Below are 222,367 nucleotides of genomic sequence, written 5' to 3'. Positions count from 1 at the left end.
GAAGGTGGCACGGGCGTTTTCCACAGCGCGGTTGGCGTCGGCCAGGTCGCAGCTGGCAACCTTGGCCAGGAAGCGTCCGTCGACCGGGCTCAGGCACTCGAAGGTTTCACCGGATGCGGCATCGGTGTATTCGCCGTTGATGAAGGCACGGCCTTCGATCTTCAGTTGCTGGGCACGCTGTTCCCAGTCCGCACGAGTCAGGGTGGTCATACGAAACTCCTCCTCTTGTTTAGGTGCAACGCCGCACTGAGGACTCGCAGGCGTTGTCAGAATTCTGGCCGGGCGACGAGCGCACACTGGCAGGCAATACCCTAAACCAGGCCGGGCAAACTATCAATATATTTGACACAGAAGCCTCAAAAGCCTACTGATGTGCATTTTATTAAACAAAAACAGGAGCCGAACCATGAGCATTGCCAGCATCATCGACTTCGCCCAGGTCATCACCGAGGCCGAACGCTACCGCCCCGCGGCGGAAAAAATCCTCAAGGGCGAGCCGGACCAGGCGGTCTATAACCACTATTCCAGCCCGTGCGGGCAGTTTGCCGCCGGGGTATGGGAAGGCGAAGTGGGGCAGTGGACAGTGAACTACACCGAGCATGAATACTGCGAGATCGTCCAGGGCGTGTCGGTGCTGCGCGACCAGGATGGCGGCGCCAAGACCCTGCGCGCCGGTGACCGGTTCGTGATCCCGGCTGGCTTCAAGGGCACCTGGGAGGTGCTGGAGCCTTGCCGCAAGATTTATGTGATGTTCGAGCAGAAATAAGACCCCGGGGGCTGCTTGGCAGCCCCGGTTTCTGCAGGCATAAAAAAACCCGCCTCCTTTCGGAAGCGGGTTTTTTCAGGTCGCCGATCAATTACTTGATCTTGGCTTCCTTGTACACCACGTGCTTGCGAACAACCGGATCGTATTTCTTGATCTCGATTTTGTCCGGAGTGGTGCGCTTGTTCTTGTCGGTGGTGTAGAAGTGGCCAGTGCCAGCACTCGAAACCAGACGGATCAATTCACGCATGACGTTCTCCTTAGAACTTTTCGCCGCGAGCGCGCAGCTCGGCCAGCACTACGTCGATACCACGCTTGTCAATGACGCGCATGCCTTTGGCGGATACGCGCAGACGCACGAAACGCTTCTCGGACTCAACCCAGAAACGGTGGTGCTGCAGGTTCGGCAGGAAACGACGACGGGTTTTGTTGTTTGCGTGGGAAATGTTGTTCCCGGTTACTGGACCCTTACCAGTAACTTGACAGACTCTCGACATGACTCAGCCCTCTAAAACCACATGCCCAACCCGGCATGGGTTGGCCGCTTAATCTCTCAGTCTTTGGCGCCTGGGCGCCGTGATTCTGGAGGTCTTACCGACCGGATACGCTGACGCGACAGGCCGAGCCCCTAGAAAAGAGCGCTGCTTTATACCAGAAAGACTTGGCCACAACAACAGAAGATACATTTCCGGCGCCGGCCAAGCGCGCCGGGCCAGCATAGCGGCAGGCCCCGCCAGCCGTCGACCGCTCGTCGCCAGTTTTGTAAAAAAGGGTGTGGTCATTTCCCGACAGGCACACTAGGGTAGGCCTTTTCCAGACTGCACTGGCAGATGGGCCACTGACAGCCAAGGAGCCACCATGCGTGCCGCCGCCCTTTCCTTATTGTTCAACTCCGTGTTCGCCGCCAGCGCGCTGTTCGCCGCCGGCGTTGCCCAGGCTGCGCCGCTGAGCGTCTGCAGCGAGGCCAGCCCCGAAGGCTTCGACGTGGTGCAGTACAACTCGCTGACCACCACCAACGCCACCGCCGACGTGCTGATGAACCGGCTGGTGGAGTTCGATGCGCAGCAAGGCAAGGTGGTGCCCAGCCTGGCGGCCAGCTGGACAGTATCGGCCGACGGCCTGGTCTATGACTTCATCCTGCGCGATGACGTGAAATTCCACACCACCGCCTACTTCAAGCCCAGCCGGGACCTGAACGCCGACGATGTGCTGTTCAGCTTCCAGCGCATGCTCTACCCCGCGCATCCCTGGCACAAGACCGCGCCGGGTGGTTACCCACATGCCCAGTCGCTGCAACTGGGCAGCCTGATCAAGGGGATCGAGGCACCGGCGCCGAACACCGTGCGCTTCACCCTCAACCACCCGGACGCTACGTTCCTCGCCACCCTGAGCATGGGCTTCGCCTCGATCTACTCCGCCGAATATGCCGACAAGCTGCTCAAGGCCGGCACACCGGAGAAGCTCAACAGCCAGCCGGTTGGCACCGGGCCATTCGTGTTCCAGCGCTTCCAGAAGGACGCCGTGGTGCGCTACCGCGCCAACCCTGACTATTTCGCTGGCAAGCCAACGGTCGACCCGCTGATCTTCGCCATTACCACGGATGCCAACGTGCGCCTGCAGAAACTCAAGCGCGGCGAATGCCAGGTGGCCTTGTCACCCAAGCCACTGGACATTGCCGAAGCCGGCAGGGATGGCAATCTCAAGGTGGCCACTACCCCGGCCTTCATGACGGCCTTCGTCGCCATCAACAGCCAGCACCCGCCGCTGGACAAGCCGGAGGTGCGTCAGGCCATCAACCTGGCCTTCGACAAGCAGGCCTACCTCAAGGCAGTGTTCGAGGATTCCGCAGTGGCCGCCAATGGCCCCTACCCACCCAACACCTGGAGTTACGCCAAGGACCTGCCCGGCTACCCGCTGGACCTGAAGAAAGCCAAGGCCTTGCTGACCAAGGCTGGCCTGGCGGAAGGCTTCAGCACCACGATCTGGACCCGCCCGTCGGGCAGCCTGCTCAACCCCAACCCCAGCCTCGGTGCGCAGATGTTGCAGGCAGACCTGGCCAAGGTTGGCATCAAGGCAGAAATCCGCGTGATCGAATGGGGCGAGCTGATCCGCCGCGCCAAGGCCGGCGAGCATGACTTGCTGTTCATGGGTTGGGCAGGTGACAACGGCGACCCGGACAACTTCCTCAGCCCGCAGTTTTCCTGCGCGGCGGTGCAGTCCGGGACCAACTTCGCGCGCTTTTGCGACAGCCGCCTGGACCAGCTGATCAGCGCCGGCCGCACTACCAATGACCAGAGCGTGCGCAGCCGGCTGTACCAGCAGGCACAGACGTTGATCCAGCAACAAGCGCTGTGGGTGCCACTGGCGCACCCGACGGCGGCGACCTTGCTGCGCCAGGGGGTCGAGGGGTACCAGGTGAGCCCGTTCGGGCGGTTGGATTTCAGCAAGGTGTCTGTGAACAAGTAAGCCTGCACCGGCCTCTTCGCGGGCTTGCCCGCTCCCACAGGAACAGCACGACACTCAAGGTTGACGCGATACCTGTGGGAGCGGGCGAGCCCGCGAAGAGGCCGGGACAGGCAGCACAATTGCCTAAGCCACAATCCACCCATGCTCGACCATCGACAGCGGCTCCCCGTCACCGATGATGATGTGATCCAGCACCCTCACATCGATCAACGCCAGCCCCCGCTTCAACGACAGGGTCAAGTGCACATCGTCCTGGCTGGGCTCACTGTTGCCCGAGGGGTGGTTGTGGCACAGGATCAAGGCCGCTGCGTTATGCAGCAATGCCCGCCGCACCACTTCCCGCGGGTAGACGCTGGCCCGATCTATCGTGCCTCGGAAGAGGATCTCAAACGCCAACGGCCTGTGCTTGGTATCGAGAAAGAGGCATCCGAACACCTCGCTGACTTCATGTCGCAGCATCGCTTTCAAATAGCGCCTCACCGTTGCCGGGCTGTCCATCGCGGATTCACGCTCAATCGAAGTTGCAAGGTGCCTGCGTCCGATCTCCAGCAGCGCCTGCAGCTGGCTGTACCTCACCGGGCCCAACCCAAGCTCGCCTACGAAAGCCTCACGGTCGGCCTCCAGCAACTGGCGCAAACCCCCGAACTTCACGAGCAGACCTCGCGCCAGCTCCACGACATTGCGCCCACGCACACCTGAGCCGAGAAATACAGCCAGCAATTCCGCGTCCGTCAGGCTTCCGGCCCCGCGCTGCAGCAACTTCTCCCTCGGCCGCTCTTCCGCCGGCCACTCCCTGATATTCATCCCGTCCCTCTGCCCTTGCTGCGGCCCATTTCGGCCCTGTGTTAATCTATTTCGCCTCGTACATGCGACGTTCTGCCGCAGGCATTCCCAAACGTCGTCGCCCGCTCTCACTGGAAAAAGGCAAGCCTATGCAGCGGCTGTATCGCAAGCGCATCGTTCTCGGCGTGGGTGGCGGCATTGCCGCCTACAAGAGCGCCGAACTGATTCGCCGACTCCTGGAGCACGGCGCGCAGGTGCGCGTCGTCATGACCCGCGGTGGTGCAGAGTTCATCACCCCGCTGACCCTGCAGGCGCTGTCGGGCCACCCGGTGCACATGGACCTGCTGGACCCTGCCGCCGAAGCAGCCATGGGCCATATCGAACTGGCCAAGTGGGCCGACCTGGTGCTGATCGCCCCGGCCACCGCCGATCTCATGGCGCGCATGGCCCAAGGTATGGCAGATGACCTGCTGACCACCCTGGTGCTGGCCACCGACGCCACCGTCGCCGTGGCCCCGGCCATGAACCAGGCCATGTGGCGCGACCCGGCCACCCAGGCCAACCTCGAGCTGCTCAAGAGCCGTGGCATCCAGGTGTTCGGCCCGGCGTCCGGCAGCCAGGCCTGTGGCGACGTGGGCCTGGGTCGCATGCTCGAAGCCACCGACCTGGCCTGGTGCGCAGCGGAAAGCTTCAAGCGCCAGGCACTGACCGGCAAGCATGTGCTGATCACCGCCGGCCCGACCCAGGAAAACATCGACCCGGTGCGCTACATCACCAATCATAGCTCCGGCAAGATGGGCTTCGCCCTGGCCGAGGCGGCCGCAGAAGCCGGGGCTCGGGTCACCCTCGTCACCGGCCCGGTGCACCTGCCAACCCCCGACCGGGTCAGCCGCATCGACGTGGTCAGCGCGCGGGACATGCTCGCCGCCTGTGAAGCAGCCATGCCGTGCGACCTGTTCATCGCCTCGGCGGCGGTCGCGGACTACCGCCCGGAAGTCGTTGCCACGCAAAAACTCAAGAAGGATCCTACGACCGGCGACGGCATGCTGCTGCAGATGGTGCGCAATCCCGATATCCTTGCCACCCTCGCTGGCCGCGCCGACCGCCCGTTCAGCGTCGGCTTCGCCGCCGAAACCGAACACCTGCTCGACTACGCCACGCGCAAGCTCAAGGACAAGAACCTCGACCTGATCGTCGCCAATGATGTGGCCAACCCCAGCATCGGCTTCAACAGCGAGGAGAACGCCCTGACCGTAATCGACCGCCAGCAGCACCAGACCCTCTTCGCGCAGACCAGCAAGGGCAAGATCGCCCGGCAACTGGTCGCCTTCATCGCCGAACGGCTCAATCAGGTTCAATAAGTTACATGCACGCTCTTCAAGCCAAGATCCTCGACCCACGCCTGGGCAGCGAATTCCCGCTGCCGCAGTACGCCACCCCCGGTTCTGCCGGCCTCGACCTGCGCGCCCTGCTCAAGCAAGACACCGTCATCGAGCCGGGCCAGACCCTGCTGATCCCGACCGGCCTGTCGATCTACATCGGTGACCCAGGCCTGGCAGCCGTGATCCTGCCGCGCTCGGGCCTGGGCCATAAGCACGGCATCGTGCTCGGCAACCTGGTCGGGCTGATCGACTCGGACTACCAGGGCGAGTTGATGGTGTCGTGCTGGAACCGTGGCAACACCGCGTTCACCATTGCGGTGGGCGAACGTATCGCCCAATTGGTGCTGGTACCGGTGGTACAGGCCCATTTCGACATCGTCGAAACGTTCGATGAAACCCAGCGTGGCGCCGGCGGCTTCGGCCATTCGGGCAGCCACTGAGCCGACAGAGGACCGTTCAGGCCAAGGATGGCGAACTCTCTGGCGAAACCACCGTCCAAGCGTTCAGTTTGCGACTGCCCAGAAAGCCTTTGACTAATGGAGTTTCCAGAGATGAACGACATGGCCCACCTGGTACCCGCAGCACTACCAGACAGCATTTTCCGCGCGTATGACATCCGCGGCGTGGTCGGCAAGACCCTTCACGCCGAAACCGCCTACTGGATCGGCCGCGCCATCGGCGCACAGAGCCTGGCCCAGGGCGAACCGCAGGTTTCGGTCGGCCGCGATGGCCGCCTGTCCGGCCCGATGCTGGTCGAAGAGCTGATCAAGGGCCTGGCTGACGCCGGTTGCCACGTCAGTGATGTCGGCCTGGTGCCCACCCCGGCCTTGTACTACGCGGCCAACGTGCTGGCTGGCAAGTCCGGGGTGATGCTCACCGGCAGCCACAACCCATCGGACTACAACGGTTTCAAGATCGTCATTGCTGGCGACACCCTGGCCAATGAACAGATCCAGGCCCTGCTGACGCGCCTGAAAACCAACAACCTGAGCCGCGCCGATGGCCGCGTGGAAAAGGTCGAGATCCTTGACCGTTACTTCCAGCAGATTGTCGATGACGTGAAGCTGGCGAAAAAGCTCAAGGTGGTGGTGGATTGCGGCAACGGTGCCGCTGGCGTGATCGCACCGCAACTGATCGAGGCCCTGGGCTGCGAGGTGATCCCGCTGTTCTGCGAGGTCGACGGCAACTTCCCCAACCACCACCCGGACCCGGGCAAACCGGAAAACCTCGAAGACCTGATCGCCAAGGTCAAGGAAACCGGCGCCGACATCGGCCTGGCCTTCGACGGTGACGGCGACCGTGTCGGCGTGGTGACCAACACTGGCAGCATCGTCTACCCCGACCGCCTGCTGATGCTGTTTGCCCAGGACGTGCTGTCACGTAACCCGGGCGCCGAGATCATCTTCGACGTCAAATGCACCCGCCGCCTGACCCCGCTGATCGAACAGCACGGCGGTCGCGCGTTGATGTGGAAAACCGGCCACTCGCTGATCAAGAAGAAGATGAAGCAGTCCGGCTCGCTGCTGGCAGGCGAGATGAGCGGTCACATCTTCATCAAGGAACGCTGGTACGGTTTCGATGACGGCATCTACAGCGCCGCGCGCCTGCTGGAGATCCTCAGCAAGGCCGGGCAAAGTGCAGAAGACCTGTTCGCCGCCTTCCCGAACGATATTTCCACGCCGGAAATCAATATTGATGTGACCGACGAGGGTAAATTCAGCATCATTGATGCACTGCAACGCGACGCCGACTGGGGCGAAGCCAACCTGACCACCATTGACGGTGTGCGGGTGGATTACGCTCACGGCTGGGGCCTGGTTCGCGCCTCCAACACCACCCCGGTGCTGGTGCTGCGCTTCGAGGCCGACAGCGACGCCGAATTGCAACGTATCAAGGATGTTTTCCGTACCCAGTTGCTGCGCGTAGAGCCTGAGCTGCAACTGCCGTTCTGACCGACTATCTGTTCCTTACAGGAGCCCTGCATGACCCTCGATCGCGATGCCGCTTCCCATGTAGCCGAGGTTTTGTCCGAAGCACTGCCTTACATTCGCCGCTTTGTCGGCAAGACCCTGGTGATCAAGTACGGCGGCAACGCGATGGAGAGCGAGGAGCTGAAGACCGGCTTCGCCCGTGACATCGTGCTGATGAAGGCTGTAGGCATCAACCCGGTGGTGGTCCACGGCGGCGGCCCGCAGATCGGCGACCTGCTCAAGCGCCTGTCGATCGAAAGCCATTTCATCGACGGCATGCGCGTCACCGACGCGGCGACCATGGATGTGGTGGAGATGGTGCTGGGCGGCCAGGTCAACAAGGATATTGTCAACCTGATCAACCGCCACGGCGGCAGCGCCATCGGCCTGACCGGCAAGGACGCGGAGCTGATTCGCGCGCGCAAGCTGACGGTCAGCCGCAAGACGCCGGAAATGACCACCCCGGAAATCATCGACATCGGCCACGTCGGTGAAGTGGTGAGCGTGAACACCGACCTGCTGAACATGCTGGTCAAGGGCGACTTCATCCCGGTCATCGCGCCAATCGGTGTAGGTGCCGACGGTGAGTCGTACAACATCAACGCCGACCTGGTGGCGGGCAAGGTGGCCGAGGCGCTGAAAGCCGAGAAGCTGATGCTGCTGACCAACATCGCCGGCCTGATGGACAAGCAGGGCCAGGTACTGACCGGCCTGACCACCGAGCAGGTCAATGAACTGATCGCCGACGGCACCATCTACGGGGGCATGCTGCCGAAGATCAAATGCGCGCTGGATGCGGTGCAGGGCGGCGTGAACAGCTCGCACATCATCGACGGCCGTGTGCCGAATGCGGTGCTGCTGGAGATCTTCACCGACAGCGGCGTGGGTACCCTGATCACCAACCGCAAGCCGCGCTGACTGATCGGTTAACTTGCAATGACCTCTTCGCGGGCACGCCCGCTCCCACAGGGATAGCGCCAACCCTGTGGGAGCGGGCATGCCCGCGAAGAGGCCGGAACAGGTGACACAAAAAAGGCGACCTTCACGCGAAGGTCGCCTTTTTCATTTCCAGGCCAGGATCAGATCCCGTATTGCGCCCGGTAGGCCTCGACAGCTGGCAGGTGCTGCTTCAGCTGCGGGTCATCGGCGAGGAATTCCAGCACCTGGGTCAGCGAAACGATGCTGACGACCGGGATACCGAAATCACGCTCCACTTCCTGGATCGCCGATAGTTCGCCATTGCCGCGTTCTTCGCGGTTCAACGCGATCAATACACCCGCGGCCTTGGCCTGCTGCGCATTGATGATCTGCATGACTTCACGGATGGCCGTACCGGCAGTGATCACGTCGTCGATGATCAGCACTTCACCGGCCAACGGTGCGCCAACCAGGCTGCCGCCTTCGCCGTGGTCCTTGGCTTCCTTGCGGTTGAAGCACCATGGCACGTCGAGCTGGTGCTGCTCGGCCAGGGCCACGGCAGTCGCTGCCGCCAGCGGGATACCCTTGTAGGCCGGGCCGAACAGCACGTCGAACGGGATCTTGCTATCGACGATGGCCGCCGCATAGCAACGCCCCAGCTGGGCCAGGGCAGAACCGCTGTTGAACAGGCCGGCATTGAAGAAATACGGGCTGGTACGCCCCGATTTCAGGGTGAATTCACCGAAACGCAGTACCCCGCGGTCGATGGCAAAACGGATGAAGTCGCGCTGATACGGCTGCATGGATAGTCCCGGACACCACGGATTTAGCTAAATGGGTTGAGCTCGGGTATCATACACGCACGAGATTTTTGGGGCCATTTATGCGGATCATCAGTGTGAACGTAAATGGCATTCAGGCTGCGGCCGAGCGTGGTTTGCTCAGCTGGCTGCAAGCCCAGAATGCCGACGTCATCTGCCTTCAGGATACCCGCGCCTCGGCCTTTGAACTCGATGACCCAGCTTTCCAGCTCGATGGCTATTTCCTTTATGCCTGCGACGCGGAGGTGCCTGCCCAAGGGGGTGTGGCCCTGTATTCGCGGATGCAGCCCAAGGCAGTCATCACCGGCCTGGGCTTCGAGACAGCCGACCGCTACGGGCGTTACCTGCAAGCAGATTTCGACAAAGTCAGTATTGCCAGCCTGCTGCTGCCTTCAGGCATGAACGGCGACGAAGACTTGAACCAGAAGTTCAAGTTGATGGACGACTTCGCCAAGTACCTGGACAAACAGCGTCGCAAGCGTCGTGAATACATCTACTGCGGCTCGTTCTACGTGGCGCAGCAGAAGCTCGACATCAAGAACTGGCGTGACAGCCAGCAGTCACCGGGCTTCCTGGCGCCGGAACGCGCCTGGATGGATGCCATCACCGGCGAGATGGGTTACGTCGATGCCCTGCGCGAAGTCAGCCGTGAAGGCGACCAGTACAGCTGGTGGCCGGACAACGAGCAGGCCGAGATGCTCAACCTGGGCTATCGGTTCGACTACCAGATCCTCACGCCGGGCCTGCGCCGCTTCGTGCGCAATGCCCGCCTGCCGCGTCAGCCGCGCTTCTCCCAGCATGCGCCGCTGATTGTCGACTATGACTGGACGTTGACCATCTAAAAGGCTTGGGGCCGCTTTGCGACCCTATCGCGACACAAGGCCGCTCCTGCAAGGGTTATGCATTCCCTTGCAGGAGCGGCCTTGTGTCGCGATAAGGCTGCAAGGCAGCCCCAGCTTTATTTGATCGGCCGCCAGATCATCGGGTAGCGATACGGCTTGCCTTCATTGGCCCGCACCGCCGCAATGATGATCAGCACCAGCACCGCCACCATGAGCATGGCGAACAGCATCAGCCCGATGAACACGAACATCAGCAGGAAGCAGATGAACCCGGCAATGGTCACGCTGATCTGGAAGTTCAGCGCCTCCTTGCCCTGGGCATCGATGAAAGGGTCTTGCTCGCGCTTGAGGTGCCACAGCACCAGCGGGCCCAGCAGGTGCCCGAGCGGCACCACCAGGCCCAGCAGCGCAGAAAGGTGACAGAACATCGCCCATTGCCGGACCTCGGCATTGGGCGGGGTGATCGACAGGTTGGAATCGCTCATGCCCCGCACCTCCCTGGCTGGGTTCAGTCGGCCAGCGCGGCCTGTTGCAGCTCGAAGATTTCCGCCATGCCCTTCTGTGCCAGGGCCAGCATCGCATTGAAGTCCTCAGGCTGGAATGGCGCGCCTTCAGCGGTACCCTGCACTTCAATGAAACCACCGGCGCTGGTCATGACCACGTTTAGGTCGGTTTCGGCGGCAGAGTCTTCCAGGTAGTCCAGGTCGAGCACGGCTTCACCCTGGTACATGCCCACCGATACGGCGGCAATCATGTGCTTCAGCGGGTTGCCGGCCTTCAGGCCGCCGCGCTTCTTGATCATCGCCAGGGCATCGCACAGGGCGACCATGGCACCGGTGATGGATGCAGTGCGGGTACCGCCATCGGCCTGAATCACGTCGCAGTCGATGTACAAGGTGATGTCGCCGAGCTTGCTCATGTCCAGCGCGGCGCGCAGCGAACGGCCGATCAGGCGCTGGATTTCCAGGGTGCGGCCACCCTGCTTGCCACGGCTGGCTTCGCGCTGGTTACGCTCGCCGGTGGAACGCGGCAGCATGCCGTACTCGGCGGTCAGCCAGCCCTGGCCCTGGCCCTTGAGGAAGCGGGGGACACCGTTCTCCACGCTGACCGTGCAGATGACCTTGGTGTCACCGAACTCGACCAGTACCGACCCTTCGGCGTGCTTGGTGTAGTTGCGGGTGATGCGGATCGAGCGGAGCTGATCGGCGGCGCGACCACTTGGACGTTTCATCTGGGATACCTGTACTGGGACTTTGAATCTGCCGAGCATTATAGAGCCCGCGGCCCGGGGAGGACATGCCTATTGTCGTGCGCGGCGCTGCCCGTCGCCTTTTCCTGCTGCCACAGCTACCCCTCGGTAACATGGGTGGATTGGGCGCCAGGGCGCCACTGCGCTACAATCCTGCGCCTTGCAGCCGAGAGGCTCCCACCGTTCATTCATCTAAGCGAGGTACTCCCATGGTGCACAGCATGACCGCTTTTGCTCGTGTCGAGCGCGCCGGCAGCCAAGGCACCCTGGTCTGGGAGCTGCGTTCGGTCAACCACCGTTACCTGGAGCCGCACCTGCGCCTGCCCGAAGCCCTGCGCGACCTTGAAGGCGGTGTGCGTGAAGGCCTGCGCCAGGGCCTGTCGCGGGGCAAGGTGGAGTGTACCTTGCGCCTCAACGAAGACAGCAATGGCAAACCGCTGAAGGTAGATCGCGAACGCGCCGCGCAACTGGTCGCTGCCGCCGAGGAAGTGGCCGGCCTGATCAAGCAACCGGCACCGCTGAACCCGCTGGAAGTGTTGTCGTGGCCGGGCGTGCTGGTGGCCGACGCCAGCGACCCGCAAGCCCTGAATGCCGAAGCCATGGCCCTCTTCGACGAAGCGCTGGTCGAGCTCAAGGCCGGGCGCCAGCGAGAAGGCCAGGAACTGGCCCGGCTGATCAACGAACGCCTGGACCAAATGGCCAGCGAAGTCACCACCCTGCGCGCCCTGGTGCCGCAGATGCTGGCAGCACAGCGGCAGAAGATCCTCGACCGCTTCGGCGACCTGCAGGCCGAACTTGACCCGCAGCGCCTGGAGCAGGAACTGGTGCTGTTGGCGCAGAAGAGCGACGTGGCCGAAGAACTCGACCGCCTGAGCACCCACGTTACCGAGGTGCGTCGGGTGCTCAAGGGCGGCGGCGCTGCCGGCCGGCGCCTGGACTTCCTGATGCAGGAACTCAACCGTGAGGCCAACACCCTCGGCTCCAAGGCCTTCGACCCACGCAGCACGCAAGCGGCGGTCAACCTGAAGGTATTGATCGAACAGATGCGTGAACAAGTACAGAACATCGAGTAAGGCCACCCCGACCATGAACCACAGCAGCGGCACCCTCTACATCGTTTCGGCCCCTTCGGGCGCCGGCAAGACCAGCCTGGTCACCGCCCTGACCAAGGACGACCAGCAAATACGCGTCTCGGTCTCGCACACTACCCGCGCCATGCGCCCGGGCGAGCAGCACGGGGTGAACTATCACTTCGTCAGCCATGACGAGTTCAAGGCGTTGATCGCCAAGGATGATTTCCTCGAGCACGCCGAAGTGTTCGGCAATTACTACGGTACTTCGCGCAGCGCGCTGCAAGAGGTGCTGGACCAGGGCCTGGACCTGATCCTGGAAATCGACTGGCAAGGCGCACAGCAGGTGCGCACGCTGATGCCGCAGGCGTTGTCGATATTCATCCTGCCGCCAAGCCAGCAGGCCTTGCGCCAGCGCCTGGATGGTCGTGGGCAGGACAGCGAAGAGATCATCGCCGGGCGCATGAAGGAGGCGGTCAGCGAGATGGTGCACTACGACGAGTATGACTACGTGATCATCAATGATGACTTCGACGTGGCGCTGGAGGACTTGAAGGCAGTGTTCCGCTCGAACCGCCTGGTGCTGAAGAAGCAACAACAGCGTCATGAGGCGTTGCTGAAGCAGTTGATCGGCTGAAGAATGATTGGGGCCGCTTTGCGGCCCTTTCACGACACTAGGCCGTCCTACAAGGAATCGCGACAAGGGCGCAGAGCGCCCCGGCTTCAATCCTGCAACGGCAGGGCCGCCTGTTGCTGCAGGGTCGCTCCAAGGAAGTACGCTGGCGCACGCAGGCGCGACAGCATCATCAGCACGATCCCCAGCACCGAGATGATCGCGGCAATCACGAACACCAGCCCCACTCCACCCACATGCGAGCCGCTGCCGAAGTCCGGCGACGCGCTGTCGATAGCCGTCCGCACGAAGATCACCGACAGGATCACGCCACCTACCAGTGGGCACAGGCCGCGCATGAAGAAGTGGCGCAGGCTGTCGAACAGGCTGTCACGGAAGTACCAGACGCAGGCAAAGGCCGTCAGCGAGTAGTAGAAGCAGATCATCATGCCCAACGCAGTGATGGTATCTGCCAACACGTTCTCGCTCAGGGTACGCATGGTCACGTAGAACAAGCCAGCGGCCACACCGGCGCAGATGGTCGCGTAGCGCGGCGTCTGCGAGCGCGGGCAGACGCTGGCGAACTTTTGCGGCACCGCGCCGTAGTATCCCATGGCCAGCAGGGTGCGTGCAGGCGACACGAAGGTCGACTGCAAGGACGCCGCCGTACTGGCCAGAACCGCAATCGACATCAGGATCGCCATCGGCCCCATCACCGGGCCGGCCAGGTGGGCGAACACGTTTTCCTGGATACGCGGGTTGTTCAGGCCCAGCCCCACTTCGCTGATACCGGCAAATTGCAGGGTGGCAATGGCGGTCAGCAGATACAGGCCGAGGATCAGCAGCACTGTCCAGGTAGCGGCCTTGCCCGGCACCTCTTCACTGCCCACCGACTCTTCACTGACGGTCAGGCACACGTCCCAGCCCCAGAAGATGAAGATCGACAGCGACAGCCCGGCGGCGAATGCCGAGAACGACTCGACGCCGAACGGGTTGAACCAGGCGAAATCGAATTCCAGCGCCGCCGGCGCGGTGCTTTCACCGAAGGCAGCGAACGCAAAGCCGATCAGCACGAGCAACTGCAACGCCACCAGGCCGTACTGCACGGTCATGGTGGTGGTCATGCCGCGACAGCAGATCCACACCGCCAGCGCGATGAACACGCAACAGGTGCTGACGTTGATCAACAGGTTGTCGGCCAACGCCGCCAGTTCGTGGTGGCCGGTGACCTGGCCAAGGAACAGGTAGAAGAAATCGACTGCCACGCCCGCCAGGTTCGACAGCACGATGGTGGTGGCGACTACCAGCCCCCAACCGCCGATCCAGCCGATCATCGGGCCGAAGGCACGCGCCGACCAGGTAAACGACGTGCCGCTGTCCGGCTCGGCCGAGTTCAGTTCGCGGTAGCCGAGGGCAACCAGCAGCATCGGCAGGAAGCCGACGATGAACACCGCTGGCAGGTGGGCACCGACCTCGCGCACGGTCGGGCCAAGTGCGCCGGTCAGGGTATAGACCGGGGCGATGGTCGAAATGCCCAGCACCACGCTGGCCAGCAAGCCCAGCCGGCCTTTGGCCAGGCCCTTGCTGCGCTGGGTGTTGCCCGCGTCGGTCGCCACGTCGGGTGGGCGGCCGGCTTCTGTGTAATCGCTCATGAGTATTTGCCGTAGATTTTGGAATTGTTTTCACTGGCCTTGCGCACAAGGCCCGCTTTCACTCATTGAAAGCTTGCTGCGGGGAACCAGTCATCCGAGACCTTCGGGTAACGTCAGAATGCCTTCTGCCGTGCGCCCTCCCGTGCTGCGTAGGCAATGCAAGCCTCGCGAAACGCCTGGAACAGACGCAGCGAGACCGGGTTTTCGGTAAATCGCCATTCCGGGTGCCATTGCACGCCGACAACAAAGCCCGGCGCCGCAGGCATGGAAACCGCTTCGATCAGGCCGTCCGGGGCTCGTGCCTCGACGCGCAGGCCAGGGGCCAGGCGGTCGATGCCCTGGCTGTGCAGCGAGTTGACCTCGAACTGCGCCGCCAGGCCCAGGCGCTCGAACAATCCGCCAGGCTCGATGCCGACAAAGTGACGAGGGCCATATTGCACTTCCAGGAGGGCGTCCTCGGGCTCACGGTGGTCCAGGTAACCCGGCAGCTCCTGCACACGCTGGTGTAGGCTGCCACCCAGGGCCACGTTCAACTCCTGGTAACCGCGGCAGATGCAGAACACCGGCACCCCGGCAGCGATGGCCGCCTGCAGCAGCGGCAGGGTCAGACGATCGCGCGCCAGATCGTGCCGGGTACCCGCCGCGCTGGGGGCGCCATTGTAATGATGTGGTTCGATATTTGAAGGCGAGCCGGTAAAGACAATGCCGTCCAGACGGGCCAGCAGCGCCTGCGTGTCGCTGCCACCGTCACGCGCCGGCAATATCAGTGGCAGGCCGGCAAAGCCGGCCGCCTCGACATACTTGTCGCCCACCGTGTGCGACGGGTTCTTCCCTACCTGCTGGCGGCAGGCGCTGACACCGATCAAGGGGACCGCATTTGCGCTCATGGGCTTACACCGTGTGCAGGTACCAGTTGTACTCGAGGTCGGAGATCGACACTTCGAACTCGGCCAGTTCGCTTTCCTTGCAGGCCACGAAGATATCGATGTAGTCCGGGCTGATGTATTGGTTGAGCACTTCACTGTCATCCAGCGCGCGCAACGCATCGCGCAGGTTGTTCGGCAGGCTCTGCTCCAGCTGCTCGTACGAGTTCCCTTCAATCGGCTGACCCGGCTCGACCTGGTTGGTCAGGCCGTGGTGCACGCCGGCGAGGATCGCTGCGAGCATCAGGTAGGGGTTGGCGTCAGCGCCGGCCACGCGGTGCTCGAGGCGGACGTTGTCGCTGCTGTCGGTGGGCACGCGCACGGCCACGGTGCGGTTGTCCAGGCCCCAGCTTGGCGCGTTGGGTACGTAGAACTGCGCACCGAAACGGCGGTAGGAATTGATATTCGGGCAGAGGAAGGCCATCGATGCCGGCATGGTCTCCAGCACCCCACCGATGGCATGGCGCAGGGCGTCGCTTTGCAGCGGGTCATCGCTGGCAAAGATGTTCTTGCCGGTTTTCTTGTCCAGCAACGAAATGTGCACGTGCAGGCCATTGCCGGCCTGGCCCGGGTAAGGCTTGGCCATGAAGGTGGTGTCCATTTCATGGTCGTAGGCCACGTTCTTGATCAGGCGCTTGAGCAGGATCGCGTAGTCACAGGCCTTCAGCGGATCAGCCACATGGTGCAGGTTGACTTCGAACTGCGCCGGGGCGCTTTCCTTGACGATGGCGTCGGCGGGCAGGCCCTGCTCCTTGGCCGCTTCGAGCATGTCCTGCAGGCAGTCGGCATACTCGTCGAGGTCGTCGATCAGGTACACCTGGGTCGACTGCGGGCGCTTGCCCGAAATGGGCGAGCGCGGCGGCTGCGGGCGGCCATTCAGGTTGTCCTGGTCGATCAGGTAGAACTCCAGCTCGAACGCGGCACAGATATCCAGGCCCAGGTCGTCGAACCGGCTCACCACCTGGCGCAGCACCTCGCGCGGGTCGGCGAAGAACGGTTGGCCGTCCAGTTCATGCATGGTCATAAGCAACTGGGCGGTCGGGCGCTTCTGCCAGGGCTCGTCTGACAGCGTGCCCGCGATCGGGAAGCAGATACGGTCGGCATCGCCGATATCCAGGCCCAGCCCGGTGCTTTCGACGGTGGAACCGTTGATGTCCAGGGCGAACAGCGACGCGGGCAGGTTGATACCCTTCTCGTACACCTTGTGCAGGCTGGCCCGCTCGATGCGCTTGCCACGTACCACGCCGTTCATGTCGGAGATCAGCAGGTCGACGTACTGCGTATCCGGATGGGCCTGGAGGAAGTCACTCATCTCGCTGGAAGAACTGGCGCACGGGGTTACCGACGTCATGGCTGTACATCCTATTATTTGCTGCGGCGATGTGGGGATACGGCTGGCGCCTCACGGGCGACGATGGTTGCAGCTGTTGTTCTTTTCACTTTCCCATCGTGGGGATTGGTTACCCGACCGGGCGCATTGATTCCCGGGGGCCGTTTCACTATAAAATGGCCAAAACGCAACAGACATTGGCAATTCGGCAAGCAGAGCGTGCACCAATGCAATATCAGATTACCCATGCCGACCTTTCCCTGGTCCTGGCGCTGGAACGCGGTCGCTCCCTGGCCAAGGCTGCCGAGCTGCTCAAGGTCGATGTCTCGACCGTGTTCCGCTCGATCCGCCGGCTGGAGTCGGCGCTGGGCACCGCCTTGTTCGTCAAGAGCCGCAAGGGCTACCTGCCGACCGACACTGCCCAGGCCCTGGCCGAGCAGGCCGAGCGCGCCGAGCAGGCGTTGGAAGCGGCGCGCATTGCCATGACCAGTGGCGAACAGGTGGTGAGTGGCACGGTACGGCTGACCTGCACCGAAGCGGTGATGCACAGCCTGCTGCTGCCGGCGCTGGCGGAATTCATGCCCAACTACCCGGCGCTGTCGCTGGAAATGGGCACGTCCAACACCTTCGCCAACCTCAGCCGGCGCGATGCCGACATAGCCCTGCGCCTGACCAACACGCCGCCGGAGCACCTGGTCGGGCGCAACCTCGGGTCCACCTCCTACGTAATCTGCGGCCAGCCGCAGTGGCGCGAGCGTTTGGCCGAGTCGCCGGCCAGCGTGCCGTGGATCGCCCCGGACGACTCGATGCAGGACCACCCCACGGTGGTCTGGCGCAACCAGCAGCACCCGGGGCTGAGCCCACGCTACCAGTGCAGCGGCATGTCCACCATCGCCCAGTTGGTCACGGCCGGGTTGGGCGTTGCGGCGTTGCCGGATTACATGGTGCATGCGCTGCCCGGGGTGGACGCATTGAGCGGGCCACTGCCCGGCTGCGATACCCAGCTGTGGCTGCTGACCCGGCCGGACTGCCGGGCGTTGCGCTCGGTCCAGACCCTGTTCGAGGAGCTGACCCCGCGGTTGCGTGACGCGATGCTCTGAGGGTATCGTCAGGTTCATGCATCGAGGGTGTCTGTCCTGGCCCTTTCGCGGCTGAAGCCGCTCCCACAAAGGGAGTGGTGACGGCCAGGCGGCAAAACAGCGCTTCCCTATTGGCTGGTGATTTTTTAAACTATCGAGTCCGCCTGCCCATTATCGGGCTGCACGCCCACCGCAATTGCTACTGAGGAAGACCATGGCCCGCGTAACTGTTGAAGACTGCCTGGAACACGTGGATAACCGCTTTGAGCTGGTCATGCTCTCGACCAAGCGCGCTCGCCAGCTGGCGACCGGCGGCAAAGAGCCACGCGTTGCGTGGGAAAACGACAAGCCGACCGTAGTTGCCCTGCGTGAAATCGCCGAAGGCATCGTCACCAACGAATTCATCGCCGCTGAAGAGATCGTCACCGAGGATCCGGTGTTCGCCGCGTTCGAGGACGAGAACAACGAGGCTGTCTGATTGATGCCTGGTCGACGTCGCACGGCGCAAGGCCCTCTTCCTCGGCAGGAGGTGAACCCATGCCGGGTATAGAAGCTTTGGCCGAACGGCTGTCGACCTACCTTGGCCCCGAACAGGTCAACCTGGTCCGGCGCGCCTATTTCTATGCCGAACAGGCACATGACGGGCAGCGCCGCCGCAGCGGCGAGCCCTACGTGACCCATCCGCTGGCCGTGGCCAGCATCCTCGCCGACATGCACATGGACCATCAGAGCCTGATGGCTGCCATGCTGCACGATGTGATCGAAGACACCGGCATCGCCAAGGAAGCGCTCAGCCAGCAATTCGGCGAAACCGTGGCCGAACTGGTCGATGGCGTCAGCAAGCTGACCCAGATGAACTTCGAGACCAAGGCCGAGGCGCAGGCCGAGAACTTCCAGAAGATGGCCATGGCCATGGCCCGCGATATCCGTGTGATTCTGGTCAAGCTGGCCGACCGCCTGCACAACATGCGCACCCTGGAAGTGCTGTCCGGCGAAAAGCGCCGGCGCATCGCCAAGGAAACCCTGGAAATCTACGCCCCCATCGCCAACCGCCTGGGCATGCACACCGTGCGCGTGGAGTTCGAGGACCTCGGCTTCAAGGCCATGCACCCGATGCGCTCGTCGCTGATTCACCGGGCGGTGAAAAGCGCGCGCGGCAACCGCAAGGAAATCGTCGCCAAGATCGAGCAATCGCTGGCCAACTGCCTGGCCGCCGACGGCATCGAAGGCGAGGTCAGTGGCCGGCAGAAACACCTCTATGGCATCTACAAGAAGATGCGTGGCAAGCGCCGCGCCTTCAACGAGATCATGGATGTGTATGCCTTCCGCATCGTCGTCGACAAGGTCGACACCTGTTATCGCGTGCTGGGCGCCGTGCACAACCTGTACAAGCCGCTGCCCGGTCGCTTCAAGGATTACATCGCGATTCCCAAGGCCAACGGCTACCAGTCGTTGCACACCACGCTGTTCGGCATGCACGGCGTACCCATCGAAATCCAGATCCGCACCCGCGAAATGGAAGAGATGGCCAACAACGGTATCGCCGCACACTGGTTGTACAAGTCCAACGACGACGAGCAGCCCAAGGGCAGCCACGCTCGCGCGCGCCAGTGGGTCAAGGGGATTCTCGAACTGCAGCAACGCGCCGGCAACTCGCTGGAGTTCATCGAGAGCGTGAAGATCGACCTGTTTCCGGACGAGGTCTACGTGTTCACGCCCAAGGGCCGCATCATGGAGCTGCCCAAAGGCTCCACGGCCGTCGACTTCGCCTACGCGGTGCACACCGACGTCGGCAACAGTTGCATCGCCTGCCGCATCAACCGCCGCCTGGCACCGTTGTCCGAACCGCTGCAAAGCGGCTCGACGGTGGAAATCGTCAGCGCCCCGGGCGCACGGCCGAACCCGGCCTGGCTCAACTTCGTGGTCACCGGCAAAGCGCGCACGCATATTCGTCACGCCCTCAAGCAGCAGCGCCGCTCCGAGTCCATCAGCCTGGGCGAACGCCTGCTGAACAAGGTGCTGGCCGGCTTCGACAGCAGCCTCGAAAGCATTCCGCCGGAGCGCATCCAGGCGATTCTCGCCGAGTACCGCCTGGAGCTGATCGAGGACCTGCTGGAAGACATTGGCCTGGGCAACCGCATGGCCTACGTGGTCGCACGCCGCCTGCTGTCGGCGGAAGGCGAACAACTGCCGGCGCCGGAAGGCCCGCTGGCGATCCGCGGTACCGAAGGCCTGGTGCTGAGCTATGCCAAGTGCTGTACGCCGATCCCGGGCGACCCGATCGTTGGCCACCTGTCCGCTGGCAAGGGCATGGTCGTGCACCTGGAAAATTGCCGCAACATCAGTGAAATCCGCCACAACCCGGAGAAGTGCGTACAGCTCTCCTGGGCCAAGGACATCACGGGTGAGTTCAATGTCGAGCTGCGTGTCGAGCTGGAGCACCAGCGCGGCCTGATCGCGCTGCTGGCCAGCAGCGTCAACGCCGCCGACGGCAACATCGAGAAAATCAGCATGGACGAACGCGACGGCCGTATCAGCGTGGTCCAACTGGTGGTCAGCGTGCACGACCGTGTGCACCTGGCGCGTGTGATCAAGAAGCTGCGTACCCTGACCGGTGTAGTCCGCATAACCCGCATGCGTACGTAGTCCGCCAACCGCAAGGAGTCATCATGAGCAAGACCGTCATCAACAGCGACAAGGCCCCTGCCGCCATCGGCACCTACTCGCAGGCGATCAAGGCCGGCAATACCGTGTACATGTCGGGCCAGATCCCGCTGGACCCGAAGACCATGGAACTGGTCGAAGGCTTCGAAGCCCAGACCGTGCAGGTCTTCGAGAACCTCAAGGCCGTGGCCGAAGCCGCTGGCGGCTCGTTCAAGGACATCGTCAAGCTGAACATCTTCCTCACCGACCTGAGCCACTTCGCCAAGGTCAACGAGGTAATGGGCCGCTACTTCGAGCAGCCGTACCCAGCCCGTGCCGCCATCGGCGTTGCCGCGCTGCCGAAAGGCGCCCAGGTCGAAATGGACGCCATCCTGGTCATCGAGTGATGCCCCTGTGACGGGCGCCTTGCCCGTCACCTCTCCTCCTCTGCAAGGTTACCCGTCATGCGTCAAGCCCTGCCTCTCGCGCTGGCAGCCCTGCTTCTGGGCGGCTGCGCCAGCCATAAACCCGAAGATTTCAATGGCACCTGGATCAACCAGGACGCCATCACCGCGGCCGTCAAGGGCGGCAGCCTGCGCCAGGCGCTCAATGAGCACGGCCCGGTGTTCGAGTGGAAGCTCGACGTCGCCAGCCAGCAGGCCAGCTACAGCAATGGTTTCGAGGCGGCTGACGGCCAGCTGAGGGCCAACGACAAGCAATGGCAGGCCAGTTTCCAGGGTGGCCAGACCGAGCAGCTGTCGCTCGATGGCGACGAACTGCTGGCCACCGATCAGAACGGTGGCAAGCAGACGTTCGTGCGCGCCAAGGCGCCAGCGGCAGCCAGCGCGCCACTGGGGAGCAGCTTCGAGAAGGCGTTGTACCAGGCTTACCTGGGCGGCACCTGGAAGATCGTCGACGGCCAGGGCAAAGGTGCCACCGTGCGCTTCAGCGATACCGGCAACGTCACTGGCTTGCCGGGGCCAGACCGCTTCGCCCTGTGCCTGGCGGGAGACTGCGCAACCATGGGTGGCAGCAATGACAGCCTGTGGCTGGAACGCAACCAGCGTGGCGCACCCTTCATCCTCAAGCGCGATGGCGACAAGCTGGAGATCTTCCAGGCAGTGAACCGTGCGCAGCCGGATGAGATGCCCGTGTTGGCGGCTGGCAAGCGCCAGTGGTTGCTGGAGCAGGACTGAAGCCCTATCTCGAGCCGAGCGCCGCCCTGCAGCAGCGGCCTTGTGTCGCGCAGCGGCCCCAGGTTTTCTGCGTTACTACATCGATTGCTGGGGCCGCTTTGCGGCCCATTCGCGGCACAAGGCCGCTCCTACACGGACCGCACAAGCCTGAGGGCTAGTTTTTCCCCTCCAGGATCGCCGCATAGCCTTCCTTGTAGCTCGGATACACCGGCGCCCAGCCCAGCGCCCGCGCCCGGGCATTGCTGCAGCGCTTGCTACCGGTGCGGCGCACGCGCTGCTCATCCGACCATTCGGTTACCCCCAGGTAAGCCCGCAGCCAGGCCACCACATCGGCCAGCGGCGCCGGGTCGTCGTCGACGCCGATGTAGCAGTCGTCCAGCACCTTGCCGTCGGCATCGGCCTGCAACAGGAACGCCAGCAGGCTGGCTGCGTCCTCGGCATGGATGCGGTTGCCATACAGCGGTGGCTCCTCGGCCACGCGGTAGCCCTGGCGCACTTGGCTGAGCAGCCACTCGCGGCCCGGGCCATAGATGCCGGTCAGGCGTACCACGCTGGCAGGGATGCCGCTGGCCAGTGCCAGCCTTTCAGCCTCCAGCATCAAGCGCCCGGAATAGCCTGCGGGCTCGGTGGCGGCGCCTTCCTCGATCCACTCGCCGTCCTTCTGTGCATACACGCTGCTGCTGGATACAAACAGCAAGCGCCGTGGGCGCTGGCCGCGCTCGGCCAGCCAGCCCAGCACATGCCGCAAACCGTCGACATATGCCGCCTGGTAACCCGCCTCGTCGTGCTGGCTGGCCGCCACGCAATACACCAGGTAGTCCGGCGCACGCTGCGGCCAGGCGTGCGGAATGGATGGCTCGGCCAAGTCTGCAGCCACTGGAACAACACCCGCCGGCAGTTGCCCGACCGAGCGACGCAGGCCGCTGACCTGCCAGCCGCGCGCCAGCATCTGCCGGGCAAGACGCCCGCCTACATCACCACAACCCACAACCATCACGGAAAGGTCTGACATCTCTAACTCCTGGACCAACTGATCAACCTGGCCACGCTACACGACGGGCGACTAGACCATAGGCGAAAAAAGCAACAAGATTACTTTTGTTAACAAGAATTACTTGCAATAATGGCGGCCAAATTGTTCTCGGCCTACTCGAGGCCTTGGAGAACGCTTACTTTTTCTTCATCAGGTCCGGCCAGCATGACACGTATTCAACCTTCCGCTTCGCCAACCCCGTCGCGCGCCTGGCGCGCCATCGCCGCGCTGACGCTCAGCCTGGTGCTGGCCCCGGTGGCCATGGCCGATGAGCCAACCGCCAACACCGCCGCGCCTGCTGCCGCCAGCGCACCCGCTGCTCCAGCCGCAGCGCCGACGGCGGACACCCCTACCGCCACCCCGGCTCAAGCCCCAGTCGTGGCAGACCCAAGCGTCGAAGCCCTGGTTGAAGACACCTCGCTGGGCATGGCCCATGACCTCTCACCATGGGGCATGTACAAGAACGCCGACGTGGTGGTGAAGGCGGTCATGATCGGCCTGGCCATCGCCTCCATCATCACCTGGACCATCTGGATTGCCAAAGGCTTCGAGCTGATGGGCGCGAAGCGTCGCCTGCGCGGTGAGATCGCCCTGCTGAAGAAGTCCGCCAGCCTCAAGGAAGCCAGCGATGTTTCCAACAAGGAAGGCACCCTGGCCCACACCCTGGTCCACGATGCCCTCGAAGAGATGCGCCTGTCGGCCAACGCCCGCGAAAAAGAAGGCATCAAGGAACGTGTCAGCTTCCGCCTGGAGCGCCTGGTACACGCCAGTGGTCGCACCATGAGCAGCGGCACCGGCGTTCTCGCCACCATCGGCTCCACCGCGCCATTCGTCGGCCTGTTCGGTACCGTATGGGGCATCATGAACAGCTTCATCGGCATCGCCAAGACCCAGACCACCAACCTGGCCGTGGTTGCCCCGGGCATCGCCGAAGCCCTGCTGGCCACCGCCCTTGGCCTGGTAGCGGCTATTCCGGCCGTGGTCATCTACAACGTCTTCGCCCGTTCCATCGCCGGCTACAAGGCCCAGGTGTCTGACGCCTCCGCCCAAGTGCTGCTGCTGGTCAGCCGTGACCTGGACCACCAGGGCAGCGAGCGCGCCGCCCCGCACATGGTGAAAGTGGGGTAAGCCATGGGCCTGCATCTCAACGAAGGTGGTGACGACCTGGTCGAGAACCACGAAATCAACGTTACGCCGTTCATCGACGTGATGCTGGTGCTGCTGATCATTTTCATGGTCGCAGCGCCCCTGGCCACGGTCGACATCAAAGTCGACCTGCCGGCCTCGACCGCCAAACCGGCACCGCGGCCGGAAAAACCGGTGTTCGTCAGCGTCAAGGCCGACCAGAAGCTGTACGTCGGCGACGATCAGGTTCCCGCCCCCGACCAGCTTGGCCCGATGCTTGACGCCAAGACCAAGGGTGACAAGGAAACCACCATCTTCTTCCAGGCTGACAAAGGCGTGGATTACGGTGACCTGATGGAAGTGATGAACAGCATGCGCGCGGCCGGCTACCTGAAAGTCGGTCTGGTAGGTCTCGAGACGGCAGCCAAGAAATGACGAAGACGCGGCACAATCTGGCGCGTTACGGCGGCAGCCTGGCCCTCGTGCTGGGTGTCCATGCCGTCGCCGTGCTGCTCACGCTCAACTGGTCGGTACCCCAGGCCATCGAACTGCCCCCGGCAGCCATGATGGTCGAGCTGGCGCCGTTGCCGGAGCCTGCGCCACCACCACCCCCGAAGGCAGCGCCACAGCCGCCGGCACCGGTCGAAGAGCCACCGCTGCCGAAGCTGGCCGAGGCCCCCAAACCGAAAATCGCCATCCCCAAGCCGCCCAAGCCGAAGGCCAAGCCGCAACCGCAGCCGCCCAAGCCCGAGAAAAAACCTGAGCTGCCGAAGGAAGCCCCGCCGACCGAACAGACGGTGGACGCACCGCCCAGCAACACGCCACCGCAGAAGTCCGCAGCACCGGCACCGAGCATTGCGTCCAACAGCAAAGCCCTGCCAACCTGGCAGAGCGACTTGCTGCGCCACCTGGGCAAGTACAAGCGTTACCCGGAAGATGCACGCCGTCGCGGCCTGCAGGGCATCAACCGCCTGCGCTTCGTGGTCGATGCCGAAGGCAAGGTGCTGTCGTATTCCATGGTCGGTGGTTCGGGCAGTGCCGCTCTGGACAGGGCGACCCTGGAGATGATCCGTCGAGCCGGCACGGTACCCAAGCCGCCGCCCGAGTTGCTGAACAACGGCACGATCGAAGTCGTGGCGCCGTTCGTCTACTCGCTGGACCGCCGCTGAGGCTTTTGTTTCTGTCACAAATCGGCAAGTCTGATAACGTGCGTCTATCGATTGCAGCCGCTATGCTGGGCTCGCAACTTCATGGACGCACGTTATGACCCTCACAGAACTACGCTACATCGTCACACTCGCCCAGGAACAGCATTTCGGCCACGCCGCCGAGCGCTGCCACGTGAGCCAGCCGACCCTGTCGGTCGGGGTGAAAAAGCTTGAGGACGAGCTTGGCGTGCTGATCTTCGAGCGCAGCAAGAGCGCGGTACGCCTGACACCGGTTGGCGAAAGCATCGTCGCCCAGGCGCAGAAGGTGCTGGAGCAGGCCCAGGGTATTCGCGAACTCGCCCAGGCCGGCAAGAACCAGCTGACTGCCCCGCTCAAGGTCGGCGCCATCTACACCGTCGGCCCGTATCTGTTCCCACACCTGATTCCGCAGCTGCACCGGGTAGCGCCGCAGATGCCGCTGTACATCGAAGAAAACTTCACCCACGTCCTGCGCGAAAAGTTGCGCAACGGCGAGCTGGACGCAGTGATCATCGCGCTGCCGTTCAACGAAGCCGACGTACTGACCCTGCCGCTGTACGATGAGCCATTCTGCGCCCTGATGCCGGCCGACCACCCGTGGACGGCGAAAAAGACCATCGACACCGCGATGCTCAACGACAAGAGCCTGCTGCTGCTCGGTGAAGGCCACTGCTTCCGCGACCAAGTGCTGGAAGCCTGCCCGACCCTGAACAAGGGCGGCGAAGGGTCCAGGCATACCACGGTCGAATCCAGCTCGCTGGAAACCATCCGCCATATGGTGGCCTCGGGCCTTGGCGTGTCGATCCTGCCCCTGTCGGCAGTGCACAGCCACCATTACGCGCCGGGTGTCATCGAGGTCCGCCCGCTGACCGCACCCGCGCCGTTCCGTACCGTGGCCATTGCCTGGCGCGCCAGCTTCCCGCGGCCGAAGGCCATCGAGATCCTCGCCGACTCGATCCGCCTCTGCTCGGTCGCCAAAGCCCCTGTGGAACAACCGGCCTGAGTCATGAGCGAGCTGTCGAAGGTCCCGGTCACGGTACTCAAGGGGGTTGGCGAGGCCATGGCCGAGAAACTCGCCAAGGTCGGCCTGGAAAACCTGCAGGACGTGCTGTTTCACCTGCCCCTGCGTTATCAGGACCGCACCCGGGTGGTGCCGATCGGCCAACTCCGCCCTGGCCAGGACGCGGTGATCGAGGGCGTGGTCAGCGGTGCCGACGTGACCATGGGCAAACGCCGCAGCCTGGTGGTGCGCCTGGGTGACGGCAGCGGTGTGCTGAGCCTGCGCTTCTATCATTTCAGTAACGCGCAGAAGGAAGGCCTCAAGCGCGGCACCCACCTGCGTTGTTACGGCGAAGCCCGCCCCGGTGCCTCGGGCCTGGAAATCTACCACCCGGAATACCGCGCGTTGAACGGCGATGAGCCGCCCCCCCCGGTGGAGCAGACCCTGACGCCGATCTACCCGTCCACCGAAGGTCTTACCCAGCAACGCCTGCGCCTGCTGTGCCAACAGAGCCTGGCCATGCTCGGCCCACGCAGCCTGCCTGACTGGCTGCCCGAAGAACTGGCCCGGGACTACCAGCTGGCACCGCTGGACGATGCTATCCGCTACCTGCACAACCCGCCGGCCGATGCGGACCTCGACGAGCTTGCCGAAGGCCAGCACTGGGCCCAGCACCGCCTGGCTTTCGAAGAGCTGCTGACCCACCAGCTGTCGCAGCAGCGCCTGCGTGAAAGCCTGCGCAGCCTGCGCGCGCCGGTGTTGCCCAAGGCCCAGCGCCTGCAGGCGCAGTACCTGGCCAACCTCGGCTTTCAGCCGACCGGCGCGCAGCAGCGGGTGGCCAACGAAATTGCCTATGACCTCAGCCAGCACGAGCCGATGATGCGCCTGGTTCAGGGTGATGTCGGCGCCGGCAAGACCGTGGTCGCCGCCCTGGCCGCGCTGCAGGCGCTGGAAGCCGGTTACCAGGTGGCGCTGATGGCACCCACCGAGATTCTCGCCGAACAGCACTACATCACCTTCAAGCGCTGGCTCGAGCCGCTGGGCATCGAAGTGGCCTGGCTGGCCGGCAAGCTCAAGGGCAAGGCCCGGGCCGCCGCCCTGGAGCAGATCGCCAACGGTGCACCGATGGTGGTCGGCACCCACGCGCTGTTTCAGGAAGAGGTGAAATTCAAGCACCTGGCCCTGGCGATCATCGACGAGCAACACAGGTTTGGCGTGCAGCAACGCCTGGCGCTGCGCAAGAAGGGTGTAGCCGGCGAGCTATGCCCGCACCAGTTGATCATGACCGCCACCCCGATTCCGCGGACCCTGGCCATGAGTGCCTATGCCGACCTGGACACTTCGGTGCTCGACGAACTGCCGCCGGGGCGTACCCCGGTGAATACCGTGCTGGTGGCTGACAGCCGCCGCTTCGAAGTGGTCGAGCGGGTACGCGCCGCCTGCGCCGAAGGGCGCCAGGCCTATTGGGTGTGCACGTTGATCGAAGAATCCGAGGAGTTGACCTGCCAGGCCGCCGAAAGCACCTACGAGGAGCTGGGCAGCGCCCTGGGCGAGCTGCGTGTGGGGCTGATCCACGGGCGCATGAAGCCGGCGGAAAAGGCCGAGGTCATGGCCGAATTCAAGGCCGGCAACTTGCAGTTGCTGGTTGCAACCACGGTCATCGAGGTCGGCGTGGACGTGCCCAACGCCAGCCTGATGATCATTGAAAACCCCGAGCGCCTGGGCCTGGCCCAGTTGCACCAGCTGCGCGGCCGGGTTGGCCGCGGCAGCGCCGTCAGCCATTGCGTGCTGTTGTACCACCCACCGCTGTCGCAGATCGGCCGTGAGCGCCTGGGCATCATGCGGGAAACCAACGACGGCTTCATCATCGCCGAGAAGGACCTGGAGCTACGCGGTCCGGGCGAGATGCTCGGTACCCGCCAGACCGGCCTGTTACAGTTCAAGGTCGCCGACCTGATGCGCGATGCCGATCTGTTGCCGGCAGTGCGTGACGCTGCCCAGGCCCTGCTTGCACGCTGGCCGGACCATGTCAGCCCACTGCTGGACCGCTGGCTCCGCCACGGCCAGCAATATGGCCAAGTGTGACGATGGTTCCACAATGGATCCAGATTTGTCCCAAGGCTGGTTATACTTCGCGTTTAAAGGAATCAGTGGATACGGACCATGACTGAAGTCGCCCTGGACACCGCAACCCCACATGCACCCTCGGTCATCAGGCTGCTGCTCGACAAGCTCGGCGTGGCCTACCGCGAGGTCGTGGAGCATCCGCAACTGCCGGCGGCGTCAAGGGTACAGGCCGTGCTGCTCGACGACGAGATCGGTGCCTTGCTGGTGCTGTTCCCGCAGAGCCAGCTGCTGGACCTCAACCGCCTGGCTGAACTGACCGGGCGCCAGCTGACTGCGGTGTCGGTGGCGCGCCTGAAGCAGATGCTCGACAAGCACAACCTCAAGGCCCTCCCGGGCATTCCGGCCTTGACCAGTTCGCCGTGCCAGTATGAAAAGAGCCTGCTCGACGCCGAACGCGTGTATATCCAGTCCGGCGAAACCGGGCTGTTGCTGGAAATCGAGCGCGCGCACTTCAAGCGCATGCTGGTAAAGGCCAGCGCCAGCAGCTTCGGCCTCGAGGTCGAGGCCATCAGCCCCAATCTCGATCGCCCGCATGACGACACCCGGGAAATCAGCCAGGCAGTGCAGGCTTTCACCGCCAGACGCATTCAGAAGCGCCTGGAGGAAACCATCGAGATCCCGCCTCTGGCAGACACCGCGCAAAAGATCATCAAGCTGCGGGTAGACCCCAACGCCAGCATCGATGACATCACCGGCGTGGTCGAAACCGACCCGGCGCTGGCGGCGCAGGTGGTGAGCTGGGCGGCATCGCCCTACTACGGCTCGACCCACAAGATTCGCTCGGTGGAAGATGCCATCGTGCGCGTGCTGGGTTTCGACCTGGTAATCAACCTGGCCCTGGGCCTGGCGCTGGGCAAGACCCTGAGCCTGCCGAAAGACCACCCGCAACAGGCCACGCCGTACTGGCAGCAGTCAATCTACACCGCTGCGGTCATCGATGGCCTGACCCGTGCCATGCCGCGCACTGAGCGCCCGGAAGCTGGCCTGACCTACCTGGCCGGGCTGCTGCACAATTTTGGCTACCTGCTGCTGGCGCATGTGTTTCCACCGCACTTCTCGCTGATCTGCCGGCACCTGGAGGTCAACCCGCACCTGTGCCACACCTATGTGGAACAGCACCTGCTGGGTATCAGCCGCGAACAGATCGGTGCCTGGCTGATGAAACTGTGGGACATGCCGGAAGAGCTGTCGGCCGCACTGCGTTTCCAGCACGACCCGGCCTATGACGGCGAATTTTCGGCATTCCCCAACCTGGTATGCCTGACCACCCGCCTGCTGCGCGCGCGAGGAATTGGCACGGGGCCGCAGGAGGAAATTCCCGAGGAACTGCTGGAGCGCCTGGGGATTACCCGCGACAAGGCCGAGGAAGTCGTGAACAAGGTGCTCGAGGCCGAGAACCTGTTGCGTGAACTGGCTTCGCAGTTCCACGCACCGCATTAACAGCCTGGGGCCGCTTGGCGGCCCCATTATTTCAGCCCTGCTTCTTCGGCTTGAGGTACTTCATCAACCCCTGGAACCACATCACCAACGCAGGATTGCCCTTGATCTGGATGTGCTTGTCCTGAATCCCCTGCATGAATGCCAGCTGCTTGTTACGCGCCTGCATCGTGGCAAAACCGTAGACGGCGTCCTTGAAGGCAATAGCGAAGGCCGGCTGCGGGTGGGCACCGCCCTTGCTGCTGATGCGCTCGTTGTTGACGATGAAGTGCCGGGCGACCTTGCCATCCAGGGTCTGCATCTGGAACACCAGGTCCTTGCCCTTGAGCTGCTGCTGGAATGCCGGGTTGTTACGGCTGGCCCTGGCCATCAACCAGCCCATGGCCCAGAGAAGAAAGCGGAACTTCATCAACGCGCCTCGAATTAAACGTGACTAAAGCGCGCATTCTATCCCTTTTCAGAACTATTTATGCAGGTACGAAACATTTTGCCTGCAGAAAGCACAACGGGCGCCTTGGCGGCGCCCGTTTGGCTGGCAGTGGATCGTCAGCGCACGATCACTTGCCTTTCTTGGCTGGTTTGGCAGGGACGTTGACGCTGTCGCGCAGGTTCTTGCCTGGCTTGAAGGCCACGGTATTGCTGGCCTTGATCTTGACCGGTTCGCCGGTTTGCGGGTTCTTGCCGGTACGCGCGCCACGATGACGTTTTTCGAAGGTGCCGAAGCCGACCAGGGTCACGGTATCCTTGTCCAGGGCACCGGTGATGCTGTCGAGAATCGCGTTCAACACCTGATTGGCCTTTTCCTTGGTCAGATCGGCCTTTTCGGCGATGACAGCGGCGAGTTCTGGTTTGCGCATAGTGAAGCCTCTTTGACGGAATTCTTGTTGTTATGCCGTGCTGCCTCTGGGAGCAGCGCTCAAGGCACCGCAGGCTCTAATCTGCGGCAGACGGGAGTGAGGATGGCACGTGCACCGGGGCCGCGCCAGTATCTGGGCGGCCATTGTGCAGGCAACAACAGGATAAATCCGACAGAACGCCAGCTATTTACGCCATAATGGCTGGCAACTGGCGATTCAGCGCCAGCTTGTCCATCACCGCTGTTCCGGTCAGGGCATAGCCCAGCAGCTTGCCGTCGGCATCGAAGCAGAGCACTTTGAGGTCGCTGCCCTGCCCCTCGACCCGCCAGGCGCCTTCGTGGCCTTGGGGTGGCGGCGAGACTACGAGTGGGCAGGCAGGGGTTTTCACCGTGACCGGCATCGGCCCGTAGGCGACCGCCGTCGGCTTACCGGCCAGGGTCTGCGCCAGCGCCCGGGCACAGCTCATCAGTGGCATGACGTATAGCAAGTTGATGCCATCGACCTCGGCACAGTCGCCAAGGGCAAAGATATTGGCGTGGGAGGTGCGCAACTGGCGGTCCACGCTGATGCCTCGGTTGGTTTGCAGGCCAGCGGCGGCAGCCAGGTCGGTGCGCGGGCGCAGGCCGATCGCCGAGACCACCAGGTCGCAGGCGATCACGCAGCCATCAGACAGGTGTGCCTCCAGGCCCTGGGCCACCTTTTCCAGGCGAGCCAGCACCGGGCCCAGGTGGAAGCGGACGCCCAAGCCTTCCAGCCCGCCCTGCACGGCCGTGGCCGCAGCCGGGTGCAGCAAGGTCGGCATGACTTGCTCGCACGGCGCCACCACATCGACCTGGAAGCCGCCCAGGCTCAGGTCGTTGGCGAATTCACAGCCGATCAGGCCGGCACCGAGGATCAGCACTCGCTGCTTGCCAGAGGCTGCGGCGCGAAAACGTGCGTAGTCTTCCAGGTCGTTGATCGGGAACACCTGTTCGCCGCCATTACCCTCGATCGGTACCTGTACCGTCTGCGCACCGACGGCCAGCACGAGGTCGCGGTATTCCACCGCCTCCTCACCGACCCAGAGCCGCTTGTGGCCAGGGTCGATGCCGCTGATACGGGTATGGGTACGGATTTCGGCATTCAGTTGCTCGGCCATGGCGCCCGGTTCGGCCATGCACAAGCCATCCGCATCTTTTTGCTTGGCGAAGCCAGTGGAGAGCATGGGCTTGGAGTAGGAGCGACCGTCATCGGCAGTGATCAGCAGTAACGGTGTCTGAGTATCGAGCTTGCGAAATTCACGGGCCAGGTTGTAGCCCGCCAGGCCGGTACCGACGATTACCACAGGGGACGTCATGTCGTGCTTTCCTTGATTAGCCGATGGAGATCATTTCAAAGTCACTCTTGCCGACACCACAGTCGGGGCAAAGCCAGTCTTCCGGGACATCTTCCCAACGGGTGCCGGGGGCGATGCCGTCATCAGGCCAGCCTTCGGCCTCATCGTAGATCAGGCCACAGACAATACATTGCCACTTTTTCATCAGGTCGTTTCCTCGCTTCGGGCTGGGGCTTTGTATCGGCCCTGCCAGCAGTATGCAAGCAGTTGGGGCAATCATGCTAAGCTCGCCGCCTCTCTGGATGTAACAAGCAGACCGACGTGTCGTACGAATCCCCGCAAGCAGCCGCTGTCGCGTGGCTGCCGTATTCACAGCTGGCGACCGGCATCGACCAGCCCACCCTGGACTGGCTGTTCGACGAAGGCTCCCTGACCCGCCGCCTGATCCGCCTGTCCGACGACCATTTCAGCGTCACGCCACTGTTCGAAGGCTGGCAGCCGCTGCGCGATGACGAATGCCAGGCACTGGGCATCGTCGCGGGTGCCGAAGGCTGGGTACGTGAGGTATACCTGCGTGGCCATGGCCAACCCTGGGTGTTCGCCCGCAGCGTCGCCAGCCGCACAGCCCTGGAGCGTGGCGGGCTGGACCTGGAAACCCTGGGCAGTCGCTCGCTCGGCGAGTTGCTGTTCTGCGACCAGGCGTTCATCCGCCACCCCATCGAAGTATGCAGTTACCCTCAGGCCTGGTTGCCCAGCGAAGCCGCCCATACGGCGCTGTGGGGGCGCCGTTCGCGTTTCGAACGTGGCGGCCTGGACCTGCTGGTGGCAGAAGTGTTCCTGCCAGCCCTGTGGCAAGCGGCCAAGGAGGAGACCCGCTGATGTACCTGCAACTGCTCAAGTCGCTCAACCGCTTGCACCCGCGGGCCTGGGACTTCGTCCAACTCAGCCGCATGGACCGTCCGATCGGAATCTACCTGCTGCTGTGGCCAACCTTGTCGGCGGTCTGGATCGCCGGGAACGGTTCGCCGACCCTGGCCAACGTGCTGATCTTCGGCCTCGGCGTGGTGCTGATGCGCGCCGCAGGCTGCTGCATCAACGACTTTGCCGACCGCAAGGTGGACGGCCACGTCAAACGCACCGCCGACCGTCCCCTGGCCAGTGGCCGGGTCCGTCCGCGCGAGGCGCTGGCGCTGTTCGCTATCCTGGTCGGGGTCAGCTTCCTGCTGGTGCTGTGTACCAACAGCCGCACGGTGTGGCTATCGTTCGGCGCGGTGGCGCTGGCGTTCTGCTACCCATTCATGAAGCGCTACACCTACTACCCGCAGGTGGTGCTGGGGGCGGCCTATTCCTGGGGCATTCCCATGGCCTTTACCGCAGCGGGGGGTGAACTGCCGGCCAGTGCCTGGCTGTTGTACATCGCCAATCTGCTGTGGACGGTGGGTTACGACACCTACTACGCCATGGTCGACCGGGATGACGATTTGAAGATTGGCGTGAAGTCGACTGCGATTCTGTTCGGCGACGCCGACCGCACCATCATCCTGACCTTGCAGCTGCTTTCGCTGGGCTGCCTGTTGCTGGCAGGTAACCGTTTCGAACTGGGGGGCTGGTTCCACCTGGGCCTGCTGGGCGCGGCGGCGTGCTTTGCCTGGGAGTACTGGTCGACGCGCAGGCTGGACCGGGAGTCATGCTTCAAGGCGTTCCTACACAACCACTGGGCGGGGATGCTGGTGTTTATCGGGGTTGTATTGGATTACGCGTTGCGCTGAGAAATGCGGGGCTGCCGTGCAGCCCCGACAATTTCATGGCTTGGCGACGTGCCAGACGTCCTTCATGCCGTCACCGGTCATATCCCCGGCCTTCTTGTCCTTGATGAAGGTGTACAGCGGCTTGTCGTCATAGGCCCACTGCTTGGCGCCGTCATCGCGCATCACCACGCTCCACTTGCCCTTGGCCGGTTCGTCATCGGCCTTGACCATCAAGGGCGGCCAGTTCTTGGCACATTCGCCATTGCACATCGACTTGCCGCCAGCATCCTTGTCGAAGGTGTACAGGGTCATGCCGGCAGGGTCGACCAACATGCCGCCCTTCTCCATCGCATGGTCAGCAGAGGCCACCCCCGGTAGCGCCAGCGCAGTGAAAAGGGCCATCCAGCTCAGCGTTTGTCGTGTCATTGGATTCACCATTGTTTCGGGGGGATTGGGGGTCGAAATTCCGCAAAAGCGGCTCTTTCAAGCCTAGTTCAGTCATGGAATGTCGCCAGAATGGCCAACGGCCTGTCACACAGCTGCAATAATTCCGTTATCTAATGCGGGCCAAGACATCGTATCCAGGAGAGGTTTTGAGCATGGTTGGCAGGAACATACTGATCGTCGACGACGAAGCGCCTATTCGCGAGATGATCGCCGTTGCCCTGGAAATGGCCGGCTATGACTGCCTGGAAGCGGAAAACTCCCAACAGGCCCATGCGATCATCGTCGACCGCAAACCGGACCTGATCCTGCTCGACTGGATGCTGCCAGGCACCTCCGGCATCGAGTTGGCCCGCCGCCTCAAGCGCGACGAGCTGACCGGCGACATTCCGATCATCATGCTCACCGCCAAGGGCGAAGAGGACAACAAGATCCAGGGCCTGGAGGTAGGTGCTGACGACTACATCACCAAACCGTTCTCGCCGCGTGAACTGGTTGCCCGCCTGAAGGCCGTGCTGCGCCGTACCGGCCCCAGCGACAGCGAGGCACCGATCGAGGTCGGCGGCCTGCTGCTGGACCCGATCAGCCACCGCGTGACCATCGACGGCAAGCCGGCCGAGATGGGCCCCACCGAATACCGCCTGCTGCAGTTCTTCATGACCCACCAGGAACGCGCCTACACCCGTGGCCAGTTGCTGGACCAGGTGTGGGGTGGCAACGTCTATGTCGAAGAGCGCACCGTCGACGTACACATCCGCCGCCTGCGCAAGGCATTGGGTGAGGCCTACGAAAATCTGGTACAAACCGTCCGGGGCACCGGCTACCGCTTCTCGACCAAGAGCTGATCGAGTTCAAAAGCGCCAAGCTGCACGTTGTTGTACAAGGACCGTCAATTGAACCAGAACTGGCATGCCACCCTGATCCGCCACCTGCTGCTGCTGATTACCGTCTGCCTGATCGGCGGGTTGGTCAGCGGCTATTATGGCTGGAGCCTGGCCATCGGCCTGGCGCTCTACCTGGGCTGGACCCTCAAGCAACTGTTGCGCCTGCACGACTGGCTGCGCAACCACCAACCCGATGAAGCACCACCCGATGGCTACGGCCTGTGGGGGGAGGTGTTCGATAGCATCTATCACCTGCAACGCCGCGACCAGCGCGTGCGCGGCCGCCTGCAGGCGGTGATCGATCGGGTGCAGGAGTCCACCGCCGCGCTGCGTGACGCGGTGATCATGCTCGACAGCGACGGCAACCTGGAATGGTGGAACCGCGCCGCCGAAACCTTGCTGGGCTTCAAGACCCCACAGGACGGCGGCCAGCAGGTCACCAACCTGGTGCGCCACCCGCGCTTCAAGGAATACTTCGAGGCGGAGAACTACCTCGAACCGCTGGAAATCCCGTCGCCGATCAACGACCGCATGCGCTTGCAGCTGCACATCACGCGCTATGGCAACAACGAACATCTGATGCTGGTGCGTGACGTCACCCGCATCCACCAGCTGGAACAGATGCGCAAGGACTTCGTCGCCAACGTGTCCCACGAGCTGCGCACACCGCTGACGGTAATCACCGGTTACCTGGAAACCCTGCTCGACAACGTCGAAGACGTGAACCCGCGCTGGAGCCGTGCCCTGCAGCAGATGAGCCAACAGGGTTCGCGCATGCAGACCCTGCTCAACGACCTGCTGCTGCTGGCCAAGCTGGAGGCCACCGACTACCCATCGGACAATCAGCCGGTGGCGGTCGATGCCTTGCTCAATGCAATCAAGAACGATGCCCAGGCCCTGTCCGGGCCGCGCAACCAGCGCATCAGCCTTGAAGCCGCACCTGGGGTGAAACTCAAGGGCAGCGAATCGGAGCTGCGCAGTGCCTTCTCCAACCTGGTATTCAACGCGGTGAAGTACACCCAGGACGAGGGCAGCATCCGTATTCGCTGGTGGGCCGACGCCCAGGGCGCGCACCTGTCGGTGCAGGACACCGGGGTGGGGATCGATGCCAAGCACCTGCCGCGCCTGACCGAACGCTTCTACCGGGTCGACTCCAGCCGCGCATCGAATACCGGCGGCACCGGGCTGGGGCTGGCGATCGTCAAGCATGTGTTGATGCGCCACCGCGGCCGGCTGGAGATCAGCAGCGTGCCGGGGCACGGCAGCACCTTTACCTGTCATTTTGCGCCGGCACAATTGGCGAACGCCAAGGGCTGATACCGCCGCTGCAGCGCTGCCCTTGGCGGGCACGCCCGCTCCCGCAGCGGCCCGATAAGACCACCACCCTTTGCTTTTGCCGCCCCAGCCGCTACATTGGATCCCCTGTGCCAGCCAGAGCTGGCACTTTTTTTCTCTCTATCCCAAAGACGGAACCTGTAAAAACTCCATCATGGACCCTTCCCCTGGTATCAGCCTCACCTCGTTATTCGCCGACTTCGGCATGATCATCTTTGCCCTGCTGCTGGTGCTGCTCAACGGTTTCTTCGTTGCCGCCGAATTCGCCATGGTCAAGCTGCGGGCCACCCGCGTCGAGTCCATCGCCGAGCTGCATGGCTGGCGCGGCAACATCCTGCGCAAGGTACACAACCAACTCGACGCCTACCTGTCGGCCTGCCAGCTCGGCATCACCCTCGCCTCCCTCGGCCTGGGCTGGGTCGGCGAGCCCGCCTTCGCCCACTTGCTGGAGCCTTTGTTGGCCTACCTGGGCGTCGACACGCCCGAGCTGGTCAAGGCCATCTCGTTCTTCGTCGCGTTCTTCGTCATTTCGTACCTGCACATCGTGGTCGGCGAGCTGGCGCCAAAGTCCTGGGCAATCCGCAAGCCCGAGCTGCTGTCGCTGTGGACCGCCGTGCCGCTGTACCTGTTCTACTGGGCAATGTACCCGGCCATCTACCTGCTCAATGCCAGCGCCAACACCATCCTGCGCATCGCCGGCCAGGGTGAACCCGGCCCGCATCACGAACACCACTACAGCCGTGAAGAACTCAAGCTGATCCTGCACTCCAGCCGTGGCCAGGACCCCAGCGACCAGGGCATGCGCGTGCTGGCCTCGGCGGTGGAAATGGGCGAGCTGGAGGTGGTCGACTGGGCCAACTCGCGCGAGGACATGGTCAGCATCGATGCCCAGGCGCCGCTGAAGCAGATACTTGCGCTGGTGCGCCGCCACAAGTTCAGCCGCTACCCGGTGTACGACGCCGAGCGCGAGGAGTTCACCGGCCTGCTGCACATCAAGGACCTGCTGCTGGAGCTGGCGGAACTTGAGCACCTGCCCGAAACCATCGACCTGGACGATCTCGCCAGGCCACTGGAGCGCGTGTCGCGGCACATGCCGCTGGCGCAGTTGCTGGAGCAGTTCCGCAAGGGCGGCGCGCATTTCGTACTGGTGGAAGAGGCCGATGGCAAGGTGATTGGTTACCTGACCATGGAAGACGTGCTGGAAGTGCTGGTCGGCGACATCCAGGACGAGCACCGCAAGGCCGAGCGCGGCATTCTCGCCTACCAGCCGGGCAAGCTGCTGGTTCGCGGCGACACGCCGCTGTTCAAGGTCGAGCGCCTGCTGGGTATCGACCTTGACCACATCGAGGCTGAAACCCTGGCCGGGCTGGTTTATGAGACGCTCAAGCGGGTGCCTGAAGAAGAGGAAGTGCTGGAGGTCGAAGGGCTGCGCATCATCATCAAGAAGATGAAAGGCCCGAAGATCGTGCTGGCCAAGGTACTCATGCTGGATTAAATGGCTATGGGCCTGCGCAGCAGGCCCGGCAATCAAGGATTGCCCGCAGTGAAGTCCGGTAACCCGTTGATTGGCCGGTCGAACTGATAGGGTATCGATTCAAGCGCCAGCCCCACGTTGCGCTGCACCACGAAGTGCAGGTGCGGCCCGGTACTGTTGCCAGTATTGCCGGACTTGGCCAGCAGCTGCCCCTGCCGCACCCGCTGCCCCTCCGCCACGATCACCGAACCACGCAGCAAATGCAGGTACACACCCATGGTGCCGTCCGGGTGCAGGATCCGCACGAAATTGCCCGAGGGGTTTGGCCCGCGCCCGCTTTGGCGGTTTTCGGTCTTTACCACTACACCTTCCCGCGCGGCAATGATGGGGGTGCCTTCGGGCATGGCGATATCCATGGCATAGCGCCCTTTCGGCCCGAAATGGCTGACTCGGCCGTTGGGGCCCTGGGTCACACGGAACGGCCCACCGACCCAAGGGAAGGCATAGCGAAAGCCCTTCGGCCGCTTGCCCGGGTCGCCCATGGCCTGCAGCAGGGTCGAACGGTAATTCAGCAACGTCCCAGGCCGGCCCCTGAGCACGCTGAGCATCTGCGTGGTATGCGGCGGCAACACCCGGCGCACGATACGCGGCGCGTTACCGCCTTGCGCGTTCACCAGATTGTCCAGCCGCAACTCCACCTCTACCGGCACATGCAGCTGGTTGCGGGCCGAGAAGCTGACGCCGCCGTCGAAGGTTATCGCATTCAGCTTCACCTGGCCTTCGTGCATCTCGACCATGGGCTCGCGCTGCACCAAGGGTCTGGCACCAGGACCAGGCCGGTCGGTATAGGAGGTTACACGGCCATCATCGGTGATCGTGTAGATCGTCATGCCCTGGCTCGACACCGAAGCCATGAGCATTGCACAGAACAGCAGCAGGCGGGCGGGCATGATAGTGGCTTTTTGACAGTTATGATCTGTCGAAGACTAGCAGCCGGTTTTATGGCGGGTATGACAGTTGGTCGGATGGCACAACGGCTGTGCGGGCTTTTGCAGGAGCGGCCTTGCGTCGCGAAGGGCTGCAAGGCCGCGCCTGCAAAGAGGGCGGCGCGGGGCCGCGGGTCATGCGCCCGGGGTAAAGTGCTTCTGTGCAGTCCCGCGAGCAATCAGGCGCGACAGGTAGTCGAGCTTCTGTGCATCCTGGTCGACGAACTTGAACGTCAATTGCAGCCAGTCACTGTCGGGCTTGGGCTCTAGTGCCACCACGGCATGCAGGTAACCATTCAGACGCGCGACTTCGGCATTCTCGCCCTGCTCCAGGTTCAGCACGGCACCTTCCAGCACCTGCGGCAGCGTTTCGCCACGGCGAACCACCAGCAAGGCCTCTTTCAGGCTCAACGCCTTGATCACGCAGGCCTGCATGCCACTGGCCAGGCGTAACTGGCCCTGGCCGCGGCCGGTCGGCACTGGCGCAGCGGCGGCAGGGGCACTGACCGATGGCCTGGCGAGTGCCGGCGCCGCTGCCGGTGCGGTGACTTTTGCCGCGTCCGGTTTGCCGCCAGTCAAGGCACTCAGCGAATCGTTGGCGAACGCCGAGTTGACGCGCGCCGGGCCGCTGGACATCAGGCCATCGAGCTTGCCGATCTTGGTCAGGGCCTTTTTCACCTTGGTCAGCAATTGCTCGTTGGTGAACGGCTTGCCGACGAAATCGGAAACGCCGGCCTGGATCGCCTGGATGACGTTTTCCTTGTCGCCACGGCTGGTCACCATGATGAACTGCAGGTTTTTCAGCTCAGGCTGCTGACGGCACCAGGTGAGCAGTTCCAGGCCGGACATTTCCGGCATCTCCCAGTCGCACAGGACCAGGTCGAACGCTTCCTTGCCCAGCATCGCCATTGCCTTGCGACCGTTGACGGCATCGTCGATGGTCATGCCCGGGAAGGCGTTGCGCAGGCATTTGCGGACCAGGTCACGGATGAACGGGGCGTCATCCACAACCAGCACATTCACTTTACTCATCGATACTCCTTCTGAATCCCGGCTAGCCTACCGCCGAATAATGGCCATTCGCTACAACCTGGTCACGCCGGGACTTCTTCACATCGTTCGCGGGTGCCTGCCGGCTCCTCGACCGCAAACGAAAACGCCCGGCCAAGGCCGGGCGTCGATGCTCGGGAGCAACCTTATTTATCGTCAGGTTCAGCCGGAACATTAGCTTTTTCGCCATCCTCGAGCGCGGTGCCCTGCACTTCCGCAGTCATGCGCTTGAGGCCCATGTGGCGCACATCAGTGCCGCGCACCAGGTAGATCACCAGCTCGGAGATGTTGCGCGCGTGGTCGCCGATCCGCTCCAGCGAACGCAGCACCCAGATCACACTGAGCACCCGCGAGATCGAGCGCGGGTCTTCCATCATGTAGGTCACCAGCTCGCGCAGGGCGGTCTTGTATTCGCGGTCGATGGTCTTGTCGTACTGGGCCACCGACAGCGCCAGGTCGGCGTCGAAACGGGCAAAGGCGTCCAGCGCGTCGCGGACCATGTTGCGCACCTGGTCGCCGATGTGGCGCACCTCGACGTAGCCGCGCGGCGACTCGCCTTCCTCGCACAGCTGGATGGCGCGGCGGGCGATCTTGGTCGACTCGTCACCAATGCGCTCCAGGTCGATCACCGACTTGGAGATGCTGATGATCAGGCGCAGGTCGGACGCTGCCGGCTGACGACGGGCCAGGATGCGCAGGCACTCCTCGTCGATGTTGCGCTCCATCTGGTTGATCTGCTCGTCGACTTCGCGCACTTGCTGGGCCAGGCCGGAGTCGGCTTCGATCAGCGCGGTGACCGCGTCGTTGACCTGTTTCTCGACCAGCCCGCCCATGGCCAGCAGGTGGCTGCGCACCTCTTCGAGCTCGGCGTTGAACTGCTGGGAAATGTGATGGGTAAGGCTTTCTTTGTTGATCATCATTCGCTCCGCGAAGAAGCTCAAAGCTTCAAGTAATCGTCTGGTTCCCTGTGCCGCAGGGCTGCTAGCCGTAGCGACCGGTGATGTAGTCTTCGGTCTGCTTCTTCGCCGGGTTGGTGAACAGGGTATCGGTATCGCCGAATTCGACCAGCTTGCCCATGTACATGAACGCGGTGTAGTCGGAAACCCGCGCCGCCTGTTGCATGTTGTGGGTCACGATGACGATGGTGTACTTGGATTTCAATTCGTAGATCAGTTCCTCGACCTTCAGGGTTGAGATCGGGTCCAGCGCCGAGCACGGTTCGTCGAGCAACAGCACCTCCGGCTCCACGGCGATGGTGCGGGCGATGACCAGGCGCTGCTGCTGGCCGCCGGACAGGCCCAGGGCCGAGTCGTGCAAGCGGTCCTTGACCTCATCCCACAGGGCCGCGCCCTTCAGCGCCCACTCGACCGCTTCGTCGAGTACGCGCTTCTTGTTGATGCCCTGGATACGCAGGCCGTAGACCACGTTCTCGTAGATGGTCTTGGGGAACGGGTTGGGCTTCTGGAACACCATGCCGACACGGCGGCGCAGCTCGGCCACGTCTTCGCCCTTGCGGTAGATGTTGTGGCCGTACAGGTTGATGGCGCCTTCCACGCGGCAGCCGTCAACCAGGTCGTTCATGCGGTTGAAGGTGCGCAGCAGGGTCGACTTGCCGCAGCCGGACGGGCCGATGAAAGCGGTTACACGCTGCTTGGGAATGTTCATCTGCACGTCGAACAGTGCTTGTTTGTCGCCATAGAACAGGCTCAGGCCCGGTACCTCGATGGCCACGGTTTCTTCGGCCAGGCGCAGGCTTTGCTTGTCGCGGCCCAGGGCAGACATGTCGATGCCGTGGGCGTGGGATTCTTGCTGCATGGTCAACTCCATACGCTAACAATTCGTTTCAAAGGGCCGCGCCACTTGGGCGCGGCACGCTTGTGATCAGGATCAGCTGTCGAGGGCTTTGTACTTCTCGCGCAAGTGGTTGCGGATCCACACGGCCGAGAGGTTGAGGGCCGCGATCACCAGCACCAGCAGCAGCGCCGTGGCATATACCAGCGGCCGCGCGGCTTCGACGTTGGGGCTCTGGAAGCCGACATCGTAAATGTGGAAGCCCAGGTGCATGATCTTCTGGTCCAGGTGCAGGTACGGGTAGTTCCCGTCCACCGGCAGCGACGGCGCCAGCTTGACCACGCCCACCAGCATCAGCGGCGCCACTTCACCCGCGGCGCGGGCCACGGCCAGGATCATGCCGGTCATCATGGCCGGGCTGGCCATGGGCAGAACGATCTTCCACAGGGTCTCGGCCTTGGTTGCACCCAGGGCCAGCGAGCCTTCGCGCACGGTGCGCGGAATACGCGCCAGGCCTTCCTCGGTGGCCACGATCACCACCGGCACCGCCAGCAGCGCCAAGGTCAGCGATGCCCACAGCAGGCCCGGGGTACCCAGGGTGGGTGCCGGTAGCGCCTCGGGGAAGAACAGACGGTCGATCGAACCACCCAGCACGTAGACGAAGAAGCCCAGGCCGAACACCCCGTAGACGATCGCCGGCACACCGGCCAGGTTGTTCACCGCGATGCGGATCAGCCGGGTTACCGGACCCTGCCTGGCGTATTCACGCAGGTAGACAGCAGCCAGCACACCAAACGGGGTAACGATGACAGCCATGATCAAGGTCATCATCACGGTACCGAAGATGGCCGGGAAGATACCGCCTTCGGTGTTGGCTTCACGCGGGTCATCGCTGAGGAATTCCCAGACCTTGGTGAAATAGCTGCCCAGCTTGGTGAAGCCGGACATGGCGTTCGGCTGGATCGCGTGCACCACCTTGCTCAGGTTGATTTCCACTTCACGGCCATTGCCATCGCGGGCCACCAGGCTGTCACGGGCGAAGGCCTGGTGCAGGCCGGTCAGGCGCTCCTCGATGGCCTTGTAGCGGCTGTTCAGCTCGGCGCGGTCGGCGTCCAGGTCGGCCTGGGCGGCGGCATCCAGCTTGCCGTCCAGTTCCAGCTTGCGCGCTTGCAGGCGCAGGCGCTCGAGGCCATGGTTGATGGCGCCGATGTCTTTCTTCTCCAGGCTTTGCAGCTCGCTGCTCAGTTGGTTGGCGCGCTTGAGGCGGGCCTGCAGCTCGCTCCAGGCGGCGGACCCCTCGGCGACCACACGGCCTTGTTCCTTGACGCTGACCAGGTAGCCATAGAAGTTGCCCCACTCGCGGCGCTCCAGGGCAATCAGGTCGGCTGGGTGCTGTTCATCGACCAGCCACTCTCCGACCACCCAGGTGAAGTCGCTGCCGTTGAGGTCGCGGTTACCGACCTTGATCAGTTCCCGGGTCATGAACTCCGGACCCTGGTCAGGCACCGGCAGGCCGGCGCCCTTCAGGCGCGCCCGGGGTACTTCCTCCTTCTGCACCACTTCGCCGATGACGACGTGATCGGCCTGGCCCGGCACCTTGTAGGTGGCCTGGACAAGATCAGCCGGCCAGAAGTGGCCCAGGCCGCGCACGGCGATCACCGCGAGCAGGCCGACGGTCATGATCACCGCCATGGCCACCGCGCCGCCGCTCATCCAGACGCCCGGGGCGCCACTCTTGAACCAGCCTTTGAGGGAATCCTTTTTCACGGATCGCTACCTTTCTATCAAAGCGACGAGTATTTCTTGCGCAGACGCTGGCGAATCAGCTCGGCCAAGGTGTTCATGATGAACGTGAACATCAGCAGCACCAGCGCGGCCAGGAACAGCACGCGATAGTGGCTGCCGCCGACTTCCGATTCCGGCATTTCCACGGCCACGTTGGCAGCCAGGGTACGCATGCCCTCGAACAGGTTCAGCTCCATCACCGGGGTGTTGCCGGTGGCCATCAGCACGATCATGGTCTCACCCACCGCCCGGCCCATACCGATCATCAACGCCGAGAAGATCCCTGGGCTGGCGGTGAGGATGACCACACGGGTCAGGGTCTGCCAGGGCGTGGCACCGAGCGCCAGGGAGCCCAAGGTCAGGCTGCGCGGCACGCTGAACACGGCATCTTCGGCGATGGAGTAGATGTTCGGGATGACCGCGAAGCCCATGGCGATACCCACCACCAAGGCGTTGCGCTGGTCGTAGGTGATACCCAGGTCGTTGGTGATCCACAGGCGCATGTCACCGCCGAAGAACCAGGTTTCCAGGAGCGGGCTCATGTACAAGGCGAACCAGCCGATCACCAGAATCACCGGGATCAGGATGGCCGCCTCCCAGCCATCCGGAATGCGCAGGCGGATCGACTCGGGCAGTCGGCTCCAGGCGAAGCCTGCCGCGAGGATGCCGATCGGCATGATCACGAACAGGCTGAAGACGCCCGGCAGGTGGCCTTCCAGGTACGGGGCGAGGAACAGGCCGGCGAAGAAGCCGAGGATCACCGTCGGCATCGCTTCCATCAGCTCGATCACCGGCTTGACCTTGCGACGCATGCCCGGGGCCATGAAGTAGGCGGTGTAGATGGCTGCGGCAATCGCCAGCGGGGCCGCCAGCACCATGGCGTAGAACGCGGCCTTGAGGGTACCGAAGGTCAGCGGCGACAGGCTCAGCTTGGGCTCGAAGTCAGTATTCGAGGCAGTCGACTGCCAGACGTACTTCGGCTCGTCATAGTTCTCGTACCAGACCTTGCCCCACAGTGCACTGAAGGAAATTTCCGGATGCGGGTTGCGCAGGCTCAGTGGCAGCAGCTTGCCGCCCTCTTCGATCATGATGCGATTGGCGCGTGGCGACAGGGCCAGGATGCCGGCCCCTTCGGCGGCCTGCTCGACCAGCAGGGTACGGTGCGCCGTGCTGTGGAACACGCCCAGCTTGCCTTCGGCATCCAGGGCAATGAAGCCCTTGCGGCGCTCTTCGGCGTCGATCTGCACGATCGGGGCCTTGCCCAGCTGGAAGCTGCGGATCTGCTTGAAGCGCGATTCCCCATCCGGGTCGCGGGCCATGAACCACTGGGTCAACCCGCCTTTGGAGTCGCCCATGATCAGCGAGATGCCGCCGACCAGCTGGGCTGTGGCGGTGATTTCGGTGTCCGCACTTTCAGTCAGCTTGTAACGGCCGTTGAGGCTCTTGTCGCGCAGGCTGAAGACGTCGGCCGTGGCGCGACCGTTGATCACGTACAGCCAATGCTGACGCGGGTCGATGAAGATGTTCTTCACCGTTTCGGTCATCTGCGGCAGTTCGATGCGGTTCTGCTCGGTGGTGACCTCGCCGGTCATCATGTTTTCGCTGCGGGCCAGCTCGACCACCTGCAGGTGAGCGCCAGTAGAACCGGCCAGCAGCAGGGCGTCGCCATTGACGTTGACGCTGACATGCTCCAGCGCGCGGCCCTGGTCATCGAGCACGACCGGTTGCTCGCCGTACGGGTAGTCGATGCCAGGGTCGATGGTTTTCTTGTTGTCGGGGTAGGTCACCTTGTAGCTGTGGTGGAACACCAGGGCCTGACCATTGGACAAGCCCAGCACCACCAGCGGGCTTCCCGGCTGGTCGGCACTGATCGAGGTAACCTGCGTGCCTGCCGGCAGCGGCAGGGTGATCTGCTTGAGCGCGTTACCGGTCTTGGTATCGAAGAACAGTGCCTGGCCCTTGTCCGAAACGCGCATGCCCACCAGGTTCTGCTCTTCAAGCGCAATCATCAGCGGCTTGCCCGCATCCTGTTGCAGCCAGGTTGGCTCCAGCGCTTTCTTGCTGGTCAGTTCGGCGCCCTGGAACAGTGGCAACACCACATAGGCCAGGTAGAAGAAGATCAAGGTGATTGCCGCCAATACGGCAAGCCCGCCCACCAGTACATACCAGCGGGTCAGGCGGTCCTTGAGTGCGCGCATGCGGCGCTTGCGTTGCAACTCCGGCGTATTGAAGTCAATCCGCTCGGGCTGGGTATTTTGGGTCATGGTGGAGTTGGCCAGATCATTCATGCGCACACCCTAGCGATCCCGTATGACAAAAACATTACAAAGTAGTGACGCACGAAAGCCCGCCGCACAGTAAGCCTGGCTTCGGGCTGGGAAATCGTGGAAGAGGCCGGCCATTCGCGCCGGCCTCCGCCTCAGTTACTTACTTTTTTGCGACGTTACCCGAGTGGGACAGGCCCAGGTCAGCCAGGGTCTTGTCGACGACCTTGGCCGGCAGCGGGATGTAGCCATCCTTCACCACCACCTGCTGGCCAGCTTGCGACAGCACCAGCTTGACGAACTCAGCCTCCAGCGGAGCCAGCGGCTTGTTCGGTGCCTTGTTGACGTACACGTACAGGAAGCGCGACAGCGGGTATTTGCCGTTCAGCGCGTTGGTTTCGTTATCTTCGACGAACTCGCCGCCCTCTTTCTTGGCCAGGGCGACCGTCTTGACGCTGGCAGTCTTGTAACCAATGCCCGAGTAGCCGATGCCGTTCAGCGAGGAGCTGATCGACTGCACGACCGAAGCCGAACCAGGCTGTTCGTTGACGTTAGGCTTGAAGTCGCCTTTGCACAGGGCTTCTTCCTTGAAGTAGCCGTAGGTGCCGGATACCGAGTTGCGGCCGAACAGCTGGATTGGCTTGTTGGCCAGGTCGCCGGTCACGCCCAGGTCACCCCAGGTCTTGACGTCGGCTTTGCCACCGCACAGGCGGGTGGAGGAGAAGATGGCGTCGACCTGGGCCATGGTCAGGCCTTTGATCGGGTTGTCCTTGTGCACGAACACGGCCAGGGCATCGACGGCAACCGGGATGGCGGTTGGTTTGTAGCCGTACTTCTGCTCGAAGGCCTGCAGCTCGACGTCCTTCATCTTGCGGCTCATCGGGCCGAGGTTGGCAGTGCCTTCGGTCAGCGCAGGTGGCGCGGTAGAAGAGCCGGCCGCCTGGATCTGGATGTTTACGTTCGGGTATTCCTTCTTGTAGGCCTCGGCCCACAGAGTCATCAGGTTCGCGAGGGTGTCGGAACCGACGCTGGAGAGGTTGCCCGAAACACCGGTGGTCTTGGTGTAGGTCGGGATTGCAGGATCGACAGCGGCTACCGCGTTGGCGGTTGCAACGCCAGCGGCGGCAAAGGTGAGGGCCGCCATCAAACGCTTCAGTTTCATGCCTTGCTCCTAGCAGGAATAGGGGGTGTTGGATGGAACGGGCCCAAGTATCTGCAGGCCGCATGAATACGATATGACTTGAATGTGACAATTGGATGAAATGCCATCACCTACCAGCTGCCTGGCAACACGTGTGGAACGGCCTTGTGTCGCGATGGGCGGCGCAGCCCATCGCGACACAAGGCCGTTCCTACAACAGGTCAGCGCTTGTTGGCGAGCAGGTACAGGCCCACGGCCAGGCCAACGGCACACAACCCCGCCACATAATAGGCAGGCGCCATCGGGCTGACTTTCAACAAGGCGGTCACCACCATCGGCGTCAACCCGCCAAAGATCGCGTAGGCCACGTTGTACGAGAACGACAGCCCGCTGAACCGCACCACCGCTGGAAATGCCTTGACCATCACATAAGGCACTGCACCGATCACACCCACGCACAAACCGGTAACCGCATACAGCGGGAACAGCAGCTCAGGCCGGGTCGGCAGGCTGTGGTAGAAAGTCCAGGAGCTCGCCAGCAGCAGCAGACTGCCGATCACGAACACCCGGCCCGCGCCAAAGCGGTCAGCCAGGCTGCCAGCGCCGATGCAGCCGAAGCTGAGCAGCACGATCGCCAGGCTGTTGGCCTTGAGGGAGTCGGTCGGGCTGATGTGGTAGATGCTCTGCAGCAGCGCCGGGGTCATCAGGATGACTACCACGATGCCGGCAGACAGCATCCAGGTCAGCAGCATCGACAGCACGATCGGGCCACGATGATCACGCAGCACGGCACGCAGCGGCAGCTCCTCGGCCAGCGCCTTGCGCTGCTGCATCTCGGCAAATACCGGGGTTTCGTGCAACCAGCGGCGCAGGTACACCGAGAACAGGCCGAACACACCACCCAGCAGGAACGGAATACGCCAGGCGTACCCAGCCACTTCGTCCGCGCTGTACACGCTGTTGATCAGGGTGGCTACCAGCGAGCCAAGCAAGATACCCGCAGTGAGGCCGGCCGTGAGGGTACCGCAGGCGTAGCCGGTGTTGCGCGCCGGCACGTGCTCCGACACGAACACCCACGCACCCGGGACCTCGCCACCGATTGCCGCGCCTTGGATCACCCGCATCAGCAGCAGCAGGATCGGCGCCCACAGGCCGATCTGTGCGTAAGTCGGCAACAGGCCCATGATCAGTGTCGGCAGGGCCATCATGAAGATACTCAGGGTAAACATCTTCTTGCGCCCGAGCAGGTCACCAAAATGGGCCATGATGATGCCGCCCAACGGTCGCGCCAGATAGCCGGCGGCGAAGATGCCGAAGGTTTGCATCAGGCGCAGCCATTCGGGCATGTCGGCGGGGAAGAACAGCTTGCCGACCACCGTGGCGAAGAATACGAAAATGATGAAGTCGTAGAACTCCAGCGCGCCGCCCAGCGCGGACAGTGAAAGGGTCTTGTAGTCACTGCGGGTCAGCGGCCGCGAGGGCTGCTCGATACTGCTCGGCACGGAAGTCATCGCTGATTGTTCTCTTTGTAGGGCATGCAGGCCGCTTGGCACGCGGCTTCTGGATTGGTGACAGAGCAAGATAGCAAATTGCCGAGCTGCGCCGGAAGCGATACAAAATCCATACACATATTCATGAATGCGCGGTCGTCGCTGGCCGATATGCTCTATATACTGCCGATTCGTAGGAAACGGTCGCTCCTAACGTGGGATGTTGTGCGAAAACGCCGGTCATTATTCTCAGGCGGTTTCGCAGAGTTTCCCTACGGCCGCCCACTGAAACGAAATCGGCGTAGTATGTTTCAAGCTGAATCGTTTACCCGGCCTTTGCGCCACACCAACGAAAAGCGTCACGGGTCAGAGGCCCCATCGCATGATTGAGCTCGAACAAGAAGATCCTATCCCGCAGGGCGACCTGGCCTTGCAGATCACCGCACTCCCGCGCGAGACCAACGGGTTTGGCGATATCTTTGGCGGCTGGTTGGTCGCCCAGATGGACCTGGCCGGTACCGCCATGGCCAGCCGTGTCGCCGGAGGCCGGGTGGCCACCGTGGCCATCGACCGCATGGCCTTCCTGGTGCCAGTGGCCGTTGGCGCACAGTTGTCTTTCTATACCCAGACCCTGGAAATCGGCCGCAGCTCGATCCAGATGATGGTCGAAGTGTGGAGCGACGACCCGCTGTCCAGCGAATGGCGCAAGGTTACCGAAGCGGTGTTCGTGTTCGTCGCCATCGACGGCAGTGGGCGTACCCGCTCCGTACCTCGTCGCTGAGCCCTGCCGGCGGTAAACTCATTGCATGTGCCCGGGTCCAAGGCCCACTGGCAATCAATGAGATGAACACAATGGCTTCCTTCCAGGTCGTAACCGAGCAACATGGCGAACTCAACTGCTGGCGTATCAGCAGCAACCACGCCGAACTCCTGATCGCCCAGCAAGGCGCGCAGATCCTCAGCTACCAGTGCGTCGGCCAGCCACCACTGTTGTGGCTGAGCGACCAGGCCATTTTCCGCCAGGGCAAGTCGGTACGCGCCGGGGTGCCGGTGTGCTGGCCATGGTTCGGCAACCTGCAGCGCAACCCGCAAGCCGTGCAGGCCATGTACCACGGTGAACAGGCACCCGCCCACGGCCTGGCGCGGACCCGTGATTGGCAACTGCTGGGCATCGAAGAAGCGGGCGACGGGCTGCGTATCGAGTTCGAGCTGCCCGAAGCGCAGGGTAACCTGCCCGACTGGCCCCACGACGTAGAGCTGAAGTTGCTGGTGGAGCTGGGCGCGGACCTGAAGCTGAGCCTGACCAGCCGCAACATGGGCAACACCCCGGTCATCCTCAGCCAGGCCCTGCACAGCTACTTTGCAGTCAGCGATGTGCGGCAGGTACGGGTTGAAGGTGTCGAAGGGCTGGGCTACATCGAGACCTTGGCCGACTGGGAGCAGCGCCAGCAGCAAGGCGCGCTGGCGTTCATCGGTGAGACTGACCGCATCTACCTCGCCACCCCGGCGCAACTGAGCATTGTCGACCCGCACTGGAACCGGCGCATCACCCTGACCAGCAGTGGGTCACGTTCGGCGGTGATCTGGAACCCCTGGACCGAGCGGGCCAAGGAGTTGCCGGACATGGCCGATGACGGCTGGCAGCGGATGCTGTGCATCGAGACGGCGAATGTGTGGGATGACCTGGTGGAGTTGAAGCCAGGGGCCAGCAGTTCGCTGGGGGTCAGGATTGGCTGTGAAATGATCTGAGTCTTGCAGTGCCTGTTCGGGCCCTCTCGCGGGTAAACCCGCTCCCACAGGGTCTCCACAATATTCAAGGTTTGTGGAGACCTGTGGGAGCGGGTTTACCCGCGAAAGGGCCGGTGCAGGCGATCAGAGGTCTGCATCCTCCACCACCCGCACCTTCCCCGCATCCAGCGCATAGGCCGCATCGGCCAGGTCGTTGCTGACCTTTTCCACCTTCAGCGTGCCGCTGACCCACAGCGGTGTGTAGATGTCATCGATCTTCAGGCCTTTCGGGTAGCGCACCAGCACCAGCTGGTTCGGCGGCGGTGGCGGCACATGGATGCAGGCGCCCGGGTATGGCACCAGGAAGAACAACGTACTGTTGCCCTTGGCGTCACTCTCCAGCGGCACTGGATAGCCGCCCAGACGGATATCCTTGCCGTTCATGGCTGCCACGGTCTTGGTCGAGTACATCACCGCGGGCAGGCCCTTGCTCTGCTTCAAGCCGCCCTTGGCGGTGAAGGTACCCATGGCTTCCGGCGAATTATGGTCGATCTCGGGCATCTGCTCGAGCGCCTTCTGGTCCGACTTGGGCATCAGCTCCAGCCAGTCGGTTTCGGGCAGTTCGGCATGGGCCAGGGCGCTGGCCAGCAGCAGGGGGGCGAGGAAAAGGGCACGCATGAAAATGCTCGGCAACTCGAAGGAATTGCCGGGCATTCTAACCAGTATTCAACGTTTCTTGATGAATCCGTAGATCACCAGCAGGACGACCGCACCCACCAGCGCGCCAAAGAAGCCTGCAGCCTGCCCGGCCTGGTAGATACCCAGCGCCTGGCCGCCATAGGTTGCCAGCAGCGAGCCAGCGATACCCAGCAGGATGGTCATGATCCAGCCCATGCTGTCGTCGCCCGGTTTGATGAAACGAGCCAGCAGGCCGACGATGAGGCCGATGAAGATGGTTCCAATGATGCCCATGGCGATCCCTCTGCAATGAAGAATGGAACAAGCCAAAGCCTAGACAGCGCTTTGGCATGTTGCCATTTCAGAGGGTAGGTGGCGGGTAGAAGTTCGATCAGTTGCCGATCAGGGCTTCTACTTCGGCAATCTTGCGCTCCAGGGTAGCCATGTCGTGGCAACGCAGGGTGGCGTGGCCGACCTTGCGCCCGGCCTTGAATGCCTTGCCGTAATGGTGCAGATGGCAATCATCGATGGCGATCACCTTGTCTACAGCCGGCACTTCACCGATGAAGTTGAGCATCGCGCTCTCGCCCACCTTGGCGGTCGAACCCAGTGGCAGGCCGGCAACGGCACGCAGGTGGTTCTCGAACTGGCTGCACTCGGCGCCTTCGATGGTCCAGTGGCCGGAGTTGTGCACGCGCGGGGCGATTTCGTTGGCCTTCAGGCCGCCGTCGACTTCGAAGAACTCGAAGGCCAGCACGCCGACATAGTCGAGCTGCTTGAGCACGCGGCCCACGTAGTCTTCGGCCAGGGCCTGCAGTGGGTGCGCCTGGCTGGCGACCGACAGGCGCAGGATGCCGCTTTCATGGGTGTTGTGCACCAGCGGGTAGAAACGGGTTTCGCCATCACGGGCACGCACGGCTACCAGCGACACTTCGCCGGTGAACGGGACAAAGCCCTCCAGCAAGCAGGGCACGCTGCCCAGTTCGGCGAAGGTACCGACCACGTCCTCAGGCGTGCGCAGTACCTTTTGGCCCTTGCCGTCGTAACCCAGGGTACGGGTCTTCAGCACGGCCGGCAGGCCGATGCTGGCCACCGCAGCGTCCAGGTCTGCCTGCGAGAGGATGTCAGCGAAGGCCGGGGTGGGGATACCCAGGTCACGGAACATGCTTTTCTCGAACAGGCGGTCGCGGGCGATGCGCAGCGCCTCGGCGCTGGGGTAAACCGGCACGAACTGCGAGAGGAAGGCCACGGTTTCGGCCGGCACGCTTTCGAACTCGAAGGTCACCAGGTCGACTTCGTCGGCCAGTTGGCGCAGGTGGTCCTGGTCGCCGTAGTCGGCGCGCAGGTGCTCGCCCAGTGGCGCGGCGCAGGCGTCCGGGGCCGGGTCGAGGAAGGCGAAATTCATGCCCAGCGGGGTACCCGCCAAGGCCAGCATGCGGCCCAGCTGGCCGCCACCAATTACACCGATCTTCATGGGTAGAGCCTCAAGCCTGGCGCGGGTCTGGGTTGTCCAGCACGGTCTCGGTCTGCTCCGTGCGGAACTGCTTGAGCGCCGTGTGGTACTGCGGGTATTTGGCACCGAGGATGCTGGCCGACAGCAGCGCAGCATTGACTGCACCGGCCCGGCCGATGGCCAGGGTGGCAACCGGCACGCCGGCGGGCATCTGCACGATCGACAGCAGCGAATCGACGCCCGACAACATCGACGATTGTACTGGCACGCCCAGCACCGGCAGGTGGGTCTTCGCCGCGCACATGCCAGGCAGGTGGGCTGCACCACCGGCACCGGCGATGATCACCTCGATGCCCCGCCCTTCAGCCTCTTCGGCGTACTGGAACAGCAAGTCCGGGGTGCGGTGGGCGGAAACCACCTTCACTTCGTAGGGAATGCCGAGTTTTTCCAGCATATCGGCGGTGTGGCTAAGGGTGGACCAATCGGACTTGGAGCCCATGATCACGCCAACCAGTGCACTCATCGTCGAGCCTCTTCGCTTGTGCGCCCTTGGGCGCGTCAAAAAACAACAAGCCACGCGGGACGGCCGGCGTGGCTTGTTTGCTGATCAGGACCGGACACATCCGGTCGAAAGGCCGCGCAGTATACCGTAAGCTGGCGCGTTTAAGGCACCCCGGCGACCAACTGTCGCCCCTTATTTTTCGGGGCTTTGGCTGACTTTCGAGTCAACCGCTGCAGCCCCTTCGAGCTTGCGCCACAGCAGCCTTACGTTGGCCTTGCGTACCAGGGCGCAGCGATACAGGCGGATTTCCAGCGGCACATGCCACTGGCTGCCGCCGCAGATTGCCAGCTCACCCCTTTCGAGTTCGCCTCGCATCGACAGGCGCGGTACCCAGGCGATGCCCATGCCCTCCAGCGCCATGCTCTTCAGGCTGTCGGCCATGGCGGTTTCATAGACGGTGGTATAACGCAGGTTGCGCTGGCGCAGCAGCAAGTTGACCGAGCGGCCGAGGAAGGCACCGGCGGTATAGGCCAGCAGCGGTACGCTGCCCTCGCCTTCAAGATCGAACAAAGGCTTGCCGTCGGCATCCACGGCGCACACCGGCAGCATTTCGGTGGTGCCCATGTGCAGCGACGGGAAGATTTCGGCATCCATCTGCAGGGCCGCATCCGGGTCATAGAACGCCAGCATCAGGTCGCAGCCGCCTTCGCGCAAGGCATGCACGGCATCGCCGACGTTGGTCGCGACCAGGCGGGTGGCGATGTTCAGGCCGTCGTTGCGCAGCTGCGCCACCCAACGCGGGAAGAAACCCGAGGCCAAGGAGTGTGCAGCGGCCACCTGCACCACCTCGCCCTGCCCGCCCTCAAGATGATGCAAATGGCGAAGAATTTCGCTCAACTGGTCGACAACCGTACGTGCCGTAACCAGAAACAGCTGGCCAGCCTCGGTCAGTTCTATCGGCGTGCGGGAACGGTTCACCAGCTGTAGCCCCAACGCCGCTTCCAGGCTGCGGATGCGCCGGCTGAATGCGGGCTGGGTCACGAAGCGCCGTTCTGCCGCCTGGGAAAAACTGCGGGTAGCCGCCAGCGCGCTGAAGTCTTCAAGCCATTTGCTTTCAAGGTTCACGAAGCACATCTCCCGGCATGCACCAAAATGGAACACGCTCGAATGTTTATTGACGTCACATGAAACACTATGCCGTTTGTGCATAGGTTAGCGTGCAACAGCATTTGCCGCAAAATCGCCTTCAGGCCTAGGATTGGCGCCATTCCGGCATGTGCCGGGTCAAAATCGAGATGATATCCATCATGTCCTCCGCTGCATCGTTCCGCGTCGAAAAAGATCTGCTTGGTACCCTTGAAGTCCCTGCCGATGCCTACTACGGCATCCAGACCCTGCGCGCTGCCAACAACTTCCATCTCTCCGGTGTTCCGCTGTCGCACTACCCGAAGCTGGTCGTGGCCCTGGCCATGGTCAAGCAGGCCGCTGCCGACGCCAACCGTGAGCTGGGTCACCTGAGCGATGCCAAGCATGCTGCCATCACCGCAGCCTGCGCCCGCCTGATCAAAGGCGATTACCACGACCAGTTCGTGGTCGACATGATCCAGGGTGGTGCCGGTACTTCCACCAACATGAACGCGAACGAAGTCATTGCCAACGTCGCGCTGGAGGCCATGGGCCACCAGAAGGGTGAATACCAGTACCTGCACCCGAACAACGACGTGAACATGGCGCAGTCGACCAACGACGCCTACCCAACGGCCATCCGTCTGGGCCTGCTGCTGGGTCACGACGCCCTGCTGGCCAGCCTCGACAGCCTGATCCAGGCTTTCGCTGCCAAGGGTAAAGAGTTCGACCACGTACTGAAGATGGGCCGTACCCAGCTGCAGGACGCCGTGCCGATGACCCTGGGCCAGGAATTCCGTGCCTTCGCCACCACCATGACCGAAGACCTGCAGCGCCTGCGTTCGCTGGCTCCGGAACTGCTGACCGAAATCAACCTGGGTGGTACCGCCATCGGCACCGGCATCAACGCCGACCCGGGCTACCAGGCCCTGGCCGTGCAGCGCCTGGCTGCCATCAGCGGCCAACCGCTGGTACCGGCCGCCGACCTGATCGAAGCTACCTCCGACATGGGCGCCTTCGTGCTGTTCTCCGGCATGCTCAAGCGTACCGCCGTCAAGCTGTCGAAGATCTGCAACGACCTGCGCCTGCTGTCCAGCGGCCCGCGCACCGGCATCAACGAGATCAACCTGCCGGCGCGTCAGCCAGGCAGCTCGATCATGCCAGGCAAGGTCAACCCGGTTATTCCGGAAGCGGTCAACCAGGTGGCCTTCGCCATCATGGGCAACGACCTGGCCCTGACCGTCGCCGCTGAAGGTGGCCAGCTGCAGCTGAACGTGATGGAACCGCTGATCGCCTACAAGATCTTCGACTCGATCCGCCTGCTCCAGCGCGCCATGGACATGCTGCGCGAGCACTGCATCGTCGGCATCACTGCCAACGAACAGCGCTGCCGTGAACTGGTCGAACACTCGATCGGCCTGGTCACCGCCCTGAACCCGTACATCGGCTACGAAAACGCCACCCGTATCGCTCGCGTTGCCCTGGAAACCGGCCGCGGCGTACTGGAACTGGTGCGTGAAGAGAAGCTGCTGGACGACGCGATGCTCGACGACATCCTGCGTCCGGAAAACATGATCGCTCCACGTCTGGTTCCGCTGAAGGCGTAACCAGGACGCTGTAAACAGTCTCACCAGGTCGAGGGACTAGACACCTCTCAACCTTTACAAGGCCCGAGCCTATGCTTCGGGCCTTTTTTTTGCCTGCGGATTCCGAGGTTCCTGCGCAGCCCTCGGGAGATCGGCACACAACTTGCTCCAAAATGCATCCCAGGCCAACGGGATTACCCAGCATGCTGCACAGCCACCTGACTACCCTCAACGCGGTTTCGCTGATCCTCAACGTCTTCCAGGCAGACGGTTGCGAGGCGTCGGCGCTGTTGGCCGGCAGCGGTATCGGCCCGGCAGACCTGGGGCATGCCGATGCGCGCATCACCACCCAGCAGGAACTGCAGGTGTGCGCCAACGCCGTCGCCCGGCGCGAGGACATCGGCCTGGAACTGGGCCGGCGCATGCATGTGTCGTGCTACGGCATGCTCGGTTACGCCCTGCTCTCCAGTGCCACTTTGGGTGACGCCTTGCGCCTGGCGTTGCAGTATCCGGCACTGCTGGGAACAGTCTTCAAGCTGCGTTTGCTCGATGACGGCCAGCGGGTCTGGTTCAGCGCCAGCGAGTGCCATGACAGCCCGGCACTGACCGCCTTCAATGCCGAGTTCTGCCTGGTATCGTTGAAAGTCATTTGCGACGACCTGCTCGGACGCCCACTGCCGCTGCTAGGCGCCCGCTTTGAACACCCTCGGCCCAGCTACCACACGCTCTATGCCGATGCATTCCAGTGCCCGGTCGGTTTCGACGCCGAGACCAATGCCTTCGCTTTCGAACGGCGCTGGCTGGACATGCCATTGCCGCTGGCCGACCCGATCACCCACAAGGCCATGAGCGAGCGCTGCCGGCGCCTGAACCTGGAATTTACCGGGCGCCAGGCGTGGCTTGGGCGGATCCGCCAGTTGTTGCTGCAACAACTGGATGCGGCGCCGGGCCTGGAGGGGCTGGCGCGGCAGATGAACTGCTCCTCGCGGACTTTGCGCCGGCACCTGCAGGCGCTGGGCTGCAGTTATCAACAACTGCTCGACGAACTGCGCTTCGATCGGGCCAAGCAATTGCTGGCCGATGAGCAGATGCCGATCTACCAGATTGCCGAGACCCTGGGGTTCAGCGAGACCGCGAGTTTTCGCCACGCATTCCAGCGTTGGAGCGGTGTCGCGCCCAGCCATTTCCGCGGCTGACCTGCTCCGGCCTCTTGGCGGGGCAAGCCCGCTCCCACAGGGATTGCGCCAGCCTCAGGTACAGCACTGAACCTGTGGGAGCGGGCTTGCCCCGCGAAAGGGCCGGCACAGGAAAGCTCGGCCAGTCAGCTTGGCCACATCGATCCCCTTTTGGCCGTTTGCGTCGTTCTCCGCCACCGGGCAGCCCGTGAAAATGGGCCCACGCCAGTCCCCCCGGAGAACAACAAATGCTGACGATCTATACCGATGATCACCGCCTGCACCATGGCCGCTGCGAGCTCATCGATGGCAAGCTGATGCCGTGCTTCGAAATGCCCTCGCGCGCCGACCACGTGCTCGAACAAGTGAAAAAGCGCAACCTGGGCGATGTCCAGGGCCCGACAGACTTCGGCCGTGCACCGCTGCAGCGCATTCACAGCGCCGACTACCTCGACTTCTTCCAAGGCGCCTGGGCACGCTGGGCCGCGCTCGGCCACGAAGGCGACCTGCTGCCCTTCACCTGGCCGGCGCGCACCCTGCGCCAGGTCAAGCCAACCGGCCTGCACGGCGAACTGGGCTACTACAGCTTCGACGCTGGTGCGCCGATCACCGCCGGCACCTGGCAGGCCGCCTACAGCGCCGCGCAGGTCGCCCTCACCGCCCAGGCTGCCATCCAGCAGGGCGCCCACTCGGCCTTCGCCCTGTGCCGCCCACCAGGGCACCACGCCGCCGCTGAAGTCATGGGCGGCTACTGCTACCTGAACAATGCCGCGATAGCCGCCCAGGCGTTCCTCGACCAGGGCCGCGCCAAGGTCGCAATCCTCGACGTCGACTACCACCACGGCAACGGCACCCAGGACATCTTCTACCAGCGCAGCGATGTGTTCTTCGCCTCGATCCACGGCGACCCAACGGATGAATTTCCGTTCTTCCTCGGCTATGCCGACGAAACCGGTGAAGGCGCCGGCGTTGGCTGCAACATCAACTACCCACTGCCCGCCGGCAGCGACTGGACTGCCTGGAGTGCTGCCTTGGAGGACGCCTGCCAGCGCATCGAAGCCTATGACGCCGACGTACTGGTGATCTCGCTGGGCGTGGACACCTTCAAGGACGACCCGATTTCGCAGTTCAAGCTGGACAGCCCGGACTACCTGGAGATGGGCAAGCGCATCGCGCAGCTCGGCAAGCCGACCCTGTTCGTGATGGAGGGCGGCTACGCTGTCGAAGAAATCGGTATCAATGCAGTCAATGTGCTGGAAGGCTTCCAGCGCAGCCAACCAGGAGCCCGATAAATGGTCCGACTCAAGCATCTGCTCGCCCCGTTCATCGCCGCCACGCTGTTTACCGGCGCCCTGCAGGCCCAGGCCGAACAGCGCACCCTGCGGGTATACAACTGGTTCGACTACATCACCCCGCAAACCCTCACCGAGTTCCAGAAGGACAGCGGTGTAAAGCTGATCTATGACATCTTCGACACCAACGAGGCGCTGGAAGCCAAGCTGCTCACCGGTAACTCCGGGTATGACGTGGTGGTGCCATCCAATGTGTTCCTCGCCAAGCAGATCGAAGCCGGGGTGTTCCAGCCACTGGACCGCAGCAAGCTGCCGAACTGGCAACACCTGGACCCGGCCCTGATGAAGCTGATCGAAGCCAACGACCCGGGCAACAAGTTTGCCGTGCCCTACATGTACGGTACCGTGCTGATCGGCTTCAACCCGGCCAAGGTCAAAGCCGTGCTCGGCGACGACGCGCCGGTCGACAGCTGGGACCTGATCTTCAAGGAAGAGAACATCGCCAAACTCAAGCAGTGTGGTGTGGCGCTGCTCGACTCGCCGTCGGAGATCCTGCCACTGGCCCTGCAGCACCTGGGCCTGCCGCCTAACAGCGACAAGCCGGCCGACTACAAGCAGGCCGAGGCACTGATGCTGAAAATCCGCCCCTACATCACCTATTTCCACTCCTCGAAATACATGGCGGACATCGCCAACGGTGATATCTGCGTGGCAGTCGGCTACAGCGGCAGCTTCTCCCAGGCCGCCAACCGCGCCCGCGATGCGAAGAATGGCGTGGTGGTGGACATGCGCCTGCCCAAGGAAGGTGCGCCGATCTGGTTCGATATGCTGGCAATTCCGAAGAATGCAGCCAACCCGGAAGACGCGCATGCGTTCATCAATTACCTGCTGCGGCCTGAGGTAATTGCACCGATCAGCGATTTTGTCGGCTACCCGAACCCCAACAAGGATGCCACGGACAAAGTGAACCCGGCGATTCGCAACAACCCCAACCTGTACCCGACGGCAGAGGCAATGGCCAAGCTGTATACCCTCAAGCCTCTGGCGCGGGATGCCGAGCGGGCACGCACCCGGGCATGGACGCGGATCAAGTCCGGTACCTGATTCAAAGCTGGGGTGGGGGCTAATGCCCGTCAGTTAAGGTTCCCGCAGACTTTACTGGGGCTGCTCTGCAGCCCTTCGCGGGCAAGCCCGCTCCCACAGGGACCGCGCATTTCTAAATGCTCGGCGCTAAATCTGTGGAAGCGGGCTTGCCCGCGAAGGGCCGCAAAGAGGCCCCAGATTGCTTAACTGACTGGCATTAGAGTGGGGGCTGCTACGCAGCCCCTTTCATTTTCGCCAAGCCTTGCGCAAGCGCATCAGTGCCTCGGCAATTTTCTCCTCCGGCACTGCTGCAAATCCCAGCACCAGTCCAGCACGTTTATCCACAGGCACGTCGCTGTCCGCCAACCAAAAATTGCTCAGCGGAGTCACTTCTACCCCCTCCGCTTCAGCCTTTGCCACCAATTCCTGCTCGCGCGCAAAGTTATCCACATCCAACTTCAAGTGCAGCCCGGCCGCCACTTCCGGCATGCTGCCCAACCCCGGTATATCCACAGGCCAACCAGCCTTGAGCACGTTGCGTCGGCTCAAGGCCGCCTTGCGCATGCGCCGGATATGCCGCTGGAAGTGCCCCCGTGCCATGAATTCAGCCATCACGCACTGGCTGCTAACTTCCGAATGCCGCATCGCCAGCGCCCTGCCCTGGCTGAACGCCTGCGCCAGCGACGGCGGCAACACTAGGTAGCCAAGGCGCAATGCCGGGAAGGCGATCTTGCCGAATGTACCGACATACAGCACCCGCCCGTTCCGGTCGAGCGACGCCAGCGGAGCCAGGGGCGCGCCGCTGTAGCGATATTCGCCGTCATAGTCGTCTTCGATGATCCAGCCACCGCTTCGCTCGGCCCAGGCCAGCAGTTCCAGGCGCCGCGCCAGGCTCATGGTCACCCCGGTCGGGTACTGGTGGGCTGGCGTGACGTAGGCGAGCCGGCAATCGGTCAGTTGCCGCAGCCAGCGACAGTCCAAACCGTCCTCGTCCACCGGCACGCCATGCAATCTGCCACCGGCTAACGCAAAGGCATTCCCCGCCGCCCGGTAACCCGGGTTTTCCACAGCCACACCGTCTCCTGGCTGCAACAGCAGCTGTGCACAAAGGCTGATGGCCTGCTGCGCACCACTGGTGATCACAATTTGTGCAGCTGTGCAACTCAACCCACGCGAGCTACGCAGGTAGGCAGCGACCAACTCGCGCAGTTGCGGCTCGCCTGCCGGGTCGCCATAACCGAGCTGCGCAGGCGCCGGGTTGCGCCAGAAACCCGCCTGCAGCTTGGCCCACACGTCGAACGGGAACAAATCGAACGCCGGAATACCAAGCCGAAACGCTCGCGGCGCACCACTTCTTGGCGGTAGCAAGTGGTTGTTTTCCAGGCGCCGCAAAGGCTCGCTGATGCGTGGCTGGCTGGATAAATTTCCAGTGCCTTGTTCAGAATTTGTGGATAAACCTGTTGATAAGCCACGGGATAACCCTGTGGATATTTGTGTGGATAGTTTCGGCAGGTGGCTGACATAGGTGCCATCACCTACCCGGCTTTCGATGAAGCCCTCGGCATACAGCTGGTCGTACGCCCGCACCACGCTGTTGCGTGACAGCGCCAGCATGGCAGCCAGATCGCGGGTAGCCGGCAGCCGCGTGCCGCTGCTCAGGCGCCCGTCCAGTACCCGCGCACGCAGCGCCTGGTACAGCTGCTGGCTGAGCCCGCGGCGGCGATCCAGTACGATGCCAGCAGGGTCGAAGGGCAACACTAAGGGGCGCTCGCTCATGGCATTGGACCTATCAGAACAACTAACAATGGCTCTTACATAGAACCAATAGCCTGCCTAGGATGGCCTCATTGCACAAGGAAACCGGGCATGTACAACAGCAAACCCCACCAGGAACACGACCTTGGTCGCCTGCATCAGCATATGCATGACACCCGCCTGGCCATACTGGTCAGCCATGGCGAGCAAGGCATGCTGGCTAGCCACCTGCCGGTGTTGATCGATACCAGTGAAGGCGAGTTCGGCACGGTCTATGCCCATTTGGCCCGGGCCAACCACCAATGGCAGGACCTGGCACAAGGTGCCGAGGCCCTGCTGGTGTTTCCCGGCGCCGATGCCTATGTCAGCCCCGGCTATTACCCAAGCAAGGCCGAGAACCCCAAGGTGGTACCCACCTGGAACTACCTGGCCGTGCATGCCTATGGCACGGCCGAAGTGCTGCACGATGGCCCAGCGCTGCTGGCTATCGTCAGCCGCCTAACCGAACGCCACGAACAAGGCCGCAACCAACCATGGAAGGTCGCTGACGCTCCGGCCGACTATATCGATGGCATGCTCCGTGCCATTGTCGGCATCCGTCTGCCCATCGCTCGCCTGCAAGGCGCGCGCAAGCTCAGCCAGAACCGCTCGGCGCAAGACATTGCCGGGGTGCGTGAAGGCCTGGGCGCCAGCCCGGACTATCTGGATAACCAACTCGCAGCGCACATGCGCCCACTCTGAAGGAACAGCCTCATGTCCAGCGTTACCCTGCGCCCCGTCACTGCTCAAGACCACGCTGCCTGGCTTGCCCTGTGGCACGCCTATCTGCATTTCTACCAATCCGAACTGACCGATGAGGTGAGCATGAACACCTGGCAGCGCTTGCTCGCCGCCAACGAGCCGACCCATTCAACCCTGGCCTGGGTCGATGGCAAGGCGGTTGGCATGGTCAACTTCATTTACCACCGGACCAACTGGAGTATCGGCAATGCCTGCTACCTGCAGGACCTGTACGTGGACAGCACGCAGCGTGGCCTGGGCATCGGCCGCCAATTGATCGAGCACGTCTATGCTGCAGCCGAGGCTGAAAAATGCAGCAAGGTGTACTGGGTGACCCACGAAACCAACGCCACCGCCATCAGCCTGTACCAGCAGGTTGCCGAGCGCTCGGGCTTTATCCAATTCCGTAAAGAGTTGTAAGCCGAACATGACCGACGCATTGAACTGGAAGCCCGCCGCTACGCCGCGGGCCGAGCCCATCGAAGGCCGCTTTGTCCGTCTGCAAAAGCTCGACCCGGCGCGCCATGGCAACGACCTCTGGCAGATGCTGCAAGGTCCGGCTGCCGACCCTGCCCTATGGGACTACCTGCCCTACGGCCCGTTCGCCGATCGTGCTGCCTTCGACCGCTGGCTGGAAGGTAACGCTGCCGGCCGCGATCCGCTGTTCTATACCGTGATCGACCGCACCAACGGCCAGGCCCAGGGCATCCTCAGCCTGATGTCGATGGTGCCCGAGCACGGCCGCATCGAAATCGGCCACGTCGCCTTCGGTGCCGCCATGCAACGCACGCCCAAGAGCACCGAGGCGGTGTACTTGCTTGGCAAACTGGCCTTTGAACTGGGCAACCGCCGGCTGGAATGGAAGTGCAATAACGCCAACGCCCGCTCCAAACGCGCGGCGGAGCGGTTTGGTTTTGTCTACGAAGGGGTGTTCCGCAAGCACTTGGTGGTCAAGGACCATAACCGCGATACCGCCTGGTACTCGGTTACCGATGATGAGTGGCCGGCGCTGGCTGCCGGATTCGAACGCTGGTTGAGCGAGGAAAACCAACCGCCGACAGGCCAGGTAAAAACGCTGGAGGCCTGTCGCAAAGGCTGAGGGGCGTGCTGTAGCAGCCGGCTTCTGCGCGGGTGAATTGGCGCCCAAGGGCATCACCCGCCCTGAGGCCGGTGATTTGTCCGGGGCCTACAATTTAAAAAAAGGGGAGCATCCGCTCCCCCGAGGTTAACCACTTGTAGACGAAGGCTTATCTCAGCCTTCGATCTCGATCAGGATCTCGCCCGGCGTCACGCGGTCGCCCTTGGCCACGTGAATGGCCACGACCTTGCCCGCGATAGCCGCCTGCACTTCAGTTTCCATCTTCATGGCTTCGGTGATCAGCACGGCCTGGCCGACCTTGACCATGTCGCCTTCCTTGACCAGCACATCCACGATGTTGCCCGGCATGGTGGTGCTGACGTGGCCTGGAGCGCTGGCCTGCTTGCGCTTGCTGCTGCCGCTGCCGACGAATTCGTTGAGCGGCTCGAACACCACCTCTTCCGGCATGCCGTCGATCGACAGGTAGAAGTGACGCTTGCCTTCGGCCTTCACCCCAACGCCAGTGATGTCGACACGGTAGGTTTCGCCGTGCACGTCGATGACGAACTCGGTCGGCACGCCTTCGCCACTATGGGACGCTACTGCGCCCGCCTCAGGAATTGGCAGCAGCACTTCAGGGGTCAAGGTGCCGGCTTCGCGTTCCTCGAGGAACTTGCGGCCAATGTCCGGGAACATGGCGTAAGTCAGCACATCTTCTTCACAACGCGCCAGGGCACCGATGTCGGCACGCAGCTTGGCCATTTCCGGCTTCAGCAGGTCGGCCGGGCGTACGTCGATCACCTCTTCGCTGCCGATCGCCTGGCGCCGCAGTTGTTCGTTGACCACACCCGGGGCCTTGCCATAGCCGCCTTGCAGGTACAGCTTCACCTCGTTGGTGATGGTTTTGTAACGCTCGCCAGCCAGCACGTTGAAGAACGCCTGGGTGCCGACGATCTGCGAGGTCGGGGTCACCAGCGGCGGGAAGCCGAGGTCTTCACGCACCCGCGGGATCTCTGCCAGCACTTCGTTCATGCGGTTGAGCGCGCCTTGCTCCTTGAGCTGGTTGGCCAGGTTGGAAATCATGCCACCCGGCACCTGGTTGACCTGCACGCGGGTATCCACGGCGGTGAACTCGCTCTCGAACTGGTGGTACTTCTTGCGCACGGCGTAGAAGTACAGGCCGATTTCCTGCAGCAGTTCCAGGTCCAGGCCGGTGTCGAACTCGCTGCCCTTGAGCGCGGCAACCATCGACTCGGTGCCCGGGTGGCTGGTGCCCCAGGCGAAGCTGGAGATGGCGGTGTCGATGTGGTCTGCGCCGTTTTCCACGGCTTTCAGTTGGCACATCGCGGCCAGGCCAGCGGTGTCGTGGGAGTGGATGAACACCGGCAACGACTGTTCAGCCTTCAGCGCCTTGACCAGTTCACCGGTGGCGTAGGGGGTCAGCAGGCCGGCCATGTCCTTGATCGCCACCGAGTCGCAACCCATGGCTTCCATCTGCTTGGCCTGGTTGACGAAGGCTTCGATGGTGTGCACCGGGCTGGTGGTGTAAGCGATGGTGCCCTGGGCGTGCTTGCCGGCAGCCTTGACCGCTTCGATGGCCACGCGCAGGTTACGCACGTCGTTCATGGCGTCGAAGATGCGGAACACGTCAATGCCGTTGACCGCGGCCTTGGCCACGAAAGCCTTGACCACATCGTCGCTGTAGTGGCGGTAGCCCAGCAGGTTCTGCCCGCGCAGCAGCATTTGCAGGCGCGTGTTGGGCAGCGCTGCACGCAGCTTGCGCAGGCGCTCCCACGGGTCCTCCTTGAGGAAGCGCACGCAGGCGTCAAAGGTGGCGCCACCCCAGACTTCCAGCGACCAGTAGCCAACCTTGTCGAGCTTGTCGCAGATCGGCAGCATGTCTTCGGTACGCATGCGGGTGGCCAGCAGGGACTGGTGGGCGTCGCGCAGGATCGTGTCGGTTACGTGAATTTTCTTGGACATTATGGGGTTCCTCACAGGCCTGCGTGGGCGGCGATGGCGGCGGCGATGGCCAGGGCCAGCTCTTCGGGTTTGCGCTTGATCGAGTAGTTGGTCAGTTCGGGGTGGCTTTCGACGAAGCTGGTATTGAACTGGCCGCTACGGAATTCGGGATTGCGCAGGATTTCCTGATAGTACGCTGCGGTGGTCTTCACCCCTTGCACGCGCATGTCGTCCAGGGCCCGCAGGCCGCGGTCCATGGCTTCTTCCCAGGTCAATGCCCAGACCACCAGCTTCAGGCACATGGAATCGTAGAACGGTGGAATGGTGTAGCCGGTATAGATCGCCGTGTCGGTACGCACGCCCGGGCCACCGGGGGCGTAGTAACGGGTGATCTTGCCGAAGCTGGGCAGGAAGTTGTTTTTCGGGTCTTCGGCGTTGATCCGGAACTGCAGCGCGTAGCCGCGGTGCTGGATGTCTTCCTGCTTCACCGACAGCGGCAGGCCCGAGGCGATGCGGATCTGCTCACGGACGATATCGATACCGGTGATTTCCTCGGTGATGGTGTGTTCCACCTGCACCCGGGTGTTCATTTCCATGAAGTACACCTCGCCATCGGCGAGCAGGAACTCCACGGTACCGGCGTTCTCGTAGTTCACCGCCTTGGCGGCACGTACCGCGAGATCACCGATGTAGGCACGCTGCTCGGGGGTGAGCTGCGGGCTTGGGGCGATTTCGATGAGCTTCTGGTTACGGCGCTGGATCGAGCAGTCGCGCTCGAACAGGTGCACCACGTTGCCGAAGCTGTCACCGAGGATCTGCGCCTCGATGTGCTTGGGGTTGACGATGCACTTTTCCAGGAATACTTCGGCCGAGCCAAAGGCCTTGGTGGCCTCGGAGATGACGCGGGGGAAGTTCTGTTCCAGTTCTTCGCGGCTGTTGCAACGGCGGATACCACGCCCACCACCGCCAGAGGTGGCCTTGAGCATGACCGGGTAACCGATGCGGTCACCTTCGCTCAAGGCTTCGTGAATGTCGGCAACGTTACCTTCGGTGCCCGGCGTCACCGGCACGCCAGCGGCGATCATGGTACGGCGAGCTTCGGTCTTGTCGCCCATGCGGCGAATGACGTCGGCGGCCGGGCCAATGAACTTGATCCCGCGTTCGGCGCAGATCTCTGCCAGCTCAGCGTTTTCCGACAGGAAACCATAGCCCGGGTGCAAGGCATCACAGCCGGTTTCCACAGCCAGGTTGACCAGCTTGCGCGGGTTCAGGTAGCCAGCCAGCGGCTCGGCACCAATGCTGTGGGCTTCGTCGGCGCGCTTGACGTGCAACGCATGCCGGTCGGCGTCGGAATAGATCGCCACCGAGCGAATGCCCATCTCGGCGCAGGCGCGCACGATCCGAACTGCGATTTCACCTCGGTTGGCGATCAGGATTTTTTTTATCACTGGAGTCTTCCCAAAGCCGTAGGAACAGTCGAGCCGGTTCTACCGGTCGGCGCGTGACCAGGCGTCGCTGGCCAGTCGCACATCCACCCTAGCGCTGTAGGTTGATAAACAAAAATCAATATTTGTTAGAGGCTGTATTAGTAAAAGCTTATAGTGCGGTAACAAGGTGTTGCCGAAGGGCGGGTTAAAATGCGTAAGTCATTGATGCGTATGACGTTGCGTCAACTGCAGATCTTCAACGAGGTGTGTGATTTACGCTCGTACAGCCGTGCTGCAGAAGAGATGGCGCTGACACAACCCGCCGTTAGTCTACAGATCCGCCAGCTGGAAGAGCTGATCGGTCAGCCGCTGTTTGAGTATGTCGGCAAGAAGCTCTACCTGACCGAAGCGGCCGAAGCCCTGCAACGCGCCAGCCGCGATATCTTCGGCCGTCTGGAGAGCCTGGACATGCAGCTGTCGGATATGCAGGGCTCACTCCAGGGGCAACTGAAACTGGCGATCGAGTCCAGCGCCAAGTACTTCGTGCCACACCTGTTCGCCGCCTTCAAGCAGCGCCACCCGGAGGTCAACCTGACCCTGACCGTGGTCAACCGCGCCCAGGCCATCCGCCGCCTTTCGGACAACCGCGACGACCTGATCATAATGTCCATGGTGCCGCAGGACATGGGCCTGGAGTTTCTGCCATTCCTCAACAACCCGATCATCGCGGTGGCCCCGCCCGAACACCCGTTGTGCAAACTGGAGCAGTTGCGCCTGCAGGACCTGGAGCCTCATACCCTACTGGTTCGCGAACAAGGTTCAGGCACACGCAAGGCTTGCGAGGAATACTTCAAGGACAAGCGCGTGCACTTTACCCAGACCCTGGAAGTGGCCTCGGCCGACGCCCAGCGTGAATGCGTGATCGCCGGCCTGGGTATTGCCCTGCTCACCCGGCATGCCGTCAACCTTGAACTGGCTACCGGTGTGCTGAAGGAGCTTCCGGTGGAGGAGCTGCCGCTGTACCGCAGCTGGTGCGTGGTGCAGTCAAAAGCCAAACGGCAATCACCGGTTGCCTTGGCCTTCCTGGCGTTCATCCGCGGCGAACGTGCGCTGATCAGCGGCCTGGTTGAACGCTTTTCGGGGAAGTTGCCGCAGACGCCTGCCACACCGTGAGGTCCTGCAACTCGGGGTAGTCCACGAGGTCGCGCAGCAATTGACGTTGGTCGCAATAGCTTTCGATCGCGCGGCGGTATTCCATGCGGCGCTGATCCTTTTCCTGCTGCTTGCGAGCCTTGGCGCTGGGTTGGTAAGTACCGTCGTAATCACGAGCCATTGCCTGTCTCCCAGATAGGATGCGAGGACTTCAGACTGGCCTTGGTGGTTTACGGTTTAGCGTTGGAACGGTGACAAAATGGTGAATTTGCACAACCTGCACCAGACTCATGACGGCTTGCCCGCGAAGAGGCCGGTGCAGGAAGCATTCAGTCGTCGGTAGCCTTGATCGACTTGGGCGACAAACGCAGGCTGCGCAAGCTGCGCTTCACGCTCTTGAGGTGGTTGACCAGGCTCGGCCCGCGCGCCATGGCCACGCCCATGGCCAACACGTCGATCACCACAAGGTGGGCGATACGCGAGGTCAGCGGCGTGTAGATTTCGGTGTCTTCATGCACGTCGATCGCCAGGTTGACCGTTGACAGCTCGGCCAGTGGCGTCTGGCTGGGGCACAGGGTGATCAGGTTGGCGCCGCTCTCACGCACCAGATTGGCGGTAATCAGCAGATCCTTGGAGCGGCCCGACTGGGAAATGCACACCGCCACATCGCCCGGCTTGAGGGTCACCGCCGACATCGCCTGCATGTGCGGGTCGGAGTAGGCTGCCGCGCTGAGCAGTAACCGGAAGAACTTGTGCTGGGCATCCGCCGCCACCGCACCGGAGGCGCCAAAGCCATAGAATTCCACACGCTGCGCCTGTGCCATTGCGGTTACCGCCTGCTGCAGCGCCTGGGGATCGAGGTGCTCACGCACTTCCATCAAGGTATGCAAGGTGGTGTCGAAGATCTTCAGGCTGTAGTCGGCTACCGAGTCGTCTTCATGGATGGCGAACTGACCGAAACTGGCCCCGGCAGCCAGGCTCTGTGCCAGTTTCAGCTTCAGGTCCTGGAAACCCGAGCAGCCGATGGCGCGGCAGAAGCGCACGATGGTCGGTTCGCTGATCCCTACGCTGTGCGCCAGGTCGGCCATGGAACTGTGCATGACCGCAGCCGGGTCGAGTAGCACGTGGTCGGCTACCTTGAGTTCCGATTTGCGCAGCAGGTGGCGCGATTGGGCGATATGTTGCAACAGATTCACAGGCTGGACTCGGTTATGATCGGCTGGCCGGGTTGTAGCTTTCTTGTAGTTATACTACATGGACGCCAACCCGCCCAGTTAAACGAACGTGGAGAGTGGTGGTTTGACTATTCCTTGCGACATTCTGGTTTTCGGCGGCACTGGCGATCTGGCCCTGCACAAATTGCTTCCGGCGCTCTACCACCTGTTTCGCGAGGCCCGTTTGAACAATGCCGTGCGGATCATCGCGCTGGCACGACGCAACTTGCCACGTAACGAATATCTCAAGCTCGTCGAGCGTCATTGCCGAGCGCAGATCGCCCGCAACGACTTCGATGAAGATGTCTGGCGACGATTTTCCGCGCGGGTCGACTATTTCCCCATGGATGCCTCGCAAAGCGCCGATTTCGGCCGCTTGGCGCGCTACCTCGGCGAGCCCGGCGGCTTGACGCGGATCTACTACCTGGCCACCGCCCCCAACCTGTTCGTGCCTATCGCCAATCACCTGCGCAACGCAGGCCTGGCCGACGCCGAAGCGCGCATCGTGCTGGAAAAGCCCATCGGCCACTCGCTGCAATCGGCTACCGCCATCAACGAGGCGATTGGCGCCGTGCTGGAGGAGAACCAGGTATTTCGCATCGACCATTACCTGGGCAAGGAAACCGTGCAGAACCTGATGGCCTTGCGTTTTGCCAATGCACTGCTGGAACCCGTGTGGCGCAATAGCCAGGTCGACCACGTGCAGATCAGTGTTTGCGAGACCTTGGGGGTGGAGAACCGCGGTGCGTACTATGACCGCGCCGGAGCGATCCGCGACATGCTGCAGAATCACCTGCTGCAGTTGCTGTGCCTGGTGGCCATGGAGCCACCCGCGCAGTTCGAGGCTGAAGCAGTGCGTGATGAAAAGGTAAAGATCCTTCGTGCCCTCAAGCCCATCACCGGCCAGGACGTGCAGGACAAGACCGTACGCGGCCAATATGGCGCCGGGCGCATCGGCGGCCAGGAAGTGCCGGCCTATTACTTCGAAAAGGATGTCGACAACGACAGCGACACCGAAACCTTCGTCGCCATCGAGGCGCACATCGACAATTGGCGCTGGGCGGGTGTGCCCTTCTACCTGCGCACCGGCAAACGCATGTCACGACGCTCGTCGCAGATCGTGATCCAGTTCAAGCCGGTGCCACACGAGCTGTTCATGGGTGGCCAGGTCAACCAGTTGCTGATCCAGTTGCAACCTGACGAACGCATCAGCTTGCGCATGATGACCAAGAGCCCGGGCAAGGGCATGCGCCTGGAGCCGGTGGACCTGGACCTGAACCTGGCCCAGGTGTTCAGCCAGACCCGCCGCTGGGAGGCTTACGAGCGCCTGCTGCTGGATGTACTGGAAGGCGACTCGACGCTGTTCATGCGCCGTGATGAAGTGGAAGCGGCCTGGGCGTGGATCGACCCGATCATCAAGGGTTGCGAGGAACACTTCCAGGCACCGCGACCGTACCCGGCAGGCACTAACGGGCCAGAGCAGGCCAACAGCCTGCTCGCCAGGCATGGCAGACATTGGCATAGCTGAAGCATTGCCCGGCTCCTGTGCTGGGTGAAAGGAACGACAGTGACGCTGACGCAACTTTCAACCCAAGACAGGAGCAAATTAATGGCTACCATCGCCAATCTCGTTGCAATCAATGACATCGCCAACGGCGAGCAGACCTTCAAGGTCAATTGCACCGTTACGGTCGCTTCCCCAGCTATCGAACCGGTGCTGGTCGAACCCAAGATACGCCACCGGGGTGGCTGGGAGGTGCTGGAGCTCCAGCTGCTGGACAGCGGCGCGATTGCCCCGCAAGTGCTGACGGAAAAAACCGTGACGTTCGAACGTGCGGGTGGCACCCACTGGAAAATGCTGGAGATCATTCACGCCGGTTCGCAGCAACGCTGCGAAATACGCACCGTAGAGATGATCGACTGATCCATGGTTGACCGGGCCGCCCGAGTGGTGGCCTGGCGCCTGCCATCAGGTCGATGAACGGCCGCTGGCAAGGTGAATATTTATACAGTAGAGGTTTGCCCGTTCCCCTGCCGCGCCCTAGAATGGCCCGATGCACACAGACGACCTCTCCCTCCTGCTGAACTCCCTCAACGATGCCCAACGCCAGGCCGTAGCGGCCACGCTCGGGCGTCAACTGGTGCTTGCCGGCGCCGGTTCCGGTAAAACCCGCGTGCTGGTGCACCGCATCGCCTGGCTGATCCAGGTGGAGCAGGCATCGCCGCACTCGATCCTGTCGGTGACCTTCACCAACAAGGCTGCGGCGGAAATGCGCCAGCGGATCGAGCAACTGCTGGGGATCAACCCGGCAGGCATGTGGGTCGGCACCTTCCACGGCCTGGCCCACCGCCTGTTGCGGGCCCACTGGCAGGAAGCGCGGCTGGTACAGAATTTCCAGATCCTCGACAGCGACGACCAGCAGCGCCTGATCAAGCGGGTGATGCGCGAGCTGGGCCTGGACGAACAGAAATGGCCGGCACGCCAGGCCCAGTGGTTCATCAACGGGCAGAAGGACGAGGGCCTGCGACCACAGCATATCCAGGCCGGCGGCGACCTGTTCCTGTCGACCATGCGTGACGTCTACAGCGCCTACGAACAGGCCTGCGAACGCGCCGGGGTCATCGACTTCTCCGAGCTGCTGCTGCGCGCCCTGGACCTGTGGCGTGACCATCCTGGCCTGCTGGAACATTACCAGCGGCGTTTCCGCCACGTGCTGGTGGACGAGTTCCAGGACACCAACGCCGTGCAGTATGCCTGGCTGCGCCTGTTGGCGCGCGGCGGTGACAGCCTGATGGCGGTCGGCGATGACGACCAGTCGATCTACGGCTGGCGCGGGGCCAAGATCGAAAACATCCATCAATACACTGCCGACTTCCCTGATGCCGAAATGATCCGCCTGGAGCAGAACTACCGCTCCACAGGTGGCATCCTCAAGGCCGCCAACGCGCTGATCGCCAACAACAGCGGGCGCCTGGGCAAGGAGCTGTGGACCGACATGGGCGAAGGCGAACCGCTGACCCTGTATGCGGCCTACAACGAGCACGACGAGGCGCGTTACGTGGTGGAAACCATCGAGAGCCTGGTCAAGCAGGGCAATGCGCGCAACGAAATCGCCATTCTGTACCGCTCCAACGCCCAGTCGCGGGTGTTGGAAGAAGCCCTGCTGCGCGAGCGTATCCCCTACCGTATCTACGGTGGCCAACGCTTCTTCGAACGCGCCGAGATCAAGAACGCCATGGCCTACCTGCGCCTGATCGAAGGCCGTGGCAACGATGCCGCCCTCGAACGGGTGATCAACGTACCGCCACGCGGGATTGGCGAGAAAACCGTCGAAGCCATCCGCGAGCATGCCCGCCACAGCCAGCTGTCGATGTGGGAGGCCATGTGCCAGCTGCTGGCAGCGAAGGCGCTGAAAGGCCGGGCCGCCAGTGCCCTGGGTGCGTTCATCGAGCTGATCGAGGGGTTGGCTGCCAAAGTTGTGGACATGCCGCTGCATACCATGACCCAGACCACCATCGAGCAGTCCGGGCTGATCACCTACCACCAGGAAGAAAAAGGTGAAAAGGGCCAGGCACGGGTAGAAAACCTTGAAGAACTGGTCAGCGCGGCGCGCAACTTCGAGTCCACCGAAGAAGATGCCGAGCTCTCGCCATTGTCTGCATTCCTCGGCCACGCTTCGCTCGAGGCAGGCGATGCCCAGGCCGACGAGCATGAAGACAGCATCCAGCTGATGACCTTGCACAGCGCCAAGGGCCTGGAGTTCCCCTATGTATTCCTGGTGGGCATGGAAGAAGGCCTGTTCCCGCACAAGATGAGCCTGGAAGAGCCCGGTCGTCTGGAAGAGGAACGCCGCCTGGCCTACGTCGGCATCACCCGTGCCATGCGCCAGCTGGTCATGACCTATGCCGAAACGCGCCGTCTGTATGGCAGCGAAACCTACAACAAGGTGTCACGTTTCGTACGTGAAATCCCGACGGGGCTGGTTCAGGAAGTGCGCTTGTCCAACAGTGTCAGCCGCCCGTTCGGCGGGGCCAAGGCCACCACCAACAGCAACCTGTTTGCCAATGCCAGCATCCCGCAGACCGCATTCAACCTGGGCCAACGCGTGCAGCATGCGGTGTTTGGCGAAGGCGTGATCCTCAATTTCGAGGGCTCCGGCGCGCAGGCACGGGTGCAGGTGAATTTCGCCGAAGGCAGCAAGTGGCTGATGCTGGGCTATGCCAAGCTCGAAGCCATCTGAAACCTGCGCCGCCCCGTCGTAGGAGCGGCCAGCCCTGCCAGCTTGGTAATAGCCAGGCAAAAGCTAGAAACATTATGTCGCTGGTCATGTGCCTGGGAACCTGTGCACCATGACGCGCGTGCAATCCACAACAGGGGATATCCCATTTATGCAACGTTTTCTTAGCATCGCTCTGGCGCTCTGCGTCGGCCTGACGCTGAGCCTGGATGCCAACGCCAAGCGTTTCGGCGGCGGCAAGAGCTCGGGCTCCGCGCCTATCCACCAGACCCGTCAAGCCACGCCAACCACGCCAACTGCGCCTGCTGCCGCGCCGACCGCACCTGGCCGCGCCGCACCGGCCGCCAGCGGTGCTTCGCGCTGGCTGGGCCCACTGGCCGGCCTCGCCGCCGGTGGTCTGCTGGCCTCCATGTTCATGGGTGACGGTTTCGAAGGCTTCCAGATCATGGACTTCCTGATCGTGGCGCTCATCGCCTTCCTGGTATTCCGCTTCATCGCCGCGCGCCGCCGCCAACAGCAGCCGCAAATGGCCATGCCGGGCCACGCACCGATGCAGCGTGAGGCTCACGCCCAACCTGCCCAGCCTTCGATCTTCGGTGGTTCGGCCGCACCTGCAGCCGCAGCAGCGCCAGTGATCAACGCCCCGGCGTGGTTCAACGAGCAAAGCTTCCTGGCCGCCGCCCGCAACCACTTCCAGGCGCTGCAGCAACACTGGGATGCCAACGAAATGGACAAGATCGCCGAGTTCGTTACCCCGCAGATGCTCGAATTCCTCAAGCGTGAGCGGGCTGACCTGGGTGACGGCTTCCAGTCCACCTACATCGACAACCTCGATGTGCAACTGGACGGTGTCGACGACCGTGCCGACCGCACCGACGCTACCTTGACCTTCCGTGGCGTGTCGAAGACCTCGCGCTTCGACCAGGGCGAAGTGTTCAGCGAAAGCTGGCACATGGTCCGCGCCCAGGGCGAGAACCAGCCTTGGCTGGTGGCCGGTATCCGTCAAAACGGCTAACTGCTGCACGCTGTACCAAAACCCCGGGGCTTCCCCGGGGTTTTTGCTTTTGCCAGACTGGGCTACTAGGGTATAACGCGCAGCGTTGTCATCTAGGTCAGAGGAAGTGAACCGTGGAAGAAGTGATCGAACAACTCCGTGAAGCCAATGAGCCAGTGCCGGTGCCGCTTGAGCTTCCCGACGAGGACCTGCTGGTCGAAATCGAAGAAGAGCTGTTCATCAACATTCCGTTCGTGTTCAAGGAATTTCTGCTGACCGTCAGCGATGTGGTGTACGGTTCGTTGGAGCCAGTGACCGTCACCGACCCACAGTCGCATACCTACCTGCCCGACGTTGCCGCCAATGCCTGGGATGCCGGCGTACCACGCGACCTCATCCCGCTGTGCCAGGACGGCGATAATTACTACTGCGTCGAAGAAGACGGCACCGTGGTGCTGTGGGACGCAGAAGAGGAAATTGTCGGCGAGGACAGTTGGGAGTCGGTGTGGCACTGGGCGCGAGATGTCTGGCTGGAGAGCTGATCACCAGCGCTTCGGTAAATCAGTGGCTCAGTGCCATTAATGCAGTTACCATCGCCAGGCTTTCTGCGCCTGGCGACATCGCTACCGCTCCATCCCCTCGGACGACGGTGAAATCTGGCGCAGAGAGCGTTGCCGGTTCAATGCGAGTTCTCGTGGCTATTCTCCAGCGTCTCCAGCAAGGCAATCTGCATCCGCGTGTGTACGCGGATAAACCATCGCCACAGCAACGCCACCACTGACGCCGCCACTACGGCGATCACCAGCAGCAGTTCGCTGGTCGGCAGGATGCTTGCCGACAGCGCTGACAACAGCAGGAAGATCACCAGCAGCGACAGCAGCGGAATCACCTCGGCCACCACACGGCGCACGCGCTGGGTATGCCGCCCGGCCATCTCTGGTTTCACACTCATTTCCGCCAGCACCATCGATAGCGCTTTGAGCTTGCGATAGGCAGCAATCAGGAACGGCAGCGACAGCAACAAGGCTGCCCCCCAGATCAACGCCTTCTGCTGGCTGGCATCGCTGACCCATTCACTGAGCCAGTCACCGATAGGCCCAGCGAAATAGCCACCACTGAAAAATATCGCGATCACCAGCGCCAGGTTGACCGCCACCTGCAACAGGATGCGCCGGATCATTGCCGCCAGCATGGCACCCTCACCCTGGGGCTGGATGCTGCGCAACCATTCGCCGTACAACGACAGCACCCGCGCCAGGCGGCTGGGCACTGCCTTGCCAAGCTTGTGCGAAAGCGGGTCGGCCGCTCGGATCAGGTACGGTGTCATCAGCGTGGTAATTGCCGAGACAGCCACAGCCACCGGGTACAGGAAGTCGCTGGTCACCTGCAGTGTCATGCCGAGTGCGGCGATGATGAAGGAGAATTCGCCAATCTGCGAAAGCCCCATGCCAACCCGCAATGACGTGCGCCCGTCATTTCCGGCGATGAACGCGCCCATGCCACATGACAGCATCTTGCCCAGGACCACCGCCAGGGTAATCACCACGATCGGCCATGCGTAGTCTACGAGCACCTGGGGGTCGATCATCAGGCCGATGGCGACGAAAAAGATGGCGCTGAACAGGTCCCGCACCGGTTCGATCAAGCGCTCTATCTTCAGCAATTGGCGCGACTCAGCCATGATCGCGCCAATCAGGAAGGCGCCCAGCACCATGCTGTATTCGAGCTTCACCACCAGCAGACAGAAGCCGAAACACAAGCCTAGCACGGTAATAAGCAACATCTCGTTGCTCTCGAACCTGGCCACATAGGCCAGCAGCCGCGGCACCAACAAAATGCCGATGACCAGCGCGACGATCATGAACAGCGACAGCTTGCCAACGGTGGAGAAAACCTCGCCCGAACTGACCGTGCCGCTGACGGCGATACCCGACAGCAGGGCAATGATGCCGATGCCGAGAATATCCTCGACGATCAGTACACCGAAGATAAGCTGGGCAAAGCGCTCGTTCTTCATCTTCAGGTCGTTCAGCGCCTTGACGATGATGGTGGTCGAGGAGATCGCCAGAATGGCGCCGAGGAACAGCGAGTCCATGGTGGTCCAGCCAAACCAGCGGCCAATCTCGAAACCGATCCAGATCATCAGCACGATTTCCAGAAACGCCGCGATGAAGGCCGTGGCACCAACCTTGAACAGCTTGCGCAGGCTGAATTCCAGCCCCAGGCAGAACATCAGGAAGATCACACCCAGTTCAGCCAGGGTCTTGATGGTGTCTTCATCGTGAATCAGGCCGAACGGCGGCGTGTGCGGGCCGATGATGAAGCCGGCGACGATATAGCCCAGCACGACGGGTTGCCTGAATCGATGAAAGAGAATGGTGACCATGCCAGCGACCAGCATGATTACAGCCAGGTCCTGGATGAAGCTGATGGCATGCATGGCGCGATCCTCCTTTTCGTCCTTTGTTGCCCATGTTGCATGGGCTTCGTCAGGTTAACATCGCACCCTGCCGCAAAAAGGCGGTGCAATATGCAGAAACAGATCGGCAGGAAAGGCGCCGTCAGTGGCATGATCAGCGTGACGATGGAACGTCGGCCAACGTCCCGTATCAGGAAGGTCAATTCAAACAGGGGGAAACAGAAGTGTCTTCAGATAACCATCCCCAACGACCCCATTCGCCCGATTCAGCGCAACCTCACCGTGAGCACACTATGGAACCTGGAAACGCCCAGCTGAGCATGACCGTCCTGATGACCCCGGACATGGCCAACTTTTCTGGCAACGTACATGGCGGCACCCTGCTCAAGTACCTCGACGAAGTGGCCTATGCGTGCGCGAGCCGCTATGCCGGCAGCTATGTGGTGACCCTCTCGGTCGACCAGGTGATCTTCCGCGAGCCGGTACACGTGGGGGAACTGGTGACCTTCCTGGCGTCGGTCAACTACACCGGCAACACCTCGATGGAGGTGGGCATCAAGGTGGTCACCGAGAATATCCGCGAACGCTCGGTGCGCCATTCCAACAGCTGTTTCTTTACCATGGTCGCGGTCGACGACAACCGACGCCCGGTGCCGGTACCCCCGCGCCAGCCGCAGAGCAGCGAGGAAAAGCGCCGTTTCCTGCAGGGCCAGCAGCGCCGGCAGATCCGCCAGGAGCTGGAAAAGCGCTACCAGGACCTGAAAACCGACGCCATTTAAAGCACCAGCGGCTGTGCCTCGAAGCGCACCCGTGGGTGCGCGATGCGGTCCTGGGCCCGCACCAGCTGCAATTCATAGCTGGCGCAGGCCTGGGTTTCCAGCAGCACTTCGTGCACGGCCGCAGCGGTATATTCGAACGCCTGTACCCAACTGTCACCGAGCAGTACACGGGCGAGGAACAGGCCTGATGTCAGGTCCCCGACACCCACCGGCTGCCGCGGGAACGCCAGCAGCGGGCGGCGCAGGTGCCAGCTGTGCTCGGCAGTCACCAGCAGCATTTCGAACTGGTCTTCGGCACGCCCGGGGTAGGCCAGGTGCTTGACCAGCACCACCTGCGGCCCGCGCTGCAGCAGGCTGCGTGCCATGCGTACACAATCCTCCAGCGACTGCGCACGGCGCCCGCAGAAACTGTCCAGTTCCAGCTGGTTGGGGCACAGTATGTCAGCTGCGGCGGCCGCCTCGTCGAGCAGGAACTCGCTGACTTCCGCCGGCACGATACAGCCCTTTTCCGGGTGCCCCATGACCGGGTCGCACAAGTACAGGGCCTTTGGGTTCACCGCCTTGATCCGCGCGACACCAGCCAGAATCGCCCGGCCTTGCTCGGCACTGCCCAGATAACCTGACAGCACCGCATCGCAGTGGCCCAGCTCGCCAATGTTGGAAATGCCTTCCACCAACGCAGGAATTTGCGCCGGAGCAAGCACTTCACCTGCCCACTGGCCATACTGTGTGTGATTGGAGAACTGCACGGTATTGAGCGGCCAGACATTGACCCCGATACGTTGCATGGGAAACACCGCCGCGCTGTTGCCGGCGTGGCCGAACACCACGTGGGACTGGATGGCGAGCAGGTGCGGGGTACGTTTCATGCGGGAGATTTCCAAAGCCGTTTCAAGGAATTGTGCGCAACGCAGTATGGACTCGATTGCCACCTGTACGACAGGCCAGGGACGCAGTTAAGCTGGATTGACCTGTTTGGAGCAGATGTAAATGTTGACCCTGGAAAACCTCTTCATCCTGATGCTGGTAGCCACGGCAGGCGCCTGGCTGTGGCACAACCACGGTTTGCGTGAAAAAGCCCTGGAGCGGGTCAAACAGCACTGCGCCAAGCTCGACCTCGAGTTGCTCGACGATGCCGTCGCGCTCAAGCGCATCGCCTTTGTACGGGATGCCAACGGCCGCAAGCGCCTGGCGCGTGTCTATGCCTTCGAATTCACGGTTACCGGCGAGCAACGCCATCCCGGTACCATAACCCAGTTCGGCGCACACAGCGTGCAGATCGAACTGGCGCCCTACCCGTTCGAAATCAAGACCCCGCCACGCGCCGACAACGTCATCGAGATGCAGCAATGGCGCCAGGAGCACAACCGTTGGCGCAACTGATCAGCTGACGCGACATTCGCTCAAACCGGCTTGTAACGCCGGTTGCGGCTGTGGCTGGTCGAAAATCAGCTCGATGCGGGTATCCCGGCGCCAGTCGCTGGGCTGCCAGATGGGCATGTCGCCGTCCAGGCCATTGAACGATTGCCAGCCTTCCACTGTGTGGATAACTCCTTTCGCACGCCGCCATGGCCAGGCCCGCAGGAACGCCTGCAGGCGTTGTGGATAAAACTGTTGGTCGGGATGCCAGCGCCAGCCGATGCTCCAGCCACCCTCGCCTTGCTGGGCGAGACAGATCGGTTGGCCAGGGTCTGCCCAGAGCGCCGGGGGCATCAGCCTGTTGTCAGGAACCAGGTTATCCACAAGGGAATTAGCAGCGGTACTGGTGGGTATAGTGGGAAGGTCCGACACGGGCAACTGCCCGTCGATCGTCCAGAACACTTTCTTGGCGGGAAACCTGTCCGTTATCGATGCCTTGCAAGCATCATCCAGCGACTCAGCCTTGTTCAAGACAACACCTTCCGCTGCATCGAGCGCCTGCTGTTGAGCCTCCGCCAGCCGCTCGTCACGAACCATCGACTGCGCATCCACGACCATCAGCAACGGCTGTACCGCCAGCACCCCAGCCCAAGGTGCCTGTTGCAACTGAGCAAGCAGCTGCAACGGATGGCCCAACCCGGATGGCTCTATGAACAACCGATCAGGCCGGGACTTGCGCAGCAGCCGGCCCAGGCCCACCTGGAACGGCATGCCGTTGACGCAGCACAGGCAGCCACCCGCGACCTCGCCGATGGCGATCCCGTCCTCGTCACGGCTGAGCAAGGCCGCATCAAGCCCGACCAGGCCGAACTCGTTGATCAGCACTGCCCAGCGCTCATTGCGCGGACGTTGGGCCAACAGATGGCGGATCAGGGTGGTCTTGCCGGCACCGAGCGGGCCGGCAATCACATGGGTGGGAATATTCTGCAGCATGGCGTGGCTTCGGGCGATGGCAATGCCTCACTATGCGCCGTCAGGCCAGCCAGTCAAGGCTGAGCAACAGTCGCCCCTGCCGCTCCGGAGGCGAACGGTGCACCAGGCCAGCGCCTTCGTTGCCATGCCACTTCTCGCCCTTGAGCACTGCCACATCGCCTGCGTGCAAACGCTGAATGTTATCCACAGGCGGCTGCGCTGTGCGCAAATCGACGCACGCACTGGCCTGCACGGGCAACCATTCGGTGCCCGGGCCAGCGTAGCTGGTAAGCAAGCGCAGCGGCACGTTATCCACATGGAAGCGTGGGCACATGGGCCCCGCCAATACCCGCAAGCGCAAGCCGACCCGCCGTGCACCCACCAGGCAGGTGTAGGCCGCCAGCAGCCAATTCACATCGGCAACGAACGCTTCATAGCCGTGCAAATCTGCCGTTTCCCGCAACAGCTCGGTCAATACCGGCATGCGCTGCTCGTCCACGTCGATAACGCGCTGGTCCGCCAATGGCTGGCCAAGGCTGATGGCCAGCGCGGCAAAGTCCTCCAGCTGTGCCGGCAAGCGCCGGCGCCACACCGCCAGGTTGACGCCGTCCTGCAGCACGTCAGTCAGCACCTGAGGTGTATCGCCGCTTACCTGAAAGATATCCACAGGTGTGCGTTCGGGGATCATGCTGCGGCCTCCTCCTGCCATGGACCGAACGGGTCGGGCAGGCGTAACCAGCCCATGGGTCCCAAGGCCATTTCTTCATCGGTCAACAGGCACGCATCGAGGGCTGTGGATAATTCCGCGAAATCGATATTCTGCCCGATGAACACCAGCTCCTGGCGGCAGTCACCACTCTCGGCTGTCCAGTTTTGCAGAATCGCAGCGGTGTTATCCACATCCTGCGGCCACTGTTCGCGCGGAACGAAGCGCCACCAGCGGCCCGCCAGCCCATGACGCATCATCCCGCCCGCTTGCGACCAACTTCCCGCCTCCTGAAACTTGCTGGCCAACCAGAAAAAGCCTTTTGAACGTAGCAGCCGGCCATTGCTCCAGGGCGTGTGGATAAAATCGAAAAAGCGCTGTGGGTGAAACGGCCGCCGGGCCTGCCAGGTAGTGGCTGCGATACCGTACTCTTCGGTTTCGGGTACATGTTCGCCTCGCAGTTCCTGCAACCAACCGGGTGCCTGGGCGGCCTGCTCGAAGTCGAACAAGCCGGTATCCAGGATACGCGCCAGCGGGACCTGGCCCATTACCATGGGGATGATCTGCGCTCGCGCGTTAAGGCTACGTAGAATGGCCATCAGCTCTTCGCGCTGATGCTGGCTGATCAGGTCGATCTTGCTCAACAACAACACATCGGCGAACTCCACCTGTTCGATCAGCAGGTCGCTGATGGAACGCTCGTCCTCTTCACCCAGGGTCTCGCCGCGGCTGGCCAGGCTGTCGGCTGCCTGGTAATCACGCATGAAGTTCAGGCCATCGACCACAGTGACCATGGTGTCCAGCCGCGCCATGTCGGAGAGGCTGCGGCCCTGTTCGTCGCGAAAGGTAAAGGTCTCGGCCACAGGCAGCGGCTCGGAGATTCCAGTGGACTCGATCAGCAGATAATCGAACCGACCTTCCCCGGCGAGCCGCGCCACCTCCTCGAGCAGGTCTTCACGCAACGTGCAGCAGATACAGCCATTGCTCATCTCCACCAGCTTTTCTTCAGCACGGTTGAGGCTGACATTGCGCTGTACCTCGCTGGCGTCGATGTTGATTTCGCTCATGTCATTGACGATGACCGCGACCCGCAGGTTGTCGCGGTTGCGCAGCACATGGTTGAGCAATGTGCTCTTGCCGGCGCCAAGGAAGCCGGACAGCACGGTAACAGGGAGACGATTGGACATGGCAAACCTCTTCAGGCGAAGCGCATTCGAAACGATGCATTGCACAATGTTATAAAGTAACAATACAATTTCGCCAAGCCGTTCTCGACGACATGTGCTGACAAAGGATGGAAATGAAACTGCTACGCGCCTCGGTGCTGCTATTGCTTGCGCTGCCCACCTCGCTGCTCGCCCTGCCACAGGGCGGCTCGTTGGCGCTCTGTACCCGCAGCGCGACACTGCTCGCCTGTCAGAATGGCAAGGGCAGTTTCTATAGCGTTCGCAGCGAAGGCAGCGTCTTTTACCTTCGGGGTTATGACTTCGACAGCCGCCGCCTTTGGGCACAAACCAATATCCGCTACGGCACGTTGACCTTCTTTACCGGCCTGGCCAGCGATGGCGAAGCCTGGGTGGGTTACAGCCGACGCATCGGCTGGACCACCGTTAACCGCGTTTCCAGTTCCAGTGGGCAACGCTTCAACCTGCGTTGCAGCTTGATCGCCGGCTGCCGTTGAAACCCTTTTGTTTGGAATGCCAGATGACCCAGCTGAAGCTCCCCGACATTGCTACCCAGACCCATGACTACGCCTTACCTTTGGACTGGGTGGGGATGTGCGGGATCGCCTTGCCGGTCCACTTCGACGGGCGCCAAACGGCGGCTACCGTTGATGCTGGCGTAAGCCTGGTGGACGGCAGCTCCCGTGGTATCCACATGTCACGGCTATACCTGGCCCTGGAAGCCCTGGAACACCAGCCACTTACAACGCTCGCCATTCGGCAGCTACTGTCTGGTTTTCTGGACAGCCATGAAGGGCTGTCTGCGGCGGCCTATCTGCGTCTGCGCTTCGAGCATTTGCTGAAAAGGCCTGCTCTGGTCAGCCCTTTGCACGGGTGGAAAACCTATCCCGTGATAGTCGATGCAAGGATCGAGAAAGAAATGTTCCACGTGGAACTATCCGTTTCCATTCCTTACTCTTCGACCTGCCCTTGCTCAGCTGCGCTTGCACGGCAACTGATCCAGCATCAGTTCCAGGCGGACTTCCCCTCCACGCCGGTCGACCAAGCTGCGGTGTTACAGTGGCTAGGCAGCGCCGAGGGCATCGTCGCGACACCCCACAGCCAACGCAGTAACGCGCATATCCAGGTGAGACTACGCAGCGGTCAGCAGCAGCTGCCAATCACCGAACTGATCGATCGCATGGAAGCGAGCCTGGAGACAGCAGTACAGACCGCAGTCAAGCGTGCCGATGAACAAGCGTTCGCCTTGGCCAATGGCCAGAACCTGATGTTCTGTGAAGACGCAGCTCGACGTTTGCATAAGGCGTTGCGACAAGTTGAATGGAGCACAGCCTTCAAACTACGCGTGGAACATGCAGAAAGCCTGCATGCCCACGATGCTGTCGCGTCCAGCCAGTGGCAGTGGGATATCAGCTACGCGGCTTGACCGAACCGCAGTCACTCCCCAACCACACGGCACGGGTATTCATACTGCCTTGCTGCTGCACACCCGAAGCGTTGAACGTGCCATTCACCTGGGTAGTGAACTCGCGGTCGCTGAGGAACGTCGCCTGGCCAGTGCCCTGTGCTCGCGGGCAACTGAACTGGAACTTCCACACGTTGCCGGTGCGGTCGGTAATCTTCTGGGTGCAACCTGACTTAGGGTCCTGCAACGGAATGTCGTTAGTGGCTACCTGCTCTGGAGTCAGGCAAGAACGCACCCCCTTACCGCCGACAGTGACACCTTGCTTGGCCAGCACGCCTTCCATCATCGCGCGTTGTTCCGGCGGCAAGTTCTTCAACTGGCCGAGCATGAATTCCATGTCGGGTAACGGCTTGCCATCGACCTGCATGTTGCTGGTGGTCAGCTCCCACAATCCTGGCTGCAGCATTTGCGCATGCACCAACGGGCTGCTCATAGCTAGGGCCAACGCCAACAGTGGCAGACGAATCTTCATGGACGAACGCTCCTGGAAAAAACCGGCCAACCGGGCCGGGCTGAGCCTTAGACGCCAAATCCACCTTCCGGTTGCAAGGCGGAGCGGGAACGTGTTCTGTTACACAAGTGTACTCGGCAAGCAGGATGCATATGGATTACCACAGCCCCTACTTCTTCGGTTATCTACTCGGCCTGATCCACCTGCTGGGTATCGTCGCCGCACTGCATGCGCTGTTCACCGTGCGCACTGCCCAAGGCGCAATTGCCTGGGCCATGCCATTGTTCTTCATCCCCTACCTCACCTTGATTCCCTACCTGGTTTTCGGTGCGCGCTCGTTCTATGCCTACATCAAGGCGAGGCGCCAGGCCAACCAGGAAATGCACGTTGCCATGGCCAACCTCAACTGGCGGCCATGGGTAGAAGAGGCCCTCACCGCCCGCGAGTCGGAAAGCTACGCAGCCTTGCGTGCCATGCCAAAGCTAGGCCGCATGCCCTGCCTGGCCAACAACCAGGTGAAGCTGCTGATCGATGGAAAAGCGACGTTCGATGCCATATTCACCGCCATCGAAAAAGCCCGCGACGTGGTGCTGGTCCAGTTCTTCATCATTCATGACGACAGCCTTGGTAAGGCGCTTCAACAATTACTGCTGCGCAAGGCTGCCGAAGGCGTGCAGATATTCGTCCTTTACGACCGAGTCGGCAGCCATGCCCTGCCGGCCAGCTACAGTCAGGTCCTGCGCGAAGGCGGCGTACAAATCCACGCCTTCGCCACTCGCCGAGGCTGGTTCAACCGCTTCCAGGTGAACTTTCGCAACCACCGCAAGATCGTGGTGGTGGATGGCCTGATCGGTTTCGTCGGCGGCCATAACGTGGGCGATGAATACCTGGGCGCGCACCCGCAGCTCTCGCCCTGGCGCGATACCCATGTACAGATAACCGGGCCGGTGCTGGCATGCCTGCAAGAGTCGTTCGCCGAGGATTGGTATTGGGCCACGCGCCAGCTGCCTCCACTGATCCTGCCGGACGCCTACCCGGACGACGGCGTGCTCTGCCAGGCCTTGGCAAGCGGTCCGGCCGACCCACAGGAAACTTGCTCGCTGTTCTTCATCGAAGCGATTCATTCAGCCACCCGGCGAGTGTGGATCACCAGCCCGTACTTCATCCCCGACGAAGCGGTATTCGCCGCGTTGCGCCTGGCGGTACTGCGTGGGGTCGATGTACGCGTGTTGATACCGTCACGCCCCGATCACCGCATCGTCTATGCCGCCTCCAGCCTGTTTGCCTTCGAAGCGGTGCGTGCGGGGGTGCGCATGTTCCGCTACCAACCCGGCTTCCTGCACCAGAAGGTGGTGCTGGTGGATGACGAGATCAGCGCAATCGGCAGTGCCAACCTGGACAACCGCTCGTTCCGCCTGAACTTCGAAATCACGCTGTTGACGGCAGACCGCAGCTTCGCCGACCAGGTGGAGAGCATGTTGATCAATGACTTTGAACAGGCTCGGGAGATCACTGCAGAGGACAGCCGTGACACTCATCGGCTACAGCAACTGGGGATGCGGATTGCGCGGCTGATTTCGCCGATTCTGTAAGGAGTAGGCGCGGTTTCCTCTGCGCGTCGCGGAGGGCTTGCGGGAACGGGTTCACCCATGATTGCGCCCGTACCATCTCTGGCGCATTCACGGGTAAACCCGCCCCACCGTGAAGCAGGGAAAGTCAGCGATATAGGTCTTCACGCGTCCACGGCAGGTCGTGATGCCCATCGTCGTATGGCTTCACTGCCAGAATCTGGTGCAGGTTGATCCAGCCCTTTTCGAAGGCGTAGGCACATCCGGCCAAATACAGGCGCCAGATGCGCAAGGTCTTCTCAGGCACCAGGTCCGCTGCCTTGTGCAACTGGTTTTCCAGGTTCTCGCTCCAGTGGTGCAGGGTCTTGGCGTAGTGCAGACGCAAGCTTTCCACGTCTACCACTTCCAACCCCGCTTCACAGATGCTGGCGCTGATCATCGACAGGTGTGGCAGTTCTCCATGAGGGAACACATAGCGGTCGATGAAGTCGCCAGCGCCACGCCCAACCGGACGGCCATCGACGTGCTTGGCAGTGATGCCGTGGTTCATCACCAGGCCCCCTTCCCTCACGGCACCGAACAGCTTCTGGCAATACAGCGCCAGGTTGGCGTGGCCAACATGCTCGAACATGCCAACGCTGACTACCTTGTCGAAGCGGCCGTCCTGCGGCAGGTCACGGTAGTCGAGAATCTTCAGTTCGACCTTGCCGTCGAGGCCTTCTGCCTTGACACGCTCCTGGCCGAGCTTCAGTTGCTCCTTGCTCAAGGTGATGCCGAACACCTTGGCGCCATATTCTCGGGCAGCGAAACGCGCCAGCCCACCCCAGCCACAGCCTACGTCGAGCAGATAGTCGCCGGCGTCCAGGCGCAGCTTGCGACACAGGTGATCGAACTTGTCCTGCTGCGCCTGATCGAGCGTGTTGTCCGGCTCGCGGAAGTAGGCGCACGAATAGACCATGTCCTGGTCCAGCCACAACTGGTAGAACGCGTTGGAAACGTCATAATGGTATGAAATGGCTTCGGCGTCAGTGCTCTTGTCGTGGGCTTGCCGTTGCGGTGGCGCCTCATCCGCCTCGGTCAGCAACGCTTCGCTCAGCTCATCGCACACGCGTATGGCTTCACCGATATCCCCTTCCAGCTCCAGCTTGCCCTCGACGAATGCCGTGCCCAGCTGGTCCATGCTTGGGTGGCTCAACTGGCTGATCAGCTGTGGCTCCTTGACCAGAATGGTGACCTGCGGGCTGGGCCCCAGATCGAACTGGTTACCGTCCCACAGTTTCAGCCGCAGCGGCAGATGCAGGCTCTGCAGTGCCGGTGGAAGTTGCGCAAGCATGAACGACCCTCCTGTCCGTATTTGGCCACGACGCCTGAAATTTCGAACGTCGCCGGAACAGAGTAGTTCATTCGTGGGATGTTTCCTTTATACGCGACCATGGTCTAGAACCAACTGATCTTACTCAGCCTGAAGATTGTATACAATTTTTGCATCTCAGCTTAACCTTGTGCCCCTCTCGCGCTTCTTCATCCTGGAGTTGAACCATGAAATCCTATGACGTGGTGATCATTGGCGGCGGCCCTGGCGGCTACAACGCAGCCATACGTGCCGGCCAGCTGGGCCTGAGCGTTGCCTGCGTGGAAGGCCGCTCGACCCTCGGCGGCACCTGCCTGAACGTGGGCTGCATGCCTTCCAAGGCACTGCTGCATGCGTCCGAACTCTACGAAGCCGCCAGCGGTGGCGAATTTGCTCACCTCGGTATCGAGGTGAAACCTAATCTCAACCTCGCCCAGATGATGAAACAGAAGGACGAGAGCGTGACCGGCCTGACCAAGGGCATCGAGTACCTGTTCCGCAAGAACAAGGTCGACTGGATCAAGGGCTGGGGTCGCCTGGATGGCGTTGGCAAGGTCGTGGTCAAGGCCGAGGACGGCAGCGAAACTGCATTACAGGCCAAGGACATCGTGATTGCAACTGGCTCCGAGCCGACGCCGCTGCCAGGCGTGACCATCGACAACCAGCGCATCATCGACTCGACCGGCGCACTGTCGCTGCCACAGGTACCCAAGCACCTGGTCGTCATCGGTGCCGGCGTCATCGGCCTCGAGCTGGGCTCGGTATGGCGACGCCTGGGCAGCCAGGTCACGGTCATCGAATACCTCGATCGCATCTGCCCGGGCACCGACCAAGAAACCGCCAAGACCCTGCAAAAGGCACTGGCCAAGCAAGGCATGGTGTTCAAGCTGGGCAGCAAGGTAACCCAGGCCAACGCCAGCGCCGAAGGCGTCAGCCTGACCCTGGAGCCAGCCGCCGGCGGCAACGCAGAAACGCTGCAGGCCGACTATGTACTGGTCGCCATCGGCCGCCGTCCCTATACCCAAGGGCTGAACCTGGAAAGCGTGGGCCTGGCAACCGACAAGCGCGGCATGCTCGGCAACGATCACCACCGCACGTCTGCGCCGGGAATCTGGGTGATTGGCGACGTCACTTCTGGCCCGATGCTGGCGCACAAGGCCGAAGACGAAGCGGTGGCCTGCATCGAACGCATCGCCGGCAAGCCCCACGAGGTCAACTACAACCTCATCCCAGGTGTGATCTACACGCGCCCGGAGCTGGCCAGCGTGGGCAAGACCGAAGAGCAACTCAAGGCCGAAGGCCGTGCCTACAAGGTCGGCAAGTTCCCCTTCACGGCGAACAGCCGTGCCAAGATCAACCATGAGACCGAAGGTTTCGCCAAGGTCATCGCTGATGCCCAGACCGATGAAGTACTGGGGGTGCACCTGGTGGGCCCGAGTGTCAGCGAGATGATTGGTGAGTTCTGCGTGGCCATGGAGTTCTCGGCCTCGGCAGAGGACATCGCCCTCACCTGCCACCCCCACCCGACCCGCTCCGAGGCCTTGCGCCAGGCAGCGATGAATGTGGATGGCATGGCGATGCAGATCTGAGGCAGGACTGCGAAGGGCTGCATTGCAGCCCTTTCGCGACACAAGGCCGCTATGGCCGTGGTTGGCCTGAGCGGCGTTGTAGCTTGGAGTGGCCGGGGCAACCAGAGCATTGCTCGCCCCGGCTTGCGCCTTACTCGACCGTAACCGACTTCGCCAGGTTCCGCGGCTGGTCCACGTCGGTGCCCTTGAGCACGGCCACATAGTAAGACAGCAGCTGCAACGGAATGGTGTAAAGGATCGGTGCCAGGGCGTCCGCAATGTGCGGCACCTTGATCACGTGGGTACCTTCGCCGTTGGTCATGCCAGCCTGTTCGTCAGCGAACACCACCAGCTCACCACCACGCGCACGCACTTCCTGCAGGTTGGATTTCAGCTTTTCCAGCAGTTCATTGTTCGGCGCCACGGTGACCACGGGCATGTCATTGTCCACCAGCGCCAGTGGGCCGTGCTTCAGCTCGCCAGCCGGGTAGGCTTCAGCGTGGATGTAGGAGATTTCCTTGAGCTTGAGCGCACCTTCCATGGCTACCGGGTACTGCGCACCGCGGCCGAGGAACAAGGTGTGGTGCTTGTCGGCGAACAGTTCGGCGATTTTCTCGACGGTTGCATCCATGGCCAAGGCTTCACCCAGGCGGGCCGGCAGGCGGCGCAGCTCCTCTACCAGCCCGGCTTCGACGCCGGCTTCCAGGGTACCGCGCACCTGGCCCAGGGCCAGGGTCAGCAGCATCAGCGAGACCAGCTGGGTGGTGAAGGCCTTGGTCGACGCCACGCCGATTTCCGGGCCGGCCAGGGTCAGCAGGGTCAGGTCCGACTCACGTACCAGCGAGCTGATGCCCACGTTGCAGATCGCCAGGCTGCCGAGGAAGCCCAGCTCCTTGGCGTTACGCAGCGCGGCCAGGGTATCGGCGGTTTCACCAGATTGCGAGATGGAGACGAACAGCGTGTCTGGCTGCACCACTACCTTGCGGTAGCGGAACTCGCTGGCCACTTCGACCTGGCACGGGATGCCGGCCAGGCTTTCCAGCCAGTAACGGGCGACCATGCCAGCGTGATAGCTGGTGCCGCAGGCAACGATCTGCACGTTGCGCACCTTGGCGAACAGGTCGGCAGCCTGTGGGCCGAAGGCCTGCACCATCACGCTGTCCTTGCCCAGGCGGCCTTCCAGGGTACGCTGCACCACGCTTGGCTGCTCGTGGATTTCCTTGAGCATGAAGTGGCGGTAGGTCCCCTTGTCGGCGGCTTCGGCGCCTTCGTGGTACTGCACGGTTTCGCGCTGAACCTTGCGGCCTTCCTGGTCCCAGATGGAAACCTGGTCACGGCGGATTTCGGCGATGTCGCCCTCTTCCAGGTACATGAAGCGGTCGGTGACCTGGCGCAGGGCCAGCTGGTCGGAGGCCAGGAAGTTTTCACCCAGGCCCAGGCCGATGACCAGCGGGCTGCCGCTACGGGCTGCTACCAGGCGGTCAGGCTGACTGGCACTGATAAGCGCCAGGCCATAGGCACCATGCAGGCGCTTCACAGCGGTCTTCAGCGCGTCGGTCAGGTCCGGGGTGGTCTTCAGGGTATGGTGGATCAGGTGGACGATAACTTCGGTATCGGTCTGCGAAGTGAAGACGTAGCCAAGGCCCTTCAGCTCTTCGCGCAGTTCTTCATGGTTCTCGATGATGCCGTTGTGCACCACGGCCACTTCATTGTTCGAGAAGTGCGGGTGGGCATTGCCCTCGGTCGGCGCACCGTGGGTAGCCCAGCGGGTGTGCGCGATGCCCAGTTGGCCAGACAGCGGCTCGGCGGCAACCGCGGCCTCCAGTTCGCTGACCTTGCCGATACGGCGGCGGCGCTGCAGTGCACCACTCGAAGTGAGGACGGCCAGACCGGCGCTGTCGTACCCGCGGTACTCAAGACGCTTGAGGCCTTCGATCAGGATGGCTGTGATGTTGCGTTCGGCGACAGCACCAACGATTCCACACATGGTTTATTGCTCCTGGCTGATCGCGGCGCAGATCAGGTTGATGCCGCGGGCTTGAATTTGTTCGCGTGCCGCTGCGGGCAGGCGTTCGTCAGTAATAAGGGTGTGCACGCTGCCCCAGGGCAGCTCGAGGTTGGGGATCTTGCGCCCGACCTTGTCCGACTCGACCATCACGATCACTTCACGGGCAACTTCGGCCATGACCCGGCTCAGCCCGAGCAACTCGTTGAACGTGGTCGTACCGCGGCCGAGATCGATGCCGTCGGCACCGATGAACAGCTGGTCGAAATCGTAGGAACGCAATACCTGCTCGGCCACCTGGCCCTGGAACGATTCGGAATGAGGGTCCCAGGTTCCGCCCGTCATCAGCAGCACCGGTTCGTGTTCGAGGTCGCAGATGGCACGTGCGACATGCAGCGAATTGGTCATCACCACCAGGCCAGGCTGGCGCCCTAGTTCGGGGATCATGGCTGCGGTGGTGCTGCCGCTGTCGATGATGATCCGCGCATGTTCGCGAATGCGCGCGACGGCGGCACGTGCAATTGCCTTTTTATAGGAAGACACAGGCTGGGCAGGTTCACCGAGCAGCTCTTGCGGCACCGGAACTGCGCCACCGTAGCGGCGTAGCAGCAGACCGTTGGCCTCGAGGGCGGCGAGGTCCTTGCGGATGGTAACTTCCGAGGTGGCGAAACGCTTGGCCAACGCGTCCACACTCACCTCGCCCTGCTCGCTGAGCAACGCCAGGATGTTGTGCCGTCGCTGGGGAGTATTTCGTTTCGACATGAGCGCTTAAGTTTCGATTCGAAAGATAACGATGGCAATCAAAACCTAAGACGAACGATTCGTCAAGCTGTGGATAAAACTCAGGGGATAAACGGGGCACGCGGGTGCCGCGATAAACGCTAGCGAAGGTGTATCGCTTGAAAAAAAAGCCGACTTATACACATAAGTCGGCTTTCGATCGAAACTGCTGTGTATAACTCAGCTTTTCTTGATCTTCTCTGGTCGCTTCCAGCCCGCGATGTTGCGCTGGCGCGCCCGTGCCACCGCCAGGTCGCCAGCCTCAACGGTCTGGGTGATGGTCGAACCGGCTGCAGTAGTCGCACCCGCCTGGATATCCACAGGCGCGACCAGCGAGTTGTTCGAGCCGATGAAGACGTCTTCGCCCATCACGGTCTTGAACTTGTTGGCACCATCGTAGTTGCAGGTGATGGTGCCGGCACCAATGTTGGTACGCGCACCGATTTCGGCATCGCCCAGGTAGGTCAGGTGCCCGGCCTTGGCTCCTTCGCCCAGATGGGCGTTTTTCAGTTCGACGAAGTTACCCACATGAGCCTTCGCGTCCAGCACACTGCCCGGGCGCAGGCGGGCGAACGGGCCGGCATCGCTGCCCTCACCCATCACGGCGCCTTCAAGGTGGCTGTTGGCTTTGACCACCGCACCTTTGCGCAGGGTCGTATTCTTGATCACGCAGTTCGGGCCGATCTGTACGTCATCCTCGATGACGACCTTGCCTTCGAGAACCACGTTGATATCGATCAGCACGTCGCGACCGACGGTCACTTCACCACGGACATCGAAGCGTGCCGGGTCGCGCAGGGTCACCCCTTGGGCCATCAGGCGACGGCCTTCGCGCAACTGGTAGTGACGTTCCAGCTCGGACAGCTGGCGACGGTCATTGGCGCCTTGCACTTCCATCGGGTCGTGCGGCTGTTCGGTAGCCACCACCAGGCCATCGGCCACTGCCATGGCGATGACATCGGTCAGGTAGTACTCGCCCTGGGCATTGTTGTTCGACAGACGCCCCATCCAGTCCGCCAGCCGGGCGGCCGGCAGGGCCAGGATGCCGGTGTTGCCTTCCTTGATCGCTTTCTGCGCATCGTTGGCGTCCTTGTGCTCAACGATAGCGGTCACCTTGCCCTGCTCGTCCCGCACAATGCGGCCATAGCCGGTCGGATCGTCGAGGGTTACCGTGAGCAGGCCCAGCTGCTGGGGATTGGCCTTGGCCAGCAGGCGCTGCAGCGTTTCCACCTCGATCAGGGGCACGTCGCCATATAGCACCAGCACGGTGTCGGCAGTCAGGGCCGGCAATGCCTGGGCAACCGCGTGGCCGGTGCCCAGCTGCTTGTCCTGCATGACGAAGTTAAGGTCGTCAGCGGCCAGGCGTTCGCGGACCAGATCGGCTCCATGGCCAATGACCACGTGGATACCTTGCGGCTGAAGCTGGCGCGCGCTGTGGATAACATGGCCGAGCATGGAGTTGCCGGCTACCGGGTGCAGCACCTTGGGCAGCGCCGAGCGCATGCGGGTGCCTTGGCCGGCAGCGAGAATAACGATATCGAGTGACATTACTGGCTACCAATCCTGGGCGGTCAGTGAAATGACCGGTTTTATAGGTTACAAAAAAGAAAAAGGGTAGCCGATGGCTACCCTTGTTCTCAATCTACATGAAGCCTGCGCAATTAACCGCCGAACTTCTTGCGGATCTGCTGGACGGTACGCAGCTGGGCTGCGGCCTCGGCCAGACGTGCGGATGCGGCACTGTAGTCGAAATCCGCGCCTTTCTCATGCAGGGCCTTCTCAGCTGCCTTGACGGCATCCTGAGCGGAGGCTTCGTCCAGGTCGGCTGCACGTTGCACGGTGTCGGCGAGTACCTTGACCATGTTCGGCTGCACTTCCAGGAAGCCGCCAGAGATGTAGAACACCTCGCGCTCGCCGCCCTGCTTGGTCAGCGTAATCGGACCTGGCTTCAGATTGGTGATCAGCGGCGCGTGGCCTGGAGCGATACCCAGATCGCCCAGGTTGCCGTGCGCAACCACCATCTCGACCAGACCGGAGAAGATTTCTCCTTCCGCGCTGACGATATCGCAATGGACTGTCATAGCCATCTGCTTGCCTCAACCTGATTAGCGCCCCTTTCGGGGCGCCGGGATTACAGTTTCTTGGCTTTCTCGATCGCTTCGTCGATGCTGCCGACCATGTAGAACGCTTGTTCTGGCAGGTGGTCGTAGTCACCTTTGAGGATGCCGCTGAAGCCAGCAATGGTGTCTTTCAGGGAAACGTACTTGCCTGGCGAACCGGTGAAGACTTCGGCCACGAAGAACGGCTGCGACAGGAAGCGCTGGATCTTACGAGCGCGGGCTACCAGTTGCTTGTCGGCTTCGGACAGTTCGTCCATACCCAGGATCGCAATGATGTCCTTCAGCTCTTTGTAGCGCTGCAGAACATACTGAACCTGGCGGGCAGTTTCGTAGTGCTCGTTGCCGATCACGTTCGGGTCCAGCTGGCGCGAAGTCGAGTCCAGTGGGTCAACCGCTGGGTAGATACCCAGGGAAGCGATGTCACGGGACAGAACGACGGTGGCGTCCAGGTGGGCGAAGGTGGTGGCTGGCGACGGGTCGGTCAGGTCGTCCGCAGGTACGTATACGGCCTGGATCGAGGTGATCGAACCTTCTTTGGTCGAAGTAATACGCTCTTGCAGAACGCCCATCTCTTCGGCCAGGGTCGGCTGGTAACCTACTGCGGAAGGCATACGGCCCAGCAGTGCGGATACTTCGGTACCGGCCAGGGTGTAACGGTAGATGTTGTCGACGAACAGCAGAACGTCGTTACCTTCGTCACGGAACTTCTCAGCCATGGTCAGGCCGGTCAGCGCTACGCGCAGACGGTTTCCTGGTGGCTCGTTCATCTGACCGTAGACCAGTGCTACCTTGTCGAGAACGTTGGAGTCCTTCATCTCGTGGTAGAAGTCGTTACCCTCACGAGTACGCTCGCCCACACCAGCGAACACGGAATAACCGCTGTGCTCGATGGCGATGTTACGGATCAGTTCCATCATGTTAACGGTCTTGCCGACGCCGGCACCACCGAACAGACCAACCTTACCACCCTTGGCGAACGGGCAAACCAGGTCGATAACCTTGATGCCGGTTTCCAGCAGGTCGTTGCCGCCTGCCTGGTCAGCGAAGGAAGGCGCCTTCTGGTGGATACCACGACGCTCTTCTTCGCCGATCGGGCCGGCTTCGTCGATCGGGTTGCCCAGAACGTCCATGATACGGCCCAGGGTGGCCTTACCAACAGGAACGGAGATGGCAGCGCCGGTGTCGACGACATCCAGACCGCGCTTCAGGCCTTCGGTCGAGCCCATCGCAATGGTACGAACCACGCCGTCGCCCAGCTGCTGCTGAACTTCCAGGGTGGTGTCCGCGCCTTGTACTTTCAGCGCGTTGTAAACACTCGGCACGACGTCACGTGGGAATTCCACGTCGATGACGGCGCCGATGATTTGAACGATACGTCCGCTACTCATAGCTGGATCCTCTGAATATTTGAACCGTTAAACCGCGGCAGCGCCGCCGACGATTTCCGAGATCTCCTGGGTGATCGCAGCCTGACGCGCCTTGTTGTAGATCAGCTGGAGTTCGCTGATCAAATCACCGGCGTTGTCTGTGGCGTTCTTCATGGCGATCATCCGGGCCGCTTGTTCAGCAGCGTTGTTCTCGACCACCGCCTGGTACACCTGCGACTCCACGTAACGCACCATCAAGCCGTCCAGCAGCTCTTTTGCGTCGGGTTCGTACAGGTAGTCCCAGTGATGCTTGAGATCCTGATCCGGGGTTGCCACCAACGGTACCAATTGCTCGACCGTCGGTTTTTGGGTCATGGTGTTGATGAACTTGTTCGAAACCACCGAGAGGCGATCGATGCGGCCGTCCAGGTAGGCGTCCAGCATCACTTTGACGGAGCCGATCAGGTCGTTGATCGATGGCTCTTCGCCCAAGTGGCTGATCGCGGCTACGACGTTGCCGCCAAAGTTGCGGAAGAATGCCGCACCCTTGCTGCCGATCACGCACAGGTCGATTTCAACGCCCTGTTCGCGGTTTTCGTTCATGTCCTTGACCAGGGCCTTGAACAGGTTGGTGTTCAAGCCACCGCACAGACCACGGTCACTGCTCACCACGATATAACCGGCGCGCTTTACAGGGCGCTCGATCATGAACGGGTGGCGGTATTCCGGGTTGGCGTTGGCCAGATGACCGATCACCTGGCGGATACGCTCCGCGTAGGGACGGCTAGCAGCCATGCGCAGTTGTGCCTTGCGCATTTTGCTGACCGCCACTTTTTCCATGGCGCTGGTAATTTTTTGCGTGCTTTTGATGCTCGCAATCTTACTGCGAATCTCTTTTGCGCCTGCCATGTATCACCTATCAGGTTAGCAAGCGGGGGCCAGGGCCCCCGCTGCGGCTTACCAGGTCTGGGTGGCCTTGAACTTCTCGATGCCAGCTTTCATGCCAGCGTCGATTTCGTCATTGAAGTCACCCTTCACGTTGATCTTGGCCATCAGTTCGGCGTGATCACGGTTGAAGTAGGCGATCAGAGCTTGCTCGAAGCTGCCGACCTTGGAGACTTCTACGTCGGTCAGGAAGCCACGCTCAGCGGCGTACAGCGACAGGGCCATGTCCGCGATGGACATTGGCGCGTACTGCTTCTGCTTCATCAGCTCGGTAACGCGCTGACCATGCTCCAGCTGCTTGCGGGTCGCTTCGTCCAGATCGGAAGCGAACTGGGCGAATGCAGCCAGTTCACGGTACTGAGCCAGAGCGGTACGAATACCACCGGACAGCTTCTTGATGATCTTGGTCTGAGCGGCACCACCTACGCGGGATACCGAAACACCGGCGTTGACTGCAGGGCGGATGCCCGAGTTGAACATGGCCGATTCCAGGAAGATCTGACCGTCGGTGATGGAAATCACGTTGGTCGGAACGAACGCGGAAACGTCGCCAGCCTGGGTTTCGATGATCGGCAGGGCGGTCAGGGAACCGGTCTTGCCAGTGACTGCGCCGTTGGTGAACTTCTCGACGTATTCTTCCGAAACGCGCGATGCACGCTCCAGCAGACGGGAGTGGAGATAGAACACGTCACCTGGGTACGCTTCACGTCCTGGCGGACGGCGCAGCAGCAGGGAGATCTGACGGTAGGCAACGGCCTGCTTGGACAGGTCATCGTAAACGATCAGGGCGTCTTCACCGCGGTCACGGAAGTATTCGCCCATGGTGCAGCCGGCGTACGGGGCCAGGAACTGCAGCGCGGCCGATTCCGAGGCGCTGGCGGCAACAACGATGGTGTTGGCCAGGGCGCCGGCTTCTTCCAGCTTGCGCACAACGTTGGCGATGGTCGACTGCTTCTGGCCTACGGCCACGTATACGCAGAAGATACCGCTGTTTTTCTGGTTGATGATCGCGTCGACCGCCATGGCAGTCTTACCGATCTGACGGTCACCGATGATCAGCTCGCGCTGGCCACGGCCAACCGGGATCATGGCGTCAACCGACTTGTAGCCAGTCTGTACAGGCTGGTCTACCGACTTACGCCAGATCACACCCGGAGCGACCTTTTCGACCGCGTCGGTTTCGGTGGTGGCCAGAGGACCTTTGCCATCGATCGGGTTACCCAGAGCGTCGACGACGCGGCCCAGCAGGCCTTTGCCGACCGGAACTTCCAGGATACGACCGGTGCACTTGGCGCTCATGCCCTCGGCGAGGGAGGTGTACGCACCCAGTACCACCGCACCAACGGAGTCTTGCTCCAGGTTCAGTGCCATACCGTATACGCCGCCCGGGAACTCGATCATTTCGCCGTACATAGCGTCGGCCAGACCGTGGATCCGTACGATACCGTCGGAAACGCTTACGACGGTGCCTTCGTTACGGGCTTGGGAGCCGACATCGAGCTTCTCGATGCGACCCTTGATGATTTCACTAATTTCGGAAGGATTGAGTTGCTGCATTGCTCTGCTGCCCCTTCAAACTCAAGATTTCAATGCTTCGGCCAGTTTCGCGATCTTGCCGCGAACCGAGCCATCGATTACCAGGTCGCCGGCGCGGATGACGACGCCGCCGATCAGGCTGGCATCCTCCGACGCGTGCAGGCGCACTTCCCGGCTGAGCCGTGCACTGAGAACCTTGGCGAGTTTGTCTTGCTGTTCTTGGTTCAACGCAAAAGCACTGGTGACTTCCACGTCCACGGATTTCTCTTGCTCGGCCTTGTACAGGTCGAACAGGGCGGCAATCTCCGGCAGAAGCAGGAGACGGTCGTTTTCCGCGGCAACATGAATGAAATTCTGTGCCTGTGCATCGAACTTGTCACCGCACACTTCAATGAATGCGGCGGCCTTTTCTGCGCTTGTCAGTCGCGGGGCCTTGAGCAGGCGCTGCATGGTGTCGTCTTCCGACACCGCAGCAGCCAGGCCGAGCATGGCTGACCAATTGGCCAGTTGCTGATGGGCCTGGGCATGCTCAAAGGCAGCCTTAGCGTAAGGTCGGGCCAACGTGGTCAGTTCTGCCATGATCGCCCTCGCTTAAATTTCAGCGGCCAGTTTGTTAACCAGCTCCGCATGCGCGTTTTGATCGATTGTGGCGCCAAGGATCTTTTCAGCACCGCCAACAGCCAGGGCACCCACTTGGGCACGCAGGGCGTCTTTGACGCTGTTCAGTTCCTGTTCGATCTCGGCTTGAGCCTGAGCCTTCACACGGTCAGCTTCGACGCGAGCCTGTTCACGGGCTTCCTCGACAAGCTGAGCAGCGCGTTTCTTGCTTTGCTCAATGATTTCGGCTGCCTGTGCCTTTGCTTCACGCAGTTGCTGACCCGCTTTCTCTTGGGCCAGCTCCAGGTCGCGAGCTGCGCGGTTGGCAGCGTCCAAGCCGTCGGCAATCTTCTTTTGGCGCTCTTGCAGGGCAGTGATGACCGGAGGCCATACATACTTCATGCAGAAGAGTACAAAAATCAGAAAAGCAACGGATTGGCCAATCAGGGTTGCATTAATGTTCACGCCAACACCTCGCTCGGTCTTTGTCCATCACACCAATCAACTCGTGGAAACGAGTGATTAGCCGGCGATCTGACCAACGAAGGGGTTCGCGAAGGTGAAGAACAGGGCGATACCAACACCGATCATGGTTACGGCGTCGAGCAGACCGGCGACGATGAACATTTTGACCTGCAGCATCGGAACCATCTCAGGCTGACGAGCAGCGCCTTCCAGGAACTTGCCGCCCAGCAGGCCGAAACCAATGGCGGTACCCAGAGCACCCAGGCCGATCAGCAGAGCAACAGCGATAGCGGTCAGACCAACTACAGTTTCCATCTTTCCTCCCGACTTTTACGTCGTATTGGTTAGGTTTTTAGTTTGAAGCGGTAAAACAAATCGTTTGGTACAGCATGCCCTTGCGGACTTTTTAAGCCCTCCCCCCAAACGAGCGGGGAAGGCTATCAGACACGCCAGGCGGTCTTAATGGTTATCTTCGTGAGCCATCGACAGGTAGACGATGGTAAGCATCATGAAGATGAAGGCTTGCAGGGTGATGATCAGGATGTGGAACACAGCCCACGCCCACTGCAGCACCACACCCAGGCCGCTGAGCCACAGGATGCCGGCGCCGAACATCACGGCGATCAGGATGAACACCAGTTCGCCGGCGTACATGTTGCCGAACAGACGCAGTGCCAGCGAGATCGGCTTGGCGATCAGGGTGACGAATTCCAGCAGGAAGTTGACCGGAATCAGCAGGATCTGCACGAAGATGTTCTTGCTGCCGAACGGGTGCAGGGTCAGCTCACCGATGAAGCCACCCAGGCCCTTGACCTTGATGCTGTAGAAGATGATCAGGGCGAACACGCAGAAGGCCATGGCCAGGGTCGCGTTCGGGTCGGTGGTCGACACGGCGCGGAACGGAATGTGCGGGTCACCGGAGATCAGGATGGCCAGCTGAGGAATCCAGTCGACCGGTACCAGGTCGATGGCGTTCATCAGGAACACCCAGACGAAAATGGTCAGCGCCAGCGGGGCGATTACCGGGCTACGGCCGTGGAAGGAGTCCTTCACGCTGCCGTTGACGAAGTCCACCAGCACTTCAACGAAGTTCTGCAGGCCGCCAGGTTGGCCGGAAGTCGCCTTCTTGGCCGCCATGCGGAAGATGAACAGGAAGATCAGACCCAGCGCGACGGACCAACCCAGGGTGTCCAGGTGGAACGCCCAGAAGCCCATTGCCTTGGCTTCTGCAGCCGAATGGGCGAAGCCCCAGCTGCCGTCTGGTAGTTGACCGTAGGTCAGGTTCTGCAAGTGGTGCTGGATATAGCCCGAAGCGGTTTCTGCTGCCATGGTTGCCTCAAACGCCCTAAGGTCTCGAAAGTCTTTTATTCATCAGCAGGGGCGCGAACCAGCTGACCAAAAGGGTCAGCACGAAGACGCCGAATACTGCTAACGGCGCCAATGGCTTCACTCCTGCGAAGGTCAGTGCAAAAAGCACTGCCGTCAAAATCATCTTGCCTGCCTCGCCAGCGTAAAACGACTTGACGATGGCTTGTGCCGCCCGGGCTCCGCTGAAGCGAAAAGCCTTCCAGGCGAAGTACACATTGGGTAGCCAGGCAATCAAACCTCCGCAAAGGCCTGAATATCCACTGACCGCCCCTTTCCACTGCCACAACACCAAGGTTGCCAGCAGCAGTACGACGAATTGAGCCAGCAGTACCGGAAAAACCGCCCAGCGATGGAAAGGCAGGCGGTTTGGCGTGCGGATTTCCATCACAACTGCTCCTCGGAAGTCGACCAACAAGTCAGCTATGACTTGGCATAATTTGTGCCGACAAAATGCGCGCAGAGTATAGGGGTGGATTAACCCCTATTCAACTCTTCGTAGTGATTTCCGACTGCACGCTACAACAGGAATTGTTTCAGCGGATGTGAGCAAGCACGCCTTGCAACTCGTCAAGCGAGTTGTAGCGAATAACCAACTGGCCTTTGCCCTTGTTGCCATGACGGATCTGCACCGCCGAGCCCAGGCGCTCTGCGAGACGCTGTTCAAGGCGTGCGATATCCGGATCAGGTTTGCTCGGCTCGACCGGATCAGGTTTGTCGCTGAGCCACTGACGAACCAGTGCCTCGGTTTGGCGCACGGTGAGGCCGCGTGCGACAACATGACGCGCCCCCTCTTCCTGACGGTTTTCATCCAGCCCGAGCAACGCACGCGCGTGGCCCATCTCCAGGTCGCCATGGGCGAGCATGGTCTTGATCGCCTCAGGCAAGGTGATCAGGCGCAGCAGGTTGGCCACGGTTACCCGCGACTTGCCTACGGCGTCGGCCACCTGCTGCTGGGTGAGTTCGAATTCCTGCTGCAAGCGCTGCAGCGCCAAGGCCTCTTCCAACGGGTTGAGGTCTTCGCGCTGGATGTTCTCGATCAGCGCCATGGCGATGGCAGCTTCGTCGGGCACTTCGCGGACCATGGCCGGGATCTTGTCCAGGCCAGCCTGCTGGGTAGCACGCCAGCGGCGCTCACCGGCGATGATCTCGTAGCGGTTGTCGCCGATCGGGCGGACCACGATCGGTTGCATCACGCCATGGTTGCGAATCGAGTGCGCAAGCTCTTCCAGCGCCTCCGGGTCCATGTCCCGGCGCGGCTGGTACTTGCCACGCTGGATCAGCTCGACCGGCAGGTGTTGCAGTTCTTTCTGGTCGATCTTCACAGCCTGCTCTTCGAGCGCGCTGACGGAAGGACCACTGAGCAGTGCATCCAACCCACGTCCGAGACCCCGTTTCTTGACGGCCATACGGATTCCTTAAGTTGTTTGTGCAGTGCGTGATTGACGGCGTTGACGGCGGACCAGTTCCCCGGCCAGGGCCAGATACGCCAGCGCGCCGCGCGATTGCTTGTCGTAGGCCAGGGCCGGCATGCCAAAGCTCGGGGCCTCGGCCAGGCGAATGTTGCGCGGAATGACGGTGTCGTACAGCTGCGGGCCGAAGTGCTCCTTCAGTTGCGCCGAAACATCGTTGTTCAGGCTCAGCCGCGGGTCGTACATGGTCCGTAGCAGGCCTTCGATCTTCAGCTCTGGATTCAACCGGGCAGCGATGCGCTTGATGTTATCCACAAGGTCACTGAGACCTTCCAGCGCGTAATACTCGCACTGCATCGGGATGATCACGCCATCCGAGGCGACCAGGGCGTTGAGCGTCAGCATCGACAGCGACGGCGGGCAGTCGATGAGGATGTAGTCGTAGTTGTCGCGGATCGGTGCCAGGGCGTTGCGCAGGCGGCTTTCCTTGACCTGCATTTCCAGCAGCACCACTTCGGCGGCGGTCAGGTCACGGTTCGCAGGCAGCAACTGGAAACCCCCGTGCTCGGAGTAATGCATGGCCTGGGCCAGGTCGCATTCCCCGATCAACAGGTCGTAGACCGAGTGCTCGAGCTCGTGCTTGTCCACACCGCTGCCCATGGTGGCGTTGCCTTGCGGATCGAGGTCGATCAGCAGCACACGACGCTTGGTTGCGGCCAGCGAGGCAGCGAGATTGATACAGGTGGTGGTCTTGCCCACACCACCCTTCTGGTTCGCGATTGCGAATACCTTAGCCATTGTTGCGTGTGTTCCCAGTCATGCCTTGCGGCGCAGTATCAGCAGATGGCGCTGGCCCTGGCAACCTGGAACGGTCAGGGCCTGCTCGCTTTCCACTGTGAAGTCTGCGGGCAATGCTACCAGTTCATCGGCAGGATGCAGCCCCTTCATTGCAAGCCATTGCGTCCCGGTGTCGCCCAGGTGGCGGGTCCAGTTGGTGAAGTTGTCCATGCTGCTGAAAGCGCGGGAGATGATCCCGTCGAACGGTTGCGCCGGCTGGAAGGCCTCGACCCGGCTGTGGATAACCGTGAGGTTGTCCAGCTTGAGTTCCATTTTCACCTGGGTCAGGAAGCGCGTCTTCTTGCCGTTGGCATCCAGCACCGTCACCCGCTTGTGCGGATGCAGGATAGCCAATGGGATGCCAGGCATGCCGCCGCCACTGCCGACATCCAGCCAGTTGTCACGTTCGCTGTGGATAAACGGCATGACGCTGAGGCTGTCCAGCAGATGACGCGACACCATCTCATCGGGGTCGCGCACGGCAGTCAGGTTGTAGGCTTTGTTCCATTTGATCAACAGGGCCAGGTAGCCGAGCAGCTTTTCGTGCTGCTCGGCGCTCAGCTCGACACCGAGCTGACGCGCACCTGTGGACAACTCTTCAGCGTGTTGCGGGGTGACCAGGGAACTCAAGCGCTTTGCTCCAATTCGCGGCCAGCGCCGCGTTTCTTCAAGTGAATCAGCAACAGGGAAATCGCCGCCGGAGTGACGCCAGGAATGCGCGAAGCCTGGCCGAGGGTTTCCGGACGGGTCTGGCCCAGCTTGCCCTGGATTTCCTTGGACAGCCCGGAAATGCTCGAGTAATCGATATCCACAGGCAGACGAGTGTCTTCGCTGGCACGCAGGCGGGCGATTTCATCCTGCTGCCGGTCGATATAACCGGCGTACTTGGTGCGGATCTCGACCTGTTCGGCGACCTGTGGATCGATCGCTTCACCGCCGGTCGCTTCAATGAGACCGGCGTAGTCGATTTCCGGGCGGGCCAGCAGGTTGAGCAGGCTGTACTCGTGGCTGAGCGGAGTACCGAACTTATCCACAATGGCCTGGCCTTGCTCGGTGTTCGGCCGTACCCAGGTCGATTTCAGGCGTTGTTCCTCACGCTCGATGCCGTCGCGCTTGGCGCAGAAGGCGGCCCAGCGCTGGTCGTCGATCAGGCCAAGTTCACGGCCCTTTTCGGTCAGACGCAGGTCGGCGTTGTCTTCGCGCAGGATCAGGCGGTACTCGGCACGTGAAGTGAACATGCGGTACGGCTCCTGGGTACCCAGGGTGATCAGGTCGTCCACCAGTACGCCGATGTAGGCCTCGTCGCGACGCGGGCACCAGCTGTCACGGCCCTGCGCCCGCAGGGCGGCGTTGGTACCGGCCAGCAGGCCCTGGGCGCCGGCTTCTTCGTAACCGGTGGTGCCGTTGATCTGGCCAGCGAAGAACAGTCCGCCGATGACTTTGGTTTCGAGGCTGTACTTGAGGTCGCGCGGGTCGAAGTAGTCGTACTCGATGGCATAGCCCGGGCGCACGATGTGGGCGTTTTCCATACCGCGAATCGAACGCACCAGTTCCAGCTGTACGTCGAACGGCAGCGAAGTGGAAATACCGTTGGGGTACAGCTCATGGGTGTTCAGGCCTTCAGGCTCGATGAACACCTGGTGGCTTTCCTTGTCGGCGAAGCGGTGGATCTTGTCTTCGATCGACGGGCAGTAGCGCGGGCCGACCCCTTCGATCACCCCCGAGTACATCGGCGAACGGTCGAGGTTCGAGGCAATGATTTCGTGGGTGCGGGCGTTGGTGTGGGTGATCCAGCAGCTCACCTGGCGCGGATGCATCTCGGCATTGCCCATGAACGACATTACCGGGATCGGCGTATCGCCTGGCTGTTCGGTCATGACCGAGAAGTCCACCGAACGGCCATCGATGCGTGGCGGCGTACCGGTTTTCAGGCGCCCGACGCGCAGCGGCAGTTCACGCATGCGGTGGGCCAGGGCGATCGAAGGCGGATCACCTGCGCGACCACCGGAATGGTTCTGCAGCCCAATGTGGATAAGGCCGCCGAGGAAGGTACCGGTGGTCAGTACCACCGATTCGGCAAAGAAACGCAGGCCCATCTGGGTCACTACGCCTTTGACCTGGTCCTGTTCGACGATCAGGTCGTCGCAGGACTGCTGGAATATCCACAGGTTTGGCTGGTTTTCCAGGATTTCACGCACCACTGCCTTGTAGATGGCGCGGTCGGCCTGTGCACGGGTAGCGCGTACGGCCGGGCCCTTGCGGTTGTTCAGAACGCGGAACTGGATGCCGCTCTTGTCGGTGGCCAACGCCATGGCGCCACCGAGGGCATCGATCTCTTTGACCAGATGGCTTTTGCCAATGCCGCCGATGGCGGGGTTGCAGCTCATGTGACCGAGGGTTTCCACGTTATGGGTCAGCAGCAGGGTCTTCACCCCCATGCGTGCAGACGCAAGCGCAGCCTCGGTACCGGCATGGCCGCCGCCGATGACGATCACTTCAAAACGGGAAGGGAAATCCACCACGCACCTCGTGCCTGTTTTTGCGAATAGAGAAGGTAAGCGGACAAGTATAGGGACTTAACCCCCTTTAAAGAAACCGTCTGAGCAAATTTTGACCAGTCTGTGGATGAATGGCAGACAACAGAAATCAAAGAGGAAAAATTTAAAAAAGCTTTGTTTTTATGTTTATTCTTATGCACAGCCTTACCTGTGGATAAACGCTCGCAGCCTATGATTCACGCGTCTTTGCGAGAAATTAAACCCTGTGGCTGGAGTGCCATGAGGGCTCTGGATAACGCGATTTAGCCTGTGGATTAATTAGCTGCTTACCCACAGGGCGGTTTTTCCTCAGAAAAAAAGGCTGCTTATCAACGGAGCTGAAGGCGAGTTTTCCACAGGGCTTCTGAATGGGTTTTCAACCTGGAGCCAGGAAAATCATCGAGATCGCGCCAGGTACCGGAAAGCGGGCGAGCCCTCGAAATGCCGGTACCACCACAGAATTTCGGGCTTGGTGAAGCATCCTTCGTGGGCAGGCGCGTTCCCACAGGCGCTCCGTTCGCCTGGCTACGGGTATCTGCCGCGATGAAATTCAGGGCAAAAAAAAGCCGCTCCCGAAGGAGCGGCCTTGACCTTGCCTGGCTGTGGATTATTTGCCGATGCAGAAACTGGAGAAGATCCGCCCTAGCAGGTCGTCAGAGCTGAATGCCCCGGTAATCTCGCCCAAAGCCTGCTGCGCCTGGCGGAGGTCTTCTGCCAAGAGCTCACCTGCCCCGGCCAGGGTCAGTTGCGCACGGCCATGCTCCAGATGCTGGCTGGCCTGACGCAAGGCATCCAGATGGCGCCGACGGGCGCTGAAACCACTTTCGGCTGTCTGCTCATAGCCCATGCAGGCCTTCAGGTGGTCACGCAACAGTTGCAGCCCCAGGTCGTCCCCTTTGGCGCTAAGGGTTATCGTCACATGGCCGTCATCGCACTGCTCGAGCGCCACCGGCTCACCACTCAGGTCGGCCTTGTTGCGAATCAGCGTGACCTTGCCCGGGTCTGGCCGCTGGTCGAGAAATTCTGGCCACAGGGCGAAGGGGTCGCTGGCCTCGGGCGCGGTCGAGTCCACCACCAGCAGCACTTGGTCAGCCTCGCCAATGGCTTTCAGTGCGCGCTCCACACCGATCTTTTCCACATGGTCGTCTGTGTCGCGCAGACCAGCGGTATCGACAACATGGAGGGGCATACCGTCGATGTGGATATGTTCACGCAGGATGTCTCGGGTGGTACCGGCGATATCAGTAACGATCGCGGCTTCCCGCCCGGCCAGCTGGTTCAGCAGGCTCGATTTGCCAGCGTTCGGCCGCCCGGCGATGACCACGGTCATGCCGTCACGCAACAAGGCGCCCTGCCCGGCTTCACGTTGCACGGTGGACAACGCTTGGCGTACCGCATCAAGCATCGACAGGACGTGGCCATCAGCCAGGAAGTCGATTTCCTCCTCAGGGAAGTCGATCGCCGCCTCGACGTAGATCCGCAGGGCAATCAACGCTTCGGTCAGGGAATGCACACGCTTCGAGAATTCCCCCTGCAGCGAACGCAGGGCATTGCGCGCCGCCTGGCTTGAGCTGGCTTCGATCAGGTCAGCGATGGCTTCGGCCTGGGCCAGGTCGAGTTTGTCGTTGAGGAACGCGCGCTCGCTGAACTCGCCCGGGCGGGCCAGGCGGCAGCCAACTTGTACACAGCGCTGCAGCAACATGTCCAGGACCACAGGGCCACCATGGCCCTGCAGTTCGAGCACGTCTTCGCCAGTGAACGAATTCGGGCCGGGGAAGAACAGCGCGATCCCTTCGTCCAGCACCAGCCCTTCCTCGTCGCGGAACGGGCCGTAGTGGGCATGCCGCGGGGTCAGCGTACGGCCGGTTATCAACTGCCCGGCCTTGGCAGCCAGAGGGCCGGACAACCTGACAATACCAACACCACCGCGGCCCTGGGCGGTGGCGATGGCGGCGATGGTTTCACGCACAATGTTCATGCTCGAAAGCCTCTACGACAAAACGACAGATAGCAAAAACGCCCCACTAGGGGGCGTTTTTTATTCACAGGCTAGCGCAGTAGCCTGTCAAGCAGCAGCTTTTTTGCTGGCTGCTTCGATGCTGCGGGTGATGTACCACTGCTGCGCGATCGACAGGCAGTTGTTCACAACCCAGTACAGCACCAGGCCAGCCGGGAACCACAGGAAGAAGAAGGTGAAGATGATTGGCATCATTTTCATCACCTTGGCCTGCATCGGATCCGGTGGGGTCGGGTTCAGGCGCTGCTGGATGAACATGGTGGCGCCCATGATGATCGGCAGGATGAAGAACGGATCCTTGATCGACAGGTCGGTAATCCACAGCATCCACGGGGCCTGGCGCATTTCCACGCTTTCCAGCAGTACCCAGTACAGGGCCAGGAATACCGGCATCTGTACCAGGATCGGCAGGCAGCCGCCCAGCGGGTTGATCTTCTCTTTCTTGTACAGCTCCATCATCGCCTGGGACATCTTCTGGCGATCATCACCGAAGCGTTCCTTGAGCGCAGCAAGCTTCGGCGCAACGGCACGCATGCGCGCCATCGAGCGGTAGCTGGCAGCCGACAGCGGGAAGAACAGGCCCTTGATGAGCATGGTCAGGACGATAATCGACCAGCCCCAGTTACCCAGCAGGCTGTGGATATGTTGCAGCAGCCAGAAGATCGGCTGGGCGATGAACCACAGGAAGCCATAGTCGACGGTCAGTTCCAGGCCTGGGGACAACTCTTTCAGCTTGGACTGGATCTTCGGGCCGGCGTACAGCATGGCGCTGGTTTCAACCTTGCCGCCAGCAGGTAAGCTGATAGCCGGGCCGGTGTAGCCGATGATGTAGTTGCCTTGGCTGTCCTTGCGGGTCTGGACAACGTTGCTGTCCGACTTGGCCGGAATCCAGGCGGTCACGAAGTAGTGTTGCAGCCAGGCGACCCAACCGCCGGACACATTTTCTTTCAAACTGCCTTTGTCGATGTCCTTCATCGAGACCTTTTTGTAAGGCTCGGAAGCTGTCCACAGGGCTGCACCCAGGTAGGTCGCGGTGCCAGTGGCGGTACTCGACGACGGGTCGGAGCTGGCATCACGCTTGAGCTGGGCAAACATGTTGCCGCTCCAGGCCTGGCCGCTCTGGTTGTCGATCAGGTAGCTGACGGTCAGGTCATACTCGCCACGCTTGAAGCTGAAGCGCTTGATGTAGTTGACGCCGTTGTCGCTGAACTTCAGGTCGACCACCAGTTGGTCCTGGCCATCAGCCAGCTGGTAGCCCTTCTGTTCGGTCGCGTACAGGGGGCGGCCGGCTGGGCGGGCGTCCGGGCCGTTGACACCGGTCAGGCCGCTTTGTGCCAGGTAGACACGCTCGCCACCGTTATCGAACAGCTGGAACGGAATCTCCGGGTGGTCCTGGCGACGTGGGAACTTCGGCAGGTTCAGCTGGACGATGTCACCACCGACCGGATCGATAGCCAGGTCCAGGACATCGGTCTTGACCCGGATCAGGTCCTTGCTGACCGCGACCGGTGCCAATTCGGCAGCGCTGGTTTCGGCATTGGCGCTCGGCACATCGGCGCTGGCGCCGGCATTACCGGCCGGTACGCCATCCGGCAGGCCCGGGGCAACAGTGCTGGCAGCAGTATTCTGAGTCGGCAGGGCAGCCTGGCCGTAGTCCTGGTTCCACTTGAGGACCATGACGTAGGACACGATTGCCAGGGCGACGATCAGGATCGTGCGTTTAATATCCATGATTACTCGGCTATCGAAGAAGTTCGGGAGGAAGGAGCGGGAGGAACGGGATCGAAACCGCCGTCGTTCCACGGATGACAACGCCCCAGGCGACGAACGGCTAGCCACCCACCACGCCAGAGGCCGTGGTGTTCAATGGCTTCATAAGCGTAACAGGAGCAACTGGGGAAGAAACGACAGTGACTGGCCATCAGAGGACTAATGGCGTAACGGTAAAACTGGATCGGAACGAGGGCCAGTTTACGCATCTCGGCTGTCTACCCCTGCGGAATCGGCGGTTACTGCTGGAGTGGGCCGGCTGCGCGCCAGGCGTTTCCAGAGTTTGCCAAAATGTTGGTGCAATTCCGGGTTTTCTATCTCACCCAATCCCTTGCGCGCGACGATCACGATGTCCAGCCCGGCAAGCAAATGCTGGTTCAGACGAAAGGAATCGCGCATCAAGCGCTTGAGGCGGTTGCGTTGAACGGCGAGCTTGACGCTCTTCTTACCGATCACCAGGCCTAGGCGTGGGTGATCGAGACCGTTCTCGCGAGCAAGGATCAGCAGGTTTTTCCCTGGAACCTTGCCGGTTGGGGAGTCGAAGACCGCTTTGAAATGCCGGGGTGTAAGCAGTCGCTTTTCCCGACTGAAGTCCTGACTCACCACCTGTGCCGAAAAATCAAATGGCCAGACGCTTACGGCCTTTGGCACGACGACGCGACAGAACAGCGCGGCCGTTCTTGGTAGCCATACGGGCACGGAAGCCGTGGGTGCGCGCGCGCTTGATGGTGCTTGGTTGGAAAGTACGTTTCATGGCGTGTTACCTGGTTTGTCGACGACGGGCCGGGATGGCCCCCTTTTTAAGAGACCGGCGATTCTAGAGAAAGCAAGCCCATAGGTCAATTTCCAACCAGCCTTTCCATATAGGGCGTGTGATGGACGGTGGCTCGTTCCGGCATCACCAAGGTGCTTGATCGCACAGGGACATCGGGGACAACATGAAAAAAAGAAGAGACATATAAAAAGCTTTTCTGAAGAACTTATAGATCTTAGGTGGATAACCTTCTGTGGATAACCTTTCTTAGCCCAGTAAAATCAATGCATGCAGCATTTCACAACTGTGTTTCCAACCGGTGCTGCGCTTGTTTTGTTCGTGGTCGAAAGCTGTGGATGAAATCGGTCGTTATCCACAGGCAGGTTATCAACAGGCCGACGCTCAGGGTTGTGCATAGCCCTCAAGGGCGTTTATCCACAGGGCTTATTCGCATCGATGAAAAGCCGTTTTGGTCGATAAATGGCTGTTTTGTCACGGCTCCTAACGTGTCCACATGTGGATAACTGGACGCTTGAACGGTACAATGGCGGTTTGTTTTTGCCTCATCCGGCTTTCAAACTCAGGGGAAATCCGTGTCAGTGGAACTTTGGCAGCAGTGCGTGGAGCTTCTGCGCGATGAACTGCCTGCCCAGCAATTCAACACCTGGATCCGTCCGCTACAGGTCGAAGCCGAAGGCGACGAGTTGCGCGTCTATGCGCCTAACCGTTTCGTTCTCGATTGGGTCAATGAAAAGTACCTGGGGCGCTTGCTCGAACTGTTGGGCGAAAACGGCAGCGGCATCGCGCCTGCCCTTTCCTTGTTGATCGGCAGCCGGCGTAGCTCGGCACCACGTGCCGCGCCCAACGCACCAGTCAGTGCCGCGGTGGCGGCATCGCTGGCTAATACCCAGGCACAGAGCCAGGCCCAGAAGGCAGTGCCGGCAGCGGTCGAACCGGTTGCAGTGGCAGTCGCAGCGGCTGAGCCTGTGCTGGTTGACGAGTTGGCCGAACCGTCCTTGCGTGACAGCTTCGATTCCATGGCCGAACCGGCTTCGCAGTCAGCCGCCAGCGCCCGGACCGAACAACGTACCGTGCAGGTCGAAGGCGCGCTCAAGCACACCAGCTACCTGAATCGCACCTTTACCTTCGACACATTCGTCGAAGGTAAGTCGAACCAGCTGGCGCGAGCTGCTGCCTGGCAGGTGGCCGACAACCCCAAGCATGGCTACAACCCACTCTTCCTTTATGGGGGGGTGGGCCTGGGTAAGACCCACCTCATGCATGCTGTGGGTAACCACCTGTTGAAAAAGAACCCGAACGCCAAGGTCGTGTACTTGCATTCGGAGCGTTTCGTCGCGGATATGGTCAAGGCGCTGCAGCTCAACGCCATCAACGAATTCAAGCGCTTCTACCGCTCCGTGGACGCGTTGCTGATCGACGATATCCAGTTCTTTGCCCGGAAGGAGCGCTCGCAGGAAGAGTTTTTCCACACCTTCAACGCCCTGCTTGAGGGTGGTCAGCAGGTCATTCTTACCTCTGACCGCTACCCCAAGGAGATCGAAGGCCTGGAAGAACGCCTGAAATCGCGCTTCGGTTGGGGCCTGACGGTGGCAGTCGAGCCACCCGAGCTGGAAACCCGCGTGGCGATCCTGATGAAGAAAGCCGACCAGGCCAAGGTCGAGCTGCCCCATGACGCCGCGTTCTTCATTGCCCAGCGTATTCGCTCCAACGTCCGTGAGCTGGAAGGCGCATTGAAACGGGTGATCGCTCACTCGCACTTCATGGGCCGCGACATCACCATCGAATTGATTCGTGAGTCGCTCAAGGACCTGCTGGCGCTGCAAGACAAGCTGGTCAGTGTGGATAACATTCAGCGTACCGTCGCCGAGTACTACAAGATCAAGATCTCCGATCTGTTGTCCAAGCGGCGTTCGCGTTCTGTCGCGCGTCCGCGCCAGGTAGCCATGGCACTGTCCAAGGAGCTGACCAACCACAGTCTGCCCGAAATCGGCGACATGTTCGGTGGTCGCGACCATACGACCGTGCTGCACGCCTGCCGCAAGATCAATGAACTGAAGGAATCCGACGCGGACATCCGCGAGGACTACAAGAACCTGCTGCGGACGCTGACGACCTGATGGCCGTCTGCGCAGCTAATTGAAGGCAAGGGACTAGACCATGCATTTCACCATTCAACGCGAAGCCCTGTTGAAACCCCTGCAACTGGTCGCCGGTGTCGTCGAGCGCCGTCAGACCTTGCCGGTGCTGTCCAACGTCTTGCTGGTCGTTCAAGGCCAGCAACTGTCGTTGACCGGTACCGACCTGGAAGTCGAACTGGTAGGCCGCGTGCAACTGGAAGAGCCAGCCGAGCCTGGCGAAATCACTGTTCCAGCTCGCAAGCTGATGGACATCTGCAAAAGCCTGCCGAACGACGCCCTGATCGATATCAAGGTTGACGAGCAGAAACTGTTGGTCAAGGCCGGCCGCAGCCGCTTCACCCTGTCGACTCTGCCAGCCAATGACTTCCCGACCGTCGAAGAAGGCCCGGGCTCGCTGACCTGCAACCTGGAACAAAGCAAACTGCGCCGCCTGATCGAGCGCACCAGCTTCGCCATGGCCCAGCAGGACGTGCGTTACTACCTCAACGGTATGCTGCTGGAAGTGTCCCGCAACACTCTGCGTGCTGTGTCGACCGACGGCCACCGTCTGGCGCTGTGCTCCATGAGCGCGCCGATCGAGCAAGATGAGCGCCACCAGGTGATCGTGCCGCGCAAAGGTATCCTCGAGCTGGCACGCCTGCTTACCGATCCGGAAGGTATGGTCAGCATCGTCCTTGGCCAGCACCACATCCGTGCTACCACTGGTGAATTTACCTTCACCTCCAAACTGGTGGACGGCAAGTTCCCGGACTACGAACGGGTTCTGCCAAAAGGGGGTGACAAGCTTGTGGTCGGTGACCGGCAAGCGCTGCGCGAAGCGTTTAGCCGTACTGCGATTCTTTCCAACGAAAAGTACCGCGGTATTCGCCTGCAGCTGGCAGCTGGCCAATTGAAAATCCAGGCCAACAACCCTGAGCAGGAAGAAGCTGAAGAAGAAATCAGCGTGGACTACGAAGGTAGCTCGCTGGAAATCGGCTTTAACGTCAGCTATCTGCTGGACGTGCTGGGCGTAATGACTACCGAGCAAGTTCGTCTGATCCTGTCCGACTCCAACAGCAGTGCGCTGCTGCAGGAAGCGGGTAACGACGATTCTTCCTACGTTGTCATGCCGATGCGCCTGTAACCCGTAGCAGGCGAAATGTCCCTTCGACGTATCATGGTCACCGCGGTGCGCAACTTGCACCCGGTGACACTCTTACCCTCTCCTCGCATCAACATCCTTTACGGCGCCAACGGCAGCGGCAAGACCAGCGTGCTTGAAGCTGTGCATCTGCTCGGGCTGGCGCGCTCTTTCCGCAGCACGCGCTTGAACCCGGTTATTCAGTACGAACAAGCTGCATGCACCGTGTTTGGTGAAGTGCAGTTGGCCGAGGGTGGAAGCAGCAACCTGGGCGTATCCCGGGAACGGCAAGGTGAGTTCACTATCCGCATCGATGGGCAGAATGCGCGTAGCGCAGCGCAGCTGGCTGAATTGCTGCCGCTTCAGCTTATCAACCCGGACAGCTTCCGCCTCTTAGAGGGGGCCCCGAAGATTCGCCGGCAGTTTCTGGATTGGGGAGTGTTCCACGTGGAACCTCGTTTCCTGCCGGCGTGGCAGCGGTTGCAGAAGGCACTGCGGCAGCGGAACTCATGGTTGCGTCATGGTACACTTGACCCAGCTTCGCAAGCCGCCTGGGACCGGGAATTGTGCCTGGCCAGCGCGGAAATAGATGAATACCGTCGCAACTACATCAAGGCCTTGAAGCCTGTCTTCGAGCGAACCCTGAGCGAACTGGTCGAGCTGGACGGGTTGACCCTGAGCTACTACCGAGGCTGGGATAAGGACCGGGAACTGCAAGAAGTACTCGCCTCCTCTCTCCTTCGCGATCAGCAGATGGGCCATACCCAGGCCGGTCCGCAGCGCGCTGATCTGCGTCTTCGTCTGGCTGCCAACAATGCAGCCGACATTCTGTCGCGTGGTCAGCAAAAGCTGGTGGTGTGTGCCTTGCGCATTGCCCAAGGCCACCTCGTTAGTCAGACTCGCCGCGGTCACTGTATTTATCTCGTGGATGACTTGCCGTCCGAATTGGACGACCAGCATCGCCGCGCGCTGTGCCGCTTGCTTGAAGAATTACGCTGCCAGGTGTTCATCACCTGTGTAGATCACGAATTACTGAGGGAAGGCTGGCAGACGGAAACGCCAGTTGCTTTGTTCCACGTGGAACAAGGCCGTATCACCCAGACCCACGACCATCGGGAGTGAAGGCATGAGCGAAAATCAAACGTACGACTCCTCCAGCATCAAGGTGCTGAAAGGTTTGGATGCCGTACGCAAGCGTCCCGGCATGTACATTGGCGACACCGATGATGGTAGCGGCCTGCACCACATGGTCTTCGAGGTGGTCGACAACTCCATCGACGAAGCCCTCGCCGGTCACTGCGACGACATTACCGTCATCATTCACCCGGACGAATCCATCAGTGTGCGCGACAACGGTCGTGGCATTCCGGTCGACGTGCATAAAGAAGAAGGCGTTTCCGCAGCTGAGGTCATCATGACCGTACTGCACGCCGGCGGTAAGTTCGACGACAACTCCTACAAAGTATCCGGCGGCTTGCACGGCGTAGGTGTGTCCGTGGTGAACGCCCTGTCCGAGAAACTGGTACTGACTGTTCGCCGCAGCGGCAAGATCTGGGAACAGACCTACGTCCATGGTGTTCCCCAGGCACCCATGGCTGTGGTAGGTGACAGCGAAACCACGGGTACCCATATCCACTTCAAGCCGTCGGCCGAAACCTTCAAGAACATTCACTTCAGCTGGGACATCCTGGCCAAGCGTATCCGTGAGTTGTCGTTCCTCAACTCGGGCGTTGGCATCCTGCTGAAAGATGAACGTAGCGGCAAGGAAGAGTTCTTCAAGTACGAAGGTGGCCTGCGTGCATTCGTCGAGTACCTGAACACCAACAAGACCCCGGTGAACTCCCAGGTGTTCCACTTCAACGTCCAGCGCGATGATGGCGTAGGCGTGGAAGTTGCACTGCAGTGGAATGACAGCTTCAACGAAAACCTGCTGTGCTTCACCAACAACATTCCTCAGCGTGACGGTGGTACGCACCTGGTGGGCTTCCGTTCCTCTCTGACTCGTAGCCTTAACAGCTACATCGAGCAGGAAGGCCTGGCCAAGAAGAACAAGGTGGCAACCACTGGCGATGACGCTCGTGAGGGCCTGACCGCGATCATCTCGGTGAAGGTACCGGACCCGAAGTTCAGCTCGCAGACCAAGGACAAGCTGGTCTCCTCGGAGGTTAAAACCGCCGTGGAACAGGAGATGAACAAGTACTTCGCCGACTTCCTCCTGGAAAACCCGAACGAGGCCAAGGCCGTCGTTGGCAAGATGATCGACGCGGCGCGCGCCCGCGAAGCCGCCCGTAAAGCCCGCGAAATGACTCGCCGTAAAGGCGCGCTGGATATCGCCGGCCTACCGGGCAAACTGGCGGACTGTCAGGAAAAGGACCCCGCCCTTTCCGAACTGTACCTGGTGGAGGGTGACTCTGCGGGTGGTTCGGCCAAGCAAGGCCGCAACCGTCGTACCCAGGCGATCCTGCCTTTGAAGGGCAAGATCCTCAACGTCGAGAAAGCCCGCTTCGACAAGATGATCTCGTCCCAGGAAGTTGGCACGCTGATCACTGCGCTGGGCTGTGGTATCGGCCGCGAAGAGTACAACATCGACAAGTTGCGCTATCACAACATCATCATCATGACCGATGCTGACGTCGATGGTTCGCACATCCGTACCCTGCTGTTAACGTTCTTCTTCCGTCAGTTGCCAGAGCTGGTCGAGCGCGGCTACATCTACATTGCCCAGCCGCCGCTGTACAAAGTGAAGAAGGGCAAGCAGGAGCAGTACATCAAGGACGACGAGGCCATGGAAGAGTACATGACCCAGTCGGCCCTGGAAGATGCCAGCCTGCACCTGGACGAGTCGGCGCCAGCGGTTTCCGGTGTGCAACTGGAAGCGTTGGTCAACGAATTCCGTAGCGTCATGAAGACCCTCAAGCGTCTGTCGCGCCTGTACCCGGAAGAGCTGACCGAGCACTTCATCTACTTGCCGGAGGTGACCCTTGAGCAGTTGGGTGACCACGCGGTGATGCAAGCCTGGCTGGCCAAGTTCCAGGAGCGTCTGAGCAACAGCCAGAAGTCAGGCCTGGTTTACAAAGCCAGCCTGCGTGAGGACAAGGAACGCAATGTATGGCTGCCCGAGGTGGAAATCACCTCTCACGGCTTGGCCAGCTATGTCACCTTCAACCGCGACTTCTTCGGCAGCAATGACTACCGGACCGTGGTCAACATCGGTGCCAAGCTGTCCAGCCTGTTGGGTGAAGGCGCTTACGTACAGCGTGGTGAGCGCCGCAAAGCGATCGTCGAATTCAAGGAAGGCCTGGACTGGCTGATGAACGAGACCACCAAGCGCCACACCATCCAGCGATACAAAGGGCTGGGTGAGATGAACCCGGACCAACTGTGGGAAACCACCATGGATCCGGCTGTTCGTCGCATGCTCAAGGTGACCATCGAAGACGCCATCGCTGCCGACCAGATCTTCAACACCCTGATGGGCGATGCGGTCGAGCCGCGTCGTGACTTCATCGAAAGCAATGCACTGTCGGTATCGAACCTGGATTTCTGATAAAGTGTAGGTTCACAGAAAAGCTGCACGTTTTCACAAATAGATGACCGGCCGGGCCCAAATCTTGGTCTCCGTCGGTCACCATCAAGCCCGCATTAGCGGGCTTTTTTTTGCTTCCAATTCCTGTGGGCACCCTGCCCCCCCAACGGCTGGTCTGAGGCTGGCCGCCTGCGTATGGATGGTGGGAAGGAAGATCAGGCCGAAGGGCTCGGTGGATGAATCTGTAAGGGAGTAGCGAATCGAGCAAGTCTTTAATAGTGCACCGGGATACAAGCAGATTAATTAAATCTGCCTGTATTAATTTAATACATAACAAGAAACTGTAAGAAACACCAAATTGGCTAGTTGGATTAAATGTAGATTTCAACGGAGTGTTGGAATAAGATCTATGACCACATTTTGTAGCTTCCAGATCGGATATATACGCGAATCAGACAGTTGAAGAAAAAACCTAAGATCAAATAGAAACTGCTGGTGCGCTGACAAGCATCTTGCTTAGAAAGAAAGAGATCAAGGCGATCTCCGGAAATTCTGATTAGTCATTAAATTCAGACCATTCCAGCAGAAAGTGGAGGCCCAAATGTAGAAAAACGCGACCAAAACCGAGAGGTTCTGACCGCGCTTAGCGAAGCGGACTTGCGATGTGAGAAACCGCAATGTCTGCTTTTTCGAAGCCCCTGTCAATCCTCTCCCATCTTTTCGACCTTAGCGAGGCTACTCGACGGCACAGTGTTGCCTGTCGAAAGGCCTCACTTCGCCTGCCCTGCGCCTTGATTTTTTGGCGCAGCGACGGCGCTCGTTTCGAGATTTTCGGAGGTGTTTCATGACAGTACGAAAGGTGGTCACGCGTCGGTCTAACCACTACCGCGGCTACTTCCCATCGCTCAAAAATAAACTGCCTGTGCCCTGGGAGTCCCAGCTCGAAGGCGCGTTTTATCGGCTTCTTGAGCTGTCTCCTGCGGTCATCGGCTACGTCCCGCAGCCCAGTGAGGAGCGTATTCCATCGCTCCAGGGCTATTTCAAATACTACCCGGACGTACAGGTTTTCCTCGCGGATGGGCGCGAGTGGTGGTTTGAAGTGAAACCTCACGAACGACTGAAGATAGCCAGTGTCAGGCAGCGACTGGATGCCGCTGAGCGCTACTTCAACGCCACCGCTCGTAACTTTTCGGTGGTCACTGAAAGGTTAATTGAAGCTGAGCCCCTGGCTACCAATCTTCGAAGGCTGATGTATCACCGGCGCGGTCCAGAGCTTTCGCATCAGGCGTTGGAGGAGGTAATGGTGGTCTTCAACAAATGGCCGCCTATGACCGTTGCAGATTTGCTCTGCGTGGTTGGTGAGAGGAAAGCCTGGCGCTTGTTAGGCCTTGGGGTGGTGGGCATTGACCTTGATAGGTCAATTGACACTGACTCCCCGGTCTTCCTGCAGGGGGGGCACCGTCATGCAAACCTTTTCCCTTAGGGTGAAATTGGTCGTCATCGTTCGTGGCGTACTGATGGTGCTTGAGAAGAGGCTTATCGACCGGAAGCTGCTCTTCTTCGATGAGCTTGGTGAGCCCACGAAGCTATCCGAGAAGGAATTCTATGAGGCCTACGAGAAGCGCGAGATCGAGATCTCCGCTGATCAGCCTTATCTCGGGAAGGTTCCGTATGTACGGAACATCCCTCCAGACATCTCATGCTTCCCCAAAAAACATGGGGATGAAGCATTGCGCCGACGCAAGTATCTGGACGACTTAACTAAGCGCGGTAAATACAAGCTGCCGAGTGACGAAGACATGATCAAGACACTTAGAGATATCGCCAAAAAGATTGGGGATGCATGCGCACCCTCGGTTTCCACCATTCGACGCTGGGCCTCTAAATACATTGGCCAGAACGTAGTAAAGCTCATCCCTCAGCATGCCAAAAAGGGCCGGGCTCCCGCGATCAAGGGTGAGCTTGAAGCAATTCTTGAAGGGGTGATCAATGAGACCTACCTGCAAGACACGATTCCTGCGGTCAGCGTGGTCGTTTCAGAGTTCGAGGATCAGATTAAACAGAGGAACAAAAGTCGTTTGCCCTCGGATCAGCTCAAGATCCCAAGCGGAATGACTGTCCGAAGGTACATCGCCAAGCTGGATCCGTACCTTGTGGATAAGGAGAGGCTTGGAAAATACGCAGCAGACAAAAAGCACCGCGTTGCGGCGGGTGTCCTACGTGTCCATGAGATTCTGGAACGGTGGGAGATTGATCACACGCTATTGGACGTACAGCTTGTGGATGAAACCTCGGGGTTGTGTATTGGGCGCCCCTATCTGACGATCGTCCTGGACCGCTTCTCTCGTATGGTGATGGGATATCTGCTTCACCTGTCGGCGCCAAATACGGAAACCGTGCTTCGTGTGATCGAACGCTCAATCCGTCCAAAGGCTGAACTGCTGAAGCGTTTTCCTAAAGTGAGAAATGAATGGTGGGCACGTGGGCTGCCGGCTCGCATCGTCCCAGACAACGCGGCGGAATTTCACGCGGGTGATCTCATCATGGGGTTCAACGAGTTGGGTATCGAGATCATGTATCCCGCGTCCAGGGCCCCTCAAAGGAAAGGTGCCGTCGAACGCTTTTTCAGCACACAGAACCTGGGGCTTATCCACAACCTCCCGGGTACCACCTTCTCGAATATCCAGCAGCGTGGCGATTACGACTCGGAAAAGAATGCATGCTTCACGCTCGCTCAATTGGAAGCGGTGGTAGTGAAATGGATCGTCGATGGTTACCACCAGACTCCTCATCGGGGGCTGTCCAACAGGACACCGGCTCAAGTCTGGGGGACTAGCGAAGCGAACCATGTCATCAGCCTTCCCGTCGACCTGGATTCGTTGGAGTGCATTCTGGCCAAGCGGGCCTCGGTGAAGGTTCACCATTACGGCATCGAGGTTGCCAAAGTGGGCTACCACTCTACGGAACTTGCTGAGCTCCGTATGCGTTTGGCAGACGGAGAAAAGGTAAACGTCCGCTATCGAGACGAAGCCGGGCACGTTTGGGTTCACGACCGCTTCAGAAACTTGTTCTTCAAAGTGCCCGCCAAAGATGAGCGAATGGCCGGTAAGAGCAGGGAGGTGTGGAAGGCTGCCGAGAAAGCGCTTCGAGAAAAATACAATGAGCAGCCTAGCTTCGAGGCTACGCACAGGTGCTACCAGGAAATTATGGAGGATGCAGACGAGGCCCGCCGTTCGCAGACGCTCAGAAAACGGCGCGCAGCTGCCATAGCGAAAATTGACAAGGAGGGTCGAGTGACCGAAAACACGCCTCCACCCAAGGTACTCGCTGAAGTGGAATGGACTGGTGACTCTATTCCTAACATTCCGCCAGCAGCCTTCAAGGTTTCGGTTCGTCGCCCTGCTGGGAGTTCTAAGCCATGAACGCCATCGATCTTTATGAGTGCTATGAGCATGGTGAATACAGCTTTACGCTCCGCGATCGTTTTATTCACAGCCCTCAAGTCGAGCGAGCGTTGACGCGACTAGGCGATATCCACGGCGATAGTCGGCGTACCAGAGCAAGTAAAGGGTTGCTGATCCAAGGTCCAAGCGGTGTGGGCAAGAGCACATTGGTCAAGGAGTACATTCGGTCACTGGAGGAATCGGAGAGCCATGACCCACAGAAGCGGGCAGTTCTGTTCGTTGAGATGCCTTCGTCACCTACGAAGAAGAACCTGGCAGCAGCCATTTTGGCGGAGTTGAAGGACCCCTTCGCTGAGGCACGAGGACATTCGGCTGAGGTTAAATTTGCACGTGTAGTCCTGCTGCTGAAGAACCTTGGCGTGGAGATGTTGGTCCTCGATGAGGCGCAGCATCTGGTCGATTATCGTCGTAACGGTGCGTATGAGGCAGCAGACTGGATCAAGAGTCTGATGAATGAAACCAGTATCGCTTTTGTTCTGATTGGGCTGAAGCGCACCGAAAATCTCCTGCTAGCAAACGAGCAACTGCGACGCAGGTTTTCGGCCACGGTGGCATTCGATCGCTTCACCTTCTCCGCTAATGCGTCTCTTCATTTCGTGATGTTGTTGCAGGCAATCGAGGGCGAACTGCCTATTCAAACCATCAGTTTTGTTGAGCCAGCGATGATTAGACGCTTTTACCTGGCTTCCTATGGATTGATCGACTACCTCATAAAGATTGTGGACAGGGCTGTTTGGCTGGTTCAAGTCCAGGACCTTGCCGGGATTGAACTTCCGGTGCTTGCCCAGGCTTTTGAGGACGAGGTTTGGAGCTACGCCACCGAGGAGCGAAACCCCTTCAGTGCGAGCTTCAATTTCCAGCCTCTGTTCGGCAAGCGGGAGCCGTTTGAGACGTTCGAAGAGAGCAATACCTGACGGCCAAGGGCCGGGCTTATCAGCCCGGCTCTACTCCCCTGATTTTTATGTCTTCGATTTTATGGATGTGTAGGAATGTTTGGTCTTTTAATCAACCCACGACCACACCACGACGAAAGTCTTTTGGGGTACCTACAGCGCTTGGCGAAAGCCAACGGATTACCCAGAAAGGAACTGCTCACAGCCTTTGCACGAGCCGACGAGACTGATGTTGCGGACTGGCTGCAGATGATGGAAGGACCACTGAGCTGGCCTACGGTCGCTGCTGAGTTTCGTGATCCTAGGCCCAAGGGGGTCAAGTTATGGACGACTCATCACGCGCGGTACTGTCCGATCTGTTTGGGTGAGGCCGGTTATTGGAGAGAAAGCTGGGGCTTGACGCTGGTTACGACGTGTTCTGTCCACGGCACTGAACTCCATGGACGGTGCCCCAACTGTTTGAAGGAAACCGATCCAAGCGCGATGAGTGCGAATTGTTGCCAAGCGTGTGGCACCTCTTTGTGCGGGACCAATTTTGAGATCGCGCCTGCGAGTGATACAGCCGCCTGGCTCACCTCTGGCTTTGAAGATAGGTTTTACGCCGACTCGTTGCCTGCTGACGCGGGATTGGCTGCCCTCACCTACGGACAGTTTCACGAGTTGTCATCGCGTCTCGCTGTCAGAAGTTTGCCTACGGAAAGAACCCAGCCGCTGAAGGTTGCTGATTCGGGTTCGCTAGAGATATCGCGGCTTATGGCAAACGCGGCGGGCGTGGTTCTCATGAACTGGCCTCTCGCATTCAGAGAACTGCTGAGTGGCCTCAAGGCAGTCCATTCCGATAACGAACATTGGACGCTCAGCAGATCGTTCGGCCCGATATACCAAGACATCCACCGTGATCTGGATGACCCTTGTTTTGACTTTCTTCGTCGAGAGTTCGAATCATTTCTGCAGCATGCGTGGGAAGCACCGTTAGCGAAGCGAAATCGCAATTTGAGTGTGGAGACGATTGAGAGACATCGTTGGGTGTCCTTCGCTTCGGCTGCTGAAGCTTGTGGTCTCGGGGTATCAGTCGTAAAACGCCTTCATCAGCAGGGGCAAATCGCCTATCGGGAGAAGCCCCATGAAGATCGTATTTTTACGGTCGTGGACCTGGATCAGTTGAAGGTAATCTCGCAGCAAATCCAGGGCGCGGTTGATATGAAACAAACCGTGAATTTGCTAAGCCTCTGTCACACGCGGGTTAGGCAGCTGCTGGCTGCTGGCACCCTCCAGTTCTTTGGTGGAGAACCGCGCCCAGGCGAAAGGTGGCTCATTGACCGCCGCTCGATCAACGAAATGATTGATGAGAAGCTGCCCACCAGCACTGACCAGAGTCTGGTGACGATCAACTACTTGGCCAAACATTCTCTGCCCAAGGGCGGTGGGCTGATCGAGTTAATTCAGGCAATCCGTGCAGGTGAACTTCGTGCCTACCGACAGGCCGAGACTGGCCCGGTTGGCGTGGGGGCGTGGTTACTCAAGGCGCAAGAGTTTGCATCGTGGCAACAAGCCCGAACAGGGGGCAAGGGCTTAACCCTACCCGGTTTATCAGTGGTCAAAGCAGCTGCGCTATTGGGTGTCAAAGAAGAATGCGCTTACGCGTTTGTTCGGCTTGGCCTGCTTTGGAGCACCAACGTCGAACACGGCAGGCGTACGCAACTGGTGGTTAAGCCCCAAGCCATCGATAGATTCAGGCGAGGCTACATTTTGGGACCGGAGATCGCTGTGTACCTGGGAACGTCGACCAAGGAAGCGTTCAAACTCCTTTGGGAGGCCAGGTTTCGCCCTGTTGCGGGGCCATCCATTCCAAACGCGGCTTGCCGGCAGTATGTTTGGGTGAGAAGCAAAAAGCTGATCGATTACCTCGCAAGTGAAGCCGCCCAGATCGACGATCCTGAAGCCATCACGTTTTTATCCACACCGATCGCTCAGCCTCGTGATTGCCGATTCAGGCATGTGGGATCAAGATAGTTAGCACGCTTCCTTTCTTGATTGCTAAAATCATCGAACCCATTTTGGAGAATCTTATGTCCCGTCTCGCTGAATTCCGCCTGCTCGAACAACAGCTCGCAGCCCAACTGGCAGAGCTGGAAGCGCTGAAAAATGACTCTGCCCTGAAGCAGGAAATGGAATTTGAAACGAAGCTGCGCAGTTTGCTCAACGAGTACGGCTACGGTCTGCGCCAAGTGGTGATGATCCTCGATCCGCAAGCGGTGCCTCCAGCTTCGAATGCCCCAAAGGCACTTCGGAAAGCACGCGTGGTGAAGGTCTACAAGAATCCGCACAGCGGTGAGATCGTTGAAACCAAGGGTGGTAATCAGCGCACACTCAAGGCCTGGAAAGACGAGTATGGCGCTGAGGTAGTAGAGTCTTGGCTCGCCAACTGATTGCACTGCAGGCGGCTTCTGGCACGAGATAAATCGTGGTGCGCCCCGAATGCGAATTCCCATTCTGGGGCGTGACGAAATTTTCTGCGGGTGGTGGTGACACACAGTTTATGCGCATTAAATAGAGGTCCACTTCAAAAAATGGACTCCAAAATGCGTAACGCTCTCGTTTCAATCTCAGTGAACACCATCGCGAGCCTCCTGACTGCGCTCGTGCTTCACTGGATCACTCCCCCTCCTACTGACCCGTCGATTCGACTAATCACTGTGTCAAGCTGCGCATCCCAAAGCGCTGCGTAGCTGAGTGATCTGTAAGCGTCCGGTCAAGTCACCTTCCGAACTCCAGCATTAAGGGAGATGGTGTCTGCGTATCTTCAAGCGGGCGCGATCACCTTTGTCGTCAGGATTTCCATGCGTCAACGAAGCTATCGGCTCCCGGCGTCACCGAAATAATCATCCTTTGCGACCAGACCAAGATCATCGGTGAAATCCTGGCCATCCTCGCTGAACAGATTTTGAGTCCGCCGCTCCTGCTTGAGGTAAGCCAATGTTTGGAAGAAGCAATCCTCACACAGGTGCAGTTCATAGCGCTCCCCATCATGGGCAGTACCATAGCCCCAGTGTGCTTGTAGGGCGCCGAACTGATTCCCGCCAGTATCCAAGCGGGTGGAGCAACGGCACACATCGCACACGACGTCTATAACGGTCTCGACTTCGACTCTTCCGGTTATTTTCATCGCTGACTGCTACAAGCGCCTCTGACTTTCGCGTTCAGCATGCTACCTCCAGGACGGAGCGTAGGCTTGCCATTGTAGTCTCCATTGTGTGAATCCATAGCCGTTCTTTAACGGTCATGATCATGGAATGTAGTGGTCACTTCCATGCCAATGGCTACTCAGATCAAAGTGATCTGGCCTTTAGGGCCCGCGCAGGTCGGTCAGGCATGCTTTGGGCGGGCTTCAAACCAGTGGGTGACCACCAAAAGGGTCAGTTAGGCCTACTGCTGCCTATCCTCGCTCGTTACCATCCAGAGACCCTCTATTGATACGGTTTCAGCAAAGATGGATATCTATAAGCTCCGCATCGAAGACACAGAAAGCAAGATCATCGACAAGGAAGGTTTCGAGGCCGAGACCTTCCGCAGAGATCCGTGGTACCAGCCTGGAAGTGCGGGCAAGCTAGCTCAGTTTGCTGTATGCCCGGCATGCGACAACCCTGTCCAGCTGGTTGGGCTGTATGAGCTACCGCCTAACGTGAAGAACCCATTCGGGAAACATGCTACTAAGAGCATTCGCGGCATCGCTCCATTTGATAGTGAGGCCCGTAACGATTGCCCGTACTTCCAGCCTCGCCAGCACAAGAAAACAGAACGAAAAACCAGGTTTGACGGTGTTCCGCGGAAGATTCTCAAGCTGTTGATAGAACAGTTCGATCGCGTGGTTTACATCCTGGAGAAAGAGACCCAACTGGTCCTTTCCGAGAATGCGTTGAGAGGCATGCTGCAGCGTTACAAGGGAGAGCGTGGCTACCTCTATACCGGCGCGACGCTTCGCAATGTGCCATGGATCTTTGCTTACATGTCGGACGCCACCCGCCTGTTTGGCCAGAAGGTCAGTGGAAATGCTGAACTGGTAAAAGCTATTGCCTCTGAGGTACCGGGGGCGGAAATTAGCAGCACCGGTCGGCTGGAATCGAAGAAGGTGCCCGGTTCGAAGGCGGCATATTTTGATCTCAAAATGAGTTTCATCCGCCATCGAATCGTCAAAGACAGTGAAGCGTCCGGCTTGGTTGAAAGCATGGAGTTTGTGGTGTCACAGCCTCGCAGAGGTGAGCTTGAGCACATTCACAAGGAAGTCATCAAATTCGATTCGGCTTGGTTCGAATCCCTTATCCGGATGCCGGTTGATCATCCTTATCGCAGAATGGATAGAGTGAAGATGGCCCGGGAGGAACTGGGCGATCTGCTGGAGCTGCCTCAAGCCTGAGGGGCCCTGCTGTAAACCACTTTTTTCAACTGTAAACCACAGTGGTTTACAGTTGAAAAAAGTGGTTTACAACTCAGCTACGGCACGCGCCCTGGCGACTCCCCAGGCCAACGCGCTCGTCATTGATTCGTTCGGCCTGGTGTCGAACGCTTCCTCGTACAGAGCGGTTCCCGACGGCGCGTACACACCGATAAACAGCTGCGTTGCGCCTATCCGCGAAAGCCTTACCTGCACGTCGAGATAAGATCCGTCATTCAGGATCTCTTCGTGAGTCCGGTGATGAAGCGTAGGATCTGCCCAGCTCCAATAAACATCTCCGCGCAAACGCATGCAGCCCCCTGCAACCGATGGATAGCGATGGATTCCAAGCTAGCCAAAGCGAGGCGGCAATCAAGCCGATCTAAGCTGTTTGTGAGTCACGCCCGACAAGTGACCCACCTTGGAGTGAATTCGAACAGCCCTAACCGATCACGCAAAGCTGAAGACTCACGACTGGGTCCGATTGATCAGCGAGACAGTCGGGAAGGTTTGCACACAGCCCAAACAAAAAAGCAGCTCCCGAGAGCTGCTTTTTTCTTACTCCCCCTTTTTGTGCTTGTGGGGTTTCAGGTCCGGATGGTCCTTCTGCTTTTCAGGGGTGACTCGCTGCCTTTTGTCCGGAGTGCCATCTTCATTGGTGCGCTTTGGGCCTGGCTTGATGCTCATGCAAAACTTCCTTTTCCGCTTGGGTTGTTGAATGCAGCTATGTAATTAGTCCAGCTTCTCTCAGCTGTCAAAGCAGGCTGGTGCAGAACCGCCTGGCCGATGATCCGGTCCACATCGAACATTCAGAGGCCAGAATAAGAGCCTCCGGCCAAGGGCTTGCAAGGGGCTGTAAAATCCAGCGCTGAGCGATACGAAGACGTCTGGACGTTCATCATGCCGAGCACGGTGTGGAACAGGTTGTCGTGGCTCAGCGGTGACGTGGTTTGAGCTTTCAAACAACCCACGTTGACCTTTTCACTCTTCGCGAGCGAGTCAGACATCCAAAGTACCAACGGCACCTTAGTTTGCTCGTCAGGAGCCATCGCGTAAGGCAGCCCATGCAGATAGAGCCCACCCTCCCCCAGCGATTCGCCGTGGTCCGAAACGTACATCAGCGCAGTGTCGAACTTGGTGTTGGCCGCCAGGATATCGATGAGATTTGCAGTCACATAATCGGTGTAGAGGATTGAGTTGTCGTAGGCATTGACCACCTCCTCCTGCTTACATTTGTCGAGCTCGTTGGTCTCGCACACCGGTGCGAATTTCTTGAATTGCGAGGGGTAGCGCTTGTAGTAGGCCGGGCCGTGACTGCCTTTGTAGTGGAGCACCAGGACAGCATCGCCTTCCTGGCGCTTGATGAAGTCTTGCATCTCCGTGAGCAGCACCCCGTCCTTACACTCCTCGCTGGTGCACAGTTGGGAATCCGCGTGAGAGGCAGCCTTGTGGTTGGGAACCCTGTCGCAGACCCCTTTGCACCCCGAGTTGTTGTCAGTCCACATGACACTGATGCCAGCGCGTTGAAGCACGTCGAGCAGCCCTTCTCGGCTCTTGGCCAAGCCATCTTTGTACTGGGCCTTACCCACGTCCAGGAACATGCATGGCAGCGAGACCGCGGTAGCGGTACCGCAGGAGCTCACGTTCGTGAAGCTAATGACATTTCGCTTTTCTAGTTCCGGATTCGTTTCACGGGAGTAGCCGTTGAGGGAGAAGTTGGCGGAGCGAGCGGTCTCTCCTACTGCCAGTACCAGCAGCCTCGGTTTACGAGCCGCACCCTGTCGATTAACTACCGCATCAGTACCAATGGCCGTCAGCGTTTGAGGTGAGGCCAGTTGACGCTTCAGGTACCCATGGCCAGCCGCAAACAAGTTGGTAGGTACCAGGATCAGCCGGATCTCCCGATTGTTGCGCAGCAAGGAGGCATACGACTGGTACTGACTCAACGCGATGCCAGATAAGGTCAACAGAGCGAGCGACAGAGCAATGAACCTGCTGACCAAAGCTTTGGCCCAAGGCTTGCGCCGGAGGGGAACCCGGGCGATCAGGTAGACGGGCAACACCCCAACCATTGCGACCCAAAGACCCAGCTTCCAATTCAGCAGCTCGGTTGCCTCAGCGACGTCGGTCTCCACAACGTTGGTGAACATTGTGTAATCGACCACGATGCCGTAGGCATTCATGAAGTAACTCGCGAAAGACGCGCTGATCAGTACCAGACACAGCAAGGGTTTGGCCAGCCGCCCCCATGACAGCAAGCTCAGAACGGTAAACACCCATGCGAATACTATGACTGGGAGGCTGGCCGCTAGCAGCCAGTTCACTTCATCGGTTTTGAATACCAGCTTCCAGAGCACGTTCCAGAGCTCAGCGTTCGCGAATAGCAGCAACCAAAAAGTCACCAGGCCGATTAGCAAATTAGTACTGATGCCTTTCTGCCGCGCATTGCGAATAGCAAAGATCCATTTGCTTAACAGGGTGTGAACAATGGATTTGGAAGGTGTCATTATCAAACTCTGGAAGCTGCTTATCCATGGCGGTAGCTATGGAGTTAGCGGGAGCTACAAGGCAAGCCGTCGACAGATGCTGAGCGATTGCGCAATGTGCGGAGCGCCAGAGGCCTTAGGCCCCTCGGCGTTGGGGACGCTTAGTATGTGTGAGGCATAGGGATAAAAAGAGAAATGAATCTCGCTGAGCGCATTATTTCCGGGACCTGATAACGACACGATGACCTCGGGATTACAATGCTGACAGAAATCCAATAACTGCTGTTTTGATTGTCATTGATCACGCTATGATCAAAATTAGGGGAATGCCACCCACCAAAAACAATGCGCCGCTCAGCTAGATAAATTTAATTTCACAAACAAAACGGTTTCGTTTTGTCGTAGGCTAATTTTGAAATTTCAATTCAACTTACAAGTCTTTCTCGCGAGCAGAACATTATTTTCAACTTTTGCTCGTTAATATGTCACCCATCAATGAGGGGCGAATACCATGAGCTTTTTCAAAAACATCCTGGGCGGGCACCATGGCCGTGGAAACCACGGTGGAGGCAAGCACCACAGCGGGGGACATGGGGCCGAGCAGTATGATCGCCATGGCCGGCAGCAGGGCTGCGACGGCGGTAATCAGGTGTATGACGGCGGGCGCCCTGCCACTCCTGCCCCCATCAAAGATCTGCAGGGCTGCAGGCAGTGCCGGACGGCCAACGATCCGTCAGCACGCTTTTGTCTAAACTGCGGAACACCGCTATCGAGTGGTTGCACCGCCTGCGGCTCGCTGCTGAGTGCAGGGGCAAGATTTTGCAGTCAGTGTGGCCAAGCGACGCTCTAAGGCTAGGTAGACAGGAAGGCCAACGAGACCACAACCCTGCGCAAGGAGAAATACGTGGGTTCAAATCATGACCATGGCAGCGCTGCAGTACGCGAGGGGCATCAGAAGAAGCTAATCATGGCGCTCGCCTTGACTGGCAGCTTCATGATTGCAGAAGTGATCGGTGCGTGGATTACCGGCAGCCTGGCGCTGCTGTCGGATGCATCTCACATGTTCACAGATACTGCCGCCTTGGCGATCTCACTGATTGCACTTCAGATAGCCAAGCGGCCGGCAGATCAGAAAAGAACCTTCGGCTATGCGCGCCTGGAAATTCTGGCTTCGACGTTCAACGCCGTGCTGCTCTTCCTGGTGGCGATGTACATCTTGTATGAGGCCTACCAGCGCTTCTTCATGCCGGCGGAGATCGCTACCGGAGCGATGATGTGGATCGCAATCGCCGGCCTGATCATCAACCTAATTTCGATGCGCCTTCTGGCATCTGCGAGCAACGAGAGCCTCAACGTCAAAGGAGCCTACCTCGAAGTTTGGAGCGACATGCTCGGCTCGCTAGGCGTAATCATCGCGGCACTCATCATCCGCTTCACCGGCTGGACTTGGGTCGACACGATTGTCGCTGTGGCAATCGGCCTCTGGGTTCTGCCGCGGACGTGGCAGTTGCTTCGCGAAAGCCTGGGAATCCTCATGGAGGGTGTGCCGAGGGAGCTCGACGTGACGGCAATCGAGGCTACCATCCTCGGCGTAGATGGCGTTACGGACGTTCATGACTTGCACGTCTGGGCCGTCAGCAGTGGCAGCAACGTGATGACGTCGCACGTAGTGATACGGGATTCTGCAGATGGGGATGCTGTGCTGGCGGCCGTCGTGGATGCTGTCAGCGATGCATTCGAAATCCATCACTGCACCATCCAGATCGAGCGGGCAGCTTTCCACGAAAGCGTTCCGTCGCCTTCACACTGATCGATCGGTAAAAACCAAACGAACACATCACCCTCCTGGCTGAGGGTGATGTCGTAGAAGACATGCGGTGAAGGATGGCGTAAACGGCAGGAGCACTCCGAGAGGGGTTGGTGAATGGCTTCGCCTGCCCCCGACCATAACCTCCAGAAGGTTCAGCGATGGCTTGGATCATCACGAAGTATCTACTCACTGCCGGATTAGTGATTCTCGTATCAGAGCTGGCAAAGCGCAGTGACAAGCTGGGCGGGCTGGTCGCCGCCCTGCCGCTGGTCACGGTCTTGACGCTGGTCTGGCTTTACCTGGAGAACCAGAGCATGGAGAAGATCTCCAATCATGCTTGGTACACCGTCTGGTACGTGCTGCCGACCCTTCCGATGTTCATCGCTTTTCCAGTGCTGCTGCCCAAACTGGGATTCTGGCCAACGCTTATCAGCAGTATCGTCATCACCATGGTGAGCTTTGGGGGCTTTGCCCTGCTGCTCCGTCGATTTGGCATTGAGCTGCTATAAGTCACGAGCCAGGACTGCAATTCAGGGGCCGTTCAACGACTATTGATGCACTCACCTTTGACCAAGTAGCGAACCATATGTAGTTCGCCCTTTGAGTCTTCGTAGGTCATCATGCTTCTCACGTTACCGCAGTACCGCACGCTGGGCGATACATACACCAACTTACTAACGTCAAGGTCCATGCCATAGGCGTAGTCTTCAAGCTGAGGCATGGGCTTTTTTACGCGCTGAGCATAATCCGCAGTAGCCTCTCTAGCAGAGCGCTCAATGCGCTGATTGATCTCCATACCGCTTTGGGCATTAGCTGTTAGTGATGTAAAGAGCATAAACACGGCGATCGCTGATACAGTAGTGTTCATAAGAAGTCCCTTAATAAAAAAGCGCCCGTAGGGGGGCGCTAAAATTCACCTACCAAAGGAGCGTATGGTTTACAGGTGAATGCACTGGCGTGAACAACTGCCCGTCGCTCTTGCCAAGCTGCTTTGAAATGAGACAATTTCCAAAGCAGCGATGCCTCTTACGCTGCCGTTAAACTAGCAAAGGAGGCTAACACCAAGATGATCGCGCAATTACAATTTGGACATGTAATAGATTGTAAGATAATTATTCGAGAGAATACTGAGCCGCCACGTGAGCTATTCCACGGAAAGGAGCACCAGTTTGCAAGCGTTCATGGGTACTGCCTGGTTGGCGACTCGATCCGAGGACGATACCAGCCCTGCAAGCTAGCGGCAGAAATACTGCCTGTCCTGGCCGATTCCACCCGTCAGGCGAAGCTGTCGTACACCGTTGCAGGCCCCAGAATCCGCTAAGCTCAAGGGTGGAGCCTGCATGACTGTCAGAAATCTTGCGGCTACATTACAAATTTGTAGGATTTCGCCGCGGCCAGCTTCTTCGCGTTAAGATTCAAGCGTCCTCAGGTGACCCGGCGTATGGACAGAGGTAGCGACTACCACATGCCATACCCTCAGCCAAACTTTCGAAAAGCCTGCAACCATAATCTTGGCGGATTAGGCCAACTCCTTCCTCACACCTTGAGATAAGTTATGCGCGTTCTAGTTGTGGAAGACGAAATTAAAACTGCCGAATATCTTCAGCAGGGCCTATCCGAAAGCGGGTATGTCGTAGATATCGTGCACAACGGTGTCGATGCCCTGCACTTGTTCAACACTAATGTCTATTCGTTGGTCCTTCTGGACGTGAACCTCCCGGGTATCGACGGCTGGGACCTGCTGGAAACCATCCGCAAGACCAGCCGGGTCCGCATCATCATGCTGACCGCCCGCGGACGCATCAATGACAAGCTCAAGGGCTTGGACGGCGGCGCGGATGACTACCTTGTGAAGCCATTCGAATTCCCTGAGCTGCTTGCACGCATCCGTTCGCTGCAACGCCGTGGTGATGAGTTAGTCGAGAAGAGCTCGTTGAAAATTGCCGACCTAGAACTCGACTCCGTCCGCCATCGCGTTTTCCGCGGTGGCACACGAATCGATCTCACCACCAAGGAATTTGCGCTTTTGCACCTGCTCATGAGCCGAACGGGAGAAGCGCTGACTCGCTCTCAGATCATCTCGTTGGTTTGGGATATGAATTTCGATTGCGACACCAATGTCATCGATGTAGCCATCCGGCGCTTGCGCTCGAAGATCGATGACCCGTTTGAAACCAAGCTCATTCACACGCTTCGTGGCGTTGGGTACGTTTTTGAGGAACGCGCATGAGGCCATTCAGCCTGGCTGCAAAGCTGGGGTTTAAAGTTGGGTTGATGAGCGCTGCGTTGCTGCTTCTGTTCGCCACCTTCGGCTATATGATGGTAGGCAAGGCTCTGGAAAGAAATGCCAGAGCGGACCTGGAAGTAAAGATGGCGGGGATGGCACACAACCTCTCCACCATCCCGGACATCTCCGGCGTCAACGCGGATGCGCATCAGCTTGTCGATTTGGTCATGGGCCACAACAACCTGTATGTGAGCATATTCGATACCTCACAGAACCAGACTCCCCTGCTCTCGATTGGCTCAAAACAGGTCAATCTGGAGGTGCACAAGTTTCAGCCGGCGGCCCAGCCCAAAGAGCACGAATGGCGTGATACGCAGGACCGTCCTCTGCTGAGTGCTTCTCGGATAATGCGCTTGGGCGATGGAACAGAGGTCAGCGTCTATATGACCATGGACCAGTCATCCAGTGAGGCGTTACTCGATGCGTTGCTGACCTGGGCCTTGATGATGTCCCCTGTCATCCTCGCGCTGATCCTGGCCATTGGCTGGTGGACTGTGCGCAGAGGCCTGCTGCCTCTGACCAAATTCCTCAAGGTAGCGTCAAAGATCTCAACCGAGAGCCTCGACCATCGTCTTCCGACTGACGGGATGCCGGCAGAACTCAAGAAGCTCGCCGACGGCATCAACATCATGCTGGCTCGCCTGGATGATGGGGTTCAGCAGCTCTCGCAGTTTTCTGATGACCTTGCTCACGAACTTCGAGCACCGCTTTCCAACCTGATGGGCAAGGCCCAGGTTGCCTTGACCAGAGAACGATCGCTTTCCGAGTACCGGGAGGTTCTGGAGTCGTGCACAGAAGAGCTGGACCGCATGAGCCGCATGGTTTCCGACATGCTGTTCTTGGCCCAGGTCAGTCATCCAGCCTCCATGGTGGAGTTCGAACCCGTCTCCTTGGTCGACGAGGTTCAGCGAGTGTGCGATCTCTTCAGCATTTCAGCAGAAGAAGGCGAGATTCAGCTGCAGATCTCTGGCAGTGATGACGTGGTGCGCGGGAATCGCCTGATGGTTCAACGTGCCGTCTCGAATCTGGTCTCGAACGCGATCCGTTACTGCCCTCGCGGCCGCACGGTCTACGTTAAGGTGCAGCATAGTGCGAGCGGTACGACGTTGAGTGTCGGCAACCCCGGCCGCGGTATTGCCAAGGAACACCACGCGCACTTGTTTGAGCGGTTCTACCGTGTGGACAAGAGCCGAGCACGGAGCGAAGGCGGTACCGGTCTTGGCTTGGCCATTGTGCAGTCGATCATGAGTCTGCACCAAGGATCGGCGAGCGTGGAGGTGACCGAAGAAAACTTCACCTGGTTCCACCTTCACTTTCCCGCAGCCCAGCAAATGCAGCCGGCAATGAGCGCCGCTTAAATTGCGCAGGCACGATTAGGCCCGTCAATCAACGGGCCTTTTGTTTGCCTCAATGCATCAGTGCCGAAGGACCACAGGGTCCATGGGCGACCGCAGAATCACCGACTTAATAATCTTCTGTTCGTCAGGATTGGCGTTCTTCCACAGGTGTGAGAAGTACTGAGCATTCACTTTCTCTTGAGCACTTACGCTGCCGGCGGCATCGATTAGGCGCATGGTCGAGTAGACACAGATCAGCGCCAGAATGAAGAACGCCGTGGCGACCACCATCACATAACGCTTGGCCAGCACCGGAGCCCGCTTGAGCTCCTGGATAGAGGCATCCGCAGCCTTTGTCGCTGCTGTAAGCTCCGAGATCAGTGGCTGGATGGCGGTGTCGACTCCGCGGCATGCAGCTGAATACGCTGAAGCAGCGGCGCGCAAGGCAACCTCTTCCGCATTCGACCAAGCCTTCTCCGCCTTTCGCACCTCCTCCTGAATCTGCCGGCCGACAGCGTCCACCTGCTCCACCAGTTCGTTCGACCTCTCCAGAACAGCGCTAGAGGTGCGCGTCTGCGAGGTCAGCTCATCGAGCTGGACAGTGAGTTTTTCAGTGCAGCGGCGAAAGTCACCGATAGCAACTGCCCAGGGCTCTATGTCATTCATGGCTATCTCCTAGGGCGGCCAACAACGCCGCGCTGAATTAACGCGCTAGATATCAAAATTGTAATTTAAGAGAAAATTCGAAGTCGCCCTCGACAGTGCCGAGATAGACATGATCCTTCCAGATTTGAAGATTTAACGCATCCTATCTGCAGCCAAAATTACGGAATTGTAATTATTGACTCACCTTGTCGTTAGCTTTGCGTTCCTAAACTACAAACCAACAAAGGCCGCTAATCAGGTTGGCCTAGTATGAACCGAGGTTCACAATGAAATTTGTCAAATCTATCGCTATTGGCAGCCTGCTGCTGGGTCTCATGGGTACCGCTTACGCTGAAGGCGGCTTCGAGCGAGCGAAACAGTTCAACGAGAACTTCCGAACCGAACAGGCTCGCCTATGGAGCGATGACTCTTCGGACCAGAACAAACAACAAGTCGCTCAAGAGCAAAAGAAAGAAAGCAAGGATGGTAAGGAACAAGCCGACAATTAATCGGCGGTTAAATAGGACTTCAAATGACGAAAGAAATCGACAAAAAAGCCAGGGTAAAACCTGGCTTTTTTGTGCTTGGAATTTAGCCTTCGTTCTTGCGAGGCGTTTCCGCATTGCTTTCTCCGGCCAGACCCTCGGCACCTTGTGCGGTGCGTTTCCAATGGCACAGCAGGAGCTGGCTGGCGTTCGCTTCAGTGATCGATGTGCAAGCTAGATCAGCGGGCAGACCATCCTTGCTGTCTCGCAAGCGCCTGGACAGATAGAACGAGCCATCCCGCGGCCACTTGGCAGGATCCTTGATGTTCTCGGACTTCCCGCTGCTGTAAAACTCCGACGAGTATGAGCGGCGGCCAGGATATATCAGGGGAGCGGAATGAACAGACTGCACATTGAGCCAGGCTTGAACCACATCTCGCTGATTCTGAGGTCGCTCCTCTAGTACCCCGGCGTAGATGATGCCCGCACCGATGATCGGCAACACCAATGCGCTCGCAGCGGCAGCCCAAGTGGTCTTCGGGCCAACTTCGCTGACCCGTGCAGACAGCAGCAATGCCCACGCTGGCAGCGCGGGTAGCAGGTAGGTCCACAGAATGTTGCCTGCAAATGTGAAGAAGACCGGTGTCGCCAATGCCCACAGCCAGAGGTAGGCTTCGAAGCGCTGCATCGATCCACGCTTGCGGATCAACAGTGGTAGGAACAAGGCCCATGGCAGTAGCGACAGTCCGAGCTGGATCCAAATGGTGCCATATGGCTTGGCATGAGCACTGCCGTATAGGTCGCCCGCCCAGTTACTGACGACGTAGCGGCTCCAGTGCTCACCAACGAAGAAGTACTCCATGAAGCCGGGCGTTTTCATCTCGGCTGCGACATACCACGGCACGGATATACCGAACATGAGTACAAGGCCGCTAATCCAGGGAAGCCTCAGTACCCGTCCCCATTCCTTGTAGATAACGAACCAGGCGAATGCCGGCGCCCCCATAAGCACAAGGGTCAGCGGCCCTTTGGCAAGCAAGCCCAGCCCGAGACCTGCGAACATCAAGTAGGCATCCGCCTTGCTGGCGCACTTCATCCAACGCCAGAAACCGTAGCTGGCCAGCAGAATCGAGAACGACAAAACAGGGTCAGTCAGCACAACACCGCTGGAGACCAGGCCAAGTGTGGTGCTGGAAAAAATAATGGCAGCCCAGATGCCGGCGTTACGAGAAATCTGCTGCGTACCGACTTTGATGATGATGAAACAGCTTGCCAGGTGTAGTAGCCACGCTGGGAAACGCGCAGCGAACTCGTTAACGCCGAAGACCGTCATGCTCGCGGCCTGGGTCCAGAAGGACAACGGAGGCTTGCCCCAGAACGGTACCCCGTAGTCGAACATGGGCGTGATCCAGTCATTCAACTCGACCATCTTGCGAGCCATTTCAGCGTAGCGGGCCTCAGATGTGTCCATCAGCGGGTAGATGCCCAGCCCCACCAAACGCAATAGCAAAATCGAACCCAGGATCCACCACAGCGTCCTCTCGTTCTTCAGGTTCAGCATTTCTTACCCTCGATCGAAGCCATCGAAGGGTGGAGTGACACGGGATCTACCTTGTTGCTGTGCTTCAGGAAATAGAGAGGCCGGCGCTTCACTTCCGCGAGTGTCACGCCTAGGTACTCCCCCACCATGGCGACACCGACGCACATGAATGAAGCCATTCCGACGATCAGGTGATGGATGTCGAAACTGCCTGCCACAAGCGACGCAAGCATGTAGCAGATGCTGGAGACGAATAGTCCGAAACTGATGAGGCTGAAAATGCGCAGCGGTTTGCGAGAGAAGCTGACGATGCTCTCGATGGCCAGATTGAACAGACCAGATGCATTCCACTTGGTGCTCCCGGCATGGCGAACAGTGCGATTGTAGGGCAGTTCGATGGTACGAAAGCCTACCCAGCCGATCATGCCTTTGAGAATCCTGGAGCGTTCGTCCAGCGCCCGCAGTGCTGCCAGCGGCGCAGGCCCAATCAATCGGAAATCGCTGACATCGGCCGGCATGTCCACCTTCTCCACCAGGCGCTGCATGACCCAGTAGTAAGCCCGGGCACTCATGCGCTTGAACCACGAATCACCGATTCTCAAGTTGCGCTGCATGTTCACTACGTCGTAGCCGCGTTGCCAGTAGTCCACCATGGCCGCGATGAGCTCTGGTGGATCCTGCAGGTCGACATCAATGAAAATCAGCGCACTGCCACGGGCATGATCTATCCCGGCACTCAGTGCAGCCTCTTTGCCGAAGTTGCGACTTAGGGACAGGCAACGTACAGATGACCCATCCTGATAGTGGCGAAGAATGTCGGCTGTCCGGTCACTACTGCCGTCGTCGACATAGAGGATTTCGCAGGAGACGGGTAAGCGCTTAACCACGCGGGTGATTCGCTGGTGGAACTCGGGGATGGTTTCCTCTTCCTGGAAGCAAGGGACCACGATGGTTAACAAGGGATCAGGGCGCTCTGGAAAGCGATGTAATGTCTGCATGATTGAATGTCCAAAAACGATGTGCAATGAATCCAAGTGCACTGAGGCTTAAGGTCACTAGGACTTGGGAGATAAGCGGTGACAGATTCGACTTGATGAGGAACCACATACCCACGCCATTGCCGAAGTTTGTGGCTAACGCGACCAGTGCAAACCTGACAGGCTGAAACTTACGAGAGCCATCTGCCACAAAACAGAGCGCCCTATTTCCAATAAAGCTTGCGATTGCGCCAACCATGCCGCCACAGATACTGGCCAGCAACGGAGTAGCGAATTCTGTCGTAACCAGCACTAGGAACACCACGTAATGGATTCCCGTTGCTATGAAGCCGATCCCCAGATAACGAATTAGTAAGGTAATAAGAGGTGGGTTTTGATTTTCCATGCCCAAAGCCTATGGAGGCAAAGGTGAAAAAATAGTGAACTAAATGTAAATGCGTAATTAGCCGAATCTATATATGATAAGTAATGAGTTGGCGCGCTAGGCTAGCACGCTACAATATCAAAGGGATTGCCTGAGGATTACGCTTTTGAAATAAAGGCCTGCCAATAACGCACGCATGACCTGTGCATTACAATGTTGTCAAGATAAGGAAATGTCAGACGACATTGAGCTAGATTCCCCGAATGAAGGGGGATCGAATGGTTACACAAAATGAAACATATACAAGCAGCGTTGTTCCTTACAGTCCTGACATATTGGATGATCTGCCAATTGATGATCAGCTGGCCGTAGAGTTTTTCGCAACAGCACGTTGTGCCAGTTTCAAACAGGCGGCCCGAGGGCTCAATGTGCCAGTGGTAGGCCTTCGCAAACGCTTGGAGAAACTGGAAGAGCACATTGGTGCTCCCGTGTTTGTCTACAAGCACAACAAACTTGCTCTGACCCGGACAGGCGAGAGGGTCAGCCAGTACCTGTGCCAACTCTTCGGCCCTGAAGGCCTGGGAAAGTCCGGTGAAAAGGAGGTCCCGAGGCTTACCATCGCGATCACAGAGCCAGTACTGAGCGACATCGTGAACCGCGATCTAGTCGCCTACGTGCGCGATCATGCCGAAATGCAGCTGGAAATCCATTCAGAGTGCACAGCGCAGATGCTTTCTGAGTGTGAAGTCGATGTGGGTATCGCTTTCGTGAGCCCAGATGATGAGTGCGCGTTTGATCGCCATCCTACGTATAGGTTTGAACGGCTCGGCCGGATTGGGCACGCGCTGTTCATTTCCAGCCGCTACTCAAGGAGCGTCACCCTTCCAGTAGAGAGCTTGGACTTGCACAACTTTATGCTCGTTGTCCCTTGGGATGAAGAGATCTTGGCGGGCTCACGAAAGTGGGCATCGATAATGGCTGAGCATCAGGGCGGTACCACTCGGGTCAAGAGCTACAACCTATCACGAGGCCTTGTCGTTGGTGGTGCGTGTATTGGAGTGCTGCCCGACTACAGCCGAAAATTGGAGAGAAATATCCTACCCGTGCCGGGTTTCTTGGACGACCTGGAGGAGAAAGATGTCTATCTTGTTATCAAATCGAAACTGATACGTAATCCGCAGGTTTTGGAAATTCGAAGATTGATCAAGAAGAGCTTCTTTGATAAGAAGGACTGGCTTGTTCGGTAACAGTTTTGTTAGGTTTGAAACTCTCCCGTTAACACTTCAGAAACACAACTGTCATATTCGCTTGCAATCTAGTCAGAGTGCTTAGAACAAAGGCATCTTGTTACAGCAGGTGACAACCGTGGCCTGCTCCCATCTGCAAGATCAATTTAGGCCGGCGCAGGGCGAAACACAACGTCGGTACCTAAGCACTTAACATACGAGAGGCAAGCAATGATCCGTTCTTCGAACATGCGGGAAAAGCTGTTGGCTGCCGCAATAATAGGCACATTTTCCTCGCAAGCATTCTCCGGAACAGTAACCACTGACGGAGCTGACATCGTTCTGAAGACCAAGGGCGGTCTTGAAGTATCGACTTCTGACAAGGAATTCAGTTTCAAACTGGGCGGCCGAGTTCAGGCCGATTACGGCCGGTTCGATGGTGTCTTCACCAAGAATGGCGATACCGCTGACGCCGGCTACTTCCGTCGCGCCTACCTTGAGCTCGGGGGCGTGCTGTACCGCGACTGGAAGTATCAGCTCAACTACGACCTTTCCCGCAACACGGGCAACGACTCCGACGGCTACTTCGACGAAGCCAGCCTGACCTACACCGGTTTCAAGCCGGTTCAACTGCGCTTTGGCCGCTTCTACACCGACTTCGGTTTAGAGAAAGCTACCAGCTCGAAGTGGATCACCGGGATGGAGCGAAATCTCTCCTATGATCTGGCAGAGTGGATCAACGACAACGCCGGTATGGGTGTGCAGGCCACCAGCACCATCGCCGACATGGCCTATGTATCCGGTAGCGTTTTCAGCGAAACCAACAACAACTCGGATGGCGACAGCACCAAGCGCTACAACGTACGTGGCGTGTTCGCACCGCTGCACAGTGATGGCAACGTCCTGCACGTCGGTGCTCAGTACGCCTACCGCGACCTCAAAAACAGTGCGGTCGATACCCGGATTCGTTCGCGTCTGGGCGTTCGCGGTGTAGATACCAATGGCGGCGGCGATGCCGGCACCAACGGCAACCGCATGCTGTTTGGCGGTGCCGCCGCACAAGAGGGCCTGTGGAAGGACGATTCGGTCTGGGGTCTCGAAGGTGCCTGGGCCACCGGCCCGTTCTCGGTGCAAGCGGAATACCTTCGCCGCAAGCTGAAAGCTGACCAGGCCAACAACGACATGAAGGCCTCCGGTTACTACGCCCAGATGGCTTACACCCTGACCGGCGAGCCGCGTATCTACAAGCTCGATGGTGCCAAGTTCGACACTATCAAACCAGAGAACAAGGAACTGGGTGCCTGGGAAGTCTTCTACCGCTTTGACGACATTAAGGTCGAAGACGGCAACCTGGTCACCGCGGCGGACCAGTCGAACGAGCGCAAGGCTAAGAGCCACACTGTTGGTGTGAACTGGTACGTCAACGAGGCAGTAAAACTCAGTGCCAACTACATCAACGTGCGCACCGACAATAACGAGAACACTGTGGGCGACGACAGCGGCAATGCCATCGTGACCCGCCTGCAATACGTCTTCTGATCACTCACTAGCGGACGAAAAAATCGGGGGCGCCTTTTGCGCCCCCGATTTTTTTTGGCCCAATCAAATGAGTGATCACGCGTCTTTGCGGTAGGCCAACAGGCGCAAGGCGTTGAAGACCACCAACAGTGTGGAGCCCTCATGGATCGCAACAGCGGCACCAATGCTCAAGCCCATGATGGTTGACGGAACCAGGATGGCCACAATCCCCAAGCTGACGAACAGGTTCTGGCGGATGATCGACCGCGTGTGACGGCTCAGCCCCACCGCAAAAGGGAGTTGCCTGATGTCGTCAGCCATGAGCGCGATATCAGCCGTTTCCAGGGCGACATCAGATCCGGCAGCCCCCATTGCGATGCCAACGCTCGAATTGGCCATCGCAGGGGCATCATTCACGCCGTCACCCACCATGGCCACCTTGGCGCTAAGGCGCAGGTTCTTGATGGCCTTGACCTTGTCCTCCGGCATCAGGTCTCCCCACGCCTCATCTAAGCCAACTTGTTTGGCTACAGCCTCTGCAACACGGTTGTGGTCTCCAGAAATCATGACCATGCGGTCGATGCCCATCTCTCTAAGCGTCTGGAGTGCCTGTTTGGCCCCCTCACGGGGTGTGTCCAACAGCCCGATAGCGCCCAGATCCTTGTCAGCACGACGTACCACCATGGTTGTGCGGCCCGACTGACGTAGACGCTCCGCAGCCTCCAGGGCTGCCTTGCTGAGTGCGGGAATACCATTGGTACCGAACATCTCGACCTTGCCAATCCATACGAACTGCCCATCAAGCTCAGCACGCACGCCGCGGCCAATCATGTTGCTCATGTTCATGGCTTGGAATCGGCGCCGTGTGCCAATCATCTCTTCACCGTCACGCACAATTGCCGCAGCCAGCGGGTGGTCGCTCATCGACTCCACAGCGATGGCGACGTTTAGCAGATCCTCGATCTGCGTGCCGCCTATGGGTATTACATCGGTAATACGTGGGCGCCCTTCGGTCAGGGTACCGGTCTTGTCGAATGCCATGGCATTCAAGGAGCCAAGCTCTTCAAGTGGCGCACCGCCCTTGATCAGCACGCCACCTCGGGCTGCCCTGGCGATGCCAGAGAGAATGGCGCTTGGTGTAGCGATCGCGAGCGCGCAGGGGCTGGCTGCAACCAGTACGGCCATCGCCCGGTAGAACGAGTCACGAAACGGCTCGTCAAGGAAAATGCCGGCAAATAGCAGCCCGACTACCAGCAGCAAAACCAACGGGACGAATATGCGTTGGAATCGGTCCGTGAATCGCTGGGTCGGTGACTTCCTCACTTCGGCTTCACTGACCATCTTGATGACCCGCGCCAAGGTACTTTCCGTGGAGCGCCGTGTTACCTCAACCTCGATGAGCGTTTCGCCATTGATAGTACCGGCGAAGACTTTCGAGGTAGCCTCCACGGCATCTGGTTTGCTGCGTGCGAGTTCGGCATCAGCGACAGGCTGCTTGTCCACGGGGACGCTCTCACCCGTCACTGGCGCCTGGTTGATGCTTGAGGAGCCTACGACTACAAAACCATCGGCCGGCAGGCGATCATTGGGCCGCACGATGACAACGTCACCGGGAACCAGCAGCTCCACGGGCATTTCCACCGTGCCATTTGCTCTGCGTACGATCGCGGTGGCTGGTGCGAGCTTGGACAGTGCCTCAATCGCTTTCTTGGCCCGCCCCATCGCGTAGCTTTCAAGGGAATGTCCCAGACTGAACAGGAACAGCAGCAGAGCTCCCTCTGCCCAGGCGCCAATGCTTGCGGCACCGGCTGCGGCGAGAAGCATCAGCGAGTCGATCTCGAAGCGTTTCTGGCGGATGTTGCTGATCGCTTCCTTAGTGGTGAACCATCCGCCGAACACGTAGGCCGACACGTACAGAATTAGGGGCAGTCGATCGGTCAGCCCAAGTTTTCCTGCGAGGGCTCCGGCACCCAGGAGAGCACCACAGATCAGCGCGAAAATCAGCTCGGTGTTCATGCCAAAAATGCCGCCATGCTCATGGCTATGACCTTCATGCCCAGCTTGGTCATCAGGGCGTTCAAGCAAACTCTTCATAACTCGTCCCTTCTGGGGTCAAGGCTTCCAATTGCCCTCTGCAGTTGGGGAGCCGTCTCTGTTGGTTGGCTAAGATCTATTGCACGGTTTGCCCGGCCCAGGCGCTAAAATTTTGAACCTATGGAGGCAACGGGCGTAATAAAAAATGCCAGGCACTGCCTGGCATTTACGAAATCTCTAATTGTACTGTTCAAATCATTTACTACTTGTTGTTGATGCATTGCGAATACATCGAGTAACGAACAGTCTTGAGCGTGCCCTGGGAGTCCTCAAAGGTCATCAACCGCGGGTAGACCTGGCAGGTACGGGGGTCCTGCGACTGACGTACGAACTTAGCAACGTCGATCTTCATGCCATATTTGTAATCCTGAATCTCTGGCATTGGCTTGCCATTTTTCTCCGCGTATTTGGCCACTGCGGCCTGGTGTTCCTTGGTGTATTGCAGCTGCTTGCTTTCGGAAAAAGTGTTCGCCTGTGAAGCCACCGAAAAAACAACAAGTGCAGCAGCGATAATTAGCTTTTTCATAAAACCCTCTCAAATTCAAAACTTCTCGGGCGTAACCTTAGCAATGCATAGGCATCACCGGCATGACGAGAAACTTACAATTTTGAAAGGTAAGTGCATCTACTTCACTTTAAACAAAAAAGCCCACAACACGTGTTGTGGACTTCTCTTTAGCGGAGGCTGTTAGCTAACCACTTCGGCCTCGTCGCCGTCTTCATCCTTGCGGTGTGCCCAGTGATACAGGGCAGGCAATACCAGCAAGGTCAGTGCGGTGGAGGACAGGATCCCGCCAATCACCACCGTTGCCAGTGGCCGCTGAACTTCTGCACCGGTACCGGTAGCCAAAGCCATCGGGATGAAGCCCAGGGACGCTACCAAGGCTGTCATCAGAACAGGCCGCAGACGGGTCAATGCGCCTTCATCGACTGCCTGCCTGAGCGTTCGTCCCTCCTCCCTTAGCCCGCGGATGAAGGCAATCATCACCAGGCCGTTCAGTACTGCAACACCGGACAATGCGATGAAGCCAACACCTGCCGAGATCGACAGTGGGATATCCCGCAGCCAGAGCGCGACGACACCACCGGTGAGTGCGAATGGAATACCGGTGAAGACCAGCATGCCGTCCTTCAGGTTGTTGAACATCAGGAACAACAAGGTCATGACCAGCAGCAAGGCGACTGGAACAACGATCTGCAGGCGTTTGGCTGCCGATTGCAGCTGCTCGAACTGGCCACCCCAGGTCGTCCAGTAGCCCGCAGGGATTTGCACCTTCTTATCCAGCGAAGCGGTCGCCTCCTGGACGAAGGACCCCAGGTCGCGGCCTCGAACGTTGGCACTAACGATGACCAGACGTTTGCCGTTTTCGCGGCTGATTTGGTTCGGGCCCAGTTGCAGGTCCAGATTAGCGACCTGGGACAGCGGGATGAAGCCGATCTGATTGGCACCCTGAGCCGCATTGGCAGGTACCGGGATGAGCAAGCTGGACATACCCGCTACGTCGGTGCGGACGGTCTCTGGCAGGCGCACAACCATGTCAAATCGGCGGTCGCCCTCATACAGCGTGCCGGCTTGGCGGCCACCCACGGCGATAGCGATCGAGTTCTGAACATCCGCGATATTCAGGCCGTAGCGTGCTGCTTTTTCGCGGTCGATGTTGATAGTCAGCACCGGCAGGCCGGATGTCTGTTCAACTTTCACTTCCGACGAGCCCGGTACCGCTTTGAGCGCTGCAGCGATCTTGTTGGCCGTGTTGTTAAGCACGTCCATGTCATCGCCGAAGACCTTCACAGCAACGTCACTACGTACGCCCGAAATCAGCTCGTTGAAACGCAGCTGGATTGGCTGCGAAAGCTCATAGTTGCTTCCTGGAACTCCCGCAGCGGCCTTCTGCACCTCAGCAATCAGCTCATCGCGTGGCTTCTTGGGGTTAGGCCACTGATCCTGAGGCTTGAGCATGATGTAGGCGTCGGAGGCGTTCGGCGGCATCGGGTCAGATGCAATTTCAGCAGTACCCGAGCGTGCGAACATCCGTTCAACTTCAGGCACCTGCGCTATTACCGTTTTCTCCAGACGCTGCTGCATCTCGACGGACTGAGTGAGGCTCGTTCCAGGCACACGCATGGCCTGAAGCGCAAAGTCGCCCTCACTGAGGCTTGGGATGAACTCGCTACCCATACGACTTGCCAGTACACCGCTCAGCACGACCAAGGCTATTGCGGCCGAGAAAGCGATGTTCCGGTGTCCCAGCACCCATTGAAGAACCGGCTCATAGCGCAGTCGAGCTGTGCGCATGACCACGCCTTCCTCTTCCTTCACCTTGCCAGTGACGAACATGGCAATAGCTGCAGGAACAAAGGTAACGGACAGGACCATTGCACCCAGCAGCGCCATCACAACGGTAAAGGCCATCGGGTGGAACATTTTGCCTTCGACGCCGGTGAGGGCGAAGATCGGCAGGTACACCACCATGATGATCAGCTGACCGAAGATCAGCGGCCGGCGAGCTTCTCGCGCCGCAGCAAAGACCTCGTGGAAGCGTTCGGTTTTGGTGAGCATGCGGCCATGCTTATGCTGCGCATGAGCCAGTCGACGGATCGCGTTTTCTACAATAACCACGGCACCGTCGACGATGATGCCGAAGTCGAGTGCCCCCAAACTCATTAAGTTGGCACTGACCTTGTTGTTGAACATGCCTGTGAAGGTGAACAGCATGGACAGCGGAATCACCATCGCGGTGATCAGAGCCGCACGAATGTTGCCGAGGAACAGGAACAGAATGGCGATTACCAGAACCGCGCCTTCTACTAGGTTCTTCTTCACCGTCGCGATGGCTTTTTCAACCAGGTTGGTACGGTCATAAACGGTCACGGCCACCACGCCCTTTGGCAGGGTGCGGTTGATGTCCGCCAGTTTGGCGGCGACAGCTTGAGATACGGTACGGCTGTTTTCACCAATCAGCATGAACACGGTACCGAGCACGACTTCGCGGCCGTTCTCAGTAGCAGCGCCTGTACGGAGCTCTTTACCGATGCTGACATCAGCAACGCTGCTGATGCGAATCGGTGCACCGTCCACACTGGTGATCACGATGTTGGCGATGTCTTCGATGTTGCCTACCTGGCCCGGCGCACGGATGAGCAACTGCTCACCATTACGCTCGATGTAGCCGGCGCCGACGTTGGCGTTGTTACTTTCCAACGCTGCGACCAGGTCATTGAGTGTCAGCTTGTAGGTAGCCAGGCGCTTTGGATCCGGCGCAACCAGGAACTGCTTGGCATAACCGCCGATGGTATTGATCTCGGCCACACCCGGGACATTGCGCAGCTGAGGCTTGATGATCCAGTCCTGGATCACGCGCAGGTCGGTCGGGGTGTACGGCGTACCGTCCTCTTTGACCGCGCCATCTTCGGCTTCAACAGTCCACAGGAAGATCTCGCCGAGGCCGGTAGATACCGGACCCATGACGGCCTCTACACCTTCTGGCAGCTGTTCCTTCGCAACCTGTAGCCGCTCGTTGATCAACTGGCGGGCAAAGAAGATGTCAGTGCCATCCTTGAAGATCACGGTGACCTGAGACAGGCCAGAGCGAGACAGGGAACGGGTCTGCTGAAGGCCCGGGAGACCGGCCATGGCCGTTTCAACTGGAAACGTGATCCGTTGTTCGGTTTCCAAGGGCGAATAACCAGGCGCTGCAGTGTTGATCTGTACCTGGACGTTGGTGATATCGGGTACCGCATCGATGGGCAGCTTTTGATAGCTGTAGATACCGATACCCGCCATGATCAGAACAGCGATCATTACTACGATGCGCTGCTCGATGGCGAATCTGATGATACGTTCAAACATGAGAAATCATCCTGTCAGTTCGCATCAGTGACCGTGTTCGGCAGAAGCTTTGCCGAGCTCGGACTTGAGTGTGAAGCTGCCACTGGTTGCTACCTGGGCGCCGGCTTCAATACCGTCGATGATTTCCACGTACCCATTGTCGCGGCGACCCAGTTTTACTGGGCGGGTGTCAAAACCTTCTGGGGTGCGTACGAATACCGAGGGCTTGTCTTCAACGGTCTGCACGGCGTGCTCAGGGACCGCTACGGCAACTCGATCAGTCTGGGAGGTGACCGCAATGTTTACGAACAGGCCTGGACGCCAGGCGCCGTTAGGGTTGGTCAAGGTGACGCGCACAGTGGCTGCACGGTTTTGCTCGCCCAGCAGGCTGCCGACATAACCCACCTTCCCTTCGACCTGGACGTTCATGTCAGGCGAAGAGACTTTCACTGCACGGCCAGTCGTGACCTTGCCCAGATCTGTCGGCGGAACTGCGAAGGTTGCCCAGACCTGATTCAGGTCGGAAAGGATGAAGGCGTTGGTCGCCTCGCTGACGACTTCGCCAACGGTCAGGTGTTTCTCCACTACCACGGCGTCGAAGGGAGCGCGGAGCTCGTAACGATTACCGCCAACGGAGTTAACTGAGGCACCGATTGCGCCGACCTTCTGCTTGGCGTTGGCCAAGGAGATATCCGCCTCTTGCAGAGCTTGGCGTGCTTGGAGGTAGTCTTGCTCTGCAGAGATCTTGTCCTGCCACAGTTGCTTCTCACGCTCGAAGGTCACACGCGCCAGTTCGACGCGACGCTGTGCGGCCTGTTGTTCGCTGCGCAGGTCAGAGATCTGCTGGCTGGCGATTACCGCGAGGACTTGCCCTTTCTTGACCGTCTCGCCCAGGTTGGCCTGGACAGCCTCAACAACGCCAGGAACACGAGGAACCACATGGGCAGTACGATCTTCGTCGAAGCGAATTTCGCCCGGGAAGCTCACAACGGTACCGAGGTCACGAGGCGCTGCAGCTTCCAGGGCAACACCGGCGGCCTTGATCTGTTCAGCGCTGAGCGTCAGCTTGCCCTCCTCTTCACCGCCCTCTTCGCTATGACCTTCTTCTCCATGACCCTCATCCCCCTTCTCTTTAGCGGCAGATGCGGCTTTCTTTTCGTCGCCATGACCGTCGTTAGCGCCGTGCTCGGCGGTGCTGGCGGCCTGTTGCCCGGAACTGTTGTTCCAGGCAAGGCTGCCAAATCCGAGGGCTGCCACAGCGGCTACCGCGAGGGCGATCTTGCGTTTGTTATCCATTGCTACTCCTGCTGATCGTAGGCACCGGCTTGTTCAAGGCTGGGTGCCGAAGAAAATGTTTGGCCCGTTCAGCGAGCGCCGGCAGTTGAGCCGACTTCGCCATAAACCCTTTCCACCTGCGCACGCGCATTGGTCGCCGCTGCCAACGATTCGAGGTATTGGCCACGAGCGACGATCAAGGTGCGCTGGGCATCCAGCACTTCGATGAAGCCAAATTTGCCCATCTCGAAGCCGCGGGTTGCGGTCTCTACGGCTTGTTGGGCTGATGGCAGAATGGTCTTGTCGTAGGACTCGACCTCCTGCATGGCGGTGGACCACTGGTTCAACGCGGTTTGGGTTTCGGTGCGCAGACGCAGCTCCACAGCATTGCGCTGGTCTCGGGCCTGATCTGCACGACGAGAAGCGGAAAGAATGTTGCCTTGGTTACGATCGAACAGCGGCAACGGCATGGACAGGCCCACAGTGTTGACCCGCTCGCGCACAGAGCGGTCGTACTGGCTACCTACGCTGACAGTAAGGTTTGGAATGCGCTGGGCTTTCTCTGAGCCGAGCGAGGCGTCGCTTTTATCAATCTGCACCACGGCTTGGCGCATTTCTGCGGTCTGATCGAGCTTTGCCAGCAGATCTTCAGTGCGAGGCGGCAAACCCGGGGAGAGGGTTGGCGATTCGAGTCGATCAAACACGGTGACTGAGCTCCCGGTAATTTGAGCGAGCTGTTGGTAAGCGGTCGCTTTTTCCGTTTCGGCACGTCGAACTTGCAGCTGGGCTTCGGCCAGTTGCACTTGAGCGCGGGTCGCCTCCACTGGGGACGATTTACCTGCGCGAACACGGCCATCGACGATGCGAAGACCGCGTTCAGTCAATTCGAGAGATTGCTTGGCCAGGTCGAGACCTGTCTGGGCTCGCAACGCGGCATAAAAGGCTTGGACGACGTCTGCACGCAGGCCGTTAACGCGACGGTCTAACTCAAGCTGTGCGGCGGTCTGCCCGTATGTGGCGACGTCAACACGAGCCCCCCGCTTACCGCCCAGCTCAAGGGTCTGGCTGAGAGAGACAGTCGTCTGGCTGGTATTACGACGGGTGTCTTCCACGTCATACGAGATTGTGGGGTTGGGGATAAGCCCGGCCTGCTTGCGAGCACCATCAGCGATCCCAATTTCTTGCCTGGCTGCGGCCAGGTCTGGGTTGGCATCCATGGCCGTCGAAAGCGCCTGGGGCAAGCTGATGCTTTGGGCAAGAGCTGCAGGTGCCATCAATCCAGAGATGACTGCACAGAGTGCAGCGATCTTCCAGGGCGAGACGGGGGTCTTGGGTAAGACATTGCGGTTATACCGGGGCACTTTGATGGTCCTCGTGCACAAACTTCGATAAAGCTTGGCGAGAACGCCGAAACAGCTGCCAAGCCCCACTTGATTAGGTGATGGCACTCTAATGAGCGGTAGCTATCAGAGGAGTGGCTAGAAAATTACAATTTCGTAAGAAAGCTCTGTAATGCCCGTAAATACTGGGAAACCCAACCCGACACGATGATTTCGATACAAGCAACGGAGATGGCAAACACGCGGTGCGAAGGTGCCGAATAACAGGTAGATGACGAAATTGTAATTGTCCTATCACCCTCCCGTTATCTTCGGCCTGCAAATATGAGCTCGCGCTACGCTAGGCGCGCCGCCGGGTCAGAACAACTAACGACACCCGCACCGGTAAACATAATAAAAACTGCCGTGAATCAAAGGAGCATCGGATGAAAATCAAAGTACCACTGTATTTGGCGGCAGTTTCTGCGCTGTCTGGAAGCTATGCTATTTCGGCACAAGCTGAAGACAAGCCAGAAGGCTTCATTGAAGGCAGCAGCCTTACAGTGTTGAACCGTAACTTCTACTTCAACCGTGATAACCGCGACAGCACCGCCCCCACTTACAACAGTGGCAAGGGCAATACGAACGGCTACTCCGAAGCCTGGGCGCACGCGATCATCAGCAAATTCAACTCCGGGTTTACCCAAGGTACCGTTGGCTTTGGCGTTGATGCCTTTGCCATGATCGGCCTCAAGCTCGACACCGGTGATGGGCGCAACGGCGGCCGTAGCTCCTTCGACGTGCTGCCCGTTGATAACAAGGGTGAAGCTCGCGACGAATACACCAAGGTCGGCGGCGCAGCCAAAGTCCGCTTGTTCGATACCATCGTGAAAGTGGGTGATGTTTTCCCATCGACCCCGGTCGTCGCATCGGGTGACTCTCGCTTGCTGCCAGAGAGTTTCCGCGGTGTGACCGTTGAGAACACCAGCATCCAGGGCCTTACCCTCCAGGGTGGTCGTCTGCATGCGATGAGCCAGCCGGTCTCAAGCAACCTGAACGACAACTTCGTGACGTTCTACGGCGGCCCGGTCAACTCGCCATGGATCGGTTACGGTGGCGGTGACTACTCGATCAACGACAACTGGACTGTGAGCGTCTACGCCAGCCAGCTGAAAGACGTCTGGAATCAGTACTACGCCGGCACAAGCGTGGTTTACCCGCTGAGCGACGATCTGGCGCTGATCGGTGGCTTCAACTACTACAAAGCCGTAGATGAAGGTAAGAAGCGCCTGGGTGAATTCGACAACAACATCTGGAGTGCCAAGGTCGGTGTGCGTTACGGTGCCCACACCCTGGCCCTGTCGCATCAGCGCAACAACGGCGACGACGATTTCGACTACCTGCGTCAGTCGGACTCGATTTTCGTCGACAACTCCATCCAGTACAGCGACTTCAACTCGCCGAAAGAGCGTTCCTGGATGCTGCGCTATGACCTGAACTTCACCAGCTACGGCATTCCAGGCCTGACGTTCATGACCCGCTACGCCAGAGGCTCGGGCGCGGATTACTCGAACGCTAACCAGTTCTACATGCGCACCGACGACAACGGCAACCCGCTCGACAATCAGAAGCGTTGGGAGCGTGACGTCGAAGTCAAATACGTTGTCCAAACCGGTCCGGCAAAAGATCTGTCCTTCCGGTTGCGCCAGGCAACCACGCGTGCCACTGCTTTCGAATCGGATCTGGATGAAACTCGTGTAATCATCGAGTACCCGCTTTCGATTCTGTAATTCGCTAACTGGGCCAGTTATCCATTGACTGGTCCTGTTAGTAAAACGAGCATTACGCATTCACCTTGAGTGGCTTAAGTGCTCCTTTGGTAAAAGGTGGATATTTGGCGCCCATTGGGCGCCTTTTTTTTGCCTAGAATTCAAGTAGGCGTTCGATTGTACGCATCGCATGCCGGTGAAGTTCATGACTACACCAATGACCAGTCTCTTCAATGTGAGCGACCTCGCCGTCATCTGAGCGGAACGAAGCCAGCACAAAGAAGAAAATAACCCAATACTTCATAAGGTCAAATCACCTGCTGGAGAGAGGGCCCGCAATTGTCAAACCCAAACCGCGACAAGATATACCGCCAGACTATCAACTGTATTACCTAGAAATTACAAATCCGTCATTTGAGCCCCGGCACGCTCATTTTGATTTACCATCCCTTTCAATAATGCCGGCGCGCGTGCGCGGTTAATTGCTCAGTGATATCGAGACAAAATCCCATGCGAATTCTGGTAATTGAGGATGAAGTAAAAACTGCGGAGTATGTGCGTCAAGGTCTGACGGAGTGTGGCTATGTCGTAGATTGCGTACACACCGGTTCAGATGGATTATTCTTGGCCAAGCAGCACGAATACGAGCTGATTATTCTCGATATAAACCTCCCAGAGATGGACGGTTGGCAGGTTCTTGAGTTGTTGCGCCGTAAAAATTGCCCTTCGCGCATCATGATGCTGACGGCGAGAAGTCGGCTGGCGGATAAGGTCCGGGGGCTGGAGAACGGCGCAGATGACTACCTGATCAAGCCATTTGAGTTCCCTGAGCTGTTGGCTCGGGTTCGCGCCTTGATGCGCAGGTCGGATCACCCCGCATCCGTAGAGGTCATTCGCGTCGCTGACTTGGAGCTTGATCAGAGCCGGCACAGGGCGTTCAGGGACGGTCAGCGTATTGATTTGACCACCAAAGAATTCGCGTTATTGCACTACTTGATGCGTAACACCGGGGTGGTACTGAGCCGTACGCAGATTATCTCTCAGGTTTGGGATATGAATTTTGACTGCGACACGAACGTTGTTGAGGTGTCGATTCGAAGACTCAGAGCCAAGATAGATGACCCTTTCGAGACCAAGTTGATACATACGCTTCGGGGCGTAGGGTATGTGCTTGAAAAGCGATAATTGCGAAGCTCTCTAATACCGAAAATAGGCTAAATACTCTCGTCGCTTGCGAGCTTGAGGTTTCTGTTTACTATCCGCGGCGCTGATTCCTCACCCAACAAATGAGGTAGGCTGTACATGAGGTATAGCATTGATTATCAGCAGGTGTCTCAAGGGCAATTGCATGCCAAAACTGATACCTGTCCAGCTGACATAATCTTCAACAGCAACCATGGCTTAGCACTTATTCCGTGCGTCGGCGATGTTATAAACCTCCCCTCTACGGCGGTCAAAGAAGGGGTTTGCGGCATTGTTAGATCAAGGATTTTCAATTATCTACGAGGTCAAGAAGAGCTGTACTGCCACGTCAACATTCTCGTTGAAGAAGCAGACATCAATTTCGGAAATCTCATCTCGGAATACATGCGCAATCAGGCACGTGCACGCTCGCCTTCTTCATAAAGTCGAAGGCGGGCCTGGCCATTAATGGCTAGGTATACATGAGTGAGGGTTTAGCAGAGCTGGCGTCTACTGAGTGCCAGAGGCGGAATAGTCACAGCTTTGTGGTTGAACGCGGTACTGCTGGTGTACGCAGAGCCGGACTCATGGTTTTTTGAATGGCGCATTGCAGTATAAAGAAGTACATAATACCAGAGGTAAATACGATTGCGGACAGAGAAACCATTTCTAAATCTAGGACCCCAGAAATCATATACTGCTTAATCGTGATAGATCCCAGGATGATTCCGGTGCAGTACATGACACCCGTGAACTGATTCCCCATAAAACTCAGTATGCCGCTGAAGGCATTGTTTGCACTGAGTAGCACTGCCTTTAAAATGGTCCACCCGAGAAGTGGTAAAAATGCCTTAATCATGAAGGCGAATAACATCGATGATGCGAATAGTTTTATCGGCGTTTCTGCCCACGGCTTGATGGTACCGTCTATTTCAACGCCGGTATACAAGATCACATTCAGAACAAGGGCCATGACGGTGCATATGCCGAGGCGTATCATTTCCCGCCTTAGTGGGGCCATCATTATCACAGCGTGAATCTTGCGTCCGATGAATCGGTTTAGTCCTTGGGTCGACATTTCTCTTCCTATGCTCTCGGGATGACGGTGTTGTAACGTTGTAAGGAGGTCACGCTTTTACCCGAAGAGAGGTGACGCTTCAATGGTATGAATTGCGCAGGGGGTCTCTGGCGGGATAGCTTGCTGAGAAATCCTCATCTACCTGCGTAGCAAAGATGCGGCCACACCGTCGCCGTCAGATCTCTGGAGGACTGGCTGCTGTCAGTGACTCATCAAGTGACGGAACCTTAGCGTTAGCACTGAGGACGAGTATCCTGGATCGGAGTGAATCACCCTGAAAACTGTATATACATTATGACCGCTTCTCGCCGTTAGCTGCCTTTCTTGAAGGACAGCTTTAGGTCGTTAGCTGCCACTGGCGACTGACTATTATCGACCCAAAGCGACCATTGGCGAGGGGCAGCAAACGGCCAATAGCAGATGTTCTGCCGCCGAACTGGCAAGTACTAAATGAGCACGTATTGTCGTTATGGCGTCTTCCCGGCTACTTTTGCCAGCAAAATGCCAGGCCTGGAATTGTCAGCCCTCGCTGCTCCGTACAGAAACATCAAATAAACGACTTAAGCTCTTCCCGAATGATGATGTCAAGGCGTCACGCAACTCCCGAAAACAAGTTGAAGCATCCGACACTGCGGATTCACAAACCCGAAAAATAAGGACAATGCGACAAACGGTTGGGATCCATAAATTTGCGTCCTGGCCGACTGACCCTTCAAAAGTCCGACCGACCCGAATGGGCCGGTCGTGACGATTAGCATTGGTTTATCGCATGACAACAAACAAGACTAGCTTACGTATGGAAGCCTAATTTCGAAACAAACCCCATCCCCTAAGTTTCGCGCGGTCAAGCTTCCGCTCAGCCGTGAAACAAACGTTTTCGCCATATACAGCCCCTGTCCGAGATGCTCATCTTCTCCAGCACCTTCTCGCACAGACACACCATATTCAAATATCTCTTCTATAGGGTCAATCGCGATATGAGGGCCTATATTTTTTATTGTGACAACGGCACTTCCACGCTCCAGGTACCCATCAACGATAATCTCTGTATCAGGCACTCGAAAATCATTGGCATTATTAATAATAGCTGTCAGTACGGACTCCAGCATATCCGCATCGGCCATCACATAAAGAGCCTTATCACTTCCAACATATTTGATGCCTGCAATCGCAGACTCAGCAGCGTTGATTAGGTATTCAGTAATATTTTCCTTGGTGATGTCTCCAGACAGCGAATTCATTGCTTCCTGGGGAGTCCTAAAGGTAAAACTATCAGAAATTTCCTGACCCAACGAAGCACCATACAGATATTTCACCGCGAAAGAGATCCTGCGTACATAGCGAGTACTTGGATCATTCTCATCGTTGTGCCGAAGCATCAGATCCTGCAATGGAGACCTAATTTCATGACCAATGGCACGAAGAAATTGATGTTCTCTTTTCGAACGTTCAACCGCACTACGACCATAAGCTATAAGTGCCTCATGAAGTTCCAAAATATTTCGCCAAAGAACCCCTACTTCACTCTGACTTTCCTTGATATGAAAGGGCAGTCTGTACTCATCAACTACGCTAAACCGCTCCTTCATATGCAGTGTATTGCGGCGAACCTTATAAAGTGGATCCAACACAAATACACGAAGGATCACGTAGGATACCAACAACATGATACTTATAAGCGAGGATAGCAATACAATGGACTGCGCGGCCATTCTCCATCCGCCCAACACGCTGGAGGCATCCCCACGAATGGCAACAGAACTCCCATCGGGGAGCTGGGCCAGTGCGTCTATATTTTTTGCCGGAACAATGACCTTAATAAAAAAGTCAGTTAAATGATCAATCAAGTTAACAGGGAAATTCCGTCTAGTACTTAAATTTTCGACCGTCGCGTGCCTGACTTTAATTTCTGTACTTGAGTTGCGCGGAGAAAACACCAAAACCTCACCCGGCGTTAGATAATTTCTCATTTTATCAAACGAAAAAACGGTATCTGGCTCAGACAATGTCGAATCCAGTATGATACTGCTCTCACCTACCGCATTGTTACCGATTAATTTGATGTCTAGGCGGGCTTCGGAGAGATCCTTGGGCGGCCAAATAGTGGCTTTCCCTTGAGCCTGATTGGCCTGGAAAGCATCGTCCGCAAATGCATAAGCCGGGATTTGGAATATGAACTCAAACCTATTGGCTGCACCTTGGCCGCTTAATTTCAGAGCGCGCCCTTTGATCTGTGGCTCTCTTGAAAAAGCTCTACGTGTTGACGATCCAATTCTGAATCCAGTTAAGCTCCAAGCTGGGGATAAGTAAGGGGTCAGGGTGTCGCCGACACGCTTCACGGAATCGAAGGTGACGATAAACTGGCTAATTGTACCGCGCGCAGATAACGTAACTAAGAAATAATCTCCCGTTCTCGGGTCATCGATGTAACGAGGCGATACCAAGTCGTTAATTTTCTCGAACCTCCCCCTCACATAAGCTATTGCTCCCAGAGCCTTGTTCGTCAGCACTCCGGCACATACTCTATTTTGCGGTGCATCCATGCCTGCATAGCTGCATCCCAGCAGAGGCTTTACGTCCTCAACATGCCCAGGCATAACGTTAATATACTCTAGAGGTATTTTATAAAGAGGGATTCCAGAGTTATCAGGTTTGGGGGCATCAAAATTACTAAGGTTGACTCTCCCATCAAGCGAGTCAAACTCATAGGCGACTCGCTGCAAATTACGCTTCACACTTGAATCATATTGTTCAACCACAGATCCGAAGCTTAATCTGAGCGCTACAATTGTGCCTACCAACACAACAACAAACATCACAACCAGCACGCCGACAACATAAATTCTTATCGAGGCTTTGCTGATATTATCCTTAAGCCTATTGAAATCTAATCCAGCCACCGAACCCCCTTCATCCTAATTACTTCGACGTGCCCCTCTGACTCCCCCACATCTTTTAGAACATCTCGGATGGTTTTTATATGCTGACGTATCGCGTCGTTATTTTTTCCACTTTTCACGAGATCAAAAAAATCTTCATACGGGACGAGATTACCTTTCGCCTTATATATTCGTTGTAATATGGTTTTCGCTGTGTGCGGGATATTCAAAGGCTTACCTTTAAACCTAGCCTTACCCGTATCAGGGTCAACGACTAGATCTTCCGCAGCCTGTTCCTGCTGTTGCTGCGAGCTCTGCTTACTTTGTGAGTTCTGTGTGTCTCTCAACACCCTCATTGCCGCTGCTAAGAACATTTGCCCATCGGCAGCAATAGGTTTCTCAAGAAAGTCCCAAACGTCCAACTGATACATTATCGACCGATACACTGAAGGATCCAATCCGGAAACAACAATAACCGGACTTTTGTGGCATTGCGAATTTACACTTATAAGGCCTATACCTGCATTCTTTTCAGGAGGCAGCTCGATATCCAAAACAATAAGTGAATAGTTATTTTGTTTGATCGCCACCTCAGCAGAAGCCCTGTCAAAGAACTGAGTGACCTCCACTCCGTGATTGAGCTCTCGACAAAACGCGGCAAGCGCATTATTTACAGCCTCTGAGTCTTCAACAATGGCTATTTTGTACATGTAGTGAACCTCGGGAAAAACCAAGCAAAACGATTGACGCGATAATCTCATAAAGGTCAATAGCACGCACGTGAGCAAACGCTCACGAAGCGTAAGGAATATTCACGTTTCATACTGCAAGTAAACGAATGCGTGCTGGTGGAGGCGTAACGTAACAAAGCTACCCCAAGCGCCCCTTTTTTACTAACGGCTCTGCCGCTAACTTATCGGTCAATCGCGCTCACCTTGAAGCGCCGGAGGTTAGTTTCCATGTCAGCAAATCGTTTTCAGGTTTTAGCACTATCAGGCGGGGGGTACAGGGGGCTGTACACTGCCACCATATTGGCAGAAGTAGAACGTGAAATTGGTGGCCCCATCGCCCGCCATTTCGACCTCATTGCCGGGACGTCCATAGGCGGCATCCTGGCGCTCGCCATCGCATCGGAAATTCCTGCTCAAGCAATCGTAGACCTCTTTAAAAAGCATGGAGAGGCTATTTTCAATCCCCGCACGAGCATGCCCATTTTCAAATCCACGTTCAGCAGTGATGAGCTTAAAAAGCAAATATCAGCCCCTGAAATGCTGGGCGAAAAGCTTCTGGGGGACTGCCTTCACCCGGTCGTCATCCCGTCGATCAACTACTCGACTGGTAAACCTGTGCTGTTCAAAACCCCACACCATGAAAGCTTTCGCCGTGACCATCAACACGCGATGGTGGACATTGCACTCGCCACGAGTGCTGCCCCAACCTACTTTCCACGCCACCAGTTTCAACACAACCAATACGTCGATGGCGGATTGTTCGCCAACGCCCCGGGTCTACTCGCGCTCCACGAAGCGGAGACGTTTTTCGACGTGGCCAGCTCGGAGATTCACCTGCTGTCTATTGGGACGATGTCATCCAAGTTCACCGTGAACCCAAAAAACAACCGTGAAGGCGGCGCGATGGACTGGGGTGGAGGTAACCCTCTGAAAGCGGCGCAACGACTGTTCGGCTTGTCAATTTCCGTTCAAGAGTCGCTCTGCGACTTCATGCTGCAGCACAAGCTCGGCTCACGCTACATGCATGTTGACGAAGACCTGACGGACGATCGCTCCAAGGCTGTCGCCCTGGACAAAGCAGACATTCATGCGCAGGAAGTGCTTATAGGCTCTGGCCTTGAGAAAGCGAAGACCTGTCTCGGAAAAGCGGACTTCATGGAGTTCGTTGCGCACAAAGCTCGCCCCGTAAAATTTTACTACGGCAACAACGCGACACGTCAGGAGTCTGAAACATGCTGAACCTCACCAAGCTCTTTTTTTCTTCCGCTGACGACGCCGTTTTCAGCGACAACATCGCGCCCACGGAGGAGCAGCGTGACTTTCTGACTCAATGCCGGACGAAAATCCGGGAGTATTTGAAGCCTGCGATTGCCAACGCAACCGTCGTTGTTTTGGGTATGGAAAAGCGCGTGGAGCCTCGGTTCAGGACGCAAGGGTCTTGGTCATACAAAACCTGCATTCAGCCTGCACAGCCGGAACTGCAGGAAATCGACCTGGACTATGGCGTTTACCTTCCAGTCGATGTTTGGCAGGACAATGGCCCGCCCGCTGCAATGGCCAAAAAGTACTTCGACTTGGTTGAAACGCTCCTTCAGGTGCTTTGCGCTCAGGAAGGTTGGAAGTTGGTAACCGGTACCGCCGCTAAGGACACCTGCATCCGGATCGACGCCTGTTCGTGGGCACACATTGACATCCCCCTGTACGCCGCTCCGATTGATGAGTTCAACAAGGTTATCGAGCGCACGGTGGCACTGAGCACCGAGCGGCGTGCGATGGTTCTCGACGGTGTCAGCTCGAATGAAGCCTTCCTGGAAGTGGCGAAAGCCAAAGCTCAAACTTGGGACGACCTTGACACCATTATGCTGGCTTCCCGGTCTGGCCTGTGGAGGGCTTCCGACCCAGAGGATGTCGCAAAGTGGATCAGAGACCAAGTCGCGCGTTTCGGCGATCTGGGCAATCAATTCCTTCGCGTATGCCGGTATGCCAAGGCGTGGCGGGACTTTCACTGGAAATCTGGTGGGCCGACGTCCATTTCCTTGATGATCGCGATTGCCCAAAACTTCGAAGGTAAGCGAGGCCGTGACGATATCGCATTCGAGAATGCTGCCACCGCGCTGTCCACCGCTCTCAATACCGAGATTCGCGAGCCAGGCATTGATGACGGCGCAGAGGACTTCAATCGCTTGAAACAGGACGAGCGTGAACACGCTTCGAGTAAAGCCGAAAACCTGGCTTTGGCGCTCAAAAGAGCCAGGGGCTGCCAGGAGGATCAAAAGCATCAGGCGTTGCAGATTACCTCGGGTCAGCTTGGAAGCCGAGTCCCTGCGACCACCAGCCTGATCGATGTTGAAAGCGCCACGGAAATTGTGCGTTCAACCGCACCTGCCGTAGTGCCTGCCCCTCGCGTTCCGAACACGTCTGCAGGTTGATATGGACTTTGAAGGCCTTGGCGATGTGCTTCGCTATATGCATGGACTGGGCTTCAAAGCCCGTCCAACCAAAAATGGCATTCGCAGATTTCTGGGAACATTGAAGTCCACTGCCGGGCCCGTCCCAATAGAACTGGCGATTGCCGATTGGGATTTCCTTGTCTACCCGACAATCCGGATTACAGAGAAGCCTCCTTTTCTACCGATCCGAATGGCGCACGGAGTGGTCGGTGGCGACTTTTGCTACCTGGCTGAAGGTTCTGTCGTGCTTGATCGATACAACCCGACAGGTGCCATTGCCTTCTGCTTGCAGCAGGCTACGAGCCTGATCGACCAACTCATCAGCAACCCCACTCAAAGCCAAGCTGACATGCAAGCAGAGTTTCAGTCCTATTGGGCTGGATCGAGTTTGGGAACATTGCTCCCAATTGGGCTTTCCGAATTGTCATCCGAGCTTGACGAAGCCAAGGTGTACAAGCTGTCACCCAAAGGGCCATTTGGCGACATCATCACCACCAGTAAAGAAGCACTGGATCGGGTGGCCCGTTCATGGGGTGCAAGCGTTCAACCGCTTGAAGCACAATCCTGCTGGTTGCTGCGAACAACCGCAGCGCCGGATATGTCATCCGCGCTTCCATGGACGGTAAAGGAAACGTTGGCTTGGCTGAAAACCTGGGACAGATCACTCTATGCTGCGCTGCAAAAAAGGATCAAAGCCGACACGTCGATCTTGGACTTAAGCCGAATTTATATCCTGATTGACTCGCCTGCGGGCTGGATCGGTTTTGGCTTTTCTGTCAACAAGCGCTACCTCACCAAAGCTACCAGCCAAGGGGCTGCCGGCAGTCGTAAATTTGCGGGAAAAGCTTACTTTCAATATCTCCATCGATTCGGCGGATCAGACAAAATATTTCGCCTCCTCACGACAGATCTCAGTGCAGACTTTGTACACACGCGAAACCTATCCGGCTCACTGAAAAACGGGTTGTCCGGCCTTAAAATCGCTCTACTTGGGTGCGGGTCGGTTGGTGGTTATATTGCTCAAGCGTTGACTCGACTGGGCGCAGGCACAGACGGTGGCCTGCTCACCCTGATCGACAATCAGTTTCTGCAGCCTGAGAACATAGGTCGCCACGCCCTTGGGTTTAATGCGTTGCTCAAGCGTAAATCTAACGCGCTTAAGGATGAACTTGATCTGCAGTTCCCCTACAGCAACATCGAGTCGCGACCCATCGCCATAACACCAAAGCTCGATTACTCCAGCTTTGATCTCATCATCAATGCAACAGGCGAGGAGCCCCTTTCAGAAATGTTGAATGCGCTACGCATTCGCAATGAAGGGACTTTCCCCCCTGTCTTGCATGCATGGATAAAGGGCAATGGCGAATGCGTTCAAGCCTTATGGACTGACTCCCTGAAATACGGTTGCTTCCGCTGCTTGCGGCGGTACGAGCCTGGAAGCGAAATGGCGGAACGATTCAAAGTACTCAAGAACGAAGTGGAAAAGGGCTTCCGTGCCTGCCAGCATTTTACGCCATACGCTGTGTCCGCATCGCTGTCCGCTGCCGCACTCGTCGCTGACATGTTGATTGACTGGAAAAAGAACGGCAGCCCAAGTCCGAGGTTTCGAACCAGAGCGGTGGAAAACGCAGATACCTTCAAGATAAAAAATCAAGACATCACACCGTTGAGTGGTTGCCCTGCATGCGGAACGAAATGATTTTCACGGCTCCGGAACTGCAAGGGTTATACGTTCTCGTCGAGTGCAATGTGCTGGACGTCATCTGCGCATACCGCCAGGACAGTCAAAAGAAGCACGAAGCCGGAGGAACGTTGATGGGGTACAGATCGGGCCAACACCTCCATGTCTTGCGCGCGACAGTGCCTATGCCTCGGGACAGACGCTCACGAATCAGTTTTGAACGCCTAGATCCTGGTCATCAGCTTGCCGTAACGAAGGCTTGGGAGGAAAGCCAAGGCCGCATTGATTACCTCGGTGACTGGCATACCCATCCACAGATGAATCCATTGCCTTCTGGAATTGACTACACGGAATGGGCAAAGCTCGCCTCAACCCTGGATAAACCTCTGCTCTTCATGATTGTGGGAGAGCGCTCGAAAATTTTTGCGGCCTATCACGTTGATCAGAAAGCCATACCGCTGACTGGCGGCAAATGAAAGATCTTAAAGTACTCGGCGTGTATGACCTCGAACGTCCGCTATAATGGGTCGAAAGAGGTCATTCACGACCGACCGCTTTCGACCCCAAAGCCCCGGCTGTTGTGAGGAATCCGAGCCTTTCATCGCATGTGATTGAACGAGCTTACCTCCTCGGTTAATGTCGTAGCGGAGGACTGCAACCGCGCATTCGTCGTGACTGGGTACCAGCAAAGGCCCCCCGGCATTTTTGGCAGCAGAGAAAGCTGGTTTCTCTGAAGTAGTGACGACAGGCCTAGCCTGTCGGATTCTGAACCCAAGGTCATTAGACTGGGAGCTAAAGGATCGCTGCGACTACTCCTCGGACATATTGAAAAGGCACCCGTGGGTGCCTTTTTTTGCGCTCGTTGTTGGCGGGGCTGTTAGTACCAAGCTAGGTAGAGTCGACGCTGAGGTTGCAGATGACGATCCGCCGTTTTGGATGCATCAGCTTATTTTGTGAATGCGGTAGGCAATTCTCATTTTTTTTGTGAAATTTCTACTGATGAGTCACAGAAAAGATGCAGCTTTAGCTGAAAACACTGGACCGCAAATGTCAGCTTTTTTGTGAGCCTACATAAAGATGTAGGTTCACAGAATAGTTGCTCGAATAGTTGACCGGCCGGGCTCCAAGCCTGGTCCGCGTCGGCCCCCATCAAGCCCGCCTTCGCGGGCTTTTTTTTGCCTTGGAGTTCTTTCGCAAGGGCCTCCCCTGCTCGATCGAACATGGATGGAACCGGAAATGGGTTGAGGCAGGTTGTAGGCGAGCCGGAAAAGAACACCCGTGGATTACCCAGGGCGTCGCCTTTGCCAACCCTCGTTGGCAAATCGCGACTCCGGGTGCGTTGAGGATCAGTCCAGGATGAGGTGGGGAAGGAAACGGCTACTGTCTTTTGTCACGAGCGAGTTATCTTCGCGGATACCGATTCCTGCGGCGTTGTCGCCAATGACCCAGGATCCGACTAGGGTGTAGCTGTCGCCAAATTTCGGCAGCGGGGCACATTCTTGAAGAATGTATGGAGCATCCGTGTAAGGGCCATCCACTTTCACAAGCTGCTCGTCCGCAGTGCGAAGCTCGATGTTGGCGCCCTCCCTGGAGAAAAATGGTTTTCTGACCCACCCCTTGGGTACCCGTCTGCCAGGTTCACCATCAAAGAAGGTTGGGAGCAGGTTGGGATGTCCTTTGTTGAACTCCCACAGCAGCGGCAGAGCCCCCTTGTTAGAGAGAACTGCCTTCCACATGGGCTCAAAGAATTGGGTATCCGAGCTGGCAACCAACGGCCCGAATTCCTCGTGCATGATGAACTCCCAGGCATGAAGCTTGAACAGGTGAGGAATCCAATTCTCCCGCTGGTCCACGAACCTCTGGTCGTTGTACCCGATGTCCTCGAGGTAGATGTGGTGAGTCTGGATACCCGCCTTCTCAGCGATCATGCGCAGGTAGTCGGTGGTTCCCTTGTCCTCTTCGGATCCTGTGATTGAGGCGAAGTAGAACGGGCGATCGATCTGAAGCTCACAGAACACTTGAGTGAGCTGATCCTCGATACTGTTGAACTGATCGGCATGACTCGGGAGCATACCCATCTGAATGCACTGATCCAGCCAGTCCCATTGTTGGGCTGAGCCTTCATACAAGCTGGTCGGGGTGTCGTAGTTCAGTTCCAGCAACTTGGCCGGGCCCTTGCCGTTGTAAGAGAAGTCCATGCGCCCATATAGGTGCGGATGACCCTCCTTCCAAGATTCGCGGATCGCATCAAAATATGCAGGAGGAATGCTCAGGCTAGACAGCAACTCTTCACTGTCCACGACACGAGATACCAAGTCCATACACATCTGGTGAACCTCGGTAGTCGGGTCCTCAAGGTCCTTTTCGATCTGAGAGAGCGTGAACTGGTAATAGGCGCTTTCGTCCCAATACCGCTCACCATCAATCGTGTGGAACTTGAACCCGAACGATTCTGCCCGAGACTGCCAGTTGGGTCGTTCATTGATCGCGATCCGTTTCATCTTGCTTCCTTAGCCGCCGAAACTGCCGCCCCAACCACTACGGGCCGAAGCTGATTTGCCGAAACCACCGCGGGAGGTGGTACTACTTACGGCGATCGGCTTGGTGTTGATGGATGGTTTGAGTCCGGTTTTGCTGCTGGACACGTAGCTGGCGCCGCGCTTGACCTGGGTCGAATTACCGAAGTTGGTACCAGACTTAATCCGATTTGCAAGGGTCGAGGTCGAATAGCTGTCACGGTCAGAGCGGTACCGGTACACCGGCTCCGAATAGTAGCGCCCGTTATTGCTCGACAGCATGTTGCCGATCAGCATCCCCAAGACAACATCGTTCAACCCGCTGGTACCGGCGCCACCTGAACCTGCACTTGCATGTGCTGCGTTCAGTTGCGCCTCGGACACAATGCCATCGGCAGTCAGCGCAAAGCCGGAAAGCGGTGGAGTGAACTTGCCGTCTGAATTGGCCTTGCAGTAGTTCTCGATGAAATCGGCGTCGCATTCAGCCTGGCTGTTGTATGTCGGCGCAATGCGCCGGTGTTCGGCCATGGCCGCCATGTAGGCGTCAGAGCAGATATCCACCGGGACTTTCTGGTCGACGCACTGTTGGACCGTGTCGAATTTGAAGGTCTTGCTGACCTGATAGTTGGGTTCTTTTGGCTGGCACCCGGTGATAGCCACCGCCACAGCTGCAGAGAGCGACAGCTGTACGCACTTACTTCGCTTCATGGAGTCCGTCCGGCTCAGTTGGTGGAAGGAGTCATGCAGGCTGCGTTCAACAGACCCACACTGATCGCGATGGCGGCCACATAGATGCCTGCCGCAATTTCACCCTTGTGGATACGCTCCGAGAGCCCCTTGAGAATCAAGTGCACAACGTAGAACGCCAATAGCTGAACGAAGCCAGCGATAACAGCCCAGACCAGGAAGTCGAGAAGGCTGACTGAGAAGGAGATCACACTGCTCACCGGGAGGGCGAAGCCGATCACAGCGCCGGCCAGCGCAATCGCGGCGGCAGTGTTCCCCTCTCGGATGAGCTGGAATTCTTTGTGTGGGGTAAGGCGTATGTAGATGAACTGGAACAGCGCCAGCAGGGCTACGGCCCCGATGATGTAGAGGACGAAGCCGATCACGGCCGGCGCATTCAAAGACATTTTCAGTGCTTCAAGCATGGAGTGTTCCTTACGTGCTTTGTAGGTCAGAAGAGAAAAGGTTTACGCCCAGCGATGTTGTAACGCAGACAGCCCCCTGTTCGGACTCCTCAACCGAGAAGAGCAACAGCTCCTTCCGATCAGTGAGGCCGATGTCACGCGAGTACAGCATCGAGCGATGCTGGACTTCGTAGGACTCATTTGGGTTGGTCACTCGCTCGACAAGGTCGACCAGCTCGGTCTGACCTTCGGAGCTGCCCCACTCCCGGTAATACGCATGACCATCGTGCATGTAGACCGGCATTCCGATTTTGCTTGCGGGTCCTGCAATGGCGGCTAACTCACCTTGGCTATGGATGAACCTGCAATCGGTGTAGTTGAACAGCACCAGTGCATCGACTTGTCCATTGCGCTCGCCGGATGTCAGTACCTGGATCCAGAAGTCCTCGTCGTCAAGGTAGATGCGGGTCAGCCAGCTGGATTGACCAAGGTCTATAACACCCTCTGCGAAGGCGTTTTGCGCTGTCGGTAGCATCACCTTGGTGGCGCCCTCAAACAGCAAGCTCAGGCCAGGATCAATTGAGACCATTGCGCCCTGCCCAAGGCCAAGTGGCCCCTTTGGCAAAGGCGCGGTGTTCGTACTTAGCGTTGGCGATTCGAGGCCGAGAAGTCGCTTGAAGAAGCTCATCAGATATCTCCAGCGATGCGTTTGTTGGCGATATAGAAGATCTCTCCTGCACACACCCGGGTGTCGGAGGGAGGATTGATCAGAAGCCTGTCCTCGCCTTCAGCCTTGTAGGCAATGACGGTTGCGTTGTGGCGATCTTTCATAGAAGCGAAAAGCTCGCCAAATGACCGCTGCAGGGCAGGGTTGAGAGTTGCACGATATTGGGTGGCGCCCTTTCCCACAGTGAGCAGTTCGGTGATGAGCTCGGAGGAGCCAGGGTCTTGGGAGGAGCGCACCAGCATCTCGACAGACATACTGGATGTGCATTCCAGACCGGGCGCATAGCTTCGAGCCAAGTCAGCCTTTTGAGTGTCACTGAAGTGGGCCACGACGTGGCCTCGAGGTTGAAGTTGATGCACGGCCAAGACGACGGCCAACGTTTGGTCATCAGTTTCTGTTCGGATCAGTACGCGCTCCGCCGTCGACACTCCGGCACGGGCCAGCAAGCAGGGCGAACTCAGGTTCTCACCACGAACAAAGGAGGCCCTCCCGCCCATTGGATTCTCATCCAGGCCGGTTGCGCAGATGACTATCAGGTGATCGTTGGATACATCGTCCTGACGCAGCAGGTTGATGATCTCTTCACTGCTTTCCCCAAGCCATCCGATCAGGACGGTATGGCCGGACTGTTTTTCGAAACTGCCGTTTCCCTTCACTTGGCGCCTCCAGAGTTCGATTATGGAGTTGGTTGTTTTGCCAATGACGGCCGTCAGAAGTGCGATGCCGCCGACCATCATCCAGATAGCAACAAAGATCCTGCCAGCCGGACCTTGAGGGGAAAGATCCCCGTAGCCCACCGTCATGGCAGTCGTGATGTAGAAGTAGAAGAAGGTCGTCGGGTCGTCGACGAGGTGTTTCTCGCCTGCGTACCACAGGCCAATGTACGCAACGGCGAAGTGGACTAACACTGCCAGCACGAGCGCCATCCACGTGAATCTGACGAGCACGGTAGCTGCAACCTGCCGAAGAAGCAGAAAGATCGACATAGGCCAATATCCGTAATTTGAAATGTGAGTTTCGAGACGCTAAGCCGGAACCTTGCAGATGCGATGAGATTCAGCGAGCTCTATCAGCGCCTCTTTCGGTACGGGTTTTGAGGGCCAATGCTTCTACAGTTGCATGGCGTCCGATGCCATACCCGAGTGTCAACATCGAGAGAACCGCAAAGGGGATGGCGTTAGAAAGCAGATGGCCAAACGAGCCATGCCGGAAGGGAGACAGGAAAACCCCAGCTGCACCTCCAGCGCTTCGCGGCTGTAGGCCAAACGCATCCAGAGGGAATTCGAGAAGAGCGTTACTGAGTTGTAACGCGAGCATAACCACGAGTAGCGCAGCGACGATGCGCAAGGCTTTTCCATTTGCCAAGGACGTTTCCTTCTAGCGAGATTCGCCGGCCGGGATAACCGGCCGGCGACCGACATCTGGTTACTGCTGAGCTGAGCCTTTCAAACGGGCCAGTACAGACTGGGCACTGTTCTCGTCGGCGATGATGTTGGCTTCCCGCAGACGCTTGTCCAGATCACTGCCATCGGCATGAGCTGCAAGCTCTTCATGCGCATTGAGGGTCGCCTCGCGTTCATCTTGGCGCTGCTTGAGACGGTTGAGGGTCATGACTGCGGTTTCCAGCTTGCCATTAGCCTGTCCGCTGGACAGGGTAGCGCTGACCTGGGCCTTCTGTACGGTTTCGCGGGCCTTGGCCATGTCCACCTGCGTACGCAAACCATTGATGCGTGACTGTGCCTTCTCGATGTCGGAACGCATACGGGCGATGCCTCCCTGCAGCTGCTGGTGCGCTTCGCGCTTGAGCTGGAGCTTGCCCTCAATCTCGCCGATCCGGCCAGCGATTTCCAGGGCCAGGTCCTCACGATTCGCAGCCAGAGACTTCCTGGCCTTTTCTTCCAGGTCACCGATCGTGCACTGCAGCTCGGCGACCTCTTTGGATGCCAGCTTCTCCTTACCCATCAGAGTCGCCAGTTCGTTCTGGGCACTGCGGATAGCTGAGTCTGCGTCACGGATCTCTTGATCCAGAATGGTAATGGCCTGCCTGTCGGCGATGGCCTCGCCGATTTCGGTACCCTTACCACGCAGTGCGGTCAGTAGCTTGCGCCAGAGCGATTGGTTGTTATCCATGATTGTCCCTGTCCGTTATTGGCTGAAGAAAGATTCGAAAGCGATGACTGCTCTCTGGACGTTCTCAGCCAGGGTCAGTATTTCGGTGACGACGTTCGTCAGCGAGGAGTCAGCGGTCAAGGCGCCGAACATGTTGTAGGCTGTCTCACCGTTTGGCATGGTTTCGATGCCGATGCTGGACAGCGGGAACATCTCCCGGCTGCGCAGTACCGCGTCATTGAAGGCGCTCACATCAGTGATGTCTTCGGCTTCGATGAGCAACGTGTCGACGATGATCTGTTCACCAGCAACCACGATGAATACAGGCAGACCTCCGAATTCATGCAGGTCGATCTTGATAGCTTGTTCTGCGCCCTCGATGAGTGCCAACGAGGCGCTACCCAGCACGGAGTCGCTCTCATTACTCGCCAAGGCGTTGAGTGCATCGAAAAGGCGCTTGGTGTTCCAGGTGTTTCCTTCCGTCATGAATAACTCCATCTTGAGCTTGCCAGCTATCAGCGGCTGGCGAAGACGCTTTTCCGCTTCTTTCAGCAGCGGCTTGTTCTCAGGCGGAACGTAAGCCTCATGCTGGACGAGACCCGCTGCATCGAGCGCTTCGCGCCGCCTGCACATGTAGTGGGCAGAGGTTCTTTTTGGGCTCCTTGTCGAGCACCGCGCCCTGCTCGGACAAGAGGACATCTAATGCCCAATCAGGGCTTTGCTCTTCTCGCCTGTCTGTTGAACTGGAGGATTCGCTTTCAGGCATAACCCAGCCCATGTGATGCTTACATATACCACTGAATTGAAGTCAATATATCGCCTGTGAGAATACCCTGAAGAGCTCGCCATTGTTCAATTCAGGCCGAGCTCCTTCAAGCGGCGGTACAGCGTGCGCTCGCTCAAGCCCAGGTAACGGGCCAGTTCACTGCGCGACCCCTTGAATTGTTCCAGCGCCTGCGCCAGCTCACCCAGGTGATTGCGTCGGCCGCGGCCCAAGACGGCTGCAGCTGGCCCGATGTCCTCGGGTAGATGCTCCGGCCGGATCAGCCCGTCATCGGCAAACAACCGCGCCCGTTCGAGGATATTGCGCAGCTCACGAATATTGCCCGGGAACGGATGCAGCCGAAGCTGCTGCAGGGCATCGTCGCTCAGCCTGGGGGCCGGCTTGCCTGCCATGCGCTGAAGCAGACTCTGCGCCAGCAGGGGTAGATCTTCCACTCGTTCGCGCAAGGCTGGCAGGCGGATCGGGAAAGCGCTGATACGGTAATACAAGTCTTCACGGAAGCTGCCATCGGCCACCATCTGCCTGAGCGGTTTATGGGTGGCCGACACCAGGCGGAAATCCGAATGCACCGTGCGCAGGCTACCCACCGGGCGGAAACTGCCAGACTCGATCAGGCGCAGGAGCTTCACCTGCATCGCCAGCGGCACGTCGCCAATTTCATCGAGAAACAGCGTTCCGCCATGTGCAGCTTCCGCAAGGCCAATCTTGCGTTGGTTGGCGCCTGTGAAGGCCCCTTTCTCGTAGCCGAACAACTCGCTCTCGAACAATGATTCGGTCAGGCCGGTACAGTCGACCACCACCAATGGCCCTGTGGCCCTGGTGCTGCCCATGTGCACCGCGCGGGCGAACAGTTCCTTGCCGGTACCCGACTCACCTTGCAGCAACACCGGAATTTGCGCCGGCGCCGCACGTTGCAGGCTGGCCAGGGCAGCCTTGAATGCAGGGGCGCGACCCACCAGCCCTTGTTCCTGAGGTTGTGCCGACGCCAGGGTAATGCTGGTCAGGCGTTCGACGAAGGCAACTACCCTGCCCTGTTCATCCAGGATCGGCCGCAACTCCACATCCACATGCTCGGGCCCGCGTGGCGTGTGATGAATGTGCAAGACCCGCTCTGGCACCTTGCTGTGCCACGCCTTGCGCATCGGGCAGTGCTCGCCTGCCTGATCACAAGGTACGGCGTAGTGGTGCGAGACCTTGTGGCATTTCTGGCCCAACGGCGCCTGGTCGTGATTGCCGAACTGGCGGCGATAGGCGGTGTTGGCGGCGAGGATGTTGTAGTCGGTGTCCAGCACGATGGCTGGCAGCGCATCGTGCTCGAGATAGGAAACCAGGGCGAGGATCAGAGGGTGGGCTTGAGGCATGGGGCACCGATAGGTTTACCGGTGCAGGGTAACAAGGACTGCCAAACACTGCCATTGGCTGACAGTCGACTGCCAGCCCGGGCTGCCAACATCGCTGATAGCTGTCAGTAACAAGCCGATTTCTTTGGTCCGCTCGTAGGAAAATGCCTGGCATGCATCTTGATAAAGCTCCTGTCACTGCCTACGCCTGTACAAGGCAGGGCGGAAAATTTGGAGAACGTGATGATCATCGGCAACAACCTGCACGTGGACGCCTTTTATGACCAGGCGACCTCGACCATCAGTTACCTGGTCATGGACCGTGTAACGCGCCAGTGCGCACTGATCGACAGTGTGCTGGATTACGACCCGAAGTCCGGCCGCACCTGCACGGCTTCGGCAGACCGCCTGGTCCAGCGCGTGGCCGAGCTTGAAGCCAACGTGCAATGGATACTGGAAACCCATGTGCACGCCGACCACTTTTCGGCAGCGGCTTACCTGAAGGCGAAACTGGGAGGCCACACCGCCATCGGCGCACACATCACCCAGGTGCAGAAAGTGTTTGGTGCGTTGTTCAACGCCGAGCCTGGCTTCGCTCGCGATGGCAGCCAGTTCGATGTGTTGTTAGAGGACGAAGAAGGGTTTCGTATCGGCAACCTGCATGCCCGTGCCTTGCACACCCCGGGGCACACCCCGGCGTGCATGAGCTTCATGATCGAGGACGCAGGCGAGACCGCCGTGTTTGTCGGCGATACGCTGTTCATGCCCGACTACGGCACCGCGCGTTGTGACTTCCCCGGGGCTGATGCCCGCACCCTGTACCGCTCGATCCGCCGCCTGCTGGCGTTCCCCGACCAGACGCTGCTGTTCATGTGCCATGACTACCTGCCCGGTGGCCGCGACATGCAGTACGTCACCACGGTGGCCGAGCAACGTGCCAGCAATATCCACATTCACCAGGGGATCGACGAGGACAGTTTTGTCGCCATGCGCGAAGCGCGCGACAAGACCCTTGATATGCCTGTGCTGATCCTGCCGTCGGTGCAGGTGAACATGCGCAGCGGCCAGTTTCCCGCGCCGGAAGAGAATGGTGTCAGCTACCTGAAGATTCCGCTGAACAAGCTGTAACCGCCCTGCCCCATAACCAGAATTCCAGGATTTACCGTCATGTCTGCCTTGTTGTCCCCTGCCAATACCGACCACCACACAGTGGTCATCGTCGGTGCCGGTGCCGCCGGCATCGCCACCGCCTCCAGCCTGATCAGCCGTGACCCGTCGCTGGAGGTGGCGTTGATCGACCCTGCCGAGGTGCATTACTACCAGCCCGGCTGGACCATGGTCGGTGCCGGCGTGTTCACCGCACCGAGCACGGCCCGCACCATGGCCTCGATCATTCCGCGCGGGGTGCGCTGGATAAAGGCACGGGTGCAAGGGTTCGACCCGCACGGCCAACAGGTCATCCTCGACGATGGCCGCGCCATCGGTTACCAACAGCTGGTGGTTTGCCCTGGGCTCAAGCTCGACTGGGCTGCTATCGAGGGGCTCAGCGAGACCTTGGGGCGCAATGGCGTCACTTCCAACTATCGCTATGACCTGGCGCCCTATACCTGGGAGCTGGTGCAGAAGCTCAAGCAAGGCCGCGCCCTGTTCTGTCAGCCGCCCATGCCGATCAAATGCGCGGGCGCTCCGCAGAAGGCGCTTTACCTGTCTTGCGATCACTGGCTGCGCCATGGCCGGCTGGGTGCAGTGAAAGCCAGTTTCTTCAATGCCGGTGCGGTGTTGTTCGGCGTGCCGGACTACGTACCCGCGCTGATGAAGTACATCGAAAAGTATGCGGTGGATCTCAACTTTACGTACCGCCTGGTCGCCGTGGACGGCTCCAACAAGCGCGCCACTTTTGTGCGGACCTTGGCTGATGGCAGCAGTGAAACCCGCACCGAGGCTTTCGACATGCTGCATGTGGTGCCGCCACAAGTGGCGCCGGATTTCATCCGCGAAAGCCCCTTGGCCGACGGTGCCGGTTGGGTTGACGTCGACCCGCACACCCTGCGCCATCGCCAGTTCGCCAATATCCATGCCCTGGGTGATGTGGCCAACAGCAGCAATGCCAAGACCGCTGCGGCTGCCCGCAAGCAGGCGCCGGTGGTAGCCAACAACGTGCTGGTGGCATTGGGCAGGCTGCCGACCCTGGCCCGGTACGACGGGTATGGTTCCTGCCCGCTTACCGTTGAACGCGGCAAGATTGTCCTCGCGGAGTTCAGCTATGGCGGCAAGCTGGCGCCGAGTTTCCCCAGCTGGTTGCTGGATGGTCGCAAGCCGACGCGTCTGGCCTGGTTGCTCAAGGCGCAGGTGCTGCCACCCTTGTACTGGCAAGGGATGCTCAAGGGACGCGAGTGGTTGGCGCGGCCGCAGCCGCTGGTAGCCGAGGGTAGCCAGTGATCGAACATCAACTGTTGGGCGCAGGCCTGGGCGCACTCATTGGCGCGGTGCTGGCGTTGACTGGTGCCGGCGGTGGCATCCTGGCTGTGCCATTGCTGGTCTTCGGCCTGGGGCTGTCGATGGTCGAGGCGGCACCGGTTGGCCTGCTGGCCGTCGGCCTGGCGGCGGCAGCGGGGGCTGTGCTGGGCTTGCGCCAGGGCCTGGTGCGCTACCGGGCGGCGTTGTTCATCGCCTTGGTGGGTGTGGCTGCGGCGCCGTTCGGGCTGATGCTGGCGCACCGCGTGCCGGATTCACCCTTGCAGTTGGTCTTCGCCGGGGTGCTGGTTTACGCCTGCGTGCGTATCTGGCGCAAGGCGGCCAAGGAACTGCGTGGCGAAGCCAATGATGCCCATCGCTATATCGAACCCTGTGTGCTCAACCCGCTGCAGGGCCGTTTGCGTTGGACCCTGCCCTGCGCGCGTGCCCTGGCATTCACCGGGGCATTGTCCGGCTTGCTGTCCGGGCTGCTCGGTGTGGGCGGTGGCTTTGTCATCATCCCGGCGCTGAACCGCTATACCAATCTGCGCATGGCCAGCATCGTCTCCACCTCATTGGCGGTGATTGCTCTGGTGTCTACCGGCAGTGTGGTCAGTGCCAGCCTGGCCGGTGTCATGCACTGGCAGGTCGGTGCGCCGTTTGCCGTTGGCGCGGTGCTCGGCTTGCTGCTGGCGCGGCCTCTGGCGGTCAGGCTGGCCGGGCCGCGTTTGCAGCAACTGTTCGCTGTGGCGGGGTGGGTAGCGGCGGCGCTGCTGGCTGGCAAGGCGCTACTGGGCTAGCAGTTCGCTCTGTTCAGCCGCGCACAGCGCCAGCAGGTAGTCCCAAACGACCCGCAGGCGCACCGACTTGTGCAGCTCGCGACGGGTGCAGATCCAGTAGCTGCGCTGGATGGTCTCGCCAGGCAGTACGCGCACCAGTGTCGGGTCGTGGCGGGCCATGTAGTTGGGCAATACGGCGATGCCCAGCCCGGCGCGGGCGGCGGCCTGCTGAGCGATCACGCTAGTGCTGCGGAATACCACGTTGGGCGTGCGGCAGAAGCTGTTGAGAAACAACAACTCCTGGCTGAACAGCAAATCATCGACGTAGCCGATCCAGCTGTGCCGGGCCAGGTCTTCGCGGTTGCGCAGCGCTGGCGCACGGTCCAGGTAAGCCTGGCTGGCATACAGGGCCAGGCGATAGTCGGTGAGTTTGCGGGTGATCAGCAAATCGGCGTTAGGACGCTCCAGGTGGATGCTGATCTCCGCTTCGCGGTTGAGAATGCTGACGAAGCGCGGTACTGCCACCAATTCCACTTCCAGGCCGGGGTAGCGTTCGAACAAGGCATTCATGCGCGGGGTGAAGAACATGATGCCGATGCCTTCGGTTACCCCAAGGCGAATCTTGCCCAGCGGGGTGATGGCCTGGGTGATTTCCTCCTGCGCCAGCAGGGCGACGTTTTCCATGGCTTCGGCGTGTTTGAGCAGGGCCTGGCCCGAGGGGGTCAGCTCGTAGCCTTGGGCATGCTGCACGAATAGCGCGGTGCCCAGGCTCTGCTCGATGTTCTCGATATGCCGGGCCACGGTGCTGTGGGTGGTGTTGAGGCGCTTGGCGGCGGTAAGCAGGCGGCCACTGCGCTGCAACTCGAGGAAAAACCGCAGATCGTTCCAGTCGAACATGCTAGTCCCTATGCTCCAGGCGCGAATTTTTGTAGAAACGCACCGTTGCAGTGATGGTCGCTGTGCCAAAAAACGCACAGCGGCTGCGCGAAATCTCGTGTTTCCTCCGCGAAATTACTCACTAAGATGATTCGGGACAAGAATAAAAAACAGGCGCGAGGTTGCACATGCCATCAGCCGATTCTGTCTTCGACTACGTGGTAGTGGGTGCCGGCCCCGCCGGATGCCTGCTGGCCAATCGTTTATCCGCCGACCCCTCCTGCCGCGTCCTGCTGCTGGAAGCGGGTGGCCGCGACAATTATCCGTGGATTCACATCCCTGTCGGTTACCTCTACTGCATTGGCAACCCACGCACCGACTGGTGCTTCAGCACCGAGGCACAGCCCGGCCTGGGCGGCCGCGCGTTGGGTTACCCACGAGGCAAGGTGCTGGGCGGCTGTTCCTCGATCAACGGCATGATCTACATGCGCGGTCAGGCGGCGGACTACGACCTTTGGGCTGAACAAGGCAACGACGGCTGGGCGTGGAAGGATGTACTGCCGCTGTTCAAGGCCAGCGAGAGCCACTTTGCCGGTGCCAGCGAATACCATGGCGGAGGCGGCGAATGGCGGGTTGAACGTCAACGCTACAGCTGGCCGATTCTCGACGCCTTTCGCGATGCTGCCGAGCAAAGTGGCATCGGCAAGGTCGATGACTTCAATACCGGCGACAACCAAGGCTGTGGATACTTTCAAGTCAACCAGCGCAGCGGTGTGCGTTGGAACGCCTCCAAGGCTTTCCTGCGGCCGATCAGGAACCGCCCCAACCTCACGGTGCTGACCGGTGTCCAAGTTGACCAGGTGCTTCTCAACAATACCCGTGCGCGTGCAGTGAAAGCGCTGTGGCAAGGCGCTTGGCACGAGTTTGCAGCACGCCGCGAAATCGTACTGTGCGCGGGGGCGGTGGGTTCGCCGGGCGTCCTGCAGCGTTCCGGCATCGGCCCCCGCCCGCTGCTGGAACGCCTGGGCATTGGCGTGCGTCACGACATGCCAGGTGTGGGTGGCAACCTGCAGGACCACCTGCAACTGCGGCTGATCTATCAGGTCCGAAATACCCGCACTCTGAACCAGATGGCCAACAGCTTGTTGGGCAAGATGGGCATGGGCCTGCGCTATCTCTACGACCGCAGCGGCCCGCTGGCGATGGCCCCGAGCCAGCTGGGCGCGTTCGTGCGCTCTGGGCCGGAGCAGGCCACCGCCAACCTGCAGTACCACGTGCAGCCGTTGTCGCTGGAGCGCTTCGGGGAACCACTGCACCGGTTTCCTGCTTTTACCGCGTCGGTGTGCAACCTGCGCCCGGCCAGCCGTGGGCGTATCGATATCCGTAATGCCGACATGAACAGCACGCCGCTGATCGACCCCAACTACCTCAGTGCCCCGGAGGACCTGCGCGTTGCTGTCGATGCCATCCGCCTGACCCGACGCATCGTCCAGGCCCCTGCCCTGGCCGCCTTCGATCCGAAGGAATATCTGCCAGGCCCAGCCCTGCAAACCGAGGAAGAGCTGTACGAAGCTGCCGGCAAGATCGGCACTACCATCTTCCATCCGGTCGGCACCTGCCGCATGGGCAACGGTGCACTGGACGTTGTGGATAACCAACTGCGGGTACACGGTATCCCCGGCCTGCGGGTCGCCGATGCCTCGATCATGCCGCAGATCACGTCTGGCAATACCTGTTCACCCACCCTGATGATCGCCGAAAAGGCGGCGCAACTGATCCTCAAAGGAGCGGCTACCCAGACCTGTCTGAACGAAGACGCGATACCGACGCCCTGACCAGGGTGCGTGCAAAAACCGGCGGCTTGCGGTCGAAAGCCGCCGACAGTGGAACAACAACAATAATCACTGTGGCCTGCGGGCCGAGGACAGCAACGATGTCGGATTACATCCACGAGCAGAGCGCGACGGCCAGCAGCCCCAGCCGTCGTGAAGAACGCAAGATCATTTTCGCGTCATCCCTCGGGACGGTGTTCGAGTGGTATGACTTTTTTCTCTATGGCGCGCTGGCGGCAGTCATCAGCAAGCAGTTCTTTGCGGGTGTAAACGACACCACCGCGTTCATCCTGGCCTTGATGGCCTTTGCGGCCGGCTTCCTGGTCCGGCCGTTCGGTGCATTGGTGTTCGGCCGTCTGGGCGACATGATCGGGCGCAAGTACACCTTCCTGGTCACTATCGTGCTAATGGGCCTGTCCACCTTCGCCGTCGGGTTGTTGCCCAACTACGCCAGCATCGGCATTGCCGCACCGATCATCCTGGTGGTTCTGCGCATGCTGCAGGGGCTGGCGCTGGGTGGTGAGTACGGCGGTGCGGCCACTTATGTGGCCGAACATGCACCGCCCGGCAGGCGTGGCTTCCACACCGGATTCATTCAGTCCACTGCCACGCTCGGGCTGTTGCTGTCGCTGGTGGTCGTGCTGGGCAGCCGCTATATCAGTGGCGACCAGTTCGAGACCTGGGGCTGGCGCCTGCCGTTCCTGTTGTCGATCGTGCTGCTGGCCATTTCCACCTGGATCCGCATGAGCATGCATGAGTCGCCGGCCTTCGTGAAAATGAAGGCCCAGGGCAAGGTCAGCAAATCGCCGATTCGTGAGTCGTTCACCTCCTGGCCGAACCTCAAGGTGGTACTTACCGCCTTGTTCAGCATTAACGCCGGGCAGGCTGTGACTTTCTACACGGCGCAGTTCTACGTGCTGTTCTTCATGACCCAGATGCTGAAGATGGACCCGGCCCAGGCCAATACCCTGCTGATCATCAGCGTGGTGATCGGCGCGCCGTTCTTCGTGTTCTTCGGCTGGTTGTCGGACCGTGTTGGCCGCAAGCCGATCCTGATGCTCGGGTTGCTGCTGGCCACCGTACTGTACTTCCCGCTGTTCAAGGCGCTGAGCCATTACGCCAACCCACAGATCGACGCCGCCAGCCGCCAGGCGCCGATCGTGGTCACTGCCGATCCGCAAGGCTGCACCTTCCAGTTCGACCCGGTGGGCAAGGCGCGTTTCGACAGCCCCTGTGACAAGGTCAAGACTTTCCTGGTCAAGCAGGGCCTGCCCTACAGCTCGGTGGATGTAGCCGGCAGCGAAGTGGTGGTGAACATTGGTGACAAGACCATCAACGGCTTTGACGAAGCCGCCATGCGCGCGGCGGTGGAGCAGGCCGGCTACCCGGCCAAGGCTGACCCGTCACAGGTCAACCAGGTGATGGTGGTGGTGCTGATCGTGGCAATGATCCTGATCGCCACCATGACCTACGGCCCGCTGGCGGCGGTGATGGTCGAACTGTTCCCGACCCGCATCCGCTACACCTCCATGTCGCTGCCCTATCACATCGGTAACGGCTGGTTTGGTGGCTTCCTGCCAACGGTGTCGTTCGCGCTGGTGGTGTATACCGGGGATATTTTCTATGGGCTGTGGTACCCGGTGCTGGTGACCGGGGTCAGCCTGGTGGTGGGAATCTTCTGCCTTAAAGAAACCAAGGATGTGGATATCGACAAGGTCTGACGGCAAACGCGCAAGGGCGCTGCTACTCAATCCCCTATAAAAAAACCGGCTGTAAAAGCCGGTTTTTTTATGCCCCGAAAAAACTTATGCACGATTTTCAAAAAAAGGTCATACAGAAAAATAAGTAGCTAATTCAATGTCTTAGCGTGCACTTCCAGCATTTCATCCAAAAATTGCACACAAGTTATCCACAGATGATCAGGCCAGTTGTTCCTGAGGGTTTTCCTCTGCTGGAGGCAGCGAACCCATGGCCCGCTGGGTCGCTTCATTCCATGCTGCGGCGCGGTCATTGAGTTCGGCGATTGCACGTGGCCCAGTGCCGTTGGCGTACATCGGTTCGCCAATGACCACCTCGATCGTGCCTGCGCGTTTGCCCCAACCGGTCTTTGGCCAGAATTTGCCAGCGTTGTGCGCGATCGGCAGCACCGGCAGCCCGGCGTTTACCGCCAAGGCAGTACCGCCACGGGAGAACTTGCCGATGGTGCCGAACGGTACGCGGGTACCTTCCGGGAAGATCAGCACCCACACTTTCTGCTTGAGCAGTTCATCACCTTTGCTCGCCACCTGGCGCAGGGCTTCCTTGGGGTTGTCACGGTTGATCGCGATCGGCCGCAGCATGGCCATGGCCCAGCCGAAGAACGGCACGTACAACAGCTCGCGTTTGAGCACCTGGCTCAGCGGCGAGAAGTACTGGGAAAGGAAGAAGGTTTCCCAGGTGCTCTGGTGGTTGGACAGGATCACGCAAGGCTCATCCGGCACGTTTTCGGCGCCGGTGACCTTGTAATCGATGCCCAGGATGGTGCGCACCAGGAACAAGGCGCAGCGGCACCAGTACACGTTGATGAACGTGTAGCGCTTGGGGAAGGACAGGAACGGTGCGATGAAGAAGCTCAGCGAGCACCACAGCAGCGAACTGGTGCCCAGCAGCAGGTAAAAAAGAAAGATTCTGATCGCCTGCAGGATCGACATAGTGGCTTGTACCATTGCGGGGCATGCCCGCCTGAGAAAAATGCGCCCGAAGGCGCACTGTTTAAATTAGTTCTCTGGCGATAGCTGCCAGATCGTCGAAAATCAGTGTAGTTTCCGGCACGCCTTTTTCCAGGGTCCGCTCGCCCTTGCCGGTTTTCACCAACACCGGTTGGGCACCGACAGCCAAGGCAGCCTCCAGGTCACCCTGGCTGTCGCCGACGAACCAGACGCCTTCAAGGCCGACCTGGTAATGCTCGGCAATCGCCCGCAGCATGCCAGGCTTGGGTTTACGGCAATCGCAGCCTTCGTCCGGCCCGTGCGGGCAATACACGATGAGGCCCACCTCGCCACCTTGCTCGGCCACCAGTTCGCGCAGGCGCGTATGCATGGCCTCGAGGGTGGCCAGCGGGTAGTAGCCGCGGGCAATGCCGGACTGGTTGGTGGCGACAGCCACCGTCCAGCCCGCCTTGCTCAACTGCGCGATCGCTGCGACCGAGCCAGGGATCGGCACCCATTCTTCCAGCGTCTTGATGTAGGCGTCGGAGTCATGGTTGATCACCCCGTCACGGTCGAGAATCAGCAGTTTCAAGGCTTACCCCAGCAGCGAGATGTCGGCCACGCCCAGGAACAGGCCGCGCAGACGGCTGAGCAGGGCATAACGGTTGGCACGTACCTTGGCGTCCTCGGCGTTGACCATCACCGCCTCGAAGAAGGCGTCGACCGGATCACGCAGGGCTGCCAGGCGGGCCAGCGATTCGCTGTACTGGCGGGCAGCAGCCATCGGTTGCACGGCCTGGTCGGCCTGCTGGATGGCCGAGTACAGGGAGAACTCGTTGGCGTTGTCGAAGTACTTCGGCTCGACCTGGTCGGCGATAGCGCCTTCGGCCTTGCTCAGCAAGTTCGAAACGCGCTTGTTCACCGCAGCCAGGGCCTCGGCTTCCGGCAGCTTGCGGAACGCCTGCACGGCCTGCACGCGCTGGTCGAAGTCCAGCGCCGAGCGTGGCTGCAGGGCCCGTACCGACAGGTAGGTGGCAACGTCGATGCCTTCGTCTTCGTAGCGTGCACGCAGGCGATCGAAGATGAACTCCAGCACCTGCTCGGCCAGGCCGGCGGCCTTGACCTTGGCCCCGTACTGCTTGACCGCGAAGTCGACCGCAGCGGTCAGGTCCAGGTCCAGCTGCTTCTCGATCAGGATGCGCAGCACGCCCAGGGCGGCACGGCGCAGGGCGTACGGGTCCTTGCTGCCGGTGGGCAGCATGCCGATACCAAAGATGCCGACCAGGGTATCGAGCTTGTCGGCGATGGCCAAGGCCGCGCCGGTGAGGGTCTGCGGCAGCTCGGCGCCAGCACCGCGCGGCATGTACTGCTCGTTCAGGGCCAGGGCGACGTCTTCCGGCTCACCGTCGTTGAGCGCGTAGTAGTAACCGGCGACACCCTGCATTTCAGGGAATTCGCCAACCATTTCGGTGGCCAGGTCGCATTTCGACAACAGGCCGGCGCGGCCGGCGCGCTGGGCGTTGCCGCCGATCAGCGGGGCGATGAAGGCAGACAGCTTGGAAACGCGCTCGGCCTTGTCGTACACGGTACCCAGCTGAGCCTGGAACACCACGTTCTTCAGGCGCTCGTTGAAGGTTTCCAGCGGCTGCTTCTTGTCCTGCTTGAAGAAGAACTCGGCGTCGGTCAGGCGTGGGCGCACGACCTTCTCGTTACCCTGCACGATCTGCTTCGGGTCACGGCTCTCGACGTTGGCCACGGTGATGAAGCGCGGCAGCAGCTTGCCTTCGCTGTCCAGCAGGCAGAAGTACTTCTGGTTGTCCTGCATGGTGGTGATCAGGGCTTCTTGCGGCACCTCGAGGAAACGTTCCTCGAACGAGCACACCAGCGGCACCGGCCATTCGACCAGGGCGGTGACTTCGTCCAGCAGCGCCGGTGGCACGATGGCGGTACCTTCCTGCTGCATGGCCAGCTCGGCGGTACGCTTGCTGATCAGCTCGCGGCGCTCGGCGAAGTCGGCCAGCACGTAGGCTTTGCGCAGGTCTTCGACGTAGTTGGCCGGGGTGGTGATGAGCACGTTTTGCGGGTGGTGGAAGCGGTGGCCACGGGATTCGCGGCCAGCCTTCTGCGACAGGATGGTGCAGTCGACCACCTGGTCGCCCAGCAGCATTACCAGCCATTGGGTCGGGCGCACGAACTCTTCACGGCTGGCTGCCCAACGCATGCGCTTGGGAATCGGCAGGTCGTTCAGCGAATCTTCGACGATGGTTGGCAGCAGGCCAGCGGTGGCCTTGCCTGGAATGTGCTGGGAGAAGCGCAGCTTGGGGCCGCTCTGGTCGATTTCGGCCAGTTCCACACCGCACTTCTTGGCAAAGCCCAGGGCCGCCTGGGTCGGCTCGCCTTCGGCGTTGAATGCCGCCTGCAGGGGCGGGCCGTCGATGTTGATGCTGCGGTCTGGCTGCTGCACGTCCAGCTGGCGGATCAGCACGGCCAGGCGGCGCGGCGCAGCATAAACCTGCTTGCCGGTGTAGTTCAGGCCTGCCGCCTGCAGGCCCTTCTCGATGCCGGCCAGGAAGGCTTCGCCGAGGCTGGCGAGGGCCTTGGGTGGCAGCTCTTCGGTGCCCAGTTCAACCAGGAAATCTTGAGCACTCATTGTGCAGCCTCCAGCTTAGCCAACACTTCGTCACGCAGTTCGGGGGTGGCCATCGGGAAGCCCAGGCGTGCGCGGGCTTGCAGATAGCTTTGCGCCACGTCCCGGGCCAGGGTACGTACACGCAGGATGTAGCGCTGGCGCTCGGTTACCGAGATGGCGCGGCGGGCGTCCAGCAGGTTGAAGGTGTGCGAGGCCTTCAGAACCATTTCATAGGTCGGCAGCGGCAGCTCCAGCTTGATCAGGCGGTTGGCTTCGCTTTCGTAGAAATCGAACAGTTCGAACAGCTTCTCGACGTTGGCGTGTTCGAAGTTGTAGGTCGACTGCTCCACTTCGTTCTGGTGGAACACGTCGCCGTAGGTGACCTTGCCGAACGGGCCGTCGGCCCATACCAGGTCGTACACCGAGTCGACGCCCTGGATGTACATGGCCAGGCGCTCCAGGCCGTAGGTGATTTCACCGGTAACCGGGTAGCACTCGATGCCGCCCACCTGCTGGAAGTAGGTGAACTGGGTGACTTCCATGCCGTTGAGCCAGATTTCCCAGCCCAGGCCCCAGGCGCCCAGGGTCGGCGATTCCCAGTTGTCTTCGACGAAGCGAATGTCGTGCACCAGCGGGTCCAGGCCGATGGCTTTCAGCGAGCCGAGGTACAGCTCCTGGAAGTTGGCCGGGTTCGGCTTCAGTACGACCTGGAACTGGTAGTAGTGCTGCAGGCGGTTGGGGTTCTCGCCATACCGCCCGTCGGCAGGGCGACGGCTAGGCTGCACATAGGCGGCGTTCCAGGTTTCTGGGCCCACGGCGCGCAGGAACGTGGCGGTGTGGAATGTGCCGGCGCCTACTTCCATATCGTAGGGCTGAAGCACCACACAACCTTGCTCGGCCCAGTAGTTCTGCAGGGCGAGGATCAGGTCTTGGAAGGTACGCACGGCTGGCGTAGGCTGGCTCACGAAATTCACCTGTATCTGGGGATGCGGATGTAAAGAGCGGGAGTATAACCTGATTCGCCTCGCCCTCTACTCATTGGAGCCTTATGCCACGCTGCTTTTGGTGTACCGACGATCCGTTGTACCAGGCCTACCATGACCAGGAATGGGGAACGCCCCAGCGCGACCCGGCGTTGCTGTTCGAGATGCTTTTGCTCGAAGGGTTCCAGGCCGGGCTTTCCTGGATCACCGTTTTGCGCAAACGCGATCGCTATCGCGAGGTGCTGCATGGCTTCGATCCCGTGCAACTGGCGGCCATGAGCGACGAACGGATCGAAGCGCTGATGCAGGACACCGGCATCATCCGCAACCGCCTCAAGCTCAAGGCTGCGCGGCGCAATGCGCAGGCCTGGCTGGCTGTGGATAACCCTGCACAATGGCTCTGGTCGTTCGTTGGCGGGCAACCGAAGATCAACCATTTCGCCAGCCGCAGTGAGGTGCCAGCGGTAACCGAGGAGGCCAAGGCCATGAGCAAGGCCCTGCAGAAGGCCGGCTTCACCTTCGTTGGCCCAACCATCTGTTACGCCTTCATGCAGGCCACCGGCATGGTCATGGACCACACCACCGATTGCGATCGCTACGCCGCCTTGTTGCGCTGAGGGGTTACAATGCGCGCCTTGCTGAAATAAGGAATTCGCCTGTGGAAAAGTTCAAGGGCGCCCTGATGGTCGGGGTGCTGCGTCTGTTTGCCAAGCTGCCCTGGGGCGCTGTGCAGCGCGTCGGCGCGGGTATCGGCTGGCTGATGTGGAAAATCCCCAATGGCTCGCGCAATGTCGTGCGCATCAACCTGGCCAAGTGTTTTCCGGAGATGGACCCGGCCGAGCGTGAGCAACTGGTCGGCCGTGCGCTGAAAGATATCGGCAAATCCTTCGTCGAAAGTGCCTGTGCCTGGATCTGGCCGCCGCAACGCTCACTGGCGCTGGTCAAGGAGGTGCATGGCCTGGAAGTGCTGGAGCAGGCCCTGGCCTCGGGCAAGGGCGTGGTCGGCATCACCAGCCACCTGGGCAACTGGGAAGTGCTGAATCACTTCTACTGCAACCAGTGCAAACCGATCATCTTCTACCGCCCGCCGAAGCTCAAGGCGGTGGACGACCTGCTGCGTGAGCAGCGCGTGCAGATGGGCAACCGCGTGGCGCCTTCGACCAAGGAAGGCATCCTCAGCGTCATCAAAGAGGTGCGCCGTGGCGGTCAGGTGGGCATTCCTGCCGACCCGGAACCGGCGGAGTCGGCCGGCGTGTTCGTGCCGTTTCTCGGGACCCAGGCGCTGACCAGCAAGTTCGTGCCGAACATGCTGGCCGGTGGCAAGGCGGTGGGAGTGTTCCTGCATGCCCTGCGCTTGCCGGACGGTTCGGGCTTCAAGGTGTTCCTGGAGGCGGCGCCGGAAGAGATGTACAGCACCGATGTGAACGTGTCGGCGGCAGCCATGAGCAAGGTGGTCGAGCGCTATGTGCGTGAGTATCCGAGCCAGTACATGTGGAGCATGAAGCGCTTCAAGAAGCGCCCGGCCGGCGAGCCGCGCTGGTATTGAGAACCTTGGGGGCGCTTTGCGCCCCATTCGCGGGGCAAGCCCGCTCCCACGATAGATCGGTTTGACCAAGGCCACTGTGGGAGCGGGCTTGTCCCGCGAATGGGCTGCAAGGCAGCCCCGGCGATCTCAAAACTTGTTGAGCTTCTTCAGGAACACCGTCATCTCTTTCTCGGCCTGCTTGTCGCCATGTGCCTGCGCCGCCACGATCCCCTCCTCCCAGGCCATGCGCGCCGCCGCCAGGTCACCCTGCAACTGGTACGCCTTGCCCAGCAGCTTCCACGCCGCCGAGTATTTCGGGTCTTGCTCCACGCACCGCGCCAGGTGCACGGCGGCTTCAGCGCCATTGCCCTCGTCCAGCCAGGCCTTGCCCAGGCCAAACCTCAGCAAGGGGTTATCCACACCCTTGGCCAGCATCTTCTCCAGCGATTCGCGCATGCCCTGTTTTCCTAGAAGAAACTCAAGCCAACGTGGAACAGCTTCTCCACATCCCGGATATGCTTTTTATCCACAACGAACAGGATCACGTGGTCGCCCGATTCGATGCGGGTGTCGTCGTGGGCGATGATCACTTCCTCGGCGCGAATGATCGCGCCGATGGTGGTGCCCGGCGGCAGGGTGATGTCTTCGATGGCCTTGCCAACCACTTTGCTCGACTTCGCATCGCCGTGTGCGACCGCCTCGATGGCCTCGGCTGCCCCGCGACGCAGCGAGTGCACGCTGACGATGTCGCCGCGGCGTACATGCGCCAGCAGGGTGCCGATGGTGGCCAGCTGCGGGCTGATGGCGATATCGATCTCGCCGCCCTGCACCAGGTCGACATAGGCCGGGTTGTTGATGATGGTCATCACCTTGCGCGCACCCAGGCGCTTGGCCAGCAGCGACGACATGATGTTGGCTTCGTCATCGTTGGTCAGGGCCAGGAAGATGTCGGCATCGGCGATGTTCTCCTCGAGCATCAGGTCCTTGTCCGAGGCGCTGCCCTGCAGCACCACGGTGCTTTCCAGGGTGTCGGAAAGGTGCCGGCAACGGGCCGGGCTCATCTCGATGATCTTCACCTGGTAACGGCTTTCGATGGCTTCGGCCAGGCGCTCGCCGATCTGCCCGCCGCCGGCGATGACCACGCGCTTGTTGGTTTCGTCGATGCGGCGCAGTTCGCCCATTACCGCGCGGATGTCCTTCTTGGCGGCGATGAAGAACACTTCATCGTCGGCTTCGATCACCGTGTCACCCCGTGGCGTGATGGGGCGGTCGCGGCGGAAGATGGCCGCCACCCGGGTGTCGACATTTGGCATGTGGGCACGTATCTGGCGTAGTTGCTGCCCCACCAGCGGGCCGCCGTAGTAGGCCTTCACCGCCACCAGCTGGGCCTTGCCTTCGGCAAAGTCGATCACCTGCAGCGAGCCAGGGTGTTCGATCAGGCGCTTGATGTAGTTGGTCACGACCTGTTCCGGGCTGATCAGCACGTCGACCGGAATATGGTCGTTGTCGAACAGCTCTTCGCGGGTGAGGTAGGCCGATTCGCGCACCCGGGCGATCTTGGTCGGTGTGTGGAACAGCGAATAGGCCACCTGGCAGGCGACCATGTTGGTCTCGTCGCTGTTGGTTACCGCCACCAGCATGTCGGCGTCGTCGGCGCCAGCTTGGCGCAGTACCGTGGGCAGCGAGCCGCGGCCCTGCACGGTGCGGATATCCAGGCGGTCGCCCAGGTCGCGCAAGCGGTCGCCGTCGGTGTCGACCACGGTAATGTCGTTGGCTTCGCTCGCCAGGTGCTCTGCCAGCGTCCCGCCTACCTGCCCTGCACCGAGGATGATGATCTTCATCCGCTACTCCCTACCTTGTTTTCCTATCCGCGCGAAGCGGCGATCTTGATCAGCTTGGCATAGTAGAAGCCGTCGTGGCCGCCCTCCTGGGCCAGCAACTGGCGGCCATGGGGCTGACGCAGGCCGGCCGTGGTGGCCAGGTCCAGCTCGCGTGCGCCAGGCGTGCGGGCGAGGAACGCGTCGATCACGTCGGTGTTCTCGGTAGGCAGGCTGGAGCAAGTGGCATACAGCAGCATGCCGCCGACTTCCAGGGTCGGCCACAGGGCATCGAGGAGTTCGCCCTGCAGCGTGGCCAAGGCCGGGATGTCCTCGGCCTGACGGGTCAGCTTGATGTCCGGGTGACGGCGGATCACGCCGGTGGCCGAGCACGGTGCATCGAGCAGGATGCGCTGGAACGGCTTGCCATCCCACCAGCTGGCAGTGTTGCGTGCGTCGCAGGCGATCAGCTCGGCGTCGAGCTGGAGGCGGTCGAGGTTCTCGCGCACCCGGCTCAGGCGCTTGGCTTCGAGGTCGATGGCCACCACCTGGGCCAGCCCAGCTTCGGCCTCCAGCAGATGGCAAGTCTTGCCGCCGGGTGCGCAGCAGGCATCCAGTACGCGCTGGCCGGGGGCCAGCTCCAGCAGGTCGGCGGACAGTTGCGCGGCTTCGTCCTGCACGCTTACCCAGCCTTCGGCAAAGCCCGGCAGGCCACGCACATCGCAGGCTTCGGCCAGCACGATGCCGTCACGGCTGTACTGGCAGGCGCTGGCGCCGACGCCCGCCTCGGCCAGCAGCGCCAGGTAGGCGTCGCGGCTGTGGTGTCGACGGTTGACCCGCAGGATCATCGGCGGGTGGGCGTTGTTGGCGGCGCAGATGGCTTCCCACTGCTCCGGCCAGAAGGCTTTCAGCGATTTTTGCAGCCAGCGTGGATGGGCGGTGCGCACCACCGGGTCGCGCTCCATCCCAGCCAGCAATTCCTCGCCTTCGCGTTGGGCGCGACGCAGCACGGCATTGAGCAAACCCTTGGCCCAGGGCTTCTTCAGCTTGTCGGCACAACCCACGGTTTCGCCGATGGCGGCATGCGCCGGAATACGGGTATAGAACAGCTGATACAAACCGACCAGCAACAGCGCCTGGACATCGGCGTCAGCGGCTTTGAACGGCTTTTGCAGCAGCTGCGCGGCCAGCAGATCGAGGCGCGGTTGCCAACGTGCGGTGCCAAAGGCGAGATCCTGGGTCAGGCCACGGTCACGCTCATCGACCTTGTCCAGCTGCGCCGGCAGCGAGCTGTTCAGCGAGGCCTTGCCGCTGAGTACGGCGGCCAGGGCGCGGGCGGCAGCGAGGCGTGGGTTCATTGGCCCAGCACCTTGCCGCTGGCGAATTTCTCGCGGCGGCTGTTAAACAGGTCGCTGAAGTTCAAGGCCTTGCCGCCGGGCAGCTGCAGGCGGGTGAGGCTCAGCGCCTGGTCACCGCAGGCGACCACCAGGCCGTCCTTGCTAGCCGACAGGATCTCGCCCGGCGCACCCTGGCCGGCGGCCAGGTTGGCAGCCAGTACTTTCACACTTTCGCCATCGAGGGTGCTGTGGCAAACCGGCCATGGGTTGAAGGCACGGACCAGGCGCTCCAGCTCGACCGCCGGGCGGCTCCAGTCAATGCGGGCTTCGTCCTTGTTCAGCTTGTGCGCGTAGGTGGCCAGGCTATCGTCCTGCACTTCTCCCGGCAGCGAGCCGTCGGCCAGGCCGGCGATGGCCTGCACCACGGCGGGCGGGCCCATTTCGGCGAGGCGGTCATGCAGGCTACCGCCGGTGTCTTCGGCACTGATCGGGGTGACCACCTTGAGCAGCATCGGGCCGGTGTCGAGGCCTGCTTCCATGCGCATCACAGTCACACCGCTCTCGGCGTCGCCGGCTTCCACGGCGCGCTGGATTGGTGCGGCACCGCGCCAGCGTGGCAACAGCGAGGCGTGGCTGTTGATGCAACCCAGGCGCGGAATATCCAGCACTGCCTGCGGCAGGATCAGGCCATAGGCCACCACTACCATCAGGTCTGGCTTCAGCGCGGCCAGCTCGGCCTGGGCCTCGGCATTGCGCAGCGTCGGCGGCTGCAACACCGGAATATCATGGGCCACGGCGAGCGCCTTGACTGCGCTCGGCATGAGCTTCTGGCCACGGCCAGCGGGGCGGTCGGGCTGGGTGTAGACGGCCACGATCTCGTACGGGCTGTCGAGCAGGGCCTTGAGGTGTTCGGCGGCAAACTCTGGAGTGCCTGCAAAGACGATGCGCATGGAGTTCTCGCTTCAAAAAAGAAAAAGGCTTGCCGGAGCAAGCCTTCTGGAAGGTAGGGATCAGGCTTGCTGGCGGTGCTGCTTTTCCAGCTTCTTCTTGATCCGGTCGCGCTTGAGCTGCGACAGGTAATCGACGAACAGCTTGCCGTTGAGGTGATCGAATTCGTGCTGAACGCACACCGCCAGCAGGCCTTCGCATTCCAGCTCGTAGGGCTTGCCGTCGCGGTCCTGGGCCTTGACCCGCACGCGCAGCGGACGATCGACGTTCTCGTAGAAGCCCGGTACCGACAGGCAACCTTCCTGGTACTGGCCCATGTCATGGGTCAGCTCTTCGACCGTGGGGTTGATGAAGACGCGCGGCTCGCTGCGGTCTTCGCTGAGGTCCATGACCACCACCTGCTTGTGCACATTCACCTGGGTGGCGGCGAGGCCGATGCCGGGGGCTTCGTACATGGTTTCAAACATGTCGTCGATCAGCTGGTGCAGAGCGTCGTCGAACTCCGTCACCGGTTTGGCGATGGTGCGCAGGCGCGGGTCCGGGAATTCGAGAATGTTCAAGATGGCCATAAGGTCAGGCGGTCACTGTGCGTTCGGTTGAAAACTGAGCACACATAATAAAGGGAAACGCGGATTTCAGCACCTGGCAAAGGTCGACTAGGGTTTTCAAGGCCCGCTTATAGCCGGTTCGATGGACAGGTTGTCAAAGCGTTATCAACAAAGTTATCCACAGCTTGTGCCACGTCGATGGCCCCGTTTCGATCAAGGATGATCCCCATGCCTGATTACCATTCGTCGCCTATTCCACCTGCCGAACTGGAGGCGCGATTGCGCCTGCACCGCCTGCCGGACACCGGACTGCGACGTTTTCGCAGCTTGCTGGAAACCTTTGGCAGTGCCTCGTCGGCCCTGTGCGCACCGGCCGGTGCCTGGCGTGCATTGGGCATACCGCAGGCGACCATCGATGCCCGACGCAGCGCCGAAATACGTTACGGCGCATTGGCTGCAATGGCCTGGCTAGAGCGCCCTGGCCAGCATTTACTGATGTGGGATGGCCCTGGTTACCCGCCGTTACTGGCCGAGATCGATGATGCTCCGCCGTTGCTTTTCGTCGCTGGCGAGCCGGCCTTGCTCGAGCGCCCGCAGTTGGCGATTGTGGGTAGCAGGCGTGCTTCACCCCCGGCAATCGACAACGCTGGCGCGTTTTCCCGCTACTTGGCGCAGGCCGGTTTTACCATCACCAGCGGGCTGGCCGTGGGTATCGATGGCGCCGCTCATCGGGCCGCATTGCAGGCCGGAGGAAGTACGATCGGGGTGCTCGGTACGGGGCTGCAAAAACTTTATCCACAGCGCCACAAGGCGCTTGCGCAGGCGATGATCGAAAATGGCAGCACGCTGGTCTCCGAATACCCGCTGGATGCCGAACCCTTGCCGGGAAACTTCCCGCGGCGCAATCGCATCATCAGCGGCCTGTCGCTTGGGGTGCTGGTTGTCGAGGCAAGCCTGGCCAGTGGTTCGCTGATCACTGCACGCCTGGCGGCTGAGCAAGGACGCGAGGTGTATGCCATCCCCGGCTCCATTCACCACCCAGGGGCCAGGGGTTGCCACCAGCTGATCCGTGACGGCGCACTGTTGGTGGAAAGTGTGGAACAGATTCTGCAGAGCCTGCAGGGCTGGCAAAATATGCCGCCAGCGGTTGTGGACAAGTTCGACCATCCGCTGCTCGCCCTGTTGCATGCTGCACCACAGACCAGCGAAAGCCTGGCGCATTGCAGCGAGCAGCCGCTGGCCGATGTGCTGGCGCAGCTTACCGAACTCGAGTTGGAAGGCCGGGTCAGCAATGAAGCCGGACGTTGGTTTGCCCGCGCGGGCTAAGTACACTGCTCGCAAGCAAGTTTGACAGGTGGAGTGACAGAAATGGTGAGCAGTTTTCGAGTGCAACAAGCCGCACGTGAAATCCGGGCGGGCGCGGTGATCGCCTACCCGACGGAAGCGGTCTGGGGCCTGGGCTGCGACCCGTGGAACGAGGACGCGGTGTATCGCCTGCTGGCGCTGAAGTCGCGGCCTGTGGATAAAGGGTTGATCCTGGTAGCCGACAATATCCGCCAGTTCGACTTCCTGTTCGAGGATTTTCCCGAAGACTGGATCGACCGCATGGGCAGCACCTGGCCGGGGCCGAACACGTGGTTGGTGCCGCACCAGGACCTGTTGCCAGAGTGGGTGACCGGGCAGCATGACACGGTGGCGCTGCGGGTCAGCGACCACCCGTTGGTGCGGGAGCTGTGTGCATTGGTGGGGCCATTGATTTCCACCTCATGCAACCCCGGCGGCCGCCCGGCGGCCAAGACCCGGTTGCGGGTGGAGCAGTACTTCCATGGCCAGCTGGACCTGGTGCTGGGTGGGGCGTTGGGTGGGCGGAAGAACCCGAGCGTGATTCGTAACCTGGCAACTGGCGAGGTTGTGCGTCCGGGCTGATAGCGCTGGCCAGGGCTTGCCTTTGGATTTGCAGTGCCTGTGAAATCCAGCGCCGCCTGCGCGGCGCTCGGTGTCACAGGCGCTGAAAACCCCAAGGCGTACACATCGTCGCCCTAACGCACTCCCAATCTATCAAGGCAACAATACCGTAGACCCCACAGTCCTGCGCGCCGACAGCTCCGCCTGTGCCTTGGCCGCCTCGCTCAGTGGGTACCGCTGCTGGATATCCACAACCAGCTTGCCACTGCCGATCATTGCAAACAGGTCATCAGCCATGGCCTGGGTGTTCTCGGCATTGTTGGCATAACTCGCCAGGGTCGGCCGGGTCACGTACAGCGAACCCTTCTGCGCCAGGATGCCCAGGTTCACCCCGCTCACCGCGCCCGAGGCATTGCCGAAACTCACCATCAAACCACGCGGCTGCAGGCAGTCCAGCGAGGTCAGCCAGGTGTCGGCGCCCACCCCGTCATACACCACCGGGCATTTCTTGCCGTCAGTCAGCTCCAGCACTCGTTTCGCCACATCCTCATGGCTGTAGTCGATGGTTGCCCACGCCCCCAGCGTCTTGGCCCGTGCGGCTTTCTCGGCAGAACTGACGGTGCCGATCAGCTTGGCACCCAGCGCCTTGGCCCACTGGCACGCCAACGAACCCACGCCGCCGGCCGCTGCGTGGAACAAGATCACGTCGCCTGGCTTCACCGCGTAGGTCTGCTTCAACAGGTACTGTACGGTCAAACCCTTGAGCATCACCGCCGCCGCCTGCTCGAAGCTGATGTTGTCAGGCAGCTTGACCAGGTTGGCCTCCGGCAGTGTATGCACTTCGCTGTAGGCACCCAGCGGGCCACCGGCATGGGCGACGCGGTCGCCGACCTTCAGGCGGGTCACGCCCTCGCCCACCGCCTCGACCACACCCGCCGCCTCGGTACCCAGCCCGGAGGGCAGCGATGGCGGTGCATACAGCCCGCTGCGGAAGTAGGTGTCGATGAAGTTCAGGCCGATCGCATGGTTACGCACACGCACCTGCTGCGGCCCGGGCGGCGCGGGTTCGAATTCCACAAACTGCAGCACTTCCGGGCCGCCATGCTGGCTGAACTGGATACGCTTGGCCATCTCGCACTCCTGTAGTGGGGATCGGGAAAGGCCTTCTATCGGACGCCTTTGCTTGATCGCCGTCAACTGCGGCACGCGCGCTGGCGGTGGTATGCTACGCGGCGAATTGTTCCCTGCCCGTTCCTGGTGACCCGATGACTAGCCGCACCGAGGCCGTGAAAGCCTATCTGCTCGACCTGCAAGACCGCATCTGCTCTGCCCTCGAAACAGAAGACGGCGGCGCCTGCTTCGTCGAGGACGCCTGGGTGCGCGAGGCCGGTGGCGGGGGCCGTACACGGGTGATCGGCGACGGCAAGGTGATCGAGAAAGGCGGGGTCAACTTCTCTCACGTATTCGGTGCCGGCCTGCCGCCGTCGGCCAGCGCCCACCGCCCCGAACTGGCGGGCCGTGGCTTCGAGGCCCTGGGCGTGTCGCTGGTGATCCACCCGCACAACCCGCATGTGCCTACCTCGCATGCCAACGTGCGTTTCTTCATTGCCGAAAAGGAAGGTGAAGAAGCCGTGTGGTGGTTCGGCGGTGGTTTCGACCTGACCCCCTACTACGGCAACGAGGAAGACTGTATCCACTGGCACCGCGTGGCCGAGCAGGCCTGCGCGCCGTTCGGTGCCGACGTGTACCCGCGCTACAAGGCCTGGTGCGACCGTTACTTCCATCTCAAGCACCGTGGCGAGCCGCGCGGTATTGGCGGGCTGTTCTTCGATGACCTGAACGAATGGGACTTCGATACCTGCTTCGCCTTCATGCGCGCCATTGGCGATGCCTACATCAACGCCTACCTGCCGATCGTCCAGCGCCGCAAGAACACGCCGTACACCCCGCAACAGCGCGAGTTCCAGGAATACCGCCGTGGCCGCTATGTGGAGTTCAACCTGGTCTACGACCGTGGCACCCTGTTCGGCCTGCAATCGGGCGGGCGTACCGAGTCCATTCTCATGTCGCTGCCGCCGCAGGTGCGCTGGGGCTACGACTGGAAGGCCGCGCCCGGCAGCGAGGAAGCACGCCTGACCGAATATTTCCTGCAGGACCGTGACTGGCTCGGCCAGTAAGCCTGTGCACAACGAAGGAACCGCCATGGATCAGTACGTCGTTTTCGGTAATCCCATCGGCCACAGCAAGTCGCCGCTGATCCACCGCCTGTTTGCCGAGCAGACCGGCGAGGACCTGGAATACGCGACCCTACTGGCGCCGCTGGACGAGTTCAGTGACTGTGCGCGTGGCTTTTTCAAGCAAGGCAACGGCGCCAACGTCACCGTGCCATTCAAGGAAGAGGCCTACCGCCTGTGTGACAGCCTGACCCCGCGCGCCCAGCGCGCCGGCGCAGTGAACACGCTGAGCAAGCTGGCCGACGGTACCTTGCAGGGCGACAACACCGATGGCGCAGGCCTGGTGCGTGACCTGACGGTGAATGCCGGGGTCGAGTTGGCAGGCAAGCGCATCCTGATCCTCGGTGCTGGCGGCGCGGTGCGTGGCGTGCTGGAGCCGCTCCTGGCGCACAAGCCGCAGTCGCTGGTAATCGCCAACCGCACCGTGGAAAAAGCCGAGCAGCTGGCGCGGGAATTCGATGAGCTAGGGCCGGTGGTGGCCAGCGGTTTCGCCTGGTTGCAGGAGCCGGTGGATGTGATCATCAATGCCACCTCGGCGAGCCTCGCCGGAGAGTTGCCGCCGATTGCCGACAGCTTGGTCGAAGCGGGGCGCACGGTTTGCTACGACATGATGTATGGCAAAGAGCCGACGCCGTTTTGCCAGTGGGCTGCGAAGCTGGGGGCGGCAAAAGTGCTGGATGGGCTGGGGATGCTGGCTGAGCAGGCGGCCGAGGCATTCTTCGTCTGGCGCGGGGTGCGTCCGGATACGGCGCCGGTGTTGGCTGAATTGCGCCGACAGCTCGCTCGGGGCTGAAATTGTCGGGGCCGCTAGGCGGCCCCAAAAATATCAACCCAAGCTCATTCCTCAAACCGGATCGGACACAGCTCCGCCCCTTCCAGCTTCTGCAATTCCTCGATCACCTGCGGCCTGGCCCGATGCAGTGTCAGGCTCCCCCCTGCCCGCCGCAACCGCCGCGCCTCGCGGTGCAACATATCCACGCCCGAGTAGTCGATGAAGTTTACTTGCCGCGCATCGATTACCACATGCGGCCCCTGGCAGCGCTGCAAGCGCACCTGCAGGTAATGCGCCGCACCAAAGAATATCGACCCGCCCACTCGCAGCACATCCGCCTCGCCTTCACGGCTCTGCTGTACCCGTGGCCGCGAGGTACGCTTCAGATAGAAGAACAGCGACGCCAGCACGCCCGCATAGATCGCCGTCTGCAGCTCCAGCAACAAAGTCGCTGCCGCCGTCAGCGCCATCACCAGGAACTCCGAGCGGCTGACCCGAAACAGCGCCCGAATGCCCCGGTGGTCCACCAATCCCCAGCAGATCAGCAGAATGCTGCCGGCCATGGCCGGAATCGGCAGATGCGCAATCAGCCCGGCCCCGGCAACAGCAAACAGCGCCACCCACAGCGCCGAAAATACCCCGGCCAGGGGCGAGCGGGCGCCAGCGTCGTAACTCAACCCGGAGCGGGTGAAGGAGCCGGAAGACAGGTAACCGGAGAAAAACGCACCGACGATGTTCGACAGGCCCTGTGCGCGTATTTCCTGGTCTGCATCGACTAACTGCTCCGAGCGTGCTGACAACGAGCGGGCGATCGACAGGCTGGTGACCAACCCGAGCATACCCACCGCCACGGCACTGGGCAGCAGCCGCAGGATCAGTTCCACATCCAGCAAGGGCAGCGGGCTGAAGGGCGGCAATTGGCCGGTGAACGCCGGCACTCGCGGCACATGGCCAAACACGCCGGGCAGCAACCAGGCCAGCAGGCTGACCAGAATCAGGCTGAGCAACAGGCTCGGCCAGCGTGGGCGCCAGAGCTTGAAGGCCACGCCGATCACCACGGTGGCCAGGCCCAGCACCAAGGAAGGCAGGTCTACCTCACCGGCGTGGCTGGCCAGGTCCTGCACGGTCTTCAGCGCAGTGGCCTGGCTGGGCAGGTCCATGCCCAGCAGGTTGGGCAGCTGGCCCAGGGCAATGACGATGGCAGCGCCCAGGGTGAAGCCAAGCACCACGGAATGGGAGACAAAGTTGACCAGCGCGCCGAAGCGCAAAAGCCCGAGCAGCAACTGGAACAGGCCGCCGAGGAAGGTCAGCAACAACACCAGGGTTACGTAGTCGGCGCTGCCGGCCACGGCCAACGGGCTGATGCTGGCGTAGAGCACGATGGAAATGGCGGCGGTCGGGCCACAGATCAGATGCCAGGACGAGCCCCACAGGCAGGCGATCAGCACCGGCACGATGGCGGCGTACAGGCCGTATTCGGCAGGCAGGCCGGCGATCAGGGCATAGGCGATGGATTGTGGCAGGGCGAGGATGGCACCGCTCAGGCCCACCAGCAGGTCCTGACGCAGGCTGCGGCCCGATTGGCGCGGCAGCCAAGTGAGGAAGGGCAGCAGGTGAGCGAGGCGATGCATGCGATATCCAGGTTTCCGAAGGTGCACTGTCCTCTGTAGGAGCGGGTCTACCCGCGAATGCATTGGTGGCCTCACTGACGCATTCGCGGGTGAACCCGCTCCCACAGGATCGGTTTAGAGCTTGGTTTTTACTGCTTTGCCAGCATCCTCGCCAGTTTTGGTGCTCACACCGGCCAACCACCCTTCCAGCACCTCGGGATGCGCTTTCACCCAGGCCTTGGCCGCTTGGTCGAAGCTGATCTTCTTATCCACAACCTCGGCCATGATGCTGTTTTCCATATCCAGCGTGAACTTCAGGTTTTCCAGCAGCTTCGCCGCATTGGGGCAGGCTTGTGGATAACCTTTGCGGGTCAAGGTATAGACGTCGCCTTTGCTGCCGAACCACTTCTCCCCGCCGGTCAGGTAGTGCATTTTCAGCTTCACGTTCATCGGGTGCGGGGTCCAGCCGAGGAAGGTGATGAACTGCTGTTTTTTCACCGCCCGGTCAACCTGCGCCAGCATCGCCTGCTCGCTGGATTCCACCAGCTTCCATTGGCCAAGGTTGAATTCATTCTTGTCGATGATTTCCTTCAGCGACAGGTTGGCCGGGGCCCCGGAGCCAATCCCGTAAAGCTTCTTGTCGAACTGGTCGGCGTGTTTCTGCAGGTCGGCAAAGTCCTTCACTCCGGCATCCCACACATAATCCGGCACTGCCAGGGTGAACTCGGTTCCTTCCAGGTTGCGCGACAGCTGCTTTACGTCGCCATTGGCTATGAATTTGTCATGAAAGCCCTGTTGCGCAGGCATCCAGTTACCAAGGAAGGCATCTACGCGGCCATCTTTGAGGCCGCCATAGATGATCGGCACAGCCAGGCTGTCGATCTGTACCTGGTAACCCAGGCTTTCCAGTAGCAGGCGGGCCACGGCGTTGGTCGAGGCGATATCGCTCCAGCCCGGGTCGGCCAATTTCACGGTAGTGCATTGCGTGTCGCTGTCGGCGGCGTAAGCGGTGCCCACGCCCAGGCTCATGGCCAGGGCGAACACGGCGGCGGAGAACTTATGCATGGCGGCCTCTCTTTACTCATTCCAAGGGGGCGGGCTGTGGATAACGTGCCTTGCGCTCGAGGTCGTCGAGATCGATGTGGTTGCGCATGTACTGTTGGCTGGCGTCCACCCAGGGTTGGTGGTCCCAGCTTTTCAGCTTGCCGATGGCCAGCGCCTCGGCCACCAGCCGGCGCCGCCGCTGGCTGGCCAGCACTTGCTGGCGCAGGCTGGGGATATCCCAGCGTTGCCGTGCTTCATCGACAAATGCCTGCAGCAGCGCCTGATGGTCCGGGCTGCTGGTGAGGTTCTCCCGCTCGTGCGGGTCGCGGCTCAGGTCATAGAGTAGGCATGGGTCGTCTTCGCTGTACACGAACTTGTACGGTCCACGGCGAATCATCATCAGCGGCCCGACCGTGCCTTCGGCCATGTACTCGCCGATGACCTCGTCGTGGCCGCCCTGCCCTTGCAGGTGACCAAGCAGCGAGCGGCCGTCCAGGTGCAGGTTTTTATCCACAGACCCACCAGCCAGTTCGACCAGCGTCGGCAGCAAGTCGCAGGTCGACACCGAGGCGTCCACGCGGCCTGCGGCGAAACGCTTGGGCGCGTGTATCAGCAGCGGCACCCGCGCCGACATCTCGAACCAGTGCATCTTGTACCAGAGGCCTCGCTCACCGAGCATGTCACCGTGGTCGCCGGAGAACACGATCACGGTGTTGTCGGCCAGGTCGCATTCCTCGAGGGTTTGCAGCAGTTGGCCAATGTTGTCGTCGATGTAGCTACAGGCGCCGAAGTAGGCTCGGCGGGCATCGCGGATCTTGTCCGCCGGCAGTGGCTTGTTCCACAAGTCGTAGACCTTCAGCAGGCGCTGCGAGTGGGGGTCGAGTTCCGTCTGTGCGAACTCGGCGCGTGGCATGGGGATATCCACACCCTCGTAGCGATCCCAGTAGCGCCTGGGGATGGTGTACGGGTCGTGCGGGTGGGTCATCGACACGGTCAGGCAGAACGGTTGGCCATGGTTTTCGCGAACGTGGTCGTACAGGTACTGGCGTGCCTTGAACAGCACTTCTTCGTCGAAATCCAGCTGGTTGGTACGCACGCACGGGCCGGCCTGCAGCACCGAGGACATGTTGTGATACCAGCTTGGGCGCACATCCGGTTCATCCCAGTTCACCGCCCAGCCGTAGTCTGCCGGGTAGATATCGCTGGTCAGACGTTCTTCGTAGCCATGCAACTGGTCCGGGCCACAGAAGTGCATCTTGCCCGACAGTGCAGTGCGGTAGCCCAGGCGGCGCAGGTAGTGGGCATAGGTCGGTACATCGGCGGGGAAGTCGGCGGCGTTGTCGTACGCGCCAATGCGGCTGGGCAACTGGCCACTGACCAGGGTGAAACGAGACGGGGCGCACAGCGGGCTGTTGCAGTAGGCGGCGTCGAACACCACCGCTTGCTCGGCCAGGCGGCTCAGGTGCGGCATCTGGATCGGCGAAGGGGCATAGATCGGCAGCAAGGGCGCGGCCATCTGGTCGGCCATGATGAACAGGATATTCGGACGCGTCATGGTGGCTTCCATCGTTGAGAGTTATGCGAACCGCTTGCCTACCAAGATGCGGCCGTGGATAACTTGGGTAAAGCCCATGGCGAACAATGACCAGGATTAGCCACGCTTATGTTTGACCACCTCGCCGATTTGTCGCTGGATACCTTGCGCGTGTTCGAGGCCGCTGCGCGGCTGCGTGGCTTTACTGCTGCGGCGCTGGAGCTGGGCACCACGCAGCCGGCGGTGAGCCAGCAGGTCAAACGGCTGGAGGCTCAGTTGGGCACGCGCTTGTTCGACCGCATCTACCGGGGCATCGAGCTGACCGAGGCTGGCCAGGTGTTGTTCGAACAGGTGCAGCAGGGCCTGCAGGCCATGGATGACGGCATCGCCCTGGCCAGTGGCCGCGGCCAGCGCGAGGTGCTGCACGTGGCGACTGACTTTGCTTTCGCGGCGTTCTGGTTGATGCCGCGGTTGCAACGCTTTCACCAAGCCTATCCACAGGTGGACGTGAGCCTGGTGACCGGCGAGCGCAGCCAGGGCATGTTGCGCCCGGATATCGATGTGGCGGTGCTGTTCGGGGACGGGCGCTTCCATCAGGGCGAGAGCCGCTGGCTGTTCGATGAGGAAGTTTTCCCGGTCTGCAGCCCGCGGCTGATTCATGGCAAACCCTTGTCAGCCGAGGCTTTGCAACGATTGCCGTTGTTGCACCTGAAGGGCGAGCAGGCCAGCCGCTGGTTCGACTGGGCCGGGGTGTTTCGCGGGTTTGGCGTGGCCAGCCCGCCGCCGCCGGGGCAGTTGCGGTTCGATAACTATACGTTGCTGATTCAGGCCGCGATCGCCGGTCAAGGCGTGGCTATTGGCTGGGGGCATCTGGTGGACGGGCTGGTGGAGCAAGGGCTGCTGTGCCGGCCACTGGAAGGGAGCTTGCGTTCGGCGCGGGGATATTACGTGGTGCTGCCACCGCGCAAGCGGCGTGGTGCGTTGATCGAGCGGTTTGTGGATTGGTTGGAGCGTGAGCGCAGCCTTTGAGATCGTCGGGGCTGCTGCGCAGCCCAGGTCATCTAGACCACGAAGTTCAGATGTTCGCCCCGGTGCAAATCCAGCTCCAGCATATCCACCATGCCCGCCGCGACCCTGGCCAGGTGCCGCAGCGGCTCAGCCAACCCCGGTTCCAGCGTGCCCTCGGTATTGCGAAAATGCTCCATCCCCAATCCGGGCAGCTCCTGCGGTGCATTGATCAAGGTCCAGTGCAAGGCACTGCGCTGCAACCCATCGACCACCTGGTCCACGCATTCCCGCTCCGCTTCACTGTATTTGCCTGGCCCATCCAGCACAGCGAAATCGCCCACCAGCAACAGCCGGCGTATAGTCGTACGCTTGAGCCCCGCCACCAGCGCCTCGCTCATGCGCGCCTGGCCTGGCAGGTCGCCCGGCGCCAGCGTGGATAACAGGGCAATCACCGCCGAACCGCCTGCTGCGGCCTGTTCCGCCTGGTTGGCATCGCCCAGCCCGCCTATCTTGAAATGCAGGCCCGGGCGCGGCGCGTGGCGGTTGAGGTCATCCACCACGGCCGTGACTTCGTGCTGGCGCGACAGCAGTTCGACCATCAGGGCATTGCCCAGGCTGCTTTCAGGCCCGAACAGGACCAGCTTGAACACTGGTGTTTCGGCGTTTTTCACGGCATCACTCCCTTGCAGGTGGTGATGGTTGGACCGCAATCAGGAGTTATCGTGCAGAGGATCAAGGGCTACCACGCTCACGTGTACTACGACGCAGCGACCATGCAGCAGGCCCGTGCATTGTGCGAAGAAGCCGCGCGGCTGTTCCCGGTGACCATGGGGCGCATGCACCAGAAAGCGGTAGGGCCACACCCGGACTGGAGCTGCCAGCTGGCATTCGGGCCGGAGGTGGTGGGGGTGGTGTTGCCGTGGTTGGCGTTGTATCGCAAGGGGCTGGTGGTGTTCATGCACCCGCTGACCGGGGATGAACTGGCGGACCACCGCGACCATGCGATCTGGATGGGGGCTGTGCGGCCTTTAGACCTTTCGATTTTCGGGGGCTAGGCCGTGTGCTGACGTCATCGCCGGCAAGCCAGCTCCCACAGGGATAGCACAGGGCCTGAGCCTGGCGCTGTAACTGTGGGAGCGGGCGAGCCCGCGAAGATGGCGATGCGGTTCAGCGGCGGGCGCCGCGCACCCCTTCAGCCAGTGCCGAGCAGAGGCTCAGCACATCGTTCACCGCCTGCTCGCCGCTCTTGGCCTGGGCGATCTTGTCGACCAGCGCCGAGCCCACCACCACACCATCCGCCAGACGGGCGATGTTCGCCGCCTGCTCCGGCGTGCGAATGCCGAAGCCAACGCTGATCGGCAGATCGGTATGCCGACGCAGGCGGGCAATGGCCTCGGTCACGTGTTCGGTGGTCGCCGAGCCGGCGCCGGTCACGCCGGCCACCGACACGTAGTAGACGAACCCGGAGCTGCGCTCCAGCACGCGCGGCAGGCGCACATCGTCGGTGGTCGGGGTGGTCAGGCGGATGAAGTCGATGCCTGCGGCCTGGGCCGGGGTGGCCAGTTCGGCGTCGTGCTCCGGCGGCAGGTCGACGATGATCAGGCCATCGACGCCCGCTTGCCTGGCTTCGGCCACGAACTGTTCCACGCCAAAGCGATGGATCGGGTTGTAGTAGCCCATCAACACGATCGGGGTGGTCTGGTTTTCCACACGGAAATCGCGAACCATCTGCAGGGTCTTGGCCAGCGTCTGGCCGGCTTCCAGGGCACGCAGGGTGGCCAGCTGGATGGCCACGCCATCGGCCATCGGGTCGGTGAATGGCATGCCCAGTTCGATCACGTCGGCACCGGCTGCCGGCAGGCCCTTGAGGATCTGCAGTGAGGCGTCATAGCCCGGGTCGCCCGCAGTAATGAAGGTGACCAGTGCCGAGCGGCCTTCGGCCTTCAACTCGGCGAAGCGTTGTTCAAGACGGCTCATGCCTGTTTCTCCTGGGCGGCCATGTGGTTCATGACGGTTTGCATGTCTTTGTCGCCGCGGCCCGAGAGGCACACGACCATCAAATGGTCCTTGGGCAGCTTTGGCGCGCGCTTGATCGCCTCGGCCAAGGCATGGGAGCTTTCCAGGGCCGGGATGATGCCTTCCAGACGGCAGGTGGCATGGAACGCATCCAGCGCTTCGTCGTCGGTGATGCTGACGTATTCCACACGTTTCACTTCGTGCAGGTAGGCATGCTCCGGGCCGATGCCCGGGTAGTCCAGGCCGGCGGAAATCGAATGGGCGTCGGTAATCTGGCCGTCTGCATCCTGCAGCAGGTAGGTGCGGTTGCCATGCAGCACGCCTGGGACGCCGCCGTTGAGGCTGGCGGCATGCTTGTCGGTGTGCACGCCGTGGCCACCGGCTTCGACGCCAATGATCTGCACGCTCGGCTCTTCGAGGAATTCATGGAACAGGCCCATGGCGTTGGAACCGCCACCGACGCAGGCGACCAGGCTGTCTGGCAGGCGGCCTTCCTTCTCCTGCAACTGGGCGCGGGTTTCCTTGCCGATGATCGACTGGAAGTCGCGGACCATGGCCGGGTAAGGGTGTGGGCCGGCCACGGTACCGATCAGGTAGAAGGTGTCTTCGACGTTGGTGACCCAGTCGCGCAGGGCCTCGTTCATGGCGTCTTTGAGGGTGCCGGTGCCGGCGGTGACCGGGACGATCTCGGCGCCCAGCAGCTTCATGCGGAACACGTTGGCCTGCTGGCGCTCGATGTCGGTGGCGCCCATGTAGATCACGCAAGGCAGGCCGAAGCGCGCGGCAACGGTAGCAGTGGCAACGCCGTGCATGCCTGCACCGGTTTCGGCGATCAGGCGCTTCTTGCCCATGCGCTTGGCCAGCAGTACCTGGCCGATGCAGTTGTTCACCTTGTGCGCGCCGGTGTGGTTGAGCTCTTCACGCTTGAAGAAGATCTTGGCGCCGCCGCAGTGTTCGGTCAGGCGCTCGGCGAAGTACAGCGGGTTGGGGCGGCCAATGTAGTCGCGCTGGAAATAGGCCAGCTCTTCAAGGAATTTCGGGTCAGCCTTGGCTGCCTCGTATTCGCGGGCCAGGTCCAGCACCAGAGGCATCAGGGTTTCGGCCACGTAGCGGCCGCCGAACGAGCCGAACAGGCCGTTGGCGTCGGGGCCGGGGCGGTATTGGGACTGGGTCATGGGGCGCTCCAGGGCGTAATGGATGAGTGATGGGCTTTACTCTAACCACGACAGGCCCGGCTGAAAACCGATAAGATTGCGCAAACTTGTCAGGAAAACTCACAGGTAAAATGGCCCACGACCTCCCTCCCCTCAACGCCCTGCGGGCCTTCGAGGCCACCGCCCGGCTGAATAGCGTCAGCCAGGCGGCTGAAGCGTTGCACGTTACCCATGGCGCAGTCAGCCGGCAACTCAAGGTGCTTGAAGAGCACTTGGGTGTAGCGCTGTTCGTCAAGGATGGGCGCGGCATCAAACTCACAGATGCCGGTGTGCGTCTGCGTGATGCCAGCGGCGAAGCCTTCGACAGGCTGCGCAGCGTATGTGCCGAGCTCAGCCGTGACGTGAGCGAGGCGCCGTTCGTGCTGGGCTGCTCGGGCAGCCTGCTGGCGCGCTGGTTCATTCCACGGTTGGGGAGACTGAAGGCGGATTTACCCGAGTTGCGCCTGCACCTCTCGGCAGGCGAAGGTGACCTCGACCCGCGCCGGCCGGGGTTGGATGCGCTGTTGGTGTATGCCGAACCGCCGTGGCCGGCGGACATGCAGGTGCACATGCTGGCCGAGGAACGCATCGGGCCAGTGCTCAGCCCGCATTACTCAGGTTTCGAGCGCTTGCAGGGGGCGCCTGCCAGCGCCCTGCTCGACGAGGCCCTGCTTCACACCACCTCACGCCCGCAGGCTTGGCCGACCTGGGCGGCGGAACAGGGGCTGAACCCGGCGGCACTGCATCATGGGCAGGCTTTCGAGCACTTGTATTACCTGCTGGAAGCGGCGGTGGCAGGCCTGGGCGTAGCCATCGCACCGCAGCCGCTGGTCGCCGATGACCTGCGGGCCGGGCGTCTGAGTGCGCCTTGGGGCTTTTCCCCCACCTCCGCAGTGCTGGCGTTGTGGGTGCCTCGGCGCGCCGCGGACGGGCGCGCCGAGCAGCTGGCGCAGTGGCTACGTGCCGAACTGGCCGGCCAAGGTGCTTAGTTGCGCTTGCACAGCAAGTAGGCCGCCAGCAGACCCAGTGCGCCGATGGCGACGCCTGCCGTGGTGTAGGGGTGCTGCTGGGCGTAGTCACGGGTGGCGATGCCGGTCTGGCGGGTACGTTGCTTCACTTCCTCGTAGGCGTCGCTCAGCAGGCTACGGGAATGACGAAGGGCGCTTTCGGCGCTGCTGCGGATAGCCTTGACCGACTTCTGGGACTCTTCCGAAGCGTCATGCTTGAGGCTTTCCAGGCTCTTCAGCAGGCTCTCGATCTCGGCTTCCATGCTTTCCAGGGATGCTTTTCGCAGCGAATTGCGGGGCATGTTGACTCTCCTTCGCGTTGTGGGCTGTAGAGGTTGCGACTGCCAAGCGAAGCGAAAGTGCGATCGAACTTTCCACATTCGTGTCGGCTCGCAGGTAAACCCTGCCTACGCTGCTAGGCTCAATCACACCGTCATCCAAGGAGAGTGCTCATGACCGATCATCACACGTACAAGAAGATCGAGCTGGTAGGGTCTTCGACCACCAGCATCGAAGAGGCGATCAACAATGCCCTCGCTGAAGCCGGGAAGAGCATCAAGCACCTTGAGTGGTTCGAGGTGGTCGACACCCGTGGCCATATCCGCGACAACAAGGCGGCGCACTTCCAGGTTACGCTGAAGGTCGGCTTCCGTATCGCCAACAGCTGAAATGTTACCGGGCTGGATGAGTCCGGCAGGATGGGATATTCAATAAGCGGGCGCCTCGGCAGGCGCCCTTTCTGATCGCGTCTGCACAAGGAAAGTAATCGATGAACAAACTGATTCTGGCGCTGGGCCTGATGAGCCTGGCCGGTGGTGCGTTGGCAGCAGGCAAGCCCTGCGAGGAGCTGAAGGCGGAGATTGCCGCCAAGCTGGATGCCAAGGGGGTTCAGGGATACACCCTGGAGGTCGTGAAGAAGGGCGAACCGGCGGGCAAGGTGATTGGTAGCTGCGAGGCCGGCACCAAGGAGATCGTGTACCGCCGTGGCTGATGGCATGGCGTCATCGCCGGCCAGATAGGCCTTGTCTGTGGCGCTGTCCGAGTAGACGCGGCCTTGTGTCGCGAAGGGCCGCGCCTACAGCTGACCGCGCCGGGTTTGCCGACACCGAAGGTCACTCGGCCCTGAGGGCCTGCGCCAGCAGTTCATAGGACCGCACCCGGTCGGCATGCTCATACAGGTCACAGGTAAAGATCAGCTCATCCGCTCCGGTCTGCTCCAGCAGCACTTCCACCTTGGCCCGCACTTTCTGCGGGCTACCAATCAGCGCCAGGCCCAGGAAGCTGCCCACCGCATCCCGCTCATGCGGTAGCCACAGGCCATCCATGCTCGCCACCGGCGGTTTCTGCATCAGGCTTTGCCCGCGTATCAGCGCCAGGATGCGCTGATACACCGATGTGGCCAGGTATTCGGCCTTTTCATCGGTTTCAGCCACGACCATGGGAATGCCCAGCATCACGTACGGCTTGTCCAGCATGGTCGAGGGCTTGAAGTGGTTGCGGTACACGCGGATCGCCTCGTGCATGTAGCGTGGTGCGAAGTGCGAGGCGAAGGCGTAGGGCATGCCGCGCATGCCGGCCAATTGGGCACTGAACAGGCTGGAGCCAAGCAGCCAAATGGGCACATCGGTATCGTGACCTGGCACCGCGATGACTTTCTGATCATCGGTACGCGGGCCGAGATAACGCGACAGCTCCTCGACATCGTCCGGGAAATCGTCCGGGCCGCCAGCACGGTCGCGGCGCAGGGCGTAGGCGGTCATCTGGTCGGAACCCGGTGCGCGGCCCAGGCCAAGGTCGATGCGCCCCGGGTACAAGCTGGCCAGGGTGCCGAACTGTTCGGCGATCACCAGCGGTGCATGGTTGGGCAGCATGACCCCGCCGGAACCCACGCGAATGCTCGAAGTGCCGCCGGCCAGGTAGCCGATCAGTACTGAAGTAGCCGAGCTGGCGATGCCGTCCATGTTGTGGTGCTCAGCCACCCAGAAGCGGTGGTAGCCAAAGCGTTCGACGTGTTGCGCCAGGTCCAGCGAGTTGCGTAGCGACTGCGCCGGGCCGGCGTCGGCGCGCACCGGCACCAGGTCGAGGGTGGATATTTTCAGGTCACGCAGCTGTGTCATGGAGCCTCCGCAGAAGTGGTTGGCCAGAGGCCTTTTTGACTCTGTATGGGCGCATTCGTTGGATTCAATGCCTGCAGTCAGATTGCGCTGAACTTGCCCGGCTCGACAGGCCTCTGAACCGGTAGACGTCTGTAACCCAGTGACCAGGAGGCAGCATGAAAAAGACAGCATCGGCGATCTGGCAAGGTGGCCTGAAGGATGGCAAAGGCCTGCTTTCCACGGAAAGCGGGGCGCTCAAGCAGAACCCCTATGGCTTCAATACCCGCTTCGAAGGGTCGCCCGGCACCAACCCGGAGGAGCTGATCGGTGCGGCACATGCTGGCTGCTTCTCGATGGCGCTGTCGATGATGCTGGGTGAAGCGGGGCTGACTGCCGAGCGGATCGACACGGCTGCCGAGGTGACCCTCGACAAGCAACCTGATGGCTTTGCCATTACCGCCGTACACCTGGTGTTGCGGGCCAAGGTGCCCGGGGCAAGCGAGGCGCAGTTCCTGGAGATCGCCAACAAGGCCAAGGCCGGCTGCCCGGTGTCCAAGGTGCTCAACGCCAGGATCAGCCTGGATGCGGCGCTGGTGGGTTGAAGCGGTGCAATGGGGGCAGTTTGCTGTAGGCTAGACCGCGTCGGCAGCATGCTGCCCTTTGAGGAGCCGTTTCATGATACGCGTAGCAATCGCCGTGTTGGCTTCCCTGGTCGCCACCTCTGCGTTGGCGGCGGTAAAGCCGTGCGAGGAGCTCAAGGGTGAGATCGAGGCCAAGATACAGGCCCAGGGGGTTGCCTCCTACACGTTGGAGATCGTGCCCAATAGCGAGGTCAAGGACCCGAACATGGTCGTCGGAACCTGCGATGGCGGGACCAGGAAGATCATCTACCAAAAGAATGATCAGTAGCTTCGCAACCTCGGGGCTGCGCTGCAGCCCCTGGGTTCAGGGGATGCAGAACACTTCGCTGGGTTCGTTGACCACTACCTTGCGGTTGCCGTCATACAGTAGCACTTGCGGCTCCATCACCGGTGCCCTGGCCTCCAGGCGATAGCGTTCACCGGCCTTGAAGTTGTCGAAGCGCACGGTCAGGTAACAGGTGCGGTCTCTAGGGTCGGTAGTAATGCCGCCTGAGTAGATCTCGTAATCGAAACGCACGACCAGCTCGTGCTTGCCGGGCGTCACCTGAAAGTAACGGCCATCATCCAGACGCTTGCCGTCGAGGCGGTCGGCCATGATTACCCTGCCCGGGGTCATGGTGTAGAGATCGACCCAGGCCTGCTTGGGATCGACGGGCGGCAAGGGGCTGGCGCAGGCCCCCAGGGTACTGAGGGCGATCAGCATCATCGGCTGGCGCATGGCAAGACTCCCGCTTGCGATTCACAAGGTACAAGCATAGCGCCATTTGTGCGTGTCAGCTGTGCTGGCAGCCGGCAGGCAAGCCCTGCCCGACCAGCTTTTGCTGATGATCGTAGAGCTTGATCCAGGGACGGAAACCGATGCTTCCGGCCTGCAGCTGGTAGCGCTGGCCGGCGCTGAAGTCCTTGAAGGTCAGCTTGACCTGGCAGTCGCGCCACAGCGGCTCGTCGACCGGGCCGATATTGCTGGGGGTAACCGGAAACTGGTAGCGCACGGTCAGCTCGTGGCTGCCGGGCGGTACTTCGAAATAACGGCTGTCGGCCCAGTCTCGTTCATCGACTTGCAGCGCATGCAGCGAGGTATTGTCGTACGGGGTGAGGTCGATCCAGGCCTGGTTCGGGTCTGGGTCCGGCAGGGTCGAGCAGGCGGATATCAGCAACAGTAAGCCGGCAACCAGCAGTGCGCGCATGGCGAAACTCCCCCTTGGCGAGATAGTCTTGAAGTGAAACGGCCTAGAGCGAGTCTGACGTACCGGATGCTTCGATTTTTTCTTGTTCAGCGCTCGGGCCTTGGGGCACTCGACCGCATTTTCACCCGTTTGGTTCCACCGCTTGCCGCGCTCCTGCTGAACGGTTGCGCCAGTACGGCCTATTACGGGCAGTTGGCCGAAGGGCAGTGGCAACTGCTGCGCGCCCGTCAGTCGGTGGAGCAGCTAGTGGCCGATCCTGCTACGCCGCCGCAATTGCGTGAGCGCCTGACGCATGCTGAACAGGCGCGTGTGTTTGCCAGCCAACAGCTGAAACTGCCAGATAATCGCAGCTACCGGGTCTACGTGGAACTCGGTCGGCCCTACGTGGTGTGGAATGTGTTCGCCACGCCCGAGTTGTCGTTGCAGCCGGTCACGCACTGCTTCCCGATCGCCGGCTGCGTGGCGTATCGTGGTTACTACCAGCTTGGCGCAGCACGCGGGGCGGCGGCATTGATGCGGCAGGACGGCATGGACGTTTATGTGAGCGGCGTGGAGGCCTATTCGACCCTGGGCTGGTTCGATGACCCGATCCTGTCGTCGATGGTTGGCTGGGGCGATGAGCGCCTGGCCACGCTGATCTTCCACGAGCTGGCCCACCAGCGCTTCTATGTGCAGGACGACACCGAGTTCAACGAATCGTTTGCCTCCTTCGTCGAGCAGGAGGGCACGCGGCAATGGCGCGTGGCGCGCGGGCTCGCAGCAGTTGACCAGGCCCAGGGGCAGCAACGTGAGCAGTTCATCCGGCTGGTGCTGGCCAGCCGCGAGCGGTTGCAGGCCGTTTATACCGGGCCGCTGGATGAGGCGCACAAGCGGCTGGCCAAGCAGGCTGAGTTCGAACGGCTGAGGCGAGAGTACCGGCTGCTGCGTGATGGCCAATGGGGCGGCGACAAGCGTTACGACGCCTGGGTATACGGGCCGATGAACAATGCCAAGCTGTTGCCGTTCGGGCTGTATGACCAGTGGGTGCCAGCGTTCGCGGCGCTGTTCCGCGAGGTGGGTGGGGACTGGGCGCGGTTCTATGAGCGGGTGGAGCAGTTGGGAAGGCTGCCGAACGAAGAGCGGAAGGCGGCGTTGCAGCGGTTTATGGTTGACCCGTCAGATGTTGCTGCCCATCGCGGTGCAAAGCCTGCGCGGCCCTGGTAGGAGCGGCCTTGCGTCGCGATGGGCTGCAAAACAGCCCCATGGCCCTCAAGCCTCGAGAAACGCCCGATGCATTTCAGCCAAGGTTGCAAAGTGATAGGCCGGCTCCTCGGCCATCAACTCCTCCTGGCTGCCAAACCCATATCCCACCGCCACCGCCTGCAAGCCGTTGCTGCGTGCACCGATCAGGTCATGCTTGCGGTCCCCGATCATCAGCGTCTGCGCCGGGTCGAGCCCTTCTTCGTCCAGCAGATGGCGAATCAGCTCGACCTTGTTGGTGCGCGTGCCGTCCAGTTCACTGCCGTAGATCACCTTGAAATGGCGGTCGAAGGCGAAGTGGCGGGCGATTTCACGGGCGAATTCCCAAGGCTTGGAGGTGGCGATATACAGTGTGCGCCCTTGCTTGTTCAGGGCTGTGAGCAGTTCCGGCACACCTTCGAACACCAGGTTTTCGTACAGGCCGGTGACGCGGAAGCGTTCCCGGTAGAAATTCACCGCCTCCCAGGCCTTGGCCTCGTCGAAGCTGTAGAACTGCATGAACGCCTGCAGCAAGGGCGGGCCGATGAAGTGCTCGAGGCGGGCCAGGTCCGGCTCGTCGATGCCCAGCTTGGCCAGGGCGTACTGGATCGAGCGGGTGATGCCCAGGCGTGGGTCGGTCAGCGTACCGTCGAGGTCGAAGAGGATGTTCTGCTGGTGCATTTACATAGGTTCCACTTGAGTGCTGCGCGGCCTTCTTCGCGGGCTCGCCCGCGAAGCGGTCATTCAGGTTGATCGAAGCCTTCGGCCAGGTGCTGGTCCTTGAGCTTCACATAGTTGCTGGCGCTGTAGGCAAAGAACGCATGCTCCTTGTCATTCAGCAGCCGGGCCTGTTTCACCGGGCTGCCCATGTACAGGTAGCCGCTGACCAGGCGTTTGCCCGGCGGTACCAGGCTGCCGGCGCCAATGATCACTTCGTCCTCGACGATGGCGCCATCCATGATGGTGCTGCCCATGCCGACCAGGATGCGGTTGCCCAGGGTGCAGCCATGCAACATGACCTTGTGACCGATGGTCACCTCGTCGCCGATGATCAGCGGGAAGCCGTCAGGGTTGAACGGGCTGGCGTGGGTAATGTGCAGGACACTGCCGTCCTGCACGCTGGTGCGTGCGCCGATGCGGATACGGTGCATGTCGCCGCGCACCACGGTCAGCGGCCACACCGAGCTGTCCTCGCCGATCTCCACGTCGCCCAGCACTACCGCCGAACGGTCGACAAAGACCCGTGGTCCAACTTTCGGAGTGTGTTGCTGGAAGCTTCGGATGGCCATGATAGTGTCTCTCATCTGTGCCGATAGGCAGGCTGCCTGCTGCGGTCGGCGTCGATTGTAATTAAGATGGGGCAGTGTTTCTTCTGCCAAGGTATCCAAACCGTGAGTGCGAACAACCCGCTTCTGCAGTCCTACGATCTGCCGCCCTTCTCGCAAATCCGTGCCGAACACGTGTTGCCGGCGATCGAAGCGATCCTGGCCGACAACCGTAAAGCCATTGCCGAGATCCTCGAAAAGCAAGGCAAGAACCCCACCTGGGCCGGCGTGGTGCTGGCCATGGACGAACTGAACGACCGCCTGGGCGCCGCCTGGAGCCCGGTCAGCCACCTCAATGCGGTGTGCAACAGCCCGGAGCTGCGCGAGGCCTATGAGTCGTGCCTGCCGGCGCTCAGCGCCTACTCTACCGAACTCGGGCAGAACCGTGCGCTGTTCGAAGCCTACCAGGCGCTGATCGACAGCCCGGAGGCCGCCGGCTTCGACGTGGCGCAAAAGACTATCCTCGAGCATGCCCTGCGTGACTTCCGCCTGTCGGGTATCGACCTGCCGGCGGACAAGCAGCAGCGCTACGCCGAAGTGCAGAGCAAGCTCAGCGAACTGGGTAGCCGCTTCTCCAACCAGTTGCTCGACGCCACCCAAGCCTGGACCAAGCACATTACCGACGAAGCTGCATTGGCCGGCCTGACCGATTCGGCCAAGGCGCAGATGGCTGCCGCCGCCCAGGCCAAGGGGCTCGACGGCTGGCTGATCACTCTGGAGTTCCCCAGCTACTACGCAGTGATGACCTACGCCGACGACCGCGCCCTGCGCGAAGAGCTGTATGCTGCCTACTGCACCCGTGCCTCGGACCAGGGCCCGAATGCCGGCCAGTTCGACAACGGCCCGGTAATGCAAGAAATCCTCGCCCTGCGCCAGGAGCTGGCCGAACTGCTGGGCTACAAGAATTATGCCGAGCTGAGCCTGGCCACCAAGATGGCCGAGTCCAGTGACCAGGTGCTGAGCTTCCTGCGCGACCTGGCCAAGCGTTCCAAGCCGTTCGCCGCTCAGGACCTGGCGCAGCTCAAGGCCTATGCTGCCGAGCAGGGCTGCCCCGAGCTGGCCAGCTGGGACGCCGGTTACTTCGGCGAAAAACTACGCGAGCAGCGCTACAGTGTGTCGCAGGAAGCCCTGCGCGCCTACTTCCCGATCGACAAGGTGCTGGGTGGCCTGTTCAGCATCGTGCAGCGCCTGTACGGCATTGAAATCGCTGAACTCAAGGGTTTCGACAGCTGGCACCCGGATGTTCGCCTGTTCGAGATCAAGGAAAACGGCCAGCACGTCGGGCGCTTCTTCTTCGACCTGTACGCGCGCGCCAACAAGCGTGGCGGTGCCTGGATGGACGGCGCGCGTGACCGCCGCCGCACCGCCGATGGCCGGTTGCAGAGCCCGGTGGCCAACCTGGTCTGCAACTTCACTCCGGCAGCCCCGGGCAAGCCGGCCTTGTTGACCCACGACGAAGTGACCACGCTGTTCCACGAATTCGGTCACGGCCTACACCACCTGCTGACCCGCATCGAGCATGCCGGTGTTTCCGGCATCAACGGCGTGGCCTGGGACGCTGTCGAGCTGCCCAGCCAGTTCATGGAAAACTGGTGCTGGGAGCCTGAAGGCCTGGCGCTGATCTCTGGCCATTTCGAAACCGGTGCGCCGCTGCCGCAAGACCTGCTGGACAAGATGCTGGCGGCGAAGAACTTCCAGTCGGGCATGATGATGGTGCGCCAGCTGGAGTTCTCGCTGTTCGACTTCGAGCTGCACGCCAGCCATGGCGATGGCCGCAGTGTGCTGCAGGTGCTCGAGGGCGTACGCGATGAGGTGTCGGTGATGCGCCCACCCGCGTACAACCGCTTCCCGAACAGCTTTGCGCACATCTTCGCGGGCGGTTATGCGGCTGGTTACTACAGTTACAAGTGGGCCGAAGTGCTGTCGGCCGATGCCTTCTCGCGCTTCGAGGAAGAGGGTGTGTTGAATGCCGAGACCGGTCGCGCGTTCAGAGAGGCGATACTGGCGCGTGGCGGTTCGCGCGAGCCGATGGTGCTGTTCGTCGACTTCCGTGGCCGGGAACCTTCCATCGATGCCTTGCTGCGCCACAGTGGCCTGAGCGAGGAGGCTGCAGCATGAGCGAGGTAGCCGTGAACAAGACCAAGAAGCGCTTCATTGCCGGGGCGGTGTGCCCGGCATGCAGCGAGACCGACAAGCTGATGATGTGGAATGAAGACGGCGTACCGCACCGCGAGTGCGTAGCCTGTGGCTTTACCGACACCCTCAACGAGCAAGGCCTGTCAGTGCCGAAGGAGCTTGGGACGCGGGTCAACCAGCAGGCACCGAAAGCGGCGCCGGCCAAGGTCCAGACCGTGCAGTTCTTCCCGAACCCGAAGCTGAAGAAACCGGCTGAATAATGCCTTCGTGCCGCCCGGGCGCAATGCCCGGGTGGTAGATAGTCAGGCCTCGTGCCGCGCAGCAACCCCGCAAGCTCCCCTGCTCTCCACTACGAGCAAGGTGTAGCGTCATGGGCAACCCGCTGCTGCAAAATAGCCATATCCCCGTCGATTATTCGGCGATTACCCTTGAAAACATGGGTGCCGCCTTCGCGCATGTGCTATTGGCGCATGAGCAGGGCATCGACCGCATCATCCACGACCAGCAGGCGATGCCAACCTGGGACGACATGGTGCTGGCGGTGGATGGCCTGGATGCCCAGCTGCTATCGGTGCTATACGCCGCTTCTCCGCTGGTTGGTCGGGATGATGATTGGGCCGATGCCATCATCGGGTTCTACGACAAGGCAATGGCACGTATGGACGAGAAGTTCGCCAACTCCGTCCTCCATTCGTTGTATGAGCGCCTGGCCTGCAGCGATATCGGCAAGCAGCTGGATGCGCACAAACGCGCGGTACTACGCTGGCACCTGAACAAGTTCACTGCCAGTGGCGCGCTGCTCGACGCCGCCGCGAAGGTGCGCCTGGCAGAACTGCAGCAGCACATTGCCGCTGCACGCGACGCATTCCGCATCAATATCAACCGGCCAGGGTTGCACATCACCGATGAAACCGAGCTGAGCGGCGTTCCGCAGCGGGTCCGCGATGAATGGGCTGAACGTGCACGAGAAGCGGGGAAGTCGGGCTGGTTGATCGCCTGTGAAAGTGTGGCCACCGATGACGCGCTCAGGTATGCCGGGAACCGCCAGCTACGTGAGCGTGCGTATCGCGCCTACCATTCTCGCGGGGTCAGTGACGAGCCTGCGGAGGATAACGGTTCGCACCTGCTGCAACTGGCAGCATGGCTTGACGAAAAGGCGCGCATGCTTGGCTTTGCCAGCCATCTGGAGGGGAGCCTGCTGCTGAAGAGTGCGGGCTCGGTTACCCATGTGCGGGATTTTCTTCACAACCTGGCCGAGCATGTCCGCCCTGCCATGTTGCAATGGCGCGCGAAGATCGAGCGTCAGGCGGCGGCCAGGGGACTGATGTTTTTGCAACCCTGGGACATCGCTTACCTGCAGGCGTCGTCGCCTGCTGTTCTGCCCAGCGAAGCCTTGCGCGAATACTTCCCGCTGAACGCTGTGGTCACTGCGTTGCAGCAGCTGGCGGAGCGGCTGTTGGGTTTGCTGCTGCGGGCCAGACCGCTGCCTACCTGGGATGCCAGCGTGCAGGCGTTCGAAGTGTGGCAGGACAACGCTTTCATCGGTTTCTTTTACCTGGATGCCGTGCAGCATGCCGGCAAGCAGTCTGACTCGGTGTACACCACTTACATCCGTAACCGCAGGGTAGATGCCGCCGGGATCTATCAGGCTGCCGCGGTGGTGGTGTTCAGTGACGTGCCGCAAGGGCTGCCCGGTAGCCAGCCGTTGCTCGACCACCTGTCGCTTCGCAAGTTGTTCCATGAGTTTGGCCACGCCCTGCACCACTTGCTGGTGCGCACGACCAACCAGATGTTGTCCAGCGTCAGTGAGCTTGGCACAGATGGCGTGGAACTGGTCGGCAAGTTGTTCGAACGCTGGGTCTGGGATGCGGACTACCTGGTGGGGATCTCATCGCACCACCTGGGTGGCAGCCCGCTTGACCGTGCACGGGTCGGCGAATGTCTGGATCGCTTGCGGCAGCAAGGCGTGGAAGAGATGGCACGTGACCTGAGCCTGGCCCTGTTCGACCTGGACCTGCATGCCACGCCAAACGATGGCAAGACGCTTGAGCAACGTCTGGGGGAAGCCCGCGAACGGTGTGGCTACTGGCCGCTGGCCGACTTCGAGCACCCCGCCCATGCCTTCGACCACCTGGTGAATGGCTACGATGCAGGTTATTACGCGTACCTGTGGTCGGACGTGCATGCCTTCGACCTGTTCACCCGCTTCGAAGCCGCAGGGCTGCTGGACCGGGCCACTGGCCGTGAATTGCAGGAGGCGTTGTTCGCTCCCGGCGCATCCCGGCCGCTGCGCGAAGGTATCGAAGCATTCCTTGGCCGAGCGGCGAGCCATGCGCCGTACCTGCGCTGGCATGGCCTGGGCTGAAGGTACGCTGACCAGAGGTGCTGGATAGATCGTTGCACGCATTGTACTGTATATAAATACAGCATATGGGGCAGAGCCATGATTCACCCAGCACCGCCTAAGGGCCGCGGTACGGCACACAATCCACACAACCGCTTTGCCCCCAGCCACTCGGTGGCGGAGGATGACGGCTGGTACCAGGAGGTGCCGCAAACCCAGGGCACCGAGGTGCGGGTCGAGGCGGCCAAATCGGTGATCAGCCATAATACCTCCCCCGATTTGCCGTTCGATCGGTCCATCAATCCCTATCGAGGTTGCGAGCACGGCTGCATCTACTGCTATGCCCGCCCCTCGCATGCCTACTGGGACCTTTCGCCCGGCCTGGATTTCGAAACCAAACTGATCGCCAAGACCAACGCTGCCGAGGTACTTGCGCAACAACTGAGCAAGCCGGGTTATGTATGCTCGCCGATCAACCTGGGCTCCAATACCGACCCGTACCAGCCGATCGAGCGGGAACAGATGTTGACCCGGCGCCTGCTCGAAGTGCTGCTGCGCTTTCGCCATCCGGTGACCATTGTCACCAAGGGCGCGCTTGTCCTGCGCGACCTCGACCTGCTGGCTGAAATGGCCAGGCAGCGGCTGGCGCGGGTAATGATCAGCCTCACTACTTTGGACGACGACCTCAAGCGAGTACTCGAGCCCCGTGCGGCCTCGCCCAAGGCCAGGTTGCGCGCCATTCGCGTATTGCGCGAAGCCGGCGTGCCGGTGGGCGTGCTGTGTTCGCCGATGATTCCGATGATCAATGACAGTGAACTGGAGCGCCTGCTAGAAGCGGCCCGGGAGGCAGGTGCACAGAGTGCGGCCTACATGATGCTGCGGCTGCCGCTGGAAGTGGCGCCGCTGTTCGAACAATGGCTGCAGGACCATTACCCGCAGCGAGGGGCCCACGTGCTCAGCCTGATTCGCCAGAGCCGTGGCGGTGAATTATACGACAGCCGCTTCGGCACACGAATGCGCGGTGAAGGGGTTTTTGCCGAGTTGCTGGCGCAACGCTTCGCCAAGGCCATGAAGCGGCTGGAGTTTGAGGGGCGGGAAGCGCAAGCGCTGGATTGTTCGGCGTTTTGTCCGCCCGGTGGGCAGATGGCCTTGTTCTAGGTACCCAAAAGGGCGAATTGCCAGCCTTCAATGCGACTAATCCAAGCAAATAATTGCAGTAATGGCTCTTGGCAGCTGATGGTTTTTTGCTATTATCCAGATCCCGCCTCTCTCATCTGGAACACGCGTTCTAGAGCCTCTGAATTAAGTTTCAGTTAAGTTTTTCCCGCTAGCGTAGGAAATCAGTCTCCACCGACTGTGATTTATGGCCCGTGCGCGTCATCTAAAACCCTGCATAGCCAGAATCTTTCACCGGTAAAATGGATTTACCTACACACCGTCAAGAGGATGAATCATGCCCGTCAAGGACCCATCCAAGGTCATTCCGCAGGTCCCCGCGGAGAGCGCCGATGCCGCCCTTAAGCACATCGTCGACGGCTTCCTGCGTTTTCACCATGACGTTTTCCCCGAGCAGCAAGAGCTGTTCAAGAAACTCGCCACCGCGCAAACCCCGCGCGCCATGTTCATCACCTGTGCCGACTCGCGCATCGTTCCCGAGCTGATTACCCAGAGCTCGCCGGGCGACCTGTTCGTGACCCGTAACGTCGGCAACGTGGTACCGCCCTACGGCCAGATGAACGGCGGCGTTTCCAGTGCCATCGAGTACGCCGTGCTGGCGTTGAAAGTGCACCACATCATCGTCTGTGGCCACTCCGACTGCGGCGCCATGCGTGCGGTGCTCAACCCACAGTCGCTGACCAAGATGCCGACTGTTTCCGCCTGGTTGCGCCACGCCGAAGTGGCCCGCACCGTGGTCGAGAACAACTGCTCGTGCGGTAGCGAACACGAAACGATGCAGGTGCTGACCAAGGAAAACGTCATCGCCCAGCTGCATCACCTGCGCACCCACCCCTCGGTGGCTTCGCGCCTGGCAGCCGGTGAGCTGTTCATCCATGGCTGGGTCTACGACATCGAGACCAGCAAGATCGAAGCCTACGACGCCGCCAGCGATAGCTTCCTGCCGCTGGCCGCTGGCGAGCCGGTCCCCTGCGCTACTCCGAGAGGCCGCTACTAAGCGACCCATCCGCCTGCTGAAACCTTGATAGCCGGCTGCACCCTTCGGGGGTGTGGCGCGGCCTTCGGCTGCCTTTAATTCCCTGACTGCCCTGCCGGCATGCCTGCTGGCGGCCTGCGCCTGCGCGCTTGTCAGGGGCAAACGTGCCCATAGCCAGGGAAATGGCTGTGTGACAGAGAAAGGAGAAACAACGGTGAACATTACACAGTTGAAAGCGGCCCTGCCGCGTGAGTTGCTGGCATCGGTAGTGGTCTTCCTGGTGGCCCTGCCGTTGTGCATGGGTATTGCCATCGCCTCGGGCATGCCGCCGGCCAAGGGCCTGATTACCGGCATCATCGGCGGCATCGTCGTGGGCTTCCTCGCTGGCTCGCCGCTACAGGTGAGTGGCCCGGCCGCCGGCCTGGCCGTGCTGGTGTTCGAGCTGGTGCGCCAGCATGGCATGGCCATGCTCGGGCCGATCCTGCTGCTGGCTGGCCTGCTGCAATTGCTGGCCGGGCGCCTGCGCCTGGGCTGCTGGTTCCGTGTTACCGCTCCAGCGGTGGTGTACGGCATGCTGGCAGGGATCGGCGTGCTGATCGTGCTGTCGCAGGTGCATGTGATGTTCGACACCGCGCCGCAGCCGTCCGGCCTGCAGAACCTGCTGGAATTCCCGGCGACCGTCGCGGCGGCGCTGCCCCAGGAAAGCGCGGGTGCGGGCTGGCAGGCCGGTGCGCTGGGCCTTGGCACCATCGCCATCATGTGGCTGTGGGAGCGCCTGCGGCCACAGCGGCTGCGCTTCGTCCCGGGCGCATTGCTCGGCGTGGCGACGATGACGGTCATCAGCATGTGGCTGGCCTTGCCGGTGAACCGGGTGCAGGTACCGGCTGACCTGTCCGAGGCGATCGACTGGATTCGCCCGGCCGACTTGATGCAACTGGCCGACCCTACCCTGCTGGTCGCCGCATTTGCTCTGGCCTTCATCGCCAGTGCCGAAACCTTGTTGTCGGCGGCGGCGGTCGATCGCATGCACAGTGGCCAGCGTTCGGACTTCGACCGTGAGCTGTCGGCCCAGGGCATAGGCAACATGCTCTGCGGGGTGTTGGGGGCATTGCCGATGACCGGGGTAATCGTGCGCAGTTCGGCCAATGTCCAGGCCGGCGCACAGACCCGGGCTTCGGCGATATTCCATGGGCTGTGGCTGCTGGCGTTCGTCGTGGCGCTGAGCAGCGTGCTGCAGCAGATCCCGGTGGCGAGCCTGGCCGGGGTGCTGGTGTTTACCGGTATCAAGCTGGTGGATTTCAAGGCATTTCGTGGGCTTGGCCGCTATGGCCGCATGCCGATGTTCACCTACGCTGCGACGGCGCTGGCGATTATCTTCACCGACTTGCTGACCGGCGTGTTGCTGGGCTTTGCCCTGACCTTGCTGAAGCTGGCGTTCAAGGCGGCGCGGTTGAAGATCAACCTGGTGAGCCTGGAGGAAGCCGGCCACATGGAGTTGCGGCTCAGTGGTGCGGCCACCTTCCTCAAGGTGCCGGCGCTGACCCAGGTGCTGGATGCCGTGCCGGCGGGGACCACCCTGCATGTGCCGCTGGGCAACCTCAGCTATATCGACCACTCGTGCCTCGAGTTGCTGGAGGACTGGGGGCGCAGCAACGCCGCCAATGGGTCGCGCCTGCTGATCGAGCAGCGCCGGTTGAAGCGGCGGATCGAGGGGCGCTTGCGGACAACGGCGGGGGTTGGGGCCTGAAGCTGAAGATATGTATTGGCTGTGCCTGCCTCTTCGCGGGCAAGCTCGCGAAGAGGCAGGCACAGCTTACAAGGCGTCAGGCCGGCTGGCCCAGCTCCACACCCAGCTGTCGCGACAGGCATGGCCAGCGCTTCCAGGCTGCGCCGGTTTCCGGGCTACTGAGCTTTTCGCGGTAGGCCTCCACCGATTCCACGGCAAAGCTTTCGTCATCGAGCATTTCGTCGACCGAGTGATGCACCACCTCGTCCAGCTGGTTGGCAAACTCCTCGCCAATCAACTGGTGGGCGATCAGGTTGGCAACGGTGGTGTCGAGCGGAATCAGCGGCTGCTGGAAGTGGCGGATGTACAGGTCGTTGACCTCTTCCACCAGGCGGTGCGCCAGGTAAGCCTCGTCCAGCAGGCAGTCCAGGCCAACATGCCCTTGCATCACGCCGGGCGGCTGCAGGAAGTAAGCCTCGGCAATCTTCAATACCGGGGTGATCTGCGATTCGATCCCGGCTTCGCGGGCCACCTCGTGGGCAGCCTCCAGCAACTCCGGAACCTGGTCGATGTAGGCGCTGACGAAGCGCGCCAAAGTACCCTGGGCGTCCTGCTCAGGCAGTTGGATCGAGGGGTGCAGATGGGGCAGTTGCAGCTCGAGACGCTTTTTCAGTTGGCCGGTCAGGCCTTCGTGTTGGTGGGCTTGGCTTACCTGCTCGCGTACAGCAGCGATGTTCATGACAACTCCAGGGACATTACGTTTCAAACGGAAGACACTAAATTAGCTCGGTATACAGAATACCTAAGACGCATTTGTTATAAGTGGCGCTACGCTGCGCATGCTCAGGTATATCGAAATGCCATTATCGCGCCAAGCGCTGTCAAACGCGCGGTTTTCCGCAGGGTTCGGCCATTTCATGAAGTTCATTTCACCGGCGTCGTTGCGTGCCATTGGTCGCTGTCTATACTCCCGGTGAACGTGATTCGTTGATGAGGCCCGACTGCTTTTAGCAGGGGCTCGGTCGTCGAAGCCAGGCAGTCTTGACCGCCGTTCCCTCTTGCCGCAGGCCACGCCTCCGGGACTACAAGAACGAGAAGGGGAACCCGCAATGATGCGACATCCACATGTCTGGATGGGCCTCCTGTTGTGGTCGGTTTTTGGTCAGGCCAACGCTGCCTGGACCGTTAACATGCACCCGGGGGCGACGGAAGTCTCCAACGCCGTCTTCGACCTGCACATGACCATCTTCTGGATCTGCGTGATCATTGGCGTCGTAGTGTTTGGCGCGATGTTCTGGTCCATGGTCATCCACCGCCGCTCCACCGGCCAGCAGGCTGCGCATTTCCATGAACATACCTGGGTGGAGATTCTCTGGACCGTAGTCCCATTCCTGATTCTGGTGGCGATGGCGATCCCGGCCACCAAGACCCTGATCGATATCTACGACGCCAGTGAGTCGGACATCGACATACAGGTCACCGGCTACCAGTGGAAATGGCACTACAAATACCTCGGCCAGGACGTGGAGTTCTTCAGCAACCTGGCCACCCCTGCCGACCAGATCCATAACCAGGCGCCCAAGGACGAGCACTACCTGCTCGAAGTCGACCAGCCGCTGGTGCTGCCGGTCGGCGCCAAGGTGCGCTTCCTGGTGACCGCTGCCGACGTCATCCACTCCTGGTGGGTGCCAGCGTTCGCGGTCAAGCGTGATGCCATCCCCGGTTTCGTCAACGAAGCCTGGACCCGTATCGACAAGCCCGGCATCTACCGCGGCCAGTGCACCGAGCTGTGCGGCAAGGACCATGGCTTCATGCCGGTGGTGGTCGAGGTCAAGTCCAAGGCCGATTACGACACCTGGCTTGGCGAGCGCAAGGCCGAAGCCGCCAAGCTCAAGGAGCTGACCAGCAAGGAATGGACCCTGCAAGAGCTGGTGGAGCGTGGCGACAAGGTCTACCACACCACCTGCGTGGCCTGTCACCAGGCCGAAGGCCAAGGCTTGCCGCCGATGTTCCCGGCGCTCAAGGGCTCGAAGATCGCTACCGGGCCGAAGGAGGCCCACCTGGGCATTGTCTTCCATGGCAAGCCCGGCACTGCCATGGCCGCGTTCGGCAAGCAGCTTTCGGAAGTCGACATCGCCGCCGTGATCACCTACGAGCGTAACGCCTGGGGCAACAACAAGGGCGACATGGTCACGCCGAAGGACGTGTTGGCATTGAAGCAGGCAGAAGCGCAATGAACCGGGTTACGCGCGGCAATCAATGGATTGCAGGAGACAGGACATGAGTGCAGTGATCGACGACCACGCCCACGGCCATGAGCATGCACACGGGCCGGCCAAGGGCCTGATGCGCTGGGTGCTGACCACCAACCACAAGGACATCGGCACGATGTACCTGTGGTTCAGCTTCATCATGTTCCTGCTCGGTGGCTCGTTCGCCATGGTGATCCGCGCTGAACTGTTCCAGCCCGGGTTGCAGATCGTGGAACCGGCGTTCTTCAACCAGATGACCACCATGCACGGCCTGATCATGGTGTTCGGCGCCGTGATGCCGGCTTTCGTCGGCCTGGCCAACTGGATGATCCCGCTGATGATCGGTGCCCCCGACATGGCCCTGCCACGGATGAACAACTTCAGTTTCTGGTTGTTGCCCGCGGCCTTCCTGCTGCTGGTCTCGACCTTGTTCAGCCCTGGCGGCGGGCCGAATTTCGGCTGGACTTTCTACGCCCCGCTGTCCACTACCTATGCTCCGGCCAGCGTCACCTTCTTCATCTTCGCCATCCACCTGATGGGTATCAGCTCGATCATGGGCGCGATCAACGTGATCGCCACCATCCTCAACCTGCGCGCGCCGGGCATGACCCTGATGAAGATGCCGCTGTTCGTCTGGACCTGGCTGATCACTGCGTTCCTGCTGATTGCCGTGATGCCGGTGTTGGCCGGCGTGGTGACCATGATGCTGATGGACATCCACTTCGGCACCAGCTTCTTCAGTGCCGCCGGTGGCGGTGACCCGGTGCTGTTCCAGCACGTGTTCTGGTTCTTCGGCCACCCCGAGGTATACATCATGATCCTGCCGGCCTTCGGCGCGGTCAGTTCGATCATCCCGGCGTTCTCGCGCAAGCCGCTGTTCGGCTACACCTCCATGGTGTACGCCACCGGCGCGATCGCCTTCCTGTCGTTCATCGTCTGGGCCCACCACATGTTCGTGGTCGGCATCCCGGTGGTCGGCGAGCTGTTCTTCATGTACGCCACCATGCTGATCGCCGTGCCCACCGGGGTGAAGGTGTTCAACTGGGTCAGCACCATGTGGGAGGGCTCGCTCACCTTCGAGACCCCGATGCTGTTCGCCATTGCCTTCGTCATCCTGTTCACCATCGGCGGCTTCAGCGGGTTGATGCTGGCCATCGCGCCGGCCGACTTCCAGTACCACGACACCTACTTCGTGGTGGCGCACTTCCACTACGTGCTGGTGCCCGGGGCCATTTTCGGGATCTTCGCCTCGGCCTACTACTGGCTGCCGAAATGGACCGGCCACATGTACGACGAAACCCTCGGCAAGTTGCACTTCTGGCTGTCGTTCATCGGCATGAACCTGGCGTTCTTCCCCATGCACTTCGTAGGGCTGGCCGGCATGCCGCGGCGAATTCCCGACTACAACCTGCAGTTCGCCGACTTCAACATGGTGTCGTCGATCGGCGCCTTCATGTTCGGCGCCACGCAGATCTTCTTCCTGTTCATCGTCATCAAGTGCATCCGTGGCGGCGCGCCGGCGTCGGCCAAACCCTGGGATGGCGCCGAGGGCCTGGAGTGGTCGATCCCCTCGCCTGCGCCCTACCACACCTTCCAGACCCCACCGGAAGTGAAATAGGAACGCTGCCATGAACGGCCTTTCGCTCAGACGCCTGGTGCTGCGCCTGCTGATGCTGACGGTGGTGATGTTCGCCTTCGGCTTCGCCCTGGTGCCGATCTACGACGTGATGTGCAAGGCCTTCGGCATCAATGGCAAGACTGGCGGGCAGTATGAAGGCAGCCAGCTGGCCGACCCGACGCGTTCGGTGCGGGTGCAGTTCCTGTCGACCAATGCTGGCGACATGGTCTGGGATTTCTACTCCACGGCGGATCAGCTGGAAGTCAACCCGGGCGCGGTGAACCAGATGATTTTCGTCGCCCACAACCCGACCGACCGGCCAATGAGTGCTCAGGCCATCCCCAGCATTACCCCGGCCGAGGCCGCGGTCTACTTCCACAAGACCGAGTGCTTCTGCTTTACCCAGCAGGTGTTGCAGCCCGGTGAACGCATCGAGATGCCGGTGCGCTTCATCGTCGACCGCGACCTGCCGGCCAGCGTCAAGCACCTGACATTGGCCTACACCTTGTTCGACATCACCGCTCGCCACCCGCCGGTCGCGCATATCGCGGCGCAGGACGTCCAGGGCGCCCGTTAAGGGAAGGAGAACAGCAATGGCAAGTCACGAGCACTACTACGTCCCGGCGCAGAGCAAATGGCCAATCATTGCCACCATCGGCATGTTCATCACCGTGTTCGGCCTGGGTACCTGGTTCAACGACATGAAGGCCGGCCACCCCGAGTCGCACGGGCCGCTGATCTTCTTCGTTGGTGCATTGTTCCTGGCCTACATGTTGTTTGGCTGGTTCGGCTCGGTGGTACGGGAGAGCCGCGCGGGGCTGTACAGCCCGCAGCTGGACCGTTCGTTCCGCTGGGGCATGAGCTGGTTCATCTTTTCCGAGGTGATGTTCTTCCTGGCGTTCTTCGGCGCGCTGTTCTACGTGCGCGTGCTGGCCGGGCCGTGGTTGGGAGGTGAAGGAGCCAAAGGGGTGGCGCACATGCTCTGGCCGACCTTCGAGTTCACCTGGCCGCTGCTGCACACACCGGACCCGAAGCTGTTCCCGCCGCCCAAGGAAGTGATCGACCCCTGGCACTTGCCGCTGATCAACACCATCCTGCTGGTGAGCTCCAGCGTGACCATCACCATTGCCCACCATGCGCTGCGCCGTGACCACCGCGGTGCGCTGAAATTGTGGATGGCGCTGACCATCGTCCTGGGTGCCAGCTTCATTGCGCTGCAGGCCTACGAGTACCACGAGGCCTACACCAAGCTGGGGCTGACGCTGGGCTCGGGGATCTATGGCGCGACGTTCTTCATGCTGACCGGCTTCCACGGGGCCCACGTGACCCTTGGCACGATCATCCTGGTCGTGATGTTCCTGCGCATCCTGCGCGGGCACTTCAACCCGGACAAGCACTTTGGTTTCGAAGCCGCCAGCTGGTACTGGCATTTCGTCGACGTGGTGTGGGTGGGGCTGTTCATCTTTGTGTACGTGCTTTGACAGACGGCGCGGGCCCTGTAGGAGCGGCCTTGCGCCGCGAAGGGCTGCCAATGCGGGCTATCAGAGGTATCGGCGTCGCAGGATTGGGGCCGCTACACGGCCCTTCACGACGCAAGGCCCTCCTACAAGGCGTCTCGTAGGATCAGAAAGGAGCGTGTGAAACCAGCTGGCCACTGATGAAGCCCCAGGCGACCAGGCCAATGGTCAGGGCTGCCAGGGTCACCCGCACGGTCAGCGCCTTCAGCAGGCGGGTCGAGTTTTCGTCGTCCTTGACCAGAAACACCAGCCCACTGAACAGGCTGGCAATCGTGGCCAACAGCATCAGGACAATCGCGGCCTTGAGCATGGCGATACTCCAGGGGGGATGCGGTGATGTGGACAAGTATAGCGAGCGCCCTGGCGAGGCACCGATGAGGCCGTTTCGCCCGGGCTGGGTACCTACCCTGGTGGTGCTTGCGCTACTGCCGGGGCTGATCGCGCTGGGCTGCTGGCAGCTCGGCCGCGCCACGGAAAAGCGCCTGCTGCTGGCCACCTATGCCGAGCGCCGGGCCGAGGCACCCCTGGCCATGGCCCAGCTGACCGCGAACCAGGACAACGCCTTCCGCCGCGTGCACCTGTATGGCCGCTTCGATGGCGAACACAGCGTGCTGCTGGACAACCGCCTGCGCGAAGGCCGGGCCGGTGTCGAGTTGTTGCAACCCTTCCATGACCAGGCCAGCGGCCTGTGGTTGCTGGTCAATCGCGGCTGGTTGCCATGGCCGGATCGCCGCGTGCCGGTGCACTTCGATACGCCAGCCCAGGCGCTGGCGCTGGATGCTGCGGTGTATGTCACGCCCGGCAGCACGTTCCAGTTGCACCCGGACCCGGCAGGCGGCCAGTGGCCGCACTTACTGACCGCTGTCGATGCCGCTCAAGTGTGGCAGCAGCTCGATCGCGAAGGCTTCGCCCATGAACTGCGCCTGGAACCCGGCCCCGCAGCCTATCGCCTGGACTGGCCAGTTGTCGCCATGGGCCCGGAAAAACACCTGGGGTACGCCGTGCAATGGTTTGCACTGGCAACTGCGCTGGTGCTGCTTTACCTCTACTTCGGCTGGCACCACAACAAGGAGAAACGCCATGGCCACCGCCACTCCGCTGGACGTGCCTGAACGCAGCAAGCCCAGAGCCCGTGGGCGTTTGCAGCTGATCCTGATCCTCCTGGTGGTGCTCGGGCCGATGATCCTTGCCACCAGCATGTACAAGCTCAAGTTCTGGGTGCCGGAGGGTCGCAGCTACCACGGCGTGATGATTGGCAACGGTGAAAGCCGTGCCGATCTTGGCGTGGCGGGCCAGGACCAGCGCTGGCAATTGCTGGTAAGCGCCCCCGAAGCCTGTGCCGAAGATTGCGAGCGCCTGGTGTACCTGGCCCGGCAGATCCAGGTGGGCCTGGGCCGTGACGCCAGCCGTGCCAGCCATGCGCTGGCCAGCGCCCAGCCGCTGAGCGCCGATTACCAGGCGCTGCTTGGCCGCGAGTATCCACAATTGCAGCGTTACCCACTGGATGCGCAACGCTACCTGCAGAAGGTCGGCGAGGCCGGCCCGCAGCTGTGGATCGTCGACCCGCACGGCAACCTGGTGCTGCGCTACGACGCCAAGGTCAACGGCAAGCATGTGCTGGACGACCTGCGCCACCTGCTCAAGCTGTCCAACATCGGCTAGGAGCCTGCCATGGCCAGACCCGGATTCCGCCTTGCTGTGTTCGCCACCTTGCTGGCACTGCTGGTCGTCCTGCTTGGTGCCTATACCCGCCTGACACACGCAGGGCTCGGTTGCCCAGACTGGCCAGGCTGTTATGGTTTCATCGGCGTGCCCAAGAGCGAAGCGCAGCTGGCCCATGCCGAGCTGCATTTTCCCGATCACCCCGTGGAAGCTGCCAAGGGATGGGCGGAAATGGTGCATCGCTACTTCGCCGGCACGCTGGCAGTGGTCATCGCCCTGCTCGCCTTCCAGGCACTGCGCCGTCATGCCCGCGATGGCCAGCCTTATCGTCTGCCCTTGCTGCTGCTGGGTGTGGTGCTGGCCCAGGCCGCTTTCGGCATGTGGACCGTTACCCTGCAACTCTGGCCGCAAGTGGTAACTGCACACCTGTTGGGCGGCTTTACCACGCTGAGCTTGCTGTTCCTGTTGTCCCTGCGTCTGTCCCGGGCATTTGCGCCTTTGCCAAAATTGCCGCTGAGCCTTCGCCGGGTCGCTGCGCTGGCGTTGCTGGTAGTGATTGGCCAGGTCGCCCTTGGTGGTTGGGTCAGTTCCAATTACGCCGCCGTGGCCTGCATCGACTTGCCGACCTGTCACGGTGAGTGGTGGCCGGCAGCCGACTTCAGCAATGGCTTTCACCTGACCCAGCAGGTCGGCCCGAATTACCTGGGCGGCCAGCTCGACAGCGACGCTCGCACCGCTATCCACATCAGCCACCGCCTGGGAGCGCTGGCAGTGACGCTTGTGCTGTTGCTGCTCAGCTGGAAGCTGCACCGCAACCAGCTCAATGGCCTGGCGCGCCTGGTGTTGCT

Annotated in this window: 213 protein-coding genes and 3 pseudogenes (1 of these 216 cut by a window edge); 104 read left to right on the top strand and 112 right to left on the bottom strand. The window is 60.3% G+C overall.

The window, feature by feature from the left end; genetic code table 11:
* Positions 1–210 (bottom strand): annotated as a pseudogene (locus tag QSV36_RS01565) (aldehyde dehydrogenase PuuC); the annotation flags it as partial.
* 196 nt (positions 211–406) lie between these two features.
* Here QSV36_RS01565 and QSV36_RS01560 point away from each other — a divergent pair.
* Entirely contained in the window at positions 407–766 is a 360-nt protein-coding gene (locus tag QSV36_RS01560) for a cupin domain-containing protein (protein WP_112249410.1), read from the top strand.
* 91 nt (positions 767–857) lie between these two features.
* Here QSV36_RS01560 and rpmG read toward each other — a convergent pair whose 3' ends face one another.
* Positions 858–1,013 (bottom strand): 50S ribosomal protein L33, encoded by a 156-nt coding sequence (gene rpmG / locus QSV36_RS01555; RefSeq protein WP_003253507.1) that lies wholly within the window; start codon positions 1,011–1,013, stop codon positions 858–860.
* A gap of 10 nt (positions 1,014–1,023) precedes the next feature.
* On the bottom strand, positions 1,024–1,260 hold the full coding sequence (gene rpmB / locus QSV36_RS01550) for a 50S ribosomal protein L28 (protein ID WP_003258972.1): 237 nt from the start codon (positions 1,258–1,260) through the stop codon (positions 1,024–1,026).
* 361 nt (positions 1,261–1,621) lie between these two features.
* On the opposite strand from rpmB, the gene QSV36_RS01545 reads away from it, so the two are divergent.
* Positions 1,622–3,229 carry an ABC transporter substrate-binding protein gene (locus tag QSV36_RS01545; protein WP_289129201.1) on the top strand — a complete coding sequence of 536 codons (1,608 nt, stop codon included), beginning with the start codon at positions 1,622–1,624 and terminating at the stop codon, positions 3,227–3,229.
* A 123-nt stretch (positions 3,230–3,352) separates the two neighbouring features.
* Here the strand turns inward: QSV36_RS01545 and radC are convergent, their stop codons facing one another.
* Positions 3,353–4,033 (bottom strand): RadC family protein, encoded by a 681-nt coding sequence (gene radC / locus QSV36_RS01540; protein ID WP_039612333.1) that lies wholly within the window; start codon positions 4,031–4,033, stop codon positions 3,353–3,355.
* Positions 4,034–4,161: 128 nt separating this feature from the next.
* Between radC and coaBC the strand changes: the two genes are divergently transcribed.
* From coaBC to argB, 4 genes and pseudogenes are all read left to right on the top strand, one after another.
* Positions 4,162–5,373 carry a bifunctional phosphopantothenoylcysteine decarboxylase/phosphopantothenate--cysteine ligase CoaBC gene (gene coaBC, locus QSV36_RS01535; protein WP_012274821.1) on the top strand — a complete coding sequence of 404 codons (1,212 nt, stop codon included), beginning with the start codon at positions 4,162–4,164 and terminating at the stop codon, positions 5,371–5,373.
* 5 nt (positions 5,374–5,378) lie between these two features.
* Entirely contained in the window at positions 5,379–5,834 is a 456-nt protein-coding gene (dut, locus tag QSV36_RS01530) for a dUTP diphosphatase (protein WP_289129194.1), read from the top strand.
* Positions 5,835–5,978: 144 nt separating this feature from the next.
* Positions 5,979–7,346: pseudogene (locus QSV36_RS01525) on the top strand (phosphomannomutase/phosphoglucomutase); the annotation flags it as partial.
* A gap of 30 nt (positions 7,347–7,376) precedes the next feature.
* On the top strand, positions 7,377–8,282 hold the full coding sequence (gene argB, locus QSV36_RS01520; protein ID WP_170033798.1) for an acetylglutamate kinase: 906 nt from the start codon (positions 7,377–7,379) through the stop codon (positions 8,280–8,282).
* Positions 8,283–8,443: 161 nt separating this feature from the next.
* Here the strand turns inward: argB and pyrE are convergent, their stop codons facing one another.
* Positions 8,444–9,085 carry an orotate phosphoribosyltransferase gene (pyrE, locus tag QSV36_RS01515; protein ID WP_170033799.1) on the bottom strand — a complete coding sequence of 214 codons (642 nt, stop codon included), beginning with the start codon at positions 9,083–9,085 and terminating at the stop codon, positions 8,444–8,446.
* Positions 9,086–9,165: 80 nt separating this feature from the next.
* Here pyrE and crc point away from each other — a divergent pair, with 80 nt between their 5' ends.
* On the top strand, positions 9,166–9,945 hold the full coding sequence (gene crc, locus QSV36_RS01510; protein WP_003253401.1) for a catabolite repression control protein Crc: 780 nt from the start codon (positions 9,166–9,168) through the stop codon (positions 9,943–9,945).
* Positions 9,946–10,061: 116 nt separating this feature from the next.
* Here the strand turns inward: crc and QSV36_RS01505 are convergent, their stop codons facing one another.
* Both QSV36_RS01505 and rph read right to left on the bottom strand, forming a co-directional pair.
* A complete protein-coding gene (locus QSV36_RS01505) occupies positions 10,062–10,430 on the bottom strand; it encodes a DUF4870 domain-containing protein (RefSeq protein ID WP_186671858.1) in 369 nt (122 codons plus the stop codon).
* A gap of 23 nt (positions 10,431–10,453) precedes the next feature.
* The gene (rph, locus tag QSV36_RS01500) at positions 10,454–11,176 is read right to left on the bottom strand and encodes a ribonuclease PH (protein ID WP_289129192.1); all 723 of its coding nucleotides are present in this window, start codon (positions 11,174–11,176) and stop codon (positions 10,454–10,456) included.
* A 227-nt stretch (positions 11,177–11,403) separates the two neighbouring features.
* On the opposite strand from rph, the gene QSV36_RS01495 reads away from it, so the two are divergent.
* Together QSV36_RS01495 and gmk are read left to right on the top strand one after the other, a co-directional pair.
* Entirely contained in the window at positions 11,404–12,267 is an 864-nt protein-coding gene (locus QSV36_RS01495; protein WP_225779761.1) for a YicC/YloC family endoribonuclease, read from the top strand.
* A gap of 13 nt (positions 12,268–12,280) precedes the next feature.
* Positions 12,281–12,901, top strand: coding sequence for a guanylate kinase (gmk, locus tag QSV36_RS01490; RefSeq protein ID WP_289129187.1), 621 nt, complete (start codon positions 12,281–12,283; stop codon positions 12,899–12,901).
* Between the two features lie 86 nt (positions 12,902–12,987).
* Here the strand turns inward: gmk and QSV36_RS01485 are convergent, their stop codons facing one another.
* The 3 genes from QSV36_RS01485 to QSV36_RS01475 form a co-directional block, all read right to left on the bottom strand.
* Complete coding sequence (locus tag QSV36_RS01485) at positions 12,988–14,529, bottom strand: APC family permease (RefSeq protein ID WP_289129184.1); 1,542 nt, start codon at positions 14,527–14,529, stop codon at positions 12,988–12,990.
* A 113-nt stretch (positions 14,530–14,642) separates the two neighbouring features.
* Entirely contained in the window at positions 14,643–15,416 is a 774-nt protein-coding gene (locus QSV36_RS01480) for a gamma-glutamyl-gamma-aminobutyrate hydrolase family protein (RefSeq protein WP_289129181.1), read from the bottom strand.
* A 4-nt stretch (positions 15,417–15,420) separates the two neighbouring features.
* On the bottom strand, positions 15,421–16,764 hold the full coding sequence (locus QSV36_RS01475) for a glutamine synthetase family protein (protein WP_502945620.1): 1,344 nt from the start codon (positions 16,762–16,764) through the stop codon (positions 15,421–15,423).
* A 245-nt stretch (positions 16,765–17,009) separates the two neighbouring features.
* On the opposite strand from QSV36_RS01475, the gene QSV36_RS01470 reads away from it, so the two are divergent.
* From QSV36_RS01470 to QSV36_RS01450, 5 genes are all read left to right on the top strand, one after another.
* A complete protein-coding gene (locus QSV36_RS01470) occupies positions 17,010–17,882 on the top strand; it encodes a LysR family transcriptional regulator (protein ID WP_085588812.1) in 873 nt (290 codons plus the stop codon).
* A gap of 193 nt (positions 17,883–18,075) precedes the next feature.
* Positions 18,076–18,339 carry a DNA-directed RNA polymerase subunit omega gene (rpoZ, locus tag QSV36_RS01465; protein WP_003253383.1) on the top strand — a complete coding sequence of 88 codons (264 nt, stop codon included), beginning with the start codon at positions 18,076–18,078 and terminating at the stop codon, positions 18,337–18,339.
* 59 nt (positions 18,340–18,398) lie between these two features.
* Entirely contained in the window at positions 18,399–20,507 is a 2,109-nt protein-coding gene (gene spoT / locus QSV36_RS01460; RefSeq protein ID WP_225779767.1) for a bifunctional GTP diphosphokinase/guanosine-3',5'-bis pyrophosphate 3'-pyrophosphohydrolase, read from the top strand.
* A 23-nt stretch (positions 20,508–20,530) separates the two neighbouring features.
* A complete protein-coding gene (gene ridA / locus QSV36_RS01455; protein ID WP_009684531.1) occupies positions 20,531–20,911 on the top strand; it encodes a deaminase RidA in 381 nt (126 codons plus the stop codon).
* A 57-nt stretch (positions 20,912–20,968) separates the two neighbouring features.
* Positions 20,969–21,700, top strand: coding sequence for a hypothetical protein (locus QSV36_RS01450; RefSeq protein ID WP_289129178.1), 732 nt, complete (start codon positions 20,969–20,971; stop codon positions 21,698–21,700).
* Between the two features lie 154 nt (positions 21,701–21,854).
* Here QSV36_RS01450 and QSV36_RS01445 read toward each other — a convergent pair whose 3' ends face one another.
* Positions 21,855–22,712, bottom strand: a complete 858-nt coding sequence (locus tag QSV36_RS01445; protein ID WP_289129175.1) for an SDR family oxidoreductase — start codon at positions 22,710–22,712, stop codon at positions 21,855–21,857.
* A 186-nt stretch (positions 22,713–22,898) separates the two neighbouring features.
* Here QSV36_RS01445 and exbB point away from each other — a divergent pair, with 186 nt between their 5' ends.
* The 6 genes from exbB to QSV36_RS01415 all read left to right on the top strand — a co-directional run bounded on the left by exbB (position 22,899) and on the right by QSV36_RS01415 (position 29,612).
* Positions 22,899–23,861, top strand: a complete 963-nt coding sequence (exbB, locus tag QSV36_RS01440; RefSeq protein WP_289129174.1) for a tonB-system energizer ExbB — start codon at positions 22,899–22,901, stop codon at positions 23,859–23,861.
* A gap of 3 nt (positions 23,862–23,864) precedes the next feature.
* On the top strand, positions 23,865–24,293 hold the full coding sequence (exbD, locus tag QSV36_RS01435) for a TonB system transport protein ExbD (protein ID WP_225779771.1): 429 nt from the start codon (positions 23,865–23,867) through the stop codon (positions 24,291–24,293).
* Complete coding sequence (locus QSV36_RS01430; RefSeq protein ID WP_289129171.1) at positions 24,290–25,027, top strand: energy transducer TonB; 738 nt, start codon at positions 24,290–24,292, stop codon at positions 25,025–25,027. Before exbD ends, QSV36_RS01430 begins: the two co-directional genes overlap by 4 nt.
* Before the next feature lie 94 nt (positions 25,028–25,121).
* Positions 25,122–26,048: a hydrogen peroxide-inducible genes activator gene (locus QSV36_RS01425; RefSeq protein WP_063912240.1), complete on the top strand. Its 927-nt coding sequence runs from the start codon at positions 25,122–25,124 to the stop codon at positions 26,046–26,048.
* Positions 26,049–26,051: 3 nt separating this feature from the next.
* Positions 26,052–28,130: an ATP-dependent DNA helicase RecG gene (gene recG, locus QSV36_RS01420; RefSeq protein ID WP_225779774.1), complete on the top strand. Its 2,079-nt coding sequence runs from the start codon at positions 26,052–26,054 to the stop codon at positions 28,128–28,130.
* 78 nt (positions 28,131–28,208) lie between these two features.
* Positions 28,209–29,612, top strand: a complete 1,404-nt coding sequence (locus QSV36_RS01415) for an aminoacyl-tRNA deacylase and HDOD domain-containing protein (protein ID WP_289129165.1) — start codon at positions 28,209–28,211, stop codon at positions 29,610–29,612.
* A 31-nt stretch (positions 29,613–29,643) separates the two neighbouring features.
* Here QSV36_RS01415 and QSV36_RS01410 read toward each other — a convergent pair whose 3' ends face one another.
* The 4 genes from QSV36_RS01410 to QSV36_RS01395 form a co-directional block, all read right to left on the bottom strand.
* Complete coding sequence (locus QSV36_RS01410) at positions 29,644–30,018, bottom strand: SCP2 sterol-binding domain-containing protein (RefSeq protein WP_289129164.1); 375 nt, start codon at positions 30,016–30,018, stop codon at positions 29,644–29,646.
* 148 nt (positions 30,019–30,166) lie between these two features.
* Positions 30,167–30,466: an HU family DNA-binding protein gene (locus tag QSV36_RS01405; RefSeq protein ID WP_114169522.1), complete on the bottom strand. Its 300-nt coding sequence runs from the start codon at positions 30,464–30,466 to the stop codon at positions 30,167–30,169.
* Positions 30,467–30,653: 187 nt separating this feature from the next.
* The gene (locus tag QSV36_RS01400; RefSeq protein WP_289129160.1) at positions 30,654–31,802 is read right to left on the bottom strand and encodes an NAD(P)/FAD-dependent oxidoreductase; all 1,149 of its coding nucleotides are present in this window, start codon (positions 31,800–31,802) and stop codon (positions 30,654–30,656) included.
* A 16-nt stretch (positions 31,803–31,818) separates the two neighbouring features.
* Complete coding sequence (locus QSV36_RS01395) at positions 31,819–31,986, bottom strand: rubredoxin (protein ID WP_003253349.1); 168 nt, start codon at positions 31,984–31,986, stop codon at positions 31,819–31,821.
* A 116-nt stretch (positions 31,987–32,102) separates the two neighbouring features.
* Between QSV36_RS01395 and QSV36_RS01390 the strand changes: the two genes are divergently transcribed.
* Both QSV36_RS01390 and ubiA read left to right on the top strand, forming a co-directional pair.
* On the top strand, positions 32,103–32,660 hold the full coding sequence (locus QSV36_RS01390; RefSeq protein ID WP_289129157.1) for a chorismate--pyruvate lyase family protein: 558 nt from the start codon (positions 32,103–32,105) through the stop codon (positions 32,658–32,660).
* Positions 32,660–33,550, top strand: a complete 891-nt coding sequence (gene ubiA, locus QSV36_RS01385) for a 4-hydroxybenzoate octaprenyltransferase (RefSeq protein ID WP_289129153.1) — start codon at positions 32,660–32,662, stop codon at positions 33,548–33,550. The genes QSV36_RS01390 and ubiA overlap by 1 nt, the downstream gene beginning before the upstream one ends.
* Positions 33,551–33,583: 33 nt before the next feature.
* On the opposite strand, the gene QSV36_RS01380 is transcribed toward ubiA, so the two are convergent.
* Entirely contained in the window at positions 33,584–33,955 is a 372-nt protein-coding gene (locus QSV36_RS01380; RefSeq protein ID WP_289129151.1) for a COG4315 family predicted lipoprotein, read from the bottom strand.
* A gap of 173 nt (positions 33,956–34,128) precedes the next feature.
* Here QSV36_RS01380 and phoB point away from each other — a divergent pair, with 173 nt between their 5' ends.
* The 3 genes from phoB to QSV36_RS01365 all read left to right on the top strand — a co-directional run bounded on the left by phoB (position 34,129) and on the right by QSV36_RS01365 (position 37,687).
* Positions 34,129–34,818, top strand: coding sequence for a phosphate regulon transcriptional regulator PhoB (phoB, locus tag QSV36_RS01375; RefSeq protein WP_003253341.1), 690 nt, complete (start codon positions 34,129–34,131; stop codon positions 34,816–34,818).
* A 48-nt stretch (positions 34,819–34,866) separates the two neighbouring features.
* Entirely contained in the window at positions 34,867–36,174 is a 1,308-nt protein-coding gene (gene phoR / locus QSV36_RS01370; protein ID WP_289129149.1) for a phosphate regulon sensor histidine kinase PhoR, read from the top strand.
* A 172-nt stretch (positions 36,175–36,346) separates the two neighbouring features.
* Positions 36,347–37,687, top strand: coding sequence for a hemolysin family protein (locus QSV36_RS01365; RefSeq protein WP_289129147.1), 1,341 nt, complete (start codon positions 36,347–36,349; stop codon positions 37,685–37,687).
* A gap of 32 nt (positions 37,688–37,719) precedes the next feature.
* On the opposite strand, the gene QSV36_RS01360 is transcribed toward QSV36_RS01365, so the two are convergent.
* The 8 genes from QSV36_RS01360 to QSV36_RS01325 all read right to left on the bottom strand — a co-directional run bounded on the left by QSV36_RS01360 (position 37,720) and on the right by QSV36_RS01325 (position 48,194).
* Positions 37,720–38,616: a M23 family metallopeptidase gene (locus QSV36_RS01360; protein ID WP_289129144.1), complete on the bottom strand. Its 897-nt coding sequence runs from the start codon at positions 38,614–38,616 to the stop codon at positions 37,720–37,722.
* A 171-nt stretch (positions 38,617–38,787) separates the two neighbouring features.
* Positions 38,788–39,684 carry a response regulator gene (locus QSV36_RS01355; RefSeq protein WP_289129142.1) on the bottom strand — a complete coding sequence of 299 codons (897 nt, stop codon included), beginning with the start codon at positions 39,682–39,684 and terminating at the stop codon, positions 38,788–38,790.
* A 164-nt stretch (positions 39,685–39,848) separates the two neighbouring features.
* Positions 39,849–40,619, bottom strand: coding sequence for a phosphate signaling complex protein PhoU (gene phoU, locus QSV36_RS01350; RefSeq protein ID WP_225779785.1), 771 nt, complete (start codon positions 40,617–40,619; stop codon positions 39,849–39,851).
* A gap of 64 nt (positions 40,620–40,683) precedes the next feature.
* Positions 40,684–41,517, bottom strand: a complete 834-nt coding sequence (gene pstB, locus QSV36_RS01345) for a phosphate ABC transporter ATP-binding protein PstB (protein ID WP_084855420.1) — start codon at positions 41,515–41,517, stop codon at positions 40,684–40,686.
* A gap of 72 nt (positions 41,518–41,589) precedes the next feature.
* Entirely contained in the window at positions 41,590–43,206 is a 1,617-nt protein-coding gene (gene pstA / locus QSV36_RS01340) for a phosphate ABC transporter permease PstA (protein WP_289129207.1), read from the bottom strand.
* A gap of 71 nt (positions 43,207–43,277) precedes the next feature.
* Positions 43,278–45,566 carry an ABC transporter permease subunit gene (locus QSV36_RS01335; protein ID WP_289129137.1) on the bottom strand — a complete coding sequence of 763 codons (2,289 nt, stop codon included), beginning with the start codon at positions 45,564–45,566 and terminating at the stop codon, positions 43,278–43,280.
* A gap of 139 nt (positions 45,567–45,705) precedes the next feature.
* Entirely contained in the window at positions 45,706–46,704 is a 999-nt protein-coding gene (locus QSV36_RS01330) for a phosphate ABC transporter substrate-binding protein PstS (protein ID WP_289129135.1), read from the bottom strand.
* Between the two features lie 200 nt (positions 46,705–46,904).
* Positions 46,905–48,194 carry an MFS transporter gene (locus tag QSV36_RS01325; RefSeq protein WP_289129134.1) on the bottom strand — a complete coding sequence of 430 codons (1,290 nt, stop codon included), beginning with the start codon at positions 48,192–48,194 and terminating at the stop codon, positions 46,905–46,907.
* Between the two features lie 361 nt (positions 48,195–48,555).
* Between QSV36_RS01325 and QSV36_RS01320 the strand changes: the two genes are divergently transcribed.
* Together QSV36_RS01320 and QSV36_RS01315 are read left to right on the top strand one after the other, a co-directional pair.
* A complete protein-coding gene (locus QSV36_RS01320) occupies positions 48,556–48,954 on the top strand; it encodes an acyl-CoA thioesterase (RefSeq protein ID WP_003253317.1) in 399 nt (132 codons plus the stop codon).
* A 71-nt stretch (positions 48,955–49,025) separates the two neighbouring features.
* The gene (locus QSV36_RS01315) at positions 49,026–49,922 is read left to right on the top strand and encodes a D-hexose-6-phosphate mutarotase (RefSeq protein ID WP_289129131.1); all 897 of its coding nucleotides are present in this window, start codon (positions 49,026–49,028) and stop codon (positions 49,920–49,922) included.
* 123 nt (positions 49,923–50,045) lie between these two features.
* Here the strand turns inward: QSV36_RS01315 and QSV36_RS01310 are convergent, their stop codons facing one another.
* The 5 genes from QSV36_RS01310 to QSV36_RS01290 all read right to left on the bottom strand — a co-directional run bounded on the left by QSV36_RS01310 (position 50,046) and on the right by QSV36_RS01290 (position 53,659).
* Positions 50,046–50,615 carry a DUF3299 domain-containing protein gene (locus QSV36_RS01310; protein ID WP_289129128.1) on the bottom strand — a complete coding sequence of 190 codons (570 nt, stop codon included), beginning with the start codon at positions 50,613–50,615 and terminating at the stop codon, positions 50,046–50,048.
* Positions 50,616–50,627: 12 nt separating this feature from the next.
* Entirely contained in the window at positions 50,628–50,873 is a 246-nt protein-coding gene (locus QSV36_RS01305) for a GlsB/YeaQ/YmgE family stress response membrane protein (protein ID WP_010955824.1), read from the bottom strand.
* Positions 50,874–50,970: 97 nt separating this feature from the next.
* Positions 50,971–52,053 carry a 5-(carboxyamino)imidazole ribonucleotide synthase gene (locus QSV36_RS01300; RefSeq protein ID WP_289129125.1) on the bottom strand — a complete coding sequence of 361 codons (1,083 nt, stop codon included), beginning with the start codon at positions 52,051–52,053 and terminating at the stop codon, positions 50,971–50,973.
* A 10-nt stretch (positions 52,054–52,063) separates the two neighbouring features.
* Positions 52,064–52,555, bottom strand: coding sequence for a 5-(carboxyamino)imidazole ribonucleotide mutase (gene purE / locus QSV36_RS01295; RefSeq protein WP_170033866.1), 492 nt, complete (start codon positions 52,553–52,555; stop codon positions 52,064–52,066).
* Between the two features lie 171 nt (positions 52,556–52,726).
* A complete protein-coding gene (locus tag QSV36_RS01290) occupies positions 52,727–53,659 on the bottom strand; it encodes a LysR substrate-binding domain-containing protein (RefSeq protein ID WP_289129124.1) in 933 nt (310 codons plus the stop codon).
* 182 nt (positions 53,660–53,841) lie between these two features.
* Between QSV36_RS01290 and aspA the strand changes: the two genes are divergently transcribed.
* The 4 genes from aspA to QSV36_RS01270 all read left to right on the top strand — a co-directional run bounded on the left by aspA (position 53,842) and on the right by QSV36_RS01270 (position 58,816).
* Entirely contained in the window at positions 53,842–55,266 is a 1,425-nt protein-coding gene (gene aspA, locus QSV36_RS01285) for an aspartate ammonia-lyase (protein ID WP_003260072.1), read from the top strand.
* 182 nt (positions 55,267–55,448) lie between these two features.
* A complete protein-coding gene (locus QSV36_RS01280; RefSeq protein ID WP_289129122.1) occupies positions 55,449–56,441 on the top strand; it encodes an AraC family transcriptional regulator in 993 nt (330 codons plus the stop codon).
* Between the two features lie 227 nt (positions 56,442–56,668).
* Positions 56,669–57,712 (top strand): histone deacetylase family protein, encoded by a 1,044-nt coding sequence (locus tag QSV36_RS01275; RefSeq protein ID WP_289129120.1) that lies wholly within the window; start codon positions 56,669–56,671, stop codon positions 57,710–57,712.
* Positions 57,713–58,816 carry a polyamine ABC transporter substrate-binding protein gene (locus QSV36_RS01270; protein WP_289129119.1) on the top strand — a complete coding sequence of 368 codons (1,104 nt, stop codon included), beginning with the start codon at positions 57,713–57,715 and terminating at the stop codon, positions 58,814–58,816.
* A gap of 225 nt (positions 58,817–59,041) precedes the next feature.
* Here the strand turns inward: QSV36_RS01270 and pdxR are convergent, their stop codons facing one another.
* Positions 59,042–60,571, bottom strand: coding sequence for a MocR-like pyridoxine biosynthesis transcription factor PdxR (gene pdxR, locus QSV36_RS01265; protein ID WP_289129117.1), 1,530 nt, complete (start codon positions 60,569–60,571; stop codon positions 59,042–59,044).
* A gap of 90 nt (positions 60,572–60,661) precedes the next feature.
* Between pdxR and QSV36_RS01260 the strand changes: the two genes are divergently transcribed.
* The 3 genes from QSV36_RS01260 to QSV36_RS01250 are packed head-to-tail and all read left to right on the top strand — an operon-like array spanning position 60,662 to position 62,429.
* Positions 60,662–61,291 (top strand): FMN-binding negative transcriptional regulator, encoded by a 630-nt coding sequence (locus tag QSV36_RS01260; RefSeq protein ID WP_289129115.1) that lies wholly within the window; start codon positions 60,662–60,664, stop codon positions 61,289–61,291.
* A gap of 12 nt (positions 61,292–61,303) precedes the next feature.
* The gene (locus QSV36_RS01255) at positions 61,304–61,750 is read left to right on the top strand and encodes a GNAT family N-acetyltransferase (protein WP_289129113.1); all 447 of its coding nucleotides are present in this window, start codon (positions 61,304–61,306) and stop codon (positions 61,748–61,750) included.
* 7 nt (positions 61,751–61,757) lie between these two features.
* The gene (locus QSV36_RS01250) at positions 61,758–62,429 is read left to right on the top strand and encodes a GNAT family N-acetyltransferase (protein WP_289129109.1); all 672 of its coding nucleotides are present in this window, start codon (positions 61,758–61,760) and stop codon (positions 62,427–62,429) included.
* Positions 62,430–62,582: 153 nt separating this feature from the next.
* Here QSV36_RS01250 and oadA read toward each other — a convergent pair whose 3' ends face one another.
* Together oadA and QSV36_RS01240 are read right to left on the bottom strand one after the other, a co-directional pair.
* Positions 62,583–64,391, bottom strand: coding sequence for a sodium-extruding oxaloacetate decarboxylase subunit alpha (gene oadA / locus QSV36_RS01245; protein ID WP_289129107.1), 1,809 nt, complete (start codon positions 64,389–64,391; stop codon positions 62,583–62,585).
* Positions 64,392–64,402: 11 nt separating this feature from the next.
* Positions 64,403–65,818: an acetyl-CoA carboxylase biotin carboxylase subunit gene (locus tag QSV36_RS01240; RefSeq protein ID WP_016712746.1), complete on the bottom strand. Its 1,416-nt coding sequence runs from the start codon at positions 65,816–65,818 to the stop codon at positions 64,403–64,405.
* 189 nt (positions 65,819–66,007) lie between these two features.
* Here QSV36_RS01240 and QSV36_RS01235 point away from each other — a divergent pair, with 189 nt between their 5' ends.
* Positions 66,008–66,970, top strand: coding sequence for a LysR family transcriptional regulator (locus QSV36_RS01235; protein ID WP_289129103.1), 963 nt, complete (start codon positions 66,008–66,010; stop codon positions 66,968–66,970).
* Here QSV36_RS01235 and QSV36_RS01230 read toward each other — a convergent pair.
* Both QSV36_RS01230 and hexR read right to left on the bottom strand, forming a co-directional pair.
* Positions 66,912–67,130: a PA3496 family putative envelope integrity protein gene (locus tag QSV36_RS01230; protein ID WP_289129102.1), complete on the bottom strand. Its 219-nt coding sequence runs from the start codon at positions 67,128–67,130 to the stop codon at positions 66,912–66,914. The genes QSV36_RS01235 and QSV36_RS01230 overlap by 59 nt on opposite strands.
* Positions 67,131–67,278: 148 nt before the next feature.
* Positions 67,279–68,145, bottom strand: a complete 867-nt coding sequence (gene hexR, locus QSV36_RS01225) for a transcriptional regulator HexR (RefSeq protein WP_011536461.1) — start codon at positions 68,143–68,145, stop codon at positions 67,279–67,281.
* Between the two features lie 103 nt (positions 68,146–68,248).
* On the opposite strand from hexR, the gene zwf reads away from it, so the two are divergent.
* From zwf to QSV36_RS01200, 5 genes are all read left to right on the top strand, one after another.
* Positions 68,249–69,691, top strand: coding sequence for a glucose-6-phosphate dehydrogenase (zwf, locus tag QSV36_RS01220; protein WP_289129101.1), 1,443 nt, complete (start codon positions 68,249–68,251; stop codon positions 69,689–69,691).
* Positions 69,692–69,772: 81 nt separating this feature from the next.
* On the top strand, positions 69,773–70,087 hold the full coding sequence (locus tag QSV36_RS01215; RefSeq protein ID WP_289129100.1) for a hypothetical protein: 315 nt from the start codon (positions 69,773–69,775) through the stop codon (positions 70,085–70,087).
* Positions 70,088–70,217: 130 nt separating this feature from the next.
* Entirely contained in the window at positions 70,218–72,404 is a 2,187-nt protein-coding gene (uvrD, locus tag QSV36_RS01210) for a DNA helicase II (RefSeq protein WP_289129099.1), read from the top strand.
* Between the two features lie 148 nt (positions 72,405–72,552).
* Positions 72,553–73,416, top strand: a complete 864-nt coding sequence (locus QSV36_RS01205) for a Tim44 domain-containing protein (RefSeq protein WP_289129098.1) — start codon at positions 72,553–72,555, stop codon at positions 73,414–73,416.
* A 113-nt stretch (positions 73,417–73,529) separates the two neighbouring features.
* Entirely contained in the window at positions 73,530–73,937 is a 408-nt protein-coding gene (locus QSV36_RS01200; protein ID WP_013974843.1) for an SMI1/KNR4 family protein, read from the top strand.
* Positions 73,938–74,074: 137 nt separating this feature from the next.
* Here the strand turns inward: QSV36_RS01200 and QSV36_RS01195 are convergent, their stop codons facing one another.
* Positions 74,075–75,835, bottom strand: a complete 1,761-nt coding sequence (locus tag QSV36_RS01195) for a cation:proton antiporter (protein ID WP_289129097.1) — start codon at positions 75,833–75,835, stop codon at positions 74,075–74,077.
* Between the two features lie 272 nt (positions 75,836–76,107).
* Between QSV36_RS01195 and QSV36_RS01190 the strand changes: the two genes are divergently transcribed.
* On the top strand, positions 76,108–76,593 hold the full coding sequence (locus QSV36_RS01190; RefSeq protein ID WP_009683536.1) for an acyl-CoA thioesterase: 486 nt from the start codon (positions 76,108–76,110) through the stop codon (positions 76,591–76,593).
* Here the strand turns inward: QSV36_RS01190 and pdxY are convergent.
* The gene (gene pdxY / locus QSV36_RS01185) at positions 76,590–77,462 is read right to left on the bottom strand and encodes a pyridoxal kinase PdxY (RefSeq protein ID WP_289129096.1); all 873 of its coding nucleotides are present in this window, start codon (positions 77,460–77,462) and stop codon (positions 76,590–76,592) included. The two genes, QSV36_RS01190 and pdxY, sit on opposite strands and share 4 nt — an antisense overlap.
* Before the next feature lie 121 nt (positions 77,463–77,583).
* On the opposite strand from pdxY, the gene QSV36_RS01180 reads away from it, so the two are divergent.
* Positions 77,584–77,976, top strand: coding sequence for a DUF3301 domain-containing protein (locus QSV36_RS01180; RefSeq protein WP_289129095.1), 393 nt, complete (start codon positions 77,584–77,586; stop codon positions 77,974–77,976).
* Here QSV36_RS01180 and QSV36_RS01175 read toward each other — a convergent pair whose 3' ends face one another.
* Genes QSV36_RS01175 through zigA form a run of 3 tightly spaced genes read right to left on the bottom strand, consistent with a single transcriptional unit; the run spans position 77,977 to position 80,817 of the window.
* Positions 77,977–78,945 (bottom strand): CobW family GTP-binding protein, encoded by a 969-nt coding sequence (locus QSV36_RS01175; protein ID WP_289129094.1) that lies wholly within the window; start codon positions 78,943–78,945, stop codon positions 77,977–77,979.
* Positions 78,946–78,985: 40 nt separating this feature from the next.
* On the bottom strand, positions 78,986–79,612 hold the full coding sequence (locus QSV36_RS01170; RefSeq protein WP_289129093.1) for a DUF1826 domain-containing protein: 627 nt from the start codon (positions 79,610–79,612) through the stop codon (positions 78,986–78,988).
* A complete protein-coding gene (zigA, locus tag QSV36_RS01165) occupies positions 79,609–80,817 on the bottom strand; it encodes a zinc metallochaperone GTPase ZigA (protein ID WP_289129092.1) in 1,209 nt (402 codons plus the stop codon). The genes QSV36_RS01170 and zigA overlap by 4 nt, the downstream gene beginning before the upstream one ends.
* Positions 80,818–80,930: 113 nt before the next feature.
* On the opposite strand from zigA, the gene QSV36_RS01160 reads away from it, so the two are divergent.
* Together QSV36_RS01160 and folE2 are read left to right on the top strand one after the other, a co-directional pair.
* Positions 80,931–81,311 (top strand): glutamine synthetase, encoded by a 381-nt coding sequence (locus QSV36_RS01160; protein WP_289129091.1) that lies wholly within the window; start codon positions 80,931–80,933, stop codon positions 81,309–81,311.
* A 23-nt stretch (positions 81,312–81,334) separates the two neighbouring features.
* Entirely contained in the window at positions 81,335–82,240 is a 906-nt protein-coding gene (gene folE2, locus QSV36_RS01155) for a GTP cyclohydrolase FolE2 (protein WP_289129090.1), read from the top strand.
* Here the strand turns inward: folE2 and QSV36_RS01150 are convergent.
* Positions 82,224–82,751: a DUF3617 domain-containing protein gene (locus QSV36_RS01150; RefSeq protein WP_225779815.1), complete on the bottom strand. Its 528-nt coding sequence runs from the start codon at positions 82,749–82,751 to the stop codon at positions 82,224–82,226. The genes folE2 and QSV36_RS01150 overlap by 17 nt on opposite strands.
* A gap of 131 nt (positions 82,752–82,882) precedes the next feature.
* Here QSV36_RS01150 and cls point away from each other — a divergent pair, with 131 nt between their 5' ends.
* Positions 82,883–84,322, top strand: coding sequence for a cardiolipin synthase (gene cls / locus QSV36_RS01145; RefSeq protein ID WP_289129089.1), 1,440 nt, complete (start codon positions 82,883–82,885; stop codon positions 84,320–84,322).
* Positions 84,323–84,446: 124 nt separating this feature from the next.
* On the opposite strand, the gene cfaB is transcribed toward cls, so the two are convergent.
* Positions 84,447–85,631, bottom strand: coding sequence for a C17 cyclopropane fatty acid synthase CfaB (gene cfaB / locus QSV36_RS01140; RefSeq protein ID WP_289129088.1), 1,185 nt, complete (start codon positions 85,629–85,631; stop codon positions 84,447–84,449).
* Positions 85,632–85,837: 206 nt separating this feature from the next.
* On the opposite strand from cfaB, the gene lpdA reads away from it, so the two are divergent.
* Positions 85,838–87,238 carry a dihydrolipoyl dehydrogenase gene (gene lpdA / locus QSV36_RS01135; RefSeq protein ID WP_289129087.1) on the top strand — a complete coding sequence of 467 codons (1,401 nt, stop codon included), beginning with the start codon at positions 85,838–85,840 and terminating at the stop codon, positions 87,236–87,238.
* 130 nt (positions 87,239–87,368) lie between these two features.
* Here lpdA and glmS read toward each other — a convergent pair whose 3' ends face one another.
* From glmS to rpmH, 21 genes are all read right to left on the bottom strand, one after another.
* Positions 87,369–89,204 (bottom strand): glutamine--fructose-6-phosphate transaminase (isomerizing), encoded by a 1,836-nt coding sequence (gene glmS / locus QSV36_RS01130; protein WP_289129086.1) that lies wholly within the window; start codon positions 89,202–89,204, stop codon positions 87,369–87,371.
* A gap of 3 nt (positions 89,205–89,207) precedes the next feature.
* Positions 89,208–89,984: a DeoR family transcriptional regulator gene (locus QSV36_RS01125; RefSeq protein ID WP_289129085.1), complete on the bottom strand. Its 777-nt coding sequence runs from the start codon at positions 89,982–89,984 to the stop codon at positions 89,208–89,210.
* A 198-nt stretch (positions 89,985–90,182) separates the two neighbouring features.
* A complete protein-coding gene (gene glmU, locus QSV36_RS01120; protein ID WP_289129084.1) occupies positions 90,183–91,550 on the bottom strand; it encodes a bifunctional UDP-N-acetylglucosamine diphosphorylase/glucosamine-1-phosphate N-acetyltransferase GlmU in 1,368 nt (455 codons plus the stop codon).
* Positions 91,551–91,663: 113 nt separating this feature from the next.
* Positions 91,664–92,089, bottom strand: coding sequence for a F0F1 ATP synthase subunit epsilon (locus QSV36_RS01115; RefSeq protein WP_023383131.1), 426 nt, complete (start codon positions 92,087–92,089; stop codon positions 91,664–91,666).
* A 44-nt stretch (positions 92,090–92,133) separates the two neighbouring features.
* The gene (gene atpD / locus QSV36_RS01110; RefSeq protein ID WP_170033980.1) at positions 92,134–93,510 is read right to left on the bottom strand and encodes a F0F1 ATP synthase subunit beta; all 1,377 of its coding nucleotides are present in this window, start codon (positions 93,508–93,510) and stop codon (positions 92,134–92,136) included.
* Positions 93,511–93,537: 27 nt separating this feature from the next.
* Entirely contained in the window at positions 93,538–94,398 is an 861-nt protein-coding gene (gene atpG / locus QSV36_RS01105) for a F0F1 ATP synthase subunit gamma (protein ID WP_186671701.1), read from the bottom strand.
* Between the two features lie 48 nt (positions 94,399–94,446).
* Positions 94,447–95,991, bottom strand: a complete 1,545-nt coding sequence (gene atpA / locus QSV36_RS01100; RefSeq protein WP_186671700.1) for a F0F1 ATP synthase subunit alpha — start codon at positions 95,989–95,991, stop codon at positions 94,447–94,449.
* Positions 95,992–96,012: 21 nt separating this feature from the next.
* Complete coding sequence (locus QSV36_RS01095; protein ID WP_043214190.1) at positions 96,013–96,549, bottom strand: F0F1 ATP synthase subunit delta; 537 nt, start codon at positions 96,547–96,549, stop codon at positions 96,013–96,015.
* Between the two features lie 12 nt (positions 96,550–96,561).
* Positions 96,562–97,032: a F0F1 ATP synthase subunit B gene (locus QSV36_RS01090; RefSeq protein WP_023383136.1), complete on the bottom strand. Its 471-nt coding sequence runs from the start codon at positions 97,030–97,032 to the stop codon at positions 96,562–96,564.
* Between the two features lie 57 nt (positions 97,033–97,089).
* The gene (gene atpE / locus QSV36_RS01085) at positions 97,090–97,347 is read right to left on the bottom strand and encodes a F0F1 ATP synthase subunit C (RefSeq protein WP_003097235.1); all 258 of its coding nucleotides are present in this window, start codon (positions 97,345–97,347) and stop codon (positions 97,090–97,092) included.
* 144 nt (positions 97,348–97,491) lie between these two features.
* Positions 97,492–98,361: a F0F1 ATP synthase subunit A gene (atpB, locus tag QSV36_RS01080; RefSeq protein WP_023383137.1), complete on the bottom strand. Its 870-nt coding sequence runs from the start codon at positions 98,359–98,361 to the stop codon at positions 97,492–97,494.
* A 16-nt stretch (positions 98,362–98,377) separates the two neighbouring features.
* The gene (locus QSV36_RS01075) at positions 98,378–98,785 is read right to left on the bottom strand and encodes a F0F1 ATP synthase subunit I (protein WP_008092225.1); all 408 of its coding nucleotides are present in this window, start codon (positions 98,783–98,785) and stop codon (positions 98,378–98,380) included.
* 148 nt (positions 98,786–98,933) lie between these two features.
* Positions 98,934–99,806 carry a ParB/RepB/Spo0J family partition protein gene (locus QSV36_RS01070; RefSeq protein ID WP_289129080.1) on the bottom strand — a complete coding sequence of 291 codons (873 nt, stop codon included), beginning with the start codon at positions 99,804–99,806 and terminating at the stop codon, positions 98,934–98,936.
* A 9-nt stretch (positions 99,807–99,815) separates the two neighbouring features.
* Positions 99,816–100,607 carry a ParA family protein gene (locus QSV36_RS01065; protein ID WP_060499722.1) on the bottom strand — a complete coding sequence of 264 codons (792 nt, stop codon included), beginning with the start codon at positions 100,605–100,607 and terminating at the stop codon, positions 99,816–99,818.
* Between the two features lie 18 nt (positions 100,608–100,625).
* A complete protein-coding gene (rsmG, locus tag QSV36_RS01060) occupies positions 100,626–101,276 on the bottom strand; it encodes a 16S rRNA (guanine(527)-N(7))-methyltransferase RsmG (protein ID WP_289129076.1) in 651 nt (216 codons plus the stop codon).
* Positions 101,273–103,165 carry a tRNA uridine-5-carboxymethylaminomethyl(34) synthesis enzyme MnmG gene (gene mnmG / locus QSV36_RS01055; protein WP_289129073.1) on the bottom strand — a complete coding sequence of 631 codons (1,893 nt, stop codon included), beginning with the start codon at positions 103,163–103,165 and terminating at the stop codon, positions 101,273–101,275. Before mnmG ends, rsmG begins: the two co-directional genes overlap by 4 nt.
* A gap of 625 nt (positions 103,166–103,790) precedes the next feature.
* Entirely contained in the window at positions 103,791–105,161 is a 1,371-nt protein-coding gene (mnmE, locus tag QSV36_RS01050) for a tRNA uridine-5-carboxymethylaminomethyl(34) synthesis GTPase MnmE (RefSeq protein ID WP_289129070.1), read from the bottom strand.
* Between the two features lie 87 nt (positions 105,162–105,248).
* Positions 105,249–106,931, bottom strand: a complete 1,683-nt coding sequence (yidC, locus tag QSV36_RS01045) for a membrane protein insertase YidC (RefSeq protein WP_289129067.1) — start codon at positions 106,929–106,931, stop codon at positions 105,249–105,251.
* 2 nt (positions 106,932–106,933) lie between these two features.
* The gene (yidD, locus tag QSV36_RS01040) at positions 106,934–107,179 is read right to left on the bottom strand and encodes a membrane protein insertion efficiency factor YidD (protein ID WP_289129064.1); all 246 of its coding nucleotides are present in this window, start codon (positions 107,177–107,179) and stop codon (positions 106,934–106,936) included.
* The gene (gene rnpA / locus QSV36_RS01035) at positions 107,172–107,576 is read right to left on the bottom strand and encodes a ribonuclease P protein component (RefSeq protein ID WP_289129205.1); all 405 of its coding nucleotides are present in this window, start codon (positions 107,574–107,576) and stop codon (positions 107,172–107,174) included. Before rnpA ends, yidD begins: the two co-directional genes overlap by 8 nt.
* Positions 107,577–107,589: 13 nt before the next feature.
* A complete protein-coding gene (gene rpmH, locus QSV36_RS01030; RefSeq protein WP_003253163.1) occupies positions 107,590–107,724 on the bottom strand; it encodes a 50S ribosomal protein L34 in 135 nt (44 codons plus the stop codon).
* Between the two features lie 593 nt (positions 107,725–108,317).
* Here rpmH and dnaA point away from each other — a divergent pair.
* The 10 genes and pseudogenes from dnaA (at position 108,318) to QSV36_RS00985 (ending at position 121,315) form a co-directional block, all read left to right on the top strand.
* Positions 108,318–109,862, top strand: coding sequence for a chromosomal replication initiator protein DnaA (gene dnaA, locus QSV36_RS01025; RefSeq protein ID WP_289129061.1), 1,545 nt, complete (start codon positions 108,318–108,320; stop codon positions 109,860–109,862).
* A 40-nt stretch (positions 109,863–109,902) separates the two neighbouring features.
* On the top strand, positions 109,903–111,006 hold the full coding sequence (gene dnaN, locus QSV36_RS01020; protein ID WP_186671686.1) for a DNA polymerase III subunit beta: 1,104 nt from the start codon (positions 109,903–109,905) through the stop codon (positions 111,004–111,006).
* Positions 111,007–111,021: 15 nt separating this feature from the next.
* Positions 111,022–112,125, top strand: coding sequence for a DNA replication/repair protein RecF (gene recF, locus QSV36_RS01015; protein ID WP_289129057.1), 1,104 nt, complete (start codon positions 111,022–111,024; stop codon positions 112,123–112,125).
* A 4-nt stretch (positions 112,126–112,129) separates the two neighbouring features.
* Positions 112,130–114,550, top strand: coding sequence for a DNA topoisomerase (ATP-hydrolyzing) subunit B (gyrB, locus tag QSV36_RS01010; protein WP_170027529.1), 2,421 nt, complete (start codon positions 112,130–112,132; stop codon positions 114,548–114,550).
* 823 nt (positions 114,551–115,373) lie between these two features.
* Positions 115,374–116,012 carry a TnsA endonuclease N-terminal domain-containing protein gene (locus tag QSV36_RS01005; RefSeq protein ID WP_104833711.1) on the top strand — a complete coding sequence of 213 codons (639 nt, stop codon included), beginning with the start codon at positions 115,374–115,376 and terminating at the stop codon, positions 116,010–116,012.
* Entirely contained in the window at positions 115,993–117,951 is a 1,959-nt protein-coding gene (locus QSV36_RS01000; RefSeq protein ID WP_104833710.1) for a TnsB C-terminal domain-containing protein, read from the top strand. Before QSV36_RS01005 ends, QSV36_RS01000 begins: the two co-directional genes overlap by 20 nt.
* The gene (locus QSV36_RS00995; protein ID WP_189121461.1) at positions 117,948–118,907 is read left to right on the top strand and encodes a TniB family NTP-binding protein; all 960 of its coding nucleotides are present in this window, start codon (positions 117,948–117,950) and stop codon (positions 118,905–118,907) included. The genes QSV36_RS01000 and QSV36_RS00995 overlap by 4 nt, the downstream gene beginning before the upstream one ends.
* Before the next feature lie 75 nt (positions 118,908–118,982).
* Positions 118,983–119,312, top strand: a pseudogene (locus QSV36_RS25875) (TniQ family protein); the annotation flags it as partial.
* A gap of 33 nt (positions 119,313–119,345) precedes the next feature.
* On the top strand, positions 119,346–120,899 hold the full coding sequence (locus tag QSV36_RS00990; protein WP_223998163.1) for a hypothetical protein: 1,554 nt from the start codon (positions 119,346–119,348) through the stop codon (positions 120,897–120,899).
* 56 nt (positions 120,900–120,955) lie between these two features.
* Complete coding sequence (locus QSV36_RS00985; RefSeq protein ID WP_104833706.1) at positions 120,956–121,315, top strand: histone-like nucleoid-structuring protein, MvaT/MvaU family; 360 nt, start codon at positions 120,956–120,958, stop codon at positions 121,313–121,315.
* A gap of 425 nt (positions 121,316–121,740) precedes the next feature.
* On the opposite strand, the gene QSV36_RS00980 is transcribed toward QSV36_RS00985, so the two are convergent.
* On the bottom strand, positions 121,741–122,052 hold the full coding sequence (locus QSV36_RS00980; RefSeq protein ID WP_104833705.1) for a hypothetical protein: 312 nt from the start codon (positions 122,050–122,052) through the stop codon (positions 121,741–121,743).
* A gap of 324 nt (positions 122,053–122,376) precedes the next feature.
* Between QSV36_RS00980 and QSV36_RS00975 the strand changes: the two genes are divergently transcribed.
* The gene (locus QSV36_RS00975; RefSeq protein ID WP_104833704.1) at positions 122,377–123,300 is read left to right on the top strand and encodes a hypothetical protein; all 924 of its coding nucleotides are present in this window, start codon (positions 122,377–122,379) and stop codon (positions 123,298–123,300) included.
* 66 nt (positions 123,301–123,366) lie between these two features.
* Here QSV36_RS00975 and QSV36_RS00970 read toward each other — a convergent pair whose 3' ends face one another.
* The 3 genes from QSV36_RS00970 to QSV36_RS00960 form a co-directional block, all read right to left on the bottom strand.
* Positions 123,367–123,630 (bottom strand): hypothetical protein, encoded by a 264-nt coding sequence (locus QSV36_RS00970; protein WP_104833703.1) that lies wholly within the window; start codon positions 123,628–123,630, stop codon positions 123,367–123,369.
* Positions 123,631–123,876: 246 nt separating this feature from the next.
* Positions 123,877–124,005 carry a hypothetical protein gene (locus QSV36_RS00965; RefSeq protein ID WP_003253468.1) on the bottom strand — a complete coding sequence of 43 codons (129 nt, stop codon included), beginning with the start codon at positions 124,003–124,005 and terminating at the stop codon, positions 123,877–123,879.
* Positions 124,006–124,127: 122 nt separating this feature from the next.
* A complete protein-coding gene (locus tag QSV36_RS00960; RefSeq protein WP_104833702.1) occupies positions 124,128–125,825 on the bottom strand; it encodes a phosphoethanolamine transferase in 1,698 nt (565 codons plus the stop codon).
* A gap of 490 nt (positions 125,826–126,315) precedes the next feature.
* Between QSV36_RS00960 and QSV36_RS00955 the strand changes: the two genes are divergently transcribed.
* The 3 genes from QSV36_RS00955 to QSV36_RS00945 all read left to right on the top strand — a co-directional run bounded on the left by QSV36_RS00955 (position 126,316) and on the right by QSV36_RS00945 (position 128,123).
* Entirely contained in the window at positions 126,316–126,654 is a 339-nt protein-coding gene (locus QSV36_RS00955; RefSeq protein ID WP_104833701.1) for a zinc ribbon domain-containing protein, read from the top strand.
* Positions 126,655–126,708: 54 nt separating this feature from the next.
* Entirely contained in the window at positions 126,709–127,614 is a 906-nt protein-coding gene (locus QSV36_RS00950; RefSeq protein ID WP_104833700.1) for a cation diffusion facilitator family transporter, read from the top strand.
* A 158-nt stretch (positions 127,615–127,772) separates the two neighbouring features.
* The gene (locus tag QSV36_RS00945; RefSeq protein ID WP_104833699.1) at positions 127,773–128,123 is read left to right on the top strand and encodes a DUF3147 family protein; all 351 of its coding nucleotides are present in this window, start codon (positions 127,773–127,775) and stop codon (positions 128,121–128,123) included.
* 32 nt (positions 128,124–128,155) lie between these two features.
* On the opposite strand, the gene QSV36_RS00940 is transcribed toward QSV36_RS00945, so the two are convergent.
* On the bottom strand, positions 128,156–128,482 hold the full coding sequence (locus QSV36_RS00940) for a DUF2790 domain-containing protein (protein WP_004577661.1): 327 nt from the start codon (positions 128,480–128,482) through the stop codon (positions 128,156–128,158).
* Between the two features lie 687 nt (positions 128,483–129,169).
* Between QSV36_RS00940 and QSV36_RS00935 the strand changes: the two genes are divergently transcribed.
* Entirely contained in the window at positions 129,170–129,844 is a 675-nt protein-coding gene (locus QSV36_RS00935; protein WP_003253457.1) for a heavy metal response regulator transcription factor, read from the top strand.
* On the top strand, positions 129,841–131,259 hold the full coding sequence (locus QSV36_RS00930; protein WP_104833696.1) for a heavy metal sensor histidine kinase: 1,419 nt from the start codon (positions 129,841–129,843) through the stop codon (positions 131,257–131,259). The genes QSV36_RS00935 and QSV36_RS00930 overlap by 4 nt, the downstream gene beginning before the upstream one ends.
* Before the next feature lie 57 nt (positions 131,260–131,316).
* Here QSV36_RS00930 and QSV36_RS00925 read toward each other — a convergent pair whose 3' ends face one another.
* Positions 131,317–131,904 (bottom strand): hypothetical protein, encoded by a 588-nt coding sequence (locus tag QSV36_RS00925; protein ID WP_010951442.1) that lies wholly within the window; start codon positions 131,902–131,904, stop codon positions 131,317–131,319.
* Between the two features lie 266 nt (positions 131,905–132,170).
* On the opposite strand from QSV36_RS00925, the gene QSV36_RS00920 reads away from it, so the two are divergent.
* Positions 132,171–132,392, top strand: a complete 222-nt coding sequence (locus QSV36_RS00920) for a hypothetical protein (RefSeq protein WP_003253450.1) — start codon at positions 132,171–132,173, stop codon at positions 132,390–132,392.
* Positions 132,393–132,474: 82 nt separating this feature from the next.
* Here the strand turns inward: QSV36_RS00920 and QSV36_RS00915 are convergent, their stop codons facing one another.
* Genes QSV36_RS00915 through QSV36_RS00905 form a run of 3 tightly spaced genes read right to left on the bottom strand, consistent with a single transcriptional unit; the run spans position 132,475 to position 135,291 of the window.
* Positions 132,475–133,929: an ArnT family glycosyltransferase gene (locus QSV36_RS00915; RefSeq protein WP_289129041.1), complete on the bottom strand. Its 1,455-nt coding sequence runs from the start codon at positions 133,927–133,929 to the stop codon at positions 132,475–132,477.
* Complete coding sequence (locus tag QSV36_RS00910; RefSeq protein ID WP_033726583.1) at positions 133,923–134,906, bottom strand: glycosyltransferase family 2 protein; 984 nt, start codon at positions 134,904–134,906, stop codon at positions 133,923–133,925. Before QSV36_RS00910 ends, QSV36_RS00915 begins: the two co-directional genes overlap by 7 nt.
* Positions 134,872–135,291 carry a GtrA family protein gene (locus tag QSV36_RS00905; RefSeq protein ID WP_104833692.1) on the bottom strand — a complete coding sequence of 140 codons (420 nt, stop codon included), beginning with the start codon at positions 135,289–135,291 and terminating at the stop codon, positions 134,872–134,874. The genes QSV36_RS00910 and QSV36_RS00905 overlap by 35 nt, the downstream gene beginning before the upstream one ends.
* A 257-nt stretch (positions 135,292–135,548) precedes the next feature.
* Between QSV36_RS00905 and QSV36_RS00900 the strand changes: the two genes are divergently transcribed.
* Together QSV36_RS00900 and QSV36_RS00895 are read left to right on the top strand one after the other, a co-directional pair.
* Complete coding sequence (locus QSV36_RS00900; RefSeq protein ID WP_104835401.1) at positions 135,549–136,517, top strand: LysR substrate-binding domain-containing protein; 969 nt, start codon at positions 135,549–135,551, stop codon at positions 136,515–136,517.
* 210 nt (positions 136,518–136,727) lie between these two features.
* Entirely contained in the window at positions 136,728–138,035 is a 1,308-nt protein-coding gene (locus tag QSV36_RS00895; RefSeq protein WP_104833691.1) for an OprO/OprP family phosphate-selective porin, read from the top strand.
* 75 nt (positions 138,036–138,110) lie between these two features.
* On the opposite strand, the gene QSV36_RS00890 is transcribed toward QSV36_RS00895, so the two are convergent.
* The 5 genes from QSV36_RS00890 to QSV36_RS00870 form a co-directional block, all read right to left on the bottom strand.
* A complete protein-coding gene (locus QSV36_RS00890; protein ID WP_104833690.1) occupies positions 138,111–140,108 on the bottom strand; it encodes a heavy metal translocating P-type ATPase in 1,998 nt (665 codons plus the stop codon).
* A 202-nt stretch (positions 140,109–140,310) separates the two neighbouring features.
* Entirely contained in the window at positions 140,311–140,634 is a 324-nt protein-coding gene (locus QSV36_RS00885) for a DUF2790 domain-containing protein (protein WP_104833689.1), read from the bottom strand.
* Positions 140,635–140,796: 162 nt separating this feature from the next.
* A complete protein-coding gene (locus QSV36_RS00880) occupies positions 140,797–143,958 on the bottom strand; it encodes a CusA/CzcA family heavy metal efflux RND transporter (protein ID WP_104833688.1) in 3,162 nt (1,053 codons plus the stop codon).
* Between the two features lie 24 nt (positions 143,959–143,982).
* Positions 143,983–145,233, bottom strand: coding sequence for an efflux RND transporter periplasmic adaptor subunit (locus QSV36_RS00875; protein WP_104833687.1), 1,251 nt, complete (start codon positions 145,231–145,233; stop codon positions 143,983–143,985).
* Between the two features lie 68 nt (positions 145,234–145,301).
* A complete protein-coding gene (locus QSV36_RS00870) occupies positions 145,302–146,573 on the bottom strand; it encodes a TolC family protein (protein WP_133164861.1) in 1,272 nt (423 codons plus the stop codon).
* A gap of 404 nt (positions 146,574–146,977) precedes the next feature.
* On the opposite strand from QSV36_RS00870, the gene QSV36_RS00865 reads away from it, so the two are divergent.
* From QSV36_RS00865 to QSV36_RS00855, 3 genes are all read left to right on the top strand, one after another.
* Positions 146,978–148,321, top strand: coding sequence for an OprD family porin (locus QSV36_RS00865; RefSeq protein WP_003253422.1), 1,344 nt, complete (start codon positions 146,978–146,980; stop codon positions 148,319–148,321).
* 489 nt (positions 148,322–148,810) lie between these two features.
* Positions 148,811–149,485, top strand: coding sequence for a heavy metal response regulator transcription factor (locus tag QSV36_RS00860; protein ID WP_003253420.1), 675 nt, complete (start codon positions 148,811–148,813; stop codon positions 149,483–149,485).
* A 117-nt stretch (positions 149,486–149,602) separates the two neighbouring features.
* Positions 149,603–149,926, top strand: a complete 324-nt coding sequence (locus QSV36_RS00855) for a hypothetical protein (protein ID WP_104833686.1) — start codon at positions 149,603–149,605, stop codon at positions 149,924–149,926.
* Positions 149,927–150,017: 91 nt separating this feature from the next.
* On the opposite strand, the gene QSV36_RS00850 is transcribed toward QSV36_RS00855, so the two are convergent.
* From QSV36_RS00850 to QSV36_RS00840, 3 genes are all read right to left on the bottom strand, one after another.
* A complete protein-coding gene (locus QSV36_RS00850) occupies positions 150,018–150,560 on the bottom strand; it encodes a hypothetical protein (RefSeq protein WP_104833685.1) in 543 nt (180 codons plus the stop codon).
* A gap of 785 nt (positions 150,561–151,345) precedes the next feature.
* A complete protein-coding gene (locus QSV36_RS00845) occupies positions 151,346–153,460 on the bottom strand; it encodes a sensor histidine kinase (protein WP_189121464.1) in 2,115 nt (704 codons plus the stop codon).
* Positions 153,448–154,149 carry a response regulator transcription factor gene (locus tag QSV36_RS00840; protein WP_189121465.1) on the bottom strand — a complete coding sequence of 234 codons (702 nt, stop codon included), beginning with the start codon at positions 154,147–154,149 and terminating at the stop codon, positions 153,448–153,450. Before QSV36_RS00840 ends, QSV36_RS00845 begins: the two co-directional genes overlap by 13 nt.
* Before the next feature lie 249 nt (positions 154,150–154,398).
* On the opposite strand from QSV36_RS00840, the gene QSV36_RS00835 reads away from it, so the two are divergent.
* The 4 genes from QSV36_RS00835 to QSV36_RS00820 are packed head-to-tail and all read left to right on the top strand — an operon-like array spanning position 154,399 to position 158,777.
* Entirely contained in the window at positions 154,399–155,409 is a 1,011-nt protein-coding gene (locus QSV36_RS00835; protein WP_104833680.1) for a CBASS cGAMP-activated phospholipase, read from the top strand.
* The gene (locus QSV36_RS00830) at positions 155,403–156,599 is read left to right on the top strand and encodes a CBASS cGAMP synthase (protein WP_189121466.1); all 1,197 of its coding nucleotides are present in this window, start codon (positions 155,403–155,405) and stop codon (positions 156,597–156,599) included. The genes QSV36_RS00835 and QSV36_RS00830 overlap by 7 nt, the downstream gene beginning before the upstream one ends.
* Position 156,600: 1 nt before the next feature.
* The gene (locus QSV36_RS00825; RefSeq protein ID WP_104833678.1) at positions 156,601–158,319 is read left to right on the top strand and encodes a ThiF family adenylyltransferase; all 1,719 of its coding nucleotides are present in this window, start codon (positions 156,601–156,603) and stop codon (positions 158,317–158,319) included.
* A complete protein-coding gene (locus tag QSV36_RS00820; protein WP_189121467.1) occupies positions 158,316–158,777 on the top strand; it encodes a Mov34/MPN/PAD-1 family protein in 462 nt (153 codons plus the stop codon). Before QSV36_RS00825 ends, QSV36_RS00820 begins: the two co-directional genes overlap by 4 nt.
* Before the next feature lie 870 nt (positions 158,778–159,647).
* Here the strand turns inward: QSV36_RS00820 and QSV36_RS00815 are convergent.
* From QSV36_RS00815 to QSV36_RS00780, 8 genes are all read right to left on the bottom strand, one after another.
* Positions 159,648–160,802, bottom strand: coding sequence for a glutathionylspermidine synthase family protein (locus QSV36_RS00815; RefSeq protein ID WP_289129012.1), 1,155 nt, complete (start codon positions 160,800–160,802; stop codon positions 159,648–159,650).
* Between the two features lie 9 nt (positions 160,803–160,811).
* The gene (locus QSV36_RS00810) at positions 160,812–161,525 is read right to left on the bottom strand and encodes a DUF1190 domain-containing protein (protein WP_289129010.1); all 714 of its coding nucleotides are present in this window, start codon (positions 161,523–161,525) and stop codon (positions 160,812–160,814) included.
* 14 nt (positions 161,526–161,539) lie between these two features.
* Positions 161,540–161,968 (bottom strand): DUF350 domain-containing protein, encoded by a 429-nt coding sequence (locus QSV36_RS00805; protein WP_289129009.1) that lies wholly within the window; start codon positions 161,966–161,968, stop codon positions 161,540–161,542.
* 10 nt (positions 161,969–161,978) lie between these two features.
* The gene (locus QSV36_RS00800) at positions 161,979–162,635 is read right to left on the bottom strand and encodes a DUF2491 family protein (protein ID WP_289129006.1); all 657 of its coding nucleotides are present in this window, start codon (positions 162,633–162,635) and stop codon (positions 161,979–161,981) included.
* The gene (locus QSV36_RS00795) at positions 162,635–163,660 is read right to left on the bottom strand and encodes an ion channel (protein WP_289129003.1); all 1,026 of its coding nucleotides are present in this window, start codon (positions 163,658–163,660) and stop codon (positions 162,635–162,637) included. The genes QSV36_RS00800 and QSV36_RS00795 overlap by 1 nt, the downstream gene beginning before the upstream one ends.
* A 439-nt stretch (positions 163,661–164,099) precedes the next feature.
* Complete coding sequence (locus QSV36_RS00790) at positions 164,100–164,804, bottom strand: PspA/IM30 family protein (RefSeq protein ID WP_289129002.1); 705 nt, start codon at positions 164,802–164,804, stop codon at positions 164,100–164,102.
* Between the two features lie 15 nt (positions 164,805–164,819).
* Positions 164,820–165,416, bottom strand: coding sequence for a YjfI family protein (locus tag QSV36_RS00785; RefSeq protein WP_353853204.1), 597 nt, complete (start codon positions 165,414–165,416; stop codon positions 164,820–164,822).
* A 219-nt stretch (positions 165,417–165,635) separates the two neighbouring features.
* A complete protein-coding gene (locus QSV36_RS00780) occupies positions 165,636–166,928 on the bottom strand; it encodes a sigma-54 interaction domain-containing protein (protein WP_289128998.1) in 1,293 nt (430 codons plus the stop codon).
* Positions 166,929–167,150: 222 nt separating this feature from the next.
* Here QSV36_RS00780 and QSV36_RS00775 point away from each other — a divergent pair, with 222 nt between their 5' ends.
* Genes QSV36_RS00775 through QSV36_RS00765 form a run of 3 tightly spaced genes read left to right on the top strand, consistent with a single transcriptional unit; the run spans position 167,151 to position 170,161 of the window.
* A complete protein-coding gene (locus QSV36_RS00775; protein WP_289128997.1) occupies positions 167,151–168,035 on the top strand; it encodes an MBL fold metallo-hydrolase in 885 nt (294 codons plus the stop codon).
* 39 nt (positions 168,036–168,074) lie between these two features.
* Positions 168,075–169,346 carry an NAD(P)/FAD-dependent oxidoreductase gene (locus QSV36_RS00770; protein WP_289128994.1) on the top strand — a complete coding sequence of 424 codons (1,272 nt, stop codon included), beginning with the start codon at positions 168,075–168,077 and terminating at the stop codon, positions 169,344–169,346.
* A complete protein-coding gene (locus QSV36_RS00765) occupies positions 169,343–170,161 on the top strand; it encodes a sulfite exporter TauE/SafE family protein (protein ID WP_289128992.1) in 819 nt (272 codons plus the stop codon). Before QSV36_RS00770 ends, QSV36_RS00765 begins: the two co-directional genes overlap by 4 nt.
* Here the strand turns inward: QSV36_RS00765 and QSV36_RS00760 are convergent.
* Complete coding sequence (locus QSV36_RS00760) at positions 170,150–171,037, bottom strand: LysR family transcriptional regulator (RefSeq protein WP_170027552.1); 888 nt, start codon at positions 171,035–171,037, stop codon at positions 170,150–170,152. The genes QSV36_RS00765 and QSV36_RS00760 overlap by 12 nt on opposite strands.
* A 167-nt stretch (positions 171,038–171,204) precedes the next feature.
* Here QSV36_RS00760 and QSV36_RS00755 point away from each other — a divergent pair, with 167 nt between their 5' ends.
* Both QSV36_RS00755 and QSV36_RS00750 read left to right on the top strand, forming a co-directional pair.
* The gene (locus QSV36_RS00755; protein WP_289128989.1) at positions 171,205–172,851 is read left to right on the top strand and encodes a GMC family oxidoreductase; all 1,647 of its coding nucleotides are present in this window, start codon (positions 171,205–171,207) and stop codon (positions 172,849–172,851) included.
* Positions 172,852–172,949: 98 nt separating this feature from the next.
* The gene (locus QSV36_RS00750; protein ID WP_289128987.1) at positions 172,950–174,569 is read left to right on the top strand and encodes an MFS transporter; all 1,620 of its coding nucleotides are present in this window, start codon (positions 172,950–172,952) and stop codon (positions 174,567–174,569) included.
* Between the two features lie 198 nt (positions 174,570–174,767).
* Here QSV36_RS00750 and QSV36_RS00745 read toward each other — a convergent pair whose 3' ends face one another.
* From QSV36_RS00745 to glyQ, 4 genes are read right to left on the bottom strand one after another with little or no spacing between them, the layout of a single operon-like run.
* Positions 174,768–175,553, bottom strand: a complete 786-nt coding sequence (locus tag QSV36_RS00745) for a lysophospholipid acyltransferase family protein (protein ID WP_289128986.1) — start codon at positions 175,551–175,553, stop codon at positions 174,768–174,770.
* 46 nt (positions 175,554–175,599) lie between these two features.
* Positions 175,600–176,127, bottom strand: a complete 528-nt coding sequence (gene gmhB / locus QSV36_RS00740) for a D-glycero-beta-D-manno-heptose 1,7-bisphosphate 7-phosphatase (protein WP_289128984.1) — start codon at positions 176,125–176,127, stop codon at positions 175,600–175,602.
* Between the two features lie 3 nt (positions 176,128–176,130).
* The gene (glyS, locus tag QSV36_RS00735; RefSeq protein WP_289128983.1) at positions 176,131–178,185 is read right to left on the bottom strand and encodes a glycine--tRNA ligase subunit beta; all 2,055 of its coding nucleotides are present in this window, start codon (positions 178,183–178,185) and stop codon (positions 176,131–176,133) included.
* Positions 178,182–179,129 (bottom strand): glycine--tRNA ligase subunit alpha, encoded by a 948-nt coding sequence (glyQ, locus tag QSV36_RS00730; RefSeq protein ID WP_023377955.1) that lies wholly within the window; start codon positions 179,127–179,129, stop codon positions 178,182–178,184. The genes glyS and glyQ overlap by 4 nt, the downstream gene beginning before the upstream one ends.
* Positions 179,130–179,212: 83 nt before the next feature.
* Here glyQ and QSV36_RS00725 point away from each other — a divergent pair, with 83 nt between their 5' ends.
* Both QSV36_RS00725 and QSV36_RS00720 read left to right on the top strand, forming a co-directional pair.
* Positions 179,213–179,764, top strand: a complete 552-nt coding sequence (locus tag QSV36_RS00725; RefSeq protein WP_289128980.1) for a DNA-3-methyladenine glycosylase I — start codon at positions 179,213–179,215, stop codon at positions 179,762–179,764.
* Positions 179,765–179,805: 41 nt separating this feature from the next.
* A complete protein-coding gene (locus QSV36_RS00720) occupies positions 179,806–180,693 on the top strand; it encodes a lysophospholipid acyltransferase (protein ID WP_289128977.1) in 888 nt (295 codons plus the stop codon).
* A gap of 126 nt (positions 180,694–180,819) precedes the next feature.
* On the opposite strand, the gene QSV36_RS00715 is transcribed toward QSV36_RS00720, so the two are convergent.
* From QSV36_RS00715 to def, 5 genes are read right to left on the bottom strand one after another with little or no spacing between them, the layout of a single operon-like run.
* Positions 180,820–181,128, bottom strand: a complete 309-nt coding sequence (locus QSV36_RS00715) for a tetratricopeptide repeat protein (protein ID WP_289128974.1) — start codon at positions 181,126–181,128, stop codon at positions 180,820–180,822.
* A gap of 11 nt (positions 181,129–181,139) precedes the next feature.
* Positions 181,140–182,513 carry a Trk system potassium transporter TrkA gene (gene trkA, locus QSV36_RS00710; RefSeq protein ID WP_289128971.1) on the bottom strand — a complete coding sequence of 458 codons (1,374 nt, stop codon included), beginning with the start codon at positions 182,511–182,513 and terminating at the stop codon, positions 181,140–181,142.
* A 23-nt stretch (positions 182,514–182,536) separates the two neighbouring features.
* Positions 182,537–183,847, bottom strand: coding sequence for a 16S rRNA (cytosine(967)-C(5))-methyltransferase RsmB (gene rsmB / locus QSV36_RS00705; protein WP_289128969.1), 1,311 nt, complete (start codon positions 183,845–183,847; stop codon positions 182,537–182,539).
* On the bottom strand, positions 183,844–184,776 hold the full coding sequence (fmt, locus tag QSV36_RS00700) for a methionyl-tRNA formyltransferase (RefSeq protein ID WP_289128966.1): 933 nt from the start codon (positions 184,774–184,776) through the stop codon (positions 183,844–183,846). The genes rsmB and fmt overlap by 4 nt, the downstream gene beginning before the upstream one ends.
* Before the next feature lie 60 nt (positions 184,777–184,836).
* A complete protein-coding gene (gene def, locus QSV36_RS00695; RefSeq protein ID WP_225779845.1) occupies positions 184,837–185,343 on the bottom strand; it encodes a peptide deformylase in 507 nt (168 codons plus the stop codon).
* 207 nt (positions 185,344–185,550) lie between these two features.
* Here def and dprA point away from each other — a divergent pair, with 207 nt between their 5' ends.
* Both dprA and tsaC read left to right on the top strand, forming a co-directional pair.
* Positions 185,551–186,648 (top strand): DNA-processing protein DprA, encoded by a 1,098-nt coding sequence (gene dprA, locus QSV36_RS00690; protein WP_289128962.1) that lies wholly within the window; start codon positions 185,551–185,553, stop codon positions 186,646–186,648.
* A 42-nt stretch (positions 186,649–186,690) separates the two neighbouring features.
* Positions 186,691–187,248 carry an L-threonylcarbamoyladenylate synthase type 1 TsaC gene (gene tsaC, locus QSV36_RS00685; protein ID WP_225779847.1) on the top strand — a complete coding sequence of 186 codons (558 nt, stop codon included), beginning with the start codon at positions 186,691–186,693 and terminating at the stop codon, positions 187,246–187,248.
* A gap of 132 nt (positions 187,249–187,380) precedes the next feature.
* Here tsaC and QSV36_RS00680 read toward each other — a convergent pair whose 3' ends face one another.
* Positions 187,381–188,358 carry an NADPH:quinone reductase gene (locus tag QSV36_RS00680; protein ID WP_289128959.1) on the bottom strand — a complete coding sequence of 326 codons (978 nt, stop codon included), beginning with the start codon at positions 188,356–188,358 and terminating at the stop codon, positions 187,381–187,383.
* A 134-nt stretch (positions 188,359–188,492) separates the two neighbouring features.
* On the opposite strand from QSV36_RS00680, the gene hemF reads away from it, so the two are divergent.
* Together hemF and aroE are read left to right on the top strand one after the other, a co-directional pair.
* Entirely contained in the window at positions 188,493–189,404 is a 912-nt protein-coding gene (gene hemF / locus QSV36_RS00675; protein WP_289128958.1) for an oxygen-dependent coproporphyrinogen oxidase, read from the top strand.
* A 25-nt stretch (positions 189,405–189,429) separates the two neighbouring features.
* A complete protein-coding gene (aroE, locus tag QSV36_RS00670) occupies positions 189,430–190,254 on the top strand; it encodes a shikimate dehydrogenase (RefSeq protein ID WP_289128955.1) in 825 nt (274 codons plus the stop codon).
* Positions 190,255–190,298: 44 nt separating this feature from the next.
* Here the strand turns inward: aroE and QSV36_RS00665 are convergent, their stop codons facing one another.
* From QSV36_RS00665 to betC, 3 genes are all read right to left on the bottom strand, one after another.
* The gene (locus tag QSV36_RS00665) at positions 190,299–191,864 is read right to left on the bottom strand and encodes a SulP family inorganic anion transporter (protein ID WP_289128952.1); all 1,566 of its coding nucleotides are present in this window, start codon (positions 191,862–191,864) and stop codon (positions 190,299–190,301) included.
* Positions 191,865–191,978: 114 nt separating this feature from the next.
* Positions 191,979–192,908 carry a choline ABC transporter substrate-binding protein gene (choX, locus tag QSV36_RS00660; protein WP_289128949.1) on the bottom strand — a complete coding sequence of 310 codons (930 nt, stop codon included), beginning with the start codon at positions 192,906–192,908 and terminating at the stop codon, positions 191,979–191,981.
* A gap of 16 nt (positions 192,909–192,924) precedes the next feature.
* Positions 192,925–194,442 carry a choline-sulfatase gene (gene betC, locus QSV36_RS00655; protein ID WP_289128947.1) on the bottom strand — a complete coding sequence of 506 codons (1,518 nt, stop codon included), beginning with the start codon at positions 194,440–194,442 and terminating at the stop codon, positions 192,925–192,927.
* A 108-nt stretch (positions 194,443–194,550) separates the two neighbouring features.
* Here betC and QSV36_RS00650 point away from each other — a divergent pair, with 108 nt between their 5' ends.
* Positions 194,551–195,450, top strand: coding sequence for a choline sulfate utilization transcriptional regulator (locus tag QSV36_RS00650; RefSeq protein ID WP_289128946.1), 900 nt, complete (start codon positions 194,551–194,553; stop codon positions 195,448–195,450).
* 32 nt (positions 195,451–195,482) lie between these two features.
* Here QSV36_RS00650 and QSV36_RS00645 read toward each other — a convergent pair whose 3' ends face one another.
* Positions 195,483–196,100: an NAD(P)-dependent oxidoreductase gene (locus tag QSV36_RS00645; protein ID WP_289128943.1), complete on the bottom strand. Its 618-nt coding sequence runs from the start codon at positions 196,098–196,100 to the stop codon at positions 195,483–195,485.
* Between the two features lie 51 nt (positions 196,101–196,151).
* Here QSV36_RS00645 and QSV36_RS00640 point away from each other — a divergent pair, with 51 nt between their 5' ends.
* Positions 196,152–196,484, top strand: coding sequence for a DOPA 4,5-dioxygenase family protein (locus QSV36_RS00640; protein WP_289128942.1), 333 nt, complete (start codon positions 196,152–196,154; stop codon positions 196,482–196,484).
* A 112-nt stretch (positions 196,485–196,596) separates the two neighbouring features.
* Here the strand turns inward: QSV36_RS00640 and trpA are convergent, their stop codons facing one another.
* A complete protein-coding gene (gene trpA / locus QSV36_RS00635) occupies positions 196,597–197,406 on the bottom strand; it encodes a tryptophan synthase subunit alpha (protein WP_289128940.1) in 810 nt (269 codons plus the stop codon).
* Positions 197,403–198,620 (bottom strand): tryptophan synthase subunit beta, encoded by a 1,218-nt coding sequence (gene trpB, locus QSV36_RS00630; RefSeq protein WP_012269890.1) that lies wholly within the window; start codon positions 198,618–198,620, stop codon positions 197,403–197,405. The genes trpA and trpB overlap by 4 nt, the downstream gene beginning before the upstream one ends.
* Positions 198,621–198,730: 110 nt before the next feature.
* Between trpB and QSV36_RS00625 the strand changes: the two genes are divergently transcribed.
* Positions 198,731–199,627, top strand: coding sequence for a LysR family transcriptional regulator (locus QSV36_RS00625; RefSeq protein WP_289128937.1), 897 nt, complete (start codon positions 198,731–198,733; stop codon positions 199,625–199,627).
* On the opposite strand, the gene QSV36_RS00620 is transcribed toward QSV36_RS00625, so the two are convergent.
* The gene (locus QSV36_RS00620; RefSeq protein ID WP_289128936.1) at positions 199,624–199,947 is read right to left on the bottom strand and encodes an ElaB/YgaM/YqjD family protein; all 324 of its coding nucleotides are present in this window, start codon (positions 199,945–199,947) and stop codon (positions 199,624–199,626) included. The two genes, QSV36_RS00625 and QSV36_RS00620, sit on opposite strands and share 4 nt — an antisense overlap.
* Positions 199,948–200,097: 150 nt before the next feature.
* Here QSV36_RS00620 and QSV36_RS00615 point away from each other — a divergent pair, with 150 nt between their 5' ends.
* Together QSV36_RS00615 and QSV36_RS00610 are read left to right on the top strand one after the other, a co-directional pair.
* On the top strand, positions 200,098–200,313 hold the full coding sequence (locus QSV36_RS00615; protein ID WP_170027603.1) for a dodecin: 216 nt from the start codon (positions 200,098–200,100) through the stop codon (positions 200,311–200,313).
* 101 nt (positions 200,314–200,414) lie between these two features.
* Positions 200,415–200,636, top strand: a complete 222-nt coding sequence (locus QSV36_RS00610) for a DUF1161 domain-containing protein (protein ID WP_225779861.1) — start codon at positions 200,415–200,417, stop codon at positions 200,634–200,636.
* A 121-nt stretch (positions 200,637–200,757) separates the two neighbouring features.
* Here QSV36_RS00610 and QSV36_RS00605 read toward each other — a convergent pair whose 3' ends face one another.
* Entirely contained in the window at positions 200,758–201,762 is a 1,005-nt protein-coding gene (locus tag QSV36_RS00605; RefSeq protein WP_289128933.1) for an LLM class flavin-dependent oxidoreductase, read from the bottom strand.
* 155 nt (positions 201,763–201,917) lie between these two features.
* On the opposite strand from QSV36_RS00605, the gene QSV36_RS00600 reads away from it, so the two are divergent.
* A complete protein-coding gene (locus QSV36_RS00600) occupies positions 201,918–202,343 on the top strand; it encodes an OsmC family protein (protein WP_289128930.1) in 426 nt (141 codons plus the stop codon).
* 73 nt (positions 202,344–202,416) lie between these two features.
* Positions 202,417–202,650, top strand: a complete 234-nt coding sequence (locus tag QSV36_RS00595) for a DUF1161 domain-containing protein (protein WP_289128927.1) — start codon at positions 202,417–202,419, stop codon at positions 202,648–202,650.
* 36 nt (positions 202,651–202,686) lie between these two features.
* On the opposite strand, the gene QSV36_RS00590 is transcribed toward QSV36_RS00595, so the two are convergent.
* Both QSV36_RS00590 and QSV36_RS00585 read right to left on the bottom strand, forming a co-directional pair.
* Positions 202,687–203,100 (bottom strand): PA0061/PA0062 family lipoprotein, encoded by a 414-nt coding sequence (locus QSV36_RS00590; protein ID WP_225779864.1) that lies wholly within the window; start codon positions 203,098–203,100, stop codon positions 202,687–202,689.
* Between the two features lie 55 nt (positions 203,101–203,155).
* Positions 203,156–203,569, bottom strand: a complete 414-nt coding sequence (locus QSV36_RS00585; RefSeq protein ID WP_289128925.1) for a PA0061/PA0062 family lipoprotein — start codon at positions 203,567–203,569, stop codon at positions 203,156–203,158.
* A 66-nt stretch (positions 203,570–203,635) separates the two neighbouring features.
* Here QSV36_RS00585 and QSV36_RS00580 point away from each other — a divergent pair, with 66 nt between their 5' ends.
* Complete coding sequence (locus QSV36_RS00580; protein ID WP_289128923.1) at positions 203,636–204,772, top strand: aminopeptidase; 1,137 nt, start codon at positions 203,636–203,638, stop codon at positions 204,770–204,772.
* Positions 204,773–204,817: 45 nt separating this feature from the next.
* On the opposite strand, the gene QSV36_RS00575 is transcribed toward QSV36_RS00580, so the two are convergent.
* Complete coding sequence (locus QSV36_RS00575) at positions 204,818–205,468, bottom strand: HAD family hydrolase (RefSeq protein WP_289128921.1); 651 nt, start codon at positions 205,466–205,468, stop codon at positions 204,818–204,820.
* A 59-nt stretch (positions 205,469–205,527) separates the two neighbouring features.
* On the bottom strand, positions 205,528–206,076 hold the full coding sequence (locus tag QSV36_RS00570; RefSeq protein WP_289128918.1) for a gamma carbonic anhydrase family protein: 549 nt from the start codon (positions 206,074–206,076) through the stop codon (positions 205,528–205,530).
* A gap of 102 nt (positions 206,077–206,178) precedes the next feature.
* Between QSV36_RS00570 and prlC the strand changes: the two genes are divergently transcribed.
* The 6 genes from prlC to QSV36_RS00540 all read left to right on the top strand — a co-directional run bounded on the left by prlC (position 206,179) and on the right by QSV36_RS00540 (position 214,491).
* Complete coding sequence (gene prlC / locus QSV36_RS00565) at positions 206,179–208,230, top strand: oligopeptidase A (RefSeq protein ID WP_289128914.1); 2,052 nt, start codon at positions 206,179–206,181, stop codon at positions 208,228–208,230.
* A complete protein-coding gene (locus tag QSV36_RS00560; protein WP_225779870.1) occupies positions 208,227–208,508 on the top strand; it encodes a YheV family putative zinc ribbon protein in 282 nt (93 codons plus the stop codon). The genes prlC and QSV36_RS00560 overlap by 4 nt, the downstream gene beginning before the upstream one ends.
* A gap of 110 nt (positions 208,509–208,618) precedes the next feature.
* Positions 208,619–210,613 (top strand): M3 family metallopeptidase, encoded by a 1,995-nt coding sequence (locus QSV36_RS00555; RefSeq protein ID WP_289128909.1) that lies wholly within the window; start codon positions 208,619–208,621, stop codon positions 210,611–210,613.
* A 78-nt stretch (positions 210,614–210,691) separates the two neighbouring features.
* Positions 210,692–211,750, top strand: a complete 1,059-nt coding sequence (locus QSV36_RS00550; protein WP_289128907.1) for a PA0069 family radical SAM protein — start codon at positions 210,692–210,694, stop codon at positions 211,748–211,750.
* A 295-nt stretch (positions 211,751–212,045) separates the two neighbouring features.
* A complete protein-coding gene (locus QSV36_RS00545; RefSeq protein WP_289128904.1) occupies positions 212,046–212,765 on the top strand; it encodes a carbonic anhydrase in 720 nt (239 codons plus the stop codon).
* A gap of 193 nt (positions 212,766–212,958) precedes the next feature.
* Positions 212,959–214,491: a SulP family inorganic anion transporter gene (locus QSV36_RS00540; RefSeq protein ID WP_289128902.1), complete on the top strand. Its 1,533-nt coding sequence runs from the start codon at positions 212,959–212,961 to the stop codon at positions 214,489–214,491.
* Positions 214,492–214,567: 76 nt separating this feature from the next.
* Here the strand turns inward: QSV36_RS00540 and QSV36_RS00535 are convergent, their stop codons facing one another.
* Positions 214,568–215,209, bottom strand: a complete 642-nt coding sequence (locus tag QSV36_RS00535) for a hypothetical protein (protein WP_289128899.1) — start codon at positions 215,207–215,209, stop codon at positions 214,568–214,570.
* A 370-nt stretch (positions 215,210–215,579) separates the two neighbouring features.
* On the opposite strand from QSV36_RS00535, the gene coxB reads away from it, so the two are divergent.
* From coxB to QSV36_RS00515, 4 genes are read left to right on the top strand one after another with little or no spacing between them, the layout of a single operon-like run.
* Entirely contained in the window at positions 215,580–216,707 is a 1,128-nt protein-coding gene (gene coxB, locus QSV36_RS00530; RefSeq protein ID WP_225779876.1) for a cytochrome c oxidase subunit II, read from the top strand.
* 43 nt (positions 216,708–216,750) lie between these two features.
* Positions 216,751–218,340, top strand: a complete 1,590-nt coding sequence (gene ctaD, locus QSV36_RS00525; RefSeq protein ID WP_289128897.1) for a cytochrome c oxidase subunit I — start codon at positions 216,751–216,753, stop codon at positions 218,338–218,340.
* Positions 218,341–218,350: 10 nt separating this feature from the next.
* Complete coding sequence (locus tag QSV36_RS00520) at positions 218,351–218,917, top strand: cytochrome c oxidase assembly protein (RefSeq protein WP_289128896.1); 567 nt, start codon at positions 218,351–218,353, stop codon at positions 218,915–218,917.
* A gap of 16 nt (positions 218,918–218,933) precedes the next feature.
* Entirely contained in the window at positions 218,934–219,821 is an 888-nt protein-coding gene (locus tag QSV36_RS00515; RefSeq protein ID WP_289128894.1) for a cytochrome c oxidase subunit 3, read from the top strand.
* A gap of 142 nt (positions 219,822–219,963) precedes the next feature.
* On the opposite strand, the gene QSV36_RS00510 is transcribed toward QSV36_RS00515, so the two are convergent.
* Positions 219,964–220,167 carry a twin transmembrane helix small protein gene (locus QSV36_RS00510; RefSeq protein WP_003258925.1) on the bottom strand — a complete coding sequence of 68 codons (204 nt, stop codon included), beginning with the start codon at positions 220,165–220,167 and terminating at the stop codon, positions 219,964–219,966.
* A 64-nt stretch (positions 220,168–220,231) separates the two neighbouring features.
* Between QSV36_RS00510 and QSV36_RS00505 the strand changes: the two genes are divergently transcribed.
* The 3 genes in view from QSV36_RS00505 to QSV36_RS00495 are tightly spaced (at most 9 nt apart) and all read left to right on the top strand, a layout consistent with a single transcriptional unit that may run on beyond the window.
* A complete protein-coding gene (locus tag QSV36_RS00505; protein ID WP_289129203.1) occupies positions 220,232–220,969 on the top strand; it encodes an SURF1 family protein in 738 nt (245 codons plus the stop codon).
* Positions 220,938–221,519, top strand: a complete 582-nt coding sequence (locus QSV36_RS00500) for a PA_0111/PP_0108 family redox-active disulfide protein (RefSeq protein WP_289128892.1) — start codon at positions 220,938–220,940, stop codon at positions 221,517–221,519. Before QSV36_RS00505 ends, QSV36_RS00500 begins: the two co-directional genes overlap by 32 nt.
* 9 nt (positions 221,520–221,528) lie before the next feature.
* Positions 221,529–222,367: the 5' portion of a COX15/CtaA family protein gene (locus tag QSV36_RS00495; RefSeq protein ID WP_289128890.1), read on the top strand. Its footprint extends 235 nt past the window's final position; only the first 839 of its 1,074 coding nucleotides appear in the window; its start codon is at positions 221,529–221,531; the stop codon falls past the right edge of the window.

Source organism: Pseudomonas sp. BCRC 81390, from assembly GCF_030341915.1.
In the GTDB taxonomy this organism is placed as follows: Bacteria; Pseudomonadota; Gammaproteobacteria; order Pseudomonadales; family Pseudomonadaceae; genus Aquipseudomonas.
The sequence above is the reverse complement of the archived record's forward strand: the minus strand, read 5'-3'. Positions and strand labels throughout refer to the sequence as shown.

Coding starts and splice junctions, on each gene's coding strand:
- QSV36_RS01560 (WP_112249410.1), top strand. CDS start 407: ATGAGCATTGCCAGCATCATCGACTTCGCCCAGGTCATCACCGAGGCC.
- rpmG (WP_003253507.1), bottom strand. CDS start 1,013: ATGCGTGAATTGATCCGTCTGGTTTCGAGTGCTGGCACTGGCCACTTC.
- rpmB (WP_003258972.1), bottom strand. CDS start 1,260: ATGTCGAGAGTCTGTCAAGTTACTGGTAAGGGTCCAGTAACCGGGAAC.
- QSV36_RS01545 (WP_289129201.1), top strand. CDS start 1,622: ATGCGTGCCGCCGCCCTTTCCTTATTGTTCAACTCCGTGTTCGCCGCC.
- radC (WP_039612333.1), bottom strand. CDS start 4,033: ATGAATATCAGGGAGTGGCCGGCGGAAGAGCGGCCGAGGGAGAAGTTG.
- coaBC (WP_012274821.1), top strand. CDS start 4,162: ATGCAGCGGCTGTATCGCAAGCGCATCGTTCTCGGCGTGGGTGGCGGC.
- dut (WP_289129194.1), top strand. CDS start 5,379: ATGCACGCTCTTCAAGCCAAGATCCTCGACCCACGCCTGGGCAGCGAA.
- argB (WP_170033798.1), top strand. CDS start 7,377: ATGACCCTCGATCGCGATGCCGCTTCCCATGTAGCCGAGGTTTTGTCC.
- pyrE (WP_170033799.1), bottom strand. CDS start 9,085: ATGCAGCCGTATCAGCGCGACTTCATCCGTTTTGCCATCGACCGCGGG.
- crc (WP_003253401.1), top strand. CDS start 9,166: ATGCGGATCATCAGTGTGAACGTAAATGGCATTCAGGCTGCGGCCGAG.
- QSV36_RS01505 (WP_186671858.1), bottom strand. CDS start 10,430: ATGAGCGATTCCAACCTGTCGATCACCCCGCCCAATGCCGAGGTCCGG.
- rph (WP_289129192.1), bottom strand. CDS start 11,176: ATGAAACGTCCAAGTGGTCGCGCCGCCGATCAGCTCCGCTCGATCCGC.
- QSV36_RS01495 (WP_225779761.1), top strand. CDS start 11,404: ATGGTGCACAGCATGACCGCTTTTGCTCGTGTCGAGCGCGCCGGCAGC.
- gmk (WP_289129187.1), top strand. CDS start 12,281: ATGAACCACAGCAGCGGCACCCTCTACATCGTTTCGGCCCCTTCGGGC.
- QSV36_RS01485 (WP_289129184.1), bottom strand. CDS start 14,529: ATGAGCGATTACACAGAAGCCGGCCGCCCACCCGACGTGGCGACCGAC.
- QSV36_RS01480 (WP_289129181.1), bottom strand. CDS start 15,416: ATGAGCGCAAATGCGGTCCCCTTGATCGGTGTCAGCGCCTGCCGCCAG.
- QSV36_RS01475 (WP_502945620.1), bottom strand. CDS start 16,764: ATGAGTGACTTCCTCCAGGCCCATCCGGATACGCAGTACGTCGACCTG.
- QSV36_RS01470 (WP_085588812.1), top strand. CDS start 17,010: ATGCAATATCAGATTACCCATGCCGACCTTTCCCTGGTCCTGGCGCTG.
- rpoZ (WP_003253383.1), top strand. CDS start 18,076: ATGGCCCGCGTAACTGTTGAAGACTGCCTGGAACACGTGGATAACCGC.
- spoT (WP_225779767.1), top strand. CDS start 18,399: ATGCCGGGTATAGAAGCTTTGGCCGAACGGCTGTCGACCTACCTTGGC.
- ridA (WP_009684531.1), top strand. CDS start 20,531: ATGAGCAAGACCGTCATCAACAGCGACAAGGCCCCTGCCGCCATCGGC.
- QSV36_RS01450 (WP_289129178.1), top strand. CDS start 20,969: ATGCGTCAAGCCCTGCCTCTCGCGCTGGCAGCCCTGCTTCTGGGCGGC.
- QSV36_RS01445 (WP_289129175.1), bottom strand. CDS start 22,712: ATGTCAGACCTTTCCGTGATGGTTGTGGGTTGTGGTGATGTAGGCGGG.
- exbB (WP_289129174.1), top strand. CDS start 22,899: ATGACACGTATTCAACCTTCCGCTTCGCCAACCCCGTCGCGCGCCTGG.
- exbD (WP_225779771.1), top strand. CDS start 23,865: ATGGGCCTGCATCTCAACGAAGGTGGTGACGACCTGGTCGAGAACCAC.
- QSV36_RS01430 (WP_289129171.1), top strand. CDS start 24,290: ATGACGAAGACGCGGCACAATCTGGCGCGTTACGGCGGCAGCCTGGCC.
- QSV36_RS01425 (WP_063912240.1), top strand. CDS start 25,122: ATGACCCTCACAGAACTACGCTACATCGTCACACTCGCCCAGGAACAG.
- recG (WP_225779774.1), top strand. CDS start 26,052: ATGAGCGAGCTGTCGAAGGTCCCGGTCACGGTACTCAAGGGGGTTGGC.
- QSV36_RS01415 (WP_289129165.1), top strand. CDS start 28,209: ATGACTGAAGTCGCCCTGGACACCGCAACCCCACATGCACCCTCGGTC.
- QSV36_RS01410 (WP_289129164.1), bottom strand. CDS start 30,018: ATGAAGTTCCGCTTTCTTCTCTGGGCCATGGGCTGGTTGATGGCCAGG.
- QSV36_RS01405 (WP_114169522.1), bottom strand. CDS start 30,466: ATGCGCAAACCAGAACTCGCCGCTGTCATCGCCGAAAAGGCCGATCTG.
- QSV36_RS01400 (WP_289129160.1), bottom strand. CDS start 31,802: ATGACGTCCCCTGTGGTAATCGTCGGTACCGGCCTGGCGGGCTACAAC.
- QSV36_RS01395 (WP_003253349.1), bottom strand. CDS start 31,986: ATGAAAAAGTGGCAATGTATTGTCTGTGGCCTGATCTACGATGAGGCC.
- ubiA (WP_289129153.1), top strand. CDS start 32,660: ATGTACCTGCAACTGCTCAAGTCGCTCAACCGCTTGCACCCGCGGGCC.
- QSV36_RS01380 (WP_289129151.1), bottom strand. CDS start 33,955: ATGACACGACAAACGCTGAGCTGGATGGCCCTTTTCACTGCGCTGGCG.
- phoB (WP_003253341.1), top strand. CDS start 34,129: ATGGTTGGCAGGAACATACTGATCGTCGACGACGAAGCGCCTATTCGC.
- QSV36_RS01365 (WP_289129147.1), top strand. CDS start 36,347: ATGGACCCTTCCCCTGGTATCAGCCTCACCTCGTTATTCGCCGACTTC.
- QSV36_RS01360 (WP_289129144.1), bottom strand. CDS start 38,616: ATGCCCGCCCGCCTGCTGCTGTTCTGTGCAATGCTCATGGCTTCGGTG.
- QSV36_RS01355 (WP_289129142.1), bottom strand. CDS start 39,684: ATGAGTAAAGTGAATGTGCTGGTTGTGGATGACGCCCCGTTCATCCGT.
- phoU (WP_225779785.1), bottom strand. CDS start 40,619: ATGATCAACAAAGAAAGCCTTACCCATCACATTTCCCAGCAGTTCAAC.
- pstB (WP_084855420.1), bottom strand. CDS start 41,517: ATGCAGCAAGAATCCCACGCCCACGGCATCGACATGTCTGCCCTGGGC.
- pstA (WP_289129207.1), bottom strand. CDS start 43,206: ATGAGCGGCGGCGCGGTGGCCATGGCGGTGATCATGACCGTCGGCCTG.
- QSV36_RS01335 (WP_289129137.1), bottom strand. CDS start 45,566: ATGAATGATCTGGCCAACTCCACCATGACCCAAAATACCCAGCCCGAG.
- QSV36_RS01330 (WP_289129135.1), bottom strand. CDS start 46,704: ATGAAACTGAAGCGTTTGATGGCGGCCCTCACCTTTGCCGCCGCTGGC.
- QSV36_RS01325 (WP_289129134.1), bottom strand. CDS start 48,194: ATGACTTCCGTGCCGAGCAGTATCGAGCAGCCCTCGCGGCCGCTGACC.
- QSV36_RS01320 (WP_003253317.1), top strand. CDS start 48,556: ATGATTGAGCTCGAACAAGAAGATCCTATCCCGCAGGGCGACCTGGCC.
- QSV36_RS01315 (WP_289129131.1), top strand. CDS start 49,026: ATGGCTTCCTTCCAGGTCGTAACCGAGCAACATGGCGAACTCAACTGC.
- QSV36_RS01310 (WP_289129128.1), bottom strand. CDS start 50,615: ATGCCCGGCAATTCCTTCGAGTTGCCGAGCATTTTCATGCGTGCCCTT.
- QSV36_RS01305 (WP_010955824.1), bottom strand. CDS start 50,873: ATGGGCATCATTGGAACCATCTTCATCGGCCTCATCGTCGGCCTGCTG.
- QSV36_RS01300 (WP_289129125.1), bottom strand. CDS start 52,053: ATGAAGATCGGTGTAATTGGTGGCGGCCAGCTGGGCCGCATGCTGGCC.
- purE (WP_170033866.1), bottom strand. CDS start 52,555: ATGAGTGCACTGGTTGGCGTGATCATGGGCTCCAAGTCCGATTGGTCC.
- aspA (WP_003260072.1), top strand. CDS start 53,842: ATGTCCTCCGCTGCATCGTTCCGCGTCGAAAAAGATCTGCTTGGTACC.
- QSV36_RS01280 (WP_289129122.1), top strand. CDS start 55,449: ATGCTGCACAGCCACCTGACTACCCTCAACGCGGTTTCGCTGATCCTC.
- QSV36_RS01275 (WP_289129120.1), top strand. CDS start 56,669: ATGCTGACGATCTATACCGATGATCACCGCCTGCACCATGGCCGCTGC.
- QSV36_RS01270 (WP_289129119.1), top strand. CDS start 57,713: ATGGTCCGACTCAAGCATCTGCTCGCCCCGTTCATCGCCGCCACGCTG.
- pdxR (WP_289129117.1), bottom strand. CDS start 60,571: ATGAGCGAGCGCCCCTTAGTGTTGCCCTTCGACCCTGCTGGCATCGTA.
- QSV36_RS01260 (WP_289129115.1), top strand. CDS start 60,662: ATGTACAACAGCAAACCCCACCAGGAACACGACCTTGGTCGCCTGCAT.
- QSV36_RS01255 (WP_289129113.1), top strand. CDS start 61,304: ATGTCCAGCGTTACCCTGCGCCCCGTCACTGCTCAAGACCACGCTGCC.
- QSV36_RS01250 (WP_289129109.1), top strand. CDS start 61,758: ATGACCGACGCATTGAACTGGAAGCCCGCCGCTACGCCGCGGGCCGAG.
- oadA (WP_289129107.1), bottom strand. CDS start 64,391: ATGTCCAAGAAAATTCACGTAACCGACACGATCCTGCGCGACGCCCAC.
- QSV36_RS01235 (WP_289129103.1), top strand. CDS start 66,008: ATGCGTAAGTCATTGATGCGTATGACGTTGCGTCAACTGCAGATCTTC.
- QSV36_RS01230 (WP_289129102.1), bottom strand. CDS start 67,130: ATGGCTCGTGATTACGACGGTACTTACCAACCCAGCGCCAAGGCTCGC.
- QSV36_RS01215 (WP_289129100.1), top strand. CDS start 69,773: ATGGCTACCATCGCCAATCTCGTTGCAATCAATGACATCGCCAACGGC.
- uvrD (WP_289129099.1), top strand. CDS start 70,218: ATGCACACAGACGACCTCTCCCTCCTGCTGAACTCCCTCAACGATGCC.
- QSV36_RS01205 (WP_289129098.1), top strand. CDS start 72,553: ATGCAACGTTTTCTTAGCATCGCTCTGGCGCTCTGCGTCGGCCTGACG.
- QSV36_RS01195 (WP_289129097.1), bottom strand. CDS start 75,835: ATGCATGCCATCAGCTTCATCCAGGACCTGGCTGTAATCATGCTGGTC.
- QSV36_RS01190 (WP_009683536.1), top strand. CDS start 76,108: ATGGAACCTGGAAACGCCCAGCTGAGCATGACCGTCCTGATGACCCCG.
- pdxY (WP_289129096.1), bottom strand. CDS start 77,462: ATGAAACGTACCCCGCACCTGCTCGCCATCCAGTCCCACGTGGTGTTC.
- QSV36_RS01180 (WP_289129095.1), top strand. CDS start 77,584: ATGTTGACCCTGGAAAACCTCTTCATCCTGATGCTGGTAGCCACGGCA.
- QSV36_RS01175 (WP_289129094.1), bottom strand. CDS start 78,945: ATGCTGCAGAATATTCCCACCCATGTGATTGCCGGCCCGCTCGGTGCC.
- QSV36_RS01170 (WP_289129093.1), bottom strand. CDS start 79,612: ATGATCCCCGAACGCACACCTGTGGATATCTTTCAGGTAAGCGGCGAT.
- zigA (WP_289129092.1), bottom strand. CDS start 80,817: ATGTCCAATCGTCTCCCTGTTACCGTGCTGTCCGGCTTCCTTGGCGCC.
- QSV36_RS01160 (WP_289129091.1), top strand. CDS start 80,931: ATGAAACTGCTACGCGCCTCGGTGCTGCTATTGCTTGCGCTGCCCACC.
- folE2 (WP_289129090.1), top strand. CDS start 81,335: ATGACCCAGCTGAAGCTCCCCGACATTGCTACCCAGACCCATGACTAC.
- QSV36_RS01150 (WP_225779815.1), bottom strand. CDS start 82,751: ATGAAGATTCGTCTGCCACTGTTGGCGTTGGCCCTAGCTATGAGCAGC.
- cls (WP_289129089.1), top strand. CDS start 82,883: ATGGATTACCACAGCCCCTACTTCTTCGGTTATCTACTCGGCCTGATC.
- cfaB (WP_289129088.1), bottom strand. CDS start 85,631: ATGCTTGCGCAACTTCCACCGGCACTGCAGAGCCTGCATCTGCCGCTG.
- lpdA (WP_289129087.1), top strand. CDS start 85,838: ATGAAATCCTATGACGTGGTGATCATTGGCGGCGGCCCTGGCGGCTAC.
- glmS (WP_289129086.1), bottom strand. CDS start 89,204: ATGTGTGGAATCGTTGGTGCTGTCGCCGAACGCAACATCACAGCCATC.
- QSV36_RS01125 (WP_289129085.1), bottom strand. CDS start 89,984: ATGTCGAAACGAAATACTCCCCAGCGACGGCACAACATCCTGGCGTTG.
- glmU (WP_289129084.1), bottom strand. CDS start 91,550: ATGTCACTCGATATCGTTATTCTCGCTGCCGGCCAAGGCACCCGCATG.
- QSV36_RS01115 (WP_023383131.1), bottom strand. CDS start 92,089: ATGGCTATGACAGTCCATTGCGATATCGTCAGCGCGGAAGGAGAAATC.
- atpD (WP_170033980.1), bottom strand. CDS start 93,510: ATGAGTAGCGGACGTATCGTTCAAATCATCGGCGCCGTCATCGACGTG.
- atpG (WP_186671701.1), bottom strand. CDS start 94,398: ATGGCAGGCGCAAAAGAGATTCGCAGTAAGATTGCGAGCATCAAAAGC.
- atpA (WP_186671700.1), bottom strand. CDS start 95,991: ATGCAGCAACTCAATCCTTCCGAAATTAGTGAAATCATCAAGGGTCGC.
- QSV36_RS01095 (WP_043214190.1), bottom strand. CDS start 96,549: ATGGCAGAACTGACCACGTTGGCCCGACCTTACGCTAAGGCTGCCTTT.
- atpE (WP_003097235.1), bottom strand. CDS start 97,347: ATGGAAACTGTAGTTGGTCTGACCGCTATCGCTGTTGCTCTGCTGATC.
- atpB (WP_023383137.1), bottom strand. CDS start 98,361: ATGGCAGCAGAAACCGCTTCGGGCTATATCCAGCACCACTTGCAGAAC.
- QSV36_RS01075 (WP_008092225.1), bottom strand. CDS start 98,785: ATGGAAATCCGCACGCCAAACCGCCTGCCTTTCCATCGCTGGGCGGTT.
- QSV36_RS01070 (WP_289129080.1), bottom strand. CDS start 99,806: ATGGCCGTCAAGAAACGGGGTCTCGGACGTGGGTTGGATGCACTGCTC.
- QSV36_RS01065 (WP_060499722.1), bottom strand. CDS start 100,607: ATGGCTAAGGTATTCGCAATCGCGAACCAGAAGGGTGGTGTGGGCAAG.
- mnmE (WP_289129070.1), bottom strand. CDS start 105,161: ATGAACATTGTGCGTGAAACCATCGCCGCCATCGCCACCGCCCAGGGC.
- yidC (WP_289129067.1), bottom strand. CDS start 106,931: ATGGATATTAAACGCACGATCCTGATCGTCGCCCTGGCAATCGTGTCC.
- yidD (WP_289129064.1), bottom strand. CDS start 107,179: ATGCGTAAACTGGCCCTCGTTCCGATCCAGTTTTACCGTTACGCCATT.
- rpmH (WP_003253163.1), bottom strand. CDS start 107,724: ATGAAACGTACTTTCCAACCAAGCACCATCAAGCGCGCGCGCACCCAC.
- dnaN (WP_186671686.1), top strand. CDS start 109,903: ATGCATTTCACCATTCAACGCGAAGCCCTGTTGAAACCCCTGCAACTG.
- recF (WP_289129057.1), top strand. CDS start 111,022: ATGTCCCTTCGACGTATCATGGTCACCGCGGTGCGCAACTTGCACCCG.
- gyrB (WP_170027529.1), top strand. CDS start 112,130: ATGAGCGAAAATCAAACGTACGACTCCTCCAGCATCAAGGTGCTGAAA.
- QSV36_RS01005 (WP_104833711.1), top strand. CDS start 115,374: ATGACAGTACGAAAGGTGGTCACGCGTCGGTCTAACCACTACCGCGGC.
- QSV36_RS01000 (WP_104833710.1), top strand. CDS start 115,993: ATGCAAACCTTTTCCCTTAGGGTGAAATTGGTCGTCATCGTTCGTGGC.
- QSV36_RS00995 (WP_189121461.1), top strand. CDS start 117,948: ATGAACGCCATCGATCTTTATGAGTGCTATGAGCATGGTGAATACAGC.
- QSV36_RS00985 (WP_104833706.1), top strand. CDS start 120,956: ATGTCCCGTCTCGCTGAATTCCGCCTGCTCGAACAACAGCTCGCAGCC.
- QSV36_RS00980 (WP_104833705.1), bottom strand. CDS start 122,052: ATGAAAATAACCGGAAGAGTCGAAGTCGAGACCGTTATAGACGTCGTG.
- QSV36_RS00975 (WP_104833704.1), top strand. CDS start 122,377: ATGGATATCTATAAGCTCCGCATCGAAGACACAGAAAGCAAGATCATC.
- QSV36_RS00970 (WP_104833703.1), bottom strand. CDS start 123,630: ATGCGTTTGCGCGGAGATGTTTATTGGAGCTGGGCAGATCCTACGCTT.
- QSV36_RS00965 (WP_003253468.1), bottom strand. CDS start 124,005: ATGAGCATCAAGCCAGGCCCAAAGCGCACCAATGAAGATGGCACTCCG.
- QSV36_RS00960 (WP_104833702.1), bottom strand. CDS start 125,825: ATGACACCTTCCAAATCCATTGTTCACACCCTGTTAAGCAAATGGATC.
- QSV36_RS00955 (WP_104833701.1), top strand. CDS start 126,316: ATGAGCTTTTTCAAAAACATCCTGGGCGGGCACCATGGCCGTGGAAAC.
- QSV36_RS00945 (WP_104833699.1), top strand. CDS start 127,773: ATGGCTTGGATCATCACGAAGTATCTACTCACTGCCGGATTAGTGATT.
- QSV36_RS00940 (WP_004577661.1), bottom strand. CDS start 128,482: ATGAACACTACTGTATCAGCGATCGCCGTGTTTATGCTCTTTACATCA.
- QSV36_RS00935 (WP_003253457.1), top strand. CDS start 129,170: ATGCGCGTTCTAGTTGTGGAAGACGAAATTAAAACTGCCGAATATCTT.
- QSV36_RS00930 (WP_104833696.1), top strand. CDS start 129,841: ATGAGGCCATTCAGCCTGGCTGCAAAGCTGGGGTTTAAAGTTGGGTTG.
- QSV36_RS00925 (WP_010951442.1), bottom strand. CDS start 131,904: ATGAATGACATAGAGCCCTGGGCAGTTGCTATCGGTGACTTTCGCCGC.
- QSV36_RS00920 (WP_003253450.1), top strand. CDS start 132,171: ATGAAATTTGTCAAATCTATCGCTATTGGCAGCCTGCTGCTGGGTCTC.
- QSV36_RS00915 (WP_289129041.1), bottom strand. CDS start 133,929: ATGCTGAACCTGAAGAACGAGAGGACGCTGTGGTGGATCCTGGGTTCG.
- QSV36_RS00910 (WP_033726583.1), bottom strand. CDS start 134,906: ATGCAGACATTACATCGCTTTCCAGAGCGCCCTGATCCCTTGTTAACC.
- QSV36_RS00905 (WP_104833692.1), bottom strand. CDS start 135,291: ATGGAAAATCAAAACCCACCTCTTATTACCTTACTAATTCGTTATCTG.
- QSV36_RS00900 (WP_104835401.1), top strand. CDS start 135,549: ATGGTTACACAAAATGAAACATATACAAGCAGCGTTGTTCCTTACAGT.
- QSV36_RS00895 (WP_104833691.1), top strand. CDS start 136,728: ATGATCCGTTCTTCGAACATGCGGGAAAAGCTGTTGGCTGCCGCAATA.
- QSV36_RS00890 (WP_104833690.1), bottom strand. CDS start 140,108: ATGAAGAGTTTGCTTGAACGCCCTGATGACCAAGCTGGGCATGAAGGT.
- QSV36_RS00885 (WP_104833689.1), bottom strand. CDS start 140,634: ATGAAAAAGCTAATTATCGCTGCTGCACTTGTTGTTTTTTCGGTGGCT.
- QSV36_RS00880 (WP_104833688.1), bottom strand. CDS start 143,958: ATGTTTGAACGTATCATCAGATTCGCCATCGAGCAGCGCATCGTAGTA.
- QSV36_RS00875 (WP_104833687.1), bottom strand. CDS start 145,233: ATGGATAACAAACGCAAGATCGCCCTCGCGGTAGCCGCTGTGGCAGCC.
- QSV36_RS00865 (WP_003253422.1), top strand. CDS start 146,978: ATGAAAATCAAAGTACCACTGTATTTGGCGGCAGTTTCTGCGCTGTCT.
- QSV36_RS00860 (WP_003253420.1), top strand. CDS start 148,811: ATGCGAATTCTGGTAATTGAGGATGAAGTAAAAACTGCGGAGTATGTG.
- QSV36_RS00855 (WP_104833686.1), top strand. CDS start 149,603: ATGAGGTATAGCATTGATTATCAGCAGGTGTCTCAAGGGCAATTGCAT.
- QSV36_RS00850 (WP_104833685.1), bottom strand. CDS start 150,560: ATGTCGACCCAAGGACTAAACCGATTCATCGGACGCAAGATTCACGCT.
- QSV36_RS00840 (WP_189121465.1), bottom strand. CDS start 154,149: ATGTACAAAATAGCCATTGTTGAAGACTCAGAGGCTGTAAATAATGCG.
- QSV36_RS00835 (WP_104833680.1), top strand. CDS start 154,399: ATGTCAGCAAATCGTTTTCAGGTTTTAGCACTATCAGGCGGGGGGTAC.
- QSV36_RS00830 (WP_189121466.1), top strand. CDS start 155,403: ATGCTGAACCTCACCAAGCTCTTTTTTTCTTCCGCTGACGACGCCGTT.
- QSV36_RS00825 (WP_104833678.1), top strand. CDS start 156,601: ATGGACTTTGAAGGCCTTGGCGATGTGCTTCGCTATATGCATGGACTG.
- QSV36_RS00820 (WP_189121467.1), top strand. CDS start 158,316: ATGATTTTCACGGCTCCGGAACTGCAAGGGTTATACGTTCTCGTCGAG.
- QSV36_RS00815 (WP_289129012.1), bottom strand. CDS start 160,802: ATGAAACGGATCGCGATCAATGAACGACCCAACTGGCAGTCTCGGGCA.
- QSV36_RS00810 (WP_289129010.1), bottom strand. CDS start 161,525: ATGAAGCGAAGTAAGTGCGTACAGCTGTCGCTCTCTGCAGCTGTGGCG.
- QSV36_RS00805 (WP_289129009.1), bottom strand. CDS start 161,968: ATGCTTGAAGCACTGAAAATGTCTTTGAATGCGCCGGCCGTGATCGGC.
- QSV36_RS00800 (WP_289129006.1), bottom strand. CDS start 162,635: ATGAGCTTCTTCAAGCGACTTCTCGGCCTCGAATCGCCAACGCTAAGT.
- QSV36_RS00795 (WP_289129003.1), bottom strand. CDS start 163,660: ATGTCGATCTTTCTGCTTCTTCGGCAGGTTGCAGCTACCGTGCTCGTC.
- QSV36_RS00790 (WP_289129002.1), bottom strand. CDS start 164,804: ATGGATAACAACCAATCGCTCTGGCGCAAGCTACTGACCGCACTGCGT.
- QSV36_RS00785 (WP_353853204.1), bottom strand. CDS start 165,416: ATGTGCAGGCGGCGCGAAGCGCTCGATGCAGCGGGTCTCGTCCAGCAT.
- QSV36_RS00780 (WP_289128998.1), bottom strand. CDS start 166,928: ATGCCTCAAGCCCACCCTCTGATCCTCGCCCTGGTTTCCTATCTCGAG.
- QSV36_RS00775 (WP_289128997.1), top strand. CDS start 167,151: ATGATCATCGGCAACAACCTGCACGTGGACGCCTTTTATGACCAGGCG.
- QSV36_RS00770 (WP_289128994.1), top strand. CDS start 168,075: ATGTCTGCCTTGTTGTCCCCTGCCAATACCGACCACCACACAGTGGTC.
- QSV36_RS00760 (WP_170027552.1), bottom strand. CDS start 171,037: ATGTTCGACTGGAACGATCTGCGGTTTTTCCTCGAGTTGCAGCGCAGT.
- QSV36_RS00755 (WP_289128989.1), top strand. CDS start 171,205: ATGCCATCAGCCGATTCTGTCTTCGACTACGTGGTAGTGGGTGCCGGC.
- QSV36_RS00750 (WP_289128987.1), top strand. CDS start 172,950: ATGTCGGATTACATCCACGAGCAGAGCGCGACGGCCAGCAGCCCCAGC.
- QSV36_RS00745 (WP_289128986.1), bottom strand. CDS start 175,553: ATGGTACAAGCCACTATGTCGATCCTGCAGGCGATCAGAATCTTTCTT.
- glyS (WP_289128983.1), bottom strand. CDS start 178,185: ATGAGTGCTCAAGATTTCCTGGTTGAACTGGGCACCGAAGAGCTGCCA.
- QSV36_RS00725 (WP_289128980.1), top strand. CDS start 179,213: ATGCCACGCTGCTTTTGGTGTACCGACGATCCGTTGTACCAGGCCTAC.
- QSV36_RS00715 (WP_289128974.1), bottom strand. CDS start 181,128: ATGCGCGAATCGCTGGAGAAGATGCTGGCCAAGGGTGTGGATAACCCC.
- trkA (WP_289128971.1), bottom strand. CDS start 182,513: ATGAAGATCATCATCCTCGGTGCAGGGCAGGTAGGCGGGACGCTGGCA.
- rsmB (WP_289128969.1), bottom strand. CDS start 183,847: ATGAACCCACGCCTCGCTGCCGCCCGCGCCCTGGCCGCCGTACTCAGC.
- fmt (WP_289128966.1), bottom strand. CDS start 184,776: ATGCGCATCGTCTTTGCAGGCACTCCAGAGTTTGCCGCCGAACACCTC.
- def (WP_225779845.1), bottom strand. CDS start 185,343: ATGGCCATCTTGAACATTCTCGAATTCCCGGACCCGCGCCTGCGCACC.
- dprA (WP_289128962.1), top strand. CDS start 185,551: ATGCCTGATTACCATTCGTCGCCTATTCCACCTGCCGAACTGGAGGCG.
- tsaC (WP_225779847.1), top strand. CDS start 186,691: ATGGTGAGCAGTTTTCGAGTGCAACAAGCCGCACGTGAAATCCGGGCG.
- QSV36_RS00680 (WP_289128959.1), bottom strand. CDS start 188,358: ATGGCCAAGCGTATCCAGTTCAGCCAGCATGGCGGCCCGGAAGTGCTG.
- hemF (WP_289128958.1), top strand. CDS start 188,493: ATGACTAGCCGCACCGAGGCCGTGAAAGCCTATCTGCTCGACCTGCAA.
- aroE (WP_289128955.1), top strand. CDS start 189,430: ATGGATCAGTACGTCGTTTTCGGTAATCCCATCGGCCACAGCAAGTCG.
- QSV36_RS00665 (WP_289128952.1), bottom strand. CDS start 191,864: ATGCATCGCCTCGCTCACCTGCTGCCCTTCCTCACTTGGCTGCCGCGC.
- choX (WP_289128949.1), bottom strand. CDS start 192,908: ATGCATAAGTTCTCCGCCGCCGTGTTCGCCCTGGCCATGAGCCTGGGC.
- betC (WP_289128947.1), bottom strand. CDS start 194,442: ATGACGCGTCCGAATATCCTGTTCATCATGGCCGACCAGATGGCCGCG.
- QSV36_RS00650 (WP_289128946.1), top strand. CDS start 194,551: ATGTTTGACCACCTCGCCGATTTGTCGCTGGATACCTTGCGCGTGTTC.
- trpA (WP_289128940.1), bottom strand. CDS start 197,406: ATGAGCCGTCTTGAACAACGCTTCGCCGAGTTGAAGGCCGAAGGCCGC.
- trpB (WP_012269890.1), bottom strand. CDS start 198,620: ATGACCCAGTCCCAATACCGCCCCGGCCCCGACGCCAACGGCCTGTTC.
- QSV36_RS00625 (WP_289128937.1), top strand. CDS start 198,731: ATGGCCCACGACCTCCCTCCCCTCAACGCCCTGCGGGCCTTCGAGGCC.
- QSV36_RS00620 (WP_289128936.1), bottom strand. CDS start 199,947: ATGCCCCGCAATTCGCTGCGAAAAGCATCCCTGGAAAGCATGGAAGCC.
- QSV36_RS00615 (WP_170027603.1), top strand. CDS start 200,098: ATGACCGATCATCACACGTACAAGAAGATCGAGCTGGTAGGGTCTTCG.
- QSV36_RS00610 (WP_225779861.1), top strand. CDS start 200,415: ATGAACAAACTGATTCTGGCGCTGGGCCTGATGAGCCTGGCCGGTGGT.
- QSV36_RS00605 (WP_289128933.1), bottom strand. CDS start 201,762: ATGACACAGCTGCGTGACCTGAAAATATCCACCCTCGACCTGGTGCCG.
- QSV36_RS00600 (WP_289128930.1), top strand. CDS start 201,918: ATGAAAAAGACAGCATCGGCGATCTGGCAAGGTGGCCTGAAGGATGGC.
- QSV36_RS00595 (WP_289128927.1), top strand. CDS start 202,417: ATGATACGCGTAGCAATCGCCGTGTTGGCTTCCCTGGTCGCCACCTCT.
- QSV36_RS00590 (WP_225779864.1), bottom strand. CDS start 203,100: ATGCGCCAGCCGATGATGCTGATCGCCCTCAGTACCCTGGGGGCCTGC.
- QSV36_RS00585 (WP_289128925.1), bottom strand. CDS start 203,569: ATGCGCGCACTGCTGGTTGCCGGCTTACTGTTGCTGATATCCGCCTGC.
- QSV36_RS00580 (WP_289128923.1), top strand. CDS start 203,636: ATGCTTCGATTTTTTCTTGTTCAGCGCTCGGGCCTTGGGGCACTCGAC.
- QSV36_RS00575 (WP_289128921.1), bottom strand. CDS start 205,468: ATGCACCAGCAGAACATCCTCTTCGACCTCGACGGTACGCTGACCGAC.
- QSV36_RS00570 (WP_289128918.1), bottom strand. CDS start 206,076: ATGGCCATCCGAAGCTTCCAGCAACACACTCCGAAAGTTGGACCACGG.
- QSV36_RS00560 (WP_225779870.1), top strand. CDS start 208,227: ATGAGCGAGGTAGCCGTGAACAAGACCAAGAAGCGCTTCATTGCCGGG.
- QSV36_RS00555 (WP_289128909.1), top strand. CDS start 208,619: ATGGGCAACCCGCTGCTGCAAAATAGCCATATCCCCGTCGATTATTCG.
- QSV36_RS00550 (WP_289128907.1), top strand. CDS start 210,692: ATGATTCACCCAGCACCGCCTAAGGGCCGCGGTACGGCACACAATCCA.
- QSV36_RS00545 (WP_289128904.1), top strand. CDS start 212,046: ATGCCCGTCAAGGACCCATCCAAGGTCATTCCGCAGGTCCCCGCGGAG.
- QSV36_RS00535 (WP_289128899.1), bottom strand. CDS start 215,209: ATGAACATCGCTGCTGTACGCGAGCAGGTAAGCCAAGCCCACCAACAC.
- coxB (WP_225779876.1), top strand. CDS start 215,580: ATGATGCGACATCCACATGTCTGGATGGGCCTCCTGTTGTGGTCGGTT.
- ctaD (WP_289128897.1), top strand. CDS start 216,751: ATGAGTGCAGTGATCGACGACCACGCCCACGGCCATGAGCATGCACAC.
- QSV36_RS00520 (WP_289128896.1), top strand. CDS start 218,351: ATGAACGGCCTTTCGCTCAGACGCCTGGTGCTGCGCCTGCTGATGCTG.
- QSV36_RS00515 (WP_289128894.1), top strand. CDS start 218,934: ATGGCAAGTCACGAGCACTACTACGTCCCGGCGCAGAGCAAATGGCCA.
- QSV36_RS00510 (WP_003258925.1), bottom strand. CDS start 220,167: ATGCTCAAGGCCGCGATTGTCCTGATGCTGTTGGCCACGATTGCCAGC.
- QSV36_RS00505 (WP_289129203.1), top strand. CDS start 220,232: ATGAGGCCGTTTCGCCCGGGCTGGGTACCTACCCTGGTGGTGCTTGCG.
- QSV36_RS00500 (WP_289128892.1), top strand. CDS start 220,938: ATGGCCACCGCCACTCCGCTGGACGTGCCTGAACGCAGCAAGCCCAGA.